Below are 222,497 nucleotides of genomic sequence, written 5' to 3' on the forward strand. Positions count from 1 at the left end.
TCAGCACGCGGAACGCGCCGAAGCGGTCGGCCAGCATGCCGGCGAACACGCCGAAGATGCCCCACGACAAGTTCTGCACCGCCAGCGCGAATGAGAAGGTCTGCCGGCTCCAGTCCTGCGCCTGCGTGATGGGCTGCAGCCAGAGGCCGAAGCCGTGGCGGATGCCCATCGAGAGCGTGACGATCATGGCGCCGCAGAACAGCACCTGCTTGATCGAAAGGGTGGGAGCGGGGGAGGCTTGCATCCTTCGAATGTAGCGAAATGGATGCTGCGGCAGGTGGCGTGGCGGCCAAGGCCATTGATGATTTGTGGGCGCGGTTTCGATGCGCGGACGGCATCAAAGAAAGAAGGCAGGCGCGTGGCCTGCCTTCGGGGTCAGCGCGCCGGTGCCGCCGCCGCGCCACGCGCGCCCGGGAAGCCGTGCTCGCAGGCCCGCCACGCCAGCATCAGCCCCGGCACCAGCAACGCCAGCAGCGACCAGGGCAGGCTGCCCGCGCCGCCGCCCTGCAGCAGCAGGCCGCCCGCCAGCCCGCCGCCTGCGATGGCGAGGTTCCAGGTGGTCACGACCATCGACTGCGCCACGTCCGCCGCGTCGCCAGCCGCCTGGGCCGAGGCGGTCTGGAACAGCGTCGCCGCGCCGCCGAAGGCCAGGCCCCAGACCGCGACCGCGAGGTACACGCCCGCCGCCGATCCGCCCGCCGCGGCGAGCATCAGCGCCGCCAGCGCGAAGGCGGCCGTGCCGGCCAGCACCAGCGTGCGCAGCCAGCGGTCGATCAGCACGCCCGTGAGCCAGATGCCGCCCAGCGACGCCGCGCCGAAGACCAGCAGCACCCGCCCGACCTGCGCGCCGAGCCCGGCGTGCGCCAGGAAGGGCGCGATGTAGGTGTAGAGGATGTTGTGCGCCAGCACGAAGGCGAACATCACCACCAGCACCGGCCGCACGCCCGGCAGCAGGAACACGCGGCGCACGCTCTGCTGGCGCCCGGCCTCCTGGCCCGGGAAGTCGGGCACCTGCCAGCGCACCCAGCCAAGCAACAGCACCGACAGCGCCGACATGATCAGGAAGGCTGGCCGCCAGCCGACGCTCGCGCCCAGCAGCGTGCCCGCCGGAATGCCCAGCGACAGCGCCAGCGGTGCGCCCAGCATCGCCACGGCGATGGCGCGGCCCTGCTGCGACGGCGTCACCATGCGCGCGGCGTGCCCGGCCAACAGTGCCCACAGCAGGCCCGCGAACACGCCAGCGAAGAAGCGCGCGACCAGCGTCAGCGTGTAGTCGTGCGACAGCGCCGTGACCGTGTTGACCACGGCGAAGCCGCCGATCGCGCCCATCAGCAGCGGCCGGCGCCGCCAGCCGCGCGTGAAGGCCACCAGCGGAATGGCCGCCACCAGCGAACCCAGCGCGTACACGGTGACGAGCTGGCCGACCAGCGCGGGCGCCACGCTCAGGTCGGTGCCGATCTGCGGCAGCAGGCCGGCCGGCATCGCCTCGGTGAGGATGGTGATGAAGCCGCCGGCCGCCAGTGCGAGCAGGCCCGAGAGGGGCAGCGGTGAAGAAGAGGTCGTGTCACGCATAGACGGCGTCCCTCAGTTCGGTGACGAAGCGGCCCGACATGCCTTCGTAGAGCGTGTTCGTGAAGGCCACCACGCTGAGCCCGCGCGCCCGGTCGACGAACCAGGCGTGGCCGTAGGCGCCGCCCCAGCGCCAGGTGCCGGGCGATTCGAGCGTCTGCGTGGGTTGCGGGTCGTGCAGCACCGAAAAGCCCAGGCCGAAGCCCCAGCCCGGCGCGTCCGCCGGCCCCCAGGCGCCCGTGTGGTTGCGGCCCATGGTGTCGACGGTGGCGGCGCCCAGCAGCGGGGCGCCGCCGGTGCGCAGCGTGTCGAGAAGGCGCAGGAAGTCGCCCGCGCTGCCGACCATGCCGGCGCCGGCCGAGGGCCAGGCGTTGGCGTCGAAAGCGCGCGCCGGGTCGAAGCGGATGCCGACGGCGCCCTCGAACGGCGTGGCGACAACCGGGCCGTCCATGCGCTGCGGTGGCGTAGCGCCGGGGCCGTTCACGTAGGGCGTGGCCAGCCACGGGTCGCCGGGGGCGGCGGCGAAGCCCGTGTCGTGCATCTGCAGCGGCCCGGTCACCAGCGTGTGCACCGCCTCGGGCAGCGGCAGTCCGCTGGCCGCCTCGACCACCGCGCCGAGCACGTCGATGGCCAGCGAATAGAGCCATCCGGTGCCAGGCGGGTACAGCAGCGGCACGCCGGCCAGGCGTCGCAGGTTGCCGGCCAGCGTGAGGCCGTCGTCGCGATCCATACCGTCCGACACGCCGGCGCGCGCGTACGGGCCGTCGTCCGTGCTTTCGAGGAAGCGGTAGCCCAGGCCGGCCGTGTGGGTCAGCAGCTGCCGCAGCGTGATGACGGCTTCGCCGCCGCCTTCAGGCAGGCGCGGGCGGAAGTCCGGCAGCCAGCGCGTCACCGGGTCGTCCAGGTCGAGCCGGCCCTGGTCCACGAGCACCATCGCGGCGGTCGAGACGATGGGCTTGGACACCGAGGCCAGCCGGAACAGCGCGTCTTCGCGCATCGGCCGGCCGGCCTCGCGGTCGGCCAAGCCGGCGGCGCGCCGGTGGATGAGGTGCCCGTCGTGGCGCACCAGCACCACCGCGCCAACCAGCCGCTGCTCGGCCAGCGCGCGGTCGATGGCCGCGTCAATGCGCGACGGGTCCGGGCCCTGCCACGCAGGGGTGAAAGTGGGGGAAATGTCGGGAAGAAAGGTCATGCGTCCCACGATAGGAAGAAGCCGACTTCGGATAAAGACGGCTACAGTTCCGCTCAATGCGGACATTCAAGTCCGTAATGGAGATTTCCCATGGACAGCCTCAGCGGCTTTGCCGTCTTCGTTCAGGTCGCCGAAACCCGCAGCTTCGTGGCGGCCGGGCGCGCGCTCGGCGTGTCGGCCTCGGCCGTGGGCAAGCGCGTGGCGCGGCTCGAGGAGCGGCTGGGCGTGCGCCTGTTCCACCGCAGCACGCGCAGCATCACGCTCACCGCCGAAGGCGCGCTGTTCCTGGCGCGCAGCCGCCGCGTGCTGGCGGAGATCGAGGCCGCCGAGCAGGAGCTGTCGCACGCCGCCGAAGCGCCGCGCGGGCGCCTGCGCGTGAGCCTGCCGCTGGTCAGCTCGCTGGTGCTGCCGGTGCTGGCCGACTTCATGGCCGCCTACCCGGCGATCGAACTCGACCTCGACTTCAGCGACCGCCTCGTGGACGTCATCGAGGAGGGCTTCGACGCCGTGGTGCGCACCGGCGAGCCGGCGGATTCACGGCTGTCGTCGCGCCAGCTGGGCGAGTTCTCTCAGCTGCTGGTGGCCTCGCCCGCGTACCTGGCGCGCCACGGTACGCCCACTTCGCCGGACGATCTGGCCCGCCACGCCTGCCTGCACTACCGCTACCCAGCGACCGGCAAGGTGGAGGTCTGGCCGCTCGCGCCCGGGCCCGACGGCAGCGAGGTGCGCCCGCCAGTCTCGATGATCTGCAACAACATCGAGACCCGCCTGTGCTTCGCCCTGCGCGGCCGGGGCATCGCCTGCCTGCCCGACTTCAGCGTGCGCGCCGCGCTGGCCGAGGGGGCGCTGCAGCCCGTACTGGCCGACCACCTGCTGCGGCCCCGTACCATCGCGTTCCGCGTGCTGTGGCCGTCGGGGCGCCATCCGTCGCCCAAGCTGCGGGCGTTCATCGATTTCCTGGGCGCGCGGATGTTCGGTCCGCCCGCAGAAACTCCCGCCTGATGTGCGAAAAGACCGAAGCCGGTGCCTGTATGGGTATCCAGTCATTTCAACCCAACTGACTACAATCCGCCCCCATGGCGACTTCCCCCAAGACATCTTCAGACTCCGCTTCCGGCTATTCGGAAGGCTCCATCCGCGTGCTCAAGGGCCTCGAGCCCGTGAAGCAGCGCCCGGGCATGTACACCCGGACCGACAACCCCCTGCACATCATCCAGGAAGTGCTCGACAACGCCGCCGACGAAGCGCTGGCGGGCTACGGCAAGAAGATCAAGGTCACGCTGCACACCGACGGCTCGGTCAGCGTCGAGGACGACGGCCGCGGCATTCCCTTCGGCCTGCACCCCGAAGAGAAGGCCCCCGTGATCGAGCTGGTCTACACCCGGCTGCACGCCGGCGGCAAGTTCGACAAGGGCTCGGGCGGCGCCTACAGCTTCTCGGGCGGCCTGCACGGCGTGGGCGTGTCGGTGACCAACGCGCTGTCCAAGCGCCTCGAAGTCAGCTCGCACCGTGAAGGCTCGGTCGCCAAGCTGGCCTTCAGCGCCGGCGACGTGATCGAGGCGCTCGAAATCCGCAAGCTCGAAGCCGGCGAGCGCAAGCAGGGCACCACCGTGCGCGCCTGGCCCGATGCCAAGTACTTCGAGACCGCCGCGCTGCCCATGGGCGAGCTCACCCACCTGCTGCGCAGCAAGGCCGTGCTGATGCCCGGCGTGAGCGTCACGCTGGCCGTCGAGAAGACCGGCGAAAGCCAGCAGTGGCTCTACAAGGGCGGCCTGAGCGACTACCTCATGCAGACGCTCAACGGCGACCCGGTCATTCCGCTGTTCGAAGGCAGCGGCCATGCCGACAAGAACGCCGACAACTTCGCCGAAGGCGAGGGCGCCGACTGGTGCGTGGCCTTCACCGAAGACGGCCAGCCCGTGCGCGAGAGCTATGTCAACCTGATTCCCACCAGCGCCGGCGGCACGCACGAAAGCGGCCTGCGCGACGGCCTGTTCAACGCGGTGAAAAGCTTCATCGAGCTGCACTCGCTGCTGCCCAAGGGCGTGAAGCTCCTGCCCGAGGACGTGTTCGCGCGTGCTTCGTACGTGCTCAGCGCCAAGGTGCTCGACCCGCAGTTCCAGGGCCAGATCAAGGAACGCCTGAATTCGCGCGACGCCGTGCGCCTGGTGTCCAGCTTCGTGCGCCCCACGCTCGAGCTGTGGCTCAACCAGCACGTCGACTACGGCAAAAAACTGGCCGAGCTGGCCATCAAGGCCGCCCAGACGCGCCAGCGCGCCGGCCAGAAGGTCGAGAAGCGCAAGGGCTCCGGCGTGGCCGTGCTGCCCGGCAAGCTGACCGACTGCGAGAGCAAGGACATCAGCCACAACGAAGTCTTCCTGGTCGAGGGCGACTCTGCCGGCGGCAGCGCCAAGATGGGCCGCGACAAGGAAAGCCAGGCCATCCTGCCGCTGCGCGGCAAGGTGCTCAACACCTGGGAAGTCGAGCGCGACCGCCTGTTCGCCAACACCGAAATCCACGACATCTCGGTGGCCGTGGGCGTCGATCCGCACGGCCCCGCCGACACGCCCGACATGAGCGGACTGCGCTACGGCAAGATCTGCATCCTGTCCGATGCCGACGTGGACGGCTCGCACATCCAGGTGCTGCTGCTCACGCTGTTCTTCCGGCACTTTCCCAAGCTCATCGAAGCCGGCCACGTGTATGTCGCAAAGCCGCCATTGTTCCGGGTCGATGCGCCCGCGCGCGGCAAGAAGCCGGCCTCCAAGGTTTATGCGCTGGACGAGGGCGAACTGACCGCCACGCTCGACAAATTGCGCAAGGATGGCGTGCGCGAAGGCGCCTGGAGCATCAGCCGCTTCAAGGGCCTGGGCGAAATGAGCGCGGAACAATTGTGGGAAACCACGCTCAATCCGGACACCCGTCGCCTGATGAAGGTCCAATTGGGGCGGTTCGATTTTTCGTCCACCCAGGGCGAGATCACCAAGCTGATGGGCAAGGGCGAAGCGGCGGCGCGGCGCGAGCTCATGGAATTGCGCGCAGACGACGTCGATATCGACGTCTGACAGTTTCCTTTTTCTTTCCTTCTTCTCACACGCATGTCGGTTTTCAAGCGTTCGCTGTGGTTGGCCCTTCTGCTGTGCATGCAGCAGGGGCTCGCGCACGCGACCGACATCTACGGCTACATCGACAGCAACGGCGTGGCGCACTTCGCGGCCGAGAAGGTCGACGAGCGCTACAAGCTCTTCTTCCAGGGCGGCCAGAGCTTCGACACCGCCAAGGGCCTGTCGCCGATGGGCCGCGGCAGCATCAACCGCCGGCTCGACGGCAAGGTGTCGCCGGCGTCGCAGAACCTGCTCGCCATGTTCGAGGCCTCGCCCGGCTACAAGACCGCCAAGGCGGCGCTGCGCGATGCGTCGAGCAAGCACGCCATCGACTACGAACTGCTGCAGGCGCTGGTCGCCACCGAGTCGGGCTTCGATGCCAAGGCCGTCTCGCCCAAGGGCGCGATGGGGCTCATGCAGCTCATGCCGGCCACCGCGCAGCGCTACGGCGTGGCGACGGACAAGCGCGGCACGATCGAGAAGAAGCTGTTCGACCCGCACATCAACATCGCCGCCGGCTCGCGCTACCTGCGCGACCTGATCGCGATGTTCCCGGGCCAGATCGAGCTCGCGCTGGCCGCCTACAACGCGGGCGAGGGCGCGGTGCAGCGCGCGGGCAACAAGATCCCGAACTACAAGGAAACGCAGAACTACGTGCAGACCGTGCTGCAGCTGTATGCGTACCTCAAGCCCTCGGCCGTGACCGTGGGCGGCAACCTGCGCAGCGGAAGCGGAAGCGGCAGCAGCGGCGGCAGGACGCCGGGGCGCATCCGCATGGAAATGTCGGTGCCCAAGGGCGGCGCGATCGGGCGCGGCAACATGCCGTCCGAGTCGCCGCGCAACGTGCCGACCATGCCCGATATTCCCGAGCCGTCCGACGTGCCGACCAGCGCGGTGGAGCCGGGCGACGCTTCGCCGCCGTCGCCGCTGTCGTGATCCCGCAGGCCGCCATGCACCCCACTTTCATTTTGGGCTGAGCGCGAACGCACGCCGCCCGTCACTGTTTTTCTTTCTCTCTTCTTCATGGACGACTCTCAACCTCCGCTCGACCTTGCAGGCCCCACCGACGGCGACACCACCCTCACGCTGGCCGACTACGCGCAGACCGCCTACCTCGAATACGCCCTGAGCGTGGTCAAGGGCCGCGCGTTGCCCGATGTGTCCGACGGCCAGAAGCCGGTGCAGCGGCGCATCCTGTACTCGATGTCGCGCATGGGCCTGGGCTTCGGCGGCACCAACGGCACCGTGGGCGCCAAGCCCGTGAAGAGTGCGCGCGTGGTCGGCGACGTGCTCGGCCGCTTCCACCCGCACAGCGACCAGGCCGCGTACGACGCGCTGGTGCGCATGGCGCAAGACTTCTCGCAGCGCTATCCGCTGGTCGACGGCCAGGGCAACTTCGGCAGCCGCGACGGCGACGGCGCCGCGGCCATGCGCTACACCGAAGCGCGCCTGGCGCGCATCACCAGCCTCTTGCTCGACGAGATCGACGAAGGCACGGTCGACTTCATTCCCAACTACGACGGCAGCACCGAGGAGCCGCGCCTGCTGCCCGCGCGGCTGCCGTTCACGCTGCTCAACGGCGCCAGCGGCATCGCCGTGGGCCTGGCCACCGAGATCCCGAGCCACAACCTGCGCGAGATCGCCGACGCTTGCGTGGCGCTGATCAAGTCCAACGGCAAGCTCAGCGAAGAAGAGCTCTTCGCCCTCGTGCCCGGCCCCGACTACCCGGGCGGCGCGCAGATCATCAGCAGCGCCAGCGACATCGCCGACGCCTACCGCACCGGCCGCGGCTCGCTCAAGGTGCGCGCGCGCTGGAAGATCGAAGACCTCGCGCGCGGCCAGTGGCAGCTCGTGGTCAACGAACTGCCGCCGGGCGTGAGCACGCAGAAGGTGCTCGAAGAAATCGAGGAAATCACCAACCCGAAGGTCAAGGCCGGCAAGAAGGCCCTGAGCGCCGACCAGACGCAGCTCAAGGCCGCGATGCTGTCGGTGCTCGACGTGGTGCGCGACGAGTCGAGCAAGGACGCCGCCGTGCGCCTGGTGTTCGAGCCCAAGACCTCGCGCATCAGCCAGGACGAGTTCGTGACCACGCTGCTGGCGCAGACCTCGCTCGAGACCTCGTCGTCGATCAACCTCACGATGGTCGGCATCGACGGCAAGCCCACGCAGAAGTCGCTGCGCCAGATGCTCAACGAGTGGATCGCGTTCCGCGAGATCACCGTCGAGCGGCGCTCGCGCCATCGCCTGGGCAAGGTGCAGGACCGCATCCACATCCTCGAAGGCCGGCAGCTGGTGCTGCTGAACATCGACGAGGTGATCGCCATCATCCGCGCGGCGGAAGACCCGAAGGCGGCGCTCATCGCGCGCTTCAACCTCAGCGAACGCCAAGCCGAGGACATCCTTGAAATCCGGCTGCGCCAGCTTGCGCGGCTCGAGGCCATCAAGATCGAGCAGGAGCTGGCCGGCCTGCGCGACGAGCAGAAGAAGCTCGAAGACATCCTCTCCAGCCCGGCCACGCTGCGCCGCCTGCTGGTCAAGGAAATCGAGGCCGACGCCAAGACCTTCGAAGACCCGCGCCGCACGCTCATCCAGGCCGAGAAGCGTGCCGTGGCCGAGGTGAAGGTGGTCGACGAGCCCGTCACCGTGATCGTGTCGCAGAAGGGCTGGGTGCGCGCGCAGAAGGGCTGGGCCAGCGAGAAGGCCGCCGGTAACGGCGGCACCGCGCCCGAGTACAGCTTCAAGTCGGGCGACACGCTCTACGGCGCCTTCGAATGCCGCAGCGTCGACACGCTGCTGGTCTTCGGCAGCGCCAAGGACAAGAGCGTGCGCGTCTACACCGTGCCCGTGGCCTCGCTGCCCGGCGCGCGCGGCGACGGCCAGCCCGTCACCACGCTCATCGAGCTCGATGCCGGCACGCACGTCACGCATTTCTTCGCGGGCCCGGTGGGTGCCTGCCTGCTGCTGGCCAACACGGGCGGCTACGGCTTCATGGCCACCATCGAGAACATGATGTCGCGCCAGCGCGGCGGCAAGGCCTTCATCGACGTGGGCGAGGGCGAGCAGCTGTGCCGGCCGTCGCTGGTGGGCGGCGCGAGCGGCGCCGAGCCGATGCCTGCTGCGACGCACGTGGCCTGCGCCTCGACAGGCGGACGCATCCTGACCTTCGACATCGCCGAGCTCAAGAGCCTGCCCAAGGGCGGTCGCGGCCTGACGCTGATCGATCTGGAGGCCAAGGACACGCTGGCCGGTGCCGCCGCCTACACGCGCAGCGTGCGCATCGACGGCATCGGCCGCGGCGCCAAGGAGCGCGACGAAACGCTGGAGATCCGCACGCTCAACAATGCACGCGGCAGCCGCGCGCGCAAGGGCAAGGCGGCCGACCTGGGCTTCAAGCCGGCGAGCATCGTGCGGGTGCTCTGATGCTGGGCGGCATCGACATCAGCATCCTCGGCGTGATCCTCGCCGTGGTCACGGGTTTCGGCAGCTACATCCTGGGGCGCCGCATGCGCGAGAAGCGCCAGGGCAAGCGGCGCGCGAAAGACCGCGCCGTCGCGCAGGCCAACGAGACGCGCCAGGTGCGGCGCGCGCGCGAGCGGCGCGAGCAGGAAGGCAAGTAAGCCACGAGGCCTACCAGCCGTCGTAGCCGTCGACGTTCTCGCGCGTCACGAGCTTCGACGGCAACAGCAGCACGCGCTGCTGGGGGGGCTGGCCCTTCAGGAGCTTCAGCCCGATCTGGGCCGCTCGCTGGCCCATCAACGTGGGCGACTGCGTCGCGCTGCCGACGATCAAGGTGGTCGGGTCCTGCAGCCGCTGCGCCACCTCCGGCGAACCGTCCATCGCCGTGATGACGATGTCGCGGCGGCCCGCGACCTGGGCCGCCAGTTCCGCGCCGATGCCGCACAGGTCGTTGATCGCGAACACGCCCGACAGCTTCGGATGGCGCGCGAGCAGCCGCGTCATCTGTTCGACGCCGCCGTCCTTGGTGGCGCCGCCATTGAGCGCCATCGACACGACGCGCACGCCGGGTGCGGCGTTCAATGCCTCGCGGCAGCCGTTGACGCGGCCCACCGCGGCCGTGTTCGGCGGGCCGTCGATGATCGCCACTTCGCCTTTGCCGCCGAGCGTGCGCACCAGGTGTTCGCAAGAGAGCCTGCCGGCCGCGCGGCTGTCGGTCACCACGGCCGCGTCCGCACCTTGCACGAGCGCATCGACCGCCACCACCTTGATGCCGGCCGCGCGCGCCTCGGTGACGCGGGCGTGCAGGGTGGTCGAATCGACCGGCGTCACGATCACCAGCTGCACGCGCTGGCGGATCATTTCCTTGAGCTGCTCGTCCTGCCGCTGCGGATCGAACCCGCTCGACACGACCGTGATGTGCGCCGCGTTGCGACTGTCTGTGGCCAGCGTGCTTTCCACTGCGCGCGCGATGTAGGCAAAGAAGGGGTTGCGCAGGTCGCTCACGAGCACGCCGACGCGCGGGCCCTTGCCATGGTTGGCATGTGTCGCGAGCGCGCTGCCCACGGGGCCCACGGCGAGGAGGAGGGCCAGCAGCCAGGTGCGCCAGGGACGTTTCATGGGCATGGGTGCGAGGGCCTCGTTGCGAGAGGGGGCCGGTGAAGGGGTGGGGATGATGACATGTTCCGCACCGCCTCGCATCCGCGATCTGCGGCGGCAAGCGTGGGGGAATGGACGGACCTGCCGGCCCCGGTCGGTGCCGATGTTGCCGCGGGTCGGCAGCGTGGGCTGCGGCAGTGTCAGACCTGGAGGAAGAAGGGGTTGTCCGGGTTGCTGACGATCAGGCCGATGTGCGGCGCATCGAGGGTGCGACGGCCCCTGCGCCCTCGATCGATGCCAGCACGCGCCCCGTGGCGAAACCCCTGGCGATGCGCGCCAGGCGGCGCCTCGGGGCGCGCGTCGAGATGGCGGGAATGCCGCCTCCTTTCTTGCCGGTTCTTCTTGTGATCACCTTGCTCCCTGTGGCTGCTGCCTTGCAGATGACGGTGTCGTCCGCGATCGGCGTCCGGTGAGGGATTCGTCGCGGCGACACGGCGATTGAACCGGCCGCTGGTTAACTGTCTGTAAACCTTCCAAAAGTGGCGAGCAACATTTGAAACACACACCGCCGCGTGGACGGTGCGTTCCTTACTTCAGCCCGGCCCACCAACGCACGTTGGTGCGTGCCTGGCCCACCGTGAGCACTTCGCCGATCACCGGCGTGGCCAGGTCGATCTTCTTGGCCTGCGCCAGGTCGGCGATGCGGTCCAGCGGGTCGTGCCAGGTGTGGAAGGCCAGGTCGAAGGTGCTGTTGTGCACCGAATAGAGCACCTTGCCGCGCAGGTCTTCGAAGGCCTGAACGCTCTGCTCGGGCGTCATGTGCACGCCGGGCCAGTAGGCGTCGTAGGCGCCGTTTTCCATCAGCGCCAGGTCGAAGCCGCCGAAGCGCTCGCCGATCTGCTTGAAGCCGGGGAAGTAGCCCGAGTCGCCGCTGTAGAAGATGCGCTGGTCGCCGCTTTGCACCACCCACGAGGCCCACAGCGTGCGGTCGCGGTCGGTCAGCGTGACCGCGCGGCCCGAGAAATGCTGCGCGGGCGTGGCGGTGAGCTTCACGCCCGCATGTTCGCCGCCTTGCCACCAGTCGAGCTCGGTCACGCGCTCGGCGGGCACGCCCATCTCGATGAGCCGGGCGCGCACGCCCAGCGGCACGAAGTAGCGCTGCACGCGCGTGGCCAGGTACTCGATGGTGGCCACGTCGAGGTGGTCGTAGTGGTCGTGCGAGAGGATCACCGCTTCGATCGGCGGCAGCTGCTCCAGCTGGATCGGCGGCTTGTGAAAACGCTTCGGCCCGACCCAGGTGAAGGGCGAGACGCGCTCGCTGAACACGGGGTCGATGAGCCAGTACTTGCCCTTGAGTTTCAGCAGGTGCGATGAGTGGCCCAGGCGCACCACGTGGTTGGCGTCGGCTGCTAGTGCGTCGAGCGCCTGGGGCGTCAGGGCGCGCACCGGAATGGGGTCGACCGGCACGGTGTCGACCTTGCTGCCGACGATGAAGCGCGACCAGATGCGCCAGGTGCTGGCGGCGGGCTGCAGCTCGGGGTTGGGCATGTTCTGGAACACGCCGCCCTTGAACTGCGGCGAGTTGTCGTAGCGCGTTTCCCCGCCGCCGGCGCTGCTGCAGCCGGCCACGAACGCGCAGCCGGCCGTGGCGAGCACCGCGCTGCGGCGCAGCAGCCGGGGTAAATAAGCGCCTTGCGAGTCCGATTCGTCAGCCATGGGAAAGCCCTCTGCGTGTGTGTTGGTCTTGAGGCGCGAGACTAGCGGGAGTTGGCTTTTCAATGGTTTCAGCGACAGAAACATTCGGCGGGCGGGGGCAATGCGCGGGCCGGCGGCATACTCCGGCGATCCACGTCCACAGCCTTTCATCGCCATGAAAACTGCCATCCTCGTCATCGACATGCAGCGCGGCCTTTGCGACGATCCGCCCCGGCCGTACGAGGCCGAAGCGGTCATCGGGCGCATCAACGCGCTCACGGCGCGGGCCCGCGCGGCCGGCGTGCCGGTGGCCTTCGTCCAGCACGAGAACGCCATCGACCTGGAGTTCGATTCCGAGCGCTGGCAGCTGGCCGATGCCTTGCAGGTGACGCCGGCTGACGCGCGCCTGCGCAAGACCACGCCCGATTCGTTCCTGCGCACGCCGTTGGAGGCCTGGCTGTCGGGGCAGGGCGTGCGGCGCGTGGTGGTCTGCGGCTATTCGTCGGAGTTCTGCGTGGACACCACCGTGCGCCGCGCCGCCGCGCTGGGCTACGAGGTGGTGCTGGCGGCCGACGCCCACACCTCGCACGACAAGCCGCATGCCAAGGGCGCCTTCATCCGCGCGCACCACAACGCGACGCTGTCGGACATCACGAGCTTCGGCGTGCCGATCCGCGCGGTCGACAGCGCGGACATCGCTTTCGGCGATTGATCTAGGGCATGCGCCCGGTGGCCAGTGCGTGGGCCCAGTCCGCACGCCCATTGGCAGCAGCCAGTGCCGCCATGGCGGCGTGGTCGTAGGGCACGGTGAGCAGCGTGCAGGTCCACTGTCCGTGGTCGTGCCGTTCGACCAGCGCGTAGCGCGCATCGGGTGAGCCGGTCTCCACGTGGTGCGGGTACGGATGCGCGTCGCCATAGGCCTGCAGGCCGACGCTGCCCGGGTTGACGATCAAGATGCCATTGGATGCGTGCATCACGCGTGGCAGGTGCGTGTGGCCGCAGGCGACCAGTTCCGTGCCGGCTTCCACTGTGCCGAGACGCGCATCGACCTCTGCTGCGGTGGCCATGCGCAGTTGCGTGGGCTCGACCGTTTCGAGGAAGTAGGTGAGGTCGCTCTCCGGCGTGCCGTGGCACAGCAGCACCTCGGGGCTCAAGCGCTGGCACGGCGTGAGCGAGGCGATCCATGCGAACTCTGCCTCGCCGAGTCGGGCGTGCGCGAAGGCGTCGGACTCCCCGCGCTGGCCGGAGGTCGGCAACGTGAGCAGTTGCCGTTCGTGATTGCCGGCGAGTTGGACCCAGTCCTGCGCCATCAGGAACTGCGCAGTCTCCAGCGGCATCAGCGGGCCTGAGAGGCTGTCGCCGAGGTTGACGATCGCATCCACCTTGCGGCGCGCGATGTCCTCGACGACGGCTTTCAGTGCGGGGAGGTTTCCGTGGATGTCGGAGACGAGGGCGATGCGCATGCGTGGCTTCTTTGTGAGGGCGGTGATCTTAGTTCGGGGTGCGTGCCCAGGACACCGGGTACTTCCCTCGGCGAATGTCCCCCGGCCTGCGGCCTCCTCCTTGATTTCGCTGCGGGAAGCACCCGGTGTCCTGCGCACGAGAGGCGCGGTCGTGGTGCTGGCCGATCAACAAGTGCTCTGAACACGCTCACGTCGATGCGGTGCCTTGCGCAGCGAAATCAAGGAGGAGGGGCGAAGCCCCGGGGGACATTCGCGGAGCAAGGTACCGCGTCGGCGTGAGCGTCGCCCTGAACAAGACCCTTCAGTCCGCCCCCGCCCGCCACACCCGCGCCAGCGCAGCCAGCTTGCCGCGAAAACTCAGCCGGTCGTTCGACAGCGCATCGATGAAGTCCGACAGCCGCTGCGACTTCACCATCGTGTAGATCGTGAGCCAGGTGGTGAACACGAACACCACGCCGAACCAGATCGCCTTGCGCCACAGCGGCGCGTCGGCTTCGGCCAGCAGGTTCATGCCGAGGAAGCCGGTGGTGACGGTGCCGATGAGGCCGAACAGCGTGACCACCGTGAGCCGCACCACGGTGCTGGCCTGCCGGCGCAGGCTGTCGGCATCGAGGTAGGTGTTCATGTCGGCGATGCGCGACTTGACCTCGTCGTACAGCGGGTCGAGCCCGAGGTGCGCGGCACACATGTGCGAGAGCGCGCGCACCTGCGCCTGCTCCGAAATCTCGTGGAACCAGTAGCGGTGCGTGAAGCGAAGAAAGCGCTCGAAGCTCGCGCGGATGGCGCGCTTGAACTGCTTCACGCTCGGCGTGCTGCGGATGTCGAGCTTCTTCAGTGCCTCGACCAGCTGGTCCGAGAACATCAGCAGCGAGGCCTTCTGGAAGTGCGCGATGAGGAACAGCAGGAAGTGCTGGTGCCTGAACTGCGCGAGCACGCCGCGGTCGCGGCAGCAGAAGAACTCGGAGCGCGCGTCGCCCACCACGACGAGGGCGTGGCCGTTGCACAGGTAGCGCGTGTTGGGCGCCGCGCCCGTGTTCACCCAGAAGCGGTCGTAGCAGTACTTGTGCTCGAAGTCGGCCAGGTGGTGCTCGGCATAGGGCAGGTGGGCGTCGGCGCCGCCCGCGCCGGTGACGAGCGCGAGCCGCACGAAGTCGTCGCGCGTGAGGCGGCGCGGGTCGTCCAGCGACAGGTAGGCCATCACCGGCATGCGGTAGTACTCGATCTGGCGGTAGCGCAGCACGCCGGGGTCGTCCGAGTGGTCGCTCACCAGCGGCTGCATCAGGTAGGCCCAGTGCGCGGCGATGCGCGGCGCGCGGTGCTGGGCCACGTGCGACAGGAAGGCGTCGCGCTGCTGCGCGTCGGAGGCGGCGAGCACGCGGCCGTCGGCGTCCAGCCATTCGACGCTGGCCATGCAGTGCAGGGCGGCGCCGTCGGGCTCCCAGCCCGAAGGGTAGGCGCGGCCGAAGCGGTAGAGGATGTCCTGCGCCTGCGCCAGGCTCAGGTGGTCGGTGCCGACCTCGAGGTTGAGCAGCACCACGTCGATGTCGAAGAAGAAGTACAGGTCGCAGTGAATCACGTCGAGCGTGATGGGCGCCTCGCCGGGGTGCGCCACCAGCCGCACGGACGCGATGTCGCGGCGGCGGAACACGCGCATCGGCGAATCGCCGTCGCTGCCTGTGCCGTCGGTGCTGCCGCGCGATCGGCCTTCGCCGTACAGGAAGCGCTGCACGTACGGCAGGAAGCTCACGAACTCGTTGTAGTGGCGCTCGTGGAAGCGGCCGCTCTCGCCGGTGTATTCGTCGACCTCCTCGCGCCAGGGCGAGGCCTCGCCCAGGTCGCGCAGCACGTGCCAGGGGCCGTGGTGCGTGGGCGCCGCGCCGGGCGCCGGCACGAGGCGCAAGGGCCAGAGCAGCGCCTGCCGGAAATGCTGCACGACGGGGCCGGTGGCCGGGGTGCCTGCCGGGGGAGAAGTGGGGTCCGCGTGGGGGTTCGGCATCGCGCCAGTGTAGGCAGGCGGGTAGGGCAAAACGCCCACCTAGGGGAATCCCTAGCTAGGCCTGAAACCGGTTTCATTTAAGCTGCAAGCATTCCTTTCAGGGTCTGCGCACGGCCTGGCCGTGCACGCTCCGCCATGAACTACCAGTTCCAATTCGACGCCGTCTTTGCCGCCTGGCCGCTGCTGCTCAAGGGCACGTGGATCACGGTGCAGCTCTCGCTCACCGCCACCTTGCTGGGGCTGGTGGTGGCCATCTTCTGTGCCTGGGGCAAGACCTCGGGGCCGGGCTGGCTGCGCTTCATCGTCAATGCCTACATCGAGGTGATCCGCAACACGCCGTTCCTCGTGCAGCTGTTTTTCTTCTTCTTCGCGCTGCCGGCCATCGGCCTGCGCTGGTCGCCGCAGACGGCCGCGCTGGTGGCGATGGTGGTGAACCTGGGCGCCTACGCCACGGAGATCATCCGCGCGGGCATCGAGTCGATTCCCAAGGGCCAGATCGAGGCGGGCCGCGCGCTCAACCTCAAGCCCTGGGAGATCTTCCGCTTCGTGATCATCAAGCCCGCGCTGAAGGCCATCTACCCCGCGCTCACGAGCCAGTTCATTTTGCTGATGCTGAGCTCGGCCGTGGTCTCGGTCATCTCGGCCGACGACCTGACCTCGGTGGCCGCCAACCTGCAGTCGCAGACCTTCCGCAGCTTCGAGATCTACATCGTGGTCGCGGCCATCTACCTCGCGCTGGCGCTGGCCTTCTCGGCCATGTTCAAGCTGATCTACAAGCGCACGCTCAACTACCCGGACCGCCGGTAACTGACTGACCACGACGGACGGAGCACACACCATGCGCACCTTCGGTTTTCCCGAATTCCTTTTCATCCTCGAAGCAGCCCAGTGGACGCTGGCGCTGTCGGCCATCGCCTTCGTGGGGGGCGCCATCCTGGGGCTGCTCATCGCGCTCATGCGCACGTCGGAATCGACGTGGGCGCGCGCCGTGTCGACCACCTTCATCCAGATCTTCCAGGGCACGCCGCTGCTGCTGCAGCTGTTCCTGGTGTTCTTCGGCGCGCCGGTGCTGGGGCTGGACATCAACCCGTGGGTCGCCGCAGGCGTGGCGCTGGTGCTGAACAGCGCGGCCTTCCTGGGCGAAATCTGGCGCGGCTGCATCCAGGCCATTCCGCGCGGCCAGTGGGAGGCGGCGCAGGCTTTGAACCTGCACTACGTGGCACGCATGCGCGACGTGGTGCTGCCGCAGGCCTTCAAGATCGCGCTGGCGCCCACGGTGGGCTACCTGGTGCAGATCATCAAGGGCACGTCGCTCGCGGCCATCATCGGCTTCGTCGAGGTCACGCGCGCCGGGCAGATCGTCAACAACGCCACCTTCCAGCCGCTCATCGTGTTCTCGGTGGTGGCCGCCATCTACTTCGTGATCTGCTGGCCGCTGTCGCTGCTGGCAGCCCGCATGGAGCGCAAGCGCGCCCAGGCGCTCGCGCGTTGACCCTTTTCGCTTTTCCTTTCTCGTCGCTTCCTTTCTTTATTCAGGAGACACATCCAATGACCGTTACCACCACCCGCCGCGCTGCCATTGCAGCCCTGGGCCTCGGCGCCGCGCTGACCGTGTTCGCTCCCTTCGCTTCGGCACAAAGCATGGCCGACATCAAGAAGAAGGGCGAGATCACCATCGGCATGCTGGTCGACTTCCCGCCCTACGGCACCACCGACGCGAAGAACCAGCCCGACGGCTACGACGCCGACGTGGCCAAGCTGCTGGCGAAAGACTGGGGCGTCAAGGCCAACATCGTGCCGGTGACCGGCCCGAACCGCATTCCGTTCCTGTTGACCAACAAGGTCGACCTGCTGGTGGCTTCGCTGGCCGTGACGCCCGAGCGCGCCAAGCAGGTGCAGTTCTCGCAGCCCTACGCGGCCGCGACCATCGTGCTGTACGGCGCGACCAAGACCTCCATCAAGGCGGCAGGCGACCTGAAGGGCCTGCGCGTGGGCGTGGCCCGCGCCTCGACGCAAGACGTGGCCGTGACCAAGGCCGCACCGGAAGGCACGGAAATCCGCCGCTTCGACGACGACGCCTCGGCCATGCAGGCGCTGATCTCGGGCCAGGTCGATGCGATCGGCTGCTCGGTCACGGTGGCTGCGCAGATCGCCAAGCGCGTGCCGGCCAACACCTTCGAAAACAAGTTCACGCTGGTGCAGCAATCGATGGGCATCGCGATGCGTCCGGGCCAGGAAGAGCTGCATAAGGCCGTGAACGAATTCGTGCAGAAGAACACCGCCAACGGCGAGCTGAACAAGCTGTACCAGAAGTGGCTGCAGGCCGACCTGCCCAAGATGCAGTGAGCCCCCGCGGCTGAAGAAGAAAGAATCCTGGCATGACGACGGAATCGATCATCCGCATGGAAGCGGTCAACAAGTGGTACGGTGAATTCCAGGTGTTGACCGGCATCGACCTGTCGGTGCGCCAGGGCGAGCGCATCGTGATCTGCGGGCCCTCGGGCTCGGGCAAGTCGACGCTCATCCGCTGCATCAACCGGCTCGAGACGGTGCAAAAGGGCCGCATCGTGGTCGACGGCATTGACCTCACCGCGGGCGGCAAGAACGTGGACGCGGTGCGCGCCGAAGTCGGCATGGTGTTCCAGCAGTTCAACCTGTTTCCGCACCTCACCATCCTGGAGAACTGCACGCTGGCGCCGATGCGCTCGCGCGGCATGACCAAGGCGCAGGCGGAAGAGGTGGCCATGAAGTACCTCACGCGCGTGCGCATTCCCGAGCAGGCGAAGAAGTACCCGAGCCAGCTGTCGGGCGGCCAGCAGCAGCGCGTGGCGATTGCGCGCGCGCTGTGCATGTCGCCCAAGATCATGCTGTTCGACGAACCCACCTCCGCGCTCGACCCCGAGATGGTCAAGGAAGTGCTCGACACCATGATCGGCCTGGCCGAAGACGGCATGACCATGCTGTGCGTCACGCACGAGATGGGCTTTGCCCGCAGCGTGGCCGACCGCGTGATCTTCATGGCCGACGGCAAGATCGTCGAGCAGGCACCGCCGCAGGAGTTCTTCGGCAACCCCAAGGACGAGCGCACGCGCCAGTTCCTCGGGCAAATTCTCAGCTCGCACCAAGCCCACTGATGGCCTTCGAAGTCCTGATTTCTCTGTCGTCTTTCGGTGCGGCCGAGGTGGGGCGGCACGGCCAGCTCTGGTGCTCGCAACTCTCGCGCGCGGCCGGTGCCGATTCGGTGGAAGTGCGCGGCGAGATGCTGCGCGACGCCGAAGCCGAACTGCCTGCGCTCGACGGCCTGGCTTCCGTGTACTCCAGCCCCGAGGGCCTGTGGGCCGAAGGCGGCTGGCTCGACAGCGCCGCGCTGCAACGCGGCATCGCCGCCGCCACGCGCGTGGGCGCGAAGCGGCTCAAGATGGCCATCGGCGATTTCCAGGCTTCGTCGCACGGCTCGCTCTGGGGCCTGAAGGTGGCGCTGGCCGAAACCCGCGTCGAGCTGCTCATCGAGAACGACCAGACCGTGCGCGCCGGCACGCTGGCCGCGCTGCAGACCTTCTTCGACGTGGCCGACCGCGCTGGCGTGCCGCTGGGCATGACCTTCGACATGGGCAACTGGCACTGGCTCGGCGAGTGCCCGCTGCAGGCCGCGCAGGCGCTCGGCCACCGCGTGCGCTACGTGCATTGCAAGGGCGCGCAGCGCCTGCCGCACAAATGGGTGGCGGTGCCGCTGGGCGACTCGGTCGCGCCGTGGCGCGCGGTGCTGCGCGCACTGCCGGCCGATGTGCCCCACGCCATCGAATACCCTCTGGTGGGCGACGACCTGCTGGCCGTCACCCGCACGCAGATCGACTTCATCCGCGCCGCACGGGCGTAGGAACACACACATGACGCAACCCACCGCCTTCGACGTCGCGCTGTTCGGCGAAGCCATGCTGCTGCTCGTGGCCGACCGGCCCGGCCCGCTGGAAGACGCCCAGTCGTTCCACAAGCGCACCGCCGGCGCCGAGACCAACGTGGCCATCGGCCTGTCGCGCCTGGGCCTGAAGGTGGGCTGGGCCAGCCGCCTGGGCACCGATTCGATGGGCCGCGCGCTGCTGGCCGCGATGCGCGCCGAGGGCATCGACTGCTCGCACGTGATCACCGACGCGACGCAGCGCACCGGCTTCCAGTTCAAGGGCCGCGTCACCGACGGCAGCGACCCGCCGATCGAATACCACCGCAAGGGCTCGGCCGCGAGCCACATGGGCCCGGCCGATGTCGACGAAGCCTGGCTGCGCTCGGCACGCCACCTGCACGCCACCGGCGTGTTCGCGGCCATCTCCGAGACCAGCCTGCAGGCGGCGCTCAAGACCATGGACGTGATGCGTGCGGCCGGCCGCACCATCTCGTTCGACACCAACCTGCGGCCCACGCTGTGGTCGTCGACCGAGACGATGCGGCACTGGGTGAACGAACTCGCGTCACGGGCCGACTGGGTGCTGCCCGGCATCGAAGAGGGCCTGCTGCTCACGGGCCACGACAAGCCCGAAGACGTGGCCAAGTTCTACCGCGAACGCGGTGCGAAGCTGGTCGTCGTCAAGCTCGGCGCCGCCGGTGCGTACTACGACAGCGACGTGGCCGGCACCGGCCATGTCGACGGCTTCCCGGTGAAGGAAGTGATCGACACCGTGGGCGCGGGCGACGGCTTTGCCGCCGGCGTGGTGAGCGCGCTGCTCGAAGGCAAGCGCGTGCCCGACGCAGTGCGTCGCGGCGCCTGGATCGGCGCACGTGCCGTGCAGGTGCTCGGCGACACCGAAGGCCTGCCGACGCGGGCGCAACTCGAAGAAGCGGGGCTCTGATGACGAAGAAGAACGTGCTGGTGTTCCGGGCGCTGCCCGAAGACCAACTCGCGCGCCTGCAGGCCGTGCACCACGTCACCGTGGCCGATCCGCGCAAGGCGCCCGAGGCCTTTGCCGCTGCGCTTGCCACCGCGAACGGGCTGATCGGTTCGAGCTACAACGTCGACGCTGCGCTGCTCGATGCGGCGCCGCAGCTCGAAGTGATTTCGAGCGTGTCGGTCGGCGTCGACAACTACCCGCTGGCCGAACTGCACAAGCGCCACATCGTGCTGTGCCACACGCCCGACGTGCTCACCGAGACGGTGGCCGACACGGTGTTCGCGATCCTCATGGCCACGCAGCGCCGCGTGGTCGAACTGTCGACGATGGTGCGCGAAGGCCGCTGGACCAAGAACATCGGCGAGGAATTCTTCGGCACCGACGTGCATGGCAAGACGCTGGGCATCCTCGGTTTCGGCCGCATCGGCCAGGCCGTGGCGCGCCGTGCCGCGCTGGGCTTCGGCATGCCGGTGCTCTATCACGCGCGTCGCGCGGTCGACCTGGCCACGCAGGCGCCCGAGCTGCAAGGCCGCGCCACGCACACGCCGCTCGATGATTTGCTCGCGCGCGCCGACATCGTGCTCGCGATGCTGCCGCTGACCGACGCCACGCGCGGCATGATCGACGCCGCCTTCTTCGCGCGCATGAAGCCGGGTGCGTCTTTCATCAACGGCGGCCGTGGCGCCACCGTGAACGAAGCCGCGCTGCTCGACGCGCTCGACCACGGCACCTTGCGCGCCGCCGGCCTCGACGTGTTCGCGAAAGAGCCGCTGCCGGCCGACTCGCCGCTGCGCACGCACCCGCGCGTCACGCCGCTGCCGCACATCGGCTCGGCCACGCACGAGACGCGCCACGCGATGGCCGAGCTGGCCACGACCAATCTGCTGCAGGTGCTGGCCGGCCAGAAGCCCACGGCACCCTACGACACGGCCGCCGCCTGACATGAAGCCCACAGGCCGCGCCACCATCGCCGACGTCGCCGAAGCCGCGGGCGTCTCGAAGGCCACCGTCTCGCGCTTTTTGAACCACCGCGAGCGCCTGCTGAGTCCCGACATCGCCGCGCGCGTCGAGGCCGCCATCGCCAAGCTGGCGTACTCGCCCAGCCCGATGGCGCAGGCGCTGAGCCACGGCCGCTCGCGGCTCATCGGCCTGATCGTGGCCGACATCACCAACCCGTACTCGGTGGCCGTGCTGCGCGGCGCCGAGAAGGCCTGCCAGGACGCCGGCTACCTCGTGATGCTGTTCAACCTGGGCAACGAGAGCGAACGCGAGCGCGAAGCCATCAATGCGCTCGCGGGCTACCAGGTCGACGGCTTCATCCTCAACACGCTGGGGCGCGGCAGCAACGTGGTCGATGCGGTCACGCTGCACGGCAAGCCCGCCGTGCTGGTCGACCGCCGGCACACGGGCATGCACACCGACTTCGTCTCGCTCGACAACCACGCCGCCATGCGCGACACCTGCGGCCACTTGGTCGAGGGCGGCTACCGCGAGCTGCTGTACGTCACCGAGCCGCAGAAGGGCGTGAGTTCGCGGCGCGAGCGCACGGCCGCCTTCGGCGCCTGCGTGGCCGCGCACGAGCCGCGCGTGGCGGGCGAGGTCTTCGAATCGGTCGAGGGCGAGAACGACGCGCTCGACGAGGCCTTGCGCGCGCTGCGCCAGCGCGCCAAACGGGGCCGCCGCGCGGCGGTGGTCGCGGGCAATGCCGTGGTCACGCTGCGCGTGGCGCAGGCCATGGCGCGGCTCGACTGGCGCTTCGGCGCCGACCTGGGCTTTGTGGGTTTCGACGATCCCGAATGGGCTTCGCTCATCGGGCCGGGCCTGAGCACCGTGGCACAGCCGACCGACGAGATCGGCCGCGCCGCCGCCACCTGCCTCATCGAGCGCCTGCGCGGGCTCGACGCGGCGCCGCGTCAGCTGCTGCTGCCGGGCGAACTCATGGTGCGAGGCTCATCGACGGCACTGCCGTAGCGGATGCCGCGAAGGAGGCCGGCCCGCGCATCCAGCCGGCCGCGCGCTCCGCGATCATGATCGTCGGCGCGTTGGTGTTGCCGCCGATCAGCGTCGGCATCACCGAGGCATCGACCACGCGCAGGCCCGCGATGCCGTGCACGCGCAGCTGCGGATCGACCACCGCCATCGCATCGACGCCCATCTTGCAGGTGCCCACCGGGTGGTAGATGGTGTCGGCGCGCGCGCGGATGTGCTCTTCGAGCTGCACGTCGGTGTGGGCGTCGGCGGTGTAGACCTCGCGGTGGCGGTATTTTTCGAGCGCGGGCGCGCGCATGATCTCGCGCGTCTTCTTCACGCCCTGCAGCAGCAGCGCCATGTCTTCCGGGTCGGCCAGGAAGCGCGGGTCGATGCGCGGCGCGGAGTCGGGGCTGGCGTCGTTCAGGCGCACATCGCCCCGGCCCTTGGGGCGCAGCACGCACACATGGCACGAGAAGCCGAAGCCCGCGTGCAGCTTGCGTGCGTGGTCGTCGGTGATCGCGATCACGAAGTGCAGCTGCAGGTCGGGCCGGCGCAGTTCGGGCGACGACTTGATGAAGGCGCCGCCTTCCGCGAACGGCGTGGCGACGAGGCCCGTGCCGTCGCGGCGCCACTGGTTGATGGCTTTCAGCAGGTGCAGCCCGCCGACCGGGCCGATGCCGAACATGTCGGTCTGCTTGGACTTGTAGGCGACGATGAAGTCGCAGTGGTCCTGCAGGTTCTGCCCCACGCCGCGCAGCGCGTGCCGCACTTCGATGCCGTGGCGCGCGAGTTCGTCGGGGTCGCCGATGCCCGAGAGCATCAGCAACTGCGGCGAGTTGAAGGTGCCGCCGCACAGCGCCACCTCGCGGCGCGCGCGAATGGTTTCGACGTTGCCGCCGCGCCGCACTTCGACGCCCACCGCGCGCCGGTCTTCGAGCACCACGCGCAGGGCCTGCGTGCCGGTCATCACCGAGAGGTTGGGGCGCTGGTCCATCACCGGGTGCAGGTAGGCCGCGGCGGCCGAGCAGCGCTCGCCGTTCTTCGCGCCGCCGTGGAACTGCGTGACCTGGTAGAGCCCCGCGCCTTCCTGCTCGGGGCCGTTGAAGTCGTCGTTGCGCGCAATGCCGCACTCGGCGGCGGCGCGCACGAAGGCCTCGGTGATGGCGCGCGGGCTTTGCTGCTCCGACACCTGCAATGGGCCGTCGGCGCCGTGCAGCGCGCTGGCGCCGCGCTGGTTGCCTTCGGCGCGCAGGAAGTGCGGCAGCACCTCGTCGAAGCTCCAGCCGGCGCAGCCCGCGCGTGCCCAGTCGTCGTAGTCCTCTCGGTGGCCGCGCACGTAGAGCATGGCGTTGATCGCGCTGGAGCCGCCCAGGCAGCGCCCGCGCGGCTGGTAGCCGCGCCGCCCGTTCAGGCCGGGCTGCGGCACGGTCTGGTAGGCGTAGTTGTTGATGCGCGGGCGGCCCGGCAGCATCGCCACCACGGCGGCCGGCGCCCGCACGAGGATGCCGCGTCCGTCGCCGCCGGCCTCGATGAGGCAGACCGTCACCGACGGGTCCTCGCTCAGGCGCGAGGCCAGCGTGGCGCCGCCCGAGCCGCCGCCCACGATCACGTAGTCGAATTCCGCCATGGCATCTGGTCCTTCTTGTCGTTGGATGTTGGGGCGCCCTGCGCCGATGCGCGCACCGGCATTGTGGCCAGCGACCCCGGGTTCGGGCCCAGCGGGTTTCCCCTGCCGTGGACGCACCTTGGGGGCTTTACCGATGCTTCACCCAGCGGACAAATTGCAACGCGCCGCCCGTGGCCCAATGCGCCTTCGGAGCGGCCGACCCGCCGCCCGCCCTTCAACGCTCTGCCCATGCACCTGCTTTCAGACGCGACGATATTCACCGAGGTCCGCTTCTGGGCGCTGGTGCTGTGCTCGCTGGTGCTGCCCGCCGCGATCTTCGTCACGCTGTTCGTGCGGCGCGAGTTCTCCAAGACCACCGTGCTGGCCTTCGGCCTGCTCCTGATCGCGCTGGCGGGCGCGGACATCTTCCTGCTGCGCGCGCTGGCGCGGCTGGCGCAGGCCACGCCCTCGCTGGCGGACGACGTCGTCTTCTCGTCGGAGCTGTCGATCGCGCTGTACATCTTTCCGGCGGCGTTCGGCACCATCGGGCTCAACATGGTGTCGCACGTGCTCATGCACTACCTGAAGCAGAAGGAAGCACGGTTCGAGGCCCACCGGCAGGCACCGACGTCGGCACCGCCAGGGCGCCGAGGGTCGCGCGTGCTGCGCCATCGTCGCGCGGCCTCGCGCGTGGTGTCGCCCCGGCTGGGCTCGCGCACGGCGGCGGCGCGCCGTCCGCCCGCCGACCGCTGAGGGCGATACCCGGCGGGTTTCCTCCGGCACCCACGGGGAACCGTGGGGTTCGACGCCGGTTGCCGCCAGAATCGAAGGATGCCCGCCACCATCCTGTTGATCGACGACCACGCGATGTTTCGCGAAGGCCTGTTCCTCGCGCTGCGCGAAGCCGAGCCGACGATGACCGTCGCCACGGCCCGCAACGGCGCCGAAGCGCTCGAGGCGCTCGCCACCTTGCCCCGGCTCGACGCGGTGATGACCGACTACTACCTGCCCGACCTCGGTGGCGCGGCCCTGCTGGCCGAGCTGCACCGGCGGCGCGGCGGCCTGCGCATCCTGGTGCTGTCGGCCTCCGAAGACCCGCAGGACATCGACACCGCGCTCGACGCCGGCGCGCAGGGCTTCGTGCACAAGTCGGCCGACAGCCAGCAGCTCATGGACGCGCTGCGCCGCGTCATGGCGGGCGAGCAGAACGTGGTGCAGGCCTCGCCGGCGGGCGGTGCGTCGCTGCCCGTGCTGTCGACGCCCACCGACGTGCTGAGCACGCTCACGGCGCGGCAGGCCGAGGTGCTGCAGCTGCTGTGCGAAGGGCTGCGCAACGCCGAGATCGCGCTGCGCCTGGCCACCAGCGAGAAGACGATCAAGGCGCACATCTCGGCGATCTTCGGCGCGCTCGGCGTGACCAGCCGCACGCAGGCCGTGATCGCGGCACGGCGCGCGGGGATGCTCGGGCGGCCGCGCTAGCGCCGCAACGCATCAGCGCGGCTGCTGCTGCGTCGTGCAGTGGATGCCGCCGCCGCCCGCGGCAATGGCGTCGATGTCGAGCTGTACCACCTCGCGCTTGGGGAACAGCTCGCGCAGCAGCGCGCGGGCGTTGCCGTCGGCGCGCGCATCGCCGAACTGCGGCGCAATCACGGCGCCGTTGCAGACATAGAAGTTGATGTAGCCCGCCGCGAACTCGTCTGACTCGAAGGTGCTGCGCACCGATTCCGGGCCGCGCAGCACTCCCACGCGCAGGCGCTGGCCGCGTGCATCGGTGGCCTGGCGCAGGATCTCCAGGTGGCGCCGGGTCACGGCGTGGTCGTAGGAATCGGGGTCGTCGTCCAGGCCCGCGACCACCACGCCCGGCGCGGCAAAGCGCGCATAGAAATCGGTGTGACCGTCGGTGATGTCGCGGCCCGCGATGCCGGGCAGCCAGATGATCTTGCGCAGGCCCAGCAGGCGCTTGAGCTCGGCTTCGCAGGCCTCCTTGCGCAGGCCGGGGTTGCGGTTGGGGTTGAGCACGCAGCTCTCGGTGATGATCGCCGTGCCCGCGCCGTCGACCTCGATGCCGCCGCCTTCGAGCACGAGCCGCGTGCGCAGGCGCTGCACCTCGGCGGCGTCGGTCACGTACTCGGCCACTTCGGCGTCGCGCGCATGCGACTGCTTGTTGCCCCAGCCGTTGAAGTTGAAATCGACACCGGCCCATTCGCCCGCGCCGTTGCGCACGAACACGGGGCCGGTGTCGCGCATCCAGAGGTCGTCCACCGGCTGCACCTCGAGCGTCACGCGGTTGCCGCACAGGCGCGCGGCCAGGTCGTGCTCCTGCTCGCGCACCAGCAGGTGCACGGGCTCGAAGGCGGCGATGGTGCGGGCGATCTGCGCCAGGTGCTCGCGCGCCGGCTTCAGCAGGCGCCGCCCCCAGACGCGTTCGCTGGGGCCGAAGGACATCCAGGTGGCGCGGTGCGCGTCGCCCTCGTCGGGCATGTGCCAGGTGTCGGGCGCCGCGGCGGTGGCCGTGGCGACCAGGCCCAACGAGGCCAGGGGCGCCAGGCCCATGCCGTGCAGCAGGCGGCGGCGGGTCAGAGGAAGGTGCATGTCGGTCTCCGGAATCAGGGGAGGGGGCGCGGCATCACGCCGGTTCCTGTTGCGTCGTGCAGTGGATGCCGCCGCCACCCGCGGCGATGGCGTCGATGTCCAGCTGCACGATCTGGTGGCTGGGCAGGTGCGCGGCCAGTGCCGCGCGGGCCGCGCTGTCGGCCACGGCGTCGCCGAACTCGGGCATGAACACCGCCTTGTCGGTGAGGAAGAAGTTGACGTAGCCGGCCGCGAACTCCTTGCGCGCAAAGGTCGGGCGCACCTGGCTGGGCGTCTTCAGCGTGACGATCTGCAGGGGGCGCCCGCGCGCGTCGGTGGCGCCGGTCAGCAGTTCCAGGTGGCGGTGTGTCACGGCGTGGTCGTACGATTTCGGGTCGGTGTCCAGCGCCGCCACGACCACGCCGGGCTTGAGAAAGCGCGCATAGAAGTCGGTGTGGCCGTCGGTGATGTCGCGGCCCGCGATGCCCGGCAGCCAGATGATCTTGTCCAGCCCCAGCATGCGCTTGAGCTCGGCCTCCGCGTCGGCCTTGCTGACGCCCGGGTTGCGGTTCTTGTTGAGCACGCAGCTCTCCGTGATGATCGCCGTGCCCTGGCCGTCGACCTCGATGCCGCCGCCTTCCATCACGAGGCTGCTGCGCAGCAGCGGCACCCCCGTGAGTTCGGCCATGCGCGCGGCCACCGTGGCGTCGCGTGCATGGGCCTGCTGGTTGCCCCAGCCGTTGAAGTTGAAGCTCACGGCGGCGCGCTCGCCACGGGCGTTGCGCACGAAGACGCAGCCGGTGTCGCGCATCCAGAGGTCGTCGATGGCGTGTTCGATGAGGTGCACGTTGGAGCCGCACAGTTGGCGGGCCGTGGAAGCATCCGCGGGGTTCACCAGCATCTTGACCGGTTCGTAGACGCTGATGGCATTGGCGATGCGCGCCAGCGCCTGGAACACCGGCTGGCGCATCTCGGCCGTCCAGATGGATTCGCGCGCGGCGAAGGCCATCCACACGGCGCGGTGGGCGTCGCCTTCGTCGGGCATGCGCCAGCCGGACGCGGGTGCCGGGGCCGGGGCAGGCGAAGGGGTCGGCATGGGCACGGGGAAGGGCGGCAGCATGCCGCTGCCGCTCCCACCACCGCCGCCGCCACAGGCGGTCACGAGTCCACCGAAAAGGCCCAGGCCGCCCAGGCCCAGGAGAGTGCGTCGCGTTGTCATTGGAATCAGGGTTATTACTAAGTTCTAGGAAACCCCGAATTCTGTCGACGCCTATCTATCTACACAATTGATGTCTTTTAAAGGGATTGATCGATCTGGCTCATATCGCCAGCGTCTTCCTGCGCAAACCGCCGCAGGCTGTCGAACACCTCCCGCACTAGCGGCAGGCGTGAGGGGCCTTCGGCGCACGCGATCCAGAGGGTGCCCAGCGGCAGGCTCGGGGTGTCCGGCAACTGCCGCAATTGCCCGGTGCGCAAGGCGTCGTCGGCCAGCAGGCGCGACACCAGCGCGATGCCCCGGCCGCGCAAGGCCGCGTCGAGCACCAGGCGCGGGTCGTCGTAGATCGCGGCCTTGCGCAGGCCGCCGAAATGCGCGCGGATGAAGGGGCCGATGCGGTCGCTCGTGAGGTCTTCTTCGAGGCACAGCAGGCCGAGGTTGTCTTCCTCTTTCTGCGTGGGCGGCCCGACGGCCACGAGTTCGTCGGTGAGCAGCGGCACCTCGAACACACCCTCTTGCCGCAGCGGCGCGCGGGTGATGGCGATGTCCACGTCGAGTTCGTCGATGAAGCGCGCGCTTTCGTCGACCGAGATGATCGGGCACAGGTCCGGGTGCGCCTGCAGCAGCCGGTCGACCCGCGGCTGCAGCCAGCCGCTGGCCACGGGCGCGGGACACACCAGCGTGACGAGCCGGTCGTCCATGTAGGTCTCGATGCGGGCCAGCCCGTTGCGGATGTGCTCGAGCGACTTGCCCACGCTGTCCAGCAGCAGGCTGCCCGCCACCGTCAGCTCCACGCCGCGCCCCTTGCGCCGGAACAGCGGCTGGCCGACCTGCTGCTCCAGCTGCGAGATCTGGTGGCTCACGGCGGACTGCGAGACGAACAGCTCTTCCGCCGCGCGCGAGTAGTTGCCCAAGCGCGCCGCCGCCTCGAAGCCGATGAGGAACTTGAAAGAGGGCAGCCGGGTGTTGGACATATGAATGGGGTCGATGAATTCAGCCAAGAAATGTCGCTTTTTCATCGAAGGAATTCAAGTCAGAGTGGGCGTCCCTGCAATTTCTTCTGAAGGACCCTTTGATTTCCAACGATTTCGACGCTCGCCGCGCCGGCCTGCGCATGCCCGCCGAATGGGAGCCGATGGCCGCCACCTGGCTGGGCTGGCCGGTGCTCGACCACCGCGAAGCCCTGTGGGGCGCGCACTACGACGCGGTCTGCCGCGCGTTCGGCCTGCTGGCGCGCACCATCGCGCGCTACCAGCGCTGCATCGTGGCCGCGCATGCGCCGCTGGCCGACGCGGCCCGCGCGGTCTGCGGCCCGCAGGTGCGCGTGGTGCCCATCGCGGCCGAAGACAACTGGCTGCGCGACTGCGGTCCGATCTTCCTCGTCGACCAGCACCAGGCGAGCCAGACCGCGGTGGGCTTCCGCTTCAACGCATGGGGCGAGAAGTACCACCCGCATGACGGCTGCCAGCGCGCCGCCGCGGACATCGCCGCGCTGACCGGCGTGCCGCTGGTGCGTTCGGACATGGTGCTCGAAGGCGGCGCCTTCTACGTGGACGGGCAGGGCACGCTGCTCACCACCGAAAGCTGCCTGCTGCACCCGAACCGCAACCCGGGCCTGCGCAAGACAGAGATCGAAGCCGAGCTGCGGCGCATGCTGGGCGTGCAGAAGATCGTCTGGCTGCCGGGCCACGCGGCCGAGGTGGAGACCGACGGCCACATCGACGGCATCGCGTCGTTCATTGCGCCGGCCCGCATTCTTTTCAATGCGGCCGACCCCGACCAGGGCGACTACTTTCGCGCGATGCAGGAGAACCGCCGCGCGCTCGAACTGGCGACCGATGCGCAGGGTCGTCGCTTCGAGATCCTCGAGCTGCCCGTGCCGCGCGACGTGCACAGCTACGGGAGCGCGCGCTTTTGCGACCTCTATTCGAACTACATCCTCGTCAACGGCGCGGTGATCTCGACCGCCTTCGGCGTGCCGCGCGATGCGCAGGCGCGCGAGGTGTTCGCGCGTGCGTTCCCGGGCCGCCGCGTCGAGCTGCTGCCCATCGATGCGATCTCGCTGGGCGGCGGCGCCGTGCACTGCTCCACGCAGCAGCAGCCGATGCGGGGGAATCGCCTGGCCGTGCGCGGCTTCTAGGGCGCGATCAGCTGCGACACCGTCGCCTGCAGCTGCGCTGGGTCCACCGGCTTGTGCAGCATCTGCCAGCCGCGCGCCGCCACGTCGCTCAGGCGGCGCGGATCGGTGTCGCCGCTCACGATCAGCGCGGGAATGGCGTCGTCGTTGTATTCCTCGTGCAGGCGGTCGACCACATCGATGCCGGTCTCGCCCGCGCGCAGGCGGTAGTCGCTGACGATCAGCGCCGGCTTGCCGGGCTGGCGCGCGGCCAGCGCCAGCAGCTCGTCGCCGCCTTCGGCCGCGATCACCCGCAGGCCCCAGCTTTCGAGCAGCAACTGCAGGCCCAGGCGGCTTTCGCCGTCGTCCTCGGCCACGAGCACGAGGCGGCCGGTGTCGGCCGGCAGCGGCGCGGGCGGCGCCTCGGGCGCGGGCAGCGCCTGGCGCGCCAGCGGCACCGTCACCGAGAACACCGTGCCCCGGCCGACGCGCGAGCGCAGCGCCAGTGGATGGCCCAGCAGCGCGGCCGTGCGCCGCACGATGGCCAGGCCCAGGCCCAGCCCCTTGGTGCGGTCGCGCTCGGGGTTGCCGAGCTGGTGGAACTCCCAGAACACCTGCTCCTGCTCGGTGGGCGGAATGCCGGGGCCGGTGTCCCACACCTCGATGCGCAGCGCGTCGGCGCCCGCGCGGCGGCAGCCGATGAGCACGCCGCCGCGCGCCGTGTAGCGGATCGCGTTCTCCACCAGGTTGCGCAGCACGCGGTCGAGCAGCGCGGGGTCGGAGTGCACCACGGCATCGCCCGCGCGCAAGCGCAGCGACAGCGCCTTGCCCGCCGCCTGCGGCGCGAACTCCAGCTGGATCTGGTCGAGCAGGCGTGCCAGTGCAAACGGCCGCGCCTTCACGCGCACCACGCCCGCGTCGAGCCGCGAGATGTTGAGCAGGCCTTCGAACAGCAGCCCCATCGCCGCGGCGGCGCGGCCGATGCTGTCGACCACGTGCCGGCTCGCCGCCGGCAGCGCCTGCCCGCGCAGCACGCCCACGAACAGGCTCAGCGCATGCACCGGCTGGCGCAGGTCGTGGCTGGCCGCGGCAAGGAAGCGCGACTTGGCGAGGTCGCTGCGCTCGGCCGCGTCCTTCTCCAGACGCAGCTGCCGCAGCAGGTAGAGGTTTTCGAAACGCAGCTCGAGCGAGTCGACCTGCGTGCGGTACATGCGCTGCGCGAAGGCCAGCGTGACGAACAGGTAGAGCACGCCGGCCGCCGACATCACGCGCAGCAGCACGTCGTCGAGCGTGGCCATCGCGAGGATCGCGGGCGCGAAGTACGTCACCTGGAAACCGTAGAGCAGCCCCAGGTCGATGCAGTAGGCGTAGATCGCACCCGTGCCCATGGTGAGCATCGCCACCACGATGAACATCTGCTGCGGCAGCGGCACCTGCAGCATCCACCCCGCCAGCGGCAGCCCCCACAGCAACCCGCCGAGCACCGCACCCACCATTGCGCCGCGCCGCCAGTGCCGCAGCGCGCCCGGGTCGTGCTCGGCATGCCGGTAGCGCGCGACCTGCCACGCGCGCGCTGCCGTCAGCACCGCGTTGGCGCCGACCCAGGCCAGCAACTGCTCGTGCGCAACCGCGCCCCACAGCGCCACCACCACCAGCCCCGCCGTGAGCATCACGCCGAGCAGCGAGAACGGAAAGTTGCGTCGCAAGGCGGCCATGCGCGCGGCAAAGACGGGGTCGGCGGGCGTCGTGGGTGGGGTGGCGCTCATCGGTGTGTGGACGGAGGGGGAGGTGGGATCGCCGAAGGTGGCGATCCCAAGGTAACGCGTGGCGTGGGGGGCGTCATGGGACTTTAGTCCAATGCGCGCGTTTGCCCGGGGTGCCGCAGGCGCATGGCATCATCGTGCGCCGCTTCCCACCGCCCACCCATGTCCGCCGATTCCTTCGTCCGCCGCGTTCGCAGCCAGCTCGATCAGTTGTCCGCGACCGAACGCCAGCTTGCCGATTTCGTCCTGGAGTTTCCCGGCGAGCTGGCCAGCTATGCGGGGAACGAACTCGCGGAGCTGGCGGGCGTGTCGCCCTCCACGGTGAGCCGCTTCATCCGGCGCATCGGCTACGAGAACTACGAAGAGGCGCGGCGCCAGGTGCGCGAAGAAAAGCAGACGGGCTCGCCGCTGTTCCAGAACGCCACCGAAGCCTCCAAGCGCGGGCACCTCGTGGCCACGCACTTCCAGCAGTCGCAGGCCAACCTGGCCAGCACCTTCGAGCGCCTGAGCGACAAGCAGATGGCCGAGATCGTGAAGGCGATCATCGGCGCGGGGCAGGTGCTGATCTTCGGCACGCGCAGCAGCCACGCGTTCGCGCTGTACCTGCGCTGGCAGATCATCCAGGTGGTGCCGCGCGTCACCGCCATTCCGGGTCCCGGCGAGACGCTGGCCGAGCACCTGGCGGGGCTGGGCGAGCGCGACTGCGTGATCGTGTTCGGCACGCGCCGCCAGACCCGCCAGCTCGACACGCTGCTCGCGGGCGCGCAGCGCGTCGGCGCGAAGATCGTCTACATCAGCGACCGCGCCTCGCCCGACTTCGCGGGCGCCACCTGGTCGCTGCAATGCGACTGCCGCGGCCCGGGGCTGCTCGACAACCACGCGGCCGTGATGGGCGTGTGCGACCTGATCGCCACGATGGTGATCGAGGCCGCCGGCTCGGCCGGGCGCAAACGGCTGGCGGCGATCGAGCTGGGGCACGAGGAAAACGGCGAGCTCTGAGAGATCGCGCGGTCTCCGCGCCGGTTACTTCGCCGCTTCGCTGCGCGGCAACTGCGCCTTCAACAACTGCGCCATCTCCTTCTTGCGCGCCGGCGGCAGCCGCGGCGTGATGGCGCCGAAGCTGATCGCGGCCAACGTGGTGGCCGACGCCGCGAACGTGCGCCCCACGCCCGACACCCCTTCGGTGAGCGTGTCCACGATGTCCGCATGGCCCGCCGCGCGCGTGCGCTTCACGGCCTGCTTCATGCGCTCGCGGGTGAAGCCGGCCTGCGCGTACTCGGCGGTGTGGCGCTCGAGGATGCGGTCGATCTCGGCGTCGGACAGCGCAGCCATCAGCGCCAGCCCGCCCGCGCCCAGGCCGAGCAGGCGGCGCCCGCCGACGTCGGTGGTGAACACCTTCACCGGAAAGTGCCCCTCCTCGCGGTGCAGGCACACGCAGTAGTCGCCCTGGCGGATCACGAGGAACACGGTGTCACCCGACATGCGCGCGAGCTTTTGCATGAGCGCGCGGCACGAGTCCACCAGCGGCACGCGGCGCATCGAGGCGAAGCCCAGCTGCATGGCGTCGATGCCCAGGCGGTAGGCCTTGCCGTCGGGGTCGCGTTCGGCGAACTGCTCCTCGGCCAGGCACGAGAGCAGGCGGTGCACCGTGGAGCGCTCCAGCCCCGAGGCGGCGATCACTTCGGTGAGCTTGATGCCTTCCTCGTGGTGCTCGGCCAGCAGGCGCAGCAGCTGCAAAGCGCGCCGCAGGCTCTGGGCGCCGGCGGTCTCTCTGGGTTCGTCCATATAGTGGGAAAAATCGGAATTAGTGTTTGGAATGTAGGAATTTCGAAGTCTAAACTGCGCCCGCCCCAGACACAGACCCGGAGACACACGATGGCGTACGACACCCTCGAAATCGAACACCACGGCGCCGTGCGCCGCATCCTGCTGGCCCGCGACGCCCAGCGCAACGCCCAGAGCCAGCAGATGCTGGACGAGCTCATGGCCGCCTTCGACGACGCCGCGCGCGACGACACGGTGAACGCCGTGGTGCTCGGCGGCAAGGGCGCGCACTTCTCGGCCGGCCACGACCTCAAGCAGGCGCAGGCCGAGCGCGCGAACTTCACCGTGGAAGAGCGCTGGGCCTACGAAGAGCTGCGCTACTTCGACTACTCGATGCGCATCTGGGACTTTCCCAAGCCCACCATCGCGCAGGTGCAGGGCGCCTGCGTGGCGGGCGGTTTCATGATCGCCAACATGTGCGACCTGGTGGTCGCGGGTGAGTCGGCCTTCTTCAGCGACCCCGTGGGCCACACGCTGGGCGCGGCGGCCACCGAGGTGCTGATCCACCCGTGGGTGATGGGCGCACGAAAGGCCAAGGAAATGCTCTACACCGGCGGCAAGCTGTCGGCGCAGGAGGCGCATGCCATCGGCATGGTCAACCGCGTCGTGCCCGATGCCGAACTGGCCGACGCCGCGCTGGCGCTGGCGCAGCAGATCGCCAAGGCGCCGCCGTTCGGGCTGCGCCTGATCAAGCGCTCGATCAACCGCACGCTCGACGCGCAGGGCCTGCGCACCGCACTGGCCGCGCACTTCGACACGCACCAGCTCTCGCACCTGAGCGAGGGCTTTCTCACGGCCCGCGACCGCGGCCTGGCCTCGGCCATCCAGAAGAACCCCGCCTCCGCCTGAATCAAGATGACCTTGCACCGTCTCGAACCTCTGCTGAACCCGGCCTCGATCGCCGTGGTCGGCGCCAGCGGCAATGCCGCGCGCATCGGTGGCATGCCGCTCGCGCACCTCACGAAATTCGGCTACCGGGGCGCGATCTACCCGATCAACCCGAAGTACGAAGAAGTCTTCGGCCTGCGCTGCTGGCCCGACCTCGAAGCGCTGCCCGCCGCGCCCGACCTGGTGGTGCTGGCGCTGGCCGCGGCCGAGGTCACGCCGATGCTGAAGCGCTGCCAGGCGCGCGGCGTGCGCGCTGTCATCGTGTATGCGGCGGGCTTCGCCGAAGCCGGTGACGCGGGCGCCGCGCTGCAGGGCGAGCTGGAGGCCTTCGTCGCCACCACCGACATGGTGGTCGCGGGCCCGAACGCCATGGGTTTCGCCAACCTCAACACGCAGGCCCACACCAACTTCGCCTCGGTGTTCAACACCGCGCCGATGCAGCAGGGCCTGGGCCGCGTGAGCCTGCTCACGCAAAGCGGCAACGTGTGCGCGGCGGTGTACGCCATTGCGCGGCGGCTGGGCGTGGACTTCAGCCACTTCATCAACACCGGCAACGAAGCCTGCGTGGACTTCGCGCAGTACCTCGAGTACCTGGCGCAGGACGACGCCACCGAGGTCGGCATCGGCTACATCGAGGAGCTGCGCGACGGCCCGCGCTTCATGGAGGCCGCGGCCGAGTTCGTGCGGCGCGACAAGCTGCTCATCCTCTACAAGGCCGGCGAGACCGAGAAGGGCTCCGAGGCCGTGCGCTCGCACACCTCGGCGCTGGCGGGCGACCAGCAGATCTACCAGGCGGCGTTTCGCCAGCTCAACATCATCCAGAGCCACGACTTCGCGCAGATGGCGCAGCTCGCGCACCTGGCCGGCTACCGGCACCGCAGCGCGGGCAAGCGCGTGGCGATCATCACCATCTCGGGTGCGCTGGGCGCGATCCTGGCGGACAAGTTCATCGGCCAGGGGCTCGACGTGCCCACGCTGCCGCAGCCGCTGCAGGACCAGCTGCGCGCCGGCATTCCCGACTACGGCATGGTCTCCAACCCGGTCGACGTGACGGGCAACGTGGTGAACGACCCCGGCTTCGTGCGCACGGCGATGGAAGCGCTGGCGGTGTCCGACGCCATCGACGCCATCGTGGTCTACGCGCCGGGCTACATGCTCGACCGCATGGCCGACGACCTGTGCGCCGTGGCCGAGAAGCACCCGCGCCTGATCGTCGCCATCGACACCGGCGCAGCGAAGACGCGCGAGCAGTTGCGCGCGGGCGGCGTGCCGGTGTTCGAGGACATCGGCGTGGCGGTGTCGGCGCTGTCGCCCTTCCTGCTGTGGCAGGAGCGGCGCAAGCACAACCCCTGGCTGCAGGTGCGCAGCCAGCCCGCGCCCGCGCGCGCCGCGCTGGCGGGCCGCGCCGACGAGCACACCACCAAGCGCTACCTCGCCGAGTTCGGCGTGCAGCCGGTCGACGAGGCCGTGGCGCGCAGCGCCGACGAAGCCGCGGCCGTGGCCGGGCGGTTGGGCTTTCCGGTCGTGCTGAAGGTGCTCAGCGCGGACATTGCGCACAAGACCGAGGCCGGCGGCGTGCGCCTGCGCCTGGGCAATGCGCAAGAGGTGCGCAAGGCCTTCGACGAAGTGATGGCCTCGGCGCGCGCCTACGCGCCCACGGCGCAGATCGAAGGCGCGCTGCTGCAGAAGATGGAAGCCGGGCAGGCCGAACTCATCCTCGGCGCCACGCGCGACCCGGTGTTCGGCATGACGCTGACCGTGGGCCTGGGCGGCGTGCTCACCGAGCTGTACAAGGACGTGAGCCACCGCGTGCTGCCGGTCGACGAGGCCATGGCGCGCGACATGCTCGGCGAGCTCAAGGCCTTTCCGCTGCTCACGGGCTACCGCGGCCGGCCGCTGGGCGACGTCGAGGCCGCGTGCCGCGCCATCGCCGGATTTTCACGCGCCGTGCTGGCGCTGCAGGAACAGGCAGACGAGGTCGAGGTCAACCCGCTGCTCGTGAAGGAACAGGGCCAGGGCGTGCGCGCGCTCGACGCGCTGGTCCTGGCTTCGTAGACACAACCACAACCATCGACAGAGACAGGAGACATCCCATGTTCAAGAAAGCACTGGCCTGCGTGGCCCTGGCCGCCGCCGCTTTGGCGGCCAGCACCGCCGTGGCGCAGACCTACCCGACCAAGCCCGTCACGCTCGTCGTGCCGTTCTCGCCCGGCGGCGCGGCCGACATCATGTCGCGCCTGCTCGCCGAGCGGCTGCACAAGCGCCTGGGCCAGCCCGTGCTGGTGGAGAACAAGCCCGGCGCCGGCACCATGATCGCGTCGGAGTACGTGGCCAAGGCCGCGCCCGACGGCCACACGCTGCTGCTCGCGGCCTCGTCGCTGGGCATTGCGCCGAGCCTGTACAGCAAGGTCAACTACGACCCGGTGAAGGACTTCGCGCCGGTCTCGCAGGTGGCTTCGGTGGTGCACGTGCTGGTGGTGCATCCGAGCATTCCGGCGAAGAACGTGGGCGAGCTGGTGAGCTGGCTCAAGGCCAACCCCAACAAGGCCAACTACGGCTCGGTGGGCGCGGGCACGTCCACGCACCTGGAGGCCGAGCTCTTCAACAGCGTGGCCGGCGTGAAGATGCAGCACATCCCCTACAAGGGTAGCGCGCCCGCGCTCACCGACATGATCGGCGGCCAGCTGCAGGTGATGTTCGACGCGTACGCGTCCTCGGGCCCCTTCATCAAGGACGGCAAGGTGCGCCTGCTGGCCGTGACCACGGCGCAGCGTTCGCAGTCGCTGCCCGACACGCCCACGGTCGCCGAGTCGGGCCTGCCCGGCTACGAAGCCATGCCGTGGCTGGGCGTGGTCGCACCGGCGAAGACGCCCGCAGCGGTCGTGAACAGGCTGCACGACGAGCTGCAGGAAGTGCTCAAGGAACCCGAGGTGAAGGACAAGTTCCGCAGCCTGGGCCTGGACATCATCGGCAACAAGCCCGAGGAGTTCGCTGCGTTCCTGCGCAAGGACATCGTGAAGTGGGCCAAGGTCATCAAGGACTCCGGCGCAAAGGCCGACTGACACCCGCGAACCATCAGCAAGAACGAGAAAGCAGACAAGCATGCAAGTGGGTTACTCGGCGGAAGATGAAGCCTTCCGCCTCACGTTGCGCGACTGGTTCGAGACGCACTATCCGCGCTTCGTCGCGGCCTGGCCCGGCGGCGCGCCCGACGCCAACGAGCTGACCTGGCGCCGCGCCTGGGAAGACCACGTGTGCCAGGCCGGCTGGTCGGGCCTGGGCTGGCCCGAGGAGCATGGGGGCAAGGCCTGGCCGCTCACGCGGCAGGCCATCTTCCACGAGGAGCAGGCCCGCATCGGCGCGCCGCTGGGCGTGAACATCATCGGCCACGGCATCCTGGCGCCCACGCTGATCCACTTCGCGAGCGAGGCGCAGAAGGCCCGCTACCTGCCCGGCATCCTGAGCAACCGCGAGATATGGTGTCAGGGCTACTCGGAGCCTGGCGCGGGCTCCGACCTCGCGGCGCTGTCCACGCGCGCCGAGCGGCGTGGCGACCACTACGTGCTCAACGGCCACAAGGTGTGGACCTCGTTCGCACACATTGCCGACCACTGCTTCGTGCTCGCACGCACCGACGCCGCGGCCGCGCGGCACAAGGGCATCAGCTTCCTGCTGGTGGACATGAAGAGCCCCGGCGTGCGCGTGGAACCCATCCGTCAGATCACGGGCGAGTCGGACTTCAACGAGGTCTTCTTCGAGGACGTGAAGGTGCCGCTCGACGCGCTCGTGGGCGAGGAGAACGGCGGCTGGCGCCTGGCGATGGCGGCCGCGAGCTTCGAGCGCGGCACTTACTTCATTCCGCGCCAGGTGCGCTTCACGCAGGAGCTGGGCGCGCTCACGCGGTTGGCGGCCGGCGTGCAGAGGGGCGGACGCCCCGCGCTCGACTGCCCGCACCTGCGGCGCGACCTCGCGCGGCTGGCGGTCGACAGCCATGTGCTCAAGCTCAAGTCGTACCGCGCGCTCACGCACGCGATGCGCGGCGGACCGCCGGGGCCCGAGGGCTCGTCGACCAAGCTGCACTGGAGCGAGTCGCACCAGAAGCTGCTCGCCACGGCCATGGAGGTGCTGGGCGAGCGCGCGCTGGCCGGCCCCGAGCCCACGGGCGCCGACCCGCAGGCCGCGGCCTGGGTGCGCGACTTCCTGTGGACGCGCGCCGAAACCATCCTGGCGGGCACCTCCGAAGTGCAGCGCAACATCCTGGCCGAGCAGATGCTGGGCCTGCCCAAGAACTGATTGAAGACGACGACACGACCCGCCATGGATTTCGCATTGAACGACGAGCAGCAGATGCTGCACGCGTCGGCCCACCGCTTCTTCGCCGACCACCATCCGCTCGCGCGCGCACGGTGCGCCTTGCCCTGGGCCGATGCCACGCAGCAGTCGCTGTGGGCCGACATGGCCGGCATGGGCTGGATGGCGCTGCTGGTGCCCGAGGCGCACGACGGTTTGGGGCTCGGCATGAGCGAGGCCTGCATCGTGGCCGAGGCCGCAGGCCAGCAACTGCTGAACCTGCCGCTGGCTGGCAGCGCCGTGCTGTTGCCGCTGTGGCTGCAGGCGTGTGGTGAGGCACCGCCCGATGCGTTGCGCGAGGGGGTGCATGCGGCGATGGCGGGCGAGCGTGCCTTCCATTGCATCGCGGACGGTGATGGCTGGATCGACCACGCGGGGCAGGCGTCGGACCTCGTGGTGGTGCAGGGCTGGCACGACGACACCGTGCCGCTGCGCGTGGCGCTGCGGCCGATGCCCGAGGGCGCAACATCCGATGCGCTCGATCCCACGTTGCGACAAGCGCCGGCGGCTCCTGGGTCGTCACTGGTATGGGAGACGCTGCCCATCGCGCCCGAATCACGTGCCCGCGTGCGCGCCGCCCACCGCGTCGCGCTGTCGGCGGAACTCGTCGGCGTCGCACAGGCCGCACTCGACCTCGCCAGCGCCTACGCCCGCGAACGTGTGCAGTTCGGCAAGCCCATCGGCAGCTACCAGGCCATCAAGCACCAACTCGCCAACGCGTGGATGGGCGTGGACAACGCGCGCCTGGCCGTGCGCTACGCCGCTGCCGCGCTCGACGGCGGCCTGCCCGACTGGCGCTTTGCCTGCGCCGCGGCCGAGTTCACGGCCATCGAAGGCGCGCAGCAGGCCACGCGCACGGCCATCCAGGTGCATGGCGGCATGGGCTTCACCTGGGAGCACGACGCGCACCTGTACCTCAAGCGCGCGCAGCACCTGGCGACGCGCCTGGGCGGTGCCTCGCGTGCGCTGGACGAGGTCGAGGCGCTGGCCTTGGCCTGAGCGGCTTCAGGCCTGCGGCGCGGCCGCGTCCGCGCGCAGGCCGTCGATCAGCAGCGACAGGCTCGCCCGGAACTCGGTTTCCGCATCGCTGGCCGTGGCGGCGGTCGCGATCTCGATCAGGTGCGGGAACCGGTCCGGCGGCAGCGCCTGGAAGCGCGCGATGGTCTCGTCGGGCGATTCGTCGGCCTGCAGCGTGAGCGGCCCGGCCAGCTCCGCCTGTGCGGCGCCCATGATGAGCGCCGACACGGCGCGAAAACCCACGAGCAGGCGGGCGCCGCTGCGGCCGCTGTGGGCCAGCGTGCGCAGCAGGGCTTCGGTCACTTCGAACACCGCGGGCGAGCGGCTGCGCTTCGTGAGGATCAGCGGAATCACATGGGGATGGTCGCGGATCACGCGCCACAGCGCGACCGCGATGTCCTCCAGCGCTTCATGCCAGGGCAGGCGGTCGTCGGTCTCCCAGCGCACCTTGCCCAGCACCGCCTCGACCACCAGCATCTCCAGCTCCTCGCGCTGCGAGACGTAGTTGTAGAGCGTCATCGCGCCGGTTTCGAGCCGGCTCGCGAGCGCGCGCATGGTCAGGCCGGAGAGGCCGTCCGCATCGACCAGCGCCAGCGCGGCCTGCTGGAGCTGTTCACGGGTGAATTTGGCGGGACGTCCCACGCTTGACTCCGTTCTCGAAGGGGTTGTAAAGTAATAAACGTACAGTGTACTTAAAAATCGAAAGACGCTTTCCAGCCGCCCGGCCCGGCGTCTTCGCAACCCTTCCTGAAGGATCATCGATGAAGTTCTCGCCCGGCGATGTGGTGCCCGCCACGGCCCTGGAAACGATCCACGGAAAGCCCTTGCAGCTGCCGGACGCCGGTTCGCGCTGGGTTCACCTGCAGTTTCGCCGCTTCGCGGGCTGCCCGGTCTGCAACTTCCATCTGATGACCTTTGCCCGAAGGCAGGGCGAGCTGGCGGCGGCGGGCATTCGCGAGGTCGTGCTCTTTCACTCGTCCGCGCAGGAGATGCGCAAGTACCAGGCGCAGCTGCCGTTCGACTGCGTGGCCGACCCCGCCAAGGCGCACTACCGGCGCTTCGGCGTGGAAACCTCGCGGCTGGCGTTCCTGCATCCGCGCGTCTTCTGGAGCGGCCTGCGCTGGGTGCTCGCGACGGGCCGCTTCTACAGGAAGGCGGAGAACGGCATCACGGGCTTGCCGGCCGACGTGCTGATCGACGCGCGGGGCACCGTGGTCGCCGTCAAGTACGGTGGGCACGCGGACGACCATTGGGACGTCGACGAGCTGCTGGCGCTGGCTGGCGCCGCGAGTTCCTAGACAGAGGCGCACGCCCTCGGTGCGCCAGCGCACGCTGCAGGTGCGCTCGGGCGCCACTTGCCAGCCCAACCCCGGAGAACCCGTCTTCCAGGCCAGAAAACGACCCGGCATGAAGCTTGCAAACGCTCGCAACTGAATGAAATTTAAATTTCAACTATTAAAAGTAGGTGAAATCCATATGCCATTCAGGCGCAATGCCGCCTACGATGCGATCCGCGACACCGGGCTGCACCGCGCAAGCAAGCACTTCATTCCTTCTCAAGGGGTTTTTCCATGGCTGGACCTGCACTCTCCTCCGGGCCCGACTCGCCCCGAGTCGCGGAGCTCGATCGCGCGCTCGACACCATCGGCGTCACGCGCTCGCACCACACGATCATTTTCCTGATCCTCATCGGTTGCCTGTTCGATGCCTTCGAGCAGAACGCGGTGGGCATCGTCGGCCCGATGCTGCGCGAGCAGTGGGGGCTGAGCGCGTCGGACATCGGCTTCCTGAACACCGTCACCTTCGCTTGCGCGGCCATCGGACGGATCATTTCGGGCTTCATCGCCGACCGCTACGGCCGCCGCGTGATGCTGTCGATCGACCTGCTGCTGTTCACGCTCGGCGCGGGCATCTGCGCGATGGCGCCCAACTTCACGGTGATGGCGCTGGGCCGCGCGGTCGTGGGCTTCGGGCTGGGCGGCGAGATCGCGATTGCCGTGACCATGCTGGCCGAGTTCTGCTCGACCAAGTTCCGCGGCACGGCCGTGGGCATGGTGAACGTGGGCGCCGGCGGGCTCGGCAACTTCCTCGCACCGGGCTTCGGCCTGCTGGTGTTCTGGATGTTCCCCGGCGACAACGCCTGGCGCTGGCTGTTCGCCTGCCTCATGGTGCCGGCGCTGCTGGGCGCCTTCTACCGCCGCTACATCCCCGAGACGCCGCGCTTCCTGCTGTCGCAGGGCCGCGTGAAGGAAACCAACGCGGTGCTGTCGCGCCTCGCGTCGGGGCGGCTGTCGGGCAAGCCGGCGGCGCCGCAGCCATACATCACCGACGACGGCACGCTCGCGCAGGCCGCCCGGCCGAAGGTGCGCGTGACCGAAATCTTCCGCGGCGCGCTGGCGCGGCGCACGGTGCCGCTGTGCATCACGATCTGGATGACCTACGGTGCGCAGATCTCGGTGCTCACGCTGATGCCGACCATCCTCGTGACGCTGGGCTACAGCATGTCCAAGAGCCTGCTGTTCACGATGGTGATGCAGGGCGGCAGCCTGCTGGGCGCCATCGCGGCCTCGCTGCTGGGCTTTCACTTTCCGCGCAAGCGCGTGCTGACGGCCGGCGCCGTGTGCGCCTGCCTCGCGGCGCTGACCATCGGTTTCGTGGCCAAGAGCATCGTCGTGATCCTCATTGCGGGCGCGGTGTTCCAGTTCTTCGTGCTGCTGCTCAACACCACCATCTGGATCTTCGCGCCCGAGCTGTACCCGACGCGCGTGCGCGCCTTCGGCACGGCCTTCATCCTCGCCACGGGCACGGCGGCCGGCGCGCTGATGCCGCTGGTGGCCGGCCGCCTGTTCGACAGCTTCGGGCTGGTCGGCGTGTTCGGCCTGGCCGCCGCGATGTACGCGGTGTTCGTCGCCAGCGTGCAGTGCGTGCCCGAGACCTACGGCCAGTCGCCCGATGCGCTGCCACTGCCCGGCGAAGCCGAGGCCGAAGACCGCGCACCGGGCGCGACGCTGGCCCGCTCGAACTGAACCGCGCACCGAACGATCTCCAAAGAAAGCGCTTTTCCGCATGCCCGACATCCTGCTCATCAACCCCAACGCCTCCGTCGCCACCACCGAGATGATGGTCGGCATCGCGTCCGCCGAAGCGCCCGCCGGTTGCCGCGTGACCGGCCGCACGGCGGTGCAGGGCCCGCCGATGATCGTCAACGAAGACGAGCTGAACGCGGCCGCGCTCGAGGTGCTGAAGGTGTGGCGCGCCGCGGCGGGCGAGGGCTGGGACGGCGTGATCGTCAGCGCCTTCGGCGACCCCGGCGTGGCGCTGCTGCGGCGCGAGGCCGGCGTGCCCGTGGTCGGCATCGCCGAAGCCTCGATGCTCGCGGCGGGCGAGGGCGGCCGCCGCTTCGGCATCGCCACCGTCACGCCCGACCTCGTGGCACCCATCGAAGCGCGCGCGGCCGCGCTCGGATTGGGCGCGCAGTTCAGCGGCATCCGCCTCACGCAGGGCGATCCGCGTGCGCTCGCAGCCGATGCGCAGGCGCTCGAAGAAGCGCTGGCGCAGGCCGTGCAACGCTGTATCGACGACGACGGCGCGCAGGCCGTGATCATCGGCGGCGGTCCGCTCGGGCAGGCCGCGCTCGCGCTCGCGCCGCGCTTCGAGGTGCCGGTGATCGCACCGATCGGTGCGGCGATGCGGCTGCTGTGTTCGAAGCTCGCGGTCACACCGTGAGACGATGGTCGCGGCGATGAGAGGCAAGGCGTTTTGGCAATGAACGCCTTCTAGAATGAAACGACACACTTGTCCGCAAACATCGGGCAAGCCGCATCGTTCGTTTTCTTTTTTGCATGCCTCACCTTCGACCGCGTCCCGCTTTCCTCGCTTTTCTTCTTCTCTCTTCCCTCGGCGCCGTCGCACAAACCGCGACACCCCAGCTGGTCCTCGTGCCGCATCACGAGCGCGCCCCGGAAACATCCCAGGCCCCCGCACTCGACCTTGCCGTGACGCGCTTCGCGGGCATGGCGTCGGGCTCGTACTACTGGCCCGAAGGCCTGCTGGCCGAGCAGCTGATCTCGGGCCTGGCCTCGCGCCCCGACCGCAAGCAGCAGGCGCTGCCTGAGGGCCAACGACTGCTTTCGTCGTACCGCCGGCCCTACGACGGCGGCGAGCGCGCGGCCGTGCTGGTCGACGACCGCAGCGGTGACGTGCTGGCCGCCGCACTGGTGCATCGCAGCTGCGGCAAGGACTCGTCGTCGAGCGGCTGCCTCGACGACCAGCACGCGGTGCTCTCGGTCTTCCTGCGCCCCGGCCTCGACCGCACCAAGGCGCAACCGCTGGTCGCATGGAGCCAGCAGGTTCCCGACCGCATGCAGGGCGGCGAAGGCGTGGGCGAGAAGATCGCGACGACCGAGTACGTCACGATGGACGCCGCGCGCACCACGGCGCGTCCCATCGTGCGACCCAACAAGGCCTTCTCCGCGCAAGTGCCGCTGTACCCCAAGGCGCTGATCTACGGCACCGCGCAAGACGCGCTGAGCGACGCCAAGGCCAAGCGCGTGCTGCGCCTGCAGACCGTCGACACGCCACAGCAGGTGCTGGCGTTCTACAAGCAGCTGTCGCCGCCGCTGAAGGACATCGAGTCCGGCGACGGCTTCATCGCCGGCAGCCGCAACGGCCTGAGCTTCTCCGTCAGCACGACGGTCCCGCGCGACATGCCCGCGATCACGAACATCGAAGTGGAAATTTCCGAATGAAGAAGACATTGATTCCGGCGGCGCTCGCGTCGCTGGTGTTCGCCTGCGCGTTCGCAGCCCATGCACAAGACACGGCCGGCCCCGTCACGACCGAACTGCCGCCACCCACGCTGCGCCTCAGCGAGCAGACGCGCATCCGCAGCGCCGTGATCGGCCTGGTCGGCTACGCGCGCGGCAGCTACACCGAACCCGACACGCTGATCGCGCAGCAGCTGCTCGAAGGCATGCGCTCGAAGTTCGACGTCACGCGCACCGTGTGGCCCGACGGCCGCCAGGTCATTGCGTCCGTCAGCGGCGGCGGCCACGGCGAAGAGCGCGCGGCGATGCTGATCGACGCCGACGGCCGCGTGCAGGCGGTGGGGCTGGTCAACGGCCACTGCCGTGCGCCCGCCAAGCGCGACGACCCCAAGGTGTGCAACCCCTTGCCGCAGACCGTGCTGTCGGTCTTCCAGCGTGCCGGTGCCAGCCAGGCCGACGCGGCTCCGCTCTTGGCCTGGAGCAAGCAGCTGCCCTCGTTCCTCGCGGCCATGGCCGACAGCGACGATCCGGCGGACGTGGCCGCCGCGCAGAAGATCGCCAGCGTCGAATACATCACCGGCCAGCCGGGCGTGCCGGGCTGGCGCGCCGAGCAGCTGCCGCCGGGCTTCCCGGCGTCGCTGCATCCGCTGCTGGTGCAGACGGCCGAGGTGAACAGCACCGCCAGCGCCGGCAAGATCGTGCTGCCCAAGGGACTGGCCGGCCTGCCGATGCGCACGGCCTACCAGAGCGCCCAGCGCCCCGAGGCGCGGTTGCCCGACGCCGAGGTCACGCTGCGCAGCTACGAGCCGATCGCCAAGCTGGTCGACGCCTACCGCGAACTCGCCAAGGGCGCGACGCTGGACGAAGAGGGCCGCGAGGTCGTCTTCAACGGCACCGACGGCGCCGGCCGCTACAGCGTGCGCCTGCGCGACGCGAAGGAGACCGGCGTGTACATCACCGTGGCGAGCTGGAAGCGCAAGTAGCAGCCGCCAAGCGTTGCATGGCCCTTTGCGGGCCGGATGTCAATCGGAGGATTCTTGCCGCCCCCCTGCGATGACACCGAGGCGGGCGGGGCAGGGTGCTCACGAGAATCGATGCATGACCGAGGCCGTCAGAGCCCGCCGCATCCACCTCGAGGAGACAACCACCATGCACCGCTCCCGTTCTCTTGCAGGCCTCGTTCGCCTGCTGCTTCGCACCACGGTCCTGTGGACGCTCGCGATGCTCGCGGCGCCCGCGCTGGCCGCCTACAACCAGAGCCTCACGCGCACGCTGGACGCCGGCCAGATCTACGGCAAGGTCGCGGCCAACAACACGCACGCCTTCCTGGGCGTTCCCTTCGCGCAGCCGCCCGTCGGCAACCTGCGCTGGCGCGCCCCGCAGCCGCCGCAACCGTGGAGCGGCGCGCGTGCCGCGACCACGCTGGCCGGCATGTGCGCGCAGGTCGGCAACCCCTTCGGCGAGCCCGACCCGGCCACCTTCGGCCAGCCCGTGGGCACCGAAGACTGCCTGTACCTGAACGTGTGGCGCCCGAACTCCAGCGCCGAGAACCTGCCGGTGTTCTTCTGGATCCACGGCGGCAGCAACACCAAGGGCTCGGCGCGCGAGCCGGCCTACGACGGCGCCTACCTGGCGCAGAAGGCCAACATGGTGGTGGTCACCGTGCAGTACCGCATGGGCATGCTGGGCTGGCTGAACCACCCGGCCATGAAGACCGGCAACGCGCTGGACGACTCGGGCAACTTCACCACGCTGGACCTCGTGCGCGCGCTCGACTGGGTGAAGGCCAACGCGCGCGCCTTCGGCGGCAACCCGGGGCAGGTGACGGTGGCGGGCCAGTCGGCCGGCTGCATCAACACCTGGGGCCTGCTGCAGTCGCCGCTGGCCGACGGCAAGTTCCACCGCGCGCTGTGCATGTCGGGCGTGCCCAACGCCTACCCGCCGGTGGTGGGCACGCTGGCGGCCGACTCGCTCATCGACAACCTGCTGGTCGACACCGGCCGCGCCTCGACCACGCTGCAGGCCGCGGCCCAGCGCGTGACCATGAGCGCTGCCGACATCGCCGCCTTGCTGCGCGGTGCGAGCGCGGCGCAGATCATGAAGTTCACGCCCAGCCCCGTGGTGCCCGGCCACTTCACCGACGGCACCGTGATCCGCGCGAGCGGGCTGCCCGGCCTGCTCGCGGGCAATTACAACAAGATGCCGCTGATGATCGGCTCCACGCACGACGAGGGCTCGTACTTCGCCTTCCTGTTCGGCATGGGCCAGCCCTCGCAGCAGGAGCTGTGGAACCTGACCAACTACGCGCCGCCCGGCAGCGTCACTTTCAACCAGCTGATCAAGCCCGAGTTTCGTCCGATCTACACGCAGACGCACGAAGTGATCAGCTACGCGCTGGACAACGTGATCGACAACGTGATCCGCGTGCTGCGCCTGCAGAACGGCGACATCTACCGCTACAACTACAACTGGGACGACACGCCGCAGCCCTGGAAGGACACCTTCGGCGCGTTCCACGGCATCGACGTGGCGGCGCTGTTCGGCAACTTCGTGACCGACGAGCCGAACTTCATGCGCTTTGCCTGGAGCAGCGCGAACGCAAGCAGCCGCAAGGCGCTGTCGGACAAGTTCATTGGCCACGCGGCGAGCTTTGCCCGCTACGGCGCACCGAGCCGCATGTTCGACGGCCAGACGACCTGGAACAACTGGACCAACTTCGTGTGCCTGCTGTGCAGCAAGCGCATGGTCTTCGACAACCAGCCGCGCATGTCGGTCGACGACTACCTGTTCTTCTGGCCGCGCTATTCGCTGCTGTCGCCGCAGCAGCGCGAGTTCCTGTTCCAGCAGATCGACTTCAACGCGCTGCCCGAGTCCGTCGACCCGCTGCGCGGCGGCACACGCTGAGTTTCCGAAGCGATCGATCTACTGGATGATCCCGTGGCGCACGGCATAGAGCACCAGCTCCGCCGTGCTGGCCACGCCCAGCTTGTCGAGGATGTTGCTGCGGTGCGTGCTCACGGTCTTCACGCTGATGAGCATCTCGTCGCCGATGGCCGTGAGCGACAGGCCCTTGAGCATCATGAGCATGATCTGGTGCTCGCGCACCGTGAGCCGCTGGTGCGCGGGGCGGTCGTCGCGGCCTTCGAGCTGGCCGCTGACCTGCGAGGCGGCGCGCGCGCTCAGGTACTGGCCGCCGGCCGCGACGCAGCGGATCGCGCGCACCAGCTCGGCGGGCTCCGCGTCTTTGGCGATGTAGCCGCGCGCGCCGGCCTGGATGGCGACCAGCGCGTACTGCTCCTCGGCGTACATCGACAGCATGAGCACCGGCAGCGCGGGCTGCAGCGCGCGGATCGAGGCCAGCACCTCCAGGCCGTTGCGGCCTTCCATGTTGATGTCCAGCAGCACCACGTCGAAGCGGCGCTGGCGCACCAGCTCGAGCGCCTCGGCGCCGTTGCCGGCCTCGGCCGTGGTGCGCAGGTCGGTCTCGTCGAGCAGCAGCCGCTGCAGGCCCGAGCGGAAGATCGTGTGGTCGTCGACCATCAGGATGTCGATCATGTGGGGCCGCTTTCCGGTTGCAGCAGCGGCACGCTCAGCGCCAGCCGCGTGCCCGCGCCGGGCGCCGCGTGGATGTGCAGCTCGCCGCCGATCTCGCGAGCGCGCTCGCGCATGCTCAGAAGGCCCAGCGCGCTGCCCTCGGGCGCGTCGGGGTCGAAGCCGCAGCCGTCGTCGTGCAGCGCGAGCCGCAGGCGCTCGCCGTCCACGCGCAGCCGCACGTCCACGCATTGCGCCTTCGCGTGGCGCAGGACGTTCGTCAGGCCTTCCTGGAAGATGCGGTAGACCGCGGTGGCCTGCTTGGGCGCAAGCCGCAGCGCGGGCGCGTCGGTGTCCAGCGAATGCAGCACGCCCGAGCGGCGCGTGAAGGCCTGCAGCTCGTGGGCCAGCGCCACCGACAGGTCCAGGTGGTCGAGCGCGCTGGGGCGCAGCGCCTCCGAGATCTGTTTGACCGTGTCGATGGTCTGCTGCGTGAGCGCGATCAGGCCCTGCGTGAGCGCCTGCACCTCGGGGTTGTCGGCGCGGCGCTGGATGCGCGTGGCGTCCATCTTGATCGAGGTCAGCATGCCGCCGAGCACGTCGTGCACGTCGCGCGACAGCGCCAGCCGCTGCTCCTCGAGCTTGTTGGCGGTGTAGGCGGCCAGGGCCTGCAGCTGCTCGCGCGAGCGCTGGCGTTCTTCCTCGTTGCGCACGCGGTCGGTCACGTCCACGCCCACGCCCATCACGGCCGGCCGGCCCCGGTGCTCGATGCGCGAGCCGTGGACTTCGACGAAGCGCACGCGCCCGTCGCGGTGCAGGCCGCGCGTGATGAAGTGCATGCTCGGCGGATTGCCCGCCAGCCGGATGCGGATGCGCGAGCGCACGACTTCCACGAAGTCGGGCGGCACGATCTCGGCCAGCGACATGCCGGTCATTTCTTCTGCGGTGTAGCCCACGATGGCGGCCCAGGTCGCGTTGCAGTAGACGAAGCGGTCGTCCTGGATCACGTAGATGCCCGCCACCGCCTGTTCGACGATGGTGTCGAAGGGCATGTCCTGCAGGCTCTCGCGGGCGGGTGCTGTCATGGGGGCGGGCGGTGGCGCGCTGCATGATAGGTCGCGGGCCGTGCCGCACGGCCGTGCCCGAGGGTTTGCGAGCAGCAGGGTTCCCCGTAGCGCCGGCCGGAAATGTCCGATGGCCGCCGCGCATGGTGCGCCGCCAAGATCGGGGCCCGCCTGCTTCAGGCTGCCCCACGGCCGGCGACGCCGGCAAGGACGACACGACGATGGTCTACCGCTGGCTTGCGCCTCTGCTCCTCATGCTTCTCGGCCTGCCGGGCCGCGCCGACGAGATCGTGGTGGGGCAGTCGCTGCCGCTGAGCGGGCCGCTCGGCGAGGCCGGGCGCAACGTGAAGGACGGCATCGACGCCTACCTGGCGCGCGTGCAGCGCGAGGGCCTGCTCGGGCGCCACAAGCTGGTGTGGCGCGCGCTGGACGACGGCTACTCGGTGGAGCGCCACACGCAGAACATCCGCCAGCTGGTGGTGCAGGACAAGGTCGATGCGCTGGGCCTGTCGGCCGGCACCTCGCACATCGACGCGGCCTACCCGACGATGCGCGAGGCGGGCACGCCGCTGATCGGCGCGATGACCGGCGCCTCGGCGCTGCACGGCGCGCAGCGCGCGCTCATCTATCACTTGCGTGCGAGCTACGCCGACGAGGTGCGCCAACTGGTCGCCCAGGCGGTGTCGGTGCGGCAGCGGCGCGTGTTCGCGGTCTGGCAGGACGACGGGCTGGGGCGCGACGCCTTTGCCGCGCTCGAGATCGCGCTGCGCGGCGCCGGCATCGAGCTGGTGGGGCAGCAGGGCGTGGCGCTGGCGCAGATGGACGGCGCCGCGCTGGCCGCCAGCGTGCGCGCGGCCAAGCCCGATGCGCTGTTCGCGCTGTGCGTGACGCCGTGCGGGGTGAAGCTGCTGTCGGGGCTGGCGGCAGAGAGTGGTGTTGCGAGGCCGACGCCGTACATGCTCTCGATCGTCAACGGCGAAGCGCTCGCGAAGAGCGTGGGGCCGGCGGCGCGCGGTACCGTGATCTCGCAGGTCATGCCCAACCCGCGGCTGGCAACGTCGCCGCTGGTGCAGCGCTACCAGCAGGACATGCGCAGCCACATGGGCCGCGACGAGTTCAGCTACTTCTCGCTGGAAGGGTACGTGGTGGCGATGGTGACGGTGGAGGCCGCGCGCACGGCGCTGGCCGCTTCACCGCGCCGCTCGATGCAGGACGCCATGAAGCTGATGCTGCGGCGTGAGATCGAGGGGATTCCGGTGTCGAGTGGCGACGATCCGGGTGTGCGTCCGCATCCCGTGACGCTTTCAATGATCGGCAACGGAGGGCGGCTCATCCATTGAGGCTGAGCCGCCCTGAAGAAGATCAGCCGATCTCTGCGATCAGCTCGATCTCGACGCAGGCGCCCATCGGGATCTGCGCCACGCCGAAGGCGCTGCGTGCATGCGCGCCCTTTTCGGGGCCGAACACTTCGGCGAAGAACTCGCTGGCGCCGTTGGTCACCAGGTGCTGCTCGGTGAAGGTGCCGACCGAGTTCACGAGGCTCATCACCTTGACGATGCGCTTGACCTTGTTGAGGTCGCCCACGGCCGCGTGCAGCGTGCCGAGCAGGTCGATGGCGATGGCGCGCGCGGCCTGCTTGCCTTCGTCGGTGCCGATGTTGGCGCCGAGCTGGCCGACCCAGACCTTGCCGTCCTTCTTGGCGATGTGGCCCGACAGGAACACGAGGTTGCCGGTCTGCACGAAGGGCACGTAGGCCGCGGCGGGGGCGGACACCGGGGGCAGGGAAATGCCGAGGCTGGAAAGCTTGTCGTAAACGCTCATGGAGACTCCTGATCTGAGGATGGTGATGACGATGACGGGGGTGATTGTGTCTGTGTTTGCGCCGCCGACGCCGGCAGCTGCACCACTTCCCCCACGGGTTGCACGGTCACGCCGACATGCAGCGTGTGGCGCGCGCCGCCATGCAGCACGCCGCGCATCGGCGAGACGTCGGAATAGTCGCGCCCGATGGCGAGCGTGACGTAGTCCTCGCCGGGCTGGCGGCCGTTGGTGGGGTCGAAGTCGGCCCAGCCACCCACGCTCTCGGGGCCTTCGCCCTCGCCGGGCAAATACACCGACACCCACGCATGCGAGGCGTCGGCGCCCACCAGGCGCGGCTGGCCTGGCGGCGGTTGCGTGAGCAGGTAGCCGCTCACGTAGCGCGCCGGCAGGCCCATGGCGCGAAAGCACGCGATGAGGATGTGGGCGAAGTCCTGGCACACGCCCTTGCGCTGCGCCAGGGCCTCGACGGCGGGGGTGTTGATCTCGGTGCTGTCGGCGTCGTAGGCGAAGTCGCGGTACATGCGCTCGGTGAGGTCCATCGCCACATCAAAGGTGGGACGCTCGGGCACGAAGCTGGCGCGCGCGTAGGCGACGAAGTCGTCGTGACGCGGCACGTACGGCGAAGGAAACACGAACTCCGAGGCGGGGTCGAAGGGCGCGTCCTTGCGAAAGCGGAAGCGCTCGCGCACGGCCTCCCAGGGCAGCTCGCGCGCCACGGCGGGCGAGAGCACGGGCTCCGAGGTTTTCACCACGCTCTCGGCCGTCACGATGAGGTGGTCGTGCGTGGACTCGAGCGCGAAGAAGGCGCGCGTGTTGCCGTACAGGTCGGGCACCTCGTTGCGTTGCGCGGGCGCGGGGTCGATCGTGAGCTGGTGGCTCACGAGCTCCTGCGAGGCGGTGGCCAGCGGGCGCAGGTGCGCCAGGTGCTGCGCCGTCTCGACCGCCGGCGCGTACGCGTAGCGCGTTTCGTGGGTGACGTGCAGCAGCATGGCGCGGCTCGCTGTTTACTTGGACTCGGCGCCGAAGTGCGAGGCGTAGATCTTGGCGTAGGTGCCGTCGGCCTTGATGTCGGCCAGGCCCTTGTCGATCTTCGCCAGCAGCTCGGCGTTGCCCTTCTTCACGGCGATGCCGTACTGCTCGGTCGAGAAGCCGGCATCGCTCACGGTCTTGAAGCCGCCGCCCGGGTTGTTGGCCAGGTAGTGGGCCACCACGCCGTTGTCGGCCACCACGGCCTGCACGCCGCCGGCTTCGAGTTCCTTGAGTGCCAGCGGCGTCGATTCGAAGCGCTTGATGTCGGTGCTCGACTTGCCCAGCAGCTTGCCCACGACCTCGTCGCCGGTGGTGCCGTTCTGCACGCCGACCTTGAGCTTCTTGATGTCGTCGAACTTCGCGACCGTCGAGTCGCTCTTCACCGCGATGAGCTGGCGGGCCTCGAAGTAGGGCTGCGAGAAGTCCATCGTCTGGCGGCGTTCGGGCGTGATGGTGATGGCCGACACCAGCAGGTCGCGGTCGCCCAGCTCGAGCGTGTTGAAGATGCCTTCCCACGGCGTGTTGACGAACTTCACCTCGATGCCGGCCTTCTGCGCGATGGCCTTCACGACGTCGATGTCGAAGCCCACGACCTCGCCTTTTTCGTTCTGCGATTCGAAGGGCGTGTAGGCCGCGTCGGTGCCGACGACCAGCACGCGCGGTGCGGAAGCAGGCGGCGGCGCCGAGGCGGCCGCGGGCGCGGCGGGTTCCTGCTTGCCGCAGCCGGCGAGCGCGAGGCCGACCAGGAGGCTGGCGGCGGTCAGTGTGAGACGGCGGTTGAGGGCGATGCCGGACATGGAAATGCCTCCTTCGAAATATCGTTGTGTGTATCTGTGGAATCAGGCGCCCACTGAGCGCAGCGATTCCGAGGTGAGCGTGAAGTAGCGCGTGCCGATGGCGTCCGACACGTGGTACGCCGCCGTCTCGCAGGTGGCGAGCAGTTCGACCAGCGCGGGGTAGTCGGCGCCGGGGCCGGCCGCGCACAGGTGTTCGAGCGTCCAGGTGGCCGGGTCGGGCAGCTCGTACGACAGGGCCGTGAGCTTGCCCGGCGCGCTGCCCGCGAGCCGCGCGATGCGACCGCGCAGCGTCTGCGTGACCCAGGCCAGCGAACGCGGGTTCTCGGCGTCGAGCACCAGCAGGTCGACCAGCGTGGCGACGTCGCGGCGCTGCTGGTAGCGGGCATGGAAGGTGATGGTGCTGTCGAACAGCGCCACCATCGCCTCGAAGCCGCTCACTTCGTGCACGGCGCCGTTGGCAAAGCCGGCCTCGAGCGCGCTCGACAAAAAGCCCAGCCGCTCGATGTGGCGGCCGATCGACAGCAGCCGCCAGGCGTCGTCGCGCGTCATGCGGTCGGTCTGCGCGCCGGTCATGGCGGCCAGCGCGGTGCTGGCGGATTCGAGCGCGCGCAGGGCGGCGCTGGCGGCAAAGCTGCCTTCGCCGGCCTGCTCGGCCGCGCGCCGCAAAAAGTCGCTTTCGGCGCGCACGATCTGGTTCCAGTTGTCCTGCGACAGCCGTTCGCGCACGGCCGCCGCGGCCTGCCGGATGCTGCGCAGGCTGTAGCCGACGCTGCCGCCGTTGTCGACGTCGCCCAGCTCGGCGATGAGTGCGCGCTCGAACACGCGGCGTGACTGCGGCGCGCTCGGCGCCTCGGCGGGCACGAGTGCATTGCGCACCGCCATGCGGTGCAGCCATTCGAGCAGCGGGCGCGAGGACTGGTCTTCGCTGCCCAGCAGGTTGAGCGTGAGGCGCGCCAGGCGCACCGCGTTCTCGGCGCGCTCGGTGTAGCGGCCGAGCCAGAACATGTTCTCGGCCGCGCGGCTGGTGACCGGCGCACGGTGCCGCGCGAGCGAGGCCGGCGTGGCGTGCGGCTGCAGCAGCGTGGTGCGGTCGACCTCGCCGTGCGTCTGCACCCAGACGTCGGCACTGCTGCCGCCGCGCTGCATGGAGGCGATCTGTGCGTCGGGGCCCGCGAGGCGTGCCAGACCGCCGGGCAGCACGCGCCACGACTGGGGGCCGTCGCTCACCGCGAACACCCGCAGCATCAGCGCGCGCGGCGCGATGTGGCCGGGGCCGAGGTCGCTGGCCCAGGTCGGCATCTGCGACAGCGGCAGGTAGCCCTGCACCGTGTGGACGTCGCCCTCGCGCACGATGCGTCCGGCCCATTCGTCGATTTCACGGCGGCTGAGCTGGCTGCCGAACACGGCGTCGAAACTGGAGCGCCCCTGGAAGCCGGGGTAGGTCGGCTTGATGGCGCTCTCGCCCAGTTGCGGCAGCACGGCCTCGAGCGATGCGCGTTCGCCGCACCACCAGGTCGGCAGCGCCGGCAGCTTCAGCTTCTCGCCGATGAGTCGCAGCGCCAGCCCCGGCAAAAAGCCCAGCAGCGCCGGCGATTCGAGGAACGCCGAGCCCGGCATGTTGGCCACCAGCAGGTTGCCCGCGCGGATCGCCTGCAGCAGTCCGGGCACGCCGAGCGTGGAGTCGGGGCGCAGCTCCAGCGGGTCGAGGAACTGGTCGTCGAGCCGCTTGATGAGGCCGTGCACCGGGCGCAGGCCCTGCAGCGTTTTCAGGTACAGGCGCTGGTCGCGCACCGTGAGGTCGCTGCCCTCGACCAGCGTCAGGCCGAGGTAGCGCGCCAGGTAGGCGTGCTCGAAGTAGGTCTCGTTGTACGGGCCCGGCGTGAGCAGCGCGATGTGCGGCGGCGAGCCCGAGGGGCACATGCGCTGCAGGCCTTCCATCATGGCGCTGTAGGTGGCGGCCAGCCGCTGCACCTGCAGCGCCTCGAAGGCCTGCGGAAACTGCCGCGTGATCGCGAGGCGGTTCTCCAGCAGGTAGCCCAGGCCCGAAGGCGCCTGCGTGCGCTGCGAGACCACCCACCAGTTGCCGTCGGGGCCGCGTGCGAGGTCGAAGGCGGCGATGTGCAGCCAGGTGTCGCCCGCCGGCTTCACGCCGTGCAGCGCGCGCAGGTAGCCCGGATGGCCGCGCACCAGCGCCGGCGGCAGCAGGCCCTCGGCCAGCAGCTGTTGCGGGCCGTAGGCGTCGGCCATCACGCGGTCGAGCACGCGCACGCGCTGCTGCACGCCGGCCTCGATCTGGGCCCAGCTCTCGGGCGAGACGATCAGCGGGAACAGGTCGAGCGACCACGGCCGCTGCGGGCCGTTGGCGTCGGCGTACACGTTGTAGGTGACGCCGTTGTCACGGATCTGCCGCTCCAGGCTGACCGCGCGCCGCGGCAGGTCGTTGATGCCGCCGGGGCCGAGCTGTTCGAAGAAGGCGTTCCAGGCGGGGGTGAGCGGGGGCTGGTCGCCGGAGGGTGAAGGTTCCTGTATCTGTGATTGCGAGGACGACTGTGACTGGGACTGCGATTGCGACGGGGTCGGTCGCTCCTCGGCGGCGTCGTACAGCAGCGGGGCCGCAGCGGGCGCCGGGGCCGCGCCCGACACGGGCCGCGAGGGCACCGCGGGCGTCGCCTGTCCCCGCAATTCGTCGAAATGCCCAGGCAGGGCCGCCGGCGCGAGCGAAGACGCCAGCGCCGCCGGATGCTCCGGGGCCTGGGCGTCGAACAGGGATTCGTTCAGGGGTTCCACAGGGGGGAGATTGTCACATCACCGTCACCGGGGCCTCCGCGCACCGTCTCGCGAGGCGAAATGAAGGCGTTGAAGGTCCGTACATGAACAGCGGTAGCCATAATCAAAAAAACCAATTCATCTCTTCACATGAGCGCGGCATCCCCCAACTCACCGCTGCAACCACATATCGAGAGCCGCATCCTGTCATTGCGAGAGCAGCGCGTGATGCTGGATTCCGATCTGGCAGTGCTCTACGACGTTCAGACCAAGGTGCTGGTGCAGGCGGTCAAGCGCAATGCCGAGCGCTTCCCGGCCGATTTCATGTTCCAGCTTTCGCCTGAGGAGTGGGCGGCTTTGAGGTCACAAACTGTGACCTCAAACACCGGCCGTGGCGGCCGACGCACGGCACCCTACGTGTTCACCGAGCAGGGCGTGGCGATGCTGTCCTCGGTGCTCGGCAGCCCGCGCGCCATTGCGGTCAACATCGAGATCATGCGCACCTTCGTGCGGGTACGGGCGCTGGTCACCACGCACCAGGACCTGGCCAGGCGTTTGAGCGAGCTGGAAGAAAAGACCGAGCTGATCGACATGCGGCAGGAATCGTTCAGCAGCAACACGCGCAACCAACTGCGCCAGGTCTTCGATGCCATCAAGGCGCTGACGACGCCACCCGATCCGCCCAGGCGGCCCATCGGCTTTGTGACGCCCGATGAGAAGAAGGCGCCGAAGGCGCGCGGCAAGCAATAAGCGCCCCGCGCGAACAGAGCCCACCTCGAGCCTCAGCGCCGCAGGTCCAGCGTGAACGGAAACTCCCGGCTGCCCGGCAGCTCGATGGTGGCCGGCGGCGTGCGCAACAGGCCCGGCGTGTGGCCGGTGCGCGTGAAGCGCGAGTGGCGACGGCTCTCGGCCTCGTAGGCGTTGACCGGGAAGGTGTCGTAGTTGCGACCACCCGGGTGGGCGACGAAGTACTGGCAACCGCCCAGCGAGCGCTTCATCCAGGTGTCGACGAGGTCGAAGGTCAGCGGTGCGTGGGCCGGGATGCTGGGGTGCAGCGCCGAGGGCGGATTCCAGGCCTTGTAGCGCACGCCGGCCACGAACTCGCCGGTGACGCCCGTGGGCTGCAGCGGCAGCACCTTGCCGTTGACGGTGACGACGTGGCGGCTTTCGTTCAGGCCGGTCACGCGCACCTCGATGCGCTCCAGCGACGAATCGACATAGCGCACCGTGCCGCCGGCCGAGCCTTCCTCGCCCATCACGTGCCACGGTTCGAGCGCGTTGCGCAGCGACAGCTCCACGCCCATCGACTGCATCTGGCCCACGAGCGGGAAGCGGAACTCGAAGTGCGGCGCGAACCAGTCGGCATCGAACGCAAAGCCGGCCTGGCGCATCTCGCTGATGACGTCGTCGAAGTCCATCTTGACGAAGGTCGGCAGCAGGAAGCGGTCGTGCAGCTCGGTGCCCCAGCGGGTCACGGGCGCCTGGTAGGGCGCGTCCCAGAAGCGGGCGACCAGTGCGCGGATCAGCAGCTGCTGCGCGATGCTCATGCGCGCATGCGGCGGCATCTCGAAGGCGCGCAGTTCCAGGAGGCCGAGGCGGCCGGTGCTGGAGTCGGGCGAGTAGAGCTTGTCGATGCAGAACTCGCTGCGGTGCGTGTTGCCCGACACGTCGATCAGGATGTTGCGCAGCGTGCGGTCGACCAGCCACGCGGGCATGTTCTGGCCGTAGATCTCGCGGTTCTTGGCGATTTCTTTCAGCGCGATTTCGAGTTCGTAGACCTGGTCGTTGCGCGCCTCGTCCACGCGCGGCGCCTGGCTGGTCGGGCCGATGAACATGCCTGAGAACAGGTAACTCAGCGACGGGTGGTTGTGCCAGTACAGCAGCAGGCTGGCCAGCAGCTCGGGCCGGCGCAGGAAGGGGCTGTCGGCCGGCGTGGCGCCGCCCATCACGAAGTGGTTGCCGCCGCCGGTGCCGGTGTGGCGGCCGTCGGTCATGAACTTCTCGGCCGACAGGCGCGTCTCGAACGCGGCGTTGTAGAGGAACTCGGTGTGGTCGACGAGTTCCTTCCAGTTGTGGGCCGGGTGGATGTTGACTTCGATCACGCCCGGGTCGGGCGTCACGGCCAGCATCTTCAGGCGCGGATCGCGCGGCGGCGGATAGCCTTCCATCACGATGCGCACGCCCAGTTGTTGCGCGGTGGCTTCGACGGCGGCGACGAGGTCGAGGTAGTCCTCCAGGCGCGCCAGTGGCGGCATGAAGACGTAGAGCACGCCCGAGGCGCTGCCTTTCTTCTCGGCCGCGGGGCCGTTGGCGCGGCGCGGGTCTCGCACCTCGACGCACAGCGCGGTGCGCGTGACCCAGTGGGCCGATTCGCCGCGCAGCGGCTGGCGCGTGGCGGGTGTGGCGGCATCCGCAGCAGCTGCTGCATCGCCCTTCGCCGCATCGCCGGGGCTTTGCATGCGCAGCGACGCGGCCACCACGGGCGGCGCGCCGAAGGTGTAGGGCACCTCGCCCAGGTCGGCGCCGGCCACCGGGGTGGCGGTGGCATAGCGCGCGCGGTAGTCGGACGCGCTGGGCAACGCGGCGCGCGGCGCGGTCGGGTCGCGCTCGATGAGATACGGGTAGTCGCCCTTGCTGGCCCACGGCTGCGAGTCGAGCGGCAGGCGGTAGCCCATGGGCGAATCGCCCGGGATCAGGAACAGGCGGTCGTCGCGCAGGAACCAGGGGCCGGTCTTCCAGCCGGGGCCGGCGAGCGCGGGCGTGTCGCTGTTGGCGTTGCCGGGTTCGATGGGCAGCATGTAGCCGATCACCGCGTCGAGCTTCTGCGTGAACACGCGGCGCAGGCGCACGCGTTCGAGTTCGTCGTCGAGCTTGGAGTCGAAGGGGTCGACGTTCACCGGCAGGCGGCGTTCGCGCCACAGGTAGTAGTAGGTGTCCTCGTAGCCGGGCTGGATGTAGCGCTCGGTGAGGCCCAGCTTGTGCGCCAGCACGGTGGTGAAGCGGCGCGCGTCCTCGCTCGTGTAGTGCGTGGGAAAGCGCTCGTCGGCGAACAGCTCGGGGTCGTGCCACAGCGTCTGGCCGTCGGCGCGCCAGAAGATCGACAGCGCCCAGCGCGGCAGCTGCTCGCCCGGGTACCACTTGCCCTGGCCGAAATGCAGGAAGCCGCCCTGGCCGTACTCGGCGCGCAGCTTGTGCACGAGCTCGGTGGCGTAGCCGCGCTTGGTGGGGCCGAGCGCGTCGGTGTTCCATTCGGGCGCGTCGCGGTCGCTGGTGGCGACGTAGGTGGGCTCGCCGCCCATCGTGAGGCGCACGTCGCCGGCGACGAGGCGCGCATCGACCGCGTCGCCGAGTGCGAGCACCTCGGCCCATTGTTCTTCGGTGTAGGGCTTGGTGACGCGCGGCGATTCGTAGATGCGCGTGACCTTCATCTCGTGGCTGAACTCGACCTCGGACTCGTCGACGCCGCCTTCGATGGGCGCGGCGCTCGACGGCGTGGGCGTGCAGGCCAGCGGGATGTGGCCTTCGCCGGCCAGCAGGCCCGAGGTGGCATCCAGGCCGATCCAGCCGGCGCCCGGCAGGAACACCTCGCACCAGGCGTGCAGGTCGGTGAAGTCGACCGTGGTGCCGCTGGGGCCATCGAGCGCCTTCACGTCGGGCGTGAGCTGGATCAGGTAGCCCGACACGAAGCGCGCGGCCAGGCCGCAATGGCGCAGCAGCTGCACCAGCAGCCAGCCCGAGTCGCGGCACGAGCCACTGCCGTTGCTCAGCGTTTCTTCCGGCGTCTGCACGCCGGGCTCCATGCGGATGAGGTAGCTGACGTCCTTCTGCACCTGCTGGTTGATGCCGACCAGGAAGTCGATGGTGCGCTGTTCCTTGCGCTCGATCTTGTCGAGGTAGGCCTGCAGCAGCGGCGTGGGCTTCTCGGTGACGAGGTAGGGCGCCAGCTCTTCGGCCTGCGAGGCCGTGTACTTGAAGGGGAAGTTCTCGGCCTGCGGCTCCAGGAAGAAGTCGAAGGGGTTGTAGACCGCCATCTCGACCACGAGGTCGACCGTGACCTTGAACTCGCGCGTCTTCTCGGGGAACACGAGCCGCGCCTGGTAGTTGGCGAACGGGTCCTGCATCCAGTTGACGAAGTGCTCGGCCGGCTCGACCCGCAGCGAGTACGAGATCACATTGCTTCGGCAATGGGGCGCGGGGCGCAGTCGCACGACTTGCGGGCCCAACTGCACCAGGCGGTCGTATGTGTAGTGGGTGACGTGGTGGAGTGCGGCGTGGATGGACATGCGTAGGGGCGTGCAGTGCAGCGAGGTTGCATCGAAAAGATGTCTCTGGTGAGACGCATACTAGCCCAGTTGCCAAGCAATTAACGCGCCATCGAGCGTGGGTTGGGGGAGGGTTTGCATCATGGATTCCGGGGTGTGGGGAGGGCAGTCGCGGCGTGCGTCCGACGCTGTCGCGGGTGGGGCGGGGGCCTTCGTTGCGCTGGGCGGCACGCTGCTCGGCGCGGCGGTGCAGCTGCGCCAGCCGCTGCTGTGGGCGGCGGGTGTTTACGTCGCGTTGCTGCTCGTGGGGCTCGGCGGCGGATGGCTGTTGTGGCGGTGGCGGTGGCGTGGGCTTCGGTGGGCGGTGCTCGTGCTGTCGCTGACCTGCGGCGCGATGGCCGGCGCGGGCCTGGCCGGATGGCGCGCCACGGCTTACGCGCAAGGGGCGCTGGAGCCGCAGCTCGAAGGACGCGACCTGCGGCTCACGGGCGTGGTCTCGCAGATGCCTCAGCACAGCGAGATCGGAACGCGCTTCCGTTTCGACGTGGAGGCGGCGCAATGGGCCGAGGCCTCGCGCGGCGATGCGCCGCCGAAGGTGCCTTCGCGCATCGCGCTCGCCTGGTACGGCGAACACAGCGGCGTATGGGAGCAGTCCGCCGAGCGACGTGCGTCCGTCGCGCGCACCGTGGGCGAGGTGCATGCCGGCCAGCGCTGGCAACTGATCGTGCGCCTGCGCGCGCCGCACGGCAACCTCAACCCGCACGGCTTCGACAGCGAGCTGTGGGCGTGGGAGCAGGGCGTGCATGCGCAAGGCCATGTGCGGGCCGGAGTGCGCGACCCCGCGCCGCAACTGATGGGCACCACTTGGCGGCACCCGATCGAGCGGGCGCGCGAAGCCGTGCGCGATGCGGTCTTCGCCCGCGTGGACGACCGGCGGCAGGCCGGCGTGATCGCCGCGCTCGTCACCGGCGACCAGGGCGCCATCGACCGTGCCGACTGGGACGTGTTCCGCGCCACCGGCGTCGCCCACCTGATGTCGATCTCGGGCCTGCACATCACTTTGTTCGCGTGGTTCGCTGCGCATGTGGTGGGCGCGCTCTGGCGGCGCAGCAGCCGGCTCATGCTGCGGCTGCCTGCGCAACAGGCCGCGCTCGCCGGCGGCGTGCTGCTGGCCGCGCTCTATGCGCTCTTCAGCGGATGGGGCGTGCCCTCGCAGCGCACGGTCTGGATGCTCGCGGCCGTGGCGCTGCTGCGGCTGACCGGTCGGCGCTGGCCGTGGCCGCACGTCTGGCTGCTGACGGCGGCGGTCGTGGTGGCCGCCGATCCATGGGCGCTGATGCAGGCCGGCTTCTGGCTCAGCTTCGTCGCCGTGGCGGTGCTGTTCGCCTCCGCCACGGCGGTGCCGGGCGAGGGGCGGGTGGGGGCGCTCACGCGCCTGGGCCGCTTCTTTCGCGAGCAATGGACGATCACGCTGGCGCTCACGCCGCTGAGCCTGCTGCTGTTCCAGCAGGTGTCGGCGGTCGGGCTGGTGGCCAACGCGCTCGCGATCCCGTGGGTGACGCTGGTGATCACGCCGCTGGCGATGCTCGGCGTGGCGGTGCCGCCGCTGTGGGACGTGGCCGCAGGGGCGGTGAAGCTGTTCGCGCTGCTGCTGCAGGCACTCGCCGGGCTGCCGTTCGCCACGCTGTCGATGGCTGCGCCGCCTCCGTGGCTGGCCGCAAGCGGCGTGGCAGGCGGCGTGCTATTGGCGATGCGCCTGCCGTGGTCGATGCGCGCGCTCGGCCTGCCGCTGCTGTTGCCGGTGCTGCTGTGGCAGCCAGCGCGACCTGCGGTGGGCGAGTTCGACCTGCTCGCCGCCGACATCGGGCAGGGCAACGCGGTGCTCGTGCGCACCGCCACGCACAGCCTGCTGTACGACGCCGGCCCGCGCTACGGGCTCGACAGCGACGCGGGCCACCGCGTGCTCGTGCCGCTGCTGCGCGCACGCGGCGAACGGCTTGACATGCTCCTGCTGAGCCACCGCGACATCGACCACACCGGCGGCGCCCCCGCCGTGCTCGCCATGCAGCCGCAGGCGGCGCTGCTGAGTTCCATCGAGGCCGGGCATCCGCTGCAGGCGCTGCGCCCCGCGCGCCGCTGCGAGGCCGGGCAGCGCTGGACCTGGGACGGCGTTGACTTCGAGGTGCTGTTTCCCTTCGACAGCGACTACCTCGGCTTCACGCGACCCAACGCCGTGTCGTGCGTGCTGCGCATCGGCAACGGCCGCGCCACGGTGCTGCTGGCCGGCGACATCGAGCGACTGCAGGAGGCCGCGCTGGTGTCGCGCACGCCCGGGCTGTCGGCCGACGTGTTGCTGGTGCCACACCACGGGAGCAAGACCTCGTCGAGCGAGGTTTTCCTGGACGCCGTGCGCCCGCGCATCGCGCTCGTGCAGGCCGGCTACCGCAGCCGCTTCGGCCACCCCGCGCCCGAGGTGGTGGCGCGCTATGTCGAACGCGGCGTGCGGGTGATCGACAGCCCGCGCTGCGGCGCCGCCCATTGGGCAAGCCCACGGCCGGCCGAGCTGAAGTGTGAACGCGCGCACGACCTGCGCTACTGGCGCCACCGCATGCCATGAAGGTCCGAAACGCGAAATGCCCTCGCATCGAGCCCAAACCTAGGGCTTCTACTGGCCTCGAACTTGCTAAGCTATGGCTCAAGGAGATTGGTCGTTCCATGCACAAATTCGACGAGATGTATGAGCAGCTCCCCTATGCGGGCGCTGCAATCCGACAGCACTACAAGCGCTACGACCAATGGCTTGCGAAGCAACCCGGTGAGGTGATGCGATCGCGGCGTGAAGAGGCGGAAATGATTTTCCGCCGGGTCGGCATCACCTTCGCGGTGTACGGCGCCAAGGACGAGGACGGCTCCGGCACCGAGCGGCTGATCCCGTTCGACCTGCTGCCCCGGATCATTCCCTCCCACGAGTGGGAGAGCATGGAAAAGGGTCTGGTGCAACGTGTCACGGCGCTCAACCGCTTCCTGTACGACGTCTACCACGACCAGGAAATCATCAAGGCCGGCATCATCCCGGCCGAGCAGATCCTGAACAACGCCCAGTTCCGTCCCGAGATGATGGGCGTGAACGTGCCGCACAACGTCTACTCGAACATCTCGGGCATCGACATCGTGCGCGCCCCCGATGCCCAGGGCAACGGCGAGTACTACGTGCTCGAAGACAACCTGCGCGTGCCCAGCGGCGTGAGCTACATGCTCGAGAACCGCAAGATGATGATGCGGCTCTTCCCGGAGCTCTTCAACCAGAACCGCATCGCGCCGGTCGCTCACTACCCCGACCTGCTGCTCGAAACCCTGCGCGCCAGCGCGCCGCCGGCCACGGCCGAGCCCACGGTGGTGGTGCTCACGCCCGGCATGTACAACAGCGCCTACTTCGAGCACGCCTTCCTGGCCCAGCAGATGGGCGTGGAGCTGGTCGAGGGGCAAGACCTGTTCGTCAAGGACGACTTCGTCTACATGCGCACCACGCGCGGCCCGGTGCGGGTCGACGTGATCTATCGCCGCGTCGACGACGACTTCCTCGACCCCGAGGTGTTCCGCCCGACCTCCACCCTCGGCTGCGCGGGCCTCATGCGCGCCTACCGCCAGGGCAACGTCGTGATCTGCAATGCCGTGGGCACCGGCGTGGCCGACGACAAGTCGATCTACCCCTACGTGCCGAAGATGGTCGAGTTCTACCTCGGCGAGAAGCCGATCCTGAAGAACGTGCCCACCTACATGTGCCGCAACAAGGACGAGCTGCAGTACACGCTCGACAACATGAAGGACCTGGTCGTCAAGGAGGTGCACGGCGCCGGCGGCTATGGCATGCTCATCGGCCCGGCCGCCACGCAGGCCGAAATCGAAGACTTCAAGAAGGCCGTCATCGCCAAGCCCGACGGCTACATCGCCCAGCCCACGCTGAGCCTGTCGACCTCGCCGACCTTCGTCGACGCCGGCATTGCGCCGCGCCACATCGACCTGCGCCCCTTCGTGCTTTCGGGCAGCGAGGTGCAGATGGTGCCCGGCGGCCTCACGCGCGTGGCGCTCAAGGAGGGGTCGCTGGTGGTCAACTCGTCGCAGGGCGGCGGCACCAAGGACACCTGGATTCTCGAAGCGGACCGCACGGCCAAGCCGAAGGCGGCCACGCAGTCGCAAAGCCAATCGCAGTAGGAGCACCCACGATGCTGTCCCGCACCGCAGACCACCTCTACTGGATGTCGCGCTACACCGAGCGTGCCGAGAACACGGCGCGCATGCTCGACGTCAACTACCAGACCTCGCTGCTGCCGCAGTCGGCCGAGGTTGCCAAGTACGGCTGGCAGGGCGTGCTCTCGATCAGCGAATTGCTGCCCTGGTACAGCAAGAAGTACGACCAGATCACGCCCAACGAAGTCATGGAGTTCATGGTCAAGGACGAGAGCAATCCGTCGTCGATCGTCTCCTGCCTGAAGGCGGCGCGCGAGAACGCGCGTGCCGTGCGCGGCGCGCTCACCACCGAAGCCTGGGAAACGCAGAACACCACCTGGCTCGAAGTGAACCGCATGCTGCGCGCCGGCGATTTCGAGCGCGACCCGGGCCAGTTCTTCGAGTGGGTCAAGTTCCGCTCGCACCTGTCGCGCGGCGTCACGCTGGGCACCATGCTCCAGGATGAGGCGTTCTACTTCTCGCGCCTGGGCACCTTTTTGGAGCGTGCCGACAACACGGCGCGCCTGGTCGACGTGAAGTTCCACGCGCTCAACAGCGAGTTCTTCGGCGCCGCCACCGAGGAAGACCAGGAGTACGACTTCTATCACTGGAGCGCGATCCTGCGCAGCGTCTCGGCCTTCGAGGTCTACCGCAAGGTGTATCGCGACGTGATCAAGCCCGAGCGCGTGGCCGAGCTGCTCATTCTTCGCGCCGACATGCCGCGCTCGCTGCACGCCAGCCTGGTCGAGGTGGTCAACAACCTCGCGAAGGTGCAGAACGAGCAGAGCGCCGAAACCCAACGCCGCGCCGGCAAGCTGCTGGCCGACCTGCAGTACGCGCGCGTCGACGAGATCCTGGCGACGGGCCTGCACGCCTACCTCACGCAGTTCCTCGACCGGGTGAACGAGCTGGGCGGGCGCATCAGCCAGGACTTCCTGGTGCCGGCGCACTGACGGCGCATTGAATCGACGTCCTGCGGGCCCGTGCAGGCCCCGGGACCTCGCGCACCCGGCGGTAGCATTCGAGTTCGATCTCGATCCAAGTTGCTGACCGCAGGGAGTTCTCATGAAGAAATCAATGCTTGCCCGTGATGGCAAGTGGAAGGCCGCCGCCTTGGCGGCTGTCGCGTTGCTCGCCGGCTGCGACCAGGCCGCCTCACCGAAAGAACAAGCCTCCGCGCAGGCATCGACGGCCGTCGTGCTCGATGCCGCCACGGGATCGCGCTGGCTGCGCTGCGCGCTGGGGCAGACCTGGCAGGGCGGTCGTTGCGTCGGCGAGGCCGAAGCCCTGAGCCTGATGGACGCGCAGGAGCGCGTGCAGGCACTCAACGCGAAGGGCCATGAAGGCATCTCGCAATGGCGGCTGCCGACCATCGTGGAGCTGGCGGCGCTGCGGCGTTGTGACCATGGCCTGGTCGACGAGACCTTCACGCTCGAATTGAGCCCCGAACGGGAGCCCGTCACCGTGCCCCGGTGGTGCGCCCGCGAAACCTCCGTTCCCACCATCGACGGTGCGCGCTTTCCCGATACGCCGCTGCGCAAGTTCTGGTCGGGCTCGGGCAGCGAGGCCACGCAGCACTTCTATGCCGTGGACTTCAGCAACGCATGGATCGGCCAGAACGAGGCGGCCGAGGCCACCCACGCCGTGCGGCCGGTGGCCGATCGCTGACCTTCAGCTACTTCTACTTCGAGAACGACTCGACAGTCACCGGAATCTCCGGCGCCTGCCACCGGTAGGCATCGCCCAGCACATTGCGTTCGGGCTTCTGCCCGCTCCAGCGGATGCCCAGCAGGTCCATCAGGCTCCAGCCGGCCCAGTCCGCGCGAAAGGGCTGCTGCGTGGCGGCGCCGGTGGGCAGTGGCTCGCGGTTGCGCCAGACGACGGCCGGGATGCGGTAGCCCGAGGCGGTCGCGGGGCTGTGGCCTGCACGGTCGCTGCCGTGGCCGACTTCCTGGCCGTGGTCCGACAGGTACATCCAGGCGCGGTAGTCCTCCGGCTTGCCGGTGCTGCGGGTCTGCTGCAGCAGTTCCGACACCACGAAGTCGTGGTACAGCAGGGCGGCGTCGTACTCCTGGCGGAAGTGGCGCACCCAGGCTGAGCGGCCGTCCTTCACGAGGCCGTTCTCGACCGCGTCGACGCTGTCGTCGAAGGGATTGGCGTTCTCGGGAAAGCGCAGGCTGTAGTGCGGGTGCGCGCCCATCAGGTGGACCACGATGAGCTTGCGCTCGGTGCTGGTGTCGGCAAAGGCCTCCTGCACGCAGTCGAGGATCTCGCCGTCGAGCGAGGCGCTGGCGCGGCCCGGCGTGCGGTTCACCATGTCGACCACGTCGGCGTAGCGCGCGTGCTGCTGCTCGATGGCCAGGTCGTCGTGGTTGCTGATCCACCAGACCTTGTAGCCGGCGGCGCGCGCCAGGGCCAGCAGGTGGGGCGGGCTGTCGCCGTTCCCGCGGTTCCCGTCGTTTCCGTTCGCGGGCTCGCCGAAATGGAACATGTTGCGCAGCGCGGGCAGGGTGCTCGCGTCGACCGACCAGGCGTTGCGCAGCACGGCCATGCGATCGCCTTCCTGCGCCTTGTGCGCCTGCAGGCGCGGCGTGGTCGGGCGGCCGTAACCGTACAGGCCCATGTTGTCGCGGTTGATGCTGTCGGTGATCACCAGCACGACGGTGGACGGTCCCTCGCGCGTGATCACCGGTGCGATCTGCCGGGCCTGGGCCATCTGCGCATCGCGGGTCTTTTCCTGGTCGGCCCAGGCGGTGCGCTGGTCGTGCAGCGATTGCGACCACTGGGTCCAGAAGACGACCGGGTGCAGCCGGCGCCAGGGTTTGCTCACGTAGGCGACGCAGGCGGCCAGCAGGATGAGCAGCAGCAGCGAGCGCACCCAGAACGGCCGACGCGCACGTGGCGCCGTGGCACCGCGTCGCGCGAACAGGCCCGCCACCACGCCCGCCGCCACGAGCGCGGCCGACCAGACGACGGCGGAGCGCCAGTGCATGCGCAGGTACTCGGCGCTTTCCCGCGCGTTGGTGTTGGCCGCGGCGCCCAGCACCATGGCGCTGTCGGGCGCGGCCTGGTAGGTGTCGAGCAGGTAGGCGCGGACCACGGCGTCCAGGCCGAAGCCCATGACCCAGAGCCACACGAGCGCCGTGCGCCAGCGCCGCAGGCGTGCGCTGTGCAGCGGCCACAGCAGCCAGAGCACGGGCGGCGCGGCGAGCACCGCGAGCTGGGCGATGCGGCGGCCGTCGTGGCCCAGGGCGATCAGCGCCAGCAGCGTCGCGCCGACCACGCCGCAGGCCAGCAGGGCGCTGGAGGGAGGACGCGGGGCGTCGATGGCGGGATGTGTCAAGCGCGGCGCGGGGGAGTCGAGGGCGGCCGAATTCTGCCCCGCACCCTGCCGCGACACGGCCAGTGTCCCGACCCTCGCGGGGTCTTTGGAGTGCGGCTCAGGGATATCCCCGCGGAACTTATCGGCGCTCAGCGTCCCAGAGGGGGCTTCGACCGGCATTTGCCGGACCTCCCGTGTCTTCTCGAAAGGAACCCTCGCCCCATGGCCCGATTCAGCCGCCGACTGCCCGCGCTCCTGCTCGCATTCTTCTTCTCGTGGATGGTGCTGCCGTCCGCCTTTGCCGCGCAGCCGCAGATGGTCAGTGTCGCGGTCAAGACGCTGAACATGCGCACCGCCCCCAGCCAGCGCGCCGAGGCGCACTGGACGGTGAGCCGGGGTTATCCGCTGCGCGTGATCGGCCGCAAAGGCGACTGGCTGCGCGTCACCGATTTCGAGAACGACAAGGCCTGGGTCTTCCGTTCGATGACGAGCAAGACGCCGCACCACGTCGTGAAGGCAAAGACCGCGCAGCTGCGCCGTGCGCCCGGCGCGCGCAGCCCGGTCGTGAAGAAGGCCGTGTACGGCGACGTGCTGCGCACCCTCGAGCGCCGCGGCGACTGGGTGAAGGTGCGCCACGAAGGCGGCGCCACCGGCTGGGTGCTGAAGCGCTCCCTCTGGGGCTGGTAAGCCCGCGCCCGCTCAGGTCGCGGTCGCCTGGCGCACCGCGCGCTCCCAGCGCGCCATCGATTCCTCGGCCTGCGCACGGCCCATGGTCGGCATGAAGCGGCGCTCCACCTTCCACAGCTTGGAGAGCTGGCGCGCGTCGGTGTAGACGCCGGTCGACAGCCCCGCGAGGTAGGCCGCGCCCAGCGCGGTGGTCTCGACCACCTCGGGCCGCACCACGGGAATGCCCAGCAGGTCGGCCTGGAACTGCATCAGCAGGTCGTTCACGCTCGCGCCGCCGTCCACACGCAACTCGGCCACGGGCTTGCCGCCCGCGGCCACCGCGTCGCGGCTCATGGCCTGCAGCAGCGCGGCGCTTTGGTACGCGATGCTTTCCAGTGCGGCGCGCGCGATGTGCGCGACCGTGGTGCCGCGCGTGAGCCCGGTGAGCGTGCCGCGCGCGTCCGCGTCCCAGTAGGGCGCGCCCAGGCCGGTGAAGGCCGGCACCATCATCACGCCGCCCGCGTCGGGCACGCTCTCGGCGAGCGACTGCACCTCGGCGCTGCCCTTGATGGCCTTGAGGCCGTCGCGCAGCCACTGCACCACGGCACCGCCGACGAACACGCTGCCTTCCATCGCGTACTGCGGGGTCGCGTCGACCTGCGCGGCGCTGGTCACGAGCAGGCCGTTGTGCGAGGGCTGGAACGCGCCGCCCGTGTGCATCAGCAGGAAGCAGCCGGTGCCGTAGGTGTTCTTGGCCATGCCGGCCTCGAAGCAGGCCTGGCCGAAGAGGGCGCTCTGCTGGTCGCCGGCCACGCCGCCGATGGGCAGCGCGTGGCCCAGCAGCGCGGCGTCGGTGTCGGCAAAGTGCGAGCTGGACGGCTGCACCTTCGGCATCAGCGCGGCGGGGATGTCGAGTGCCTTCAGCAGGTCGGCGTCCCAGTCGTTCGTGTGCACGTTGAAAAGCATCGTGCGCGAGGCGTTGCTCACGTCGGTCACGTGCACCTTGCCGCCGGTGAGCTGCCACATGAGCCAGCTGTCGACCGTGCCGAAGGCGAGTTCGCCGCGTTCGGCCTGGGCGCGCGCGCCGGGCACGTTGTCGAGCAGCCAGCGCAGCTTGGTGCCCGAGAAATACGCGTCGATCACCAGGCCGGTCTTCTCGCGGATGGTGTCGCTCAGGCCCTGCTCGCGCAGCTGCGCGCACAGCGGCTCGGCGCGGCGGTCCTGCCAGACGATGGCGTGGTGCACCGGCTGGCCGGTGGCGCGGTTCCACAGCACGGTGGTCTCGCGCTGGTTGGTGATGCCGATGGCGTGGATGTCGGCGGGCTGCAGCTTCGCCTTGGCCAGCACCTCGCGCGCGGTGGCCAGCTGGCTGCGCCAGATTTCCATCGGGTCGTGCTCGACCCAGCCCGGCTGCGGGTAGATCTGCGTGAGCTCTTTCTGCGCGATGGCGACGATGCGGCCTTCGCGGTCGAACACGATGCTGCGCGAGCTGGAGGTGCCCTGGTCCAGGGCAAGCAGGTAGGTGGTCATTCGATGAGTCTGATGGGGTTCAGTTGTCGCGCGCGATCTCGAGGCGCACCTGCGCGGCATGCAGCAGGTCGGGGAAGGGCGGCGGCGGCGCGGCGTCGGTGAACAGGCGGTCGATCTGCGAGAGCGTGCCCAGCTGGATCATGGCCGGCCGGTTGAACTTGCTCGCGTCGGCCGCCAGCCACACCTCGCGCGCCTGGGCAATGATGGTCTGCGCGACCTTCACCTCGCGCAGGTCGAAGTCGCGCAGCGAGCCGTCGGCCTCGATGCTCGACACGCCGATGAGCGCGATGTCGACCTTGAACTGGCGGATGAAGTCGATGGTGGCCTCGCCCACCACGGCGCGGTCGCGCGGGCGCACCGAGCCGCCGGCCACGATCACTTCGCAGGCGGTGTTGCCGCTCAGGATGGTCGCCACGTTCAGGTTGTTGGTGATCACGCGCAGGCCCGTGTGGCGCATCAGCGCCTTGGCGATGGCCTCGGTGGTGGTGCCGATGTTCAGGATCAGCGAACAGTCGTTGGGCACCAGCTCGGCCACGCGGCGCGCAATGCGCGCCTTGCCGTCGGCATTGAGCGTTTCGCGCTGCTGGTAGCCGATGTTCTCGGTGGTCGAGCTGGGCACGCGCACGCCGCCGTGGAAGCGCGTGAGCAAGCCTGCGTCGGCCAGCCGCTGCACATCGCGCCGCACGGTCTGCAGCGTGACGCCCAGCATGTCGGCGAGCTGTTCGACGGTGACCGAACCGCGCGCGCGCACGGTGTCGAGGAGGTTGATCTGGCGCGGGTTGGAGTTCACAGAGGCGTCGTGGAAAGCGGAAAGACTGGGGTCGAGGGTACAGGCCGCGTCACTTTAAAACGAAAGAAAACGAAGCCGAGTAAGGGAAAACTCGGAGGAAAATCGCGCCAAAAGGAATCCAAATGAAAAAACGCGAAAATACAATCTCGGCCTTTGCTGACAAAAGTCACGAACCTACGGACCTCCAGCCTGTGACCGATTTCTCCTCTCCAGCGGCCGAGCCCGCCACCGATTGCGATGTGCTGATCGTCGGCGGTGGCATCAACGGCTGCGGCATTGCGCGCGACCTCGCCGGCCGGGGCTGGCGCGTGGTCCTGTGCGAGAAGGACGACCTGGCCTCGCACACGTCGTCTTCTTCCACCAAGCTGATCCACGGCGGGCTGCGCTACCTCGAGTACTACGAGTTCTCGCTGGTGCGCAAGGCGCTGCAGGAGCGCGAGGTGCTGCTCAAGAGCGCGCCGCACATCATGTGGCCGCTGCGCTTCGTGATGCCGCACGACCCCTCGATGCGCCCGGCCTGGATGATCCGCATCGGCCTGTTCATGTACGACCACCTCGCCAGGCGCGAGGTGCTGCCGCCGTCGCGCGGCATCGACCTGCGCCAGCACCCGGCCGGCACGCCGCTCAAGGCGCAGTACAAGCGCGGTTTCGTGTACTCCGACGGCTGGGTCGACGACGCGCGGCTGGTGGTGCTCAACGCCATCGATGCGCGCTCGAAGGGCGCCGAAGTGCTCACGCGCACGCGCTGCATCCATGCGCAACGCGGCGCCGACGGCTGGGTCGCCACGCTCGAAGGCCCCGATGGCGCGCACCGCACCGTGCGCGCGCGCGCCGTGGTGAACGCGGCCGGCCCCTGGGCCGAATCCTTCCTGCGCGGCGTGGCCCAGTCGGCGCGCGGCGAGGCGCTGGCCACCAAGAGCCTGCGGCTCGTGAAGGGCAGCCACATCATCGTGCCGCGCCTGTTCGACCACGACCACGCCTACATCTTCCAGAACCCCGACAAGCGGATCATCTTCGCCATCCCCTACCAGGGCGCGTTCACGCTGATCGGCACCACCGACATCGAGATCAGCGGCGACGACCCCGGCGCCGCGCGCATCGCGCAGGAAGAAATCGACTACCTGTGCACCCAGGCCAGCCGCTACTTCGACAAGGCCATCGTGCCGGCCGACGTGGTCTGGACCTACTCGGGCGTGCGCCCGCTGCTGGACGACGCCTCGGGCGACCCCTCGGCCGTCACGCGCGACTACCTGCTCGAGTCGAACACCACCGCCGCGCCGCTGCTGTCGGTGTGGGGCGGCAAGATCACGACCTTCCGCAAGCTGGCCGAGGACGCGGCCGACGAGGTCGGCAAGATGCTCGGCCAGTCGAATGCCCAGCGCCCGGCCTGGACCGACGGCGCCTTCCTGGCCGGCGGCGACCTGTCGGCCTGGATCGGCGCGCCCAAGCGCCCCGACGACGACTTCGCCCGCTTCGTGGCCGCCGTGCAGGCCAAGTACCCCTGGCTCGATGCCCAGGTCGCGCTGCGGCTGGCGCGCGGCTACGGCGCGCGCGTGGCCGAACTGGTCGGCGAGGCGCAGTCGCTGGCCGACATGGGCGCCGAGGTGGCGCCCGGCCTGTACGAGCGCGAGCTGCGCTTCCTGCAGGCGCGCGAATGGGCCGTGAGCTCGGACGACGTGCTCTGGCGCCGCACCAAGCTCGGCCTGCACTACACGCCCGCCGAGCGCGAGCAGGTGGCGATCTGGCTGCAGGCCAACGCAAAGAACAACAACGACACCGTGGAAGTGGAGGTGAGCTGATGCAGCTGACTCTGGAGCGCGTCACCAAGAAGGTCGGCGCGCAAACCTGGCTCTACGAGCAGAGCATTGCGCCGAAAAGCGGCGCGGTGACCGTGCTGCTCGGCGCCACGCAGGCCGGCAAGACCAGCCTGATGCGCCTCATGGCCGGGCTCGACACGCCCAGCACCGGGCGTGTGCTGGTGGACGGCAAGGACGTCACCGGCACGCCGGTGCGCGAGCGCAACGTCGCGATGGTCTACCAGCAGTTCATCAACTACCCCTCGCTCAAGGTGGCCGACAACATCGCCTCGCCGCTGAAGCTGCGCGGCGAGTCGAACATCGACGCGCGGGTGAAGGCGCTGGCCGACAAGCTGCACATCGGCATGTTCCTCGACCGCTACCCGCAGGAGCTGTCGGGCGGCCAGCAGCAGCGCGTGGCGCTGGCGCGCGCGCTCGCCAAGAACGCACCGCTGATGCTGCTCGACGAGCCGCTGGTCAACCTGGACTACAAGCTGCGCGAAGGCCTGCGCGAAGAACTCACGCAGCTCTTCGCCACCGGCGACTCGACCGTGATCTACGCCACCACCGAGCCCGGCGAAGCGCTGCTGCTGGGCGGTTACACGGCCGTGATGGACGCCGGCGAGCTGCTGCAGTACGGCCCGACCGCCGAGGTGTTCCACGCGCCGCAGTCGCTGCGCGTGGCGCGCGCCTTCAGCGATCCGCCGATGAACCTGCTGGCGGGCACGGCTGCGGCCGGCCGCGTGCAACTCGCGGGCGGGCCCGCGCTGACGCTGGCCCTGCCGGAAAGCGTGTCGGGCGCGGTCACGGTCGGCCTGCGCGCGAGCGCCTTGAACGTGAACGCGGGGGAGGGCGACATCGCCTTGCCCGGCAAGGTGGAGCTGGCCGAGATTTCGGGCTCCGACACCTTCGTGCACGTCGACACGGCGGTGGGCGAACTGGTGGCGCAGCTCACCGGTGTGCACCGCTTCGAGCTGGGCGCTTCGATCACGCTGTACTTCAGCGCATCGCAAGCCTATGTGTTCGATGCCAGCGAAAAGCTGGCGCTCGCGCCGGCATGGCGCAAAGGAAGCTAGTCATGGCACGCATCGATCTCGACCTGGCCCACGCCTACCGCGCCAACCCCACGCAGGACAGCGACTACGCGCTGCTCCCGCTGAAGATGAGCTTTCGCGACGGCGGCGCGTATGCCTTGCTCGGCCCCTCGGGCTGCGGCAAGACGACCATGCTCAACATCATCTCGGGCCTGCTCGTGCCTTCGCAGGGCAGCGTGAGCTTCGACGGCCGCGACATGACGCGCGCCACGCCGCAGGAACGCAACATCGCGCAGGTGTTCCAGTTCCCGGTGATCTACGACACCATGACCGTGGCCGAGAACCTGGCGTTCCCGCTGCGCAACCGCAAGGTGCCCGAAGACCAGATCAAGAAGCGCGTCGGCGAGATCGCCGAAATGCTCGACATGAGCGGCCAGCTCAACCAGCGCGCGGCGGGCCTCGCGGCCGACGCCAAGCAGAAGATCTCGCTGGGCCGCGGCCTGGTGCGCAGCGACGTGTCGGCGGTGCTGTTCGACGAACCGCTCACCGTGATCGACCCGCACCTGAAGTGGCAGCTGCGCCGCAAGCTCAAGCAGATCCACCGCGAGCTCAAGCTCACGCTGATCTACGTGACGCACGACCAGGTCGAGGCGCTCACCTTCGCCGAAGAGGTGGTGGTCATGACGCGCGGCAAGGCCGTGCAGGTGGGCAGCGCCGAGGCACTGTTCGAGCGGCCGGCCCATACCTTCGTCGGCCATTTCATCGGCTCGCCGGGCATGAACTTCTTGTCGGCCCACAGCGCCAACGGTGCGCTTGAAGTGGCGGGCACGCCGCTGGTGCCCACGCGCGAGCTGCCGCCCGGCGCGCTCAAGATCGGCATCCGGCCCGAGTACCTGCGCCTGTCGAACGCGGGCGCCGCCGGCGCCGTGCCGGCGGTGGTGAAGCAGGTGCAGGACGTCGGCACGCACGCGATGCTCAGCGCCGAGGTCGACGGCGGCGTGGTCAAGGTGCGCATGCATTCGGACGAACAGCCGCCGGCGGTGGGCGACACGGTGTGGCTGCGGGTGCTCGACACCCACACCTGCTATTACAAGGACGAGGAACTGGTCGCATGAACCCGACGAACAAGCCGATCAACCAGAAGGCGTGGTGGCTCGTGCTGCCCGTGCTGATCTGCGTGGCCTTCTCGGCCATCGTGCCGCTGATGACGGTGGTCAACTACTCGGTGCAGGACATCATCTCGCCCGACCGGCGCGTGTTCGTCGGCACCGAATGGTTCGCCGCCGTGATGCGCGACGACGAGCTGCACCAGGCGCTGTGGCGCCAGCTGGGCTTCTCGCTGTCGGTGCTGCTGGTGGAGATTCCGCTGGGCATCGCGCTCGCGCTGTCGATGCCGGCCACGGGCTGGAAGTCGTCGGCGGTGCTGGTGGTGGTGGCGTTGTCGCTGCTCATTCCATGGAACGTGGTGGGCACCATCTGGCAGATCTACGGCCGCGCCGACATCGGCCTCCTGGGCCACGCGCTGCAGGTCATGGGCATCGAATACAACTACACGGGCAGCGCGACCGACGCGTGGCTCACGGTGCTGGTGATGGACGTGTGGCACTGGACACCGCTGGTGGCCTTGCTCTGCTATGCGGGCCTGCGCTCGATTCCCGATGCGTACTACCAGGCCGCGCGCATCGACGGCGCCAGCAAGTTCGCGGTGTTCCGCTACATCCAGCTGCCCAAGATGCGCGGCGTGCTGATGATCGCGGTGCTGCTGCGCTTCATGGACAGTTTCATGATCTACACCGAGCCCTTCGTGCTGACGGGCGGCGGGCCGGGCAACGCGACCACCTTCCTGAGCCAGTACCTCACGCAGAAGGCCGTGGGGCAGTTCGACCTCGGACCGGCGGCGGCGTTCTCGCTGATCTATTTCCTGATCATTTTGTTGTTCTGCTTCGTGCTCTACAACTGGATGCAGCGGGTCGGAACGCAAGAAGTGGAGAAAGAACAATGAACGAAAAACGCTTCCACAAGCGCAGCATCTTCTTGGTGCTGTACATCCTGTTCGCGCTGTTGCCCATCTACTGGATGGTCAACATGAGTTTCAAGACGAACGAGGAGATCCTGTCGAGCTTCTCGTTCTTCCCGCAGCAGCTCACCTGGGCCAACTACGCGCGCATCTTCACCGACGAGTCGTGGTACTCGGGCTACATCAACAGCCTGATCTACGTGGCGATCAACACGGTGATCTCGCTCACCGTGGCGCTGCCGGCGGCCTATGCGTTCTCGCGCTATTCGTTCCTGGGCGACAAGCACGTGTTCTTCTGGCTGCTGACCAACCGCATGACGCCGCCCGCGGTGTTTTTGCTGCCGTTCTTCCAGCTGTACAGCACCGTCGGCCTCATGGACACGCACCTGGGCGTGGCGCTGGCGCACCTGCTGTTCAACGTGCCGCTGGCGGTGTGGATTCTCGAAGGCTTCATGAGCGGCATTCCGCGCGAGATCGACGAGACGGCGTACATCGACGGCTACTCGTTCCCGCGCTTCTTCCTCACCATCTTCCTGCCGCTCATCAAGGCCGGCGTGGGCGTGGCGGCGTTCTTCTGCTTCATGTTCAGCTGGGTCGAGCTGCTGCTGGCGCGCACGCTCACGAGCGTGAACGCCAAGCCCATCGTCGCGACGATGACGCGCACGGTGAGCGCCTCGGGCATGGACTGGGCGACGCTGGCCGCGGCCGGTGTGCTCACCATCGTGCCCGGCGCGATCGTGATCTGGTTTGTCCGCCACTACATCGCAAAAGGCTTTGCGATGGGCCGCGTCTAAGGAGACCGAGAGATGTTCGACTGGATGGTCTGGACCACCCCGGTGGCCGTTTTCTTCAGCTGCATCGCGCTCATGCTGGTCGGCATGACGGTGTGGGAGTTCAAGTCGCCCACCACGATGCGCCGTGGCTGGCTGCCCATTGCCACCACGCGCGGCGACCGGCTGTTCATCGGCCTGCTGTCCGCTGCCTACGTCAACCTGATCTTCGTCGGCCTGGCCGGCAAGGTGCAGGAGTGGCTGAGCCTGGAGGCCGAGCCCTCGATCTGGATCGGCTTTGTGCTGTCGATGTTCGTGCTCGCGCTCGTGATGCGCAAAGGCTAGGCCCACCGATTTCGTCAACGCGTCCGGCTCTCCGCCTCCCCGGAGCCGCGATGAAAAAACCGGGGAAGCACAACCGAGGAGACACATTCATGAAGATGCGCTACACGGCATTGGCAATGGCGGCGGCGATGGTCGCCGCGCACGGCGCATGGGCCGCAGAGCCCGAAGCCAAGAAATGGATCGACAGCGAGTTCCAGCCGTCGACCCTGAGCAAGGACCAGCAGGCGGCCGAGATGAAGTGGTTCATCGACGCGGCCAAGAAGCTGCAGGCCAAGGGCGTCAAGGAAATCTCGGTGGTGTCGGAGACCATCACCACGCATGAATACGAATCGAAGACGCTGGCCAAGGCCTTCGAGGAAATCACTGGCATCAAGGTCAAGCACGACCTGATCCAGGAAGGCGACGTGGTCGAGAAGCTGCAGACCTCGATGCAGTCGGGCAAGTCGATCTACGACGGCTGGATTTCCGACTCCGACCTGATCGGTACGCACTACCGCTACGGCAAGATGATGAACCTCACCGACTACATGGCCGGTGCGGGCAAGGAGTACACCAACCCCGGGCTCGACCTCAAGGACTTCATCGGCACCAAGTTCACCACCGCGCCCGACGGCAAGCTCTACCAGCTGCCCGACCAGCAGTTCGCCAACCTGTACTGGTTCCGCGCCGACCTGTTCGATCGCAAGGACCTGAAGGACAAGTTCAAGGCCAAGTACGGCTACGACCTGGGCGTGCCGCTGAACTGGAGCGCCTACGAGGACATCGCCGAGTTCTTCAGCGTCGACGTGAAGACCATCGACGGCAAGCCGATCTACGGCCACATGGACTACGGCAAGAAGGACCCGTCTCTGGGCTGGCGCTTCACCGATGCGTGGCTCTCGATGGCCGGCACCGCCGACATCGGCACCCCCAACGGCATGCCGATCGACGAATGGGGCATCCGCGTGGCCGACGACAAGTGCACGCCCGTGGGCGCGGCCGTGTCGCGCGGCGGTGCGACCAACTCGCCGGCCGCCGTGTACGCGCTCACCAAGTACATCGACTGGATGAAGAAGTACGCGCCCAAGGAAGCCATGGGCATGACCTTCGGCGAAGCCGGCCCGGTGCCCGCGCAGGGCCAGATCGCCCAGCAGATCTTCTGGTACACGGCCTTCACGGCCGACATGACCAAGAAGGGCCTGCCCGTGGTGAACGAGGACGGCACGCCCAAGTGGCGCATGGCGCCCGGCCCGAACGGCCCGTACTGGAAGCAGGGCATGCAGAACGGCTACCAGGACGTGGGTTCGTGGTCGTTCTTCAACGGCCATGACGCCAACAAGACCGCCGCCGCCTGGCTCTACGCCCAGTTCGTGACCTCCAAGAGCGTCTCGCTCAAGAAGACCATCGTGGGCCTGACCCCGATCCGCGAATCGGACATCCAGAGCAAGGCCATGACCGACATGGCGCCCAAGCTGGGCGGCCTGGTCGAGTTCTACCGCAGCCCGGCCCGCGTGGCATGGACGCCCACCGGCACCAACGTGCCCGACTACCCCAAGCTGGCGCAGCTGTGGTGGAAGAACGTGGCCGAGGCCGTCACGGGCGAGAAGACCCCGCAGAAAGCCATGGACAACCTGGCCGACGAGATGGACAACGTGATGGGCCGCCTGCAACGCGCCGGCATGGCCCACTGCGCGCCCAAGCTCAACGCCAAGGGCGATCCGAACAAGTGGCTCAGCGACCAGCACGCCCCGTGGAAGAAGCTGGCCAACGAGAAGCCCAAGGGCGAGACCATCGACTACAACAAGCTGCTGAGCGCCTGGAAGGCCGGCAAGGTGCGCTGACCGGCGCTTCGCCAGCAGCAATTGCAAACAAGGGCCGCGCCGCGAGGTGCGGCCCTTTTTCGCTTTCTGGCGCCCTGGTTCGTCGGATTCACGCGACGCCATGACCTATGGCAGATGCACCTTTGAAAAGGTTCGCTTACATTCGACGGCCCCCGCCACGGCCCGCCAGTGAATCCAAGTTCTTCCAGCCCCACCGCCAGCCCTCCTGCCACCCCGAGCGCGCGTGTCAAACGCGTCCTGCTGATCCAGTACTCGCAGACCGGGCAACTCGACCGCGTGGCCGGGCAGATCGCCGCGCCGCTGCGCGCCGACGCGGGCATCGAACTGCGCGTGGAGACGCTGCGGCCGCTGCAGCGCTTTCCCTTTCCCTGGCCGTTCCTGACCTTCTTCGACGCGTTCCCCGAGTCGGCCCACCTGAAGCCGGGCCCGCTGGCGCCGCTGACGCTCACGGGCGACGAAGACTTCGACCTCGTCATCCTTCCGTACCAAGTCTGGTTCCTGGCGCCCGCGCAGCCGGTCGTGGCCTTCCTGCAGCACCCCGTGGCGGCGCGGCTGCTCAAGGGAAAACCCGTGGTCACGGTCATTGCCTGCCGCAACATGTGGCTGCTGGCCCACGAAAAGCTCAAGGGCCTGCTCGCCGCCACCGGCGCGCGCCTGATCGACAACGTGGTGCTCACCGACCCCGGACCCACGCTCGCCACCTTCTTCACCACGCCGGCCTGGCTCATCTGGGGCCGCAAGCGCGGCTTCTGGGGCATGCCCGACGCGGGCCTGAGCGAGGAACAGATCCACGGCTGCGGCCGTTTCGGCCGGGCCCTGCGCGACGCGCTGCATGAAGGCCGCGAGCAGGGCGATGCGCCCTTGCTGGCCGGGCTGGGCGCGGTGCGCGCCCAGGCGCGGCTGCTCATCAGCGAGAAGGCCGGCACGCGCAGCTTCTACCTCTGGGGCAAGCTGATCATGGCGGCCGGCGGGCCGGGCGCGGCGGTGCGCAAGCCGCTGCTCTTGCTGTACGTGCTGTTTCTGCTGGCACTGATCGTCACCGTCGTGCCGGTGAGCCTGACGCTGCAGGCCTTGCTGCGGCCGTTGTTCCGAGGGTGGCTGACTAAAATGACGGCTCAATTCGAGCGCCCGTCGGGCTCTGCCACGGACCGGCTCCCTCTCTATGACGACTGATGTTTTCCTGACCCGCACCGCTGCCTTCCTGCCTTTTTCTCCGGTCAGCAACGAAGACATCGAAGAAGTGTTGGGCCGCATCGGCGGCAAGGTGTCGCGTGCGCGACGCCTCATCCTGCGCAGCAACGGCATCCAGTCGCGCCATTACGCCATCGACCGCGCCACCGGCCAGCTGGCCATGACCAACGCACAGCTCACCGCCGCGGCCATCCGCGCGCTGGGCGACGACATCGGCCCGGTCGACTGCCTGGCCACCGGCACCTCGCTGCCCGACCAGCTCATGCCCAATCACGCGGTGATGGTGCATGGCGAACTGGGCTGGCCCCGGCTCGAGGTGGTGGCCTGCGCCGGCATCTGCCTGGCCGGCGCGGCGGCGCTCAAGCATGCGTGGCTCTCGGTGCGCGCGGGCGATGCGCGCCGCGCGGTCGCCACGGGCTCCGAGCTGGCCTCGGCCGTGATGCGCGGCATCAACTTCGAGGCCGAGCTCGAGCACAAGCTCGAAGCGCTCGAAGCGCGCCCCGAGATCGCCTTCGAGAAAGACTTCCTGCGCTGGATGCTGTCCGACGGCGCCGGCGCGGTGCTGCTGGAGCGCGAGCCGCGCGGGCCGCTGTCGCTGCGCGTCGAATGGATCGAGCTGTCGTCGGCGGCGCACGAGCTGCCGGTGTGCATGTACGCCGGCGCCGACAAGAACGAACAGGGCGGCCTCGACGGCTGGGCCCGCACCTCGCCGGCCGACTGGCAGCGCGACTCGACCTTCGCCGTCAAGCAGGACGTGCGCCTGCTGAACGACAACATCGTGCGCGCCACGCTGGCAGAGCCACTCGCGGCCATCATCGAGCGGCGCGGGCTCAAGACCGACGACATCGACTGGTTCCTGCCGCACCTGTCGTCGCACTATTTCGTCGAGCCCGTGGCCGCGAGCCTGGCGTCGCTGGGCCTGCCGATTCCGCGCGAGCGCTGGTTCAGCAACCTCGCGACCAAGGGCAACACGGGCTCGGCCTCGCCGTACATCATGCTGGACGAGCTGTTCCGTTCCGGTCGTATCAAGCCCGGCCAGAAGTTGCTGATGTTCGTGCCCGAAAGCGGTCGCTTCTCCAGCGGCTTCATCTACCTGGAGGCTGTGTAGCCATGGACCTCGATGCCGTGCCGCAAGAGGGCAACGCAACCCTCGCAGGCCATTCCAAGCTGATGTACGCCCGCGACGCGCAAGGCCGCGTCGTCACCACCACCTCGAAGGGCTGGGAGGCGGAAGAGATCGTCACCAGCCACGCGGTCGACGTGCTGGTCGAACAGGCGCAGGAGGCCAAGGCGCGCGTGAAGGCCGGGCTGGCCTCGCCGCTCGAATACTGGATGTACGAGCGCCGCATGGACGTGGCGCTGCTCTCGCAGACCAGCGGCTTCTGGCAATGGCGCGTGCGCCGCCACCTGCAGCCGCGCCATTTCGCCGCGCTGTCGCCGGCCCAGCTCGCCCGCTACGGCCAGGCGCTGGGGCTGCCCGTTTCCACCCTGCAAGGCCTGCCGTGAACTTCCAACACCAACAGGCGGCGCACTGCGAAAGCGGCGTCATCTCCAGCCTCATGCGCCACCACGGCGCGCCGATGAGCGAGGCGATGGCGCTGGGGTTGTCGTCGGCGCTGTCGTTCGCCTACCTGCCGTTCATCAAGCTGTCGGGCCTGCCGCTCATCTCGTACCGCATGCCGCCCAAGGCCATCATCAAGGGCCTCTTGGCACCGATGGCCGCGCGCTTTCGCTTCGAGACCTTCCGCAGCCCGCAGGCCGGGCAGCAGCGGCTGGACGCGCTGTTGGCTGACGGCCAGCTCGTGGGCCTGCAGACCTCGGTCTACTGGCTGCCGTACTTTCCGCCGAACATGCGCTTTCACTTCAACGCGCACAACCTGCTGGTCTACGGCAAGGACGGCGACGACTACCTGATCAGCGACCCGGTGTTCGAGGAGCCCGTGCGCTGCGCCAGCGAAGACCTGTCGCGCGCCCGCTTCGCCAAGGGCGTGCTGGCACCCAAGGGCCTCATGTACTACCCGCAGGCCATCGAGCGCAAGGCGGTCGACGCCGCCTCGGTCACCAAGGCCATCCGCAAGACGGTGCGCAACATGCTCGCGCCCATTCCCATCGTCGGCGTGCGCGGCATGCGCACGCTGGCCAGGCGCATGCAGAAACTGTCGCCCAGCGATCCGCGCAGTGTCGACTTCATCGGCCATCTGGTGCGCATGCAGGAAGAAATCGGCACGGGTGGGGCGGGCTTCCGTTTCATCTATGCGGGCTTCCTGCAGGAGGCCGCGCAGCTGCTCGACAAGCCGCAGCTGACGCAGATGTCCGAACGCCTGATCGCCATCGGCGACGGCTGGCGCGCGTTCGCGCTCAAGGCGGCGCGCATGGTCAAGGGCCGCGAGCCGGTCGATCCGGTGGCGCTGGCGGGCAAGCTGCGCGAGCAGGCGCAGCAAGAGGAAACCTTCTTCCGCGACCTCAAGGCCGCCGTCGCCTGATGCTCGAGCTTCACCAGCTCGGCTACCGCTACCCGCACGCTGACAAGGCCGCGCTGGCCGACGTGTCGCTCGCCGTGCCGCGCGGTTGCGTGCTGGGCTTGCTGGGCCCGAACGGCGCCGGCAAGACCACGCTGATCTCGCATCTGTCGGGCGCGCTCGCGGTGCAGTCGGGCGACATCCGCATCGACGGCCAGCCGTTGCAGCAGGTGCGCGCCAAGGCGCCCACGCGCATCGCCGTGGCGCCGCAGGACCAGGCCTTCTATCCGATGCTCACCGTGGCCGAGAACCTGGCCTGCTTCGCCGCGGCTGGCGGTCTCTCGGGTGCGCGCAAGAAGGCGCGCATCGACACCTGCACGCAGTTCGCGCAGCTCGAACAGTTCGCGGGCGTGCGTGCCGAGCGGCTCTCGGGCGGCCTCAAGCGCCGCCTCAACCTCGCGATCGCCTTGCTGCCCGAACCCGAGCTGATGCTGTTCGACGAGCCGACCGTGGGCGTCGATCCGCAGTCGCGCGCCTTCATCCTCGATGCGATCAAGAGCCTGGCGCAGGCCGGTGCGGCAGTGATCTACGCCTCGCACTACATGGAAGAAATCGAGGCCATCGCCGACCGCGTCGCCATCCTCGACCAGGGCCGCGTGCTGCGCGAAGGTCCGCTCGACGCGCTGCTGTCGCAAAGCGCGATGCTGCTGACGCTGGCCGCCGACGGGCTCGACGCGCAGAGGCTGTCGCGCTTCGGCACGGTGGAGCAGGGCGCGGCGCACTGGCGCATCCACCTGAACGCAGGCACCGGTCCCGGCCCTGTGCTGGCCGCGCTCGAAGCCGAAGGCATCGAGGTGCGCCAGGCCGAGTTCGGCCGGCACGACCTCGAGCAGCTCTTCATGGCGCTCACGCACCGTTCGCTGCGCGACTGACCGAACGCCATGCTCCTAGCGCTCATCAAGAAAGAACTGCTGGCCCTTGTGCGCGACATGCACGGGCTGGCCGTGCTGTTCGTGATGCCGATGGTGTTCATCGTGCTGATGTCGCTCACGCTGAAAGACATCTACCGCCCGCCGCTGGCCGAGCTGAGCTACGCGGTCGATGCGCGCGACAGCGGCACGCCCGCCAGGTGGCTGTTGCAGATCTGGCAGCGCAGCCACGGTGCGCCGCAGCCGCTGGGCAGCGACTGGCAGGCGCGGCTGCGCAGCGGCACGCTCAAGTACGTGATCGTGCTGGAGCCCGGCCTGTCGGACGAACTGGAATCGGCCGCGCTTTCCACGCGCGCCCACATCCGCCTGCTGGCCGAGCCCGGCATCGACGCCAACCTGTTCAACGCGCTGCGCGCCGAACTCATCGGCGCCTCGGGCGAACTCAAGGCGCGGCTCGCGCTGGCGGTGCCCGGCACGGCCAGCCCCGCGCCCGAGGCGTCCATCCAGGCGATGGTGCAGGCCGAGCGCTTTGCCACCGCCGGCCCGCGGCCCACGTCGGTGCAGCAGAACGTGCCGGCCTGGCTGGTGTTCGGCATGTTCTTCGTGGTGGCCTCGCTGTCCAGCCTGTTCGTGCAGGAGCGCGGCTCGGGCGCGCTCGGCCGGCTGCAGAGCCTGGGCGTGTCGCGTTCGATGCTGCTCGCTTCCAAGGCCTTGCCGTATCTCGGCGTGAACGCGCTGCAGGCGCTGCTGATGCTGGCGGCGGGCATCTGGTTCATGCCGCTGCTCGGCGGCGATGCGCTCTCGCTCGTGGGCATCCACTGGGGCGGCCTGCTGCTGTCGCTGGCGGCCGTGAGCCTGGCGGCGGTGAGCCTGTCGCTGGCGGTGGCCTGCCTGGTGAAGAGCCATGCGCAGGCCGCCACGCTCGGGCCGATGGTGAATGTGCTGATGGCGGCGGCGGGCGGCATCATGGTTCCCAAGTTCGTCATGCCGGGCTTCATGCAGCGCATGGTCGAAATCTCTCCCATGAACTGGGGGCTCGAAGCGCTGCTCACCGTGCTGCTGCGCGGCGGCGGCGTGGCCGAGGTGCTGCCGCAGGTCGGCCGACTGGTGGCGTTCGCGGCCCTCATGTTCTTCGTGGCTGTCTTTCTGTTTCGCAGGCGCGCACCGTGACGAGCACCGTTTCTTCTCCTGAATTCATCGCCCGCCTCAAGGCCCTCGTGCTGGAGGCCGTCGAAAAAGACGCGCCGCCCGGCGGCCTCGGCGACGACGAGCCGCTGTTCGGCCCCGAGGCGCGCCTGGACCTCGACTCGCTCGACGCGCTGCAGGTGTCGATGGCGATCCAGCAGCACTTCGGCCTGCGCATGCCTGACAGCAAGGACACGCGCCGCGCCATGACCTCGATCGCGCACCTGGCGGAACACCTGGTGCAAGCGGGCAAGGGATGAGTCCTGTGTACCTGGCCGGCATGGGGCTGGCCTGCGTGCTTGGCGACGATGTGCCGTCGGCGCTCGCGGCACTGCGGCGCGGCGGCGTGCCGCCCACGCCGGTGACGGTGGCCGAGGGCCTGCAGTGGCCGGTCTACACGCTGCCCGTGCCGCCCGGTGACTGGGCGCAGCGCGTGCAGCACACGGTGCGCCGCGTGGTCGCACAGACCGGCGACGGGCTGGACCGGCAGGGGCCGCTGTTCGTGGCGTCGTCGTCGCTCGACATCGGGGCCATGGAGCATGCGCAGCACGACGCGCGGCTCAGCGGCGACCTGCAGGATTTCGCCGACATCGCCGCCGCCGCGCTCGACTGGCAAGGCCCGGTCTTTACCGTCTCGACCGCCTGCACCTCGGCGCTCAACGCGATGCTGGCGGCGGCCGACATGGTGCGCGCGGGCGAGGCCCGCGAGGCTTTGGTGATTGGCGCCGAGCTCGACAACCGCTTCACCGTGGCCGGCTTCGGCGCGATGCAGCTGCTGGCGCCCGACAGCGCGCGGCCCTTCGGCGCGGGACGCCAGGGGCTGGTGCTCGGCGAAGCGGTGGCGGCGCTGCGGCTCCGATCACAACCCGCGCGCTGGGCGCTGCTGGGCGGCGCCAACGTGGTCGACGGCCGCAACCCCTCGGGCACCGAGGCGAGCGCGGTGCGCGCGATGTGCCGCGACACGCTGGCGCGCAGCGGCCTGCAGCCCGCGGACATCGACCTCATCAAGGTGCAGGCCGCCGGCAGCCCGGTCAACGACGCGATCGAGGTCGAGGCGCTGCGGCAGGTGTTCGCGCCGCTGCCGCCGCTGGTGTCGCTCAAGTCGGCGATCGGCCACACGCTCGGCGCGGCCGGGGCGGCGGAGCTGGCTCTGCTGGTCGGCTGCATCGAAGGCGGCGCCTGGCCGTCGGTCGGCTACGCGCTGGACGAGACGCTGGGCATCGCGCTGAGCGACAGGCCGCCGGCACGGCTGCGCCACATCCTGCTCAACGTGGTGGGCTTCGGCGGCGGGCATGCGTCGCTGGTGCTCAAGGATTGCAACGCCGCATGAGCCACGCTGCAACCCCCTGGCGCACCGTCGCCCATGTCGTGGCGCATCCGCCGCCCGACGACTGGCGCGACGCGCTGGCGACCCGCCTGGGCCGCCGGCCGCGCCGCGTCGGCCTGTGGACCGAGCTGGCGATGTACGGCGCGCTGCGTTGCCTCGACGCGGCCGGCGAAGCCGCGCTGCCGGCGGGCGCGCGCCTGCGCGTGACCAGCCGGCGCGGCGCGTGGGAGGCCACGCGCGCGGGGCTGGCGCAGCTCGACGCGGGCCTGCCGATGCCCTTCACCTTCATGCAGGGCCAGCCCGCGCTGATGCTGGCCGAGGTCGGCCGCAGCCTCGACTGGCAGGGCGATGCGAGCTTCATGCTGTGCCGCGATCTCGCGCGGCCGCTGGCGCTGTCGCAGCTCGGTGCGGGGCGTGACGGGCTGTTGTTCGGGGTGGTGGAGGAGACGTTCGGCGACGTGCCGCCGCGCTCCGAATGGTGGCGGCTGGTGCCGACGGTTCAGCCCGCGATCGAGCGCTGAAGGTTCTCGCGCGCCCGCGCTTCGAGCAGGGCGTGCATGCGCGGCGTGGCGTAGATTGCCGGGCGGTCGAGAAAGCGCTGGAGGATCGCGCGCCGGCGCGGCAGGCGAATCTCCTCGGGAACGAAACCGTATTCCGCGTGCACCTGGCGCTCGTACTCGTCGAAGCGTGCACGTTCGGCGCCGAGGATCGACAGGTCGATGTCGATCAGCAGCTCGGCGTCGCGGCCCTCCGGCACGGCGTCGTGGCGCGTGGCCATGACGAGCGCGTGGACGCGCTCGGCCGACGCATCGCTCGCGCCGGCGGCCTGCAACGCCTGCCGCGCCCAGTCGGCGCTGCGGGCTTCGTTGTCGTGCGCATGCACGTCGTAGATCGCGTCGTGGAACCACAAGGCCAGCGCCACCTCGCCGGGGTGTTCGGCCAATGCCTGTTCCCGGTCGAACCACGCGAGGCATTCGCCCAGGTGCTGCATCGTGTGGTAGTGGCGCTGCGGCTCGCCGTAGCGGCGTTGCAGTTCGAGCCGCAACGCGTCGTCGGGCGCGGCAACGCCCAGCGCGTGCCAGGCGGCGGTCCAGTTCGCGTGCAGCGCCTGCGGTGTCATCGCGGTTACTGCTCCATCGCGGCCTTGACCTCCTGGCCGAGGTCGAGCACCGACATCGCGTAGTAGCTGCTCCAGTTGTAGCGCGTGATCACGTAGAAGTTGCGCGTGCCGGCGACGTAGGTCGGCGGCGCATCGAGGCCGTTCTGCAGCTCGATGAGCGCCAGCAGGCCCTTGTGCTTCAGGCCTTCGCCCTCGGGCACGGCACCTGCGGCCACGAAGCTGTCGGCGCTGAAGGTCGGCAGGATGTCGGGTGCCAGCAGCAGCGCCTTCTTCAGGCGCGCTTCCTCGAAGTGCACCGGGTAGATCGACGGCATGCCGGGCGTCCAGCCGAAGCCCTTGAAGTAGCTCGCCACCGAGCCGATCACGTCGACCGGGTTGTTCACGAGGTCGATGCGGCCGTCGCCGTCGAAGTCGACCGCGTACTTGGCGATGCTGCTGGGCATGAACTGCGGCATGCCCATGGCGCCGGCGTAGCTGCCCACGGGCGTGAGCGGGTCGTCGGCGGTGCGGCTTTCGGTGCTCAAAAAGCTTTCGAGCTCGCCGCGGAAGAAGGCGATGCGCTCGGCCGCGCGCGGGTGGCCCTGCGGGAAGTCGAAGGACAGCGTGGCCAGCGCGTCGATCACGCGGAAGTTGCCCATGTTGCGGCCGTAGATGGTCTCGACGCCGACGATGCCGACGATGATTTCCGGCGGCACGCCGTAGGTGGCCTCGGCGCGCGCGAGCGTGTCGGCGTTGGCGCGCCAGAAGCGCACGCCGGCCGCGATGCGCACCGGGTCGATGAAGCGGCTGCGGTAGGTCTGCCAGTTCTTCACGGTGCCGACGGGGCCCGGCAGCATCAGGCGCGGCACGTTGGGCAGGAAGCGCGCGGCACCGATGGTGGCGCGCACCCAGTCGCGGTCGAGGTTGCGGCGCTGGGCGACGTCGTCGGCGAACGCCATGGCGTCGTCGCGCGTGGCGTAGGGGGTGCTGCCACGCACCGGCGTGACGGCGGGGCGGCCATTGGCCTGGGGCTTCTGGGCCAGGGCGCCCGTGGGCCAGGCGACGCAGGCGGCGAGGAGGGCGGTGGCGGCCACTGCGGCGCGCAAGGGCGTGGGGAAGGCGTGTGACATGGGCACGATTGTGCCGCCCGTGCGCATGCGCACTTTCGGGGGACACATGTGGTTGCAGCCGCGCGTCAGGCGCGCGGCGGCGTGGGCGGCCAGGGCAGCCGGCGGAACTCGGCGCGCAGCGCGGCGAGCGAGGCCGATGGGCCGGACGCGGCGGGTGCGTAGCGCTGGGCTTCGAGCTTCAGCAGCCAGTCGCGCACGGCCTGCGCGGCGGGCCCGAAGCGGGCGTCGGCGGCCTGGGCCATCTGGCGTGGCGGCGTCGTCTCGGGCAGCGGCAGGCCGGCCTTGGCCAGGCGCGCGCGGGCCCGGCCCAGCAGGCGCAGCCACGGGTCGTGTCGGCTGCGCTCCCACAGTGTCCAGCCGGCGCCGGCCAGGCTCGCGGCCACCAGCAGGTACAGCAGCACGTAGCCCAGGTCTTCCAGGCTCGGGGCGTTGAAGCCGAGGGTCTTGAGCAGGTCGAGTTGGCGGCTCTGCGTGTAGTTGAGCACCCACTGGTTCCAGCCGTTGTTCACGGCCTCCCAGGCGGCGCGCAGGTTCTGTACCAGCGTCGGGCTCATGACGCCGATGGCGCCGGCCAGCAGGCCGGGCTGCGGCGTGAGGCGCTGGAACTGCCCGATGCGCCCCGGCGCGACCGAGCCGGTCGGGTCGACGCGCACCCAGCCCGCGCCTTCTTGCCAGACCTCGGCCCAGGCGTGCGCGTCGCTCTGGCGCACCACCCAGTAGTTGTCGACGTTGTTGAGCTCGCCGCCCTGGTAGCCGGTGACGATGCGTGCCGGAATCTGCAGGTGGCGCATGAGCACCACAAAGGCCGAGGCGATGTGTTCGCAGAAACCTTCCTTGCGGTCGAACCAGAATTCGTCGGCGGTCTCGTTGCCGTACACGCCGGGCTCCAGCGTGTAGGTGTAGCCGCCGGTGCGCAGACGTTGCAGCGCGGCCTGCACGAAGGCCTGTGCATCGGCGCCGGCCAGCGTGGGGTCGGCGCGCATCTGGGCGGCGAGTGCGGCGGTGCGTGGGTTGCTGCCGGCCGGAAGCACCAAGTAGGGCTGGAGCCGGCCACCGGTGCGCACGATCGGGCCGCTCTGGAACTGTGGATGGCTCTCGGCGCGGTAGCGCACGAGGTCGGTGATCGGCCGGTTCACGAACCACTGCAGGTCGGGTGTGCCGGTGACCTCGTAGCCGGGCACCTCGGGCGCACGTGGCGCGGCGTCGAGCGTGAGCAGCCACGGGCGCTGGCTGGCCTCGAGCGTGACCTCGTAGCGCACCGACTCGCCGCGCGTGCGCAGGTTCGACACCGACTGCCCGCTGCGCGCCCAGGTCGGCAGTGCCGTCCATTCGCGGCCGTCGAACTGCGCCAGCACGGGGCCGCGGAAGTACAGCTGGCTCTGCGGCGGCGCGCGGTTGTCGTCGAACTTGATGCGCGCCGCGATGCTCCCGTCGAGCGCCAGCTCGGCGATGGTGCCGACCCGCATCGTGTTCGACAGGCCGCTGCGCCCGGCCATGGCGTCGCCGGGCGTGCCCCACAGCGGCGCGAAGCGCGGGAACAGCAGGAACAGCGCGAGCATCACCGGCGCGCCCGCCAGTGCCATCCAGCCGGCCATGCGCGCGGCCTGCATCAGCGGCGGCCGGCCCACCGGCATGTGGGCGTTGACCAGTGCAGTGAGCAGGCCCAGGAGCGCCAGCAGCATGGTGAAGGCGGTGAGCAGCGACTGCGAATAGAAGAAGTTCGTGAGCATCGCGAAGAAGCCCAGGAAGAAGACCACGAAGGCGTCGCGCCGGGCGCGCAGCTCCAGCGTCTTGAGCGCCAGCAGGCACACGACCAGCGTGACACCCGCGTCGCGGCCCAGCAGCGTGCGGTGGGTGGCGTAGGTGGCGGCCAGCGCCAGCGTCAGCAGCGCGATGCGCCACCACTTGCTGGGCAGCGGGCGCGCCTGCACCGCCAGCGAGGCGCGCCACAGCAGCACCATGGCGGTGATGGCCGAGCACCACCAGGGCAGCTCGTTCACCTGCGGCAGCAGGATGAGGCCGATGACGCACAGCAGGAACAGCGTGTCCCGTGCGTCCCTCGGCAGCGCGGTGAGTTCGCGTACGACCCGGTTCATGCGGCGACCCCGTTCATGCGCACAGCGCCAGCGCCTCGAGGCATGCGCGCCGGTGCGCCTCGCCCTGCGACGGTTTCACCGTGCGGCCGGCGACGCGCACGCCATAGTCCACGCCCAGCCGGTCGGCCATCAGCACCCAGGCGCACAGGCGCGACAGGCGGGCCTCGATGTCAGGCAGTGCGGCGGCGTGCGCGTCGAGCCAGAGTTCTTCGCGCTGCGTGTGCTGCGTGTCGCGGCTCACGAGGTCTTCGGAGCCGTTGGCCTGCGCGCGGGCGGCCCTCTTCCAGACCACGAGCTTGAGCGGATCGCCGCGCCGGTAGGCCCGCACGCCGTCGTATTCGCCGGCGTTCTGCGCCCGCATCGCGGCCGACGCGGCGGCGGGCCCCGAGAGCGGCTCGCCCGCCGGCAGCGGCGGCGGATGGGCCTCGGGCGTCGGGTACACGAGCAGCTGCGCGGCCGGGCGCCAGACCGTCCAGACGCGGAAGGTGCCGAGCGGAAAGCGCGTCTCGGCGGTCAGCGGCGGCACCGGGTGCAGGCCGCGCCGCTCGGGCTGGAAGGCGATCTCCACCGTGGCCGTGCCTTCGGCCGGCACGTCGGTCCAGGCCCACTGGCCGCTGCCGCGCACGGCCATGCCGATGCCGTAGCGCACGCTGCGCCGTTCGTTGTGCAGCACCACGCGCAGCACCGCCGCGGCGCCGGCGAACTGCGCCTCGGGCGGCACCATGCGCAGCGCCAGCCCGCGCAGCGTGGCGTGGCACACATGCATGCCCACCGCGACGCTGCCGGCCAGCAGGAAGGTCAGCAGGTAGCCCAGGTTGAGCTGGTAGTTGATCGACGCCACCAGCAGCACCAGCAGCGTGGCCGCCAGCGTCCAGCCGGCGCGCGTGGGCACGATGTAGACGTTGCGCTGGGTGAGTTCGAGCGTGTCCGACGGGGCCCGGCGCGAGAGGAACCAGCCGTCGATGCGCGAGCGCAGGACGCCGACAGGGCTCACGGCAGCGGCACCTCGGCGATCATGGCGCGCACCTGTTCGACGGCGCCGCGACCGGCATCGCCCACGGGCGTGAGGCGGTGCGCGATGGTCTGCGGCAGCACGGCCTGCACGTCGTCGGGCGCCACGTAGTTCCGGTTGGCCAGCAGCGCCTGCGCCTTGGCGGCGCGCAGCACGGCGATGCCCGCGCGCGGCGACAGGCCCTGCAGGAACCAGCGGCCCGAGCGGGTCGCGGCGATCAGGTCCTGCAGGTAGTTCAGCAGCGGCTCGGCCGCATGCACCTGCTGCACGCGCTGCTGCAGGGCGGTGAGTTCGCCGGCGGTCAGCATCGCGGGCAGGCCGGCGAGCATCTCGCGGCGGTCGGTGCCGGCCAGCAGCTGGCGCTCGGCCGCGCGGTCGGGGTAGCCCAGCGAGATGCGCATCAGGAAGCGGTCGAGCTGCGACTCGGGCAGCGCGAAGGTGCCGAGCTGGTCCTGCGGGTTCTGCGTGGCGATCACGAAGAAGGGCGAGGGCAGGGGGCGGGTCTCGCCCTCGACCGTGACCTGCTTTTCTTCCATCGCCTCGAGCAGTGCGCTCTGGGTCTTGGGGCTGGCGCGGTTGATCTCGTCGGCCAGCAGCACCTGCGCGAAGATCGGCCCGGGGTGGAACACGAAGGCCTGCTGGCCCCGGTCGTAGATCGCCACGCCCGACAGGTCGCCCGGCATCAGGTCGGCGGTGAACTGCACGCGCGAGAACTGCAGGCCGAAAGTGTGCGAGAGCGCATGGGCCAGGGTGGTCTTGCCGACCCCCGGCACGTCCTCGATCAGCAGGTGCCCGCCCGCCAGCAAACAGGCCACGCAGTCGCGCACCTGGGCCTCTTTGCCAACAATCACCGTGTTAAGCTGACTCAGCAAAGTGGCTAGCTTCGCAGCAACGTCCATATTTGTATCCATATGCAAACGATACCGTAAGACCTTGCGGCCCCATGCTGCGTGAGGTCTAGACGCGACGACACGAGACACGGCGAGAGATGGGCAAGACAGGCTACTTCACGCATCGCGACTTCTGGAAGCACGACATGGGCAACGGGCATCCCGAATGCCCCGAGCGGCTGGATGCCATCGAAGACCGGCTGCTGTTGACCGGCGTCGGCGACGCGCTGGCGCGGGGCGAGGTGCCCCTGGCCACGCTGGAACAGATCACTCGGGCCCACAGCCACGCGCATGTCGAACACCTCGAGGAACTGCAGCAGCGCCTCGTGGCCGACGCACCCGCCGGCGGCCCCGACCATGCGCAGGTCGACCCCGACACCGTACTGACCCGTTTCACCCTGCTGGCCGCGCGCCGCGCCGCGGGCGCCGCCGTGGCGGCCACCGACGCCGTGATGGCCGGCGAGATCGAGAACGCCTTCTGCCCCGTGCGTCCGCCGGGCCACCATGCCTGCCGCGAGCAGGCCATGGGCTTTTGCTTCTTCAACAACGTGGCCATCGCCGCGCGGCACGCGCTCGAGGTGCACGGCCTGGACCGCGTGGCCATCGTCGATTTCGACGTGCACCACGGCAACGGCACCGAGAACATCCTGTCGAACGACCCGCGCGTGCTGATGGTCGGGTTCTTCCAGCACCCGTTCTATCCGTACAGCGGCACCGAGCACCCGGCCTCGAACATGCTCAACCTGCCGATCCCGGCCTACACCAAGGGCATGGACGTGCGCGAGCTGGTCGAGGCGATCTGGATGCCCCGGCTCGAGGCCTTCAAGCCGCAGATGGTGTTCATCAGCGCCGGCTTCGACGCCCACCGCGAGGACGAGCTGGGTCAGCTCGGCCTCAACGAAAACGACTTCGCCTGGATTACCGGCCGCGTGCGCGATGTCGCCAAGCGCCATGCGCGCGGGCGCATCGTCTCGCTGCTCGAGGGCGGCTATCACCTGGACGCCCTGGCGCGCAGCGTGGAAGCGCACATCCGCGTGCTGGCGGACCTGTAACCCGGTTGGCGCCCGCGGGGCGCCCTGTTTCTTTCACCGATGAATTTCAATTTCGACGACTTCCTCCAGCGCCTGCGACAGGTCGACGCGCACGGCCTGGGCATCGAACTCGCCGTGCTCGTGGCCTGCGTGGGCGTGGCATGGGCGGTGTGCAAATGGTTCGGGCGCGACCAGCCCAAGGATTCGATCTGGTTCGGCGAGCGCACCTTCGACGGCCTGCTGTTCCCGCTGCTCGCGCTGGTGCTCACCGGCATCGCGCGCCGCGTGGCGCTCGATGTTCTGCCCGTGGTGCTGGTGCTGCGCATCGCCGTGCCGGTGTTCCTGTCGCTGGCGGTCATCCGGCTGTTCGCTCGGGTGCTGCGGGCCGTGTTCCCTACCTCGAGCCTGGTGCGGCTGATCGAGCGCACCATCTCGTGGCTGGCCTGGATCGCCGCCGTGCTGTGGATCGTCGGGCTGCTGCCGCCGGTGCTGGCCGAACTGGACGACATCACGCTGGCCTTCGGCAAGACCCGCGTGAGCCTGCAGACCATCATCCAGGGCGCGCTGTCGGCCGGGCTGGTGCTGATGATCGCGCTGTGGATCTCCAGCACCATCGAAAAACGCATCCTGCGCGAGGCCGTGAGCGACCTGTCGATGCGCAAGGTGGCGTCGAATGCGGTGCGCGCCTTCCTGCTGCTGATCGGCCTCTTGTTCGCGTTGTCGGCAGTGGGGGTCGACCTCACGGCGCTGTCGGTGCTGGGCGGCGCGCTCGGCGTGGGCCTGGGCTTCGGCCTGCAGAAGCTGGCGGCCAACTACGTGAGCGGTTTCGTGATCCTGCTGGAGCGCTCGATCCGCATCGGCGACAACGTGAAGGTCGACACCTTCGAGGGCCGCATCACCGACATCAAGACGCGTTACACGCTCATCCGCGCGGGCAACGGGCGCGAGGCCATCGTGCCGAACGAATCGCTGATCACCGGCCGGGTCGAAAACCTGTCGCTGGCCGACCGCAAGTTCAACATCACGACCAACATCGTGGTCGGCTACGAGAGCGACGTGGCGCAGGTGCAGGGCATCCTGTGCGACGCCGCCAAGGCCCAGCCGCGCGTCATGACCGACCCGGCGCCCGTGGCCTACCTCGTCACCTTTGCGCCCGATGGCCTGGAGTTCATGCTGAACTTCTGGGTCGCCGACCCTGACAAGGGCAAGGACAACGTGCGCTCGGCCATCAACATCGCCATCCTCGAAGGGCTGCGCGCTGCCCGCATTGACATTCCCTATCCGCAGCGGGTGTTGCGAGTGGAATCTTTGCCGGCGGGAGTGGCCGCAGCGCCTCCCGCTGTTTTATAATCACGGAAAAGCACGATCGTTCTTTTTTTGAGCCCTCGAGGCCGACAAGAAGAATGGAGAGGCAGCCAAGGCCGGCGTCCTAAAATGGCAGGCTGCTCTCGAAGCCCCCCTTTTTGCAATCCAATGGAGTCAAGTCAATGAAGGTTCTTGTGCCTGTCAAACGGGTCGTCGATTACAACGTGAAGGTGCGCGTCAAGAGCGACGGCACCGGGGTGGACATTGCCAACGTCAAGATGAGCATGAACCCCTTCGACGAGATCGCTGTCGAAGAAGCGGTTCGGCTGAAGGAAAAGGGCATCGTGACCGAAGTCATCGCCGTCTCGTGCGGCGATGCCAAGTGCCAGGAAACCCTGCGCACCGCCATGGCCATCGGTGCCGATCGCGGCATCCTGGTCGAGACCGCTGAAGAGCTGCAGCCGCTGGCCGTGGCCAAGCTGCTCAAGGCGCTGGTCGACAAGGAACAACCGTCTCTCATCATCCTCGGCAAGCAAGCCATCGATGACGACGCCAATCAAACGGGCCAGATGCTGGCTGCTTTGGCCGACTTGCCCCAAGCCACCTTTGCCTCGAAGGTCGACCTGGCAGCCGACAAGGTCACCGTCGCACGCGAAGTCGACGGCGGCATGGAAACGCTGACGCTCACGCTGCCCGCGGTCATCACGACCGACCTGCGCCTGAACGAGCCGCGCTACGTGACGCTGCCCAACATCATGAAGGCCAAGAAGAAGCAGCTGGACACCTTCAAGCCGGAAGACCTGGGCGTGGACGTGAAGCCCCGCCTGAAGACCCTCAAGGTCAGCGAGCCCCCGAAGCGTGGCGCCGGCATCAAGGTGCCCGACGTTGCCACCCTGGTGGACAAGCTCAAGAACGAAGCCAAAGTGATCTGAGGAAGAAACGAACATGACCGCACTCGTCATTGCCGAACACGACCACGCCAGCATCAAGCCGGCCACCCTCAACACCGTGACTGCAGCCCTGGCTTGCGGTGGCGACGTCCACATCCTCGTGGCCGGTGCCAACGCAGCAGAAGCCGCCAAGGCCGCCGCGCAGATCGCCGGCGTGTCCAAGGTGATCGCTGCCGACAGCGCATCGCTGGCCGAGAACCTCGCCGAGAACGTCGCAGCCCAGGTGCTCGCGATCGCCGGCAACTACAGCCACATCCTGTTCCCCTCGACCGCCAACGGCAAGAACGTCGCACCGCGCGTGGCCGCCAAGCTCGACGTGGCGCAGATCAGCGACATCACGAAGGTCGACAGCCCGGATACGTTCGAGCGTCCGATCTACGCCGGCAACGCCATCGCCACCGTGCAGAGCACCGACGCCACAAAGGTGATCACCGTGCGCACGACCGGCTTCGACGCAGCAGCCGCCACCGGTGGCAGCGCCACCGTTGAAACCGCTGAAGGCGTCGCCGACAGCGGCAAGAGCGCCTTCGTGGGCCGTGAAGTCACCAAGAGTGACCGCCCCGAACTGACCGCCGCCAAGATCATCGTCTCGGGTGGCCGAGCCCTGGGCAGCGCCGAGAAGTTCAACGAAGTGATGACGCCGCTGGCCGACAAGCTCAACGCCGGCCTCGGTGCCAGCCGCGCTGCGGTGGACGCAGGCTACGCCCCGAACGACTGGCAAGTGGGCCAGACCGGCAAGATCGTCGCGCCGCAGCTGTACATCGCCGCGGGCATCTCGGGCGCCATCCAGCACTTGGCCGGCATGAAGGACTCGAAGGTCATCGTCGCGATCAACAAGGACGAAGAAGCCCCGATCTTCTCGGTGGCCGACTACGGCCTCGTGGCCGACCTGTTCACGGCCGTGCCGGAACTCGTGAAGGCGCTCTGATCGCTTCAACGCATTGAGCCAGAAGGCATCGTTCGCGATGCCTTTTTTACATCTGCCGCTCCCACCGCGGCTCCTGGAGAGAAGACATGAGCTACACCGCCCCCCTCAAGGACATGCTGTTCGACATCGAACACCTGGCCAACATCGGCGAGATCGCCAAGCTGCCCGGCTTCGAAGACGCCGGCCTCGAAACCGCACAGGCCGTGCTCGAAGAGTGCGCGCGCTTCAACCAGGACGTGGTGGCGCCGCTGAACGTCGAAGGCGACCGCAACCCGTCGTCCTTCAAGGACGGCGAAGTCACCACCAGCAAGGGCTTCAAGGACGCCTTCGCACAGTACGTGTCGGGCGGCTGGCAGGGCCTGCAGCATCCGGCGGACTTCGGCGGCCAGGGCCTGCCCAAGACCATCGGCGCGGCCTGCGGCGAAATGCTCAACTCGGCCAACATGAGCTTCGCGCTGTGCCCGCTGCTGAGCGACGGCGCCATCGAGGCGTTGCTCACCGCCGGCTCCGACGAGCTCAAGGCCGTGTACCTCGAGAAGCTCGTGAGCGGCCAGTGGACCGGCACGATGAACCTCACCGAGCCGCAGGCCGGCAGCGACCTGGCCATGGTGCGCAGCCGCGCCGAGCCGCAGCCCGACGGCACCTACAAGGTGTTCGGCACCAAGATCTTCATCACCTACGGTGAGCACGACATGGCCGAGAACATCGTGCACCTCGTGCTGGCCCGCGTGACCGGCGCGCCCGAAGGCGTGAAGGGCATCAGCCTGTTCGTGGTGCCGAAGTTCATGGTCAACGCCGACGGTTCGCTCGGTGCGCGCAACGACGTGCACTGCGTGAGCATCGAGCACAAGATGGGCATCAAGGCCTCGCCGACCGCCGTGCTGCAGTACGGCGACCATGGTGGTGCCGTCGGCTACCTCGTGGGCCAGGAAAACCGCGGCCTCGAGTACATGTTCATCATGATGAACTCGGCCCGCTACGCCGTGGGCATGCAGGGCATCGCGATCGCCGAGCGCGCCTACCAGCACGCCGTCGCCTACGCCAAGGACCGCGTGCAGAGCCGCCCGGTCGATGGCTCGATCAACGCCAGCGCACCCATCATTCACCACCCGGACGTGAAGCGCATGCTGATGACGATGCGCGCCTACACCGAAGGCTGCCGCGCGATGGCCTCGGTGGCCGCCGCCGCCTACGACGCCGCGCACCACCATCCCGATGCCGACGCGCGCAAGCAGAACCAGGCCTTCTACGAATTCATGGTGCCGCTCGTGAAGGGCTACAGCACCGAGATGAGCCTCGAAGTGACCTCGCTGGGCGTGCAGGTGCACGGCGGCATGGGCTTCATCGAAGAGACGGGCGCGGCGCAGTACTACCGCGACGCGAAGATCCTCACGATCTACGAAGGCACCACCGCGATCCAGGCCAACGACCTCGTGGGCCGCAAGACCGCGCGCGACGGCGGCCAGACCGCCAAGGCGATTGCCGCGCAGATCGAGAAGACCGAGGCCGAGCTCGCCAAGAGCGACAGCGCTGCAGCCGCAGCCGTCCTCAAGCGCCTGACCGCTGCGCGCCTGGCGTTCATCGACGTGGTCGATTTCGTCGCGGGCCAGACCAAGGCCTCGCCCAACGCCGTGTTCTCGGGCAGCGTGCCGTACCTGATGCTGGCGGGCAACCTCGTGGCCGGCTGGCAGCTCGCGCGCTCGCTGATCGTGGCGCAGGACCAGGCCTCGCACAACGTGGACGTCGCCTTCATGCAGGCCAAGATCGCCACCGCGCGCTTCTACGCCGAGCACATTCTGAACAAGGTGCCGGGCGTTCGCGACAGCATCGTCGAAGGCGCCGAGAGCGTCACGGCGCTGGCGCTCGAGGCGTTCTGATGCACCCGCCGCTGTCGCCCATCTGACGGGCGGCAGCGGCCCCTTGCTCTTATAAAACCGAACCCCTTCCCGGAGACGACATGTCCAAGCTGCCTTCTGTCCTCGCGAACCTGCCGCTGCCGATCATCGGCTCGCCGCTGTTCATCATCAGCAACCCCAAGCTCGTGATCGCGCAATGCAAGGCCGGCGTGGTCGGCTCGATGCCGGCGCTCAACGCCCGCCCGGCTGCCCAGCTCGAAGAGTGGCTGATCGAGATCACCGAAGAGCTCGCGGCCTACAACAAGGCCAACCCGGACAAGCCGGCTGCGCCCTTCGCCATCAACCAGATCGTGCACAAGAGCAACGACCGCCTGGAGCACGACATGGAGATGGTCGTGAAGTACAAGGTGCCGATCGTGATCACCTCGCTGGGCGCGCGCACCGACGTGAACGACGCGGTGCACAGCTACGGCGGCGTGACGCTGCACGACATCATCAACAACAAGTTCGCGCAGAAGGCGATCGAGAAGGGCGCCGACGGCATCATCGCCGTGGCGGCCGGTGCCGGCGGCCATGCGGGCGTGAAGAGCCCGTTCGCGCTGGTGCAGGAAATCCGCCAGTGGTTCGACGGCCCGATCGCGCTGTCGGGCTCCATCGCCTCGGGCGGCGCGGTGCTCGCGGCGCAGGCCATGGGCGCCGACTTCGCCTACATCGGCACCGCCTTCATCGCGACCGAAGAAGCGCGCGCGAGCGAGGAGTACAAGCAGGCCATCGTGGACGGCAACTCGGACGACATCGTCTATTCGAGCCTGTTCACCGGCGTGCACGGCAACTACCTGGCCCCCAGCATCGTCAAGGCCGGCATGGACCCGGCCAACCTGCCCGAAGGCGACGTGACGACCATGAACTTCGGCGGCGGCGAAGGCAGCAAGGCCAAGGCCTGGAAAGACATCTGGGGCTCGGGGCAGGGCATCGGCGCGATCACCGAAGTGGCGAGCGCGGGCGCCTTCATCGAGAAGCTCAAGCGCGAATACCAGGAAGCACGACAGCGATTGGCACTTTGAACAGTTCGCACGCACCGGCCTCGACCTCCGCTGCGAGCGGTGGCGGCGGGGGCGTGCCCGCGCGGCAGGGGCGCATGCCGCTGCTCGACGTGGTCAAGGGCCTGGCCTGTGCGCTGATCGTCGGGCATCACCTGGCGCGCTACGGCCCGATGCCAGCCGGCGCGCAGGTGCTGGCGCCCGATTTCTTCGGCTGGCTCGCGAACGACGGCCGGCTCGCGGTGCAGGTCTTTCTCGTGATCGCCGGCTTTCTGGCCACGGCGAGCCTGGCGCCCGACGGCGTGCTGCGCGTGGACCGGCCGCTCTCGCGGATCTTCCAGCGCTACGGCCGGCTGGTCATGCCGTACCTGGCGGCGCTTACGGTGTGCGTGCTGGTGGCCGAGGTGGCGCGGCCATGGCTGGGTGAAGAGGTGGTGCCGGCAGAGCCGAGCCTCGGTCAGCTGCTGGCGCACGGGCTGCTGCTGCAGGACCTGCTGAACTACGAGTCGTTGTCGACCGGTGTCTGGTACGTGGCGATCGACTTCCAGCTCTTCGCGCTGGCGCTCGCACTGGTCGGGCTGCCCGCCGTGCTGCGACAACCCACTTCGGCCGCGCGCTGGGCGCCGGTGGCGCTGGTGTTCATCGTGGCCGTGGCGTCGCTCGCACTGTTCAACCGGCAGGCGCGGCTGGACGAAACGGCGTTCTATTTCTTCGGCGCCTACGGGCTCGGCATGCTGGCCTTCTGGGTCGGCCGCGCCACGCGCACCAGCACCTGGTGCAGCGCCGTTGCGCTGCTGGCGCTGGTGGGGGCGGGCGCGCTTGCCATCGACTGGCGCAGCCGCATCGCCATCGCGCTGGTGACCGCGCTGCTGATCGCGGTGGCGCAGCGCCGGCAGTGGCTGTCGCCCGCCCACTGGCCCGCGGCGGCCGTGCCGCTGCAGCAGCTGGGGCGCATTTCGTATTCGCTGTTCCTGATCCATTTCCCGGTGCTGCTCGCCGTGAACGCGCTGGTGGCGGGCCTGGGGCCGCATGGGCCATGGGTCGACCTGCTGGGCATGGTCGCGACCTTCGGCCTCTCGGTGGGCGCCGCGGTGCTGCTGTACCGCGGGGTCGAAGCCCGGCCGGCGTCGCTGCGCAGCGTCTGCACACTTTTTGCCGCATTGCTCGTCAGCGGCCTCATCGTGTCGTACTGAAGCGCGCCGCACCCGCTGCGGTGCGGCCCTTTTTCTTCCCATTCCTTTGCAAATCTGTTGCCTTCGGGCTTCAGAGCGGGCAGTCTGCGCGAACTGCCCCTGTTGTGTATGATTGTGAATCTTTCAGTAAATACTGAAAATACACAAACTCAAGGAATGACAGAACCATCGCCGCCACGATCGCCGTTGAAGGCTTTCACGTCGCCCGACATCGGCAGCGTGGTGCAAGGCGTCGCGGCGCTCGCTTGGTTGCCGCAGGCGGCGCTGCTGGCGATGGCAGTCCAGGGTCTGGCCAACGGCGAGGGCATGGCGGCCGTGCTGTGGCCGGCGGTGGGCATCCTCTTTCTCGGCCTGCTGCGCGCGGGCTGCGAAGCCTGGGGCGTACGCCGCACCTTCGGACGCGCGCGGGCGCAGCTGACGGCCTTGCGCGCGCAGACCGCAGCCGCATTGGCGGCCGGTTCACCGCTCGACCGCGAACGCGCGCCCTCCGGTCTCGCGGCCAGCGTGCTCGCCGAACAGGCCGAGGCGCTGGTGCCGTACCTCGTGCGCTACCAGCCCGCGCGCTGGCGCGCGACGGTGGTGCCGCTCTTCCTGCTCGCGGCCGTGGCGTGGTTCTCGTGGGCTGCGGCGCTGGTGCTGCTGGTGGCGGCGCCGCTGATTCCGATCTTCATGGCCATCGTCGGCTGGCGCGCCAAGGCGGCCAGCGAGGCGCAGATGGTCGAGATGGGCGGCATGAACGCCTTCCTGCTCGATCGCCTGCGCGGCCTGGCCACGCTGCGCGCGCTCGACGCGGTCGACGCCACGGCCGACCGGCTCGGCGCCTCCGCCCAGTCGTTGCGCCAGCGCACGATGGCGGTGCTGCGCATCGCGTTCCTGTCGTCCGCCGTGCTGGAGCTGTTCTCCGCGCTGGGCGTGGCGCTGGTCGCGGTCTACATCGGCTTTCATCTGCTGGGCTCGCTCGGTTTTGGCGCCTGGGGCCAGCAGCTCAGCCTGGGCCAAGGCCTGTTTGTGCTGTTGCTGGCGCCGGCCTTCTTCGAGCCGCTGCGCGAGCTGTCGGCGGTCTGGCACGACCGCGCGGCCGGCGAAGCGGCGCTGCAGGCGCTCGACGACCTGCAAGGCGGCGCGCTGCCGTTGCCCGGCGCGGGCGTCGCGGTCACGCGCGCAGCGACTGGCGTCGCTGGGGCAGGGGCCGCGCCGGCGGTGACGGTCCACGGGCTGCATTTCTCCTGGCCCGGCGAGTCGACGCCGCTCTTCGACGGGTATGAATTGCGCATCGGCGCCGGCGAGCATGTCGCGTTGGCCGGCCCGAGCGGATCGGGCAAGACCGCGCTGCTCTCGCTGCTGGCCGGGCTGATGCCGGCCGCACGCGGCGAGATCGCCATCGGTGGCGTGCCGCTCACCGAACACACGGCCGCCGCATTGCGCCAGCGCACGGCGTGGATGGGGCAGAAGCCCCACGTCTTCGCCGGTTCGGTCGAAGCCAACGTGGCGCTGGGCCGTGCCGACATCGGCGCGCCCGAGGTCGCCGAGGCGATGCGTTTCGCGGCGCTCGAGGACGTGGCGCAGGCCCATCCCGGCACCGCGCTGGGCGAGGGCGGCAGCGGCCTGTCGGGCGGCGAGGCCGTGCGGCTGGCGCTGGCGCGCGTCGCGGTGCATCCGCATGCCGACCTGATCCTGGCCGACGAGCCCACGGCCCACCTGGACACCGCCACCGCCGCGCGCGTGGCCGACGCACTGGTGGCGCTCGCCCGCGGCCGGACGCTGATCGTCTCGACCCACGATCCGGTGCTGGCCGCGCGCATGGACCGCACGGTGAGCCTCGGACCCGAGCCGCTGGTGGAGAAGGCCGCATGAGCAATCACGCGACCCGTTCCCCCCGCTGGCGCGACCTGCGCCTCGTGCTGCGTCCCTTCCTCGCGACCCAGCCGCGCGCCTTGCTGCTGGGCTGCCTGCTGGCCGCTGTCACCGTGCTCGCGGGCATGGCGCTGCTGGGCCTGTCGGGCTGGTTCATCACCGCGACCGCGCTCGCGGGCCTGCATGCGGCCACGGCCTTCACCTTCGATGTCTTCATGCCCTCGGCGGGCATCCGGCTGCTGGCGCTCGGGCGCACGGGGTCGCGCTACGGTGAGCGGCTGGTCACGCACGACGCCACCTTCGCCGTGCTCGCCGAACTGCGCGTGCGGCTGTTCCGAGGCTGGGCACGCCCCGAGGCCGCGCGCGACCTGCTGATGCGGCCGGCGCGGCTGCTGTTCCGGCTCACGTCCGACATCGACGCGCTCGAGTCGCTCTACCTGCGCCTGTTCGTGCCCGCCGCCGCAGCGTTGGGCGCGGCGCTGCTGGCGGGCATCGTGCTCGGCTTCATGCATGTGGGGATGGGCGTGGCGATCGCGCTCTGGCTCTGCGCCATCGGCTGGGGGCTGGCGTACCTCATCGCGCGGCGTGCGCGGCAACCGGCGCGGCAGCGCGCCCATGCCGTGGAGGCGCTGCGCGCGCGGGCTGTCGACCTGGTCGCGGGCCAGGCCGACCTCGCGATGGCGGGCCGGCTCGACGCCCAGCGCGCCGCGCTGATGAATGCCGACGCGCACCTCGCGCAGGCCGACCTCGCGCTGAACAAGCTCGAAGCCGCTGCTGGTTTCGCCTACGGCAGCGCGGGCACCTTGACGTTGGTCGGCGTGCTGCTGGCCGTGGGCGCGCTGGTGAGCGAAGGTGTCATCGGCGCCCCCGGCGCGGCGCTCGCGTTGCTGATCGTGCTCACCGCCACCGAGCCCTTCGCGGCGCTGCGACGTGGCGCGCTCGATGCGGGACGAACGTGGCTGGCCGTGCGCCGGTTGGCTCCACGTCTGGACCCGTCGGTGGAAGAGGGCGCGCGCCCCGCTCGCACTGCGCAGACGGCGGCCGTGCAGGTCGACCAACTCACCGTCATGCACCCCGGCAGCCTCGTCGAAGTGCTCGGCGGCGTGTCGCTGCACCTGAACGCCGGCGAACGCGTCGCGCTGGTCGGCGCCAGCGGCGCGGGCAAGTCCACGCTGCTTTCCGTGATCGCCGGCGACCTCACGCCGCGCGCCGGCCAGGTGCAGGCGCAGCCGGCCTGCCTGCTGACCCAGCGCACCGAACTTTTCCAGGACAGCCTGCGCGACAACCTGCGCCTGGCCGATCCGCAAGCGAGCGACGAGCGCCTCTGGTCCGTGCTGCACGCCGCCGGCCTCGATGCCGATGTGCGCGCGCTGGCCACCGGCCTCGACACGCGCCTGGGCGAAGGCGGCCTCGGCCTCTCGGGCGGGCAGTCGCGCCGGCTCGCGCTCGCGCGGCTGCTGCTGCGCCCGGTGCCTCTGTGGCTGCTCGACGAACCGACCGAGGCGCTCGACGCCGCCACCGCGCACGACGTGCTGCAGCGCCTGGCGCAAGAGGCCGGCGCGCGCACGCTGCTGATCGCCACGCACCTGCGCCGCGAAGCCGCGCTGGCCGACCGCCTCGTGTGCATGGCGCAGGGCCGCATCGTCGCAGACCTGCGCCGTGGCACCGATGCCTTCGAGGCCGCACTGCGCGGCCTGCGCCCCGATTGATGAGTTGACCGACCGAGCAACGAACGAACAGAGAACACATAAAGGAAGCCCCATGGACCTTGACATCGTCGCGCTCTCGCGCCTGCAGTTCGCCGTGACGGCGCTGTACCACTTCCTGTTCGTGCCGCTCACGCTCGGACTGTCGATCATCCTGGCCATCATGGAGACGGTCTACGTGATGACCGGGCGCGTCATCTGGCGCGACATGACCAAGTTCTGGGGCGTGCTGTTCGGCATCAACTTCGCGATGGGCGTGGCCACCGGCATCGTGATGGAGTTCCAGTTCGGCATGAACTGGAGCTACTACAGCCACTACGTCGGCGACATCTTCGGCGCGCCGCTGGCCATCGAAGGGCTCATGGCCTTCTTCATGGAAGCGACCTTCGTGGGCCTGTTCTTCTTCGGCTGGGACAAGCTCTCGAAGGTGGGCCACCTCACGGCCACCTGGGCCGTGGCCATCGGCTCCAACTTCTCGGCGCTGTGGATCCTCATTGCCAACGGCTGGATGCAGAACCCCGTGGGCGCGGCCTTCAACCCCGCGACCATGCGCATGGAGGTGACCGACTTCGCCGCCGTGCTGACCAACCCCGTGGCGCAGGCCAAGTTCGTGCACACCGTGTCGGCCGGCTATGTGTGCGCCGCGGTGTTCGTGCTCGGCGTGTCGGCGTGGTACCTGCTCAAGGGCCGCCACATCGAACTGGCCAAGCGCTCGATGACCGTGGCCGCGTCCTTCGGCCTGGCCGCCGCGCTGTCGGTGGCGGTGCTCGGCGACGAGAGCGGCTACCTCTCGGGCGAACACCAGAAGATGAAGCTGGCCGCCATCGAAGGCATGTGGGAGACGCAGCCCGCGCCCGCCGCCTTCACCGTGATCGGCTTCCCCGACCAGAAGGCGCGCGAGACGCACTACGCGATCCACATCCCGGCGGTGATGGGCCTCATCGGCACGCGCTCGCTCAACACCGTGATGCCCGGCATCGACGAGCTCGTGAAGCGCGCTGAGGCCCGCATCCGCGAGGGCCTGAAGGCCTACGACGCGCTGCAGAAGATCCGCGAGGCCGGCGGCACCGACAAGGTCACGCAGGGCGTGCGCGGCGACTTCGAGGACAACGGCATCAACATGGGCTACGCGCTGCTGCTCAAGCGCTACGTGGACGACCCGCGCCAGGCCACTGACGAGCAGATCGCCAAGGCTGCGTGGGACACCGTGCCGCAGGTGGCGCCGCTGTTCTGGCTGTTCCGCGTGATGGTGGGCATCGGCATGCTGCTGATCCTGCTGACCGGCACCTTCTTCGTGCTGTCGGCGCGCCGCGCGCTCGACCGCCACCGCTGGCTGCTGAAGGTGGCGGTGTGGGCGATTCCGCTGCCGTGGATCGCCATTGAATCCGGCTGGCTGGTGGCGGAGTTCGGCCGCCAGCCCTGGGTGATCGAAGGCGTGCTGCCGACCGCGGTGGCCGTGTCGAACCTGGGCGTGACAACGCTGCTGATCACGCTCGCGGGCTTCATCGCGATCTACACCACGCTGCTCATCATCGAGATGAAGCTGATGCTCAAGGCCATCCGCAAGGGGCCCGAGGTCGAGCATGCGCCCACCGAGGGCGATGCCCGCTCGCACATTCCGCCGGCGCGTGCCGCCACGTCTTCCTCTTCTGCCTCGACCGGGAGCGCCGCATGATCCTCCACACACTCCTCGACTACGACACCCTGCGCTTCATCTGGTGGCTGCTGATCGGCGTGCTGCTGGTCGGCTTCGCGGTGACCGACGGGTTCGACCTGGGCGCCGGCATGTTGCTGCCCTTTGCGGCGCGCAACGACATCGAACGGCGCGTGGTCATCAACAGCGTGGGCCCGGTGTGGGAGGGCAACCAGGTGTGGCTCATCCTGGGCGGCGGCGCCGTCTTTGCGGCCTGGCCGCAGCTGTACGCCGTGTCGTTCTCGGGCTTCTACCTGGCGATGTTCGTGATTTTGTCGGCGCTGATCTTGCGGCCGGTGGCCTTCAAGTTCCGCAGCAAGCGCGAGTCGCCGCAGTGGCGCGCGCGCTGGGACGGCGTGCTGTTCTTCAGCGGCTTCGTGCCCGCGCTGATCTGCGGCGTGGCTGTGGGCAACGTGCTGCAGGGCGTGCCGTTCCGCTTCGGCGCCGACATGCACATCTTCTACGACGGCAGCTTCTTCGGCCTGCTGAACCCCTTCGCCATCCTCTGCGGGCTGGTGTCGGTGGCGATGCTGGTGATGCACGGCGCGGCCTGGCTGCTGCTCAAGACCGCCGGCCCGGTGGCCGAGCGGGCGCGCAGCTACGGCATGGTCGCGGCCGTGCTCACGCTCGTGTTCTACGCGCTGGCCGGCGTGTGGCTGGCCATGGGCATCGGGGGCTTTCGCATCAGCAGCGTGGTCGACGCGGTGGGCCCGTCGAACCCGATGCTCAAGACCGTCGAACTGCATGCCGGTGCCTGGATGGGCAACTACGCGGCGCACCCCTGGACCATCGCCGCGCCGGCGGCGGGCTTCGTCGGCACGCTGGGCGCATTGCTCGGGCTGGTGCTGCGCCGGCCGGGGCTCGCGCTGCTCACGGCGGCACTGGGCATCGCCGGCATCATCCTGAGCGTGGGCGCGTCGATGTTCCCGTTCATCCTGCCGTCGTCGATCGACCCGCGCGCCAGCCTCACGGTGTGGGATTCGTCGTCGAGCCACCTGACGCTGTTCATCATGCTGGTGGTCACCGCGATCTTCATCCCGATCATCGTGGCCTACACCACCTGGGTCTACCACGTGCTGTGGGGCAAGGTCGACGAACAAGCCATCCGCGACGAGAGCGGACACGCCTACTGAAACGGGAAGGAAAAAGACATGTGGTACTTCGCCTGGATCCTCGGCCTGCCGCTGGCCGCCGCCTTCGCCGTGCTCAACGCCATGTGGTACGAGCTGATGGACGACGAGGCCATCCGAAAGGAAAAGCTCGGCATGCCGGAAACCCCGCAGGGGCAGGAACGGCTGTGAGGGCTGCGAAGGCGTAGCCCTTCGCCCGTTTCCTTCGCCTCGCGGCGCGACTCAGCTGTCGCCCGCGGGGCCTTTGCTCTTCTTCGACGCACCGCCCGTGAGGCGGTCCTTGAGCGTCAGCACCTTCGTCACCGTCGCGCCCATGCCCATGAGCTGCATCGCAGTCTCGGGCGCCAGCCGCTGCACGTCGTCGAACCACTTCATCAGCCGGTCGATCAGGTCGTGCATCTCGCGCATGCGGGCCTGCGCGTGGCGCTCGGCGTCGCTCGTGGGCGATTCGAGCAGCGCGTTGCGCAGCATCGAGAGCGTGGGCTCGATCTCGCGGCGCCGGCGCTCCTCGGCCAGCACGCGGAAGATTTCCCACACGTCCTTCGGCGCCTCGAAGTACTCGCGGCGGTCGCCCGCGTGGTGGCGCAGGTGCACGAGGCGCCAGGCCTGCAGCTCCTTCAAACCCATGCTCACGTTGGAGCGCGAGAACTCCAGCATCTCGGCGATCTCGTCGGCATTGAGCGCGCGCTCCGACAGGAAGATCAGCGCGTAGATCTGGCCGACGGTGCGGTTGATGCCCCACTTGCTGCCCATTTCGCCGAAGTGGGCGACGAACTGGCGGTTGAGGGGAGGGAGGTCGGGTGCGGAAGCCATGCGGCGGATTGTCGCGCCGGATTGCTGGACGTACGGAAGTTTCCGAAAACCCAGCAAGGCGGCGGGGTGCATGAATAACTAGTTTTGGTGATGGGTGAGAAACAAATTATTTACAAAAATAAACGTTTACTGACGGTTTGCCCATTTTTGGTGCATCCGGCCTCTCATTTCAAGGTTTTTCTCCCCATGAACAAAGCACATCGCAGCCTCTGGAACTCGTCGTTGGGGGCCTGGGTGGCTGTTTCCGAGAACACCCACGCCCGCGGCAAGAAGAGCCGCCGGGCGGTGGCGCGGGCGGCGGGCGCGGCGTCGCTGCTGATGCTGGCCGGGGGGGCGTTTGCGGGGGGCGATGGGGGTGGAGGGGGCTACCTTGGCAACGGTAGCTATGGTGCAGGGCGCACGGCGGGCAGCAGCACGACCGGTGAAGGCGGTCATGGCGGGCAGGGCGACATATCGGGCGCGGGGGCCGCCGGCGGCAGTCTCGGAGCCGATGGGGGTAACGGCACCTCGGCCTCATTGAGTTCGAACACGCCTGACGGCAGCGGCGGCGGCGGTGGCGGTTCTGTCCGAACGGGTTCCGGGCCAGTCACCTCCACGATCAAGGCCGGCAGTGGCGGCAATGGAGGGGCGGTCCTCAATAGCAAGGTGGTCGGAGGCGGCGCTGGCGGCGGTGGTGGTGGCGGCAGCGTGCTCGCCACCCAGTCGTTCAAAGTCGAGGCGACTGGGGTGCTCGTCGGTGGCAATGGCGGCAAAGGTGGCGACGTGCTCGCGGGCAATCAATCGCTGACGGGGGCCGGTGGCGGGGGCGGCGCGGGCGTGCTGGTAGTGCCTGTGGGCGGCGTGACGATCACCAACGCCGGCTCGATCACGGGCGGAAACGGTGGCAAGGGGCTGGCTCTCGGTGACGGCGCCGCGTTTTACGGCGGTGCGGGCGGCAACGGCGAAGGCGGCGCACAGGGCGGCACCCACACGGGCGCGCATGCGCAGGGCGGCGCGGGCATCGTCGGCAGCCATCTCACCATCGTCAACAGCGGCATCATTTCCGGTGGCGTTTCAGGCGACGGACTGACCCGCGCCAATTCGCTCCAGCTGGGCGGCAGCAACAACTCGCTCACGCTCCAGGCAGGCTCGGTGCTCAACGGCAGCGTGGTCGCCCAGGGCACGGGCAACACGCTGCGCCTGGAAGGTACGAACATCGAGGGCGACGCGTTCCAGGGCTTCTCGAGCATCCAGGCCGCCAGCGGCAGCCGGTGGACGCTGACAGGCGCGTTCCTGCCCACGGGCGACCTCACGGTCACCGTCGACGGCACCGGCCCAATGCCTGCGCATCTGGCCATGAACGGCGTCATCTCCGGCCCCGGCAGTCTCACGGCCGACGGCGGCGGCACGCTGGCGCTGGGCGGTCCCAACACGTACGCCGGCGGAACCACGATCAAGACAGGCACCACGCTGCAGATCGGCACGGCCGGTGCGCTCGGCGCCGGTACGGTCACGCTCGACGGCGGCAAGCTGACCGCCACCTCGAGTCTCCACCTGACCAACCGCCTGGACTTCGCCGGCGGTCAGCGAAGCACAGTGGCTGCCGCCAGTGGCCAGGCGTTCGGTATCGGCGGTGCCCTGAACCTAGGCGCTGGGGCGACTGTCGTCTTTGGCAGCGCCGCCGAAAACGGCACCATCCGTCTGAGTGGCGGCGGCGGAGGCAGCCTCTTTTCGGATGCCGCGATCGTCGTGGCCGGCGGCACGCTGCAGGCGGCAGACGTCTTTTTCCTTGGGTTCTTCTTGTCCAACGTGGCTTCCACCACGGTGGATACCGGCGCCACGCTCGACCTGAACGGCTCTAATGTCACCCTCCGCAACCTGCAGGGCGCCGGAACGCTGAACACCCAGACCGGCAACGGCCCGACCCAGACCACGACGGTAGAGTCCGGCGCGTTCTCGGGCGCGATCACCGGCACGGGCCAGCTCGTGAAAACGACGGCGGGCACGCTGACCCTGACGGGCGCCAGCACCTACACCGGCGGCACGACCATCAGCGCGGGGACGCTGCAGATCGGCGACGGCGGCAGCCTCATCGGCAACGTGGTCGACAACGGCACGCTGGCTTTCGACCGCACCGACAGCAGCACCTTCTCCGGCGCCATCAGCGGCTCGGGCGACGTGACGAAATGGGGCACCGGCACGGTCACGCTCTCGGGCAGCAACACCTACCAGGGCGGCACCACCGTTCGCGGCGGCACGCTGCGCTCAGGCGCCGCATCGGCCCTGTCGCAGAACACGGCGTACACCGTGCTTGGCGGCGTGCTGGACCTGGGCAGCTTCAACCTGCGTGCATCCAGCCTGTCGGGCACAGGGGGCGCCGTTCAGCTGGGCAGCGCCACCCTGGCCGTCGGGTCGGCCAACGCCAGCACCACCTTCGCAGGCAGCATCGACGGCACGGGCTCGCTGGTCAAGGAGGGCTCGGGCACCTTGACGCTCTCGGGCCCGAACACCTACATCGGCGGCACGACGGTCAGCGCGGGCACCTTGCAGATCGGCAGCGGCGGCAACAACGGCAGCATCACCGGCAACGTCACCAACCAAGCGGCGCTGGTCTTCAACCGCGCCAACGGCGCCGCGTTTGCGGGCAACATCAACGGCACGGGCAGCGTGACGAAGACCGGCGCGGGCACGCTGGTCTACACCGGCAGCGCCACGCACGCTGGTGGCACCACCATCGACGGCGGCACCCTGCAGATCGGCGATGGCGGCACCGTCGGCAGCCTCACCGGCAACGTCAGCAACCACGCGGCACTGGTCTTCAACCGGTCGAACGATGCGGCCTTCGCGGGCGACATCACCGGCGGCGGCAGCGTGATGAAGACCGGCACGGGCACGCTGGTCTACACCGGCAACGCCACGCACACCGGTGGCACGACCATCGACGGCGGCACCCTGGAGATCCGCGACAGCGGCAGCATCCTCGGCCACATCGCCAACAACGCCGCGCTGGTGTTCAACCGCAGCGCCGACACCACCTTCGCCGGCAACATCAGCGGCTCCGGCAGCCTCCTGCAGAAGGGCGCGCGCAAGCTGACGCTGACCGGCGACAACACCTTCACGGGCACCACCACCGTCATGGCCGGCAACATCCTGCAGATCGGCGCGGGGGGCACCACCGGCAGCATCGCGGGGAACATCAGCAATGACGGCGACCTGGTCTTCGACCGCGCGGACAGCCTGAGCTACGCAGGCGTCATCAGCGGCACCGGCACCCTGTCCAAGAACGGTGTGGGCGTGCTGGAACTGACGGGCGCCAGCACCTACAGCGGCGCAACCGAAGTCAACGCCGGCACGCTGCGCGTGAACAACACCACCGGCAGCGCCACGGGAACGGGCCCGGTGCTCGTCAAGAACGGCGCCACGCTCAGCGGCGGCGGCACCATTTCGGGCCAGGTCACCATCGCCAACGGCGCAACGCTGGCACCGGGCAGCAACCTCGGCACGCTGACCACCGGCATGCTGCGCTTCGACCCGGGCGCCTTCCTGAGCTACGAGCTGGGCCAGGCGGGCACGGTAGGCGGTCCGCTCAACGACCTCGTCAAGGTCAACGGCGGCCTGGTGCTCGACGGCACGCTCAACGTGGCGCAGGCCCCCGGCGGCACCTTCGGGCCTGGCCTGTACCGCCTGATCAGCTACACCGGTTCGCTGATCGACAACGGCCTGAACATCGGCACAGCGCCCGCAGGCACGGCGGCTGGCGACCTGCACGTGCAGTCGTCGGTGCTGGGCGAGATCAACCTGATCAACAGCAAGGGCGTGTCGCTCAGCTTCTGGGACGGCGCGGGCGGCGATGCTTCCACCTACAACGACGGCACGATCAGCGGCGGCTCCGGCACCTGGCGCATCGGCCGCTCCGGCCTCAACGACCCGTCCGACAGCTGGACCGGCGCCAACGGCAAGACCAACACCGGCTGGAAGCAGAACCAGTTCGCGCTGTTCGGCGGCGCGGCCGGCACGGTCCGGGTGGACAACACCGGCGGCGCCATCAGCATCGATGGCGCGCAGTTCTCCACCAGCGGCTATGTCGTCACCGGCGACGCGCTGACGCTGGGCAACGCCAACACCGTCATCAAGGTCGGCGACGGCACGGCCTCGGGGGCGCAGATGCAGGCCACCATCGCATCGGTGCTGAGCGGCGCGGGCGGCCTCACGAAGGACGACCTGGGCACGCTGGTCCTGAAGGGCGCCAACACCTACACCGGCGGAACGCTCGTGCGCACCGGCACGCTGCAGGGCGACACCACCAGCCTGCGCGGCCCCATCGTCAATGACGCCCGGGTGGCCTTCGACCAGGTGGCCAGCGGCAGCTTCGCGGGCACGATGAGCGGCACGGGCAGCCTGCGCAAGATCGGCAGCGGCGAGCTGCTGCTCACGGCGGCCAACAGCTACAAGGGGGGCACGCAGGTCGATGGCGGCAGTTTGAACGTGGGCGCCACCGGCGCGGTCGGAACCGGCCCGGTGTCGGTGAGCGGCGGTGCTGGTTTGATCTTCAGCGGCAGTGCGCAGGCGGAAAGCCTGCAGATCACGGCGGGCAATGTTCCGCAGGCCAGCGGCGGCTTCGTCCAGTTCCAGGACAACGCCTCGGCCGGCAGCGCGATGCTCGTTGCGGGCGCCACCGGCTCGATCGAATTCCGCGGCAACGCGACCGCCGCCAACGCCACCATCGAGAACCGCGGTGGCGAAGTCACCGTCTCGTCCGATGCCACCGCAGGCAAGGCCCACATCACCAACTTCGCCGGCGGCTGGACCAACCTCTGGGACAAGGGCTCGGCCGGGCAGGCGACGATCGTCAACGAGGACCGCGGCACGTTGGACATGCAGCATGACGCGACGGCCGCTCAGGCGCGCGTGGTGAACAAGGCGGGCGGCACGGTTCGCATCGCCCGACTCTCTGGTGCTGGTACGAGCATCGGCGCATTGGACGGGGCGGGCCGCGTGCTGCTTGGCGCCAAGGCGTTGACAACGGGCGCTCTCAACACCGACACGGAAATCTCGGGCGTGATCTCCGGCGTCGGTGGCTCGCTCGTCAAGGTCGGCACGGGCACGCTCACGTTGTCGGGCGAGAACACCCACACCGGCGGAACGGCGCTGCGTCAGGGCCGCCTGAACGTGGGCCACAGCCAGGCGCTGGGCACCGGCACGCTCTCGATGGACGACGACACCACGCTGGGCTTCAGCGCGGACGGCCTCACGATCGCCAACACCATCAAGCTGACGGGCAACAACGACCCGGTCATCGACACCGGCGCGTTCAGCGGCACGCTGAGCGGTGCGATCAGCGGCGGTGGCTTCATCACCAAGCAGGGCACGGGCACGCTGACGCTGTCGGGCGCCAACACCTACACCGGTGCGACGAACGTGGCGCAGGGCACGTTGAAGGCCGGCGCGGTGAACACGCTGAGCGCGGCTTCTGCGCACAGCGTGGCCACAGGTGCCACGCTCGACCTGGCGGGCTTCAACCAGACCGTCGCGTCATTGGCCAACAGCGGCACTGTGTCGCTGGCCGGCGCGACCGCAGGCACCACGCTCACGGTCAAAGGCGCCTACGTCGGCACGAACGGCGTGCTGAAGCTGAGCACGACGCTCAACGGCACCGGCCCCTCGGACCGCCTCGTGCTCGATGGCCCCACCGCCATCGCCAGCGGCAAGACCCAGGTGCAGATCGGCAACCTCGGCGGCCTGGGCGCACTCACGAGCGGCAACGGCATCGAGGTCATCACCGCACAGAACGGCGCGACCACCACCGCGCAGACCACGAAGGACGCCTTCTCGCTGGCCGGCGGCCATGTCGACGCAGGCGCCTACGAGTACCGCCTGCACGCCGCCGATGCGAGCGGCGCGGGCGAGAACTGGTACCTGCGCTCCACCACCGACGCGGTGTCGCCGGGTCAACCGGTGGGCCTGCCCGTCGTCACCTACCGTCCGGAGGCCGCGCTGTACGCCGCGTTGCCGGGCCAACTGCGCCAGGGCAACCTCGCGATGCTGGGCGATGTGCGCAAGCGCGTGGGCGACGACGATGTGAAGGGCACACCGAGCGGATCGGACCGCCGCGCCTGGGCCCGCGTGCTCTCCACCGACATCGACATCCAGCAGGGCGGCACCGTCTCGCCCACCAGCAAGGGCCGCCTCACCGGCTTCCAGGCCGGCACCGACCTGCTCGCCACGCCGAACTGGCGCGCCGGCCTGTACGTGGGCCAGCTCGACGGCGATGCCCGCGTGAGCGGCTTTGCCAGCGGCATCCGCCACCTCGCCGTGGGCCGCAACGACCTGCGCAGCCAGTACGTCGGCGTGTACGGCACCTACACCGCCGACGGCGGCTTCTATGCCGATGCCGTGGTGCAGTCGGGCCGTCACCGCTACACGGTCGAGCCGATGCTCGGCGCCGGCGTGGGCGGCAAGGGCCACAGCCTGCTGGGCTCGATCGAAGTGGGTCAGGCCTTCGCGATCGGTGGCAGCGGCTGGCGCATCGAGCCGCAGCTGCAGCTGATCCACCACCACATGGACCTGGGCAATGCGGCCATCGCCGGCGCCATTGCGCAGCCGCAGGCCGACAGCGGCTGGATCGCCCGCGCGGGCGTGCGGGTCAAGGGCCAGCTCGACACCGGCCTGGGCGTGCTGCAGCCCTATGGCCGGGTCAACGTCTACAAGACTTCGAGCGGCACCGACATCGCGCGCTTCGTGAACGGCGCGACCACGACCGACATCGCGGCACCGACCGGCGGCACCAGCACCGAACTCGCGGGTGGCTTCACGCTGGCCCTGAGCCAGACGACCAGCCTGTACGGTGAAGTCGGCAAGCTGTGGTCCTCGGGCGGCGATGCCAGGGTGAAGAGCTCGGTCAATGGATCGCTCGGCGTGCGAGTCAAGTGGTAGGCGGGTAGCTTCAAGCCTCGGGGTCCGAGTCCGGCTCCGGATTGGGTCGCCTTCGATACGACCCCGGCGCCCCACCGGTCCAGGTCTTGAACGCGCGCTGGAACGCCGCGCTGTCCGAAAAGCCCAGCTCCTCGGCCAGTGCCGCCAGTGGCACGGTGCTGGTGTTCAGGCGCACGATGGCCACGTCGCGCCGCAGCTGGTCCTTGAGCGACTGGAACGAGGTGCCCTCGGTGGCCAGGTGGCGCTGCAGCGTGCTCACCGACATGTGCAGGCTGCGCGCGGCCGTGGCCAGGTCGGCCCAGGCCGGACGGTGCTGTTGCAGCACGGTGCGCACGCGCGCGCTCACGGCCAGTTCGCCCAGCGGCGGCAGGATCACGTGGGCCGGCGCGGCGGCCAGAAAGTCGCGCATGGCCCGCGCGTCGCGGCGGATCGGCGTGGCCAGCGCGCTGGCGTCGAACCACACGGCCGACAGCGGCTGGCCGAACTGCAGCGGCGCGGGAAACACCTTGTTGTAGCGCGCCGCGTAGGGCGGCTGCTCGAAGCCGAAGTCGAAGCGACGCGCCGTCAGCCGGCCGCCGTGCAGCCAGGCAAAGAGCCGCCAGTACACGCGCAGCATCAGCTCGTGCAGGAAGTTCAGCGGCGCGCTCGGCATGCCCTGCACCCGCAGGCCGAAGCCCGCGAGCGGCCCTTCGTGCAGCAGCACCATCTCGAGGTCGTCCTGCAGCAGGCTGAAGGTGCGGGCCACGCGCCGCAGCGCCACTTCGAGGGTGGGCGCGCCCATCGTGGCGCGGGTCATGAGCGCGAAGCTGCCGCAGCGCAGGCGGCGCGACAGGAAGCACAGGGCCTCGTCGTCCAGCCGCTCCATCAGCAGCGCGAACAGCGCCACGTACTGCTCGGCCGTGACGCGCGCGCCCGGTGCATCGACCAGGGCGGGGGCGATGCCGGCGTCCTGCAGCGCGGTGTCGATGCAGATGGGCGCGTTGTCGCCGCGCGCGCGCACGCCCGAGAGCATGCCCTGGACGAACACGATCGGGATGGTGACAGGCGGTTGCAGCATGCGTGAGCGGATCAGACCCGACGGCGGCGCGGGTGTCGATTGAGGTTTTCTGCCATGCGGGCGATGCGAAGCGCAATCGCCGCGGCACGGCGCGGTTTCTACCATGCGCCTACACAAGAACCGAACGGAGACAACCGCCATGTACCAGACCCAGTCGCTGCACCGCAGCGTGCAGCAGCACCCCGACCGGATCGCCGTGCGCGCCGCCGGCCGCACCCTGAGCTTTCGCGCCTATGCCGAGCGCGTCGCGCGCCTGGCGGGCGCCCTGCAGGGGCTCGGCATGCAGGCGGGTGACCGCGTCGCCATGCTGGCGCTCAACTCGGCGCGCTACCTCGAATACCAGATGGCCGTGCCCTGGGGCGGCGGTGTGCTCAACCCCTGCAACATCCGCTGGTCGGCGGCCGAAATCCTGTATTCGCTCGAGGACTCGGGCTCTTCGCTGCTGCTGGTGGACGACACCTTCCGCGCGGTGGTCGAGCAGATGCGCGGGCAGGCGAGCAGCCTGCGCGAGGTGATCTACTGCGGCGACGGCCCGACGCCGCCCGGCATGCACGGCTACGAGGCGCTGCTGGAGGCCGCTTCGCCCGTGCCCGACGCCGGCCGCCGCGGCGAAGACCTGGCCGGCATCTTCTACACCGGCGGCACCACGGGCTTTCCCAAGGGCGTGATGCTGAGCCACACCAACATGGGCAGCTCGGGGCTGGCCCTGCATGCCGAAGGCCTGGCCGCGCCCGACGGCTGCTACCTGCATGCCGCGCCGATGTTCCACCTGGCCGACATGGGCCTGGCCGCGCCGCATTGGCTGGAGGGCAACACGCACGCGATCATTCCGGCCTTCAGCCCTGAAGCGGTGCTGAACGCCATCGAGCAAGACCGCGTCACGCACGCGCTGCTGGTGCCCACCATGATCCAGATGCTGGTCGACCATCCGGCGATGCGCGAGCCGCGCGACCTCAGCAGCCTGAAGTGCATCACCTACGGCGCCTCGCCGATCTCGGAGGCGGTGCTGACCCGCGCGATGGCGGCTTTCCCGGGCGTGGACTTCGTGCAGGCCTACGGCATGACCGAGCTGTCGCCGCTGGCCACCGTCAACCCCGCGCGCAACCACACGCCCGAAGGCCAGCGCCGGGGCAAGCTGCGCTCGGCCGGCCGCGCCAGCTACTGCACCGAGGTGCGCATCGTCGACGCCGAGGGCGTCGAGGTGCCGCGCGGCACCGTGGGCGAGGTCGCGGTGCGCGGCCCCAACGTGATGCAGGGCTACTGGAACCAGCCCGCGCAGACGGCCGCGGCCGTGCGCGGCGGCTGGATGCACACCGGCGACGGCGCGTACATGGACGACGACGGCTACATCTTCGTGGTCGACCGCCTGAAGGACATGATCATCAGCGGCGGCGAGAACATCTATTCGGCCGAGGTCGAGAACGCCATCAACCAGCACCCGGCCGTGGCGGCCTGCGCGGTCATCGGCATCCCCAGCGAGGAGTGGGGTGAGGCCGTGCATGTGGTGCTCGTGCTCAAGCCGGACCAGCAGCTGGCGGCCGACGCGCTCATTGCGCATTGCAAGACGCTGATCGCGAACTACAAATGCCCGCGCAGCGTGGCGGTGGTCGAGGCGCTGCCGCTGTCGGGTGCGGGCAAGGTGCTCAAGACCCGGTTGCGCGAACCGTTTTGGCAAGGGCGCCAACGAAGCGTAGCCTGACGGTTTTCGAACTCTCTCTTACTTTCCATTCATTCATTTCAGGAGCCCCCCATGAGCCAGGATGTCCACGTCGTCGGTGTCGGCATGATCCCCTTCACCAAGCCGGGCGCGAACCAGCCCTACCCGCAGATGGCCGCGCACGCCACCAACGCCGCCTTGAAAGACGCCGGCATCGGCTACGAGCTGGTGCAGCAGGCCTACGTCGGCTACGTGTACGGCGATTCGACCGCCGGCCAGCGCGCGCTGTACGAAGTGGGCATGACCGGCATCCCGGTCGTCAACGTCAACAACAACTGCTCCACCGGCTCGACCGCGCTGTTCCTAGCGCGCCAGGCCGTGGCCAGCGGCGCGGCCGACTGCGTGCTGGCGCTGGGCTTCGAGCACATGAGCCCCGGTGCGCTGGGTGCGGTGTTCAACGATCGCCCGAGCCCGTTCGATCACTTCGAATCGATCACCGACGAGCTGGTCGGCAACGAGCAGGTGCCGCTGGCGCTGCGCTACTTCGGCGGCGCCGGCCTGGCGCACATGCAGCAGTACGGCACGCAGATGTCGACCTTCGCGAAGATCCGCGCCAAGGCCAGCCGCCATGCGTCGAACAACCCGGTGGCGCTGTTCCGCACCGTCGTCACCGAAGACGAGGTGATGGCCGCGCCCGTGATGTGGCCCGGCGTGATGACGCGGCTCATGGCCTGCCCGCCGACCTGCGGCGCCGCAGCCGCCATCGTCTGCTCGCCGCGCTTCGCCGAGCGCCACGGGCTGGACCGCAGCGTGCGCATTAAGGCGCAGGCCATGACGACCGACCGCGCCATCACTTTCGAGGCGCGCGACATGCGCGAGGTGGTCGGCTTCAGCATGGCACAGGAGGCGGCGCAGAAGGTGTACGACGCGGCCGGTGTCGGCCCGCAGGACATCGACGTGGTCGAGCTGCACGACTGCTTTGCGCACAACGAACTCATCAGCTACGAAGCGCTCGGCCTGTGCCCGGTGGGCGGCGCGGAGAAGTTCGTGGTCGATGGCGACAACACCTACGGCGGCAAGGTCGTCACGAATCCGTCGGGCGGCCTGCTGTCGAAGGGCCACCCGCTCGGCGCGACGGGGCTCGCGCAATGCACGGAGCTGGTCCAGCAGCTGCGCGGCACGGCCGAGAAGCGCCAGGTCGAAGGCGCGCGGATGGCGCTGCAGCACAACCTCGGGTTGGGCGGCGCCTGCGTGGTCACGCTGTACGAACGCGTCTGAGGGCAGGGCCACCCATGATCGACAAGAAATGGATCGGCCGCGAACTGCCCGCCTCGGTGCTGCCCATCGAGCGCAGCCGGCTGCAGTTCTTCGCCAAGGCCATCGGCGAGACCGACCCGGTCTACACCGATGCCGCCGCCGCGCGCGATGCAGGCTACCCCGACCTGCCCGCACCGCCCACCTTCCTGTTCGCCGCCGAGCTGGACTCGGGCGCCTCGGACCAACTGCTCACCGACCTGCAGATTCCGTTGTCGAAGCTGCTGCACGGCGAGCAGAGCTTCAGCTACCACCGCCCCGCCTGCGTGGGCGATACGGTGACGGTGCGCTCCACCGTCAGCGACATCTACGACAAGAAGAACGGCGCGCTCGAGTTCGTGGTGAAGACCTCGCGCGCCACCAACCAGCGCGACGAACTCGTGGCCGAGCTGCGCACGGTGATCGTCTGCCGCCACTGAAGAAAGAACCTGCGATGACCCTCCGCTACGACACCGTCCAGGTCGGCGACGAACTTCCCGCGCTGCAACTCCCGCCGGTGAACCGCACGACGCTCGCGCTCTTCGCGGGCGCTTCGGGCGACCACAACCCGATCCACATCGACACCGATTTCGCGCGCAAGGCCGGCATGCCCGACGTGTTCGCGCAGGGCATGCTGGGCATGGCCTGGCTCGCCCGGCTGCTCACGCAGTGGGTGCCGCAGGCGCAGCTGCGCCGCTTCGACGTGCGCTTCCAGGGCATCACGCACCTGGGCCATGCCGTGCGCTGCACCGGCCGCGTGGTCGAGAAGCTGGAGCACAACGGTGAGCGCTGCGTGCGCGTGGAAGTGCTCAGCGCCAACCAGCACGGCCAGACGCGCATCGCGGGCGAAGCCCTGGTGGCGCTGCGCTGACCCCTTGAACGAACGAAAGAAAGAAGAGAGAAGAGACATGACACCCAAACTCGAAGGCAAGGTCGCCCTCATCACCGGCTCGGGCCGCGGCATCGGCCGCGCGATCGCGCTCAAGCTGGCCAGCGAAGGCGCACGCGTCGTCGTCAACGACCTCGACGCCGAACCGGCCGACGAAACCGTGCAGGCCATTCGCGCCGCGGGCGGGCAGGCCGTGGCCTGCGTCGGCAGCGTGTCGGCGCCGGACTTTGCCGAGCGCTTTGTCGGCACGGCGGTGAGCGAGTTCAAGGGCCTGGACATCATCGTCAACAACGCCGGCTACACCTGGGACAGCGTGGTGCAGAAGATGACCGACGAGCAGTGGTACGCCATGATCGACGTGCACCTGACGGCGCCGTTTCGCATCCTGCGCGCCGCGCAGCCCGTGATCCGCGCGCTGGCGAAAACCGAGGGCGAAGCGGGCCGGCGCGTGGTGCGCAAAGTGGTCAACATCTCGTCGGTGGCCGGGCTCTTCGGCAATGCGGGGCAGGCCAACTACTCGACCGCCAAGGCCGGCATCGTCGGCATGACGCAGACGCTGGCCAAGGAGTGGGGCCGCATGAACGTCACGGTGAACTGCGTGGCCTTCGGCTTCATCCAGACGCGGCTCACGGCCAGCACGGCCGAGGCCACCACGGCGAACATCGAGGGGCGCGAGATCAAGGTCGGCGTCAACCCCGGCCTGCTGGCGATGATGGAACAGTCGATCCCGCTGGGCCGCGGCGGCACGCCCGAAGAGGCGGCCGGCGCGGTGTACCTGCTGTGCGCGCCCGAGTCGGATTACGTGAGCGGCCAGACGCTCATGTGCACCGGCGGGCTGACGGGGATCTGAGATGCAGTTCGAAGAAGGCATTGCCTGGGGCGTGCAGGACGGCATCGGCCGCATCGTGCTGAAGCGGCCCGAACGCGCCAACTCGGTCTCGCTGGCGAGCAGCCATGCGCTGGCGCAGGCCATCGACGAGGTGCTCGAAGCGGCGCCGCGCGCCATCCTGCTGACCGGCGAGGGGCGCGTGTTCTGCGCGGGCGGCGACATCGACAGCTTCGTGGCGGCGGGCGACAAGCTGCCCGAGCTGGTCGACGCCATCCTCGACCGGCTGCATCCCGCGCTGCTGCGGCTGGCCCAGAACCCGGCGCCGCTGGTGGTGGCGGTGAACGGCACGGTCGGCGGTGCCGGCGTGGGGCTGGCGCTGTGCGGCGACTTCGTGCTCGCCACCGAGTCGATGAAGCTGCGAACGGGCTACGCGGCCATCGGGCTGTCGCCGGACGCGGGGAGTTCGTATTTCCTGTCGCGGCGCATCGGGCCGGTGCGCGCGCAGCAATGGCTGATGCTGAGCGACCCGATCGACAGCGCGCGCTGCCTGGCGGCTGGCGCGGTCGATGCGTTGTACCCCGATGCCGAGCTGGCGGCGGCTGCGGAAGCGCTGGTGACGCGGCTGGCGAACGGTGCCACCGCATCGTTCGCGGGCATCAAGGCGCTGTGCGGTGGTGCCACCGCGCGCCCGATCGAAGAACACTTCGAGATGGAACACCGCCTGCTGCGCCAACGCGCGGGCAGCGCGGATGGGCGCGAAGGCGTGAAGGCCTTCACCGAGAAGCGCGCACCGCGCTTCTCGGGCCGCTGAGCGCGGTGGGCTGCTGCAGGCTCAGCTCTTCTTCTTGAAGAGCTTCGTGAGGCCCCACAGCGCCGCGCCGCCCGCCACCACCGCGACCTTCGCGAACTTGGCCAGGAAGGCGAGGGCGACCGCGAACAGGCCCAGCTTCTTCGCGGCGGCGCCGGCCACCAGCGCGGCCAGGCCGTAGGCGGCGACCTTGTCGGTCGATGCGTTGAAGTCCGCGTACTTCTTGCCGTCGTCGTACTGCAGTGCGCCGAGCAGCTTGGTGGCGTCGGGCTTGTACTTCTCGAGGTCGTTCGCGTTGGTGATGAGGTTCAGGCTCAGGTAGCCCTCGCGGCCCAGCGCGTAGGTGTTGTAGTTGACGCCGGGGTTGCCGCCGTCGCTGCCCTTCTTCTTCGACAGGGCCGACCACACCAGCCGGTGCGTCGCGGCGTCGTACTGCGGCTTCTGCGCCCAGCCCGTGACCTCGATGCCCGGGATGCCGCGCTTGGCGCGTTCCTCGTTCGCGGCCTCGGTGCCTTCCTTCAGGCTCGTGAGCAGTTCGTCGGCGTTCCAGTCCTTGGCGTCGTCGTCCTTGATGTAGCCCTCTTTCACGAACTTCACGACCGCCATCCAGTCGCCGTCGTCGGCGGGGAAGATCGCGCCGATGAAGGTGTCGTCGGTGCGGTTGCCCATGCTGCGCATGAGCTGCGCGGCGGCGGGTGTCGGCACCCAGACGTAGCCGGCGGGCAGCTTCAGGTGGGCCTGGTCGCGCAGCGTGATGTCGGCGGGGCCGGCTTTCTGCACGGCCTTGGCGGCCTTGAAGGCGGCTTCCTGCTCGGCTTCGAGCGAGCTCGCGGTCGAGGTTGTGGACGCGGTGGTGGGGGATGCGGCGTTGCTGAGGTTGGCGCACGTCAGGGCGCACGCGAACAGCAAGCCGGCCGTCAGGCGGGCAGTATGAATACGCAAGTTCTCTCTCCTCGGTTGTTGTCGTTTCTGGTGAGACGCGAGGAGTTTATCGGCGCGCGAAGCCGCGCCGGCCGTGGGTTTCAGGGCCAGGGCGTGGGCGGCGGAATCTCGCACACGGGCTCGACGTCGATGCTCTTGAAGTCGGCCGGCGAGACGATTTCCAGGTACTCCATGTCGGGCGAATAGTCGAAGAGAAAGTGGCGGATGCCGGGGCGCTGGTGCACCACGTCGCCGGCCTCGACGTGCGTCTCCTTGTCCTCGTACATGAAGCGGGCCCAGCCCTTGAGCATGATGACGATCTGGAAGTCCGCCTCGTGGCGGTGCCAGCCGGTGCCCGCTTCCGGTGCCATGTTGGCCTTGACCAGGTGCGCGATCACCTTGCCGTGCGTGGCGGCCGCAATGCCGAGGTCGCGGTACAGGAAGAAGTCTCGCAACCCGCCCGAGACGTACGCGGTGTCACCGGGCTTGACGTGGGAGAACTGGGTGGCGGTTCGGTCCAGCATGGGCGCTCCTTCGCGGGGGATGATGCTGCGGCGCAGCATGCATAAACCGTTCCTGAGCGAGGTCCATGGCTTGACGGCTCTCGGGCCGCTCCAGATACTCAACCGCATGGTTCACTCAGATGCCCTGGACGCCGTGTTTGCGGCCCTGTCCGACCCGACCCGCCGCAGCGTGCTCGAAGCGTTGGGTGAGGGCGGCCTCAGCGTGACCGAGCTCGCCGAGCCGCACGGCATGTCGCTGACCGGCTTCATGAAGCACCTGCGCGTGCTCGAAGGCGCCGGCCTCATCTCGCGCACGAAGGCGGGCCGCGTCGTGCGCTGCGAGCTGTCGCCGGGCCCGATGCAGGAGGCTGCCGTGTGGCTCTCGCGCTACGAGAAGTTCTGGACCGGCCGCCTCGATGCCCTGGCGCGCTTTCTCTACCACCAGGAGGACACCGAATGGCGAAACCTTCCCCCGGCCCCACCGCCGGCCCCGGCACCGATCGCCCCTCGCTCACGCTCCGCCGGCACTTCCGCGTCAGTCCCGCCAAAGTCTGGCGCGCGTGGACCGACCCGCAAGCGCTGAAGCACTGGTTCGGCCCCGCGGAAATCGTCGACGTGCCGCTGGCCGAGGTCGACCTGCGCGTGGGCGGGCGCTTTCGCGTGACCATGTTGGCGGCCGACGGCGAGACGCACGACGTGAGCGGCACCTACCTGGAGGTCGTGCCCGAGCGCCGGCTGGTCTTCAGCTGGGCCTGGCGCAGCACGCCCGAGCGCGAGTCGCGCGTCACGGTGCAGCTCGAACCCGACGCGGGCGGCTGCGAGCTCGTGCTCATGCACCAGCAGTTCTTCGACGAAGCGGCGCGCGACGGCCACAACCATGGCTGGACCGGCTCGCTCGTCAAGCTCGAAAGTTGGCTGGCCGGCGGCGACACCGGGTGACCGAACAACCGACGGCGATCGCCGACACGCTCGACGCGATCTACCGCACCGAGTCGCGCCGCATCTTCGCCACGCTGGTGCGGTTGCTGGGCGACTTCGACCTAGCCGAAGAAGCCCTGCACGACGCTTTTCGCGCCGCGCTCGAGCAATGGCCGCGCGAAGGCGTGCCGGCCAACCCGCGCGCCTGGCTGGTGTCGGCGGGGCGCTTCAAATCGATCGACGGCATCCGCCGGCAGGCGCGCTTCACGGCGTGGGACGACGCCACCGCCCACACCGACACGCTGGCCGACCCCGCGCCCGCCTGGCACGAGGCCGACCCCGATGCCGACGCGCTCGAGGACGACCGCCTGCGCCTGGTCTTCACCTGCTGCCACCCCGCGCTCGCGCCCGACGCCCAGGTGGCGCTCACGCTGCGCGAGGTCTGCGGGCTGGCGACCGAGGAGATCGCGCGCGCCTTTCTCGTGCCGGCGCCCACCATCGCGCAGCGCATCGTGCGGGCCAAGGCGCGCATCCGCGATGCGGGCATTCCGTACCAGGTGCCGGGCCTGGCCGAGCTGCCCGAACGGCTCGATGCCGTGCTGCGCGTGGTGTACCTCGTGTTCAACGAAGGCTACGCGGCCTCGTCGGGCCGGAGCGTGACGCGCGCCGACCTCTCGGCCGAAGCGATCCGGCTCGGGCGCTTGGTGGCCGAACTGCTGCCCGACCCCGAGGCGCTGGGCCTGCTCGCGCTGATGCTGCTGCACGACGCGCGCCGCACCGCGCGCACCTCGGCGCAGGGCGAGCTCGTGCTGCTCGACGCGCAGGACCGCGGCCTGTGGCACCTTGGGCAGATCGGGGAGGGCGCGGCGCTGGTCGAGCGCGCGCTGCTGTCGCGCCGCTTCGGCCCGTACACCTTGCAGGCCGCCATTGCCGCGGTGCACGCCGAAGCACCCGAGGCCGCCGCCACCGACTGGCCGCAGATCGTCGGCCTGTACGACGTGCTGCTGCGGCTCGACCCCTCGCCCGTGGCCGAACTCAACCGCGCGGCGGCCGTGGCGATGCGCGACGGGCCGGCGGCCGGGCTGGCGCTGATCGACGCGCTGCTCGCGCGCGGCGAGCTGGCGAAGTACCACCTGGCGCACGGCGCGCGTGCCGAACTGTGCCGGCGCCTGGGCCGCACCGACGATGCACGCGCGGCCTACCTGCAGGCACTGTCGCTGGTGCGGCAGCAGCCCGAGCGGCAGTTCCTGGAGCGGCAGCTGGCCTCGCTGCCGGACACGAAAAATTTTTGACGCCCCTTGTCGATTCCGGCCGTCGCCGTTCGACCAGTGATGTCCTCACTCACATCTGCAAGGAGATTCCGCATGAAATACCTCTGCCTCGTTCATTGCGACGAAGCGGTGCTTCGCGCGCTGCCGCCCGACGAGCGCCGCGCGCTCAATGCCGATTCGATGGCCTACGACCGCGTGCTCGAAGCCGCTGGCCATTTCATCGCCGCCGAGGCGCTGAGCCCGGTGCGCGCCGCCAAGGTCGTGCAGGTGCGCCAGGGCCAGCGCTCGCACGTCGACGGTCCGTACGCGGAAGCCCGCGAGCAGCTGTGCGGCTTCATCCTGGTCGAGGCGCGCGACCTGAACGCCGCGATCCAGCTGGCGGGCCGCATCCCGATGGCGCGCTACGGCGCCATCGAAGTGCGTCCCATCGACGTCATGGAAATGATCGAAAACCCCGAGGGGAATGCCGCATGAGATACCTTTGCCTGATCTACGGAACCGACGCGCAGACGAGCCACTTCTCGGCGCAGGACATGGACCACTACATCAACGAACACATCGACTACGACGCCCACCTGCAGGCGCTCGGCAAGCTCGTCGTGGCCGAGGCCTTGCAGCCGGCCGGCACGGCGGTCACGGTGCGCATGCGCAACGACAAACTCTCGGTCACCGACGGGCCGTTCGCTGAAACCAGCGAGCAGCTGGGCGGCTTCTACCTGGTCGAGGCCGACAGCGAAGAAGAAGCGCTGCAGCTCGCGGCCGGCATTCCCTCGGCGCGCTTGAGCAGCATCGAGGTGCGCAAGGCCTGGTCGGCAAGCGACAGCGGAGCCGGCCCATGAGCGGCGCACTCGACCGGGCGGCACCCGCCCGCGCCACGGCGCGCGAATGGACGGGGCTGGCCGTCATCGCGCTGCCCTGCATGCTCTATTCGATGGACCTCACGGTGCTGAACCTGGCGATCCCGTCGATCAGCGAAGACCTCAAGCCGACCGCCTCGCAGCTGCTGTGGATCGTCGACATCTACGGCTTCTTCGTGGCCGGCCTGCTGGTCACCATGGGCACGCTGGGCGACCGCATCGGGCGGCGCCGGCTGCTGCTGATCGGCGCGGTGGCGTTCGGCGTGGCCTCGGTGCTCGCGGCCTTCTCGACCAGCGCCAACATGCTGATCGCCACGCGCGCGCTGCTGGGCGTGGCGGGGGCGACGCTGGCGCCGTCCACGCTCTCGCTGATCCGCAACATGTTCCTCGACCCGGCGCAGCGCACCGTGGCCATCGGCGTGTGGATCTCGAGCTACTCGGCGGGCGCGGTCATCGGCCCGGTGCTGGGCGGCGTGCTGCTGCAGTTCTTTCCGTGGGGCTCGGTGTTCCTCATCGGCGTGCCGGTGATGGTGCTGCTGCTGGCGCTCGGCCCGTGGCTCTTGCCCGAGTACCGCGACCCCGACGCGGGCGCGCTCGACCTGGCCAGCGTGGCGCTCTCGCTGGGCGCGGTGCTGGCCGCCATCTACGGCATCAAGCAGGTGGCCGAGCACGGGCCCGACGCGGTGTCGCTGCTGGCCATCGCGGTCGGTGCGCTGCTCGGCTGGCTGTTCGCGCGCCGGCAGGGACGGCTGGCCAATCCGATGATCGACCTGCGCCTGTTCCGGCTGCCGGCCTTCAGTGTCTCGCTGGGGGCCTACATGCTGGCCTGCTTCGTGATGTTCGGGCTCTTTCTGTACAACGCGCAGTACCTGCAGCTGGTGCTCGGCCTGCCGCCGCTGGCGGCGGGCCTGTGGAGCATGCCGGGCGCCGGCGCCTTCATCGTCGGCTCGATGATCGTGCCCGCGCTCACGCGGCGCCTGTGCCCGGCCTACGTGATGGGCGGCGGACTGGGCGTGGCGGCGCTGGGCTTCGGCATGCTGGTGCTGCTGCCGGCGCAGGGCGGTCTGGCCTGGATGGTGACGAGCGCGGTCATCTCCTCGCTCGGCCTGGCGCCGGTGTTCACCCTGGCCACCGACCTGGTCGTGGGCAGCGCGCCGCCGGAGCGCGCGGGCGTGGCCTCGGCCATCTCGGAGACCAGCTCCGAGTTCGGCGGAGCGCTGGGCATCGCCATCCTCGGCAGCGTCGGTGCGGCGATCTACCGGGCGGCCATGGCCGACGCCGTGCCGGCCGGGCTGGCCGGTGCGGCCGCGGTCGAAGCCGCCCGCAGCACGCTGGGCGGGGCGGTCGCGCTGGCCGGGGAACTGCCCGGTACCACGGGCGCCGCACTGCTCGACGCCGGGCGCGAGGCGCTATTGCGCGCCCTGCGGCTGGTGGCCGGCCTGTGCGCCGTGGTGCTGCTGTTCGTCGGCGTGCTGGTGGCGGTGCGCCTGCGCGGCGTGGGCGCGTCGCATGCGGAGGAAGGCGTCGTACCCCCGGGCGGCGCCGCATTGCCGGAGCGTTGACGAGCCTCCATACTGGGGCTTCCACGACGCATCCCACGACCGAACGGAGGCCCCATGAGCAACGAACTGCGCAAGAAGCTGCATGACCTGGCGGAACTGTCCGACAGCACCTCCGATCCGCAGACCAAGGCCATCGTCGAGGCGATCCGGCTGCAGACGGCGGTGTTGAACGAGCGGCTGTTCAGCATCGAGCTGCAGCTCGGCGCGCTCGCCAAGCGCATGGAAAACACCACCGACTGAGTCGGCTGCTGCTTTGTGGGGATAATCCCCGCCATGAGCGGCAACACCTTCGGAACTCTCTTCGCGGTCACCAATTTCGGCGAGTCGCACGGCCCGGCCATCGGCTGCGTGGTCGACGGCTGCCCCCCGGGCATGGCCCTGAGCGAGGCCGACATCCAGGGCGACCTCGACCGCCGGCGCCCCGGCACCAGCCGCCACGTCACCCAGCGCAACGAGCCCGACGCGGTGCAGATCCTGTCCGGCGTGTACGAGGGCAAGACCACCGGCACGCCCATCGCGCTGCTGATCCAGAACACCGATCAGCGCAGCAAGGACTACGGGCAGATCGCCCAGCAGTTCCGCCCCGGCCACGCCGACTTCACCTACTGGAAGAAATACGGCATCCGCGATCCGCGCGGCGGCGGGCGCTCCTCGGCACGGCTCACAGCGCCCATGGTCGCGGCCGGCGCGGTCGCCAAGAAGTGGCTGGCCGAAAAATACGGGATGGTGTTCCGCGGCTGCATGACGCAGATCGGCGAGATCGCCATTCCCTTCGAGAACTGGGACCACGTCCCCCACAACCCCTTCTTCGCCCCCATCGCCGACGTGAGCGCGCTGGAGGACTACATGGACCGCCTGCGCAAGGCCGGCGATTCGTGCGGCGCGCGCATCCGCGTCACCGCCACCAACGTGCCCGTGGGTCTGGGCGAGCCGCTCTTTGACAAGCTCGACGCCGAGATCGCCTACGCCATGATGGGCATCAACGCGGTGAAGGCGGTCGAAATCGGCGCCGGCTTCGACAGCGTCACGCAGCGTGGCACCACGCATGGCGACTCGATCACGCCGACCGGCTTCCTCAGCAATAACGCCGGCGGCATTTTGGGCGGCATCAGCTCGGGGCAAGACCTCGAGGTGAGCATCGCGATCAAGCCCACCAGCTCGATCATCAGCCCGCGCCAGTCGATCGACGTGAACAACAACCCCGTCGAGGTCATCACCAAGGGCCGCCACGACCCCTGCGTGGGCATCCGCGCCACGCCCATCGCAGAAGCGATGCTCGCGCTGGTGGTGATGGAACACGTGCTGCGCAACCGCGCGCAGTGCGGCGACGTGAACCCACCCGTCGAGAAGAGCGAAGCTGCGTCGCCGCAGTCGTCTTTCCTGTAGTGTCTGCCGCGCCACCTGTGGCCGCTGGACGCGGCCACCTGTTGGCGTTCGCTGGCCTGTCGGCCAGCTACTTCGCGCACATCGGTTTCTTCAATCCTTACCTGCCGCTGTGGCTCAAGGATCTGGGCCTGCCGATCTTCACGATCAGCCTGCTGGCCTCGGTGCAATCGATCACGCGCGTCTTCGCGCCCTATGCCTGGGGCGCGCTCAGCGACCATACCGGCCAGCGCGTGAAGCTGCTGCGCTTCAGCGCCGCGGTGGCGCTGGCCAGCTCCTTCGGCCTGTGGTGGCACGGCGGCGCCTGGTGGCTCGCGCTGGTGCTGCTCGTGATGTTCACGCACACCAGTTCGATGATGTCGCTCACCGAAGCGGCCATGGCGCAGATCGTCGCGGGCGACTGGGGGCGCTACGGGCGCATCCGCCTGTGCGGCTCGGCCGGCTTCCTGGTCACCGTGTTCGTCGCGGGCGAGTGGTTCGAGCGCTTCGGCATGAAGCACTTTCCGTACTGGGCCGCCGGCACGCTGGCCGTGGTGTTGCTCGCGACGATGAAGCTGCCCGACCTGCGCGAACCGCCGGCTGCGCACGACGCCGTGAAGGAGCCCATCGGCCCCGTGCTGCGCATCCCTGCCGTGCGATGGTTCTTTGCGTCGCTGTTCTTCCAGGTGATGTCGCACTTCTCGGTGTACGCGTTCTTCTCGCTGTACCTCGATTCGATCGGCTACGGCAAGAGCACCATCGGCCTGCTGTGGGCGCTGTCGGTGGTGGCCGAGATCGTCTGGTTCTTCCTGCAGGGCCGGCTCATCGGCTTGTTGCCGATGCCGCGCTGGATGCTGGTGTGCGGCATCGCCGGCGTGGCGCGGCTCGGCCTCACGGCCGGGCTGGGCGGCTTCGTCGCGGCGCTGGTCATCGCGCAGTGGCTGCATGCGCTGAGCTTCGCGGCGCACCACACGGCCTGCATCGCCGTGGTGTCGCGCCGCTTCCCCGGCCACCTGCGCGGACGCGGGCAGGCGCTGTTCACGGTGATCGGCTACGGCTTCGGCGGTGTGCTGGGCGTGTTGCTCGGCGGCGCGGTGGCGCAGGAGCTGGGCTACCGCACGATGTTCGCGCTGGCGGCGCTGCTGGCGGTGGCGGGGACGTTGTGTGCGTGGCGGATGGTGATGCACGAACCGTCGGGGCGCGCGGCCAAGGCCTGAACCGGGTTCAGGGGAGGGCGCTTCGGGGGCGAAGTGTCATGGGCCGTACATGACCGAGTCATGGCCGCGACCTACGCTGGGTGCTTCCCAACGTTTTCTCTTGTCATGTCCGATTCCGTCGATCCGCGCGGCGCACGCGCGCTTCCGCTTTCCCCGTCTTCTTCTTCCCCCTCCGCTCCCGACACCGAACGCGTCCCGCAACGCCGGCAGATGCTCAAGCTCGGCGCCTCCCTGCTCACCGTCGGCGGCAGCAGCGCCCTCATCGCTGCCTGCGGTGGTGGTGGCGGCGGCAGCGCCGGCTTCGGCCCGCTGCCGGCCCCCGCACCGGCGCCCAACCCGCCCGCGCCGGAACCCGTCGTGAGCAAGCGTTCGAGCTTCGCGCTGGCCGTGATGCCCGACACCCAGTTCTACGCGCGCTACGCCACCGCCGCCGAGAGCGACCAGTACGACAAGCGCTTCGGCAGCGCGCCTTTCGCGGCGCAGACGAAGTGGATCGCCGCCAACGCCAAGGCACTGCATATTCCCTTCACCATCCACCTCGGCGACGTGGTCGACCAGGTCGGCAAGCCCGACCAATGGAAGGTGGCCGATGCCGCCATGAAGGTGCTCGAGGACGCGAAGCTGCCCTACAGCGTGCTGGCCGGCAACCACGACGTGCTGAACGACGTCGACTACGGTGTCGACCCCGTCAACGGCACCGACGCCGCACGCAACCTGGCCGCCGAGCCCTACCTGCAGTGGTTCGGCACCGAGCGCGCGAAGAAGCAGGCCACCTTCGGCGCACGCGACACCAGCGGCTTCCACGAGTACCACGTGTTCGAGGCGCAGGGCCAGAAGTTCATGGTGCTGTCGCTGTCGTGGCGCGTGTCCGACGCGGGCATCGCATGGGCGCGGCAGGTGATCGCGAAGAACCCGACGCTGCCCGTGATCCTGGTCAACCACCAGCTGCTGAACATCGCGCCCGATGGCACCAGCCCGCTGGAAACCGACTACGGCAAGATGCTGTGGGAGAAGCTGATCCGGGACAACGACCAGATCTTCATGACGCTCAACGGCCACCACCACGGCGCCGCGCACCTCACGAAGACCAACGACTTCGGCCACAAGGTCGAGGAGATGGTGGTCGACTACCAGATGGCCTACCAGGGCGGCAACGGCCTGATGCGCCTGTACGAGTTCGACCTGACGAACAAGCAGATCAAGGTGCTGTCGTTCTCGCCCTGGGTGCCGCAAAAGCCCGCTGCCACGCTGAACGCCTTCGACCAGGCCGTGCTCACCACGCCCAACGAGGCCTTCACCATCGAGATGGACTTCGCGCAGCGCTTCGCGGGCTTCAACAAGGGCTTTGCCGCGGGCGAGGCCACGGTCGAGCAGTCGCTGGTCGAGCAGGCGAAGGCGCTGATCCTGGCCAACTACAAGGACCCGGAGGCCACTGTGCAGCGGCCCGCCGCCGATGCGGAGGACTACCCCAAGGTCGCGAACACGCTGGCTCATTGGCGTTTTGTCGGCGGCGTGGTGAACCAGCCGGTGCTGCCGGGCACCGTGATCGCCGACGTGACGGGGACCAATCCGCTGCGTCGCGATGCCCTGAACCAGAACGGCGTGGTGGGCGCGGCCGACGGCGACGTCGTGTGGACCGACGACCGCCACCGCCTCTCGGCCGCGCCGGGCTCGGTGCGCTTCCTGAACACCAACAAGGCGCGGATGAGCTACTTCCTTACCGAGGCCTCGGCGCCGATCAATGCGCAGACGCTGGACAACGGCTACACCGTCGAGGCCTTCGTCAAGATCGACAAGAGCTGGACCAGCAAGCTGCACGCGTGGATGAACATCATGACGCGCGACGGACGCCGCGGCGACCTCGCGGGCTACACCGGCGATGACGGCGAATCGCCGCCGATGCTCTTCGCCATCTCGAGCCTGCGCGAGGTGCAGTGGGAGGTGGTGCCGAACACCACGGGCACGCGTTCGGCCAAGGCCAACTGGTCGGGCGAGGTGCTCGCCGACCGCTGGGTGCACATCGCCATCGTCAACGACCCGGTGTCGCACGACACCACGATGTACGTCGAGGGCGCCCCGGTGCTGCGCAACTCGGCGGCCGTGCCGGGCCTGGCCACGCTGAAGGCCACCGCGCCCTGGGTGGTGGGCGGCGGCTCGTGGGACGGTACGCGCGCCGACGGCTTCTTCGGCCACATCGGCGAAGTGCGCGTGGTGGCGGCGGCCCTGGCGCCGTCGCAGTGGCTGACGGCGCGCAGGGCGGCTTGAGTTTCTTGGCTTCCCGCGCCGTTGGCACGGGAAGCGCGTCTCAACGGCGACGGTCGGCAGCCGTCGTCAGATGACGCGAACGCCCAGCGCAACCACCGCTGCAGCGAACAGATGGCCAGGACCGGTCGGCAAGCCTGGCTCGGCCAGCTTCCTGCGCAGCACGCGCAAGCCGATTTCACGGTGTACGGCGGGTTGAGGGCGATATGCCCGGCGCGATGCGTGTCATTGAACCTTGGGCCGCAGCCCCAGCACCATCTTCGGCGGCACCGTGCCTTGCTCGGTCAGCGGCATGTGGCCAGTCTTGTGGATGGCACGCAGCGCGGCGGCATCCCATTCGGGCACGCCGCTGGCCCTGGAGAGGTTCGCTGCAAGGATCTTGCCGTCGGCCGCAAGGTCCAGCGTGTACTCGACCAGCGGATTTCCTGGAACCTCCTTGGTGAACAGGATGTTGGGTCTCACGGCGGCGGTCACGGCGTCGCCGTAGTTCCGCTTGCTCTCGGGTCTCGTTGAAGTGGCTGACCCTGACGCGACGTCGCTCAACACGAAATTGATCGAGGCCTTGTACCAAGCCGCCACGGTGCGCCCGTTCATGCTCTTCATGGGAACGACTTGGGCCCCTCGCACGGCATCGATGGCCGCAGCATCGAGCCGCGCGAATCCGGAGCTTTGCAACACGGTGGCATCGCTGACCGACCCCGTAGGCTGGACCATGACCTTGAGCACCACGCGGCCCTGTTCGCCGAGCCGCTTGGACATGGTCGGGTAGGCGACATGAGGCTGCTTGGTGTATTGCGCCACCGGCGGGTCGGGCTCGGTTGCCGGGCGTTGAGCGCTCGGGGCATTGGTGCCGGTTTTCCCGTTAACGGGTGCTTGCAGGGCTGGCCAACGGGCTGTTGCGTCGTTCGCGCTGGAGTCCGGCAGCCCGGAGAGCGATGGCGGCGAAGACTGCGAAGTTGGCAGCTTGCGTATCGCTTCCGCCATCGCCGCCGCCCCCGCGCGGGCTGCTGCCGCATTTGCTGTCGCGGTGCCCTGGTTCCCCTCGCCGGTGGCCACTGTCCTCAGCAGAAAGATCAGTATCACCGCCCCACAGAAGGCCACGAACCATGCCGTCATCTGTGAAGCGGTGATTGAACCGCTGTGCGCGCTCGCCATCGATGGCTGGTTCTGCACTGTCGAGCGCGCGAGGTCGGCATTGCGTTCACGCCAATGTTCGATGTTGGCCGTGTCCATCGTCAGCCGTAGCCACGTCGGATAGGTATGGGCAGCGTGCATTACACGCCCCAGGCCCAACGCCAGGGCTTGCGGCCCGGGGTCGGCGGTGTGGCGCAGCAGCTCCAGGTATTGACGTTGCGTATCGCGATCGGCTGGCGATTGCTGGGCCTGCGCGTCTTGCTCGACGATGGCGCGGTCGACCAGGTGGCCGGCCTGTCCCAAGCGCAGCAGCCTGGCCGAATCGGTACGCCAATCGAAGACCACGAGCGCCGCCTCGAACAGGTACTCGTGGCCCGGCCGCCAGCCGCAGGCGAGCAGGTGGGCGATATTGGCCTCGAAGAGAACGCGGGCGTCCATGTCGAGCAGGCGAGGGTCTTCGAGCGTGGCTTCCAGCAACACGGTGGCTTCTCGAACCGTCTGCAGCGGGTCCTCCTGCAGCCGGGTGTCGAGTGCGACCATGATGTCGCGCACGCTGTCATGGCGCGGCACTGTGCGATCGGCGTCAGCGGCCGGTGGCAGCGAGGGCGCGTGTTCGTCGTGCGTCGCGGGAGCGGGGACGGTGACAGGCTGGGGCTGTGGTTGCGCGACGCCCCCGCTCGTCTGTGCGTTCGCCGTCGCCGCCTGGATTTCCTGCGCTGCTTCTGCCTCCCGCACATGCCGGGCCCAGTACAACGCCGCTTCATATGCCTCTCGCAGCCGCTGGAACCGCTCCGCTTGCGTCTCCTGGTCGATCTTCTTCAGTTCGACCGCATAGGCGCGCCGGACCGCACGCTCGTCGGCATCCGGGCGCAGCCCGAGTTCGAGCAGGAAGCCTGGGACTTCGGTCATGGTGTCGTCGCTCCCCAGCTCAGTCGGCCAGATGGCTGTCGCGTTCGATCTGCTGCAACTGCTCCTGGAATTGGCGGTGCGCTGGGGCGATGACGCGCTTGTCCTGCGTGGCGAGCGCACGCTCGAACTCCGAAATGCACATGCCGAGCCATTCCCGCACGTCGCCGCGCAGCTGCTGGTAGATGCGCTCCCCGCGCGCCAGCAGCGTGCGGTTTTCCATGCGGTCGCGCGGATGGATCTTGAGTTCGCTCAAGGCCATCAGGCGCTCCTTGATCTCGGTCTCGCTCAACAGCCCCGGGTTGCCTTCGATCAGCAGGCTGAAGGTCTCCTGGGTCTTCTGGACCGTGGCCTCGATCTGCAGCAGGCCGTTGACGTCATAGGTGAAGCGCACTTCGACCGCCGCCTCGGACACCGGTCCCTGCGGCAGCGGCACGTGCAGCGTTCCCAGGTGCACGTTGTCCCGCACCATCCGCGACTCTCCCTGGAACACGTGCAGGTCGACCGAGGTCTGGGTGGCGGAGTTGGGGACGTAGCTCTTGGAGCGGCTCACAGGCACGGTGCTGTTGCGTTCGATGATGGGGTCGAAATGCCCATGCGTGGCGGTGGTCTCGCTGAGCCAGCGGCTCACTGCCACGCCGAGCGAATAGGGCGCGACATCGGTCATGACCACTTCCTTGAGCGCCGCGTCCCGCGCCTTCAATCCCGCCTGCACTGCCGCGCCCAGTGCAACGACTTCGTCCGGGTTGAAGTCGATCGACGGGAAACGACCGAACATCGTGGTCACCAGCCGCCGGATCGCGGGCATGCGCGTGGCACCCCCTGCGAGCACCACTGCATCGAGTTCGCCGGCACGCAGGTTGGCGTCGCGCAGCGCGCGTTCCACCGGTGTGCGCAGGCGCTTGAGCAAGTGCGCGCAGGCCTGTTCGAGCGTGGTTTCATCGATCTGCAGGCGGTGCTGCACCGACTCGTGCGCCACGTTGATTTCGGCACTGGGCTCGGTGCTGAGGAGGCGCTTGGCCGCTTCGGCTTGTGCGGCCAGGCGTTGCATGAACTGGGCGTTGCTGCGCAGGCTCGCCGGCAGAGCGTTGCGTTCGAAGAAGAGGGTGATCAGCGATTCGACGAAGTCCTCGCCGCCCAGGAAGTTGTCGCCGGCCGACGCACGCACCTCCATCACACCCTCGAACATTTCGAGGATCGATACGTCGAAAGTGCCGCCGCCGAGGTCGAACACCAGAAAGCGCGTTTCGGCGCCCATGTCGTGCATGCCGTAGGCGAGTGCCGCGGCGGTGGGCTCGTTCAGCAGCCGGTCGACCTTCAGGCCGGCGAGTTCGCCCGCCGCACGGGTGGCTTTGCGTTGCGCATCCGAAAAGTACGCGGGCACGGTGATGACGGCTTCATGAACTGGTTCGCCCAACATGGCCTCGGCATCGGCCTTGAGTGAACGCAGCACCAGTGCCGAAAGCTCCTCGGGCCTGAAGCTGCGCTTGCCCAGGCGCACCGTCTTGTTGCTGCCCATGTAGCGCTTGAAGACGGCGGCGGTGCGGTCCGGATGCGTCTGAAGCCGTTCCCTGGCGGCCTTGCCGACGAGCACGGTGTCGTCCTCGTCGAGGCTGACGCATGACGGCGTCAGGTATTCGCCCAGTCCGTTGGGAATCAGAACGGACTTCCCTTCCCGCCACACCGCCACCAGGCTGTTGGTCGTGCCCAGGTCAATGCCTACGATCATTTCTCGCCCCTTTGCGATCCCTCTTTTATGCCTTTGATCGTATGTCAAAGGCATACATTTCGGGGCCGCGCAAGGGGCGGAACGAGGCTACTTTTTGCCGCGTTTTGCGGGTTTAACGACAGTGGTCTTGCCTACGCCGCCCTTGGCCGCCTTTCCCGCGTTGTCCACCTTGCCGCCCCCCACCTCCTTCTCGAACATCGCAAAGTACTCCGAAGCCATCTTGCGCAGCGAGCGCCCGATGTTCGCGTAGTCGTACTCGTTGAGGTTGGCCAGCGACACGCGACCCGACGGGTGCTTGCCGCCGAAGCCGCGACCGGGCAGCAGCACGATGCTGGTTTCGGCGGCGATGCGGAACAGGGCCTCGTTGGGCTGCAGCTTGGTCAGGATCCACTTGCCGAAGCGCTCGCCGTGCATCTGCGTGGCGATGTCCTGCAGGTCGAGCAGGTGGTAGTAGCTCACCGAGTTCGGGTCGGGCTGCAGCGGCAGGCCGAGCTCGCGGTACAGCGCTTCCTTGCGCCGCGAGACGATGTGCTTCATCGACTTCTTGTAGGTCTCGCCCTCGTCCATGAGGCAGAACAGCGAGAACATCACCATCTGCGCCTGCACCGGCGTCGACAGGCCGGCCGTGTGGTTCAGCGCCACGGTGCGGCTGTCGGCCACGAGGCGGTCGATGAACTTCAGCTTGCGCGGCTCGGTGGTGATGGAGCTGTAGCGCGCGTCGAGTTCCTTTCGCTTGGCCTCGGGCAGGGCGGCGATCTTGCGGTCGAGGATGTTGTCCTCGTGCGTGGCGACCACGCCCATGCGCCAGCCGGTGGCGCCGAAGTACTTCGAGAACGAATACACCAGGATGGTGTTCTGCGGGCAGATCGCGAACAGCGACAGGAAGTTGTCGGCGAAGGTGCCGTACACGTCGTCCGTCAGGATGATGAGGTCGGGCCGCTGCTTCACGATATCGGCGATGTAGCCCAGCACCTCGTCGCTGATCTTCACCGAGGGCGGGTTGCTCGGGTTGCACAGGAAGAAGGCCTTGACCTTCGGGTCGAGCAGCTTCTGCAGCTCCTTCTTGGTGAACTGCCAGTTGTTCTCCGGCGGCGCGTCGATCAGCGCCTCGATGAGCTGGTAGTCGTTCAGGTGCGGGATCTCGATGTAGGGCGTGAAGATCGGCATGCCCAGCGCGATGGTGTCGCCCGGCGACAGCAGGTGGTTCTCGCGCAGGCTGTTGAACAGGTAGGTCATGGCGGCGGTGCCGCCTTCCACCGCGTACATGTCGAACTTGCCCACGAAGGGGTGGGTGCCGATCATTTCCTTGTGGATGTACTGGCCCACGACGATCTCGGTCAGGCGCAGCATGCGGTCGGGCACCGGGTAGTTGCAGCCCAGGATGGCCTCGCACATCTCGTAGATGAAGTCGCCGGCCGACAGGCCCAGCTGGTCGCGCACGTAGGACACGGCGGCCTCGATGAAGCGCACGCCGGGCTCGCCCTCGTGCGACTTGGCGAAGAGCTCGAAGCGCGCCTCGATGCCCTCGCGCTGCGGAAAGCCGCCCACGTCCGCCATGTAGATGTACGAGCGCTCGGCCTCGGTCATGGCGAACAGGCCGAACTGGAAGAAGCCGTGGCGCGGGGTGGTGGCCAGAAAGTTCGGGTTGCCGCGGCCGGCGTTGAGCATGAGGCGGTCACTTTGTCGTGCGACCTGGATCAGCGCATCCTTCAGTTCGAACGGGCTCAGGCCGCCCAGCTTTTTCACGTCGCCGAAATCCATGGAGTACTCCTTGGTTGATAAAAAGAAAGAAGAAAGAAAAGGGAAGGCGCGGTGCTCAGACCAGCGCCACGATCAGCGGCCCCAGCAGCGTGAGGAACACGTTGGCCAGCGCGTAGGTGATGGCGAAGGGCACGGTGGGAATGGCGTTCTCGGCCTTGCCCAGCACTTCGCCGAAGGCCGGGTTGGCGCTGCGCGAGCCGCTCAGCGCGCCCGCAAACACTGCCGTGTTGTCGTAGCGCAGCACGTAGCGCCCGAACAGCATGGTGAGAATCATCGGCACGAGCGTGACGACCACGCCGACGCCGAAGATGGTCAGGCCCAGCTCCTTGATGGTCTGCACGGCCTGCAGGCCCGACGTCAGGCCGACCACGACCACGAAGCCCGCCAGGCCCAGGTCTTTCAGCAGCTGCACCGCGCTGGGCGGCAGCGCGCCGAAGGTCTGCTTCTTCGCGCGGTACCAGCCGAACAGCAGGCCCGACAGCAGCGCGCCGCCGCCGGCGCCGAGCGTCAGCGGGATGGCGCCGATCTTCACGCTCAGCAGGCCGACCAAGAGGCCCACCACCAGGCCCGCGCCCAGGTACACGAAGTCGGTCTTGGCGCTGGGCACGATCACGTCGCCGACGAGGGACGCGACGCGCTTCACGTCCTGCTCGGCACCGAAGATCGACACCAGGTCGCCCACCTGCACCACGGTGTCGGGCTTCATCGGCAGCACCTGGCCCATGCGGCTGAGCTGCACCACGAAGATGCCGTGGCGCACGCCGCCGGCGGTGGCCTGGCGGATCTGGTCGACGGTCTTGCCGCCGAAGTCCTTGTTGGTGAGCACGATCTCGCGCTTGTTCAGCGTCAGCTCCATGCCGTCGACCGCGTCGACCTCCTTGCCCAGCAGCGGCGCGCTCGCCACCACGGCATCGCGCCGGCCCACGGTGAGCACGTAGTCGCCCTGGCGCAGCACGAGCGTGGGGCTGACCTCGACGAACTTGCCGTCGCGCTTCACGCGCTCGATGGTGATGGTGGTGGCCGGGTTGGCGTTCTCGATGTCGGCCACCGTGCGCTGCGGATCGCTCGTGAGCTGGTAGATGCGCCCGACCAGCGAGGGCGCGGCTTCTTCCTGGTCGGGGCCGAGCACCTTCACGCCGGCCTGCATCGCGGTCTCGGCCGCGATCGCGTCGTCGCGGATGCTGCGGCCCATGAGCTTGGGCAGGATGTTGACGCACACGATGATCGCGCCGAACGAGCCGAACACGTAGGTCACGGCATAGCCGATGGCCACGTTGCCCTGCAGCCGCGCGGTCTCGGCCGCGGCGAGGCCGAGCTTGCCGATGGCGTCGCCCGCCGTGCCGATGATGGCGCTCTGCGTGAGGCCGCCGGCCGCCACGCCCGCCGCCAGGCCCTTGTCGAGCCCGAACAGCTTGGCCATGACCACCACGGTCGCCAGGCCCGTGGCCGCCATCACCGCGGCCAGGATGATCTCCTTGATCGACTGCTTGCCCAGCGAGCTGAAGAACTGCGGCCCGCTCTCGAAGCCCACGGCGTAGATGAACAGCGCGAACAGCACGGCCTTCACGCCGCCGTCGATCTGCACGCCGACCTGGCTCACGATCACCGCCACCAGCAGCGAGCCGGCGACGCCGCCGAGCTGGAACTTGCCGAACTTGATCTTGCCGATCCAGTAGCCGACGGCCAGCGAGAGGAAGAGCGCCATTTCGGGCGATTTCTTGAAGAGTTCGTGCAGCCAATCCATAGGGGAAGTCCTTTCAGGGCATCAATGAGAAGAAGAGAGAAGAGAAGGGCGTGGAGCGTCTCGGGTCGTTGTCTTATTTCGCGTGCTGCACCAGGCCGGCCAGGGCCACGATCAGCGGGCCCATCAGCGGCAGCACGACGTTCGAGATGGCGTAGGTGATCGTGTAGCCCAGCAGCGGCGTGGCGTTGCCCGCGGCGTTCTGCACCGCGCTGAGCGCGGGCGTGCTGCACTGCTGGCCGGCGATGGCGCCCAACAGCACCGGCGCCTCGAGCTTGAGCAGGCGGTGGCCGACGAACAGCGAGATGCTGGCCGGCACCACCGCGACGGCGATGCCCACCAGCGGTAGCGCAACGCCGAACTTCTGGACCAGCGCCAGCGCCTGCGGCCCCGAGGCCAGGCCCACGCAGGCGATGAAGGTGGCCAGGCCCAGGTCCTTCATGAGCGCCAGCGCGTCGGCCGGCACGCTCAGGCGGTGCGGGTGCTTGGACTGGTACCAGCCGAAGGCCAGCCCCGTGAGCAGTGCGCCGCCGCCGGTGCCGAGCGAAAACGGAATGCCGCCGAGCTTCGCGCTGAAGCTGCCGATGAACACGCCCAGCAGGATGCCCGCGGCGGCGAAGCTGATGTTGCTGCGCGTGGAGGCGATCACGCGGTCGCCGACCTGCGCGATGGCGCTCGCCACCTCGGGCGCGGGGCCGTAGAGCTTGAGCACGTCGCCGCGCTGCAGCGTCAGCGCGTTCACGAGCGGCATCGCGTGGCCGTCGCGCGCCACGCCGATCACCTGCACGGCGGACGGCAACTCGTTTTCCAGCATGCGCAGCCCGCGGCCGAACCATTCGCGGCGGTTGGCGACGACCTCGGTGGTCTCGACCACGGTGTCGAAGGCGGTAGTGTCGGCGAACTCGCGGCCCAGCAGCTCGCCCACGTTGACGAGCGCGCTGCGCCGGCCGATGGCCAGCACCTGGTCGCCCACGCGCAGGTGCAAGTCGGGCTCGACCGCGAGGCTCTGGCCGTCGCGCACCACGCGCTCGATGCTGGCCTGGCGCCCGAGGATCGACGTGAGCTCGCCGACCGAGCGGCCGCGGCCCACGGTGACGCGGAACACGCGCCCGACCATCTCGGGCGTGGCGCTGGCGGCCTCCGGGTCGTCGGCGCCGCCGCCCATGGTCTTCCAGAGCTTGTCGGCTTCGGCGCGCAGGTTCACGCGCAGCAGCAGCGGAAACACCTGGCTCGTGACCACCACGATGGCGATGAGCCCGAACACGTAGGTGATGGAGTAGGCCGTGACCACGTTGGCCTGCAGCTGCGCGATCTCGGCGGCGGGAAGCGACAGCTTCGAGATCGCGTCGGTCGCCGTGCCCACCACGGCCGATTCGGTGGCCGCGCCCGCCATCAACCCGGCGGCCGTGCCGCGGTCGAGCGACAGCAGCACCGTGGCGCCGAGCACCAGCGCGAGCACCACCACCACCTCGACCAGGCACAGCAGGCCCAGCCGCAAGCCCTTGGCGTCGAGGTTGGCGAAGAACTGCGGACCGCCCGCGTAGCCGAGCGCAAAGATGAAGAGCATGAAGAACACGTTCTTCACGCTGTCGTCGAGCCGGATGCCCAGCTGGCCGACCACCAGCGCGGCAATCAGCGTGCCGCAGATGCCGCCCAGCTGGATCGGGCCGAAACGGATCTGGCCCACCGCGTAGCCAATGCACAGCACCAGAAACAATGCGATCTCCGGACTGTTTCTGAGTATTTCCACAAGGTGGCCGAACATGTGCCGCGATCCCTCCGGGTTATTTGTTCATTCGAGCGGGTCGGCGGATCGCAACGAAAAAAGGAGCACTGCATCCATTGGCATCAACGGCTGGCGAGTGGCGGGGTTCCAGCGAAAACTTTATTTTTCGTTTTGCGAATTGCCGATTCTTTGCATCTTCGATGACGATAAATCAACATCCATGACAATTGTCAAAATCAGAAAAGAATTGAGCGAGCGGCAATAAAAACGAGGCCGTTTGAATTACAAATTACGCGCTGCACGGAATCCTCCGTCGCAGTCAGCTCTGACCGCACGAACCTGTCCGGCCTCGGGTTTCCGATAACTCAAGTTGCTTGATTTAGTCGGTCGACTGCTCGATAGTCCCCCTCGTCCGAATGCCTTCCCGCTCGTTGGCGGGTCGTCATCCGGTTCCATAGCAAGCACGGCAGGCGCTGTGCGCCCGCCCCCCTGAAGGAGACAACCTCATGTTCATCAGCCCGCGCTTCGTTCCCGCCCTGGCCGTCCTGGCCCTGGCCGCATCGGCCACGTCCACGGCCCTGGCCGCCGACCCGCCTGTCATCGGCCTGGTCACCAAGACCGAGACCAACCCCTTCTTCGTGAAGATGAAAGAGGGCGCGCAGGAAGAAGCCAAGAAGCTCGGCGCCAAGCTGCTGTCGGGGGCAGGAAAGGCCGACGGCGACAACGCGGGCCAGATCACCGCGATGGAAAACATGATCGCCGCCGGCGCCAAGACCATCCTCATCACGCCCAGCGACGCCAAGGCCATCGTGCCGGCGATCAAGAAGGCGCGCGACAAGGGCATCATGGTGATCGCACTCGACAGCCCGGCCGATCCGCCGGACGCCACCGACGCGCTCTTCGCCACCAACAACTACACGGCCGGCGTGCTCATCGGCGAATACGCCAAGGCCGCGATGGCCGGCAAGACGCCCAAGATCGTCGCGCTCGACCTGCTGCCGGGCCATCCGGTGGGTGCGCAGCGTCACAACGGCTTCATGAAGGGCTTCGGCCTGCCGGCCAACGACGCCAAGTCGAACGAGCTGTCCAAGTCGCCCGAGATCGTCTGCATGGCCGACAGCTTCGGCGACCAGGCCAAGGCGCAGACCGTGATGGAGAACTGCCTGCAGAAGGCGCCCGACGTGAACCTGGTCTACACCATCAACGAGCCCGCCGCGGCCGGTGCCTACAACGCGCTCAAGCGCGCGGGCAAGGAGAAGGGCGTGATGATCGTCTCGGTCGACGGCGGCTGCCAGGGCATCAAGGACACGGCCGCCGGCATCATCGCCGCGACCTCGCAGCAGTACCCGCTGAAGATGGCCGCCATGGGCGTGGCCGCGGGCGTCGAATTCGCCAAGACCGGCAAGAAGGCCTCGGGCTACGTCGACACCGGCGTGACGCTCATCGCCGGCAAGAGCGTGGCCGGCGTCGAGAGCAAGGACACCAAGACCGGCACCGAGCTGTGCTGGGGCAAGAAGTAAACGGCCCCGGTCTATAGGGAGGCACACCGATGGCGAAATCTCCGACGCACCACATCCCGTGGGGCGCCCTCGGGCCGTGGCTGGCCCTGCTCGGCGCCTGCATCTTCTTTGCGACGCAGTCCGAGCGTTTTCTCACGGGCGGCAACCTGTCGCTGATCCTGCAGCAGGTGATGGTGGTGGGCGTGATCGCCATCGGCCAGACGCTGATCATCCTCACGGCCGGCATCGACCTGTCGTGCGGCATGGTGATGGCGCTGGGCGGGATCATCATGACGAAGTTCGCCACCGAGCTCGGCATGCCGGTGCCGCTGGCCATCCTGTGCGGCATCGGCGTGACGACGCTGTTCGGCCTGCTCAACGGCCTGCTGGTCACGCGCATCAAGCTGCCGCCGTTCATCGTGACGCTGGGCACGCTGAACATCGCGTTCGCGATCACGCAGCTGTACTCGTCGTCGCAGACCATCACCGATCTGCCCGCCGGCCTCACGGGCCTGGGCACCACCTTCACCATCGGCAGCGCCGAGGTGGCGTGGGGTTCGGTGCTCATGCTGGCGCTCTATGCGCTCGCGTGGTTCGTGCTGCGCGAGACGGCGGCCGGCCGGCATGTCTACGCGATCGGCAACAACGCCGAGGCCACGCGGCTGGTGGGCATTCCCACGCAGCGCGTGCTGCTCGCGGTGTACGTGGCGGCGGGCGTGTTCTACGGCATCGCCTCGCTGCTGTCGGTGGCGCGCACCGGCGTGGGCGACCCGAACGCGGGCCAGACCGAGAACCTCGACGCCATCACGGCCGTGGTGCTCGGCGGCACCAGCCTGTTCGGCGGGCGCGGCATCGTGCTGGGTTCGCTCATCGGCGTGCTGATCGTGGGCGTGTTCCGCAACGGGCTCACGCTGATGGGCGTGTCGTCGATCTACCAAGTGCTGGTGACAGGCGTGCTCGTGATCCTGGCGGTGGCGGCCGATCAACTCTCGCGCAAGGGAGCCCGCTGATGAACACCGTGGCCAATCCCAAGATCGTGATGCAGGCCAAGGGCCTGGTGAAGCGCTACGGCCAGGTCACGGCGCTCGACGGCGTCGACTTCGAGCTGCGCGAAGGCGAGATCCTCGCGGTGATCGGCGACAACGGCGCGGGCAAGTCGTCGCTCATCAAGGCGCTGTCGGGCGCCATCGTGCCCGACGAAGGCCAGATCCTGCTCGACGGCGCGCCGGTGCATTTCCGCAACCCGCTGGACGCGCGCCGCGCCGGCATCGAGACGGTCTACCAGGACCTCGCCGTCGCGCCCGCGATGACCATCTACGAGAACCTTTTCCTCGGCCGCGAGTTGCGCCGCCCCGGCTTCCTGGGCAATGTGCTGCGCATGCTCGACAAGAAGAAGATGCTGCTCGAAAGCACGGCGCGCATGGCCGACCTGAAGGTCGGCATCCAGTCGATGACGCAGGCGGTCGAAACCCTCTCGGGCGGCCAGCGCCAGTGCGTGGCCGTGGCGCGCAGCGCGGCCTTCGCGCGGCACGTGGTCATCATGGACGAGCCCACCGCCGCGCTCGGCGTGAAGGAAGGCAACATGGTGCTCGAGCTGATCCGCCGCGTGCGCGAGCGCGGCCTGCCCGTGGTGCTCATCAGCCACAACATGCCGCATGTGTTCGAGGTGGCCGACCGCATCCACGTGGCGCGCCTGGGCAGGCGCGCGGCCGTGCTCAATCCGAAGAAGATCAGCATGAGCGACACCGTGGCCGTGATGACCGGCGCCATGACCGCCGACCAGTTGCCTGCGGAGGCGCATGCTTGATACCGATGCCCTCGAGCGCCCGTCGGCGCTGCTGCGTCCGCGCGGCTCCAACCAGGTGGGCATGCGCCAGTTCAACGAGCGCGTGGTGCTGCAGGCGCTGCGCGTGCACACCAGCCTGCCCAAGGCCGACCTCGCGCGGCTCACGGGCCTGAGCGCGCAGACCATCGGCCTCATCACCGCGCGGCTCGAGGACGACGGCCTCATCGTCAAGCAAAGCCGCGTGCGCGGGCGCATCGGCCAGCCCTCGGTGCCGCTTGCGCTGAACCCCGACGGCGCCTTTGCCATCGGCGTCAAGCTCGGGCGGCGCGGGGCCGAGTGGCTGCTGATCGACTTCGCGGCGCGGGTGCGCGAGCACCACGCGATCCGCTACGAATTTCCGGACGCCGCGGCGCTGCTGCCCGTGATCGCCGAGCACATCCACCGGCTGCGCGACGGGCTCGGGCCGCTGGCCGCGCGCAACGTGGGCGCGGGGCTGGCGGCGCCGTTCCAGCTCGGCGGCTGGCACCGCACGCTGGGGCTGTCGAAGGCGCAGTCGGACGAATGGAACCAGATGGACCTGCTGGCCGAGGTGCGCGCGCGCACCGATGTGCCCGTGGGCTTCGCGCGCGACACCGTGGCGGCCTGCGTGGCCGAGCTGGTGACCGGGCGCGGGCACGACCTCAAGAGCTTTCTCTACATCTTCGTCGACACCTTCGTGGGCGGCGGGCTGGTCATCAACTCGCACCTGCACACCGGCGCGCATGGCAACGCGGGCGCGCTCGCGTCGATCCCGATGCGCACCGAGAAGCCCTCCGAAGGCCTGTCGACGCAGGTGGTGGCCGAGGCGTCGCTGTGGGAGCTCGAGCAGCGCCTGCGCGCCAAAGGCCTCGACGCCACGGCGGCCTACGACGACCGCGCGCTCGAAGCGCCGTTCGCCGCGGCCACGCAGGCCTGGCTCGGCAGCGCGTCGCGGGCGCTGGCGCATGCCATCGTCAGCAGCACGGCCGTGCTCGACCTGGCCGACGTGGTGATGGACGGCTCGATGTCGCGCGCGCTGCTCGACGCGCTGCTGGTGCAGACCCGCGCGGCGCTCGCGCAGTGCAACTGGGAAGGCCTGTGGGCGCCGCAACTGCATGGGGGCAGGGCGGGGGCGCAGGCGTGTGCACTGGGCGGTGCGATGCTGCCGCTGCACGCGAACTTCGCACCGGACCACGACGTGTTTCTGAAGGCGGGGTGAGCCGCTCGAGAGCTCAGGGACTCGCCGAGGCGTGCAGGTCGCGCGGCAATCGCAGCGTGGTCGCGCGAGCGTCCTCGGGGCACGGCCCGTCGGAGTAGGCCGCATCGCCCTCGGGCATGACGCACTTGTACACCTCGACGACGGCAGGCACGGACTTGGCTGCGGGGGCGATCACCGGGGGCTCGAAGTGCGTGTTCGTCAGCGTGGCAGGTTCCTTGGATGCGCGGGTCACCGCATCCGGGAACGTTTCGCGGGCGGTCGATCTGTCGGGCTCGGCCTCGACCGGAACGACTGCCGTGGTCAAGAGCGCAGCACGCGCCGCGCTCTCGTGCACCAGGTCTTTCAAGGTCACATAGAAGAGCGACATCGCCACCAGTGCCACGCCCAGGCAAGGGGCCCAGTACCGCCGGGGGTCACCTGCAGGCGGGCGGGCCCGCGGAGTCAGCGCCGCGGCCATGCCAGGCCTCCGTTCTGCAACACGCCGGCCAGCTTCGCGATGCCACCGGTGCCGCTCGCCGCCCGGCCGATCAGCGCGCCGCCGGCGGCGCCCGCGACGACTCGCATCAGGAACGACCGGCTGCGGCCCGCGGCCAGCAACAGCAGCACGCCGGCGCCGAGCACGACGAGGTGTTCGCCGGGGTAGTCGGCGCGCGCCGCATCCACCTGCTTGATCTTGTCGATCGTCTGTTTCAGGTCCATGGCTGAAGCTCCTTGTCGTGTTCAGCCGTTCTTACCGGTGGGCGCCGGGTTCCGCTGTAGGCCGGCGCCATGCGCGGTGACGGAATCCGCCGCGAAAACGCCGTGGAGAAAGCCGCATCGCACGGGAAGCGGGGCGCTCTCGATAATGCAACCCGCTGGTAGAGAACCCCCACACACGCAGAGAAGTTGAGAACCGCGAAATGAGTGCTGCAGATTTTCTTTTCGCCCCCGAGGTGCAAAAGCTCTTGATGGTCGCCTACGCGGCGCCCGACCAACCCTTGTCTTCCAGCGAGCTGGCCCATCGCTCGAAGCTCGACACGGCCGATGTGGAACGCACCTTGGCGCACCTCGTCAGCAGCGGCATCCTGAAGAAGCAAAAGCCGAAGGCCGAGGAGGCCGAGACCTTCTCGATCGACCGCGCGTTCATCTTCCACGACGAACTGCGCAACATCGCGCTCAAGTCGTTCGCCGCGGCGGAGCCGGTTCGCGCGATGTTGCGCGGCAAGTTCAAGGCCTCGGTCGTGCGCGCCTTCGTGCTCGCAGAGGACGAAGACGGCACCCTGGAGCTGCTCGTCGTGCACGGCCAGTCGATGCCCGACGAAGCCACCCTGGCGGCCGCCTGCCGGAAGCTCTCGAAGACCATTCACCGTCACCTGAAGGTGCACGTCATCTCGAACGCGAAGTTCAACGGCCTCACGCCGCGCGATGCACTCAAGCCGAAACCCGCGGCGCTCGAGATCATCAAGCTCGGGGATACGAAGGCGCCGCTGCCCGTCGAGAAGGTCGGCCTCCTGCAGAGTGCGAGGAAGAAGTTGGCGACGCTGTCGCGTTCGTCGGCGTGATCGCCTGGCTTTCGTCCTGTGAGGCCAGCGGCCGTTGCAGGCCGCGACGGACCCCGACGCGTTCCTGAAGGCGACCTGAGCCGGGGGAAGAGGGCGTGCTGGGGGACAATCGAAGCAACCCCCTCGACATCACAGCATTCCACGATCATGTCCCGCCTCGACGACCCCCGCCACGACGCCGAAGTCGGCTCCCGCGACAGCACCCTCGACACCACCCGCATCGACGACGTGCGCATCGGCGCCGTGCGTCCCCTCATGACCCCCGCGCTGCTGCAGGAGCGCGTGCCCGTGCGCGACAACACGCTCGCTCTGGTCGAAGGCAGCCGCGCGGCCATCGCCGACGTGCTGCACGGCCGCGACGACCGCTTGGTGGTCGTGGTCGGCCCGTGCTCCATCCACGACCACGACCAGGCCATCGAGTACGCGCAGCGCCTGAAGAAGGTGGCCGATTCGCTGCAGGACGACCTGCTCATCGTCATGCGCGCCTACTTCGAGAAGCCGCGCACCACCGTCGGCTGGAAGGGCTACATCAACGACCCGCACCTGGACGGCAGCTTCGCCATCAACGAAGGCCTGGAGCGCGCGCGGCGCCTGCTGCTGGAGCTGACCACGCTGGGCCTGCCGACCGGCACCGAGTTCCTCGACCTCTTGAGCCCGCAGTTCATCGCCGACCTGATCGCCTGGGGCGCCATCGGCGCGCGCACCACCGAGAGCCAGAGCCACCGCCAGCTGGCCTCGGGCCTGAGCTGCCCGGTCGGTTTCAAGAACGGCACCGACGGCAGCGTGAAGGTGGCGGCCGACGCCATCCTCGCGGCCCGCGCGCCGCATGCCTTCATGGGCATGACCAAGATGGGCATGGCCGCGATCTTCGAGACGCGCGGCAACGACGACTGCCACGTGATCCTGCGCGGCGGCAAGGCGCCCAACTATTCGGCGGCGGATGTCGCTTCGAGCTGCGAGGCGCTGCTGGCCAACGGCCTGCGCCCCCAGGTGATGATCGACGTCTCGCACGGCAACAGCAGCAAGCAGCACCAGCGCCAGATCGTGGTGGCCGAGGACGTGGCCACGCAGATCGCGGCCGGCGAGCGGCGCATCACCGGGATCATGATCGAGAGCCACCTCGAGGAAGGCCGGCAGGACCTGAAGCCCGGCGTGCCGCTGAAGCACGGCGTGTCGATCACCGATGCCTGCATCGGCTTTGCGCAGACGGTGCCGGTGCTCGAGGGGCTGGCGTCGGCGGTGAAGGCGCGGCGGCGGCTGGCCAAGGCCTGAGGCTGGAGGGGGCAGGGCAACTCCCTGCCGCCTGCGCCCGGGCGGGTCCGGGCCACGCTGTGAGCCGGCCCGCATCGACTTCCTGAGGCTGCCCGGCCTCGGGCGCCATCAAGCCCTGCGCTTGTTGCGACCACTTCCCCACCCGCTATCGACCGCACCAAGGCCTCCACTTCGCGGAGGCGGGGGGCGCTTTGACTGTGGTGGAAATGTAAACAATGCAAACAGTTTTCCAATTGTTACGAGAACTAGATCACGAAACTTGAGCCGAGGCGCCGTGAATCCGAGGGCAAACGGGCCGGTTGTGGGGCATCCTTGCGCCACTTTGTAGTCAAAACGTATGCAAAATGATTACAAAATACCGACCTGTCAGGTCTTATTGATTACATTTGGAGTGCTTTCATGCTCAAGCTCGCAGTCGCCGCGGCGGCCACCGCCACCCTCGTTTTCGCATCCGGTTCGGCCCTGGCTGACACCGCCGGTGCCAGCTTCCAGGTCAAGATGACCATCGTGCGCAGCTGCTCGGTGACCGCCGGCAGCGCCTCCGACATCAGCCTGGGCACCACCGTGCAGCCCACCGCCACCAACCAGACGGGCAACAACACCATCTCGGTCACCTGCTCCAAGACCACGCCCTACACCGTCGGCCTGCTGCCTTCGTCCACCAACGGCGGCACCACCGACGGCACGGGTGCCATGTCGTCCGTCGCCAACTCGGCCACCAACACCGACAAGGTGCCCTACGCGCTGTACTCCAACGCGGGCAACACCATCGTGTGGGGCAACACCATCGGCACCGGCGCCAATGTGGTCGGCGGCACGGGCACCGGTGCGGCGATCACGCACACGGTCTACGCCAAGAACACCAACGCCAACTTCACCCCGGACAGCTACGCCGACACCGTCACGGTGACGGTCACGTACTGAGCCAGAGCTGAATCCCCGAGCCAGAGCTGAATCGTGAGACGTGCACTTGCCATCCTCGGACTGTGGGGCGCATGCCTGCTTGGCGGCGGTGCGGTCCAGGCGGCCGGCCTGCAGGTCTCGCCGGTCACCCTGACCCTGGCGCCGACCCGGCAGGGCGACGGGCTCTGGCTGAGCAACACGGGAACGGCGCCGCTGGATGCGCAGATCCGCGTGTTCCGCTGGACGCAGGTCGACGGACAGGACCGCATGGAGCCGGCGGACGGACTGGTCGTCAGCCCGCCCATGCTGCAGCTGCCCACCGACGGACGGCAACTGGTGCGCGTGATCCGCAACGGCCCGCCGCCCGCCGGTGCGGCGGAAGAGGCCTACCGCGTGCTGGTGGATGAGCTGCCCGTGCCCCAGGCGGCGGGTACCGCGACGGACGGCAAGAAGAGCAACCTGAACTTCGTGATGCGGCACTCGCTGCCCATCTTCGTGTCCCCGGCGGGCGCGGAGCCAGCCCCCGCGCAGTTGCGCTGGAGTCTGCGGCGCGAGGACGGCAAGGCCGTGCTGGAAGTCAGCAACAGCGGCGGGGTGCATGCCCAGCTGGCGGACCTCGTGTTCACCGGCGCGGACGGCCGCGCCGTCGCCGCCTACACCGGCTTGCTGGGCTACGTGCTGCCCGGCGCCACCATGCGCTGGCCGCTGAAGACGTCGCCCGCCGCCCTGGCCGGCGCGGGTCGCTGGCAGGTCATGATCGATGGCAGAACGACGGACGCCAACCTCGCGCCGCTGGCGCGCTGAGCGGGCCGGGTTCGCTGCGAGGGCCTTGCTGGCTCCGTTTGCACTGGCCCTGACCACGCTTCCCGCCCACGCAGCGCCCGCCGCGCAGTCCGTGCCGGCGGCCATGACGCTGTACCTGGAGGTCAGCCTCAACGGCATGGCGCGCGGGCTGCACCCGTTTCGCCTGCAGGCCGGGGCCTTGTCGGCCTCCCGCGCGGTGCTGCGCGAACTGAGTTTCTCCCTGCCCGACAACGGCGCCGAATGGCTGCCCCTGCGCGACCTGCCCGGGCTGGTGGCGGACTACGACGCCGCGCGCCAGCAACTGAGCCTGACCGCGCCGCTGGCGATGCTGCAGCTGCCCACGGCCACGGTGGGGCAGGCGGCAGTCACCGCGCAGCCCTTGAGCACGTCCACCGGCCTGCTGCTGAACTACGACCTCTATGGCACCCAGGGCAGGGGCGGCAGCGCCAGCCTGAGCGCCTTCGGCGAGCTGCGCGCCTTCCGCGGCGCCAGCGTGCTCAGCACCACCTGGCTGATGCAGCGCACGCACGTCACCCAGGGCTGGAAGGACCAGTCCGTGCGCATGGACAGCACCTGGAGCATGGCCTTCCCCGACAGGATGCTCACCCTGCGCGTGGGCGACACGCTCACCGGCGCCGTGCCCTGGTCGCGCGCCACGCGCATCGGCGGCATTCAGCTGTCGCGCGACTTCGGCCTGCAGCCCTACCGGCAGACCGCACCGCTGCCCAGCTTCATCGGCTCGGCCACGATGCCTTCGGACGTGGAACTGTTCATCGACGGCATCCGCCAGTACAGCGGTCAGGTGCCGGCGGGGCCCTTCCAGCTCAACGCGCTGCCGCGCATTAACAGCACGGGCACGGCACAGGTGGTGGTGACCGACGCGCTGGGCCGCGCCGCCACGCTGAGCTTCTCGCTCTTCGACAGCAGCCGCCTGCTGGCGCCCGGGCTGAGCGACTGGACGGTGGACCTGGGCGTGGTGCGCCGCAACTACGGCCTGCGCTCCTTCGACTACGGCAAGCAGCCGGTGCTGACCGGCACCTGGCGCCGGGGCCTCAGCGACAGCTTCACGATGGAAGCGCATGGCGAGGTGACGCGCGGCCTGGCGCTGGCCGGCGCCGGGGGCGTGTGGCAACTGGGCGCGGCGGGCACGCTGTCGGCGGCGCTGGCGGGCAGCCGGCACGACGCCGACACCCCCGGCGGCAGCCGCAGCGGCACGCAGACCAGCCTGGGCTACCTGTGGCGGCAGGAGCGCCTGTCGGTGGGCCTGAACGGCACGCGCACCCAGGGCGACTACCGCGACGTGGCCACGGCCTACGGCTCGGCCCCGGCCAAGGGCAGCGCCAGCGCGAGCGTGGGCTACGACATGGGTGGCCTGGGCAACGTCAGCGTCAGCTACCTCTACCTGCGCCCGGTCGGGCAGAACGCGTCGCGCTACGCCAGCGTGAACTGGTTCCGTTCGATCGGGCGCACGACCTCGGTCTCGGTGGGCATGAACCAGAACCTGGACAAGCGCAGCGACCGCGGCATCTTCGTCGGCCTGAGCTGGTCGTGGGAAGCACAGACCAGCGTGAGCGCCGGCGTGCAGCGCAGCGGCGACCAGGGCACCGTGGGCACCGTCAGCGCGCAGCACTCCCCCCTCGGCGACGGCGGCTGGGGCTGGCGCGCCACCGCGCGCACGGGCGGCGGCACGACCGGCGGCCAGGCCGAAATCAACTACCTGGGCCCCTACGGCCGCGTGCAGGCCGGCGTGAGCGAGATGGGCGGCGGCCGCGCCAGCCGCTACGCCTACGCCGGCGCCAGCGGTGCGCTGGTGCTGATGGGCGGCGGGGTGCTGGCCGCGCGGCGCATCGACGACGCCTTTGCGGTGGTGGACACCGACGGCGTGGCCGGCGTGCCCGTGAAGCTCGAGAATCGACCGGTGGGGCAGACCAACTCGCGCGGGCTGCTGCTGGTCGTGCCGGTGAACGCCTACCAGAACAACAAGCTGGCGATCGACCCGATGGACCTGCCCGCCGACGTGCGCATCGAGCGCGCCGAAAGCCTCATCACCCCGGCTGGCCGGTCGGGTGCACGGGCGCATTTCGGCATCACGCCCGTGCGGGCTGCCCACGTGGCACTGACGGACGCGCAGGGCCAGCCCTTGCCGCTGGGCAGCCGCGTGCAGGTGAACGGCCAGGATGGCGGCGGTGCGGTGGTGGGCTACGACGGCTGGGTGTACCTGGACACGCTCGACGTGCGCAACACGCTGGCCGTGCGCACGCCCGACGGCGCGGTGTGCCGGGCACAGTTCGACTGGCGGCGTCCCGAGGGCGGTGGTTTGCAGAAAGAGCGGTTGACATGTGGACGTTGAGATTCGTGAAACTGGCGCTGGCGCTCTCGTGCCTGCTGGGCATGGGCGCGGCGCATGCCGACCCGAGCTGCTGGGTCGCCAGCCAGCCGAGCTTCGCCTTCGGCACCGTGACAGCGTCGGCGGCGACGGACACCACCGCCACGGTCGGCTTCGCGTGCCAGAACGACACCGGCCAGACCATGTTCTTGAGCTACTGCGTGTACGTCTCCCAGGGCAACGAGATCGCCGGCTACGCCCCGCGCTACATGACCAACTGGAACGGTTCGCAGATGGCCTACAACATCTACGCCGACGCGGCCCGCAGCGGCATCGTCGGCCCGCCGCCGGGCGGCGGCACCTACGCCAGCGCGGGTGGCACCTTCGTGCTGCCGGCCAGCGGCGGCAACGTCGCGTTGAACATCCCGCTGTATGGCCGCGTGCCGTCCGGGCAATCGCTGGCGGCGGGCAGCTACCAGGCCAACATCTACAACTCCGAGGTCGTCTGGGGCATGAAGAGCGGCAACGCGCCCGACAGCTGCACCGCGAGTTCGGCCAAGTACGTCGGCAGGACGAACTTCTACACGCAGGTCACGGCCCTCTATTCCAACGCCTGCACCGTCAGCGTGGCGGCCACCGACCTGGACTTCGGCAGTGCCAGCTCGCTGAGCGCCGCGGTCAACGGCACGGCCGCCATCACGATGGCCTGCCCGCCCAGCACCGCCTGGAAGGTGGGACTGAGCAATGGCGTGAACGTGGCGGGAACACAGCGGCGCATGGCGGGCGGCACCGGTGACTACATCCAGTACGAGCTGTACCGCGATGCTGCGCGTTCGCTGCGCTGGGGCAACACCGTCGGCACGGACACGGTCGACGGCAGCGGCAACCCCGGCAGCAGCATTCCGGTCTATGGGCGGGTGCCGGCCCAGACCAATGTGACGCCGGGCAGCTACAGCGACACGATCACGGTCACCGTGACCTACTGAATCGCCATCGCCCCGGGGCTGGGCCGCGCATCAGATCGGCGCGTAAGTCCCCGTGCCGTCCGGCCAGGCCGTCAGCACCTCGTAGCCGTCGGCCGTCACCGCCACCATGTGCTCCCACTGCGCGGACAGCGAGCGGTCCTTGGTCACGACGGTCCAGCCGTCGGCCAGCTGCTTCGTTTCGGCGCGGCCCGCATTGAGCATCGGCTCGATGGTGAAGACCATGCCCGGCTCGAGCACCAGGCCCGCCCCGCGCCGCCCGAAGTGCAGCACCTGCGGTTCGTCGTGGTAGATGCGGCCGATGCCGTGCCCGCAGTACTCGCGCACCACGCTGAAGTGCTCGCGCTGCGCGACCGACTGGATCGCGTGGCCCACGTCGCCCAGCGTCGCGCCGGGCTTCACCTGGCGGATGCCGGCGCACAGGGCTTCGTAGGTCGTCTCCACCAGCCGGCGCGCCAGCACGCTCGGCGCACCGACGAAGAACATGCGGCTGGTGTCGCCGAACCAGCCGTCCTTGTTGACGGCGACGTCGATGTTGACGATGTCGCCCGCCTTCAAAATCTTGTCGGCCGAGGGGATGCCGTGGCACACCACCTGGTTCACCGAGGTGAGGATGGTCTTCGGATAGCCGAGGTAGCCCACGTTGGCGGGAATGGCGCCCTGCACCTTCACGATGTGTGCGTGGCAGAGGCGGTCGAGCGCTTCGGTGCTCACGCCGGGCACGACGTGGGGCTCGATCATCGCCAGGACCTCGGCGGCCAGCTGTGCGGCGCGCCGCGCCATCACCAGCTCTTCGGCGGACTTGAGTGGAACGTCGTGTGCCATCAGTGCTGCTTGCCGTTCGCGGGGGCGCGGGGCTTGCCGGGTGGCGCGGCAGTGACTGTCGCGGCAATGTCCAGCCCGCCCGAGAGCTCGGCCTGGATCAGCAGCTGACAGACCTCCCGGTAGTCGAGGTCGGGATGCATCTCGGTCAGCATGCCGACCCGCATCCAGTGCTCCGCCTGCGCATTGATCGACCGGCTGAGGGCGTTGCCCGCCACGCGCAGGTTCTCGTGCATCAGGTCTGAAATCTTGACGATGCCCATAGGCCACCTCTGTATGAAACGTATATGGATTGTATGCGTTTCATATGGCCCGGTGTTTTGGGTGGACTACGCGCTCTTGTCTCGCGCGATCAGCAGGTTGCGCGCTTCCACCAAGAGCGGCTTCACGGTCTCGAAGGTCGCGGCGCTCGGGTTGATCACGCTCACCCAGTGCATCTTTGCGTACACCGGGTGCGGTATCAGCCGGTCGATCGCGGTGTAGTCGATGTCGGCTGGCGGCTGCTCGCCGAACAGCGCGCGAAAGCTTTCCTTGCCCACGCCGACGTTCAGGCGGAACACGCCGGGCCGGTTCAGCTTCGAGGCGCTGTCGAACTCGTTGTCCTTCGTCACGATCGTGGCGAAGGGGAACTTGTTGTCCGCGCCGTGGAAGAAGAAGGTGTTGTCGTCGGCCACTTCGAAATGGCCGCCGCCGAGCATGTCGATGAGGTGTTGGGTGATGTCGTCTTCGGTCATGGAGATTGGATGAGGTCAAGGCTTCCAGCGCCGCAGGCCGAGCTCGTCGGCCAGTGCCTGGTAGGCCTTGATGCGCGCCTGCACGTAGTCGTCGAGTGCGGCGCCGGTGAGCGCGAAAGGATAAAGGCCGTGCCGTTCGCGCAGGGCCGCGTAGCCCGGCGCGGCGGTGGCCTCGGCGAAGGCGGCGGTCCAGGCGCGCACGGCGGCGTCGGGCACGTTGGCGCTCAGGTACACGCCGCGCACGGTCGGCCAGACGATGTCCGCGCCTTGCTCGCGCGCGGTGGGCACGCCCGTGAGCGCGCCGCCCAGCCGCGCTTCGGACAGCACCGCGAGCAGGCGCAGCGGCGCGCCGCCGGCGATGGCCTGCAGCGCCTCGGCGGCGTCGCCGGGGAACGCGTCGACGTGCTTGCCCTGCAGCGCGCCCAGCGCATCGCCGCCGCCTTCGAAGGACACGAAGCGCATCGCCTTCGGCGCGCCGCCGGCCGCGCGCACCAGCAGTGCGGCCTTCACCCAGTCCTGGCTGCCGACCGTGCCGCCCGCGCCGAAGACCACGCGCGACGGGGCCTGGCGCAGCGCGGCGATCAGGTCCTGCAAACGGCGGTAGGGCGAGTCGCGGTGCACGGCGACCACGCCGTAGTCGGTGCCCAGCGTGGCGATCCAGCGCACGGCCGAGGGCGGGTGCGGCCCGAAGCGGCCCTGCGCGAGGTTGAGCAGCGAGCCGCTCGAGAACGCGACCAGCGTGCCCGGCCCGCCGAGCTGGCCGCTCGCGATGCGGTCGAAGGCCACTGCGCCGATGCCGCCCGGCAGGTAGCGTTGTGCGAGCGGCGCGCGCGCGGGGCGCACGGCCTGCAGCGCATCGCGCGCCAGGGCGCAGGTCAGTGCGAAGCCGCCGCCGGCCTTGGCGGGAATCACGCATTCCGCCGGGCCTTCGGACGCATCGCCCGCGGCCGCCGTCGCGTGCAGCGCGACAGGCGCGAGCCACGCCGACAGCGCGCGCAGCGCATGGCGACGGGTGAAGGCGAAAGGGCGTGGCATCGAAGAAGAAGGCGGGCGGCGGTTCACCCCGCAGGCCGGGGCCACCAGATGATGGCATGCAGGCCCGGTCCCGCGCCGCGCGCTTCGAGCCGCAAGTCACCCCGGTGCCGCTGCGCGATGGAACGCACGATCGCCAGGCCGAGCCCGAAGCCGCCCTGGTCCGCGCGTGCGCCGCGACGGAAGCGCTGGCCCAAGGTGGCGCGCTCGTCCTCGCTCAGGCCGGGGCCGTCGTCCTCCACGTTGAGGCTCCAGCCCGCGGCGTCGCCGGCCGCGAAGAGCGTGATCGTGCCGGCCGCCGGCGTGTAGGCGATGGCGTTGGCCACGAGGTTGCTCAGCGCTTCGCGCAGCAGGCCGCGGTCACCCACCGCGTGCAGCTCGGGCGAGGGCGCATGGATGCCCAGGTCGATGCGCTTGGCGCGCGCCAGCGGCAGCAGGTCGACCGCCACCTCGCGCAGCAGCTCGGCGGTGTCGAACGCGGCGGGTGCCACGGCCACGGTGTCGCTGCGGCCCAGCGCCAGCAGCTGCTGCGCGCTGCGCGTGGCGCGGCCGATCTCGGCGCCCAGCGCGTCGAGCGCGGCGCGCACTTGCGCCGGGTCGTCCTCGCGGCGTGCGTAGTCGGCCTGCATCTGCAGCGTGGTCAGGTGCGTGCGCAGCTGGTGCGAGGCGTCGTCGAGAAACTGCCGCTGCTGCGCGACCAGTTCCTGCGTGCGCGCCATCTGCTGGTTCACGGCGGCCACCAGCGGGCGCACCTCGGCGGGCAGGTCGGTTTCGGCGATGCGCGTGAGGTCGTCGGGCGTGCGTGCCTGCACCTCGCGCGCCAGTCGCGAGAGCGGGCGCAGCGCCGCCGCCAGCGCCAGCGCGGTGCCGCACAGCAGCATCGCGAGGATCAGCCCGTCGCGCAACGCCGCGCTGCGCACGAAGCGCCGCGTGAACTCCTGGCGCGAGCGCGTGCTCTCGCCGACCTGGATCAGCACGCTGCGCCCGGTGCTGCCGGCCGGTGCGCGGTCCAGGTCGCGCCGGTAGGCCGCAAGCCGCACGGCCTCGCCGAAGTAGGTGGCGTCGTAGAAGGCCGGCACGCCCATCGCCGGCTCGACCGGCGGCGCGGGCAGGTCGGCGCTGCCCAGTTCCACCAGCCCGTCGGAGGTCGCGACACGAAAGAACACCTGCCCGCTGGCCGTGAGCTCGAAGAACTCGAACATCGTGTACGGCAGCTCGACCGACAGCCCGCCCGAGGCCGTGGAGATGTTCGCGTCGATCGATTTGAGCGCGCCGAGCAGCGAGCGGTCGTAGGCCGCGTTGGCGGCGGCCAGCGCGTCGTGCCGCGTCATCCACAGCTCGATGCCCGTCACCAGCAGCAGGGCGGGGAACAGCAGCAGCGCGAGCCGCTGCCACAGGCTGGTGCGGCGCAGGCGGTCGGTGAAGCGGCGCAGCGCGCTCACTCAGCGTCCGCTTCCAGCACGTAGCCCAGGCCGCGCAGCGTGACGATGCGCACGCCGCTGCCATCGAGCCGCTTGCGCAGCCGGTACACCAGCACCTCGATCGCTTCGAGGTGCACCTCGTCGTCGTCGGAGAACACGCGGTCGAGGATCTGCTGCTTCGACAGCGGCTCGCCGCTGCGCTGCACCAGCGCGCGCAGCACCGCCTGTTCGCGCGGCGACAGGGCGAGCGCTTCGCCGCCCAGCGTGAACTGCCGGCGTGCGCCGTCGTACACCAGCGGCCCGCAGGCCAGGCGCGGATGCTCCACGCCGCGCGCACGGCGCACCAGCGCGTGCAGCCGCGCTTCCAGCTCGGCCAGCGCGAAGGGCTTGGCGAGGAAGTCGTCGGCGCCTGCGTTGAGGGAGGCGACGCGCTCGTCCAGCGAATCGCGCGCCGTGAGGATCAGCGCCGGCAGCCGCTGGTCGCGTTCGCGCAGCCGCTGCAGCACCGTGTGGCCGTCCATGCCGGGCAGGCCCAGGTCGAGCACCAGCGCGTCGTGGTCGCGCTGCTGCAGCGCCCGGTCGGCCAGCCGGCCGTCGTCCACCCATTCGACCTGGATGCCCGCATGCTCCAGCGCCTTGCAGAGCCAGGTGCCCAGGGTGTGTTCGTCTTCGGCCAACAGGATGCGCATGGGCTGGATGCTAGTGGTGCCCCGTCTTTTCGCGAAACACCGCGGAACCGGCTTTGCCGGGCCGCTGGTGTTGCCCCCGGCGAGGGGGTTGGCGTAGCGACACGAAGTGCGCGAAGCCTGGGGGAGTGCCAATCAATCAGGCTTGATGTTTGCCCGGGCGATGACCTTCTGCCAGCGGTTCTGTTCGGCGGTGATGAACTGCGCGAACTGCTCCGGCGTGCCGCCCACGGCCTCGGCCGCATCGGCCGTGAGGCGCTGCATCGAGTCGGGCGACTTCACGGCTTTCATGGTCTCGGCCGAGAGCTTGGCCATCTGCGCGGGTGTGATGCTGGCCGGCGCGAGCATGCCGTACCACTGCGTCATCTCGAAGCCGGGGAAGCCCTGCTCGGCCACGGTCGGCACGTCGGGCAGCTGCGCCAGGCGCTTGGCCGAGCCGGTCGCGATGCAGCGCACCTTGCCCGCCTTGATGAACGGAATGATCGCCGCCGCGCCGATGGCCGAGGCGTCGAGCCGGCCAGAGAGCAGGTCGGTCACCATCGGGCCGGTGCCGCGGTAGGGCACGTGCAGCATGAAGACCTCGGCCGTCATCTTCAGGTACTCGAAGGCCAGATGGCCCGCGCTGCCGTTGCCGGCCGAGCCGTAGCTGAGCTTGCCGGGCTTGCTCTTGGCGTAGGCGATGAACTCCTTGAGGTTCTTCGCCGGCACGTCGGGGTGCACCACGTAGAGGCTGGGCACCTTGGCCAGCAGGCTCACGGGCTTGAAGTCCTTGTTCGCGTCGTAGGGCAGCTTGGCGAAGATGTAGGGGTTCACGGCCAGCGTGCCGATGTGGCCGAGGATCAGCGTGTGCTGGTCGGTGGCGCGCGCCACTTCGCTCATGGCGATGTTGCCGGCCGCGCCGGGCTTGTTGTCCACGAACACGCTCTGGCCCAGCGTGCGCGACAGCTCGGCGGCGGTGGAACGCGCCACGATCTCCGAGCTGCCGCCCGGTGCGAAGGGCACGACGAAGCGGATCGATTTGCTGGGCCAGGCATCTTGCGCGCAGGCCATCGAAGGCAGCAGGCCGCCGAGGGTGAGGGCGCCGCCGGCTTGCAGCCAGTGGCGGCGGCTCAGGGGAACGTCGGTGGGGAAGCGGTCGGACATGGCTTGTCTCCAGTGTTTTTTGGATGGAAGCCCGCATCCTGCCGAGCGGATGCTGTCGGAATGCTGTCAGTGCCTCAGATCAGGTTGCGCATCGCCTGCGCCGTCTCGCGCAGCACCGGCAGCACGCGGGCCACCGCGTCTTCCGAACTCTCGTGCCCCATCGGCATCGTGATGTTGAGCGCGCCCACCAGCGTGCCGTGGCGGTCGCGCAGCGGCACGGCGATGCCGCGCGAGTTCAGGTCGAGCTGCTGTTCCGACAGCGCCCAGCCCTGGGCGCGGATGCGTGCCAGCTCGAGCTTCATGCGCTCCATGCTCGCGATGGTGTGCGAGGTGAACACCGTGAGCTGGCGCGTGGCCAGCCAGTCGTTCAGCTCGGCGTCGCTGCGCAGCGCCAGCATCAGCATGCCCGAGGCCGTCACCTGCGCCGGCACGCGCGCGCCGAGCACGTAGCCGGTGCTCATGCTGCGGTTGGGACCGTTGCGCGCGATGTAGACCACCTCGTCGCCGTCCATCACGCTGAGGTAGGCGATCTCGTTGGTGCCGGCCGCCACGCGTTGCAGGAAGGGCTGCACCACGCGCGGCAGCCGGGCCGATTCGAGGTACGACTGGCCCAGGCGCAGCACGCGCGGCGTGAGCCAGAACAGCTTGCCGTCGCTGGCCACGTAGCCCATGTGCTGCAGGGTGAGCAGGTAGCGCCGCGCGGCGGTGCGCGTCATGTTCGTGCGCTGGCCGGCCTGGCTGGCCGTGAGGCGCGGGTTGGCGTCGTCGAAGGCCTCGATGATGCTCACGCCGCGCTCCAGCCCGGCGATCCAGTCGCGCTTGTCCAGGCCGGCGGGCGGCGTCGAGTCGTCGGGGCTGGTGCTGTTCATGGGCGGAAGTGTGCCCGCGTCCGGCACGGCGGCGGGGCCCGAATGGCTAAGTAAAAACCCGCAATTTGATCGATTGACGAACTTGAAAGATCGATCATCGAACGTTTAGCTGTCCATATGCCAGCAGGCCGCGCGCGAAGGGACTATAAAGCCCGCTGTTCCGCCCCGAAACGAGCGATTGACGAACGGAAGCACGCCCATGAGCCCATTCATCACCGGCAGCACCCAGGCCTACCTCATCCCCGGCGACCCGGTCCGCAACGTGCGGCTGCCGCGCATGTTCAACGCGGCCTTCGCGCGCTACGGCATCGACGCGGTGCTGGTGCCCATGCAGGTGCCGGTGCGCGACTTCGCGGTGTTCATGAAGTCGGCCTTCCTGGCGCGCAACGTGCGCGGCATGGTGATCGCGCCGCCGCACAAGCCGCGCGTGGTCGACCTGCTCGACGGCTGCGGCCTGTTCGGCCGCGTGGCCGGCTCGGTCAACGTGGTGCGCCGCACCGAGGGCGACCAGCTCGAGGGCGACCTGTTCGACGGCGAAGGCCTGATCGGCGCGCTCGATCGCTGCAACGTGCCGTTTCGCGGCAAGCGCGTGCTGATCCTCGGCGCGGGCGTGAGCGCCGCGGCCATCGGCGTGGCGCTGGCCGAAGGCGGCACGGTGAACGGCGCCGAGCACATCGCCTTCTTCGACACCGCCTCCGGCAAGGCCGCGGGCGTGGCCGCCAAGCTCGACGCCTTCTTCGACGCGACCGTGGTCGCGGTCGACAGCAACGCGCCCGAGGGCTACGACCTCGTGATCAACACCACGCCGCTGGGCCTGGCCGAGGACGACGCGCTGCCGCTGGACGTGGCGCGCATGGAACCGCACGCCGCGCTGTTCGACATCCTGCTGCGCAACCAGCCCACGCCGCTGGTGCGCGCGGCCCGTGCGCGCGGGCTCAACGCACAGGCCGGCTTCGAGATGCTGGTGCAGCAGATGCCGCACTACTTCCGCTACTTCGGCCACATCGACGCGGCCGATGCGATGCAGGCCGACGCCGACTTCTTGCGCGAGCTCATCTATCCACCGGCGATGCACGCCGAGATCGCAACCCCGTTGCGCTACCAATCCCCGAGCGTGGCCTGACCCCGCACCTTCCTGAACAAGACGACTCCCATGATCTCCGGCAAGACCACGCTCATCGCCCACATCGGCTACCCCACCGAGGCCTTCAAGGCGCCGATGATCTACAACCCCTGGTTCGACAAGCAGGGCATCGACGCGGTCGTCGTGCCCATGGGCGTGAAGCCCGAGGACTACGCTGCGTCGCTCGCGCAGATCTTCAAGTTCTCGAACCTGCGCGGCGCGTTGGTCACGATGCCGCACAAGGTCACGACGATGTCGCTGGTCGACGAGGTCACGCCCACCGCGCGCGTCGCGGGCGCCTGCAACGCCGTGCTCAAGCGGCCCGACGGCAGCCTGCTGGGCGACCAGTTCGACGGCGCGGGCTTCGTGCGCGGCGTGGAGCGCAAGGGGCGCCTGTTCAAGGGCACGCGTGTGCTGGTGTCGGGCACGGGCGGCGTCGGGTCGGCCATTGCGGCGTCGATCGCGGCGGCCGGCGCGGCCGAGCTGATGCTGTTCGACATGAGCGATGCCTCGGCGCAGGCGCTGGCCGCGCGGCTGCGCGAACACTATCCGCAGATGAAGGTCGCCACCGGCTCGAAGGACCCGGCCGGCTTCGACATCGTCGTCAACGCCACGCCGCTGGGCATGAAGGACACCGACCCGCTGCCCTTCGACGTGGACCGCATCGCCCCCGACACCTTCGTCGGCGAGGTCGTCATGAAGACCGAATACACGCCGCTGCTGCAGGCCGCCAAGGCCAAGGGCTGCCAGGTGCAGGTCGGCACCGACATGCTGTTCGAGATGATCCCGGCCTACCTCGAGTTCTTCGGCTTCGGCACCGCCTCGCCCGAAGAACTGCGCGCCGTGGCGCAATTGAAATACTGAAAACACCGGAACACGCATGAGCATTTTTGAAGGCTTCCTTTCCACCTCCGAGACGCTGGGCGCCTTCAGCGACCGCGCCTTCGTCGACGCCATGCTGCGCTTCGAGGCCGCGCTCGCGCGCGCCCAGGCGGCCGAGGGGCTGATTCCCGAGAGCGCCGCGCATTCGATCGTCGGCAGCTGCAAGGTCGAGCTGTTCGACGTGGCCAAGATCGTGCGCGAGAGCGGACGCGCCGGCAGCGTCGCCATCCCGCTGGTGAAGGCGCTGCGCGAAGCGGTGGGCCTGTTCAATGCCGAGGCTGTGCCCTTCGTGCATTTCGGCAGCACCAGCCAGGACGTGATCGACAGCGCGATGGCGCTGGTCACGCGCGAAGCCGTCGCACTCGTCGAGGCCGACCTCGCCAAGGCCGCCGATGCGCTGCTGCGCCTGGCGGTGCAGCACGCCGACACGCCGATGCTCGCGCGCACGCTGATGCAGCCGGCCTCGGTCACCAGCTTCGGCTTCAAGTGCGCCGGCTGGGCCGCGCCGCTGGTGCGCAGCCGCACCCGTCTGCGCGCCGCCGCGAAGCACGCGCTGCAGCTGCAGCTCGGCGGCGCCGTCGGCACGCTGGCGCAGATGAAGGGGCAGGGCGCCGCGGTGCGCCAGCGCATGGCCAAGGAACTCGGCCTGGGCGACCCCGGCGCCACGTGGCACACGCAGCGCGACGAATGGGTCGCGCTCGGCTGCGAACTCGGCCTGCTCACGGGCAGCCTGGGCAAGGTCGCGGTCGACATCTCGCTGCTCGGCCAGTACGAAGTGGCCGAGGTCGCCGAGCCCAGCGAACCCGGGCGCGGCGGCTCGTCGGCGATGCCGCACAAGCGCAACCCCGTGGCCTCGATGGTCGCCATCGCCGCCGCGCACCGCGCGCCGCAGCGCGTGGCGGCCTTGCTCGGCGCCATGCCGCAGCAGCACGAGCGCGCGCTCGGCGCCTGGCAGGCCGAGCTGGCCGAATGGCCGCAGCTGTTGATGTCGGCGCACGGCAGCGTGCGCGCCATGGCCGGCGCCTTGCCCGGCCTGCAGGTCGACGCCGCGCGCATGCGCGCCAACATCGACCGGCTGCGTGCCGAACTGCCGCGCGACGCAGCGGACGAATGGTTCGACCCCGCGCTGGCCGTGAATGCGGGGCAGATCGCTGTGGCAGAGGTGAAAGCCCTGCAAGCCCAACTCTCATCCGACAAGGAACTTTCGCAATGACCGCCCCCGACGACACCCCGAGCAACCCCTACGAAGACGGCCTCATCAACCGCCGCCGCGTGCTCGGCGACGCCTGGGTCGACAAGTCGCTCGCCAACCGCAACGGCTTCAACGCCGAGTTCCAGGAGCTCATCACGCGCCACGCGTGGAACGACATCTGGGGCCGCCCCGCGCTGGGCGACAAGACGCGCCGCTTCATGGTGCTGTCGATGATGCTGGGCATCCATGCCTACGAAGAGTTCGCCATGCACGTGCGCGCCGCGCTCGACGGCCCGCCCGAGTCGCGCCTCACGCCCGACGAGATCAAGGAAGTGATCATGATGGCCGCGATCTACTGCGGCGTGCCGGTGGCCAACCACGCCTTCGGCATCGCGACGAACATCCTGCGCGAGAAGGGCCTGCTGCCCGCGGCACCCGCTGCTCCGTCCGCGGCGCAGTGAACGCGCCGGTCGCCCCGAAGAAGGGCCGGTTGGACGTCAGTTTCACCTTGCTGCTGCCGCTGCTGCTGGCCGCGCAACCAGTCGCCACTGACAGCTACCTGCCGGCGCTGCCCGCCATCGCGAAGGAGCTGGGCTCGGCCAGCACCAGCCTCACGCTGTTCGTGCTGGCCTTCGGCTTTGCGCAGCTGCTGTGCGGTCCGCTGGCCGACCGCTTCGGCCGACGGCCGGTGCTGCTGGCGGGGCTGGCCTGTTATGTGGTCGCGGCTTTCGGCGGTGCCTTTGCGGGCAGCGTGGCGGTGCTCGCGGGCTGGCGCACGCTGCAGGGTTTTTCGATGGCGGCGATTCTCGTGTGCTCACGCGCCGCGGTGCGCGACCTGTATCCGGCGCACGAGGGCCCGCACGTCATGGCGCGGGGCCTCACGGGCCTGGGCATGGTCGGGCTGGTGGCGCCGCTGCTGGGCGCCTGGCTGGTGCAGGGCGCGGGCTGGCGCTGGGTGATGGTCGCGATGGCGGTCTATTCGCTGGCGCTGTTCGCGCTGTGCTGGCGCTCGTTCGGCGAAACGCGCAAGCCGCTGGCCGGAGGCGAATCGTCCGCGCCGCGCGGCAGCACGCGCGCCGTGTTCGCCAGCCGCGCCTTCCGCGCCTGGGCCTCGGTGGCGGCGGCCACCTACGGCGGGCTGTTCTGCTTCCTGCTGCTCTCGCCGATGGTCTACATCGGCTACCTCGGCTGGTCGCCCGCGTGGTACGGCTGGATTCCGGCCGGCGGCTCGCTGGTCTACATCTTCAGCACCACGATGTGCCGCAGCCTGCTGCGCCGCTTCGGGCCGATGCGCACGGTGCGCCTGGGCGCGGTGCTGAGCATCACCGGCGCCGTGATCCAGGCGCTGGGCTGCTGGCTGATGCCGCACAGCGCGGTGCCGCTGCTGGCGGGCCACGCCGTGTACTGTCTCGGCCATGGCATCCACCAGCCCTGCGGGCAGGCCGGCGCCGTGGGCGACCTGCCGCACCTGGCGGGGCGGGCCGTGTCGTGGTCCGGTTTCGGCATGATGATGGTCGCGTTCTGCGTGGGGCAGGTCGCAGCGCTGTTCGTCGACACGAGTTTTTCGTACGGCGCCTGGCCGATGGTGGTGCCGATGCTGATGGCCGGCACCGTGCTGCTGGTCATCGCGTTCCTGTGGCTGCCGCGCCTTGCGCAACCTGCTTCTCCATCCTCCCCCCAGAAGGACTCCACACCATGACCACTTCCACCCCCCGCCTGAATGTCGTGCGCGAAGGCGACGGCCCCTTCGTCGTGCTCAGCCATGCGCTCGGCTGCGACCTGCACATGTGGGACGGCGTGGCCGCGCAGCTCGCGCGCGCCCACACGGTGATCCGCTACGACCACCGCAACCACGGCGGCTCCGAGGTGGTGCCCGGCGTGCTGCGCGTGGAAACGCTGGCGCAGGACGCGTCCGAGCTGATCGCGCGCGAGACGGGCGGCGAGCCCGTGCACTTCGTGGGCCTGTCGATGGGCGGCATGACCGCGCAGGCGCTGGCGGTGCGGCACGCCGCGCAGCTCAAGACCGTGGTGATCGCCAATTCGGCCGCGCACTACCCCGACCAGGCCCCGTGGCGCCTGCGCGCGGAAACCGTGGCCGCCAAGGGCGTGGCCGCCATCGCGCCGGGCGCCGTGGCGCGCTGGCTCACGCCGGCCTACGCCGCAACGCCCGAGGGCGCGGTGGCCGCGCGCACCCTGCACGACACGCTGGTGCGCACCGACGCGCAGGGCTACATCGAGAGCTGCAACGCCGTGGCCGCCATCGACTTCCGCGACAGCAACCGCCGCATCGCCACGCCCACGCTGGTGATCGGCGGGCTGCAGGACGAGGCCACGCCCCTGGCCATGTCCGAGGCCATGGTGGCGCAGATCCCGGGCGCGCGGCTGGCGACCATCGACGCCGCGCACCTGAGCGCGGTGGAACGTCCGGTCGAGTTCGCGCAGATGCTGATCGATTACTGGCGCAGCCTCTGAAAAAACGCCCAGCCCGCACCCCCGTGCGGGCTAGGTGTAACCCCTATTTCGTGCGAATGATGATCGGTGGCGTGCGATCATCGATCAGATGGGGCTGATTTGCGTTGTGGCGCGCCCGGGCTCTTTCTACAGTCCATCCCCATGCACCGCGCCATTGCCACCGTCTCGCTCAGCGGCACCCTCCGCCAGAAGCTCGAAGCCATTGCGGCCGCGGGCTTCGACGGCATCGAGCTGTTCGAAGCCGATTTCGTCAACTTCCGCGGCACCGCCGCCGAGCTGCGCCGCATCGTGGCCGACCTGGGCCTGTCGATCGACCTGTACCAGCCGTTCCGCGACTTCGAAGGCATGCCCGAAGCGCAGTTCCACCGCAGCCTGGAGCGCGCCGAACGCAAGTTCGACCTCATGGAAGCCATGGGCGCGCCGCTGGTGCTGTGCTGCTCCAACACCTCGCCGCTGTCGGTGAACGATCCGGCGCGCGCCGCGGCCCAGCTGCACGCGCTGGCCGAGCGCGCCGCGCGCCGCAACCTGCGCGTGGGCTTCGAGGCGCTGGCCTGGGGCCGCCACACCTCGCGCTACGCCCAGGCCTGGGACATCGTGCAGCGCGCCGACCACCCGCACCTCGGGCTGATCCTCGACAGCTTCCACACGCTGTCGCTGAAGGACGATCCGGCGGGCATCGCCGCCATTCCGGGCGAGAAGATCTTCTTCGTGCAGATGGCCGATGCGCCGCTCTTGTCGATGGACGTGCTGCAGTGGGCGCGCCACCACCGCTCGTTCCCGGGGCAGGGCGATTTCGACGTGGTCGGCTTCTTCGAACAGGTGCTGCGCGCGGGCTACACCGGGCCGCTGTCGCTCGAAATCTTCAACGACATCTTCCGCGAGACGCCGAACCGTCGCACCGCCGTCGATGCGATGCGCTCGCTGCTGTACCTCGAAAGCGAAACGCGCGAGCGGCTCGCCAACGGGAATGCGCCCGTGCAGCCGCAGCGCGTGGAGCTGTTCAACCCGCCGCCGGCGCCGGTGCTCTCGGGCCTGTCGTTCATCGAATTCGCGGCCGACGAGGCCTCGGCCGTCACGCTCGGCGCGCTGCTCGGGCAGCTGGGCTTTCGCCGCGTGGGGCGCCATCGCTCCAAGGCCGTCACGCTGTACCGCCAGGGCGGCATCCACTTCATCGTCAACGCGCAGCCCGATTCGTTTGCGCGCCGCCGTTTCGAGGCGCACGGCACCTCGGTCTGCGCGCTGGGCGTGCGCTGCGCCGACCCGCTCGCGGCCGTGGGCCGCGCCAGCGCCATGCGCTCGCAGCGCCACGACAGCCCGGTGGGGCCGAACGAGCTGCGCGTGCCGGCCATCGTGGCGCCGGGCGGCAACCTGATCCATTTCGTGCCCGAGGCGCTGGGCGCCAACGGGCTGTACGAGACCGACTTCACCCTCGAAGACGCGGGGCCCGACGCGCACGATGCCGGCCTCACGCGCATCGACCACGTCGCGCTGGGCCTGGCGCTCGACCAGCTCGACACCTGGGTGCTGTTCACGCGCGCCGTGCTCGGCCTGGAGCCCGGCGAGAGCCTGGAGCTGGCCGACCCCTTCGGCCTGATCCGCAGCCGCGGCGTGGCCAATGCCGACCGCAGCCTGCGCCTGGTGCTGAACGTGTCACTGAGCCAGCGCACGCGCACCGCGCGCACGCTGAGCGTGACCGGCGGCGGCGCGGTGCACCACATCGCGCTCGATTGCGACGACATCTTCGACACCGTGGCCCGGCTGCGCGCCAACGGCACGCGCTTCGTGCCGATCTCGGACAACTACTACGACGACCTGGCCACGCGCATCGACGTGGCGCCCGAGCTGCTGGCGCGCATGCGCGCGGCCAGCGTGCTGTTCGACCGCTCGGCAGCCGGCGACTACCTGCACATCTACACCGAGAGTTTCGACGGCGGCCTCTTCTTCGAGGTCGCGCAGCGCGTGGGCGGCTACGACGCCTACGGCGCGCTCAACGCACCCGCGCGCATGGCGTCGCAGGCGCAGCAGCCCCAGCAACAAGACTGATTTTTCCCCTCGCATCCGACACCTTCGTCACACCACTGGAGACAACCCATGGCCCACCCATCCGCCAAAGAGCCGCAAGGCAAGCACCAGTCGAGGAAAGCCGCCGCCAGCGGCTGGATCGGCTCGGCGCTGGAGTACTACGACTTCTTCATCTACGCCACTGCCGCGGCGCTGATCTTTCCGCAAATCTTCTTTCCCAAGGGCGACCCGACCACGGCCATCATCGCGTCGCTCGCGACCTACGGCGTGGGCTATGTCGCGCGCCCCATCGGTGCCTTCGTGCTCGGCCACTGGGGCGACACGCACGGGCGCAAGCAGGTGCTGGTGCTGTGCATGTTCCTGATGGGCTTCTCGACCGTGGCCGTGGGCCTGTTGCCGACCTATGACCAGGTCGGCCTGCTGGCCCCGGCGCTGCTGGTGTTCCTGCGCCTGGTGCAGGGCTTCGCGGTGGCCGGCGAAATTTCGGGCGCGAGCTCGATGATTTTGGAGCACGCGCCGTTCGGGCGTCGCGGCTTCTTCGCGAGCTTCACCTTGCAGGGCGTGCAGGCCGGCCAGATTTTGGCGGCCGCCGTGTTCCTGCCGCTGGCGCACTACATGCCTGAAGAGTCCTTCAACTCGTGGGGCTGGCGCATTCCGTTCCTGCTGAGCTTCATCGTGATCGTGGCCGGCTACATCATCCGCCGCGAGGTCGACGAGACGCCGGCCTTCGCCGAGGTCGACCAGAAGGGCGAAGTGGCCAAGGCGCCGATCGTCCAGGCGCTGACCGACAGCTGGGGCGACATGCTGCGCGTGATCTGCATGGCGCTGATGAACGTGATTCCCGTGGTCGCCACCGTGTTCGGCGCGGCCTACGCGGTGCAGGCCGCCTACGGCATCGGCTTCCAGAAAGACGTGTACCTGTGGATTCCCGTGCTGGGCAACATCCTGGCCGTGCTGGTGATTCCGTTCGTGGGCAACCTGTCGGACCGCATCGGTCGCAAGCCGCCGATCATCGTGGGCGCACTGGCTTCGGGCCTGCTGTCGTTCGTGTACCTGTACGCCATCAGCATCAAGAACGTGCCGCTGGCCATCTGCATGTCGCTCTTGATGTGGGGCATCGTGTACCAGGGCTACAACGCGACCTTCCCGAGCTTCTACCCGGAGCTGTTCCGCACCCGCAACCGCGTGTCGGCCATGGCCATCTCGCAGAACATCGGCACCACCTTCACCGCGCTGCTGCCCGCGCTGTTCGCCGCCGTGGCGCCTCCGGGCTCGACCAACATCTGGTTCACCGTGGGTGCCATCACCTTCGCCGTGACCGTGCTGGCCGCGCTGGCCGCCATGAGCGCCCGCGAGACCTACCGCGTCCACATGCACGACCTGGGCAACCCGAACGCGGTGCCGGTCGACAAGGCCGAGTACGACCGGCTGCGCGAAGAAACGCTGGCCAGCGCCCGCACGGAGCGCGAACGCCGCAAGGCCATGGCCTGAAAACCCCGCGCGCACAAAGGGGTTGTGGCGCCATGAAGAATGACGCCATGACCGCCCATCTCAAGATCGATTTCGTTTCCGATGTCTCCTGCCCCTGGTGCGCCGTGGGCCTCGGCTCGCTCGAGGCCGCCCTGAAACGGGTGGCGCCGGAGGTCACGGCCGAACTGCATTTCCAGCCCTTCGAGCTGAACCCGCAGATGCCGCCCGAAGGCCAGGACACCTTCGAACACCTGAACCAGAAGTACGGCTCCTCGCGCGAGCAGCAGGCCCAGGCCCGCGAGGCGATCCGCCAGCGCGGCGCGGCCGTCGGCTTCGAGTTCAGCGCCGGGGGCCGGCCCCGCGTGTACAACACCTTCAACGCCCACCGCCTGCTGCACTGGGCCGAACTGGAAGACCCGGCCAAGCAGGTGGCGCTCAAGAAGCTGCTGCTGAAGGCCTACTTCACCGACAGCCAGAACCCTTCGGACATTGAGGTGCTGGTGCGCGCGGCGACCGAGGCGGGGCTCGACGCGGCGCGGGCCCGCGAGATTTTGGCGGGCGACGAGTTCGCGCAGGAAACCCGCGAACGCGAGCGCCTGTACACCGACGCCGGCATCCATTCGGTGCCCGCGATCATCATCAACGACCAGCACCTGATCTCCGGCGGCCAGCCGGTCGAGGTGTTCGAGCGCGCGCTGCGGCAGATTGCGGGCGCGGAGCCCAGCCGTACCGCCACGGCCTGAGCGCGCGGGGCAGCAGCCCCGTTCGTTTCGCCTTGAAACGAAGCTGACTTTCAGCTTTACCTGAGCGCGGCCCGAGGTCGGTCAACCGCCTACATCGCGTAGCGGTTGAAGGGCGCATGATCGACCGCATGCCGTTTCCGAAGCTGCACCGTTCGCGCGCGATCGCCGTGACGCTGGCCGCCGTGCTGGCGCTCACCGCCTGTTCCACCGGCCTGCTGCGCCCCGAGGGCCCGCCGCTCACGGCGCTGGGCCATGCCGCCGACACGCCCGCCGCGCAACTGCGCTGGCTCGACCGCGTGAGCTGGGGCGCCAACGCCGGCAGCCAGGCCGAACTGGCGCGCGACGGCCTGCCGCGCTGGATGGGCCGCCAGCTGCGTCCCGCGCCGCGCCCGCTGCCCGCGGCGGCGCAGGCCCAGATCGACGCCATGGCCATCTCGCGCACGCCGCTCGACCAGCTCGTCTTCGCGCTCGACGCCCGGCGCAAGGCCGCCGATGCCTTGCCCGACGAAGAAGCGAAGAAGGCCGCACGCACGGCCTACCAGCAGGAACTCAACACCCTCGCGCGCGAGGCGCAGCAGCGCTTCCTGCTGCGCGCGCTGTACGCGCCCAACCAGCTGCAGGAGCAGATGACCTGGTTCTGGATGAACCACTTCAGCGTCAGCATCCGCAAGGACCTGGTGCGCGCGATGGTCGGCGACTACGAAGAGAACGCCATCCGCCCGCGCGCGCTCGGCAAGTTCCGCGACCTGCTGGGCGCCACCGCGCGGCATCCGGCCATGCTGCGCTATCTCGACAACGCGCAGAACGCCGCCAACCGCATCAACGAGAACTACGCACGTGAGCTCATGGAGCTGCACACGCTCGGCGTGGGCGGCGGCTACACGCAGGCCGACGTGCAGGAGCTGGCGCGCGTGCTGACCGGCGTGGGCGTCAGCGTGCAGCCGCCCGACGCGACGCCGCCCGCGGTGCGCCCGGCCGTGCGCGCCGACTACGTGCGCCAGGGCCTGTTCGAGTTCCACCCGAACCGGCACGACTACGGCGCGAAGACCTTCCTGGGCCAGCCCATCCAGGCGCGCGGCCTGGCCGAGACCGACGAGGCGCTCGACCGCCTGGCGCGCGCGCCGGCCACCGCGCGCTTCATCTCGCGCAAGCTCGCCGTGTACTTCGTGGCCGACGAGCCGCCGCCCGCGCTGGTCGATCGCATGGCCGCCACCTTCACGCGCAGCGACGGCGACATTGCCGCCACCCTGCAGACGCTGTTCGAATCGCGCGAGTTCGCGGCCTCGCTGGGCCGCAAGTTCCGCGATCCCGTGCACTACGTGGTGGCGGGCGTGCGGCTGGCCTACGACGAGCGCGTGGTGCTCAACACCACGCCGATGATCGGCTGGATCAACCGCATGGGCGAGACCCTGTACGCCCACGAGACGCCCGACGGCTACCCGCTCAACGAAGCCGCCTGGGCCAGCGCGGGCCAGATGAACACCCGCTTCGAGATTGCGCGCGCCATCGGCACGGGCGGCGCCGTGCTGTTCCGCACCGACGACAAGGCCCCCCTCGAGAAGCCGCCGTTTCCGCCGCTGGCCGAATCGCGCGCCGTGCATGCGCTGCAACCCGGCCTGAGCGCCGACACGCAGCAGGCGCTCGCGCAGGCGAAGAACCCGCCGGAGTGGAACACCTTCCTGCTCGCATCGCCCGAGCTGATGCGGCGTTGAAAGGCTCCCTCATGCAACGCCGACACCTGCTGCAACTCATCGCCGCCACACCCTTCGCCGGCGCCGCCGCGCGCGTGGTCGCCGCGCCCGCGGCCGAGGGCACCAAGCTGCTCGTGGTGTTCCTGCGTGGCGCCTACGACAGCACCAGCCTGCTGGTGCCCACCGCGAACAGCGACTTCTATTACGCCTCGCGGCCCAACATCGCCATCCCCCGGCCCGGCACGCCCGACGGCGCGTTGCCGCTGGACGGTGGCGATTGGGGTCTGCACCCCGCGCTCGCGCAGAGCGTGCTGCCGCTGTACCAGCGCAAGCAGGCGGCCTTCATCGCCTTCGCCGGCACCGACGACCTCACGCGCAGCCACTTCGAGACGCAGGACGCCATCGAGCTCGGCGTGGCGCCCGACAACGCGCGGCGCGACTACCGCTCGGGCTTTCTCAACCGGCTGGCCGGCGTGCTCGGCGCCGGGCCGCTGGCCGACGTGTCGCCCATCGCCTTCACCGACCAGCTGCCCATCGTGCTGCGCGGCGACGACGCCAAGGCCGCCAACATGGCGCTGGCGGGCGTGGCGCGGCAGGCCCTCGATGCGCGGCAGAGCCAGATCATCGCGTCGATGTACCGCAACACCGCGCTCGCGCAGCCCGTGGCCGAGGGCTTCCAGGTGCGCGACGAGGTGGTGCGCGCCATGCAGGCCGAGATGGACGCCGCCAGCCGCAACGCCATGAGCCCCAAGGGCTTCGAGCAGGTCGCGCGCCGCATGGCGCTGTTGATGCGCGAGCGCTACGACATCGGCTTTGTCGACGTCGGCGGCTGGGACACCCACGTGGGGCAGGGCGCGGCCAAGGGCTACCTGGCCAACCGCTTCGAAGAACTGGGTCGCGGTGTGGCCGGCTTCGCGCAGGAGATGGGCGAGCCCGCCTGGCGCCAGACCGTGGTGGTCGTCGTCAGCGAGTTCGGCCGCACCTTCCGCGAGAACGGCAACCGCGGCACCGACCACGGGCATGGCACCGTGTACTGGGTGCTCGGCGGCGGCCTGGCCGCGCAGGCGGGCGGGCGCGTCGTGGGCGAGCAGCAGCCGCTGACGCAGGCCACGCTGTTCCAGAACCGCGACCACGCGGTGCTCAACGAGTACCGGGCGGTGCTGGGCGGGTTGTTCCAGCGGATGTACGGGCTGTCGCCGGCGCAGGTGGCGCGGGTGTTCGGCGGTGCGGCGGTGAAGGACCTGCGGCTGGTCTGATGGCCCCACGGGGGGGGCCGCACCGTCTCTTTCACGATCTCCTTTTGGACCTTGTGTCCGCCCCTTCGCCTTGAGGCCGCACAGGCATGCGCCGCTGCGTTTACCCAATTTCGGGGATGGCTTTGGCGCAGGTTAATTACAAAAATAGACATTCAGAAACAATTGGGCGCTCCAGCCGGAGAGCGGGTTTCTCCAAAAAGGCGTCGGATGCTTTCCAAGCGAGTGAGTTCTTACGGGCGCTGCAGCGCCATGGCCGGTGTGATCGTGCTGCTCGCGGCCTGTGGCGGTGGTGGGGGAGGCGGCGGTGGGGCGGGGTTCCTGCCGATCGTCGCGCCGGCACAGCCGCAGCCCGAGCCGGCGCCTCCCGTGGTCGTGACCCACACGGTCGGTGGCACCGTCACTGGCCTCACCGGCAGCCTGGTGCTCCAGAACAATGCGGGCGACGACCTGAAGCTCACGGCCGATGGCAAGTTCACCTTTACCACCGCGCTCGTCGAAGGTGCGGCCTACGAGGTCAGCGTACGCACCCAGCCGCTGTGGCAGTTCTGCACCGTCAGCAAGGGCAGCGGCAAGGCGGCGGCCGACGTCGGCGACGTGGCGGTCGCGTGCTCGGCGGTGCAGGCGCAGGTGTCCACGTTCGCCGGCTCCGGCACGATCGGCTCGGTCAATGGCAACGGCAGCGCGGCGTCGTTCTATCTCCCGTACAGCGTGGTCCTCGACAAGAGCGGCAGCCTGCTCGTGTCGGACACGGCAACGAACCTGGTGCGAAAGATCTCGCCCGCTGGCGATGTCACGACCTTTGCGGGCGGTGGCAACAACGGCACTTCGCAAGACGGCAACGGCGCGGCAGCCTCGTTCTCGGGCCTGTCCGGTCTTGCGCTGGACGCCACGGGCAATGCCTATGCTGCGGAATTCGGCGGCAACCGCATCCGCAAGATCACGCCGGCGGCCGACGTGACCACGCTCGCGGGCAGTGGCGCCATCGGGTCGCTCGATGGCCACGGCACCTCTGCCACGTTCAAGACCCCTTCATCGGTGGCCACGGACGCCGCCGGCAACATCTACGTGCTCGAATTCATCGGCGCCGTTGTCCGCAAGATCACGCCGGCCGGTGACGTCACCACGCTGGCCGGTTCGGGCACCGCGGGCTTTGCTGACGGCACGGGGACTGCGGCATCCTTTGGGCAGGCCTACGGCATCGCGACCGACGCGGCCGGGAACATCTACGTGGCTGACAGCAGCAACAACCGCATCCGCAAGATCACGCCCGGCGGCGTGGTCACGACGCTGGCGGGCTCGGGCCAGGCCGGGGCGGCCGACGGGGCCGGCAACTCGGCATCTTTCCACCAGCCGAGCGGCCTGACGGTGGACAGCGACGGCATCATCTACGTGGCCGACACGGGCAACAGCCTGCTGCGCAAGATCACGCCGGCGGGCGTGGTCTCCACGATCGCCGGCCAGCCTGGTGTGCTGGGCGCGCAGAACGGCATCGGCACGGCAGCCACGTTCAAGCAGCCTTATGGGGTGACGGTGGATGCCGCTGGCAATCTGTACGTGGCCGACACCTTCAACAACCTGATCCGCAAGGTCACGCCGGTTCGCACGCCCTGATCCCGAGGCATCGCGTCAGCCTCGGTGAGGGCAGGGGCCGTCATGCGACGGCTGCGCCACCGAGAATCGGGGCATGCCTCACGCCGTCTCCCTCCTTCGCGCCGCGCGCCTCGCGCGCAGCGCCAAGCCCTTTCTCGCCCGTGGCGGTTTCAAGCGCGAGCGCTGTGCGGGCTGCCGCCTGGTGCCCAGCCACTGCATGTGCGCCGTGCGCCCTCCGGTGGCCACGCGCGCGGGGGTGTGCCTGCTCATGGCCGACATCGAGCCGCTCAAGCCCACCAACACGGGGTGGCTGGTGGCCGATGTGGTGGCCGACACCTTCGCTTTCGGCTGGGCCCGCACCGAGACCGATCCCGCGCTGCTGGCGCTGTTGAACGACCCGCAATGGCAGCCCTACGTGGTGTTCCCGGGGCAGTACGCGGCGCCCGAGCGCGTGGTGCTGGGCGTTCCTTCGTCGCCTGATGCGGCCGGTGGCAGTGTCGCGAAGCGTCCGCTCTTCATCCTGTTCGATGCGACCTGGGCCGAGGCGCGCAAGATGTTTCGCCGCAGCCCTTACCTCGACCGGCTGCCGGTGCTGAGCCTGCAGCCCGAGCAGATCACGCAATACAAACTGCGCAACTCCGGCCGCGGCGACCACTTCTGCACCAGCGAGGTGGCGGCGATGTGCATGGACCTGGCCGGCGAGCAGGCCGCGCAGCAGACGCTGGACGCCTACCTGGGCGTGTTCACGCACCACTACCTGTGCGCGAAGAACCAGCAGCCGGTGGCGTGGGACGGCGCCGCGCACCAGCGGCTGCGCGAGGTGGCCGCGCGGCGCGATCAGGCCGCCTGAGACCGCCTGAGACGGTCCGCTTCAGCGCAGGTCGAACAGCGCCGCCGCGTTGCCCCAGGCGATGCGCTGCGCCACGGCGGGCGGCAGGTCGCCCAGCCAGGTGCGGTAGCTGCGCATGATCTCGTCGTAGGCGCTCCAGCGTTGGTTGACCCAGGTGTCGGAGCCGACCATGAAGCGATCGGGGTGCTTGAGGATCAGCGCGCGCCACTCGGGGCACAGGCGCCCGTCCTCGCAGGTCAGGCCGGGGCGGTACGAGAGTTCGCCCATCAGCAGCGGGTAGCGCTCCAGCATCGCCTGCACGCGCTCGACCGGCGTGCCGCCGATGCCGGTGTGGGCCCAGATGAGGCGCAGCGCGCGGCCCTTCGACGGCGCGTTCGCCATCAGCAGGTCGACGGCCACATCGTCCACGTGCGCGAGCACGGCGAGCTTTTTCTCTTCGGCCAGCGCGATCAGTTTCTTGGCCACAGGGCCGTTGGCGTTGGCGCTTTCGTACAGGTGGAACTCGCCGAGCCCGCGGTAGGGGCCGCTGGCCGTGCCGCGCGCCAGTTCGGCCAGCACCATCTCGTGGATGCTTTCGTCGCGGAACCAGTTGTTGTAGTCGTCGCGGTTGCGGTACAGGCGCACGAAGGGCACCACGGTGACGCCGGCGGCGCGGGTTTCGCGTGCGGCGGCCAGGGTCTGCGTGCCGGCATTGGGCCGCGAGTTGGCGATGATGGCTTTCACCTGGTTGCGCTGCATGCGCGCGAGCGCCTCGGTGGGCGGGAAGGGGCCGGCGGTGCCGTCCCAGGCTTCCTGGTTGTAGTGCAGGTGGGTGTCGAACAGCGGGCCGTCGTAAGGTACGGCGGTTTGCCCGTGGGCTTGGGACAGGGCCAGGGCCGCGCAGGCGGCGATGCGGGCAATGAAGCGCATGGGGTTCTCGCGGTGAGGGCCGGGGAGCCGGATTACATCACCCCAGATCACCGCATCGGCACAGCCGCGCCCTTGTCGCCGGGCGCGACCTCGAGGCGATCGCGCGGGCCGGCGTCAGCTGCCGGCCGGATGCGTCGTCGCCTTGCGGCTGCCATCCAGCGAGTACAGCTGCGGGCGGTCTTCCACCGCGACCGCCACTGCCTCGGTGCCGTGCTCCGCGGCGCGAGGTTGCCGGTACAGCTCGTTCTCGAGCCGCCGGGCACGTTCCGCGTACATGCGGGCGAGGGCGCTGTGATGCTCTGCGGCAGCCTGGTGTTCGATGCGTGCCATCTGCGCCTCTTCGAGCAGTGCCGAGGCACGTTTCAAATAGGCCGTGTGGGTGGGCCGAAACAAGAAGTCGAACATGGTTTCACACTCCTTTCCGCTGCAACAACGGTGCAATCATTGTGAACGAATGGCCTCAAAACGCCATCGGTTCCTGTGGCTGCGACGCATCGAAGAAGCGTTCTGTTTCACTTGAGTCAGACAGAATCGGTGGCGAAGAGAGAGGGTTCGATCACCGATGAGCAATGAGGTTCGTTTTTGTCTGGAATACCGGCTCGCCGAAGGTGGGCCCGCGCATGCCGTGCAGACCGCGTGGATGGTCGATTCGCCGGCCACGCGTGCGCAGATCGAGGAAATGATTGTCAACGCGCGCGCGATGAATGCTGCGCAGGCGAAGTGGTGGGTGGAGGAGCGCCAGGGCGGCGACGCCCCGCGCTGAAACGACCCGGCGGGCCTCAGTCGCGCATGTTCGCGAACTTCACCAGCGTCGCGTACTTGGCCGTGTCCTCGCGCATGATCTGCCCGAGGTCTTCCTTGCCCGTGGCGGGAATCGAGCCGCCTTCTTCCAGCCGCCGGCGGATCGCCGGGGCGGCCAGGCCGGCCTGCAGCGCCGCGCGCAGGCTCTGCACGATGGGCGCGGGCAGGTCCTTCGGGCCGGCGAGCGCGAACCAGCCGCTCAGCTCATAGCCCTTCAGCTGCGGGTGTTCGCCCAGCGCCGGCACCTGCGGCAGGCCGGGAAAGCGCTTGGCCGACGACACGCCCAGCGGCACGATCCGCCCGCCCTGCAGGAACGGCGCCGCGGCGGTGGGCGACACGATCGCGAAGTCCAGCGTGCCGCCGACCAGGTCGCTCGTGAGCGGCGCGGTGCCGCGGTAGGGAATGTGCGTGAGGAACAGGCCCGCGCGCTGCTTGATCTGCTCGCCCACGAAGTGCAGCGTCGAGCCCACGCCCGAGCTGCCGTAGCTGTATTTGCCGGGGTTGCGCTTGGCCAGGGCAATGAACTCGTCGAGGTTCTTCACGCCCACCTTCGGACTCGCCACCAGCAGCACGGGCGCGACGGCGAGCAGGCTGACCGGGGTCAGGTCTTTCACCGGGTCGTAGCGCTGTGCGGGGTTCACCAGCACCGTGGCCGCCATCTCGTTGCTGGAGCCGGCCAGCAGCGTGTAGCCGTCGGCCGGGCTGCTCACCGCGCGCTGCGCCGCGACCACGCCCGCGGCGCCGGTCACGTTCTCGACCACCACCGTCGCGCCGAGCTTGGCCGAAAGAATGTCCGCCGCCACGCGCGCGGCCATGTCGACCGAACCGCCCGGCGCGTAGCCGACCAGCAGCTTGATGGGCTTGGCGGGGTAGGTACCCTGCGCGAACGCGGGGGCGGCGGCACAGACGGCGGCGGCGCTGAGCGCGCTCAAGACCACGCGGCGCGAAACGGAAGAAGAAGCAAGACGGGTCATCGCGGTTCCAGTACGAAAGAGTGGGAAAGGAGAAGGCCCGCTCAGGCCTGCGCGCCCAGGAAGCGCCGCACCAGCTGCACCCAGTAGCTGGCCGCGATCGGCAGGATCGCGTCGTTGAAGTCGTAGCCGGGGTTGTGGACCATGCAGCCGCCGGTGCGGTGGTGCTCGCCTTCGCCGTTGCCCACGATCAGGTAGCTGCCGGGGCAGCGTTCCAGCATGAAAGAAAAGTCCTCGCTGCCCGTGAGCGGCGCCAGCGGCGGCAGCAGGCCCTCGTCGCCCAGCCAGTCGCGCGCGACCTGCCGTGCGAAGCGCGTGGATTCCTCGTCGTTCACCAGCGCGGGGTAGCGCCAGTGGTAGTCCACCTCGGCCTTCACGCCGAGCGTGACGGCCTGCGCCTGCGCCAGCTCGGTGATGCGCTCGCGCAGCATGGCGCGGATCTCGGGCCGGTAGGCGCGCACCGTGAGGCGCATCTGCACGCTGTCGGCAATCACGTTGGGCGCGTCGCCGCCGTGGATCGCGCCCACCGACACCACCGCCATCTCGCGCGGGTCGACGTTGCGCGACACGATGGTCTGCAGCGCCACGACGATGTGCGCCGCCGCCACCACCGGGTCGGCCGACAGGTGCGGCGCCGAGCCGTGCCCGCCGCGCCCCGTCACCGTGATCGTGACCGAGTCGGACGAGGCCATGAACGAGCCTTCCTTGAAGCCGAACTTGCCTGCCGGAAAGCCGGGCATGTTGTGCAGCGCGAAGATGGCGTCGCAGGGAAAGCGCTCGAACAGGCCTTCTTCGACCATGCGGCGCCCGCCGCCCAGGCCTTCCTCGGCCGGCTGGAAGATCAGGTGCAGCGTGCCGTCGAAGCTGAGCTCCTGCGCGATGACGCGCGCGGCGGCCAGCAGGATGCTGGTGTGGCCGTCGTGACCGCAGGCGTGCATCTTGCCGGGCACCTGGCTGGCGTAGGGCAGGCCGGTCGCTTCCTGGATCGGCAGCGCGTCCATGTCGGCGCGCAGGCCCAGGCGCCGCGTGCCCGTGCCGCATGTCAGCGTGGCGACCACGCCGGTGCCGGCCAGGCCGCGGTGCACCTCGTAGCCCCAGTCGGCCAGGCGCGTGGCCACCAGCTCGCTGGTGACGTGCTCTTCGTAGGCCAGTTCGGGGTGCGCGTGGATGCGGTGGCGCAGGCCGACCATCTCGGGCGCGACCTCGCGCACTGCGGGCAGCACGCTCTCGAGGGCGGCGGCGTTGTCGACGGTGTAGGTCGTCATGGGGGAATCTGTCTCCTTGCTGTCTTGCGGCGAGTCTAGGAATTCGCTGCCTGCGGGGGCAGACAGGCGCCGCCATGCGGAGGTGGGCGGCGCCTGTCGCCACCGATGGCTGCGGATAATCGGCCGCCATGAAGCTGCACCAGCTCCGCTATCTCGCCGCCGTCGCCTCCGAAGGCAGCATCCGCGCCGCTGCGCGGGCACTGGGCGTCACCCAGGCCACGGTCACGCAGGGCCTGCGCGAACTGGAGGCGCATGCGCAGGTGGCGCTGTTCACGCGCCACGGCGGCGGCATCGCCTTCACGCCGGCCGGCCTGGAACTGCTGGAGCATGCGCAGCGCGTGCTGGCCCAGCTGCGCCAGGCCGAAGACACGCTCTCACGCCACCGCGACACCGGCGCGCAGCAGCGCCTGACCGTGGCCATCACGCCCTGGATCACGCAGACCCTGCTGCCGCGCGTGGTGTCGCTGTTTCGCGAAGAGCTGCCGCACGTGCAGCTCGAGATGTTCGACGGCCTCTCCGCGCTCAGCTACCCGCGGCTGCGCGAGGGCAGCCTCGACCTGCTGATTGGCCGCATCGGCCCCGACGAGGCCATGCAGGGGCTGCAGGCGCAGCCGCTGTTCCGCTACGACATGACGGTGGTGGCGCGCCGCGGCCACCCGCGGGCCGGCGCGCAGTCGATGGCCGAGCTGCTGCAGGACGACTGGGTGCTCAACTTTACGCCGGGCGAGGGCGCGAGTTTTCTCGACAACCTGTTCCGCCAGCACGGCCTGGCCGCGCCCGTGCAGCGCATCCAGTTGGCCCATTCGCCGTCGATGATGCTGGGCCTCGTGCGCAAGACCGACATGCTCACCTTCTGCCCCTGGCCGCTGGTGGAAACCGAGAGCCTGCGCCATGCGCTCGTGACCTTGCAGCTGCGCGAGCGCTTCCACAGCAACGTGGTGGGCATCGTGCGCCGCGCGCAGGAGGCGCCGTCGCACGCGGCGGCGCGCTTCATCGCGCACTTCCTGGCGCAGCTGCCGGCGTGGCAGGCCTCGGACGATCCGGAGCTGCGGCGGGTGCTGCACTCGGTGGATTTCATCGAGGCGGCGCCTCACCCGTGATAGTCGCTCCACGACATGCGCACCATGCCCGGCGGCGTGGGCGCGCCGGCTGAGGCCAGCGTCACCGGCGGGTCGTCGTCCACGCGGCTTTTGGCGCGCGAGTCCCAGTCGTCGAGAAAGACCTGCTGGTAGTACTGCGCCACGTCTTCGTTGTGGATGATCAGCCCGGCGTCGCGGTTGCGCAGCACGCCGTCGCCCGACCAGTTGGTGCTGCTCACCAGCACCGCTTGGCCGTCCACGATGATGCCCTTGTTGTGGATGCTGCCCTGGACGCGGAACACATCCTTGTTGCAGCCCGCCTCGACCAGCTTGCGGATGTTGTCGGCCGCGCTCGTGCTGCCCAGGATGATGCGCAGGTCGAGGTCCGGCTCGGTGCTGCGCTGTGCGAGCTTGCGCAGCAGCGCGCGAAAGTCGGCGTCCTTGTCGGCATCGCTCCAGGTCATGTAGGCGAACTGCAGGTACAGCGAGGTCTGCGCGCTGTCGATGAGCGCATTGATGTGCGGCAGGTAGTTGTCCGGCGTGAGCACGGGCTGCACTTTCACCGTGGTCTTCACCGCCGGCAACCGCGCGGGTTCGACCGGCACCACCGGCCCCGCGAAGGCCACGGCCTGTTCCAGCAGGTGGTCCAGCGGCACGAACACGTCGGGCAATGTGAGCTTGGGCGCCACGTCCAGCGCCGCGTCGGCGGCGCCGTCGGCTTCTTCCTTCTCGGAGGCCTTGAGGTCGTGCAGGATGTACTTCTCGAACACCTTCGAGAGCGCGGCGTCGCTGCAGATCACGTGCCACTCGCGGTTGCCCTTGCTGAACATGCCCTTGGCCTGCGCGGGCGTGGCCACGGGGTCGATGTCGGGCTGGCTGCGCTTGCTCCAGTTGCCGCTCGACAGCCAGAAGGCCTTGTGGTCGCGCACCGCCACTTTCTCGTGGTACGCGCTGGCGAAGCGGCGGCCCTTGCCGCACTGCACGAGCCAGGCCCTGAAGTCGGCCTCCTGCTGCAGCTTGCGCAGCTTCTTGCGGATGACTTGTTCTTCCTTCGTCATGCCGTCGTCCCAGCTCAGCGCCGCCGCGATGCCGCCGTCGCGCACGAGGTCGATGAAGACCTGGGCGATGTGGTCGGCGTTGAAGTCGTACATCGCCACCGACAGCGAGCGCGTGGTGCCCTCGAGAAAGGGCCGCAGCACCGGCCATCCCGCGTCGGGGCCGACGTGGCACAGGAAGGGCTGCTTCACGTTGTAGATCTTGTCGATGGGCTGGCCTGCAGGCGGCTTGTAGACGAGGCCGACGGCCGCTTCGGCGAGCGCGTTCACCGTGTCCTCGAAGTCCGCGCTGGCGGCCAGCTGCCGCGCGGGGTCGGCCTGCATCACGCAGACGCGGTAGGGGCCGAGCTGCCGGGGCGCGCGCTCGGCCACGGGAACCTCCGACAACGGGCGCTTGCGGTCGACCAGCACGATCACGGCGGGCTCGCGCAGGAAGCGGCCATCGACCAGCGGAAAGCCCGGCTCCGCCGCCACGTAGCCGGGCAGGGCGGCCAGCTGCGCCTGGTGGGTGGCGATCACCGACCGGACCGCCGCGCGCGCGGCATCGTCGAGCACTTTCATGGAAGCTCCTTGGGCTGGGTTGTGAGGCACGCGTGTGCGGGCGCCTGCCGGCATGGCATGCGCGAAGGCAGCGACCCGGGTGGGTCGCGTGTCAGGGGAATCAGGAGATGTTGGGCAGCCGACGCGACAGCTCGACCGACTCGACGGCCGGGTCGGCCTCGAGCTGCTGGAGCTTGTCGATCGGAATCTCGGCCGAGAACAGGCCCGGCGAGATGTCGGCGCGCGCGGCGATGTAGTCCGGGCGCTCGGCGCCCTCGCACAGCTTGACCAGCACGACGACGCGCTCGCCCGACACCGGCGCGGGGGCGGCCGAAAAGTCGAGCTTCTTGAGCGAGCGCAAATCGATGGGCATGAGAGGGCAGATGGGGGCGGGAACACAGATTACACCCCCCGCTCGGGTTCGGCACAACCGCACCGGGCGTGGGGGTCATGGCTGGATCGTCAGATCGCGCCGCTGCCGGCCTGGCCGTCGCCGCGCTGCGGGTCCCAGCCAGCCGGCCCGCCGCCGGGCTTGACGCCCGCCTTCAGCCTGGCGCGGATGTCGGCGATGGTCAGCTTCTTGCCTTGTTTGTGGGCCTTGGCCAGCATCAGCGCGACCAGCCCGGTCACCGCCGGCGCCGCCATGCTGGTGCCCGACTTCTTCACCATGCCGTCCTTCGTGCGCGACTGCGCGGCCTTCACCTGCACGCCGGGGGCGCTGACCTCGGGCTTGGGCCGGCCGTCGCGCGTCGGGCCCGCGCTCGAGAAGCTGGCGGCGGGCTCGCCCGTCTTGCGGGCGTCGTAGGCGCCGACCACGATCGACAGCTTGCCCGTCGACAGCGAGCCCAGCAGGTGCGACTTCACCGGCTGGCCGAAGTACGACTGGCCGCTGTCCAGGCGCTCGAGCCAGGCATGGAACGGCACGTCGTCGGCGGCCAGGGCGTGCAGCCGCACCTTGAACTCGCCGTCGGGCCAGTTGGGTGCCAGCCAGATGCCGATCACGTTGTCCTTGTTGTTCGGGTCGGTGATGCGGCTGCTGAGGAACGCGGCGATCTCGCCGTTGCCCGCGCCGAGCGGAAAGTTTTCTCCCGGTGCGACGCTGGCCAGCACCTCGCCGTCGGGGCCCAGCAGCTCGGCGCGCAGGCGCTGGCTGCCGCCGTACCAGAGCTCGAACTCGCCGCCCTTGCCGTTGACCAGGGTCCACGACACATCCAGGTGCCCGTTGCCGGTCACCGTGCCCGCCGTGTGCGTGTTGTCTTCCTGCGAGTTGCCGGCCGCCAGCACGATCGCGCGGTTGGGCTTTTGCGACACGAGCGCGTCGAAGCCCTGCTCGACCAGCGAGGTGCCGTCGTGCGGGCCGCCGTTGGTGCCCAGGCTCAGGTTGACGACGCAGGGCCTGTCGCCCGCGCGGTCGAAGATGAACTTCACTGCTTCGAGCATCTGCACCGAATCGCCGAAGGAGCTGAACACGGCGTTGTGGCCGGTCCACGCGATGTCGCGGGCCGACATCTCGACGAAGATCAGGTCGGCCTTCGGTGCCACGCCGGGTTGCAGCGACCCCCGGCCGTTGCCGCCGGCGATGTCCATCACATGCGTGCCGTGCGAACCCGGGCTGCCCGGCATGCCCGCACCGGGGTCGTAGCCCAGCGCCTTGTACGGGTCGGCCTTCTTCAGCGCCTTGTCGATGTCCGCCGCCTCGAAGAGCCGGCCGTAGCCGTAGGGGCTGTTGGCCTTGGCCGGCGCGCCTTGCTGCCACAGGGCCAGCAGGCGCGTCTTGCCGTTGGCTTTCAGGAAGTTCTGGTGCGCGAAGTCGCCGCCCGAGTCGACCACGCCGATCACCACGCCGGCGCCGCCCGCCGTGCCGGCGAGCGCGGGGTTGTCGGCCTGCACGCCCATCGACGCGATGGTGTTGTTCAGCGCCGGCAGCACGGGCTGCGAGGCCTTCATGCTGAGCACGGCCGGATGCTGGCGGATGGCCTCGGCCTTGCCGAGCGGAATGCGGCCCGTGACGAGCACCGTGCCGTCGTCGGCGGTGCCGATGTCGGAACCCGCATCGACATCGGGAATGTCGGCCCACTCGGCATGGCTGGTCACGCGCGCCACCACCGGCACCGAGTCGCCATCGGCGGACGAGATGGGCATGCTCTGCTTGCCCGCGCGGCGGTTCATCACCGCCAGCTGCAGGCGCGGGTCCATCGAGGTCTCGACGTCCATCGGCAGGCGCTGGAGTTGCGCGAGCCCGAAGGTCGACACCGGCGAGAGCCGCGTGCACAGCGCGTCGGCCGTGCCGGCGAGCGCGGCGGTGAGGGCGGGGGAGGCCTCGCCCGGCAGGTGGCCCGCGGCGGGCGCATCGGCGTGGGCCGACTGCGCCACCATCGCGGCGGCCATCTCCGGTGGGAGGTCGACCCAGCTGTTGAGCAGCTTGATCTGCCCGGTCACGTGGAGCCGCACGCTGCCGGACGACAGCGCCGGCGTCAGCACCCCGTGCGGCATCCTGGGGACTTTCGTATCAGCGGGCGAGGGCTTCTTCGCGGCGACGCGCTTCTTGGCTGGGGCCATCGGTCGGTTCTCCTTGCGCAGGGGGACGGGTGGGTACCGCGAGGTGTAGCAGATTGCCGTGTCATCTGTCACCCCGGCGTGGGCAAAAGAGGGCGGTCAGAATCGCCGCATGAAAGTGGTGTTCAAGCTTCTGTTCGCGTACCTGGTGGCGAGCCTGCTGTCGACGGGTCTTGCGCTGGTTCTTTTTCCGCTGCACGCGCATGTGCCCGCGGTGGTGGTGCTGCTCGCGTTTCCGCTGGTGCCGTGGACCTTGCTTGGCAACCTCGTGAGCGAGGGCTTCAGGGCCCGGGAGGTGGGGCCGCTGTTGGTGTTCGTGCTGGCGTTCGGCGGCGTGGCCTGGCTGATGTTGCGCGCGTCATCGAAGGCCGCGCAGCGATAGCGACGACGGGCTCACTTCGCGCCGATCTCGAAGACATCGCCGTTCGTCGGCGTCGCGTTCTCGTGGTAGATGTCGTAGAGGTACTGCGCGAGGTCGGCCGGCGTCACGTCCGGTGGAATCGCGAGCTGGGCGAGGCCCAGTTTTCCGTCGGCGCCGACCCAGTGGCTGCGCCAGCGGGCATCGGTCATTTCGACGCGCAGGGTGCGGCCGAACACGTTGAAGAGGTGGCGCATCGTTTGGGCTCCGGGCATGCACGAAAAGAGATGAGGGGACAGCCACTGTAGCGCCCTCGTCGTATGCACAATGGGCCGACTCGCCCGTCACATCCACTTCAGAGTCCGCATGGCAGACCTCAACGTACGCAAGACCTACGAAGCGGCCGTGGCCGAGCTGGGGCCTGCCGCTGCGCGGATGCTGGCCGATGGTGTGAGTGAAGAACAGGTGGCGCGCTGGATCTTCGCGCAGCGGGACGATCTCAAGCTGCACTACCGCGCGCTGACGCCCTCGCACGAGCTGCAGGCCCTCGAAGCCAGGTCGCACAGCCGCTACGGCAACACGCTGGGCCCGTCGATCGAGCAACTGCGCAGCGCGGGAAAGTCGTGGCGGGACATCATCGATTCGGCGGCGCGGCCGGGGACTCACTACCGCCAGGGCGATTGATCGTTCGTTCGCTACGTGTCGCTGAGCCAGCGGCCGGAGTTCGCGCAGACCTCGGCCTGTTCGCCGTTCACCCGGACCTGTTCTTCATCGAGCTGCGACGCGGTGACCGGATCGACATCGAAGCCGACGCCGAGCAGGCGCGCCACCTGCGCGTCTTCGATCGACAGCTCCCAGGTCAGGAACAGCTGCGTGCGATCGAGCGAAGACGGGAAGTCGGCCGCATCGAAACCGTGGTCGCTGCCGCGCGGCACGACGGCGTGGGGCTGGCCCGTGTCGAACAGCAGGGCCGTGCCCCGCGTGAGCGCGATGCGGTGGCCGGTGACGGGAAAGTGCACGTCCAGGCCCTTGTCTTCGCTGAGGAACAGGTTGCAGAAGGCCGCGCCGCCGTACTGCGCGCCATCGTGGTGGTAGCGGGCGCCGCGGCAGGCCATCAGGGCGACGTCGCTGGCGGGCAGCAAAGACGCGGGCAGGCCCAGCGTGCCCAGCCAGCCTGACATCGCCTGCACGCACCGCGCGTAGTCGGGCCAGCGCGTGCGTGCGCGGGCCAGCGGCATGGGCTCGACATCACCGGGTTCGAGCGGCACGTTCGTGGCGATCTCCCGCTGCCAGTCAGCCACGAGGCGCGCCGGGGGCTCGGGCACGTCGAGCAGGGCCGCGTGCACGATGCCGCTCACGCTGCGGCTGCGCAGCGTGTCGCCGTGCCAGAAGTAGGAGGTCAGCAGGTCGTGCATGCGGGGGCTTTCAAGGCACGGAGGGTACACGCGCCGCGGCGCCGGGCACCGGGGAGCGACGGCCGATGCGGCATACTCCCACCCCCTCCCAACTCGCCAGAATTCCGCTGAATGGACAAGGAAGTCGACCCCTCCGTGCTCGCCGCCATCGATGAGATGCGGCTCTCCGGACCGCGCCTCACGCCGGTCGAAATCGTCGCCAAGATGGGGGTGTTCGACGCACGCGACAAGCCGTTCGAGCACGCCTGGCTCGCCACCGGCGACAACGTCATCGCCACCATCTGGGGCGAGTACGTGAGCGTGGCGGCCGGTGGCCGCTGGTTCTACCTGGAATCGCTCGACGCCCAGCGCCGCCCCGGCGGCGGCGTGCGCAGCGCCCAGCAGGCGCAGCGCGCCAAGGACCGCCTGGCCCTGCTCAAGCGCACCTTCGACGCCGGCCAGGGCTTCCGCGCCGTGCTGCAGACCAACCGCGTCGCCATCGCCGAGCTCGAGAGCAACAAGAGCGCCAAGGTCTCGACCCGCGTGCGCGACGACGCCGAATGGCACGTCGCGAGCTGGGAGCCCGAACAGCAGCTCGCCGTGCTGGTGCGCGGCGCGCGCGGCTGGGTGCCGACCGAGGCCGACATCACGGCCGCCAAGGCCCGCGGCGGTGTGCCGGCGGCCGACGACGCCGACGCGGCCCCGGCCGGCCCGACCACGACGGACGCCGTGCAGGCCGCCGCCATGGCCTATGTCATGGGCCACTTCAAGGGCTACGGCTACAACGCGGAAGACGTCACCAGCAAGGCACTGGGCTACGACATCGAGGTGTCGAACGCCAAGGGCGCGATGCTGCTCAAGGTGGTCGTGAAGGGCACCGCCCCGGCGCTGCCGACCTTCGCGCTCACGCCCGAGGAAAGCCTGTGCGCCGTGCGCGAGCCGCTGTGGCGCCTGCTGGTGGTGGCCGACGCGGGCAGCGCGACGGCGGCGCACAAGATCTACAAGCCGACCGAAGTCGACCAGGCGCCGGGCTTCCAGCGCAAGGCCTGACCGGCCTCCCAGGCCACGCCGCGGCCGCACCGGCGCGCCGCGGGCGTTTCCAAATTCTTACAACTGAGCCCCCGGAAACCCGTCGTTTCCAACGGTAAAGTTCCGCCGTCCGGCGCGAACAGTTCGTGCCTTCGCCCCTCTGTTCGCCCCCTTTCATGTCCAACCTCATCGTGCACGGCGGTACGCCCCTTCGCGGCCGCATCATTCCCTCCGCCAACAAGAACGCGGTGCTGCCGGTGCTGTGCGCCACCTTGCTCACCGGCGAACCGCTGCGGCTGCACGGGGTGCCCGACATCACCGACGTGCGCAAGATCCTCGACATCTTCCGCACGCTGGGCAGCGAGGTCCGCATGGACCACGAGAGCGGCACGCTCGAGCTGCACCACCGCGCCACCACCTTCGATGCGGCGCTCCACCGCCTGCCCGAGGAAATGCGCTCGTCGATCATGCTGGTGCCGCCGCTTCTGGCGCGCTTCGGCGTGGCGCGGCTGGAAGACAACGTCAAGGGCTGCACGCTGGGCGTGCGCGAGATCGATCCGCACGTCGAGGTGTTCCAGCGCTTCGGCGGCCAGGTGGAGCGCACCGAGGGCTCGCTGCTGGTGTACGCGCCCGGCCGGCTCACGCCCACCGACCACTGGCTGGACTACGCCTCGGTGACGACCACCGAGAACTTCGTGCTGTGCGCGGCCGCCGCGGGCGGCACCTCGACGCTCACCAACGCGGCCTCGGAGCCGCACGTGCAGGAGTTCTGCCGCTTCATGGCCATGATCGGCGTGCGCATCGAGGGCATGGGCACCTCGCGGCTCACGGTGCATGGCGGCGGCACGCTGGGCGGCGGCGAGTTCCGCTTCGACGAAGACTTCCACGAGATCACCACCTTCCTGGCGCTGGGCGCGATCACCGGCGGCGACGTCGTGGTGCGCAACAGCGCGCCGGGCAACTTTCCGCTCATCGACCGCACCTTTGCCAAGTTCGGCGTGCAGATCGAGCATGCCGACGGCTGGTCGCGCGCCATCCGCAGCGGCCCGCTGAAGGTGCAGACGCCGTTCACCAGCAACGTGCTCACCAAGGTGGAGGCCGCGCCGTGGCCGTACTTCCCGGTCGACCTGCTGCCGATCTTCATTGCGCTGGGCGTGCGCGCGCAGGGCAACGCGATGTTCTGGAACAAGGTGTACGACGGTGCGCTGGGCTGGACCGGCGAGCTGTCGAAGTTCGGCGCGCACGTGTTCTCGTCCGACCCGCACCGGCTCATCACCTTCGGCGGCCACGCGCTCACGCCGGCGGTGGTCGAGAGCCCCTACATCATCCGCGTGGCGATCGCGCTGTTCATGGTGGCCGCCAGCATCGAAGGCAAGTCCGAGATCCGCAACGCCACGCCGATCCGGCGCGCGCACCCGCGCTTCGTCGAGAACCTGCGCAGCCTGGGCGTGCAGGTGGAGTGGACCAGCGAGGAGTGAGCCTGCGGCAGGCTGCGCGCTGCTGCTGCTGACCTGTCCCGATGACCCCGCGGGCGCCGCGCTCAACGGCTTGGCCGGACAATGCCGTGCATTCGACACATGGACACAGGAGCGCACCCCGAATGACGACGTTGCAACAGATCCTCGGCACCGAACTTCCATTGATCCAGGCGCCGATGGCCGGCGCGCAGGCCAGCGCGATGGCGATCGCGGTGTGCAACGAAGGCGCGCTGGGGTCGCTGCCGTGCGCGATGCTCGGGCCCGACGCGATGCGCAGCGAACTCGCGGCGATCCGCGCGGGCACCGACAAGCCCTTCAACGTCAACTTCTTCGCCCACACCCCGCCCACGCCGGACGAGGCACGCGAGGCCGCCTGGCGCGCCGCGCTGGGGCCGTACTACGCCGAGTTCGGCATCGACCCCGCGGGCATCCCGACCGGCCCCGGGCGCAACCCCTTCAGCGCCGAGGTGGCCGACCTGCTGGCCGAGTTCAAGCCGCCGGTGGTGAGCTTCCATTTCGGGCTGCCGCCCGAGCCGCTGCTGGCCAAGGTGCGCGGCTGGGGCGCGAAGGTGCTGGTTTCGGCCACCACCGTCGACGAGGCGCTGTGGCTCGAGGCGAAGGGTGTCGACGCGGTCATCGCGCAGGGGCTGGAGGCCGGCGGGCACCGCGGCCACTTCTTGTCGCACGACCTGACGAAGCAGCTCGGCACCTTCGCGTTGCTGCCGCAGCTGGTGCGCGCATTGAAGGTGCCGGTGATCGCGGCCGGCGGCATCGCGGATGCCGACGGCGTGGCCGCGGCCATGGCGCTGGGCGCGGCCGGCGTGCAGGTCGGCACGGCCTACCTGCTGACGCCCGAGGCCATGACCAGCGCGCTGCACCGCGCGGCGCTGAAGAGCGAGGCCGCGCGCCACACGGCGCTCACCAATCTGTTCACCGGCCGGCCGGCGCGCGGCATCGTCAACCGCGTGATGCGCGAGCTGGGCCCCATCGGCCCGGCGCCGGAATTTCCGCTCGCCACCTCGGGCATCGCGCCGCTGCGCGCCAAGGCCGAGGCGCAGGGCAGCGGCGATTTTTCTCCGCTGTGGTCGGGGCAGAACGCCACCGGCTGCCGCGAGGTGTCCTCGGCCGAGGTCACGCGGGCGCTGGCCAAGGGCTTTCGCTGAGCCGCGCCGTCCGTCATCTTTTTCGAGACCCTTCCGACCCATGACATCGCTCCATCTGCCCCTGCAGTTCCTGCACCATCCCGCACCCTCGGGCGGCCCTGAACCCTGGCTGCTCGTGCTGATGCACGGCGTGGGCAGCAACGAGCAAGACCTGTTCGGGCTGGCGCGCATGATGCCGCCGCAGTTCCACGTGCTGAGCCTGCGCGCGCCGTATGTGCTGTCGCCCGGTTCCTACGCGTGGTTCGAGTTCCAGGTGCTGGCCGACGGCGGGCGCCGCATCGACGAGGAACAGGAGCGCGAAAGCCGCTTCCTCATCGGCGAGATGGTCACGTCGGCGTCGCAGCAGCTGGGCATTCCGCCCGAGCGCGTGGTGGTCGGCGGCTTCAGCCAGGGCGGGATCATGTCGCTGTCGCTGCTGCTCACGCAGCCCGAGAAGCTGCGCGCCGCGCTGGTGTGGCACAGCCGGCTGCTGCCCGAGGTGGTGCCGCACATCGCGCCGCCCGAGGCCTTCGCGGGCAAGGCGCTGTGGGTGAGCCACGGCAGCGCCGACAACGTGATTCCGCCGAGCGCCGCGCAGGCCACGCGCGAACTGGCGCGCGGGCTGCCGCTGGCGCTGTCGGGCTCGGACTTCCCGGGCGCGCACGAGATCCGCCCGGCCGAGCTGCAGGGCACGCTGGCGTGGCTGCAGGCGCTCAGCGCGCCAACAGCCGCGCCGTGACCATCGCTTCCATCTCGGCGACCCACGCATCGCCCGTCGCGTCGTCGGGCTGCACCAGCAGCCGGTAGCGGCGCCCGCCCCAGGCCGCGGTCAGCAGCGCCTGCACGGTGGCGGGTGAGGGCGGCGGCTGCAGGTCGCGGCAGGCGGCGAAGGCCTGCGTCCAGCGCGCGAGCAGCTCGTCGTACACGCGCCGGTGGTGCTTGGGTTCGGCCACGCGGTGTTCGAGCATCAGCATCTCGTGGTCGAAGGCGGGCAGCCCGTCGAGGTGCGTGTCGCAGGTGAGGCGCACGAGGCGTTTGACGCGTTCGCGCCAGTCGATGCCTGAAGGCGCGATCACCTCTTCGTCGAGCCGCGCGAGCAGCGCCTCGACGCAGTGGCGCACATAGCCCGAGAGCAGCGCTTCCTTGTCGGGGAAGTAGTCGTAGAAGGTGCCGACCGCGATGCCGGTTTCGAGCGCCACGGCGCGCGTGGTCACGCCCTCCCAGCCCTGCGCGCGCCAAATCCGAACAAAGGCGTCGTAGATGGCCTGCACGGTGAACTTGCCGCGCGCCTGCGTGGGGCGTTTCAGGGGCTTGGAGCGGGGTGCGGCGGGCATGGACCGGGTTTCCGAACCCGCGGCGAAGCGGGCCGTCCTACAGTTTGCGAATGAACAACGCATTCACTTTAACCCGCCTCGAAACGCGCAAGAACGCACTCGGAACCACCCGCATCGTCACTTCGGAAGACGACGGCCGCCTGCAGCCGGGCGAGGTGCTGATGCAGATCGAGCGCTTCTCGCTCACCACCAACAACATCACCTACGCGGCCTTCGGCGATGCGGTGATGAAGTACTGGCAGTTCTTTCCCACCGGCGATGCCGACTGGGGCCACATGCCGGCCTGGGGCTTTGCCGACGTGGTGGCCTCGAATGTCGAAGGCGTGGCCGTGGGCGAGCGCTTCTACGGCTACTTTCCCATTGCGAGCCACCTGCGCATGCAGCCGGTGCGCGTGACGCCGCGCGGCTTCTACGACGGTGCGGCGCACCGCAGCGAACTGGTGTCGGCCTACAACCAGTACATGCGCTGCAGCCACGACGCGGGCTACGTCGCCGCGCTGGAGGACTACCAGATGCTGGTGCGCCCGCTGTTCATCACCTCGTTCATGCTGGCTGACTTTCTCGAAGACAACGCCTTCTTCGGTGCAACGCAGGTCGTGGTGTCGAGCGCATCGAGCAAGACGGCGTTCGGCACGGCCTTCTGCCTTGGCCGCCGCGAAGGCCTGCAGCTGATCGCCGCCACCTCCGAAGGCAACCGCGCCTTCGTCGAGGCGCTGGGCTGCTACGACCGCACGGTGGCCTACGGCGAGATCGCCACGCTCGCGGCCGACGTGCCCACGCTGTACGTCGACTTCGCGGGCCACGACGACCTGCGCGCCACCGTGCACCACCACTTCGGCGAATCGCTGGTGTACGACTGCTATGCGGGCTCGGCGCAGAAAACCGAATTCCTCGGCGACACCAGCGCGCTGCCCGGCCCCACGCCGAAGCTCTACTTCGCGCCCGTGCAGATCCGCAAGCGCAATGCCGACTGGGGGCCGCAGGAGGTCAATCGCCGCTTCAACGACGCGCAGGGCCGCTTCATCGCCGAGCTGAGCCGGCCGGGCAACCGCTGGATGACGCTGGCGCAAGGCCGTGGCTTCGCGCATGCGCAGGCGGTGATCGCCGACCTGCACGCGGGCCGCGTCGATCCGCGCGAGGCGCATGTGGTGCGCATCGGCGGCGCGTGACGGGCTGAGCGACTGAACTTCGGCGCGGGTGGGGCGTCACAGGGGGTTACGAGAACGTGGCGATCGTGCGGGCCGTGCAGGCCATCCTAGTGCACCATTGCCTTTCGTCTCCCCACTGCCATCCCGCAAAAGGAAACCGCCCATGTCCGACGCCGACTCCCCCCGCGACACCCCTGAATTCCGACCCCGCAAGGAAGCGCCGATGGGCACCATCGTCGGCCTGGCGCTGGTCGTGCTGGTGGCGGCTTATTTCGGCTGGCGCTGGTACCAGCAGCAGCAACTGGCGCCGTTGCCGACCGCGCCCGTGGCCGTCGCACCGAACGACGCGCCCCCCGAGCCGCCCAAGGCCGAAGAGCCGAAGGGCCCGCAGAACCCGGTCGAGGCGCTGGCCCCACCCGATGCCGCGTTGCCCGCACTGGCCAGTTCCGATGCGCGCGTGATGAAGGCGCTCACCGAGCTGCTGGGCGGCAAGGCCGTGGCGGCCTACCTGCAGTCCGACGGCGTGGTGCGGCGCTTCGTCGCCACCGTCGACAACCTGCCGCGCGAGCAGGCACCCGCCAGCAAGTGGCCCGTGCAGCCCGCGCCGCAGCGCTTCATCACCGAGGGGCCGCAGCAGGGTGGTGTGCAGACCATCGCGGTGAACAACGCCGCGCGCTACAACGGCATCGTGATGCTGGCCGGGGCTGTCGATCCGGCCAAGGCGGCGGCGGTGTATGCGCGGCTGTACCCGCTGTTCCAGCAGGCGTACGAAGAGCTGGGCTATCCGGGCCGCTATTTCAACGACCGCTTCATCGCCGTGATCGACCACCTGCTGCAAGCGCCCGAGCCCACGGGGCCGGTGCAGGTGAAGCTGGTCGAGGTGAAGGGCGACATTCCCTCGCAACGGCCCTGGGTGCGTTACGAATACGCCGATCCGAAGCTCGAATCGCTCTCGGCCGGCCAGAAGATCCTGGTGCGCATGGGGCCCGAGAACGAGCGCAAGATGAAGGCCAGCCTGCGCGGGCTGCGCGCGCAGATCGCCACCGGCGAGATCGCGAAGAAGAAGCAGCCCTGAGGCGCGATGCACTGACAGCGCCCCGCCTGCACGCCCTGTAGGCGCGGGCCGATTGCATGCCGCGCGAAGGGTCGAGATGATTTGCGCCTACGGCTTCGAGGGCAAGCCATGAACCTGATGAGCGTCGATCTTTACCAGAGCACCACCGACCCCGGGAAATTCCTGGCGCTTCCCGCCGGCACCGACCCGACCGAACTCATGGGCCCGATGACCTTCGATCGGGACTACGCGCACATCAAGCGCTACCAGGCGGCCTTCGCGTTCGATCCGTCCGAAACCTACGCGGGCGTGAACGCAGCGAAGATCGCCGCGGACCTGCTCACCGTGAAGTGGGCGATGTACCGCCGCGAAGGCTGAACGGCGGGCGGCCTGCGCCGCCGCGCCTTCGTCAGGCCTCTTCGGTTTCCTGGTACTCGCTCACCGGCACGCAGCTGCAGAACAGGTTGCGGTCGCCGTAGACGTTGTCGACGCGCCCGATCGGCGGCCAGTACTTGGCCTGCTTGAGTGCGGCCAGCGGGAACGCGCCGAGTTCGCGCGAGTACGGGTGGCTCCACTCCGTGCCGAGCAGGCTGGCGGCGGTGTGCGGCGCGTGCTTGAGCGGGTTGTCGTCCTTCGACCAGACGCCTTCTTCGACGCGGCGGATCTCGCCGCGGATGGCGATCATCGCGTCGACGAAGCGGTCGAGCTCGGCCAGCGGTTCGCTTTCGGTGGGCTCCACCATCAGCGTGCCGGGCACGGGGAAGCTCAGCGTGGGCGCGTGGAAGCCGTAGTCGATGAGGCGCTTGGCCACGTCTTCGGCGGTGACGCCGCTGGTGTCCTTGAGCGGACGCAGGTCGAGGATGCACTCGTGCGCGACGTGGCCGTTGGGGCTCGCGTACAGCGTGGGGTAGTGGTCCTTCAGGCGGGCGCTGATGTAGTTGGCGCTGAGGATGGCCGTTTCGGTCGCGGCCTGCAGGCCCTTGGCACCCATCATGCGGCAGTACATCCAGCTGATCGGCAGCACGGCCGCGTTGCCCAGCGGCGCGGCCGACACGGCGCCCACGCCGTTCGAGGGCACGCCGGCCGTGGCGTGGCCCGGCAGGTAGGGCACGAGGTCTTCGACCACGCAGACCGGGCCGACGCCCGGGCCGCCGCCGCCGTGCGGGATGCAGAAGGTCTTGTGCAGGTTCAGGTGGCTCACGTCGCCGCCGAACTCGCCCGGCGCGGCCACGCCGACCAGCGCGTTCATGTTGGCGCCGTCGACGTACACGCGGCCGCCGTGCTCATGCACGAGCTCGCACAGTTCCTTCACGCGCGTTTCGAACACGCCGTGCGTGCTGGGGTAGGTGATCATCACGGCGGCCAGGTGGGCGCTGTGCTTTTCGCAGGCGCGCTTGAGGTCGTCCATGTCGACGTTGCCCTGCGCGTCGCAGGCCGTCACCACCACCTGCAGGCCCACCATCTGGGCGCTGGCCGGGTTGGTGCCGTGCGCCGACGAGGGAATCAGGCAGATGTTGCGGTGGCCCTGGCCCTTGGCTTCATGGAAGGACTTGATGGCCAGCAGGCCCGCGTACTCGCCCTGAGAACCCGCGTTGGGCTGCAGGCTGATGCCCGCGTAGCCGGTCGCTTCGCACAGCCAGGCGCGCAGCTGCGCGTCGAGCTGGGCGTAGCCCTGCAGCTGGTCGGCGGGCGCGAAGGGGTGGATGTTCGCGAACTCGGGCCAGGTGATGGGGATCATCTCGCTGGTCGCGTTCAGCTTCATGGTGCAGCTGCCCAGCGGGATCATGCTACGGTCGAGCGCGAGGTCCTTGTCCGACAGGCTGCGGATGTAGCGCAGCATCGCCGTTTCGCTCTTGTGGGTGTTGAACACCGGGTGCGTGAGGAAGGCGCTGGTGCGGCGCAGGTCCTCGGGAATCAGCGGCGTGGTGCTGGCGGCCAGTTCGTCGAAGCGCGGCATCGCGGTGCCGGCGGGCACGAACAGGGCCCACAGGGTCTCGATGTCGGCGCGCGTGGTGGTTTCGTCCAGCGAGATGCCCAGGTGCTGCTGCAGGCGCTGGCGCAGGTTGACGCCGCCGGCCTGCGCGCGTTCGATGATCGCGGCCGTGTCGTCGCCGGTGCGGATCGTGAGCGAGTCGAAGGCGGTGGTGTTCACCGGCTCGCGGCCCATCTGCGACAGGCCCTTGGCGAGGATGGCGGTGAGCACGGCCACGCGCTGTGCGATGCGCGTGAGGCCGTCGGGGCCGTGGTACACGGCGTACATGCTGGCGACCACGGCCGGCAGCACCTGTGCGGTGCAGATGTTCGAGGTGGCCTTCTCGCGGCGGATGTGCTGCTCGCGCGTCTGCAGCGCGAGGCGGTAGGCGGGCTGGCCGTGCGTGTCGACGCTCACGCCGACGAGGCGGCCGGGCAGCGAGCGCTTGAACGAATCGCGGCAGGCGAGGTAGGCGGCATGCGGGCCGCCGTTGCACAGCGGCATGCCCAAGCGCTGCGTGGTGCCGCAGACGATGTCGGCATCGAACTCGCCGGGGGCGACCAGCAGCGTCAGCGCCAGCAGGTCGGCCGCGACGATGAAGGCGGCGTCGCACTGGTGCGCGTGCCCTGCGAGCGGGCGCAGGTCGTGCACGTGGCCGGTGGTGGCCGGGTACTGCGCGAGCACGCCGAAGAACTCGCCGCTCACCATCAGGTGCGGCAGCGTTTCCGACACGGTGCTCACCTTGACCTCGATGCCCAGCGGCGCGGCGCGCGTCTTGATGACTTCGATGGTCTGCGGATGGCAGTCGCCCGAGACCAGGAACACGTTGCTCTTGCTTTTCACGCTGCGCTTGGCGAGCGTCATCGCCTCGGCGGCGGCCGTGGCTTCGTCGAGCATCGAGGCGTTGGCGATGGCCATGCCCGTGAGGTCGCACACCATCGTCTGGAAGTTGAGCAGGGCTTCCATGCGGCCCTGCGAGATCTCGGCCTGGTAGGGCGTGTAGGCGGTGTACCAGGCGGGGTTCTCCAGGATGTTGCGCAGGATCACGCCCGGCGTGTGGGTGCCGTAGTAGCCCTGGCCGATGAAGCTCTTGAACACCTTGTTCTTCGACGCCAGCGTCTTCAGCTCGGCCAGCGCGTCGGCCTCGGTGACCGGCGCGGGCAGGCGCATCGGCCGGGCGCGGCGGATGGCCGCTGGCACGATGCCGTCGATGAGCTCCGCGCGCGTTTCCGAGCCGATCACCGGCAGCATGCGCGCCTCGTCCGCTGCATCGATGCCGATGTGGCGGGCGAGGAATTCTTCGGCGTTCTCTAGTTCTTGCAAAGAGGGAAGGGCGGGAATCGGCATGGCGGTGAAGGCTCGGGGAGAAGGAACGAAGGTGCGAGGAAACGGCTGCTGTTCAGCGGATCAGGATTCGGCGGCGAACTTGTCGTAGCTGGCGGCGTCGAGCAGGGCGTCGAGCTGCGCGGGCTCGCTCAGCTTGACCTTGAAGAACCAGCCGGCAGCCAGCGGGTCGCTGTTGGCCAGCGACGGGTCGGCGCGCAGCGCTTCGTTCACTTCGGTGATCTCGCCCGACACGGGCATGAACACATCGGCGGCGGCCTTCACCGACTCGACCACACCGGCGACTTCGCCCTGCGCGAAGGTCTTGCCCACTTCGGGCAGGTCGACGAACACCACGTCGCCCAGCGCGTCCTGCGCATGCACGGTGATGCCGACGGTGGCGGCGCCGCCTTCGGCCGCCACCCATTCGTGGTCCTTGGTGTATTTGATGCTCATGAAAAAACTCCTCGTGGAAAAAATGGAATCGGGGTGCAGAGCCTAGCCGGGTCTGCGGTGTTCAGTGTCGGTCAGCCGCGGTAGTAGCGGGTCGGCACGAAAGGCATCGTTGACACCTCCATCGGCACCGGCTTGCCGCGCACGATGGCCTGCACGCGCGTGCCGGGCTCGGCGAAGGCGGCGGCCACGTAGCCCATGGCCACGCAGCGGTCGGCCGTGGGGCCGAGCAGGCCGCTGGTGACGGCGCCGATGTCGTGCCCTTCGAGCGACTGCAGCAGCGTGCCGTCGCGCACCGGAATGCGTTCGAGTGCCACGAGGCCGACGCGCTTGCGCGTGAGCGTCTTGTGGTCGGTGTGGCCGGCCGCGCCCGAGGCGACGGCGGCGAGCTGGGCCAGCACCTTGGCCGCGCCCGGAAAGCCGCCTTCGCGCGCACCGCCCGCGCGACGCACCTTCTGGATCGCCCAGTTGAGCGAGGCTTCGACCGGGGTGGTGGTGGTGTCGATGTCGTTGCCGTACAGGCACAGGCCGGCTTCGAGCCGCAGCGAGTTGCGCGCGCCCAGGCCGACGGGCTTCACTTCGGGCTGCGCCAGCAGCAGGCGGGCGAGGGCGTCGGCGTCTTTTGCGGCCACCGAGATCTCGAAGCCGTCTTCGCCGGTGTAGCCGCTGCGGGTGACGAAGGCCGCGATGCCGCCGATCTGCACCGCGCCGCCGGTCATGAACACGAAGCGCTCGATGCCGGGCGACAGGCGCGCCAGCGTGGCGGCGGCCTGAGGGCCTTGCAGCGCCAGCAGCGCGTGGTCGGGCAGGGGCTGCACCTGGCAGCGCGCGCCGATCCTGGCCTGGATGTGGGCGATGTCGGCCACCTTGCAGGCGCCGTTCACGATCACGAAGAGCGAGCCATTGCCTTCGTTGAAGAACATCAGGTCGTCGAGGATGCCGCCCTCGTCGTTCAGCAGCAGGCCGTAGCGCTGCTTGCCGGCGGGCAGGTCGATCACGTCGACGGGCATCAGGGTTTCGAACGCGGCGGCGGCGTCGGGGCCGACCAGGCGCAACTGGCCCATGTGCGAGATGTCGAACAGGCCGGCCGCGTCGCGCGTGTGCTTGTGCTCGGCCATGAGGCCGGCGGGGTACTGCACGGGCATGGAATAGCCGGCGAAGGGCACCATGCGGGCGCCGAGCTCCACGTGCAGGTCGTACAGCGGGGTCTTGAGAAGTTGGGCGTCAGAAGCGGAAGAAGCAGCCACGGGGCACTCCAAAGGGGCAGTCGAAATCCATGGCTGCAACGCCACGGGCCACCCCTGCTGTCCGCTTTACCTGAGAGATTCGCCCCACGATCGGGGTTTGCTCCTTCGGTGGGCCGCATGCAATGCCACGGCCTCTCTCCAGCAAGGAAACGCCGGTGGTTGCCGGCGTCTTGTCAGTCCTTTTGCCTGAGCGTTCGGGGAACCCCTGCGCCTTCGGCGGCCCCGTCGCGCGGGGCTCTCTCCTGACCCGGCGAGTGTAGTGGATCGCGGGGCCGGGGCTGGCGGCTCAGTGCACGGTTTCGGCCGGCGGCAGCAGCTTGTCGATGCGCTCGCGCAGCGAGTCGGCGCGCTCGGGGCCGGCGGCCTTCTCGATCTCGGAGAGCATCAGCGCGGCGATGGTCAGCATGGCCTCGCGGTCGCGGGCCTCGCGCAGGGCGTCGCGCATCTGGTTGGCGAAGCGCGGGTCGCGGCGCACGAACATGCGCTCGCAGATGTCGAACAGGAACATGCGCGTGGTGGCCAGCGAGCGCTTGCCGTCGAAGCTGTCGGCCGAGGTGGCGACCTGGATCGGCTCGGCGGCGGGGACGGGCGTGGGGGCCGGTGCGGGAGGCGGCGCGACCGGGCGCGCGACCTGCAGGTAGCCGCGCTGCATCAGTCCCTGGATCGCCTGCTCGGCCTCGACGCGGCTGGGGAACAGCGGGCTGAAGTCGGTCAGCGAGCGCCGGCCGTCGGCCATGAGCAGCAGGGCGCGCTCACGCTGGCTGAGCGTGCGCTGCCCGGCCTGGAGTTCGTCGCGTGCCTTCTCGGTCTTGGTGGGGAACATGGCGGCCACAGCTTTCGGAGGTCGAAGGCTGCAGCATCGTTGCAAGTGGTGACATCTTCGTGAACCATTTGCCTTACAGGGACAAGGCGGCGCGCGTCAGTTGCCCGCGCTCTCCTTGCGGATCAGCCAGCGCGGGCCCACGCGCTGCAGCTCGAGGGTCTTGCGGTCGGTCTCGGTGAGCGCGTCGGCGCTGTAGACCTGCCGGAACTGCGCGCTGGCCGAGGTGCCCTGAACGCTGATCACCAGCCCCTCGATGCCCACGCTGATGCGCGACTTGCCCGTGATGCGGGCGCGCCGGTCGGCCTCCCAGCGCTCGCGGGTCTGGCCGCGCGCGGGGGTGAAGTCGCTCGCGTAGGCCGCGAGGTAGCGCTCCACGTCGCGCGCGGACCAGGCGGCGGCCCAGGCGCGCACGGCGCTTTCCACTTCGGCGAGGTGGGTGACGGGATTGGTGGGATTGGCGGGGGCGGCTGCTGGTGCAACGGCTGCAACGGGCGCGGCGGCCGGCGTGGCCGCGATACCGGCGGTGGCCAGCAAGCCGGCAGCGACAAGGCTGCTGCCCTGGGCGACGATTCGGTGCATGGCGTCCTTCTCTTTCCTTCTTCTTGTCTGTCAGGCTCGACGTCGAAGCTTGCGTCGATTCTGGCAGTGAAAGAGCAGGCGTGCGGCGTTGAATCGCCCACGGATTTCGGTGGTTCGTGGATCAGGGCGTGTGCACAGGACACCGGGTGCTTCCCTCCGCGAATGTCCCCCGCCTTCGGCTCCTCCTTGATTTCGCTGCGGGAAGCACCCAGTGCCCTGTGCACCGGGTGCGCGGGGCAGAGCTCAGGCCGCCGCAGCCTCGCCCGCCATCACCTGCACCGTCCGATTGCGCAGCCGCAAGGCCAGCACGGTCGCGACGCACAGCACGCACAACACCACCGTGAGCGTCACGCCGAGCCCGCGCGCATCCGACAGCAGGCCGAACAGCGGCGACACCAGCCCGCCGACCGAGAGTGCGAGACCGAGCGTGATGCCGCTGGCGGTGGCCGGGTTGCGCGGCAGGTAGTCCTGCGCGAGCGTCACCTGCGCGGCGAAGGGCAGGAACATGCTCATGCCGAGCCACGCGGTGCAGGCCAGCGCCGCGCCGGGCGTGGAGGAGAGCACGAGGCCCGCCATGGCCGGCAGCGCAAGCAGGTAGCCGCAGCGGATCGTGCCCATGCGCCCGATGCGGTCGCCGAGCCAGCCGCCGGCCAGCGTGCCCACGGCCCCTGCGGCGGTGAAGGCGGTGAGCGCCGCGGCGCCCTGGAAGGTGCTGCCGTGCAGGTCGCGCGTGATGCGCAGCGAGAGCATCGACAGCACCGTGACGTACGGGATCGACCAGCCCACGATGGTCGCCACCAGCAGGCTGAAGGCGCGCCAGTCGTTGTGCGGTTTCAGCACCTGGGCGCGGGCCTGCGCGGCGCGCGCCGCCGTGGCCGCGCGCTGGGCGGCCGCGCTGCGTCGCGCGTTGGCCGCGACCCACACCACGCCCATCGCCAGCGCGGGAATGCCCAGCAGGTAGCTGCGCGACAGGCTGCCGCCGCCGACGACCGTGGCCGCCAGCACCGGCGCGAACGAGGCGCCGATGGTGCCGCCCACCGAGAACACGCTCATCGCCTTCTGCGAGGCGCCGCCGGCCGCGCGCGCGGCCACGGTGGCGGGCGGGTGGTAGGCCGCGATGCCCAGCCCGCACAGCGCGACCGCGATCCAGGTCAGCAGGTAGCTCTGGCTCAGGCCCGCCAGCACCACGCCCAGTGCCGCCACCAGGAAACCCACGGGCACCAGCCAGGCGCGCGGGTGGCGGTCGGCGTACAGGCCGAACAGCGGCTGCACCACGCTCGACAGCCCGGTGGCCGCCAGCATCAGGCCGCTCACGGCCGTGTAGCTGTAGCCGCGCTCCAGCACCATGAAGGGCAGCAGCGCGGGCACGAGGCCCTGGTAGAGGTCGTTGACGGCATGGGTGCCGGTGAGCAGCCCGAGTCGGCGCGTGTTCATGCGATGGCTTCTTTCCTGGATGTCCGGTTGGAGAAAAAGAGGGAGAAAAGCCATCGTAGGAAGCCAGGGGAAGATGTTCTCGCTACGAATGTGCAAACATCGTCGTGAAATGGACAAACTGAATCTGCGCCCCGACGAGGGCGAATCGACCCCGCGCGCCGTCGCCGTGCTGGCCACCGATCCGGCGGGCGACGCCTTCATTCCGCCGCATGCGCACCGGCGCGGGCAGCTCATCCACGCGATCTCGGGCGTGATGATGGTCGGCGCGGCGGCGGGCAGCTGGGTGGTGCCGCCGGGGCGCGGCGTCTGGGTGCCGCCGGGCATGACGCACCAGATCCGCATGGCGGGCGAGGTGAAGATGCGCACCGTCTTCGTCGAGCCCGGCACGCGCGCCGACCTGGGGGCCGAGTGCCGCGTGATCCATGTGGGCGCGTTGCTGCGTGAGCTGATCGTGGCGGCCGTGTCGCTGTCGCTGGACTACCCGCCGGGCGGGCGCGACGAGCGCGTGATGGAGCTCATCCTCGACGAGATCGAGGCCGCGCCCGCGCTGTCGCTGCATGTGCCGATGCCGCGCCACGCACGCCTGGCCGCGCTGTGCGAGGCGCTGATCCGCGACCCCGCGCAGCCCGCCACGCTCGACGGCTGGGGCGCGCGGCTGCACATGAACGCGCGCACGCTGGCGCGGTTGTTCGAACGCGAGACCGGCATGACCTTCGGCGCGTGGTGCCGGCAGGCGCGGCTGCTGCTGAGCCTGCCGCGGCTGGCCGCCGGCGCGTCGATCCTGGAGGTGGCGCTGGCGCACGGCTACGAGAGCCCGAGCGCCTTCACCGCGATGTTCCGCCGCACGCTCGGCGTGCCGCCGAGCCAGTACCTGCACCCGCCGGCCTGAGGCGGGTGAAGGCGCGGACGGGAGCGGCCTGCGCCGCTACTTGAACCCGAGCGCGCGCGGCAGCCAGGTGCTGAGCATCGGCACGAAGGTCAGCAGCATCAGCACCGCGCCGTGCGCCCACAGGAAGGGCACCAGTTCCTTCACCAGCGCCGACATCGGTACCTTCGACACGTTGCAGGTGACGAACAGCAGGCCGCCCACCGGCGGCGTGATCATGCCCAGCGTGAGGTTGAAGATCACGATCATCGCGAAGTGCACCGGGTCGACGCCCAGCTTGATCGCCACCGGCGCAAGGATCGGCGCCAGCACCATCACGCCCGGCAGCGGCTCGATGAAGATGCCGAACAAGAGCAGGAACACGTTGACGATGATCAGGAACATCCACGGCGAGAGGTTCATGCTGATGAGCCATTCGGCCATCTGCTGCGGAATGCCCTCGATGGTCAGCACCCACGCGAACGAGGCCGACAGCCCGATGATGATCAGCACCGACGCCGACAGCAGGGCCGAGCGCGACAGGATGTCGGGCAGCATCTTCCACTCGAGCGTGCGGTAGATGAACTTGCCGCACACCAGCGCGTAGAACACCGCCACCACCGAGGCTTCGGTGGGCGTGAACCAGCCGGCGCGCATGCCGCCCAGGATCACCACCGGCAACAAGATGGCGGGAATCGCCTTCCACGTCGTGATGAGAATTTCGCGCAGCGGCGGCGTCTGGCCGTCGCCCTTGTAGTTGCGCTTCTTCGACACGTAGAAGTTCACCACGCACATCGCCACCGCGATCAGGATGCCCGGCACGATGCCGGCCACGAACAGCTGCCCGACCGACACCGTTTCGTCCTGCAGCGCGTAGATGATCATGATGATCGAGGGCGGAATGATCGGTCCCACGATGGCCGTGGAGGCCGTCAGCGCCGCTGCGTACGAGCGGTCGTAGCCGGCCTTGTCCATCATCTTGATGAGCATCGAGCCGGGGCCAGCCGCGTCGGCCAGCGCCGAGCCCGAGATGCCCGAGAAGAAGGTCAGCGACACCACGTTGGTGTAGCCCAGCCCGCCGCGCCGGTGGCCGACGAACTGGCCCGCAAAGCGCAGCAGCACCTCGGTGAGCGAGCCGCCGCTCATGAGCTCGGCGGCCAGGATGAAGAAGGGCACGGCCATCAGCGGAAAGCTGTCGATGCCGGTGAAGGTTTCCTTCAGCAGCACCATCAGCGGGTAGCTTTCCGCGAGGATCAGGGTGGCGGCCGTGGCCAGGCCGAGCGCGAAGGCCACGGGCACGCCGATGGCCAGGAACACGCAGGCGGAGACGATCAGGACAATGCTGGCATCCATGGTCTTCTCCTTACAGCGAGGCCGACGCGTTGGCGTCGAAATGCGCGTCCGACGCGAACTCGCGGTTCAGCACGTAGCCGCGCACCACCAGCAGCCAGTGCACGATCAGCAGCACGCCACCGATCAGCATCGCGCTGTAGATGTAGGCAAACGGAATCTGCGTCACGGCCGTCAGCTGGAACATCGTGCGCTCCATGTAGAGCCAGCCGTACCAGACCATGAAGCCGAAGAAGGCGAACAGCAGCCCGGCCACCACGATGCGCACCGCCACGGCCGCCGGCCGGGGCAGGGCGTCCTGCAGGTTCTCGACGGCGATGTGGCCGCCGTAGCGCAGCACCGGTCCGGCGCCCAGGAAGGTGAGCCAGATCATCATGTGGCGCGACACCTCTTCGGCCCATTCGATCGACTGGTTCGTGGTGTAGCGCAGCACGACGTTGGTGAAGATGATGACGGACATGGCCGCCAGCAGGAGGATCAGCGCCCACCGGTTGGCGGCGAGGAAGTAGCGCTCGAAGGCTTGCACGTTGTGGTTCTCTGTGGTGTCGGAAATGCGAAGCGCCCGGCACACTGAGGCGGGCCGGGCGCGGTCGGGGCGGAGCGGTCTTACTTGACGTCCGTGATCTTCTTGATGTTGTCGGCGCCGAATTCCTTGGCGTAGCCCACATAGGCCGGCTTCAGGGCTTCGCGGAAGGCCGCGCCGTCGACGGTGCGCGTGACCTTCATGCCGTCTTTCTCAAGCTGGGCGATGCCGTTGTTCTCGTCGTCGTTGACCTTCTTGCGCTGCGCGATCGAGGCCTTCTTCGCCGCTTCGGTGAACACCTTCTTGTCGGCGTCCGAGAGCTTGTTCCACACCTTGGGCGACAGCAGCAGCAGCGCCGGCGAGTAGACGTGGCCGGTGAGCGACAGGTGCTTTTGCACCTGCGAGAACTTCGAGGACAGGATCACCGGAATCGGGTTTTCCTGGCCGTCGACCGTGCCTTGCTGCAGCGCGCCGAAGAGTTCCGGGAAGGCCATCGGCGTGGGCAGGATGCCGAAGGTGCGGTAGCCGTCCATGTGCACCTTGTTTTCCATGGTGCGCATCTTCAGGCCGGCGGCGTCGGTGGGCTTGACGATGTCGCGCTTGCTGTTCGTCATGTGACGGAAGCCGTTCTCCGTCCAGGCCAGCGCGATGATGCCCTTGCTCGGGAACTTGGTCAGGATGTCCTGGCCGATGGGGCCGTCCATGACCTTGCGGGCGTGGTCGTAGTCGCGGAACAGGAAGGGGATGTCGACGATCTTGACCTCGGGCACGAAGTTGCCCACGGGGCCGGTCGAGGTGTTCAGCAGGTCTTGCGTGCCGAGCTGGATGGCTTCGATCTGCTCGCGCTCGCCGCCCAGCGCCGAGTTGGCGAAGTGCTGGCACTTGAAGCGGTTCTGGGTGTTCTTCTCGACCTCTTCGCAGAACACGGTGGAGCCCACGCCGTAATGCGATTCCTTGGACGTCGCATAGCCGATCTTGAGAACGGTGGGTTGCTGCGCGAAGGCGGCGGTGCCCAGGGCGAGCGAAAGGCAGGCGGCGGCGATGTGGCCGAATTTCATGGTGTCTCCGGGGAGTTGGGGGTCGAAAGCGCGTCAGGCGCAGGTCAGGAAATGACTATGCACCAATAACCAGTTTGACCGCGTCGGGACTTTCACGGACGTAGGCGCGGATCACCGCGTCGAAGCTCTCGTCGGCCGTGAGCCCGAGGGCCCTGGCGCGCGGCGTGTCGAAGCGCCCGGGCCAGGTTTTCACGATGCGGCGGATGGCGGCGTCGGGCGTGCGGTCGAGCAGGTCGGTGGCGGCGCGACCGGCCACGCGTTCGAGCGCGGCGGCCATCTCGCCCACGGTGGTGGCCAGCGAGGGCAGGTTGAGCGCGGTGCGCGGGCCCCAGTCGGCGTCGCTCGCTTCGGCGGCGCGCACGATGCCTTCGATGGTCCGGGCCGGCGAGGCGATGGCCACGGGCGTCTCGTCGGGCACCGGGCAGGCCGCGCGCAGGCCGGCGAGCGGCTCGCGGATCATGCCGCTGAAGAAGCCCGAGGCCGCGCCGTTGGGCAGGCCGGGGCGCACGCTCACCGTCATGAGGCGCACGCTGCGCCCCTGCACGAAGCCCTTGCGCGTGTAGTCGGCCACCAGCTGCTCGCCGATGAATTTCTGGATGCCGTAGCTGGTCTGCGGCGTGGGCAGCGTGTGGTCGTCGATGAGCGCGGGCAGCGGCTGTTCGGGCGAATCGCCGAACACGGCGAGCGAGCTGGAGAACACCAGCACCGGGCGCGTGCCGAGCGCGCGCAGCTTTTCGAGCAGGCCGTGCGTGGCGGCGAAGTTGCTGCGCATGCCCAGGTCGAAGTCGGCCTCGCATTCGCCGCTGACGGCGGCCGCGAGGTGGAACACCGCGTCGGCCTCGCGCCAGAAGGTGGCGCCGTCGTCGGCCAGCTGGGCGTTGAGGTCGCCGGTGGCGGCCGCGATGCGCGGGTTGGCCGCGAGGTCGGGCGGCGGCGGGGCGCGGTCGACCAGCGTGATGCGGGCGATGTCGCGGGCGGGCGCGCCGGCGAGCGAGAGCTGGCCCAGGGCCAGGAGGGTGCGCGCCAGGCGCGCGCCGAGAAAGCCGGCGCCGCCGGTGATGACGATGTGCATGGGGTCCTGTCTCCTTGTGTCCTTGTGTCGCGAGGATAGCGTCGGTGGTATCGCACAATTTGCGCATGCCCATGTTGCCTCCCGATCTCCTCGCCACCCTGCGATTGCCTGTGCTGCAGGACGCCGACCTCGACACCCAGGCTTCCTTCTTCAAGCGGCCGGAGGTCCGTGCGCTCTACTTCGAGGTGGTGGAGGGCTCGGCGAAGGACGAGGTGCTGCGGGCCGCCATCGCGCGGCTCGGCGAGCTGCATCCGCACCGGGCCGCGTTGCTGGCGGTGTTCGGCGGCGCGCTGGTCGAGAACGGCGCCGATCCGCAGCTCATGTTCGACGCCGTGCGCCAGCTGGCGGGGCGCCTGCTGGCGTCGCTGGCGCCTTACTGCGCGGCGCAGCCGTACGAACCCGATGAGGAAGACGAAGAACCGCAGGACGAGGCAGAACTCGCCGCTTGGCAGGCCGCCGAAGCGGCGCTCGCGGCGCTGTCGCCGCAGGCGCGTTTCGAGGTCGATGCGCTGCAGCGCGCGGTCGACCTGCTGGTGCTGCCGCTCATGACCATGGTGGTGCGCGATGTGCGCAACCACCAGTCGCTGGTGGCGGACGCAGGCCTGCTCGCGCACGTCGAGGCGATGTACGCCAACGACTCGCTGCCCTTCGAGGCCTTGCACTTCCTGCGCGCCGCGGCCCAGCTGTCGTACGAGGACGAACTGGTGGTCCTGCTGCCGGCGTCGCGCGCGGGCATGGTCGTTCGCGCCCAGGGCATCAACAACAACTTCCACGCCTTCTCGCTGCTGCAGGACCTGATGGAAACGCACGCCCAGACGCTGGGCATCCGGCAGCCGCCGCGCACACGCCGCGACGCGGACAGCGATGCCGCCGCCTTCCTCTGGCTGCAGGCGACGGCCTTCGCCCAGGGCGAGCTGGTGGACCGCATGGCGTGGTCCTGGGGGGAAGGCACGCTGCGCGAGAACGCGCGCAGGCAGGGGCGGCTGGTGCTCGTCGCGCTGGAGACGGACGACAAGCCCGCGCGCGGCTGGAACGGGTTCACCCACGTGTTGCACGCCGAGCAGAACCCGCAGGTGTCGCTGGTGCACTTCCTCACGCCCGACGAGGTCGCCGCGTACCTGGCCTGAAGCACCATGAAAAAAGCCCTCCGAAGAGGGCTTTCATGCATCGACGCTGCGGGGCTTACATGCCCACGTAGTTCGGCCCGCCGCCGCCTTCGGGCGTGACCCAGACGATGTTCTGCGTCGGGTCCTTGATGTCGCAGGTCTTGCAGTGCACGCAGTTCTGCGCGTTGATCTGCAGGCGCTCCTTGCCGGCGCTGGCTTCGTCGGGCACGAATTCGTACACGCCGGCCGGGCAGTAGCGGCTTTCGGGGCCGGCGAACTTGGCGAGGTTGACGTTGACCGGCACCGACGCGTCCTTCAGCGTCAGGTGGGCGGGTTGCTGCTCTTCATGGTTCGTGTTGCTGATGAACACGCTGGAGAGGCGGTCGAAGGTGAGCTTGCCGTCCGGCTTCGGATAGACGATGGGCTTGCACTCGGCGGCCGGCTTCAGGTACTGGTGATCGGGCTTGTTGCGGCGCAGGGTCCATGGGATGTGGCCCTTGAGCAGCCACTGCTCGACGCCGTTCATGACCGTGGCGATGCCCAGGCCCTTCTTGAACCAGGCCTTGAAGTTGCGCGCCTTGTTCAGCTCGGTGTAGAGCCAGCTCTTCTCGAACGCCACCGGGTAGGCCGTGAGCTCGTCGTGCTGGCGGCCGGCCATGACCGCGTCGAACGCGGCCTCGGCGCACAGCATGCCGGTCTTGATGGCGGCGTGGCTGCCCTTGATGCGGCTCACGTTCAGGTAGCCGGCCTCGCAGCCGACCAGCGCGCCGCCCGGGAACACCGTCTTGGGCAGCGACATCAGGCCGCCGGCCGTGATGGCGCGCGCGCCGTAGCCGATGCGCTTGGCGGGCTTGATGCCCTTGGCTTCGTCGCCCTCGAGGTACCAGCGGATGTTGGGGTGCAGCTTCCAGCGCTGCATTTCCTCGAAGGGGCTCAGGTACGGGTTGCTGTAGTCCAGGCCCGTGATGAAGCCCATCGTGACCTTGTTGTCCTCCATGTGATAGAGGAACGCGCCGCCGTAGGTGTTGTTGTCCATCGGCCAGCCGGCCGTGTGCAGCACGAAGCCGGGCTGGTGGCGCTTGGGATCGATTTCCCAGACTTCCTTGACGCCCAGGCCGTAGGTCTGCGGGTCGCGGCCTTCGTCGAGCTTGAACCTGGCGATCAGCTGGCGGCCCAGGTGGCCGCGCGCGCCTTCGGCGAACACCGTGTACTTGCCCAGCAGCTCCATGCCGAGCTGGAAGTTCTCGGTGGGTTCGCCGTCCTTGCCGACGCCCATGTTGCCGGTGGCCACGCCGCGCACCGAACCGTTCTCGTTGTAGAGCACTTCGGCGGCCGGGAAGCCGGGGAAGATTTCCACGCCCAGGTTCTCGGCCTGCTGCGCCAGCCACTTGGTGAAGGCGCCCAGGCTGATGATGTAGTTGCCGTGGTTCTGGAAGCAGGCCGGCAGGAAGGCGTTGGGCGTGCGCAGGCCCGACTTTTCGCTCAGGAACACCATGGCGTCGTCGGTCACGGGCTGGTTCAGCGGGGCGCCGAGTTCCTCCCAGTCGGGCAGCAGCTCGTTGAGCGCGCGCGGGTCCATGATGGCGCCCGACAGGATGTGCGCACCGGGCTCGGAACCCTTCTCGAGCACCACGACGGAGATTTCCTTCTCCTGCTGGGCGGCGAGCTGCTTGAGGCGGATCGCGGTCGAGAGGCCGGCGGGGCCGCCGCCGACCACGACCACGTCGTATTCCATGGCTTCGCGAGGGCCGAACTGGGCGAGGATTTCGTCGTGCGTCATGTGGGTTGGGTCGATAATGATTTTTAGAGGCGCGGGGGCGTCCCGGTTCGCCGGGCATTTTATGCGGCGTCCGGCGGTGGCCTTGTCGCCCGCAGGCGAGGCACCCTGCGTCACCTGCGCGACTCCACAGGATTCAGCTCATGGCTTACAGCATCGATCTCTCCGGCCGCGTGGCTTTCGTCACCGGCGCCTCCAGCGGACTGGGCGCCCAGTTCGCCAAGACACTGGCCCGTGCCGGCGCCGCCGTGGTGCTGGCCAGCCGCCGCGTCGAGAAGCTCAAGGAGCTGCGCGCGCGCATCGAAGGCGAGGGCCATGACGCCCACGTGGTCGAGCTCGACGTGACCGACATCGGCAGCATCAAGGCCGCCGTGGCGCGCGCCGAAACCGAAGTGGGGCCCATCGACATCCTGGTCAACAACTCGGGCGTGAGCGCCACGCAGCGCCTGCAGGACGTCACGCCCGAGGACTACGACTACATCTTCGACACCAACGTGAAGGGCTCCTTCTTCGTGGCGCAAGAGGTCGGCAAGCGCATGCTGGCGCGCGCCCAGGGCAAGGCGCCGGGCACCTACATCGGCGGACGCATCATCAACATCGCGTCGTCAGCGGCGCTGAAGGTCATGCCGCAGATCGGCACCTACTGCATGAGCAAGGCCACCGTGGTGCAGATGACCAAGGCCATGGCGCTGGAATGGGGCCGTTTCGGCATCAACGTGAACGCGCTGTGCCCGGGCTACATCACGACCGAGCTCAACGAGGAGCACTGGAGCACCGAAGGTGGTGCCAAGCTGGTCAGCATGCTGCCGCGCAAGCGCGTGGGCAAGCCCGAAGACCTCGACGGCCTGATCGTGCTGCTGGCCAGCGGCGAGAGCCATTTCGTGAACGGCGCCGTCATCGCGGCCGACGACGGGTTCGCCCTCTGAGCCCCCGGGCCTGGATCGGCATTGCCGCCGGCCTGGGTGCAGGCGCGCTCTGGGGCCTGGTGTTCGTGGCGCCGCGCATGGTCGGCCACTTCGGCATGGTCGACATCACGGCGGCGCGTTTCGCGGTGTTCGGCGCGGTGTCGGCGCTGGCGGTGTTCGCGCGGCCCGCGGCCGTGCGCTGGCCCACGGGCCGGCAGGCGCTGGCGGCGCTCGGCCTGAGCGTGCTGGGCTTCAGCGGCTACTACCTGCTGCTGGCCTTCGGCATCGCGGCGGCGGGCACCGAGGTGCCCAGCCTCATCATCGGCACCATTCCCGTCTGGATGATGCTGCTGGGCCGGCCCGCGGGCCTGCACATGCGGGCCTTGCTGCCCGGCCTGCTGCTCACGGGCGCGGGCATCGCGCTGATGATCTGGGGCGCGTGGTCGGCGCAGCACGGCGCGGGCGGTGGTGGCGGCGCGCGCTTCGGCTGGGGCATTGCGCTGGCGCTGTGCTCGATGGTGAGCTGGACGGTCTACGGCCTGCTCAACGCCGCCTGGCTGCAACGGCACCGCGAGGTGCATGCGGCCGACTGGGCCAACTGGCTGGGCATCGCCACCGGCCTCGGGGCCTTGCTGCTGTGGGCGGTGGCGGGCAGCGATGTCGCCACGCTGCAGTCGCAGCCCGACGGCATGCTCTTCATCTGGATCGCGCTGGCGAGCGGCTTTGGCTCGTCGTGGCTCGCGACCATTCTCTGGAACGTCGCAAGCCAGCGCCTCTCGGCCAGCCTGTGCGGCCAGCTCATCGTGAGCGAGACGCTGTTCGCCTTGCTCTATTCCTTCCTCTGGGACGGCCGCTGGCCACAGGCCACCGAATGGGTGGCGGCGGCGCTGTTCGTCCTGGGCATCCTCGCATCCATCAAGGCCCACCGATGAGAATCGAAATCCCCGAAAAGAAGAAGCTCGTGTACGAGATGTCGATCCCCATCCGCTGGGGCGATATGGACGCCATGGGCCACCTGAACAACGGCACCTACTTCCGCTACCTCGAAACGGCGCGCATCGACTGGATCCGCTCGCTCGGCGTCGAGCCCACGCCGGGCGGCGAGGGCATGGTGATCGTCAACGCCTTCTGCAACTTCTACCGGCAGATCGAGTACCCGGGCAACGTGCGGATCAAGATGTACGTGAGCGACCCGGGGCGCACCACCTTCGAAAGCTGGGCCACCATGGTCCGCGAGGACGCGCCCGACGTGCTCTGCGCGGCCGGCGGTGCGACCACCATCTGGGTGGACTTTCCGAAGCAGAAGGCGCTGGCGCTGCCCGACTGGCTGCGCGAGATCGTCAGCGACTGAAGACGCGCTGACGAAAAAAGTTCAGGCCGGCCGCAGCACGATGCGCGCCTCGAAGCCGCGCGCCATGCCGGGCGGCGGCGAGGCCAGCTCCAGCGTCGCGTTGTGCTTCTCGACGATGGTGCCCACGATCGACATGCCCAGGCCGTAGCCGGCGCGGTCCGAGCCGTGGCGCACATGGCGCTGGTGCAGCGACTGCAGCTGTTCGGCGCTGACACCCGGGCCGGCATCGCGCACCACCAGCACGCACGGCGCGGCCACCTCGATCGTCACGCGGCCGTCGCCGCTGTAGCGCAGCGCGTTCTCCACGAGGTTGCGCAGCGCGATCGCCAGCGCATCGACGTCGCCGAAGGCCACCGGCGCCGCGCTGTCGGGCACCTTGAGCTTCAGGCGTTCGTTGATCTGCGGGTCTTGCCAGAACTCCTGCGCGACCGTGCCCGCCAGCTGCACCAGGTCGACCCGCGCCCGCGCGAGCGAGGCGCCCGATTCCGCGCGTGACAGCTGCAGCAGCTTTTCAGCACGGTGGCTCAGCATCTGCAGCGCCTGCAGCGCGCCTTCGACGTCGGTGCGCTTCAGGTCGTGGTCGAGCGCGGTCTGCAGCCGCAGGCGCGCGGCGGCCAGCGGCGTGCGCAGCTCGTGCGCGGCGTTGGCGGCCAGCGCGCGCTCCACGTCGAGCGACTGCGACAGCCGCTGCAGCAGCCGGTTGACATGGTCGCCCACCGCGCGCAGCTCCTGCGGCAGGCCGGGCAGGGTGATGGGGCGCAGGTCGGCGCCGTTGCGCTTCTCGATCTCGGCGGCCAGCTGCTGCAGCACGCGCAGCTCGGTGCGCGCCACGCGGCGCAGCACCAGCGCCAGCAGCGGCAGCACCGCGCCGAGCGGGATGATCAGGCCGAACAGCGTGCGGTTCAGCGCGCGGCGGCGTTCGTCCAGCGGGTCGGCCACCTGGAAGTACAGGCCCAGCGTGGGGTGGCGCACGGTGTAGATGCGCCAGGTCTGGTTGTTGGCGAAGCCGGCGGCCAGCGGCACGTCGAAGGCGTCGTCGGGGGCTTCGGCCGAGCGCAGCAGCACATGCTCGTGCACGTCGACCACCTGGTACATCACGGCGTCTTCGGAGAACAGCTGCTTGGGTGCGATCAGCGGCGTGTCCTGCTTGCCGCTTTCATGGCGCAGGCGCAGCTTCTCGAGCTCCTGCACCGCCATGTCGAACATGCGGTGCGACACCTCCACCAGCTCGTTGTCGAAGTTGTGGTTGATCTCGCGGTCCACGTACCAGACCACGGCGAGCACGCACAGCAGCCACACGCCGCCGACCCACAGGATCAGCGTGCGCGTGAGGCGCCCGGCCAGCGAATCGCGGCGGTCGCGCAGCAAGGCGCTGGTCATTCCTCGTCGTCCGCCGAGAACGACAGCCGGTAGCCCAGCCCGCGCAGCGTCTGGATGTGGCTGCGCCCGAGCTTGCGCCGCAGCCGGCTGATGAACACCTCGAGCGTGTTGCTGTCGGCCTCGTCGCCGAAGCCGTACAGCGCGTCGGCCAGGTTGTCGCGCGTGTGGATGCGCTCGGGCCGCGTGGCCATCACGCGCAGCAGGGCCCATTCCTTCTGCGTGAGCACGACGGGCACGCCGTCCTTGCGCACGCGGTCGTGGGCCAGGTCGATCTCCAGCGTGCCCAGCTGCAGCACCGGCGAGGTGTTGGCGCTGCGCCGGCGCTCCACGGCGCGCAGCCGCGCCAGCAGCTCGGCCGGGTCGTAGGGCTTGATGAGGTAGTCGTCGGCGCCGGCGTCGAGGCCGCGGATGCGGTCGGTGACCTGGTCGCGCGCCGTGAGCACGATGACGATGGGCGGCTCGCGCAGCGCACGCACCTGCGGCAGCAAAGAGAGGCCGTCACCGTCGCCCAGGTGCAGGTCGAGCAGCACCGCCGCGTACTGCACCGAGAGCAGGGCGCCGCGCGCCTCGGCCAGGCTGGGGGCCACGTCGACGACGAACGCCTTGGCGACGAGGTAGCTGCAGACCGCGTCTGCCAACGAACTGTCATCTTCGACCAGCAAGATTCGCACGCGGTGGCCCTTACAAAAACTCGAAGTCTAGCGCCGCCCCTCTGGCGATCGCGTCAGGAATCGTTCAGGTCGCTTCAGACTGGGTTCATCCCGCGTGCGTAGGCTCGCGCCAGTCTGTTCCGAGGCCTGTTTTTCTTCATGACCCGTCGTACCCCGCATCTCCGTCTCGGAGCCCTGACCTTGCTTGCCCTGGCCCTGCTGATGATCTGGGACGCCCTTGGCGGCGACCTGCCGCTGGCTCGCCTGGCCGGCACGCCGATGGGCTTTCCCTGGCGTGAGAACCCCTTCCTGGTCCACGTGATGCACGAGGGCGCGAGAAACCTCAGCTGGCTGCTGCTAGTCGGCCTGTTCGCCGCCATCCGCTGGCCCATGGGCGTGCTGCGGCGCCTGGGCACGGGCGCCCGCGTGCAGCTGGCGCTGACGGTGCTGGCTTCGGTGCTGGCCGTGAGCCTGATCAAACACCTGAGCGACACCAGTTGCCCCTGGGACCTGAAGGAGTTCGGCGGCGTGGCGCGCTACGTGTCGCACTGGGCCTGGGGCCAGGACGACGGCGGGCCGGGCGGCTGCTTCCCGGCCGGCCATGCGTCGGCCGCCTTTGCCTACCTTGGCGGGTATTTCGTGCTGCGGCATGTGGCGCCGCGTGGGGCCATCGTGTGGCTGTGCGTGGCGCTGGTCGCCGGGCTCGTGCTGGGCGTGGCGCAGCAGATGCGCGGCGCGCACTACATGAGCCACACGCTATGGACCGCCTGGGTCTGCTGGACGGTCGGCTTCCTCATCGAACTGGTGGCGACGCGCCGCCGCACGTCTCCTCCCATCGAGCGCACCGCGCCCCTGCATGCAAGCCCTTGATTTCGCCCTGTTCAGCTGGATCAACGCCTCGGCCTCCGCGCCGGCGTGGAGCCTGCGCTTCGCGATGTTCGCGTCCGACGTGCTGCCGACCCTGCTGGCGCTGTCCATCGCGGCCGCCGCGGCCTTCGACCGCCGCTGGCGCCACGCCTTCTTCACCGCACTGGTCAGCGTGCTCGTCGTGTGGCTGGTGGTGAACGTGTTCCGCTCGGTGCTGCCGTTCCCGCGGCCCGCGTTCTACGGCCTGGGCATCCAGTGGGTGCCGCAGGGTGCGCGCCCGGGCTTCCCCAGCCTGCATGCGGCCGGCACGTTTGCCGCCGCCTTCTCGCTGTGGTGCCTGTCGTGGCGCACGCCCATGCGGCTGGCGCTGGTGGCGGCGGTGGTGGTGGCCTGGAGCCGGCTGTACCTGGGCCTGCATTTCCCGACCGACGTGACGGCCGCCGCGATCCTGGCGGCGCTGGTCTCGATCGTGGTGGAGCGCGGCATCAGCCGCCCCGCCGGCCGTGCGGTGTCGCGCAGCCCGCGCCTGCGGCTGCTGCGCCGCGCGCGCATCGGCCGAGCCTGAATGCGCTCTGAATGAACTGTTCAGGCTCTCTTCAGGCACGCTGCCTACATTGGCGGCATGTCTGTTTCGCGTCTCGACTCCGCGCTGCTGGCGCGTGCTCCCAGCCGATCTGAATCCCGTCCCGCGCCACTGTCGGATGCGGGCGCCGCCGGCCCTTTCTGGCAGCGCATCGACCGCTGGATCTCGCAGCCCCGCTCGACGCGGCAGGTGATCGTCTGGCTCAGCCTGTACCTCGGCCTCACGGCCAACTGGCCGCTGCTGAACGACCTGGCCCGCCTGGGCGGCGCGCCCAGCACCTACATGCCGACCATCGTCGCGTTGGGGATGCTCACCTTCTGCGGCACCGTCGCGATGCTGTCGCTCACGGCCTGGTCGCGCTGGATGAAGCCGCTGTGGCTGCTGGCGGTCGTGATCGCCGCGGTGGCGCAGCACTACATGCTCCAGTACCGCGTGGTGATGGACCCGAGCATGATCGCGAACGCGTTCCAGACCGACCCCAACGAAGCGCGCGACCTGCTGAGCGGGCGCATGGCCTTCAACGTGCTCGTGGTCGTGCTGCCCGCGGCCTGGGCGATCTGGCGCGTGCGCATCGTGCCGATGGGGCTGCTGTCGCACGTCTGGCGCAACGCGCTGCTGCTGGTGCTGGCCGCCGTCGTGGCGGTGGTCACGGCCGTGGCCATGAACCGGCAGCTTGCGCCGCTGATGCGCAACAACGTGCACCTGCGCTACATGATGAACCCGATCGCCAGCCTGTACTCGGCCGGCGCCGTGGTGCTCAAGCCGATGTTCAAGCGCAGCAGCAAGCTGATCCCGATCACCGCAGGCACGGCGCTGGGCGCGAGCTATGCGGCGCAGAAGCGCCCGCCGCTGTTCGTGGTGGTGGTGGGCGAGACCGCGCGTTCCGATCACTTCGGCCTGAACGGCTACGCCCGCGACACCACGCCCGAACTCGCCAAGCGCAACGTGCTGAGCTACCGCGAGGTGCGCTCGTGCGGCACCAACACGCTGGCCTCGGTGCCCTGCATGTTCTCGCCCCTGGGCAAGACCGGCTACGAGTCGCGCAAGGACGAGTACGAGAACCTCATGGACGTGCTGCAGGCCTCGGGCCTGGCCGTGTTCTGGCTCGACAACCAGGCCGGCTGCAAGGGCGTGTGCGCGCGCATCCCGAACGCCTCGGCCTTCGACGGGCTCGATGCGGCCACCAAGAAGGCCCTGTGCGACGGCGAGGAGTGCCTCGACAACGTGATGCTCAAGGGGCTCGATGAACGCATCGCCGCGCTGCCCGCCGAGCGCCGCGCCAAGGGCGTCGTGCTCGTGATGCACCAGATGGGCAGCCACGGCCCGGCCTACTACAAGCGCTCTGCGCCCGAGCTGAAGCGCTTCACGCCCGAGTGCAAGACCAACGCGCTGGCCGAGTGCGCGCATGCCGAGCTGATGAACGTCTACGACAACTCGATCGCCCAGACCGACCACTTCCTCGGCCAGACCATCGACTGGCTCCAGACCCAATCCAAGCAGTACGACACGGCGCTGCTGTACATGAGTGACCACGGCGAGTCGCTGGGCGAGTACGGCCTGTTCCTGCACGGCGTGCCCTACAGCTTCGCGCCCGATGCGCAAAAGCACGTGCCCATGGTCACCTGGTTCGGCGACGGCATGAGCGAGCGCCGCAAGCTCTCGCGCTCGTGCATGGAGGCGGGCCTGGATGCGCCGCTCACGCACGACAACCTCTATCACACGGTGCTGGGCCTGATGGACGTGACCACGCCCACCTACAAGCCCGCGCTCGATGCGCTGGCCTCGTGCCGCGGCAAGGCCTGAGCCCGTTACCGAAGCTTCCTACTTCTTCTCGCGCGGCAGCCGACCCATCAGGAAGAACTCCGGGTTCGGCTGCATGCCGCTGAAGCTGGCCAGGCGGTTGCTCAGGCCGAAGAAGGCGGTGATGGCCGCGATGTCCCAGATGTCCTCGTCGTCGAAGCCGTGCGCGTGCAGCGGCCCGAAGTCGCGGTCATCGATCTCGTGCGAGCGTTCGCAGACCTTCATCGCAAAGTCGAGCATCGCACGCTGGCGCTGCGTGATGTCGGCCTTGCGGTAGTTCACCGCCACCTGGTCGGCCACCAGCGGCTTCTTCTCGTAGATGCGCAGCAGCGCGCCGTGCGCCACCACGCAGTACAGGCATTGGTTGACCGCGCTGGTGGCGGTGACGATCATCTCGCGGTCGCCCTTGGTGAGCGAGCCTTCTTCCTTGAGCATCAGCGCGTCGTGGTACGCGAAGAAGGCCCGCCACTCGGCGGGGCGGCGCGCAAGGCCGAGGAACACGTTGGGCACGAAGCCGGCCTTTTCCTGCACGGCAAGGATCGCGGTGCGGATGTCGTCGGGCAGGTCTTTCAGTTCGGCGAGGGGGTAGCGGGGGGCGTTCATTGCTATGTCTCCTGGGGATCGGTCCCGGGATCATAGGCAACGGCGTCCGGGCCTGCAGCCAGCACCGCCAGGTCACTCTCGTCCTTGAGCCCCACACCGCTCAGCCCCCGGCGCAGCGATTCGCGCACCAGCCACGCGAGCTTGAAGGCGGCCTGCGCGTACGACAGCCCCTCGGGTCGCACGTTCGAGATGCAGTTGCGTTCGGCGTCGTGTCGACCGCGGCGTGGCGAATGGGTCAGGTAGATGCCGAGGCTGTCGGGAGAGCTCAGGCCTGGGCGCTCGCCGATCAGCATGACCGACAGCGCTGCGCCGACCGCTTCGCCCAGTTCATCGGCCAGCGCCATGCGCGCCTGCGTGGCGATGAACACAGGCGACACGCGCGTGCCGGGCGGCAGTTGCGGGCGCAGCGCCGCGAGCAGTGGCACGCCGTGGCGGGCGACGGCGAGCGAGGAGAGGCCGTCGCCGATCACGAGGCAGACATCGCAGCCGCCCGCGGGCCGGCCGTCGCGCAGGCGCGCGGCGTCTTCCGCATCGAGCTGGCGGCCGAGGTCGGGGCGCCGCAGGTAGGTGGTGCGGTCGGGCGCGCGGCTGCGCACGCGGTTCACGTCCCATCGGTCTGCGTGCAGCGCGGCATCGAGCGCATCGACATCGAGCGCCGCATGGATCGCGTCGCGCGCCATCGCGTGGGCCCAGCCGAAGCGCAGCGTTTCGTCAGTGGGCATGCCGGCACCGGCGCGGCCCAGCGCGAGGCGCGCGGGCGTGGCGGCGCGCCATTGCGCCCAGGGGTTGGGGGTGACGGGCGAATCGCTCATGGCGCCAGCGCGGACAGCCCGCCCATGTCGCTCAGCAGCCGGTTGGCCGACGGCGGTGCGAGCCGCCCGGTGGTGTCGGTGATCTGCATGCGCTGCAGCCAGGCCTCGAACTCGGGCGCGCGCTTCAGGCCGAGCGTCTCGCGCAGGAAGAGGGCGTCGTGGAACGAGGTGCTCTGGTAGTTGAGCATCACGTCGTCCGCGCCCGGGATGCCCATGATGAAGTTGATGCCCGCGGTGCCCAGCAGAACGAGCAGCGTGTCCATGTCGTCCTGGTCGGCTTCGGCGTGGTTGGTGTAGCAGATGTCGCAGCCGATCGGCAGGCCCATCAGCTTGCCGCTGAAGTGGTCTTCGAGCCCGGCGCGGATGATCTGCTTGCCGTCGTACAGGTACTCGGGGCCGATGAAGCCGACGACCGTGTTGATGAGCAAGGGCTGGTAGCGCCGCGCGAGCGCATAGGCACGCACCTCGCAGGTCTGCTGGTCGACGCCGAAATGGGCGTTGGCCGAGAGTGCGCTGCCCTGGCCGGTCTCGAAGTACATGAGGTTGTTGCCGACGGTGCCGCGCGCGAGCGACTGCGCCGCGGCGTGGGCCTCGTCGAGCAGCGCAGGCGTCACGCCGAACGAGAGGTTCGCTTTCTCGGTGCCCGCGATCGACTGGAACACGAGGTCCACCGGCGCGCCGGCCTCGGCGAGCTTCAGCGTGTTGGTCACGTGCGTGAGCACGCAGCTTTGCGTGGGGATCTCGAAGCGCTGGATCACCTCGTCGAGCATGTGCAGCAGGCGCCCGAGCACCGGCAGGCTGTCGGACACGGGGTTGATGCCGATCACCGCGTCGCCCGCGCCGTAGAGCAGGCCGTCGAGGGTGGAGGCGGCCACGCCGCGCAGGTCGTCGGTGGGGTGGTTGGGCTGCAGGCGCACGGCCAGGTGGCCGGGCAGGCCGATGGTGTCGCGAAAGCGCGTGACGACGTGGCACTTCTTCGCGACCGCGACCAGGTCCTGGTTGCGCATGAGCTTGGACACGGCCGCGACCATCTCGGGCGTGAGGCCTGGTGCGAGCGCGGCGAGTGCCTCTGTGGTGGCCTGTTCCGACAGCAGCCAGTTGCGGAAATCGCCGACAGTGAGGTGCGCGACCGGCGCGAAGGCTTGCGCGTCGTGCGTGTCGATGATCAGCCGCGTGATGTTGTCCTGCTCGTAGGGAATCAGCGCCTCGGTGAGGAACTGCTTCAGCGGCGTGTCGGCCAGCACATGGCGCGCCGCCATGCGCTGCTGCGCGGTGGCCGCGCCGAGGCCTGCGAGGTAGTCGCCCGAGCGCGCGGGGCTGGCGCAGGCGAGCACCTGCCGCAGATCGTCGAAGGTGAAGCCCTGGCCGGCAATGGTGGTGCGGTAGCGCATCTTTGTTTGTCAGGGCGTGGAAGACAGCATCGCGTCCGGCGCGGCGGCATCGCGCTGCGCCGAGGTGAGCAGGAAGTAGCCGTAGGCGGCCGCCATCAGCACGAGGAACAGCACCGTGAGCATCGGGTTGAACCAGACCATCGCGCCCAGGCACACCAGCCCGAGCCCGAGTGCGACGGCCGGGAACACGGGGTAGAAGGGCGCGCGGTAGGTGCGCAGCAGGTCGGGTTCGGTGCGCCGCAGCTTGAACAGCGCGGCCATCGAGACCAGGTACATCACGATCGCGCCGAGCACGGCCATGGTCACGATGTTGGCCGTGAGCGTCTGTCCGCCGAACTGCACCCACTCGTCGCTGAAGATGGCGGCGATGCCCACCACGCCGCCGGCCAGCAAGGCGCGATGCGGCGTGTCGAAGCGCGGGCTCAGGCCGGCGAAGTAGGCCGGCAGGTAGCCGGCGCGCGCGAGCGCGAAGATCTGGCGCGAGTAGCCCATGAGGATGCCGTGGAACGAGGCGACCAGGCCGAACAGGCCGATCCACACCAGCATGTGCAACCAGCCGCTGTTGGCCCCCACCACCGCCTTCATGGCCTGCGGCAGCGGGTCGTTGATGTTCGCGAGTTGGCGCCAGTCGCCCACGCCGCCCGCGAAGATCATCACGCCGAAGGCCAGCAGCACCAGCGTGACGATGCCGGTGGTGTAGGCCAGCGGAATCGTGCGGTGCGGATCGCGCGCCTCTTCGGCCGCCATGGCCGCGCCCTCGATGGCCAGGAAGAACCAGATCGCGAACGGAATCGACGCGAAGATGCCCGACACCGCCGCGCCGTTCAGCACATTGCCGCCGGCCCATCCGTGGGCCACGAAGTTCGCCATCGACCAGCCTGGTGCGACCACGCCCATGAACACCAGCAACTCGAAGATCGCGAGCACCGTGACGAACAACTCGAACGCCGCCGCGATGCCGATGCCGATCCAGTTGAGTCCGATGAAGACCACGTAGGCCCCGACCGCGAACCACTTCGGATTGATGCCCGGGAACTGCACGTTGAGGTAGGCGCCGATCGCCAGCGCGATGGCCGGCGGCGCGAAGACGAATTCGATCAGCGTCGCGAAGCCCGCCACGAAACCGCCGCGCGGCCCGAAGGCCCGCCGCGCATAAGCGAAGGGGCCGCCCGCGTGCGGGATGGCGGTCGAGAGCTCGGTGAAGCTGAAGATGAAGGTCGTGTACATCGTCGCCACCAGCACCGTGGCGACCAGGAAGCCGAGCGTGCCGGCCGTGTTCCAGCCGTAGCTCCAACCAAAGTACTCACCCGAGATGACGAGGCCGACCGCGATGCCCCACAACTGGACGGGACCGAGGACTTTCTTGAGATGACCGGTGCCGGCGACGGGGGCCGGCGGAGCGTCGTTGGCGCGCATGGGGGCTTCCTCTCTGGGCGGATGGTGACAGTGCACCCCTCCCAAAGCAAGGGCCGTTCCATCGGATACATCGGCGTACAGGCGGCTTCACGGGGGCTGTCCATAATCGGCAGCTTTTCAACCACCGAGGTGTTTCGTGAAGTCATTTGTCTGTGCCGCGCTCGTGTCCGTCCTTGCCATTCCCGCAGCCTTTGCGCAGTCCGCGGCGGTCACCACGCCCAGCGGCCTGATCTACCAGTCGCTCAAGGAAGGCACCGGCGCATCGCCCGCCGCCACCGACGTGGTCAAGGTGCACTACCGCGGCACCTTCCCCGACAGCGGCAAGGAGTTCGACAGCTCGTACAAGCGCGGCGAACCCACCGAGTTCCCGCTCAACGGCGTGATCCCGTGCTGGACCGAAGGCGTGCAGAAGATGAAGCCGGGCGGCAAGGCCAAGCTGACCTGCCCGGCGTCGATTGCTTATGGTGCGCGCGGTGCGGGCAACGGCCTGATTCCGCCGAATGCGACGCTGAATTTCGAAGTCGAGCTGGTGTCGGTCACGAAGCGATAGCGGCCGAAGCCGGTCAGCGCCGGCCTGGGCAATGAGCGACGCGTGCAGTCTGTCACGCTGCTCGCTTCGCAATAGTTGCCCGATTCTTTCCTCTCGTTTTTGCGCGCATGGGCCTCCCACAATCCGCCGCCTGACTCCTGATCCACAGGAGCGGCTTCTGGGAGGAATACATGTCCGCACTCCGTGCTGCGCCAACGCGCACGCTCGACATCAACAGCACCGCCGTTCCGGTGTTTCTGGGGCGTCCGGCGCTCGAGCCGGTTCGTTTGTATGGGCGCGAAGGCGTCAACCGCCTGTTCGGGTACGAGCTGCTGCTCAAGAGCCCCGACGCACTCAACCTGGGCGCGAGCGAGGCTGCCGATCTCGGCCGCGATGCGCAGGGAGTTGTCCAACATGGCTAAGCAGGAAAAGAAAAAGCCAGGATCGGTGGCTGGAACCATCCTGTGGGTGGTTCTTGCGCTCCTCGTCGTGCTTTGCGGGCTCTATTGGGCGTTCGTGTGTTTCGTCATGTGCGGTCGGATAGGTTGAGAGCACCATGAGCGCCAAACAAATCATCGAGGACCACGACAAGTGGCGAAAAGGCGCAGGCGGTGCGCCGGCGGGTCTTTCCGGCCAGAGCGATGGCAAGGCCTACGCCGGCCTGGACCTCAACCTGATCACCTTCTCGTCCAGCGCCTTCAGTGGCAGCAGCTTCACTGCGACCACTTTTCAAGATGCCGTCTGGACCGCATGCCAGTTCAGCGGTTGCTCTTTCAGCCAATGCGACATGCAGCGCATCGCGATCAGCGGATGCACCTTCATCGACTGCACTTTCAGTGCATCGCAGCTCAAGGCCAGCACGCTCAGTGATTGCACCTTCACTCGATGCAACTGGACCGAACTGAACTTCGATGCGAGCCATTGGTCAGGTCTGAAGTTGCTTGAATGCCGAGGTACGCAGGTGAACGCGACCAACCTGCAGGGCGAGCAGGTCGACTTCATAGGCAGTCAGTTCGAAGACATGGAACTGACCAACGCACGAATCAACTGAGGCTGCAAGATGCAGCCGTTCTCGCTCACCCCGGCTGATACTGATACAGCCAGGTCTCCGTCAACGTCTGATCCCCGTTCTTCAGATACAGCCGCATGTCGACCGGCTCCGTGCCCTCGGGCGTGAAGTCGAACTGCGCGCGCCAGTGGCCCGGCACGCCATTCGGCACGGCTTCGGCGAAGACGTAGGAGAACTTGCCGCGCGGCGCGGTGAGCACCAGTTCGGGCTTGACGCCGAAGGGCACGGTGGTGAGCGGCTGTCCGATGAACTCCACCATGAATTTGCGCACGCCTTGCGGGCGCGGCTGGCCCGGTTGGCCGCCGCGGCCGATGCGGGTGGCGACGCAGCGCGCGAGCGGTGACGGAAAGGGCTCCTGGTCGGTCCAGTGCAGCCGGTATTGCAGGCTGTAGCTCGCGCCGGCTTTTGCATCGGCCTTGGGCACCCAGAAGGCGACGGTGTTGTCGTGGATCTCGTCGTCGGTCGGGATCTCGATGAGCTGGACCGAGCCTTCGCCCCAGTCGCCCAGCGGTTCGATCCACAGGCTGGGGCGCTTCTCGTAGTTGACGCCGTCCTGGTAGTGGTCGAAGTTGCGGTCGCGCTGCAGCAGGCCGAAGCCGCGCGGCCGGGTGTCGGCGAAGGCGGAGGCGCGGGTCTGCGTGGGGTTGTTGAGCGGGCGCCAGATGCGCTCGCCCGCGCCGTTCCAGATCGCGAGGCCGTCGGAGTCGTGCACCTCGGGGCGCCAGTCGATGGCGGTGGGCTTGATGGTTTCCGAGTACCAGTACATCGACGTGAGCGGCACCAGGCCCAGCCGCGACACGTCGCGGCGCAGGAACACGCGCGCGTCGATGTCCATGA

General features: G+C 69.2%; 201 protein-coding genes, 1 pseudogene and 2 riboswitches (2 of these 204 cut by a window edge). Of the genes and pseudogenes, 126 read left to right on the top strand and 76 right to left on the bottom strand.

The window, feature by feature from the left end; all coding sequences use genetic code 11:
• The 3 genes from AC1RL8_RS10315 to AC1RL8_RS10325 form a co-directional block, all read right to left on the bottom strand.
• On the bottom strand, positions 1–244 hold the beginning of the coding sequence (locus AC1RL8_RS10315) for an MFS transporter (RefSeq protein ID WP_492685214.1). Its footprint begins 983 nt before the window's first position; 244 of the gene's 1,227 nt are visible here — the first part of the coding sequence; the start codon lies at positions 242–244; its stop codon lies off the left edge, out of view.
• A 131-nt stretch (positions 245–375) separates the two neighbouring features.
• Positions 376–1,572, bottom strand: a complete 1,197-nt coding sequence (locus tag AC1RL8_RS10320) for an MFS transporter (RefSeq protein ID WP_492685215.1) — start codon at positions 1,570–1,572, stop codon at positions 376–378.
• Positions 1,565–2,761 carry a serine hydrolase domain-containing protein gene (locus AC1RL8_RS10325; protein WP_492685216.1) on the bottom strand — a complete coding sequence of 399 codons (1,197 nt, stop codon included), beginning with the start codon at positions 2,759–2,761 and terminating at the stop codon, positions 1,565–1,567. Before AC1RL8_RS10325 ends, AC1RL8_RS10320 begins: the two co-directional genes overlap by 8 nt.
• 90 nt (positions 2,762–2,851) lie before the next feature.
• On the opposite strand from AC1RL8_RS10325, the gene AC1RL8_RS10330 reads away from it, so the two are divergent.
• The 5 genes from AC1RL8_RS10330 to AC1RL8_RS10350 all read left to right on the top strand — a co-directional run bounded on the left by AC1RL8_RS10330 (position 2,852) and on the right by AC1RL8_RS10350 (position 9,482).
• On the top strand, positions 2,852–3,763 hold the full coding sequence (locus tag AC1RL8_RS10330) for a LysR family transcriptional regulator (protein ID WP_492685217.1): 912 nt from the start codon (positions 2,852–2,854) through the stop codon (positions 3,761–3,763).
• A 74-nt stretch (positions 3,764–3,837) separates the two neighbouring features.
• Positions 3,838–5,826 (top strand): DNA topoisomerase IV subunit B, encoded by a 1,989-nt coding sequence (locus AC1RL8_RS10335; RefSeq protein WP_062474697.1) that lies wholly within the window; start codon positions 3,838–3,840, stop codon positions 5,824–5,826.
• A 33-nt stretch (positions 5,827–5,859) separates the two neighbouring features.
• Positions 5,860–6,801, top strand: a complete 942-nt coding sequence (locus AC1RL8_RS10340) for a lytic transglycosylase domain-containing protein (protein WP_492685218.1) — start codon at positions 5,860–5,862, stop codon at positions 6,799–6,801.
• Positions 6,802–6,888: 87 nt separating this feature from the next.
• Positions 6,889–9,285, top strand: coding sequence for a DNA topoisomerase IV subunit A (gene parC, locus AC1RL8_RS10345; RefSeq protein WP_487849188.1), 2,397 nt, complete (start codon positions 6,889–6,891; stop codon positions 9,283–9,285).
• Positions 9,285–9,482: a hypothetical protein gene (locus AC1RL8_RS10350; RefSeq protein ID WP_492685219.1), complete on the top strand. Its 198-nt coding sequence runs from the start codon at positions 9,285–9,287 to the stop codon at positions 9,480–9,482. The genes parC and AC1RL8_RS10350 overlap by 1 nt, the downstream gene beginning before the upstream one ends.
• 10 nt (positions 9,483–9,492) lie before the next feature.
• Here AC1RL8_RS10350 and AC1RL8_RS10355 read toward each other — a convergent pair whose 3' ends face one another.
• Together AC1RL8_RS10355 and AC1RL8_RS10360 are read right to left on the bottom strand one after the other, a co-directional pair.
• Positions 9,493–10,446, bottom strand: coding sequence for an ABC transporter substrate-binding protein (locus tag AC1RL8_RS10355; RefSeq protein ID WP_492685220.1), 954 nt, complete (start codon positions 10,444–10,446; stop codon positions 9,493–9,495).
• A gap of 561 nt (positions 10,447–11,007) precedes the next feature.
• Positions 11,008–12,135: an MBL fold metallo-hydrolase gene (locus AC1RL8_RS10360; RefSeq protein ID WP_354346275.1), complete on the bottom strand. Its 1,128-nt coding sequence runs from the start codon at positions 12,133–12,135 to the stop codon at positions 11,008–11,010.
• Between the two features lie 154 nt (positions 12,136–12,289).
• On the opposite strand from AC1RL8_RS10360, the gene AC1RL8_RS10365 reads away from it, so the two are divergent.
• Positions 12,290–12,826, top strand: a complete 537-nt coding sequence (locus AC1RL8_RS10365; protein WP_070059506.1) for a cysteine hydrolase family protein — start codon at positions 12,290–12,292, stop codon at positions 12,824–12,826.
• A 1-nt stretch (position 12,827) separates the two neighbouring features.
• Here the strand turns inward: AC1RL8_RS10365 and AC1RL8_RS10370 are convergent, their stop codons facing one another.
• The gene (locus AC1RL8_RS10370; protein WP_492685221.1) at positions 12,828–13,577 is read right to left on the bottom strand and encodes a metallophosphoesterase family protein; all 750 of its coding nucleotides are present in this window, start codon (positions 13,575–13,577) and stop codon (positions 12,828–12,830) included.
• 301 nt (positions 13,578–13,878) lie between these two features.
• Complete coding sequence (locus tag AC1RL8_RS10375; protein WP_492685222.1) at positions 13,879–15,573, bottom strand: hypothetical protein; 1,695 nt, start codon at positions 15,571–15,573, stop codon at positions 13,879–13,881.
• Between the two features lie 135 nt (positions 15,574–15,708).
• Here AC1RL8_RS10375 and AC1RL8_RS10380 point away from each other — a divergent pair, with 135 nt between their 5' ends.
• Genes AC1RL8_RS10380 through AC1RL8_RS10415 form a run of 8 tightly spaced genes read left to right on the top strand, consistent with a single transcriptional unit; the run spans position 15,709 to position 22,424 of the window.
• Positions 15,709–16,380 carry an amino acid ABC transporter permease gene (locus tag AC1RL8_RS10380; protein WP_062474717.1) on the top strand — a complete coding sequence of 224 codons (672 nt, stop codon included), beginning with the start codon at positions 15,709–15,711 and terminating at the stop codon, positions 16,378–16,380.
• A gap of 31 nt (positions 16,381–16,411) precedes the next feature.
• Entirely contained in the window at positions 16,412–17,065 is a 654-nt protein-coding gene (locus tag AC1RL8_RS10385) for an amino acid ABC transporter permease (RefSeq protein ID WP_062474720.1), read from the top strand.
• 56 nt (positions 17,066–17,121) lie between these two features.
• A complete protein-coding gene (locus tag AC1RL8_RS10390; protein WP_159277491.1) occupies positions 17,122–17,919 on the top strand; it encodes a transporter substrate-binding domain-containing protein in 798 nt (265 codons plus the stop codon).
• 32 nt (positions 17,920–17,951) lie between these two features.
• On the top strand, positions 17,952–18,707 hold the full coding sequence (locus AC1RL8_RS10395; protein ID WP_056583293.1) for an amino acid ABC transporter ATP-binding protein: 756 nt from the start codon (positions 17,952–17,954) through the stop codon (positions 18,705–18,707).
• Positions 18,707–19,450 (top strand): sugar phosphate isomerase/epimerase family protein, encoded by a 744-nt coding sequence (locus AC1RL8_RS10400; RefSeq protein ID WP_492685223.1) that lies wholly within the window; start codon positions 18,707–18,709, stop codon positions 19,448–19,450. The genes AC1RL8_RS10395 and AC1RL8_RS10400 overlap by 1 nt, the downstream gene beginning before the upstream one ends.
• 10 nt (positions 19,451–19,460) lie before the next feature.
• Positions 19,461–20,414, top strand: coding sequence for a sugar kinase (locus AC1RL8_RS10405; protein ID WP_492685224.1), 954 nt, complete (start codon positions 19,461–19,463; stop codon positions 20,412–20,414).
• On the top strand, positions 20,414–21,394 hold the full coding sequence (locus AC1RL8_RS10410) for a 2-hydroxyacid dehydrogenase (protein ID WP_492685225.1): 981 nt from the start codon (positions 20,414–20,416) through the stop codon (positions 21,392–21,394). Before AC1RL8_RS10405 ends, AC1RL8_RS10410 begins: the two co-directional genes overlap by 1 nt.
• A 1-nt stretch (position 21,395) precedes the next feature.
• On the top strand, positions 21,396–22,424 hold the full coding sequence (locus AC1RL8_RS10415) for a LacI family DNA-binding transcriptional regulator (RefSeq protein WP_062474737.1): 1,029 nt from the start codon (positions 21,396–21,398) through the stop codon (positions 22,422–22,424).
• On the opposite strand, the gene AC1RL8_RS10420 is transcribed toward AC1RL8_RS10415, so the two are convergent.
• A complete protein-coding gene (locus AC1RL8_RS10420; protein ID WP_492685226.1) occupies positions 22,390–24,051 on the bottom strand; it encodes a GMC family oxidoreductase in 1,662 nt (553 codons plus the stop codon). The genes AC1RL8_RS10415 and AC1RL8_RS10420 overlap by 35 nt on opposite strands.
• A gap of 228 nt (positions 24,052–24,279) precedes the next feature.
• Here AC1RL8_RS10420 and AC1RL8_RS10425 point away from each other — a divergent pair, with 228 nt between their 5' ends.
• Together AC1RL8_RS10425 and AC1RL8_RS10430 are read left to right on the top strand one after the other, a co-directional pair.
• Positions 24,280–24,783, top strand: coding sequence for a hypothetical protein (locus AC1RL8_RS10425; protein ID WP_492685227.1), 504 nt, complete (start codon positions 24,280–24,282; stop codon positions 24,781–24,783).
• 78 nt (positions 24,784–24,861) lie between these two features.
• On the top strand, positions 24,862–25,509 hold the full coding sequence (locus AC1RL8_RS10430) for a response regulator transcription factor (protein WP_139703137.1): 648 nt from the start codon (positions 24,862–24,864) through the stop codon (positions 25,507–25,509).
• A 12-nt stretch (positions 25,510–25,521) separates the two neighbouring features.
• Here AC1RL8_RS10430 and AC1RL8_RS10435 read toward each other — a convergent pair whose 3' ends face one another.
• The 3 genes from AC1RL8_RS10435 to AC1RL8_RS10445 form a co-directional block, all read right to left on the bottom strand.
• The gene (locus AC1RL8_RS10435; protein ID WP_492685228.1) at positions 25,522–26,622 is read right to left on the bottom strand and encodes an agmatine deiminase family protein; all 1,101 of its coding nucleotides are present in this window, start codon (positions 26,620–26,622) and stop codon (positions 25,522–25,524) included.
• Positions 26,623–26,656: 34 nt separating this feature from the next.
• Positions 26,657–27,820, bottom strand: a complete 1,164-nt coding sequence (locus tag AC1RL8_RS10440) for an agmatine deiminase family protein (protein ID WP_492685229.1) — start codon at positions 27,818–27,820, stop codon at positions 26,657–26,659.
• 77 nt (positions 27,821–27,897) lie between these two features.
• Positions 27,898–28,791 (bottom strand): LysR family transcriptional regulator, encoded by an 894-nt coding sequence (locus AC1RL8_RS10445; protein ID WP_492685230.1) that lies wholly within the window; start codon positions 28,789–28,791, stop codon positions 27,898–27,900.
• 98 nt (positions 28,792–28,889) lie between these two features.
• Between AC1RL8_RS10445 and AC1RL8_RS10450 the strand changes: the two genes are divergently transcribed.
• Positions 28,890–29,957 (top strand): agmatine deiminase family protein, encoded by a 1,068-nt coding sequence (locus AC1RL8_RS10450; protein ID WP_253252368.1) that lies wholly within the window; start codon positions 28,890–28,892, stop codon positions 29,955–29,957.
• Here the strand turns inward: AC1RL8_RS10450 and AC1RL8_RS10455 are convergent.
• Positions 29,954–31,699 carry an ATP-binding response regulator gene (locus AC1RL8_RS10455; RefSeq protein WP_492685231.1) on the bottom strand — a complete coding sequence of 582 codons (1,746 nt, stop codon included), beginning with the start codon at positions 31,697–31,699 and terminating at the stop codon, positions 29,954–29,956. The two genes, AC1RL8_RS10450 and AC1RL8_RS10455, sit on opposite strands and share 4 nt — an antisense overlap.
• A 159-nt stretch (positions 31,700–31,858) precedes the next feature.
• Between AC1RL8_RS10455 and AC1RL8_RS10460 the strand changes: the two genes are divergently transcribed.
• The gene (locus tag AC1RL8_RS10460; protein WP_062480494.1) at positions 31,859–32,695 is read left to right on the top strand and encodes a MurR/RpiR family transcriptional regulator; all 837 of its coding nucleotides are present in this window, start codon (positions 31,859–31,861) and stop codon (positions 32,693–32,695) included.
• A 24-nt stretch (positions 32,696–32,719) separates the two neighbouring features.
• On the opposite strand, the gene AC1RL8_RS10465 is transcribed toward AC1RL8_RS10460, so the two are convergent.
• Positions 32,720–33,481, bottom strand: a complete 762-nt coding sequence (locus AC1RL8_RS10465) for an IclR family transcriptional regulator (RefSeq protein ID WP_095744772.1) — start codon at positions 33,479–33,481, stop codon at positions 32,720–32,722.
• A 90-nt stretch (positions 33,482–33,571) separates the two neighbouring features.
• On the opposite strand from AC1RL8_RS10465, the gene AC1RL8_RS10470 reads away from it, so the two are divergent.
• Genes AC1RL8_RS10470 through AC1RL8_RS10490 form a run of 5 tightly spaced genes read left to right on the top strand, consistent with a single transcriptional unit; the run spans position 33,572 to position 39,757 of the window.
• Entirely contained in the window at positions 33,572–34,369 is a 798-nt protein-coding gene (locus AC1RL8_RS10470; RefSeq protein ID WP_070059491.1) for an enoyl-CoA hydratase, read from the top strand.
• 6 nt (positions 34,370–34,375) lie between these two features.
• A complete protein-coding gene (locus tag AC1RL8_RS10475; protein ID WP_492685232.1) occupies positions 34,376–36,463 on the top strand; it encodes an acetate--CoA ligase family protein in 2,088 nt (695 codons plus the stop codon).
• A 38-nt stretch (positions 36,464–36,501) separates the two neighbouring features.
• Positions 36,502–37,470, top strand: coding sequence for a tripartite tricarboxylate transporter substrate binding protein (locus AC1RL8_RS10480; RefSeq protein WP_492685233.1), 969 nt, complete (start codon positions 36,502–36,504; stop codon positions 37,468–37,470).
• A 40-nt stretch (positions 37,471–37,510) separates the two neighbouring features.
• Positions 37,511–38,701: an acyl-CoA dehydrogenase family protein gene (locus tag AC1RL8_RS10485; protein WP_492685235.1), complete on the top strand. Its 1,191-nt coding sequence runs from the start codon at positions 37,511–37,513 to the stop codon at positions 38,699–38,701.
• Between the two features lie 24 nt (positions 38,702–38,725).
• Positions 38,726–39,757 (top strand): acyl-CoA dehydrogenase family protein, encoded by a 1,032-nt coding sequence (locus tag AC1RL8_RS10490; protein ID WP_492685236.1) that lies wholly within the window; start codon positions 38,726–38,728, stop codon positions 39,755–39,757.
• Between the two features lie 6 nt (positions 39,758–39,763).
• On the opposite strand, the gene AC1RL8_RS10495 is transcribed toward AC1RL8_RS10490, so the two are convergent.
• Complete coding sequence (locus AC1RL8_RS10495; protein ID WP_492685237.1) at positions 39,764–40,417, bottom strand: TetR/AcrR family transcriptional regulator; 654 nt, start codon at positions 40,415–40,417, stop codon at positions 39,764–39,766.
• Between the two features lie 119 nt (positions 40,418–40,536).
• On the opposite strand from AC1RL8_RS10495, the gene AC1RL8_RS10500 reads away from it, so the two are divergent.
• The 6 genes from AC1RL8_RS10500 (at position 40,537) to AC1RL8_RS10525 (ending at position 47,445) form a co-directional block, all read left to right on the top strand.
• The gene (locus AC1RL8_RS10500; protein ID WP_492685238.1) at positions 40,537–41,073 is read left to right on the top strand and encodes a redoxin domain-containing protein; all 537 of its coding nucleotides are present in this window, start codon (positions 40,537–40,539) and stop codon (positions 41,071–41,073) included.
• A 273-nt stretch (positions 41,074–41,346) separates the two neighbouring features.
• Complete coding sequence (locus tag AC1RL8_RS10505; RefSeq protein ID WP_492685239.1) at positions 41,347–42,801, top strand: MFS transporter; 1,455 nt, start codon at positions 41,347–41,349, stop codon at positions 42,799–42,801.
• 40 nt (positions 42,802–42,841) lie between these two features.
• Complete coding sequence (locus AC1RL8_RS10510; protein ID WP_492685240.1) at positions 42,842–43,501, top strand: aspartate/glutamate racemase family protein; 660 nt, start codon at positions 42,842–42,844, stop codon at positions 43,499–43,501.
• A 269-nt stretch (positions 43,502–43,770) separates the two neighbouring features.
• Positions 43,771–44,523, top strand: coding sequence for a hypothetical protein (locus tag AC1RL8_RS10515; RefSeq protein ID WP_492685241.1), 753 nt, complete (start codon positions 43,771–43,773; stop codon positions 44,521–44,523).
• Positions 44,520–45,524 (top strand): hypothetical protein, encoded by a 1,005-nt coding sequence (locus tag AC1RL8_RS10520; RefSeq protein ID WP_492685242.1) that lies wholly within the window; start codon positions 44,520–44,522, stop codon positions 45,522–45,524. Before AC1RL8_RS10515 ends, AC1RL8_RS10520 begins: the two co-directional genes overlap by 4 nt.
• Positions 45,525–45,690: 166 nt before the next feature.
• Positions 45,691–47,445 carry a carboxylesterase/lipase family protein gene (locus tag AC1RL8_RS10525; protein WP_492685243.1) on the top strand — a complete coding sequence of 585 codons (1,755 nt, stop codon included), beginning with the start codon at positions 45,691–45,693 and terminating at the stop codon, positions 47,443–47,445.
• 18 nt (positions 47,446–47,463) lie between these two features.
• Here the strand turns inward: AC1RL8_RS10525 and AC1RL8_RS10530 are convergent, their stop codons facing one another.
• On the bottom strand, positions 47,464–48,096 hold the full coding sequence (locus AC1RL8_RS10530; RefSeq protein WP_062476788.1) for a response regulator: 633 nt from the start codon (positions 48,094–48,096) through the stop codon (positions 47,464–47,466).
• The gene (locus tag AC1RL8_RS10535) at positions 48,093–49,157 is read right to left on the bottom strand and encodes a sensor histidine kinase (protein WP_492685244.1); all 1,065 of its coding nucleotides are present in this window, start codon (positions 49,155–49,157) and stop codon (positions 48,093–48,095) included. Before AC1RL8_RS10535 ends, AC1RL8_RS10530 begins: the two co-directional genes overlap by 4 nt.
• 122 nt (positions 49,158–49,279) lie before the next feature.
• Here AC1RL8_RS10535 and AC1RL8_RS10540 point away from each other — a divergent pair, with 122 nt between their 5' ends.
• Complete coding sequence (locus tag AC1RL8_RS10540) at positions 49,280–50,476, top strand: ABC transporter substrate-binding protein (RefSeq protein WP_492685245.1); 1,197 nt, start codon at positions 49,280–49,282, stop codon at positions 50,474–50,476.
• 22 nt (positions 50,477–50,498) lie between these two features.
• Here the strand turns inward: AC1RL8_RS10540 and AC1RL8_RS10545 are convergent, their stop codons facing one another.
• From AC1RL8_RS10545 to AC1RL8_RS10560, 4 genes are read right to left on the bottom strand one after another with little or no spacing between them, the layout of a single operon-like run.
• A complete protein-coding gene (locus AC1RL8_RS10545) occupies positions 50,499–50,957 on the bottom strand; it encodes a RidA family protein (protein WP_062476784.1) in 459 nt (152 codons plus the stop codon).
• Positions 50,954–51,946 carry a transglutaminase family protein gene (locus AC1RL8_RS10550; RefSeq protein ID WP_492685246.1) on the bottom strand — a complete coding sequence of 331 codons (993 nt, stop codon included), beginning with the start codon at positions 51,944–51,946 and terminating at the stop codon, positions 50,954–50,956. Before AC1RL8_RS10550 ends, AC1RL8_RS10545 begins: the two co-directional genes overlap by 4 nt.
• Before the next feature lie 15 nt (positions 51,947–51,961).
• Entirely contained in the window at positions 51,962–52,783 is an 822-nt protein-coding gene (locus AC1RL8_RS10555; RefSeq protein WP_492685247.1) for a basic amino acid ABC transporter substrate-binding protein, read from the bottom strand.
• A gap of 42 nt (positions 52,784–52,825) precedes the next feature.
• Positions 52,826–55,570, bottom strand: a complete 2,745-nt coding sequence (locus AC1RL8_RS10560) for a circularly permuted type 2 ATP-grasp protein (protein ID WP_492685248.1) — start codon at positions 55,568–55,570, stop codon at positions 52,826–52,828.
• A 129-nt stretch (positions 55,571–55,699) separates the two neighbouring features.
• On the opposite strand from AC1RL8_RS10560, the gene AC1RL8_RS10565 reads away from it, so the two are divergent.
• Complete coding sequence (locus AC1RL8_RS10565; RefSeq protein ID WP_095947346.1) at positions 55,700–56,299, top strand: ORF6N domain-containing protein; 600 nt, start codon at positions 55,700–55,702, stop codon at positions 56,297–56,299.
• Positions 56,300–56,331: 32 nt separating this feature from the next.
• Here AC1RL8_RS10565 and AC1RL8_RS10570 read toward each other — a convergent pair whose 3' ends face one another.
• Positions 56,332–59,832 (bottom strand): transglutaminase family protein, encoded by a 3,501-nt coding sequence (locus AC1RL8_RS10570; protein ID WP_492685249.1) that lies wholly within the window; start codon positions 59,830–59,832, stop codon positions 56,332–56,334.
• A 121-nt stretch (positions 59,833–59,953) separates the two neighbouring features.
• On the opposite strand from AC1RL8_RS10570, the gene AC1RL8_RS10575 reads away from it, so the two are divergent.
• The 4 genes from AC1RL8_RS10575 (at position 59,954) to AC1RL8_RS10590 (ending at position 65,706) form a co-directional block, all read left to right on the top strand.
• Entirely contained in the window at positions 59,954–62,428 is a 2,475-nt protein-coding gene (locus AC1RL8_RS10575; RefSeq protein WP_492685250.1) for a DNA internalization-related competence protein ComEC/Rec2, read from the top strand.
• A 98-nt stretch (positions 62,429–62,526) separates the two neighbouring features.
• Complete coding sequence (locus tag AC1RL8_RS10580) at positions 62,527–64,023, top strand: circularly permuted type 2 ATP-grasp protein (protein ID WP_062476766.1); 1,497 nt, start codon at positions 62,527–62,529, stop codon at positions 64,021–64,023.
• An 11-nt stretch (positions 64,024–64,034) separates the two neighbouring features.
• A complete protein-coding gene (locus AC1RL8_RS10585) occupies positions 64,035–64,991 on the top strand; it encodes an alpha-E domain-containing protein (RefSeq protein WP_062476763.1) in 957 nt (318 codons plus the stop codon).
• Between the two features lie 124 nt (positions 64,992–65,115).
• Positions 65,116–65,706 (top strand): Lcl C-terminal domain-containing protein, encoded by a 591-nt coding sequence (locus tag AC1RL8_RS10590; RefSeq protein ID WP_492685251.1) that lies wholly within the window; start codon positions 65,116–65,118, stop codon positions 65,704–65,706.
• Positions 65,707–65,719: 13 nt separating this feature from the next.
• On the opposite strand, the gene AC1RL8_RS10595 is transcribed toward AC1RL8_RS10590, so the two are convergent.
• Positions 65,720–67,381: a sulfatase-like hydrolase/transferase gene (locus tag AC1RL8_RS10595; RefSeq protein ID WP_492685252.1), complete on the bottom strand. Its 1,662-nt coding sequence runs from the start codon at positions 67,379–67,381 to the stop codon at positions 65,720–65,722.
• A 201-nt stretch (positions 67,382–67,582) separates the two neighbouring features.
• Between AC1RL8_RS10595 and AC1RL8_RS10600 the strand changes: the two genes are divergently transcribed.
• On the top strand, positions 67,583–68,047 hold the full coding sequence (locus AC1RL8_RS10600) for an SH3 domain-containing protein (protein ID WP_095744792.1): 465 nt from the start codon (positions 67,583–67,585) through the stop codon (positions 68,045–68,047).
• Positions 68,048–68,059: 12 nt separating this feature from the next.
• Here the strand turns inward: AC1RL8_RS10600 and glpK are convergent, their stop codons facing one another.
• Positions 68,060–69,556, bottom strand: coding sequence for a glycerol kinase GlpK (gene glpK / locus AC1RL8_RS10605; protein ID WP_492685253.1), 1,497 nt, complete (start codon positions 69,554–69,556; stop codon positions 68,060–68,062).
• Between the two features lie 19 nt (positions 69,557–69,575).
• The gene (locus tag AC1RL8_RS10610) at positions 69,576–70,346 is read right to left on the bottom strand and encodes a DeoR/GlpR family DNA-binding transcription regulator (RefSeq protein WP_062476748.1); all 771 of its coding nucleotides are present in this window, start codon (positions 70,344–70,346) and stop codon (positions 69,576–69,578) included.
• 122 nt (positions 70,347–70,468) lie between these two features.
• Between AC1RL8_RS10610 and glpD the strand changes: the two genes are divergently transcribed.
• The 16 genes from glpD to AC1RL8_RS10690 all read left to right on the top strand — a co-directional run bounded on the left by glpD (position 70,469) and on the right by AC1RL8_RS10690 (position 85,740).
• Positions 70,469–72,145 carry a glycerol-3-phosphate dehydrogenase gene (gene glpD / locus AC1RL8_RS10615; protein ID WP_492685254.1) on the top strand — a complete coding sequence of 559 codons (1,677 nt, stop codon included), beginning with the start codon at positions 70,469–70,471 and terminating at the stop codon, positions 72,143–72,145.
• On the top strand, positions 72,145–73,218 hold the full coding sequence (locus tag AC1RL8_RS10620; RefSeq protein WP_492685255.1) for an ABC transporter ATP-binding protein: 1,074 nt from the start codon (positions 72,145–72,147) through the stop codon (positions 73,216–73,218). The genes glpD and AC1RL8_RS10620 overlap by 1 nt, the downstream gene beginning before the upstream one ends.
• A 2-nt stretch (positions 73,219–73,220) precedes the next feature.
• A complete protein-coding gene (locus AC1RL8_RS10625; protein ID WP_319360497.1) occupies positions 73,221–74,291 on the top strand; it encodes an ABC transporter ATP-binding protein in 1,071 nt (356 codons plus the stop codon).
• Positions 74,288–75,178 (top strand): carbohydrate ABC transporter permease, encoded by an 891-nt coding sequence (locus tag AC1RL8_RS10630; RefSeq protein ID WP_062476737.1) that lies wholly within the window; start codon positions 74,288–74,290, stop codon positions 75,176–75,178. The genes AC1RL8_RS10625 and AC1RL8_RS10630 overlap by 4 nt, the downstream gene beginning before the upstream one ends.
• A complete protein-coding gene (locus tag AC1RL8_RS10635) occupies positions 75,175–75,987 on the top strand; it encodes a carbohydrate ABC transporter permease (RefSeq protein WP_007831605.1) in 813 nt (270 codons plus the stop codon). The genes AC1RL8_RS10630 and AC1RL8_RS10635 overlap by 4 nt, the downstream gene beginning before the upstream one ends.
• 12 nt (positions 75,988–75,999) lie before the next feature.
• Complete coding sequence (locus AC1RL8_RS10640; RefSeq protein ID WP_062476731.1) at positions 76,000–76,308, top strand: DUF2160 domain-containing protein; 309 nt, start codon at positions 76,000–76,002, stop codon at positions 76,306–76,308.
• An 89-nt stretch (positions 76,309–76,397) separates the two neighbouring features.
• Positions 76,398–78,128: an ABC transporter substrate-binding protein gene (locus tag AC1RL8_RS10645; RefSeq protein WP_070059465.1), complete on the top strand. Its 1,731-nt coding sequence runs from the start codon at positions 76,398–76,400 to the stop codon at positions 78,126–78,128.
• A gap of 168 nt (positions 78,129–78,296) precedes the next feature.
• The gene (locus AC1RL8_RS10650) at positions 78,297–79,301 is read left to right on the top strand and encodes a dialkylresorcinol condensing enzyme (RefSeq protein WP_492685256.1); all 1,005 of its coding nucleotides are present in this window, start codon (positions 78,297–78,299) and stop codon (positions 79,299–79,301) included.
• On the top strand, positions 79,291–80,427 hold the full coding sequence (locus AC1RL8_RS10655) for a beta-ketoacyl-ACP synthase III (RefSeq protein ID WP_492685257.1): 1,137 nt from the start codon (positions 79,291–79,293) through the stop codon (positions 80,425–80,427). Before AC1RL8_RS10650 ends, AC1RL8_RS10655 begins: the two co-directional genes overlap by 11 nt.
• Positions 80,428–80,429: 2 nt before the next feature.
• Positions 80,430–80,825, top strand: coding sequence for a DarG family dialkylresorcinol biosynthesis protein (locus AC1RL8_RS10660; protein ID WP_062476723.1), 396 nt, complete (start codon positions 80,430–80,432; stop codon positions 80,823–80,825).
• Positions 80,822–81,802, top strand: coding sequence for a BtrH-related acyltransferase DarH (darH, locus tag AC1RL8_RS10665; protein WP_492685258.1), 981 nt, complete (start codon positions 80,822–80,824; stop codon positions 81,800–81,802). Before AC1RL8_RS10660 ends, darH begins: the two co-directional genes overlap by 4 nt.
• Positions 81,802–82,710 carry an ABC transporter ATP-binding protein gene (locus AC1RL8_RS10670; RefSeq protein ID WP_159277463.1) on the top strand — a complete coding sequence of 303 codons (909 nt, stop codon included), beginning with the start codon at positions 81,802–81,804 and terminating at the stop codon, positions 82,708–82,710. The genes darH and AC1RL8_RS10670 overlap by 1 nt, the downstream gene beginning before the upstream one ends.
• 9 nt (positions 82,711–82,719) lie before the next feature.
• Complete coding sequence (locus AC1RL8_RS10675) at positions 82,720–83,877, top strand: ABC transporter permease (protein ID WP_492685259.1); 1,158 nt, start codon at positions 82,720–82,722, stop codon at positions 83,875–83,877.
• Entirely contained in the window at positions 83,874–84,152 is a 279-nt protein-coding gene (locus AC1RL8_RS10680; protein ID WP_095744800.1) for an acyl carrier protein, read from the top strand. Before AC1RL8_RS10675 ends, AC1RL8_RS10680 begins: the two co-directional genes overlap by 4 nt.
• Positions 84,149–85,222: a beta-ketoacyl synthase N-terminal-like domain-containing protein gene (locus tag AC1RL8_RS10685; protein ID WP_492685260.1), complete on the top strand. Its 1,074-nt coding sequence runs from the start codon at positions 84,149–84,151 to the stop codon at positions 85,220–85,222. Before AC1RL8_RS10680 ends, AC1RL8_RS10685 begins: the two co-directional genes overlap by 4 nt.
• Positions 85,219–85,740: a hypothetical protein gene (locus AC1RL8_RS10690; RefSeq protein ID WP_492685261.1), complete on the top strand. Its 522-nt coding sequence runs from the start codon at positions 85,219–85,221 to the stop codon at positions 85,738–85,740. Before AC1RL8_RS10685 ends, AC1RL8_RS10690 begins: the two co-directional genes overlap by 4 nt.
• Here the strand turns inward: AC1RL8_RS10690 and AC1RL8_RS10695 are convergent.
• From AC1RL8_RS10695 to AC1RL8_RS10715, 5 genes are all read right to left on the bottom strand, one after another.
• A complete protein-coding gene (locus AC1RL8_RS10695; protein ID WP_492685262.1) occupies positions 85,719–86,339 on the bottom strand; it encodes an HD domain-containing protein in 621 nt (206 codons plus the stop codon). The genes AC1RL8_RS10690 and AC1RL8_RS10695 overlap by 22 nt on opposite strands.
• Positions 86,340–86,344: 5 nt before the next feature.
• Complete coding sequence (mltB, locus tag AC1RL8_RS10700; RefSeq protein ID WP_492685263.1) at positions 86,345–87,448, bottom strand: lytic murein transglycosylase B; 1,104 nt, start codon at positions 87,446–87,448, stop codon at positions 86,345–86,347.
• A 65-nt stretch (positions 87,449–87,513) separates the two neighbouring features.
• Positions 87,514–89,544, bottom strand: a complete 2,031-nt coding sequence (locus AC1RL8_RS10705) for a transglutaminase TgpA family protein (protein WP_492685264.1) — start codon at positions 89,542–89,544, stop codon at positions 87,514–87,516.
• A gap of 13 nt (positions 89,545–89,557) precedes the next feature.
• Positions 89,558–90,538, bottom strand: a complete 981-nt coding sequence (locus tag AC1RL8_RS10710; RefSeq protein ID WP_492685265.1) for a DUF58 domain-containing protein — start codon at positions 90,536–90,538, stop codon at positions 89,558–89,560.
• A complete protein-coding gene (locus AC1RL8_RS10715; RefSeq protein WP_492685266.1) occupies positions 90,535–91,455 on the bottom strand; it encodes an AAA family ATPase in 921 nt (306 codons plus the stop codon). The genes AC1RL8_RS10710 and AC1RL8_RS10715 overlap by 4 nt, the downstream gene beginning before the upstream one ends.
• Positions 91,456–91,544: 89 nt before the next feature.
• Here AC1RL8_RS10715 and AC1RL8_RS10720 point away from each other — a divergent pair, with 89 nt between their 5' ends.
• The 12 genes from AC1RL8_RS10720 to cydX all read left to right on the top strand — a co-directional run bounded on the left by AC1RL8_RS10720 (position 91,545) and on the right by cydX (position 106,303).
• On the top strand, positions 91,545–92,498 hold the full coding sequence (locus AC1RL8_RS10720; RefSeq protein ID WP_062482261.1) for a histone deacetylase family protein: 954 nt from the start codon (positions 91,545–91,547) through the stop codon (positions 92,496–92,498).
• A 39-nt stretch (positions 92,499–92,537) separates the two neighbouring features.
• Entirely contained in the window at positions 92,538–93,827 is a 1,290-nt protein-coding gene (locus AC1RL8_RS10725; protein WP_492685267.1) for a mechanosensitive ion channel family protein, read from the top strand.
• Between the two features lie 137 nt (positions 93,828–93,964).
• The gene (locus AC1RL8_RS10730; RefSeq protein WP_307694090.1) at positions 93,965–94,714 is read left to right on the top strand and encodes an electron transfer flavoprotein subunit beta/FixA family protein; all 750 of its coding nucleotides are present in this window, start codon (positions 93,965–93,967) and stop codon (positions 94,712–94,714) included.
• 13 nt (positions 94,715–94,727) lie between these two features.
• Positions 94,728–95,660 (top strand): electron transfer flavoprotein subunit alpha/FixB family protein, encoded by a 933-nt coding sequence (locus AC1RL8_RS10735; RefSeq protein ID WP_095744806.1) that lies wholly within the window; start codon positions 94,728–94,730, stop codon positions 95,658–95,660.
• An 86-nt stretch (positions 95,661–95,746) separates the two neighbouring features.
• Entirely contained in the window at positions 95,747–97,537 is a 1,791-nt protein-coding gene (locus tag AC1RL8_RS10740; protein ID WP_492685268.1) for an acyl-CoA dehydrogenase, read from the top strand.
• 80 nt (positions 97,538–97,617) lie between these two features.
• Positions 97,618–98,580, top strand: a complete 963-nt coding sequence (locus AC1RL8_RS10745; RefSeq protein WP_062482679.1) for an NAD(P)H-dependent flavin oxidoreductase — start codon at positions 97,618–97,620, stop codon at positions 98,578–98,580.
• Positions 98,581–98,654: 74 nt separating this feature from the next.
• Entirely contained in the window at positions 98,655–99,749 is a 1,095-nt protein-coding gene (locus AC1RL8_RS10750) for an acyltransferase family protein (protein ID WP_062482677.1), read from the top strand.
• Positions 99,750–99,905: 156 nt separating this feature from the next.
• Entirely contained in the window at positions 99,906–101,603 is a 1,698-nt protein-coding gene (cydD, locus tag AC1RL8_RS10755; RefSeq protein WP_492685269.1) for a thiol reductant ABC exporter subunit CydD, read from the top strand.
• Entirely contained in the window at positions 101,600–103,312 is a 1,713-nt protein-coding gene (gene cydC, locus AC1RL8_RS10760) for a thiol reductant ABC exporter subunit CydC (protein ID WP_492685270.1), read from the top strand. The genes cydD and cydC overlap by 4 nt, the downstream gene beginning before the upstream one ends.
• Before the next feature lie 52 nt (positions 103,313–103,364).
• A complete protein-coding gene (locus AC1RL8_RS10765) occupies positions 103,365–104,984 on the top strand; it encodes a cytochrome ubiquinol oxidase subunit I (RefSeq protein WP_095744809.1) in 1,620 nt (539 codons plus the stop codon).
• On the top strand, positions 104,981–106,135 hold the full coding sequence (gene cydB, locus AC1RL8_RS10770; protein WP_492685271.1) for a cytochrome d ubiquinol oxidase subunit II: 1,155 nt from the start codon (positions 104,981–104,983) through the stop codon (positions 106,133–106,135). The genes AC1RL8_RS10765 and cydB overlap by 4 nt, the downstream gene beginning before the upstream one ends.
• Before the next feature lie 18 nt (positions 106,136–106,153).
• Positions 106,154–106,303, top strand: coding sequence for a cytochrome bd-I oxidase subunit CydX (gene cydX / locus AC1RL8_RS10775; RefSeq protein WP_492685272.1), 150 nt, complete (start codon positions 106,154–106,156; stop codon positions 106,301–106,303).
• A gap of 51 nt (positions 106,304–106,354) precedes the next feature.
• Here cydX and AC1RL8_RS10780 read toward each other — a convergent pair whose 3' ends face one another.
• The gene (locus AC1RL8_RS10780) at positions 106,355–106,945 is read right to left on the bottom strand and encodes a GbsR/MarR family transcriptional regulator (protein WP_307694085.1); all 591 of its coding nucleotides are present in this window, start codon (positions 106,943–106,945) and stop codon (positions 106,355–106,357) included.
• A gap of 186 nt (positions 106,946–107,131) precedes the next feature.
• Here AC1RL8_RS10780 and AC1RL8_RS10785 point away from each other — a divergent pair, with 186 nt between their 5' ends.
• Positions 107,132–113,857, top strand: coding sequence for an autotransporter-associated beta strand repeat-containing protein (locus tag AC1RL8_RS10785; RefSeq protein ID WP_492685273.1), 6,726 nt, complete (start codon positions 107,132–107,134; stop codon positions 113,855–113,857).
• 10 nt (positions 113,858–113,867) lie between these two features.
• Here AC1RL8_RS10785 and AC1RL8_RS10790 read toward each other — a convergent pair whose 3' ends face one another.
• A complete protein-coding gene (locus tag AC1RL8_RS10790; RefSeq protein WP_492685274.1) occupies positions 113,868–114,914 on the bottom strand; it encodes an AraC family transcriptional regulator in 1,047 nt (348 codons plus the stop codon).
• A gap of 139 nt (positions 114,915–115,053) precedes the next feature.
• Here AC1RL8_RS10790 and AC1RL8_RS10795 point away from each other — a divergent pair, with 139 nt between their 5' ends.
• From AC1RL8_RS10795 to AC1RL8_RS10820, 6 genes are read left to right on the top strand one after another with little or no spacing between them, the layout of a single operon-like run.
• Positions 115,054–116,613 carry a long-chain-fatty-acid--CoA ligase gene (locus AC1RL8_RS10795; protein ID WP_492685275.1) on the top strand — a complete coding sequence of 520 codons (1,560 nt, stop codon included), beginning with the start codon at positions 115,054–115,056 and terminating at the stop codon, positions 116,611–116,613.
• Positions 116,614–116,664: 51 nt separating this feature from the next.
• Complete coding sequence (locus tag AC1RL8_RS10800) at positions 116,665–117,849, top strand: lipid-transfer protein (protein ID WP_159272320.1); 1,185 nt, start codon at positions 116,665–116,667, stop codon at positions 117,847–117,849.
• Positions 117,850–117,863: 14 nt separating this feature from the next.
• Positions 117,864–118,304, top strand: a complete 441-nt coding sequence (locus AC1RL8_RS10805) for a MaoC family dehydratase N-terminal domain-containing protein (protein WP_492685276.1) — start codon at positions 117,864–117,866, stop codon at positions 118,302–118,304.
• A 14-nt stretch (positions 118,305–118,318) separates the two neighbouring features.
• Positions 118,319–118,735 (top strand): MaoC family dehydratase, encoded by a 417-nt coding sequence (locus AC1RL8_RS10810; protein WP_492685277.1) that lies wholly within the window; start codon positions 118,319–118,321, stop codon positions 118,733–118,735.
• Positions 118,736–118,772: 37 nt separating this feature from the next.
• Positions 118,773–119,603: an SDR family NAD(P)-dependent oxidoreductase gene (locus tag AC1RL8_RS10815; RefSeq protein WP_492685278.1), complete on the top strand. Its 831-nt coding sequence runs from the start codon at positions 118,773–118,775 to the stop codon at positions 119,601–119,603.
• A gap of 1 nt (position 119,604) precedes the next feature.
• Positions 119,605–120,393, top strand: a complete 789-nt coding sequence (locus tag AC1RL8_RS10820) for an enoyl-CoA hydratase/isomerase family protein (RefSeq protein ID WP_492685279.1) — start codon at positions 119,605–119,607, stop codon at positions 120,391–120,393.
• A 21-nt stretch (positions 120,394–120,414) separates the two neighbouring features.
• Here AC1RL8_RS10820 and AC1RL8_RS10825 read toward each other — a convergent pair whose 3' ends face one another.
• The gene (locus tag AC1RL8_RS10825; protein WP_492685280.1) at positions 120,415–121,332 is read right to left on the bottom strand and encodes a DUF2167 domain-containing protein; all 918 of its coding nucleotides are present in this window, start codon (positions 121,330–121,332) and stop codon (positions 120,415–120,417) included.
• Positions 121,333–121,412: 80 nt separating this feature from the next.
• On the bottom strand, positions 121,413–121,835 hold the full coding sequence (locus AC1RL8_RS10830; RefSeq protein WP_492685281.1) for a cupin domain-containing protein: 423 nt from the start codon (positions 121,833–121,835) through the stop codon (positions 121,413–121,415).
• A gap of 106 nt (positions 121,836–121,941) precedes the next feature.
• On the opposite strand from AC1RL8_RS10830, the pseudogene AC1RL8_RS10835 reads away from it, so the two are divergent.
• The 10 genes and pseudogenes from AC1RL8_RS10835 to AC1RL8_RS10880 form a co-directional block, all read left to right on the top strand.
• Positions 121,942–122,121: pseudogene (locus tag AC1RL8_RS10835) on the top strand (ArsR/SmtB family transcription factor); the annotation flags it as partial.
• A 149-nt stretch (positions 122,122–122,270) separates the two neighbouring features.
• Positions 122,271–122,753 (top strand): SRPBCC family protein, encoded by a 483-nt coding sequence (locus AC1RL8_RS10840; protein ID WP_492685282.1) that lies wholly within the window; start codon positions 122,271–122,273, stop codon positions 122,751–122,753.
• Complete coding sequence (locus AC1RL8_RS10845) at positions 122,750–124,024, top strand: RNA polymerase sigma factor (protein ID WP_492685283.1); 1,275 nt, start codon at positions 122,750–122,752, stop codon at positions 124,022–124,024. The genes AC1RL8_RS10840 and AC1RL8_RS10845 overlap by 4 nt, the downstream gene beginning before the upstream one ends.
• A 72-nt stretch (positions 124,025–124,096) precedes the next feature.
• Positions 124,097–124,477: a YciI family protein gene (locus tag AC1RL8_RS10850; protein ID WP_492685284.1), complete on the top strand. Its 381-nt coding sequence runs from the start codon at positions 124,097–124,099 to the stop codon at positions 124,475–124,477.
• Positions 124,474–124,842: a YciI family protein gene (locus AC1RL8_RS10855; RefSeq protein ID WP_095744823.1), complete on the top strand. Its 369-nt coding sequence runs from the start codon at positions 124,474–124,476 to the stop codon at positions 124,840–124,842. Before AC1RL8_RS10850 ends, AC1RL8_RS10855 begins: the two co-directional genes overlap by 4 nt.
• On the top strand, positions 124,839–126,422 hold the full coding sequence (locus AC1RL8_RS10860) for an MFS transporter (RefSeq protein ID WP_492685285.1): 1,584 nt from the start codon (positions 124,839–124,841) through the stop codon (positions 126,420–126,422). The genes AC1RL8_RS10855 and AC1RL8_RS10860 overlap by 4 nt, the downstream gene beginning before the upstream one ends.
• A 54-nt stretch (positions 126,423–126,476) precedes the next feature.
• Complete coding sequence (locus tag AC1RL8_RS10865; RefSeq protein WP_062475744.1) at positions 126,477–126,662, top strand: hypothetical protein; 186 nt, start codon at positions 126,477–126,479, stop codon at positions 126,660–126,662.
• Positions 126,663–126,695: 33 nt separating this feature from the next.
• Positions 126,696–127,808: a chorismate synthase gene (gene aroC / locus AC1RL8_RS10870; RefSeq protein ID WP_492685286.1), complete on the top strand. Its 1,113-nt coding sequence runs from the start codon at positions 126,696–126,698 to the stop codon at positions 127,806–127,808.
• Positions 127,808–129,001 carry an MFS transporter gene (locus AC1RL8_RS10875; protein WP_492685287.1) on the top strand — a complete coding sequence of 398 codons (1,194 nt, stop codon included), beginning with the start codon at positions 127,808–127,810 and terminating at the stop codon, positions 128,999–129,001. The genes aroC and AC1RL8_RS10875 overlap by 1 nt, the downstream gene beginning before the upstream one ends.
• A 105-nt stretch (positions 129,002–129,106) precedes the next feature.
• Positions 129,107–131,266, top strand: coding sequence for a LamG-like jellyroll fold domain-containing protein (locus AC1RL8_RS10880; protein WP_492685288.1), 2,160 nt, complete (start codon positions 129,107–129,109; stop codon positions 131,264–131,266).
• A 222-nt stretch (positions 131,267–131,488) separates the two neighbouring features.
• On the opposite strand, the gene AC1RL8_RS10885 is transcribed toward AC1RL8_RS10880, so the two are convergent.
• The 5 genes from AC1RL8_RS10885 to aspT (AC1RL8_RS10905) form a co-directional block, all read right to left on the bottom strand.
• Positions 131,489–133,306 carry a TonB family protein gene (locus tag AC1RL8_RS10885; RefSeq protein WP_492685289.1) on the bottom strand — a complete coding sequence of 606 codons (1,818 nt, stop codon included), beginning with the start codon at positions 133,304–133,306 and terminating at the stop codon, positions 131,489–131,491.
• 19 nt (positions 133,307–133,325) lie between these two features.
• Positions 133,326–135,032, bottom strand: a complete 1,707-nt coding sequence (locus AC1RL8_RS10890; protein WP_492685290.1) for a molecular chaperone HscC — start codon at positions 135,030–135,032, stop codon at positions 133,326–133,328.
• 87 nt (positions 135,033–135,119) lie between these two features.
• Positions 135,120–136,793 carry a bifunctional aspartate transaminase/aspartate 4-decarboxylase gene (locus AC1RL8_RS10895; protein WP_447743333.1) on the bottom strand — a complete coding sequence of 558 codons (1,674 nt, stop codon included), beginning with the start codon at positions 136,791–136,793 and terminating at the stop codon, positions 135,120–135,122.
• Between the two features lie 55 nt (positions 136,794–136,848).
• Positions 136,849–138,537 carry an aspartate-alanine antiporter gene (gene aspT / locus AC1RL8_RS10900; protein ID WP_492685291.1) on the bottom strand — a complete coding sequence of 563 codons (1,689 nt, stop codon included), beginning with the start codon at positions 138,535–138,537 and terminating at the stop codon, positions 136,849–136,851.
• 73 nt (positions 138,538–138,610) lie between these two features.
• Positions 138,611–140,299, bottom strand: coding sequence for an aspartate-alanine antiporter (gene aspT, locus AC1RL8_RS10905; protein ID WP_492685292.1), 1,689 nt, complete (start codon positions 140,297–140,299; stop codon positions 138,611–138,613).
• A gap of 467 nt (positions 140,300–140,766) precedes the next feature.
• On the opposite strand from aspT (AC1RL8_RS10905), the gene AC1RL8_RS10910 reads away from it, so the two are divergent.
• Genes AC1RL8_RS10910 through AC1RL8_RS10925 form a run of 4 tightly spaced genes read left to right on the top strand, consistent with a single transcriptional unit; the run spans position 140,767 to position 144,782 of the window.
• The gene (locus AC1RL8_RS10910) at positions 140,767–141,780 is read left to right on the top strand and encodes a sugar ABC transporter substrate-binding protein (protein WP_492685293.1); all 1,014 of its coding nucleotides are present in this window, start codon (positions 140,767–140,769) and stop codon (positions 141,778–141,780) included.
• 29 nt (positions 141,781–141,809) lie between these two features.
• Positions 141,810–142,769 (top strand): ABC transporter permease, encoded by a 960-nt coding sequence (locus AC1RL8_RS10915; RefSeq protein ID WP_095947395.1) that lies wholly within the window; start codon positions 141,810–141,812, stop codon positions 142,767–142,769.
• Positions 142,769–143,566, top strand: a complete 798-nt coding sequence (locus AC1RL8_RS10920; protein ID WP_095744828.1) for an ATP-binding cassette domain-containing protein — start codon at positions 142,769–142,771, stop codon at positions 143,564–143,566. Before AC1RL8_RS10915 ends, AC1RL8_RS10920 begins: the two co-directional genes overlap by 1 nt.
• A complete protein-coding gene (locus tag AC1RL8_RS10925) occupies positions 143,559–144,782 on the top strand; it encodes an ROK family transcriptional regulator (RefSeq protein WP_492685294.1) in 1,224 nt (407 codons plus the stop codon). Before AC1RL8_RS10920 ends, AC1RL8_RS10925 begins: the two co-directional genes overlap by 8 nt.
• A gap of 13 nt (positions 144,783–144,795) precedes the next feature.
• Here the strand turns inward: AC1RL8_RS10925 and AC1RL8_RS10930 are convergent, their stop codons facing one another.
• Both AC1RL8_RS10930 and AC1RL8_RS10935 read right to left on the bottom strand, forming a co-directional pair.
• Positions 144,796–145,239 carry a hypothetical protein gene (locus AC1RL8_RS10930; protein ID WP_492685295.1) on the bottom strand — a complete coding sequence of 148 codons (444 nt, stop codon included), beginning with the start codon at positions 145,237–145,239 and terminating at the stop codon, positions 144,796–144,798.
• Entirely contained in the window at positions 145,224–145,481 is a 258-nt protein-coding gene (locus AC1RL8_RS10935; protein WP_062475704.1) for a hypothetical protein, read from the bottom strand. Before AC1RL8_RS10935 ends, AC1RL8_RS10930 begins: the two co-directional genes overlap by 16 nt.
• A 200-nt stretch (positions 145,482–145,681) precedes the next feature.
• On the opposite strand from AC1RL8_RS10935, the gene AC1RL8_RS10940 reads away from it, so the two are divergent.
• From AC1RL8_RS10940 to AC1RL8_RS10965, 6 genes are all read left to right on the top strand, one after another.
• Positions 145,682–146,323 (top strand): hypothetical protein, encoded by a 642-nt coding sequence (locus AC1RL8_RS10940; protein WP_492685296.1) that lies wholly within the window; start codon positions 145,682–145,684, stop codon positions 146,321–146,323.
• A gap of 147 nt (positions 146,324–146,470) precedes the next feature.
• Positions 146,471–147,595, top strand: a complete 1,125-nt coding sequence (locus tag AC1RL8_RS10945; RefSeq protein WP_070059418.1) for a 3-deoxy-7-phosphoheptulonate synthase — start codon at positions 146,471–146,473, stop codon at positions 147,593–147,595.
• A gap of 399 nt (positions 147,596–147,994) precedes the next feature.
• Positions 147,995–148,519, top strand: a complete 525-nt coding sequence (locus AC1RL8_RS10950; RefSeq protein ID WP_492685297.1) for a Csu type fimbrial protein — start codon at positions 147,995–147,997, stop codon at positions 148,517–148,519.
• A gap of 33 nt (positions 148,520–148,552) precedes the next feature.
• The gene (locus AC1RL8_RS10955) at positions 148,553–149,302 is read left to right on the top strand and encodes a fimbrial biogenesis chaperone (RefSeq protein ID WP_492685298.1); all 750 of its coding nucleotides are present in this window, start codon (positions 148,553–148,555) and stop codon (positions 149,300–149,302) included.
• A gap of 25 nt (positions 149,303–149,327) precedes the next feature.
• A complete protein-coding gene (locus AC1RL8_RS10960; RefSeq protein ID WP_492685299.1) occupies positions 149,328–151,652 on the top strand; it encodes a fimbria/pilus outer membrane usher protein in 2,325 nt (774 codons plus the stop codon).
• Positions 151,640–152,614, top strand: coding sequence for a Csu type fimbrial protein (locus AC1RL8_RS10965; protein ID WP_492685300.1), 975 nt, complete (start codon positions 151,640–151,642; stop codon positions 152,612–152,614). Before AC1RL8_RS10960 ends, AC1RL8_RS10965 begins: the two co-directional genes overlap by 13 nt.
• 30 nt (positions 152,615–152,644) lie before the next feature.
• Here the strand turns inward: AC1RL8_RS10965 and map are convergent, their stop codons facing one another.
• The 8 genes from map to AC1RL8_RS11005 form a co-directional block, all read right to left on the bottom strand.
• Complete coding sequence (gene map / locus AC1RL8_RS10970) at positions 152,645–153,436, bottom strand: type I methionyl aminopeptidase (protein ID WP_492685301.1); 792 nt, start codon at positions 153,434–153,436, stop codon at positions 152,645–152,647.
• Positions 153,436–153,696 carry a ParD-like family protein gene (locus tag AC1RL8_RS10975; RefSeq protein ID WP_062482851.1) on the bottom strand — a complete coding sequence of 87 codons (261 nt, stop codon included), beginning with the start codon at positions 153,694–153,696 and terminating at the stop codon, positions 153,436–153,438. Before AC1RL8_RS10975 ends, map begins: the two co-directional genes overlap by 1 nt.
• A gap of 66 nt (positions 153,697–153,762) precedes the next feature.
• Positions 153,763–154,167 (bottom strand): DUF6194 family protein, encoded by a 405-nt coding sequence (locus AC1RL8_RS10980; RefSeq protein WP_492685302.1) that lies wholly within the window; start codon positions 154,165–154,167, stop codon positions 153,763–153,765.
• Positions 154,168–154,182: 15 nt separating this feature from the next.
• Positions 154,183–155,202 (bottom strand): Bug family tripartite tricarboxylate transporter substrate binding protein, encoded by a 1,020-nt coding sequence (locus tag AC1RL8_RS10985; protein WP_492685303.1) that lies wholly within the window; start codon positions 155,200–155,202, stop codon positions 154,183–154,185.
• 23 nt (positions 155,203–155,225) lie between these two features.
• Positions 155,226–156,641 (bottom strand): sensor histidine kinase, encoded by a 1,416-nt coding sequence (locus AC1RL8_RS10990; RefSeq protein ID WP_492685304.1) that lies wholly within the window; start codon positions 156,639–156,641, stop codon positions 155,226–155,228.
• Positions 156,638–157,309, bottom strand: coding sequence for a response regulator (locus tag AC1RL8_RS10995; RefSeq protein ID WP_492685305.1), 672 nt, complete (start codon positions 157,307–157,309; stop codon positions 156,638–156,640). Before AC1RL8_RS10995 ends, AC1RL8_RS10990 begins: the two co-directional genes overlap by 4 nt.
• Positions 157,310–157,441: 132 nt before the next feature.
• On the bottom strand, positions 157,442–158,449 hold the full coding sequence (locus tag AC1RL8_RS11000) for a Bug family tripartite tricarboxylate transporter substrate binding protein (protein ID WP_492685306.1): 1,008 nt from the start codon (positions 158,447–158,449) through the stop codon (positions 157,442–157,444).
• 74 nt (positions 158,450–158,523) lie between these two features.
• Complete coding sequence (locus AC1RL8_RS11005; RefSeq protein WP_056573982.1) at positions 158,524–159,318, bottom strand: IclR family transcriptional regulator domain-containing protein; 795 nt, start codon at positions 159,316–159,318, stop codon at positions 158,524–158,526.
• A gap of 199 nt (positions 159,319–159,517) precedes the next feature.
• Between AC1RL8_RS11005 and AC1RL8_RS11010 the strand changes: the two genes are divergently transcribed.
• The 13 genes from AC1RL8_RS11010 to AC1RL8_RS11070 all read left to right on the top strand — a co-directional run bounded on the left by AC1RL8_RS11010 (position 159,518) and on the right by AC1RL8_RS11070 (position 174,609).
• Positions 159,518–160,441 (top strand): shikimate dehydrogenase family protein, encoded by a 924-nt coding sequence (locus tag AC1RL8_RS11010; RefSeq protein ID WP_492685307.1) that lies wholly within the window; start codon positions 159,518–159,520, stop codon positions 160,439–160,441.
• A gap of 30 nt (positions 160,442–160,471) precedes the next feature.
• On the top strand, positions 160,472–161,305 hold the full coding sequence (locus AC1RL8_RS11015) for a shikimate dehydrogenase family protein (RefSeq protein ID WP_492685308.1): 834 nt from the start codon (positions 160,472–160,474) through the stop codon (positions 161,303–161,305).
• A 16-nt stretch (positions 161,306–161,321) separates the two neighbouring features.
• On the top strand, positions 161,322–162,536 hold the full coding sequence (gene pcaB, locus AC1RL8_RS11020; RefSeq protein ID WP_095947411.1) for a 3-carboxy-cis,cis-muconate cycloisomerase: 1,215 nt from the start codon (positions 161,322–161,324) through the stop codon (positions 162,534–162,536).
• On the top strand, positions 162,533–162,976 hold the full coding sequence (locus tag AC1RL8_RS11025) for a carboxymuconolactone decarboxylase family protein (RefSeq protein WP_070059405.1): 444 nt from the start codon (positions 162,533–162,535) through the stop codon (positions 162,974–162,976). Before pcaB ends, AC1RL8_RS11025 begins: the two co-directional genes overlap by 4 nt.
• Complete coding sequence (locus tag AC1RL8_RS11030) at positions 162,973–164,214, top strand: multidrug effflux MFS transporter (RefSeq protein ID WP_492685309.1); 1,242 nt, start codon at positions 162,973–162,975, stop codon at positions 164,212–164,214. The genes AC1RL8_RS11025 and AC1RL8_RS11030 overlap by 4 nt, the downstream gene beginning before the upstream one ends.
• The gene (locus AC1RL8_RS11035; protein WP_070059403.1) at positions 164,211–164,987 is read left to right on the top strand and encodes an alpha/beta fold hydrolase; all 777 of its coding nucleotides are present in this window, start codon (positions 164,211–164,213) and stop codon (positions 164,985–164,987) included. The genes AC1RL8_RS11030 and AC1RL8_RS11035 overlap by 4 nt, the downstream gene beginning before the upstream one ends.
• A gap of 141 nt (positions 164,988–165,128) precedes the next feature.
• On the top strand, positions 165,129–167,030 hold the full coding sequence (locus AC1RL8_RS11040) for a bifunctional sugar phosphate isomerase/epimerase/4-hydroxyphenylpyruvate dioxygenase family protein (RefSeq protein WP_492685310.1): 1,902 nt from the start codon (positions 165,129–165,131) through the stop codon (positions 167,028–167,030).
• Positions 167,031–167,078: 48 nt separating this feature from the next.
• Complete coding sequence (locus tag AC1RL8_RS11045; protein WP_095744853.1) at positions 167,079–168,500, top strand: MFS transporter; 1,422 nt, start codon at positions 167,079–167,081, stop codon at positions 168,498–168,500.
• 47 nt (positions 168,501–168,547) lie between these two features.
• Positions 168,548–169,222, top strand: a complete 675-nt coding sequence (locus AC1RL8_RS11050) for a DsbA family oxidoreductase (protein ID WP_062481278.1) — start codon at positions 168,548–168,550, stop codon at positions 169,220–169,222.
• Between the two features lie 116 nt (positions 169,223–169,338).
• Positions 169,339–170,934 (top strand): DUF1800 domain-containing protein, encoded by a 1,596-nt coding sequence (locus tag AC1RL8_RS11055; protein WP_492685311.1) that lies wholly within the window; start codon positions 169,339–169,341, stop codon positions 170,932–170,934.
• An 11-nt stretch (positions 170,935–170,945) separates the two neighbouring features.
• Complete coding sequence (locus tag AC1RL8_RS11060; RefSeq protein WP_492685312.1) at positions 170,946–172,169, top strand: DUF1501 domain-containing protein; 1,224 nt, start codon at positions 170,946–170,948, stop codon at positions 172,167–172,169.
• A 249-nt stretch (positions 172,170–172,418) separates the two neighbouring features.
• Entirely contained in the window at positions 172,419–173,780 is a 1,362-nt protein-coding gene (locus tag AC1RL8_RS11065) for an NHL repeat-containing protein (RefSeq protein WP_493196469.1), read from the top strand.
• Between the two features lie 73 nt (positions 173,781–173,853).
• Complete coding sequence (locus AC1RL8_RS11070) at positions 173,854–174,609, top strand: tRNA-uridine aminocarboxypropyltransferase (protein ID WP_492685314.1); 756 nt, start codon at positions 173,854–173,856, stop codon at positions 174,607–174,609.
• Between the two features lie 21 nt (positions 174,610–174,630).
• Here the strand turns inward: AC1RL8_RS11070 and AC1RL8_RS11075 are convergent, their stop codons facing one another.
• Both AC1RL8_RS11075 and AC1RL8_RS11080 read right to left on the bottom strand, forming a co-directional pair.
• Positions 174,631–175,518 (bottom strand): amidohydrolase family protein, encoded by an 888-nt coding sequence (locus AC1RL8_RS11075; RefSeq protein WP_492685315.1) that lies wholly within the window; start codon positions 175,516–175,518, stop codon positions 174,631–174,633.
• A 114-nt stretch (positions 175,519–175,632) separates the two neighbouring features.
• Positions 175,633–175,923 carry a hypothetical protein gene (locus AC1RL8_RS11080; protein WP_062474377.1) on the bottom strand — a complete coding sequence of 97 codons (291 nt, stop codon included), beginning with the start codon at positions 175,921–175,923 and terminating at the stop codon, positions 175,633–175,635.
• Between the two features lie 157 nt (positions 175,924–176,080).
• On the opposite strand from AC1RL8_RS11080, the gene AC1RL8_RS11085 reads away from it, so the two are divergent.
• Complete coding sequence (locus AC1RL8_RS11085) at positions 176,081–176,281, top strand: hypothetical protein (RefSeq protein ID WP_062474379.1); 201 nt, start codon at positions 176,081–176,083, stop codon at positions 176,279–176,281.
• A 16-nt stretch (positions 176,282–176,297) separates the two neighbouring features.
• On the opposite strand, the gene AC1RL8_RS11090 is transcribed toward AC1RL8_RS11085, so the two are convergent.
• Both AC1RL8_RS11090 and AC1RL8_RS11095 read right to left on the bottom strand, forming a co-directional pair.
• Positions 176,298–177,293 (bottom strand): Bug family tripartite tricarboxylate transporter substrate binding protein, encoded by a 996-nt coding sequence (locus AC1RL8_RS11090; RefSeq protein WP_492685316.1) that lies wholly within the window; start codon positions 177,291–177,293, stop codon positions 176,298–176,300.
• 41 nt (positions 177,294–177,334) lie between these two features.
• Positions 177,335–178,555, bottom strand: coding sequence for a M20 aminoacylase family protein (locus tag AC1RL8_RS11095; RefSeq protein WP_492685317.1), 1,221 nt, complete (start codon positions 178,553–178,555; stop codon positions 177,335–177,337).
• A 128-nt stretch (positions 178,556–178,683) separates the two neighbouring features.
• On the opposite strand from AC1RL8_RS11095, the gene AC1RL8_RS11100 reads away from it, so the two are divergent.
• A complete protein-coding gene (locus AC1RL8_RS11100) occupies positions 178,684–179,655 on the top strand; it encodes a LysR family transcriptional regulator (RefSeq protein ID WP_307694040.1) in 972 nt (323 codons plus the stop codon).
• On the opposite strand, the gene AC1RL8_RS11105 is transcribed toward AC1RL8_RS11100, so the two are convergent.
• From AC1RL8_RS11105 to AC1RL8_RS11115, 3 genes are all read right to left on the bottom strand, one after another.
• The gene (locus tag AC1RL8_RS11105; RefSeq protein ID WP_492685318.1) at positions 179,646–181,250 is read right to left on the bottom strand and encodes a phospholipase D-like domain-containing protein; all 1,605 of its coding nucleotides are present in this window, start codon (positions 181,248–181,250) and stop codon (positions 179,646–179,648) included. The two genes, AC1RL8_RS11100 and AC1RL8_RS11105, sit on opposite strands and share 10 nt — an antisense overlap.
• A 100-nt stretch (positions 181,251–181,350) precedes the next feature.
• The gene (locus tag AC1RL8_RS11110; protein ID WP_307694038.1) at positions 181,351–181,602 is read right to left on the bottom strand and encodes a cell division protein FtsQ/DivIB; all 252 of its coding nucleotides are present in this window, start codon (positions 181,600–181,602) and stop codon (positions 181,351–181,353) included.
• Positions 181,603–181,691: 89 nt separating this feature from the next.
• A complete protein-coding gene (locus AC1RL8_RS11115; protein ID WP_492685319.1) occupies positions 181,692–183,788 on the bottom strand; it encodes a S8 family serine peptidase in 2,097 nt (698 codons plus the stop codon).
• Positions 183,789–183,897: 109 nt separating this feature from the next.
• Here AC1RL8_RS11115 and AC1RL8_RS11120 point away from each other — a divergent pair, with 109 nt between their 5' ends.
• Positions 183,898–184,167, top strand: a complete 270-nt coding sequence (locus tag AC1RL8_RS11120) for a hypothetical protein (protein WP_095947423.1) — start codon at positions 183,898–183,900, stop codon at positions 184,165–184,167.
• Positions 184,168–184,178: 11 nt separating this feature from the next.
• On the opposite strand, the gene AC1RL8_RS11125 is transcribed toward AC1RL8_RS11120, so the two are convergent.
• Positions 184,179–184,400, bottom strand: coding sequence for a DUF7661 family protein (locus tag AC1RL8_RS11125; protein WP_493196471.1), 222 nt, complete (start codon positions 184,398–184,400; stop codon positions 184,179–184,181).
• 109 nt (positions 184,401–184,509) lie between these two features.
• On the opposite strand from AC1RL8_RS11125, the gene AC1RL8_RS11130 reads away from it, so the two are divergent.
• Positions 184,510–184,827: a hemagglutinin gene (locus AC1RL8_RS11130; protein WP_447743386.1), complete on the top strand. Its 318-nt coding sequence runs from the start codon at positions 184,510–184,512 to the stop codon at positions 184,825–184,827.
• Between the two features lie 11 nt (positions 184,828–184,838).
• On the opposite strand, the gene AC1RL8_RS11135 is transcribed toward AC1RL8_RS11130, so the two are convergent.
• The gene (locus tag AC1RL8_RS11135) at positions 184,839–185,558 is read right to left on the bottom strand and encodes a hypothetical protein (RefSeq protein ID WP_492685321.1); all 720 of its coding nucleotides are present in this window, start codon (positions 185,556–185,558) and stop codon (positions 184,839–184,841) included.
• 111 nt (positions 185,559–185,669) lie between these two features.
• Here AC1RL8_RS11135 and AC1RL8_RS11140 point away from each other — a divergent pair, with 111 nt between their 5' ends.
• The 4 genes from AC1RL8_RS11140 (at position 185,670) to AC1RL8_RS11155 (ending at position 189,925) form a co-directional block, all read left to right on the top strand.
• Complete coding sequence (locus tag AC1RL8_RS11140) at positions 185,670–186,587, top strand: protein NO VEIN domain-containing protein (RefSeq protein WP_095947426.1); 918 nt, start codon at positions 185,670–185,672, stop codon at positions 186,585–186,587.
• A 155-nt stretch (positions 186,588–186,742) separates the two neighbouring features.
• The gene (locus AC1RL8_RS11145) at positions 186,743–188,044 is read left to right on the top strand and encodes a UDP-N-acetylglucosamine 1-carboxyvinyltransferase (protein WP_390344806.1); all 1,302 of its coding nucleotides are present in this window, start codon (positions 186,743–186,745) and stop codon (positions 188,042–188,044) included.
• A 122-nt stretch (positions 188,045–188,166) separates the two neighbouring features.
• Entirely contained in the window at positions 188,167–189,207 is a 1,041-nt protein-coding gene (locus AC1RL8_RS11150) for an NAD(P)H-dependent flavin oxidoreductase (protein ID WP_492685322.1), read from the top strand.
• A 40-nt stretch (positions 189,208–189,247) separates the two neighbouring features.
• Positions 189,248–189,925 carry an alpha/beta hydrolase gene (locus AC1RL8_RS11155; protein ID WP_070059384.1) on the top strand — a complete coding sequence of 226 codons (678 nt, stop codon included), beginning with the start codon at positions 189,248–189,250 and terminating at the stop codon, positions 189,923–189,925.
• On the opposite strand, the gene AC1RL8_RS11160 is transcribed toward AC1RL8_RS11155, so the two are convergent.
• A complete protein-coding gene (locus tag AC1RL8_RS11160; protein WP_492685323.1) occupies positions 189,900–190,520 on the bottom strand; it encodes a TetR/AcrR family transcriptional regulator in 621 nt (206 codons plus the stop codon). The two genes, AC1RL8_RS11155 and AC1RL8_RS11160, sit on opposite strands and share 26 nt — an antisense overlap.
• 50 nt (positions 190,521–190,570) lie before the next feature.
• On the opposite strand from AC1RL8_RS11160, the gene AC1RL8_RS11165 reads away from it, so the two are divergent.
• From AC1RL8_RS11165 to AC1RL8_RS11175, 3 genes are all read left to right on the top strand, one after another.
• Entirely contained in the window at positions 190,571–191,689 is a 1,119-nt protein-coding gene (locus tag AC1RL8_RS11165; RefSeq protein ID WP_492685324.1) for a DUF2855 family protein, read from the top strand.
• 142 nt (positions 191,690–191,831) lie between these two features.
• Positions 191,832–192,743 carry a DUF3014 domain-containing protein gene (locus tag AC1RL8_RS11170; protein WP_492685325.1) on the top strand — a complete coding sequence of 304 codons (912 nt, stop codon included), beginning with the start codon at positions 191,832–191,834 and terminating at the stop codon, positions 192,741–192,743.
• A 108-nt stretch (positions 192,744–192,851) separates the two neighbouring features.
• Positions 192,852–193,100, top strand: coding sequence for a hypothetical protein (locus tag AC1RL8_RS11175; protein WP_062474407.1), 249 nt, complete (start codon positions 192,852–192,854; stop codon positions 193,098–193,100).
• Between the two features lie 31 nt (positions 193,101–193,131).
• Here AC1RL8_RS11175 and gcvP read toward each other — a convergent pair whose 3' ends face one another.
• The 6 genes from gcvP to AC1RL8_RS11205 all read right to left on the bottom strand — a co-directional run bounded on the left by gcvP (position 193,132) and on the right by AC1RL8_RS11205 (position 200,553).
• The gene (gene gcvP, locus AC1RL8_RS11180) at positions 193,132–196,041 is read right to left on the bottom strand and encodes an aminomethyl-transferring glycine dehydrogenase (RefSeq protein WP_492685326.1); all 2,910 of its coding nucleotides are present in this window, start codon (positions 196,039–196,041) and stop codon (positions 193,132–193,134) included.
• A gap of 60 nt (positions 196,042–196,101) precedes the next feature.
• On the bottom strand, positions 196,102–196,473 hold the full coding sequence (gcvH, locus tag AC1RL8_RS11185; protein ID WP_062474411.1) for a glycine cleavage system protein GcvH: 372 nt from the start codon (positions 196,471–196,473) through the stop codon (positions 196,102–196,104).
• A 71-nt stretch (positions 196,474–196,544) separates the two neighbouring features.
• Complete coding sequence (gene gcvT / locus AC1RL8_RS11190; protein ID WP_492685327.1) at positions 196,545–197,717, bottom strand: glycine cleavage system aminomethyltransferase GcvT; 1,173 nt, start codon at positions 197,715–197,717, stop codon at positions 196,545–196,547.
• 47 nt (positions 197,718–197,764) lie between these two features.
• Positions 197,765–197,869, bottom strand: a riboswitch (glycine riboswitch).
• Between the two features lie 12 nt (positions 197,870–197,881).
• Positions 197,882–197,972: riboswitch (glycine riboswitch) on the bottom strand.
• A gap of 31 nt (positions 197,973–198,003) precedes the next feature.
• Positions 198,004–198,540 carry a hypothetical protein gene (locus AC1RL8_RS11195; RefSeq protein WP_062474467.1) on the bottom strand — a complete coding sequence of 179 codons (537 nt, stop codon included), beginning with the start codon at positions 198,538–198,540 and terminating at the stop codon, positions 198,004–198,006.
• A gap of 96 nt (positions 198,541–198,636) precedes the next feature.
• On the bottom strand, positions 198,637–199,119 hold the full coding sequence (locus tag AC1RL8_RS11200; RefSeq protein ID WP_159272259.1) for a L,D-transpeptidase Cds6 family protein: 483 nt from the start codon (positions 199,117–199,119) through the stop codon (positions 198,637–198,639).
• 243 nt (positions 199,120–199,362) lie between these two features.
• A complete protein-coding gene (locus tag AC1RL8_RS11205; RefSeq protein ID WP_492685328.1) occupies positions 199,363–200,553 on the bottom strand; it encodes an MFS transporter in 1,191 nt (396 codons plus the stop codon).
• Between the two features lie 109 nt (positions 200,554–200,662).
• On the opposite strand from AC1RL8_RS11205, the gene AC1RL8_RS11210 reads away from it, so the two are divergent.
• Complete coding sequence (locus tag AC1RL8_RS11210; RefSeq protein WP_492685329.1) at positions 200,663–201,442, top strand: AraC family transcriptional regulator; 780 nt, start codon at positions 200,663–200,665, stop codon at positions 201,440–201,442.
• A gap of 36 nt (positions 201,443–201,478) precedes the next feature.
• Here the strand turns inward: AC1RL8_RS11210 and AC1RL8_RS11215 are convergent, their stop codons facing one another.
• The 4 genes from AC1RL8_RS11215 to denD form a co-directional block, all read right to left on the bottom strand.
• Entirely contained in the window at positions 201,479–202,771 is a 1,293-nt protein-coding gene (locus AC1RL8_RS11215; RefSeq protein ID WP_062474420.1) for a TRAP transporter large permease, read from the bottom strand.
• Between the two features lie 10 nt (positions 202,772–202,781).
• On the bottom strand, positions 202,782–203,294 hold the full coding sequence (locus AC1RL8_RS11220; RefSeq protein ID WP_062474469.1) for a TRAP transporter small permease: 513 nt from the start codon (positions 203,292–203,294) through the stop codon (positions 202,782–202,784).
• Between the two features lie 80 nt (positions 203,295–203,374).
• Complete coding sequence (locus tag AC1RL8_RS11225; protein ID WP_062474422.1) at positions 203,375–204,349, bottom strand: TRAP transporter substrate-binding protein; 975 nt, start codon at positions 204,347–204,349, stop codon at positions 203,375–203,377.
• A gap of 55 nt (positions 204,350–204,404) precedes the next feature.
• Positions 204,405–205,421 (bottom strand): D-erythronate dehydrogenase, encoded by a 1,017-nt coding sequence (gene denD / locus AC1RL8_RS11230; protein WP_070059377.1) that lies wholly within the window; start codon positions 205,419–205,421, stop codon positions 204,405–204,407.
• A 65-nt stretch (positions 205,422–205,486) separates the two neighbouring features.
• Between denD and AC1RL8_RS11235 the strand changes: the two genes are divergently transcribed.
• Complete coding sequence (locus AC1RL8_RS11235) at positions 205,487–206,548, top strand: hypothetical protein (protein WP_492685330.1); 1,062 nt, start codon at positions 205,487–205,489, stop codon at positions 206,546–206,548.
• Positions 206,549–206,603: 55 nt separating this feature from the next.
• Here AC1RL8_RS11235 and AC1RL8_RS11240 read toward each other — a convergent pair whose 3' ends face one another.
• Positions 206,604–208,307, bottom strand: coding sequence for an electron transfer flavoprotein-ubiquinone oxidoreductase (locus AC1RL8_RS11240; protein ID WP_492685331.1), 1,704 nt, complete (start codon positions 208,305–208,307; stop codon positions 206,604–206,606).
• 140 nt (positions 208,308–208,447) lie between these two features.
• On the opposite strand from AC1RL8_RS11240, the gene AC1RL8_RS11245 reads away from it, so the two are divergent.
• The 3 genes from AC1RL8_RS11245 to AC1RL8_RS11255 all read left to right on the top strand — a co-directional run bounded on the left by AC1RL8_RS11245 (position 208,448) and on the right by AC1RL8_RS11255 (position 210,560).
• On the top strand, positions 208,448–209,230 hold the full coding sequence (locus tag AC1RL8_RS11245) for an SDR family oxidoreductase (protein WP_307636959.1): 783 nt from the start codon (positions 208,448–208,450) through the stop codon (positions 209,228–209,230).
• 77 nt (positions 209,231–209,307) lie between these two features.
• Complete coding sequence (locus AC1RL8_RS11250) at positions 209,308–210,141, top strand: DMT family transporter (RefSeq protein WP_235926640.1); 834 nt, start codon at positions 209,308–209,310, stop codon at positions 210,139–210,141.
• Complete coding sequence (locus tag AC1RL8_RS11255; RefSeq protein ID WP_070059373.1) at positions 210,138–210,560, top strand: acyl-CoA thioesterase; 423 nt, start codon at positions 210,138–210,140, stop codon at positions 210,558–210,560. Before AC1RL8_RS11250 ends, AC1RL8_RS11255 begins: the two co-directional genes overlap by 4 nt.
• Before the next feature lie 21 nt (positions 210,561–210,581).
• On the opposite strand, the gene AC1RL8_RS11260 is transcribed toward AC1RL8_RS11255, so the two are convergent.
• Both AC1RL8_RS11260 and AC1RL8_RS11265 read right to left on the bottom strand, forming a co-directional pair.
• Positions 210,582–211,940, bottom strand: coding sequence for a sensor histidine kinase (locus AC1RL8_RS11260; RefSeq protein ID WP_095947444.1), 1,359 nt, complete (start codon positions 211,938–211,940; stop codon positions 210,582–210,584).
• On the bottom strand, positions 211,937–212,611 hold the full coding sequence (locus tag AC1RL8_RS11265; protein ID WP_062474437.1) for a response regulator: 675 nt from the start codon (positions 212,609–212,611) through the stop codon (positions 211,937–211,939). Before AC1RL8_RS11265 ends, AC1RL8_RS11260 begins: the two co-directional genes overlap by 4 nt.
• 138 nt (positions 212,612–212,749) lie before the next feature.
• Here AC1RL8_RS11265 and AC1RL8_RS11270 point away from each other — a divergent pair, with 138 nt between their 5' ends.
• The 3 genes from AC1RL8_RS11270 to AC1RL8_RS11280 are packed head-to-tail and all read left to right on the top strand — an operon-like array spanning position 212,750 to position 215,843.
• Complete coding sequence (locus tag AC1RL8_RS11270; protein WP_492685332.1) at positions 212,750–213,460, top strand: phosphatase PAP2 family protein; 711 nt, start codon at positions 212,750–212,752, stop codon at positions 213,458–213,460.
• Positions 213,447–214,022, top strand: a complete 576-nt coding sequence (locus tag AC1RL8_RS11275) for a phosphatase PAP2 family protein (protein ID WP_492685333.1) — start codon at positions 213,447–213,449, stop codon at positions 214,020–214,022. The genes AC1RL8_RS11270 and AC1RL8_RS11275 overlap by 14 nt, the downstream gene beginning before the upstream one ends.
• A 57-nt stretch (positions 214,023–214,079) precedes the next feature.
• Positions 214,080–215,843, top strand: a complete 1,764-nt coding sequence (locus AC1RL8_RS11280; RefSeq protein ID WP_492685334.1) for a phosphoethanolamine transferase — start codon at positions 214,080–214,082, stop codon at positions 215,841–215,843.
• An 18-nt stretch (positions 215,844–215,861) separates the two neighbouring features.
• Here the strand turns inward: AC1RL8_RS11280 and AC1RL8_RS11285 are convergent, their stop codons facing one another.
• Genes AC1RL8_RS11285 through eat form a run of 4 tightly spaced genes read right to left on the bottom strand, consistent with a single transcriptional unit; the run spans position 215,862 to position 220,062 of the window.
• Positions 215,862–216,443, bottom strand: a complete 582-nt coding sequence (locus AC1RL8_RS11285) for a peroxidase-related enzyme (RefSeq protein ID WP_062474448.1) — start codon at positions 216,441–216,443, stop codon at positions 215,862–215,864.
• Between the two features lie 2 nt (positions 216,444–216,445).
• A complete protein-coding gene (eutC, locus tag AC1RL8_RS11290; protein ID WP_492685335.1) occupies positions 216,446–217,255 on the bottom strand; it encodes an ethanolamine ammonia-lyase subunit EutC in 810 nt (269 codons plus the stop codon).
• Positions 217,252–218,646 (bottom strand): ethanolamine ammonia-lyase subunit EutB, encoded by a 1,395-nt coding sequence (locus tag AC1RL8_RS11295; protein WP_492685336.1) that lies wholly within the window; start codon positions 218,644–218,646, stop codon positions 217,252–217,254. Before AC1RL8_RS11295 ends, eutC begins: the two co-directional genes overlap by 4 nt.
• 9 nt (positions 218,647–218,655) lie before the next feature.
• Positions 218,656–220,062, bottom strand: a complete 1,407-nt coding sequence (gene eat, locus AC1RL8_RS11300) for an ethanolamine permease (RefSeq protein ID WP_492685337.1) — start codon at positions 220,060–220,062, stop codon at positions 218,656–218,658.
• Positions 220,063–220,198: 136 nt separating this feature from the next.
• Here eat and AC1RL8_RS11305 point away from each other — a divergent pair, with 136 nt between their 5' ends.
• The 3 genes from AC1RL8_RS11305 (at position 220,199) to AC1RL8_RS11315 (ending at position 221,642) form a co-directional block, all read left to right on the top strand.
• Positions 220,199–220,612: an FKBP-type peptidyl-prolyl cis-trans isomerase gene (locus tag AC1RL8_RS11305; RefSeq protein ID WP_307694011.1), complete on the top strand. Its 414-nt coding sequence runs from the start codon at positions 220,199–220,201 to the stop codon at positions 220,610–220,612.
• Between the two features lie 170 nt (positions 220,613–220,782).
• Positions 220,783–221,013: a hypothetical protein gene (locus AC1RL8_RS11310; RefSeq protein ID WP_492685338.1), complete on the top strand. Its 231-nt coding sequence runs from the start codon at positions 220,783–220,785 to the stop codon at positions 221,011–221,013.
• Positions 221,014–221,147: 134 nt separating this feature from the next.
• Positions 221,148–221,642, top strand: coding sequence for a pentapeptide repeat-containing protein (locus tag AC1RL8_RS11315; RefSeq protein ID WP_492685339.1), 495 nt, complete (start codon positions 221,148–221,150; stop codon positions 221,640–221,642).
• A gap of 25 nt (positions 221,643–221,667) precedes the next feature.
• On the opposite strand, the gene AC1RL8_RS11320 is transcribed toward AC1RL8_RS11315, so the two are convergent.
• Positions 221,668–222,497 carry the 3' portion of an OpgD/OpgG family glucan biosynthesis protein gene (locus tag AC1RL8_RS11320; protein ID WP_492685340.1) on the bottom strand. Its footprint extends 769 nt past the window's final position, so 830 of the gene's 1,599 nt are visible here — the last part of the coding sequence; the start codon falls outside the window, past its right edge — the gene reads right to left on this strand; it ends in the stop codon at positions 221,668–221,670.

The sequence above is a fragment of the Variovorax sp. GW822-FHT04E09 genome (genome assembly GCF_058800845.1).

Excerpts from the sequence above, each read along its gene's own strand:
- AC1RL8_RS10420 (WP_492685226.1), bottom strand. The coding sequence starts at position 24,051 with ATGGCGGAATTCGACTACGTGATCGTGGGCGGCGGCTCGGGCGGCGCC.
- AC1RL8_RS10950 (WP_492685297.1), top strand. The coding sequence starts at position 147,995 with ATGCTCAAGCTCGCAGTCGCCGCGGCGGCCACCGCCACCCTCGTTTTC.
- AC1RL8_RS10945 (WP_070059418.1), top strand. The coding sequence starts at position 146,471 with ATGTCCCGCCTCGACGACCCCCGCCACGACGCCGAAGTCGGCTCCCGC.
- AC1RL8_RS10635 (WP_007831605.1), top strand. The coding sequence starts at position 75,175 with ATGAACGAAAAACGCTTCCACAAGCGCAGCATCTTCTTGGTGCTGTAC.
- AC1RL8_RS10365 (WP_070059506.1), top strand. The coding sequence starts at position 12,290 with ATGAAAACTGCCATCCTCGTCATCGACATGCAGCGCGGCCTTTGCGAC.
- AC1RL8_RS11040 (WP_492685310.1), top strand. The coding sequence starts at position 165,129 with ATGCACCGCGCCATTGCCACCGTCTCGCTCAGCGGCACCCTCCGCCAG.
- AC1RL8_RS10385 (WP_062474720.1), top strand. The coding sequence starts at position 16,412 with ATGCGCACCTTCGGTTTTCCCGAATTCCTTTTCATCCTCGAAGCAGCC.
- AC1RL8_RS11025 (WP_070059405.1), top strand. The coding sequence starts at position 162,533 with ATGACCGCCCCCGACGACACCCCGAGCAACCCCTACGAAGACGGCCTC.
- gcvP (WP_492685326.1), bottom strand. The coding sequence starts at position 196,041 with ATGCCGATTCCCGCCCTTCCCTCTTTGCAAGAACTAGAGAACGCCGAA.
- eutC (WP_492685335.1), bottom strand. The coding sequence starts at position 217,255 with ATGAGCGATTCGCCCGTCACCCCCAACCCCTGGGCGCAATGGCGCGCC.
- AC1RL8_RS11155 (WP_070059384.1), top strand. The coding sequence starts at position 189,248 with ATGACATCGCTCCATCTGCCCCTGCAGTTCCTGCACCATCCCGCACCC.
- AC1RL8_RS11085 (WP_062474379.1), top strand. The coding sequence starts at position 176,081 with ATGAGCAATGAGGTTCGTTTTTGTCTGGAATACCGGCTCGCCGAAGGT.
- cydX (WP_492685272.1), top strand. The coding sequence starts at position 106,154 with ATGTGGTACTTCGCCTGGATCCTCGGCCTGCCGCTGGCCGCCGCCTTC.
- AC1RL8_RS11315 (WP_492685339.1), top strand. The coding sequence starts at position 221,148 with ATGAGCGCCAAACAAATCATCGAGGACCACGACAAGTGGCGAAAAGGC.
- AC1RL8_RS11285 (WP_062474448.1), bottom strand. The coding sequence starts at position 216,443 with ATGAACGCCCCCCGCTACCCCCTCGCCGAACTGAAAGACCTGCCCGAC.
- AC1RL8_RS10735 (WP_095744806.1), top strand. The coding sequence starts at position 94,728 with ATGACCGCACTCGTCATTGCCGAACACGACCACGCCAGCATCAAGCCG.
- AC1RL8_RS10645 (WP_070059465.1), top strand. The coding sequence starts at position 76,398 with ATGAAGATGCGCTACACGGCATTGGCAATGGCGGCGGCGATGGTCGCC.
- AC1RL8_RS10520 (WP_492685242.1), top strand. The coding sequence starts at position 44,520 with ATGAAGAAGACATTGATTCCGGCGGCGCTCGCGTCGCTGGTGTTCGCC.
- AC1RL8_RS10600 (WP_095744792.1), top strand. The coding sequence starts at position 67,583 with ATGGCCCGATTCAGCCGCCGACTGCCCGCGCTCCTGCTCGCATTCTTC.
- AC1RL8_RS10740 (WP_492685268.1), top strand. The coding sequence starts at position 95,747 with ATGAGCTACACCGCCCCCCTCAAGGACATGCTGTTCGACATCGAACAC.
- glpD (WP_492685254.1), top strand. The coding sequence starts at position 70,469 with ATGAAAAAACGCGAAAATACAATCTCGGCCTTTGCTGACAAAAGTCAC.
- AC1RL8_RS11235 (WP_492685330.1), top strand. The coding sequence starts at position 205,487 with ATGCCCATGTTGCCTCCCGATCTCCTCGCCACCCTGCGATTGCCTGTG.
- cydC (WP_492685270.1), top strand. The coding sequence starts at position 101,600 with ATGAGCAATCACGCGACCCGTTCCCCCCGCTGGCGCGACCTGCGCCTC.
- AC1RL8_RS10330 (WP_492685217.1), top strand. The coding sequence starts at position 2,852 with ATGGACAGCCTCAGCGGCTTTGCCGTCTTCGTTCAGGTCGCCGAAACC.
- AC1RL8_RS11150 (WP_492685322.1), top strand. The coding sequence starts at position 188,167 with ATGACGACGTTGCAACAGATCCTCGGCACCGAACTTCCATTGATCCAG.
- AC1RL8_RS10805 (WP_492685276.1), top strand. The coding sequence starts at position 117,864 with ATGATCGACAAGAAATGGATCGGCCGCGAACTGCCCGCCTCGGTGCTG.
- cydB (WP_492685271.1), top strand. The coding sequence starts at position 104,981 with ATGATCCTCCACACACTCCTCGACTACGACACCCTGCGCTTCATCTGG.
- AC1RL8_RS10720 (WP_062482261.1), top strand. The coding sequence starts at position 91,545 with ATGGGCAAGACAGGCTACTTCACGCATCGCGACTTCTGGAAGCACGAC.
- AC1RL8_RS10465 (WP_095744772.1), bottom strand. The coding sequence starts at position 33,481 with ATGGACGAACCCAGAGAGACCGCCGGCGCCCAGAGCCTGCGGCGCGCT.
- AC1RL8_RS10430 (WP_139703137.1), top strand. The coding sequence starts at position 24,862 with ATGCCCGCCACCATCCTGTTGATCGACGACCACGCGATGTTTCGCGAA.
- AC1RL8_RS10840 (WP_492685282.1), top strand. The coding sequence starts at position 122,271 with ATGGCGAAACCTTCCCCCGGCCCCACCGCCGGCCCCGGCACCGATCGC.
- AC1RL8_RS10985 (WP_492685303.1), bottom strand. The coding sequence starts at position 155,202 with ATGCCACGCCCTTTCGCCTTCACCCGTCGCCATGCGCTGCGCGCGCTG.
- AC1RL8_RS10885 (WP_492685289.1), bottom strand. The coding sequence starts at position 133,306 with ATGACCGAAGTCCCAGGCTTCCTGCTCGAACTCGGGCTGCGCCCGGAT.
- pcaB (WP_095947411.1), top strand. The coding sequence starts at position 161,322 with ATGAGCATTTTTGAAGGCTTCCTTTCCACCTCCGAGACGCTGGGCGCC.
- AC1RL8_RS11245 (WP_307636959.1), top strand. The coding sequence starts at position 208,448 with ATGGCTTACAGCATCGATCTCTCCGGCCGCGTGGCTTTCGTCACCGGC.
- map (WP_492685301.1), bottom strand. The coding sequence starts at position 153,436 with ATGGCACACGACGTTCCACTCAAGTCCGCCGAAGAGCTGGTGATGGCG.
- AC1RL8_RS11095 (WP_492685317.1), bottom strand. The coding sequence starts at position 178,555 with ATGACGACCTACACCGTCGACAACGCCGCCGCCCTCGAGAGCGTGCTG.
- AC1RL8_RS11075 (WP_492685315.1), bottom strand. The coding sequence starts at position 175,518 with ATGCGCTTCATTGCCCGCATCGCCGCCTGCGCGGCCCTGGCCCTGTCC.
- AC1RL8_RS10325 (WP_492685216.1), bottom strand. The coding sequence starts at position 2,761 with ATGACCTTTCTTCCCGACATTTCCCCCACTTTCACCCCTGCGTGGCAG.
- AC1RL8_RS10785 (WP_492685273.1), top strand. The coding sequence starts at position 107,132 with ATGAACAAAGCACATCGCAGCCTCTGGAACTCGTCGTTGGGGGCCTGG.
- AC1RL8_RS11050 (WP_062481278.1), top strand. The coding sequence starts at position 168,548 with ATGACCGCCCATCTCAAGATCGATTTCGTTTCCGATGTCTCCTGCCCC.
- AC1RL8_RS11260 (WP_095947444.1), bottom strand. The coding sequence starts at position 211,940 with ATGACCAGCGCCTTGCTGCGCGACCGCCGCGATTCGCTGGCCGGGCGC.
- AC1RL8_RS10790 (WP_492685274.1), bottom strand. The coding sequence starts at position 114,914 with ATGCTGCAACCGCCTGTCACCATCCCGATCGTGTTCGTCCAGGGCATG.
- AC1RL8_RS10690 (WP_492685261.1), top strand. The coding sequence starts at position 85,219 with ATGAGCCACGCTGCAACCCCCTGGCGCACCGTCGCCCATGTCGTGGCG.
- AC1RL8_RS11035 (WP_070059403.1), top strand. The coding sequence starts at position 164,211 with ATGACCACTTCCACCCCCCGCCTGAATGTCGTGCGCGAAGGCGACGGC.
- gcvH (WP_062474411.1), bottom strand. The coding sequence starts at position 196,473 with ATGAGCATCAAATACACCAAGGACCACGAATGGGTGGCGGCCGAAGGC.
- AC1RL8_RS10780 (WP_307694085.1), bottom strand. The coding sequence starts at position 106,945 with ATGGCTTCCGCACCCGACCTCCCTCCCCTCAACCGCCAGTTCGTCGCC.
- AC1RL8_RS11110 (WP_307694038.1), bottom strand. The coding sequence starts at position 181,602 with ATGCCCATCGATTTGCGCTCGCTCAAGAAGCTCGACTTTTCGGCCGCC.
- AC1RL8_RS11060 (WP_492685312.1), top strand. The coding sequence starts at position 170,946 with ATGCAACGCCGACACCTGCTGCAACTCATCGCCGCCACACCCTTCGCC.
- AC1RL8_RS11160 (WP_492685323.1), bottom strand. The coding sequence starts at position 190,520 with ATGCCCGCCGCACCCCGCTCCAAGCCCCTGAAACGCCCCACGCAGGCG.
- AC1RL8_RS11175 (WP_062474407.1), top strand. The coding sequence starts at position 192,852 with ATGAACCTGATGAGCGTCGATCTTTACCAGAGCACCACCGACCCCGGG.
- AC1RL8_RS10855 (WP_095744823.1), top strand. The coding sequence starts at position 124,474 with ATGAGATACCTTTGCCTGATCTACGGAACCGACGCGCAGACGAGCCAC.
- AC1RL8_RS10865 (WP_062475744.1), top strand. The coding sequence starts at position 126,477 with ATGAGCAACGAACTGCGCAAGAAGCTGCATGACCTGGCGGAACTGTCC.
- AC1RL8_RS10715 (WP_492685266.1), bottom strand. The coding sequence starts at position 91,455 with ATGGACGTTGCTGCGAAGCTAGCCACTTTGCTGAGTCAGCTTAACACG.
- AC1RL8_RS11100 (WP_307694040.1), top strand. The coding sequence starts at position 178,684 with ATGAAGCTGCACCAGCTCCGCTATCTCGCCGCCGTCGCCTCCGAAGGC.
- AC1RL8_RS10550 (WP_492685246.1), bottom strand. The coding sequence starts at position 51,946 with ATGCTGCTGCACGTCACCCACGAAACGCGCTACGCGTACGCGCCGGCG.
- AC1RL8_RS11210 (WP_492685329.1), top strand. The coding sequence starts at position 200,663 with ATGGACAAACTGAATCTGCGCCCCGACGAGGGCGAATCGACCCCGCGC.
- AC1RL8_RS10625 (WP_319360497.1), top strand. The coding sequence starts at position 73,221 with ATGGCACGCATCGATCTCGACCTGGCCCACGCCTACCGCGCCAACCCC.
- AC1RL8_RS11270 (WP_492685332.1), top strand. The coding sequence starts at position 212,750 with ATGACCCGTCGTACCCCGCATCTCCGTCTCGGAGCCCTGACCTTGCTT.
- AC1RL8_RS10685 (WP_492685260.1), top strand. The coding sequence starts at position 84,149 with ATGAGTCCTGTGTACCTGGCCGGCATGGGGCTGGCCTGCGTGCTTGGC.
- AC1RL8_RS11165 (WP_492685324.1), top strand. The coding sequence starts at position 190,571 with ATGAACAACGCATTCACTTTAACCCGCCTCGAAACGCGCAAGAACGCA.
- AC1RL8_RS10980 (WP_492685302.1), bottom strand. The coding sequence starts at position 154,167 with ATGACCGAAGACGACATCACCCAACACCTCATCGACATGCTCGGCGGC.
- AC1RL8_RS10470 (WP_070059491.1), top strand. The coding sequence starts at position 33,572 with ATGGCGTACGACACCCTCGAAATCGAACACCACGGCGCCGTGCGCCGC.
- AC1RL8_RS10810 (WP_492685277.1), top strand. The coding sequence starts at position 118,319 with ATGACCCTCCGCTACGACACCGTCCAGGTCGGCGACGAACTTCCCGCG.
- AC1RL8_RS10590 (WP_492685251.1), top strand. The coding sequence starts at position 65,116 with ATGCTTGCCCGTGATGGCAAGTGGAAGGCCGCCGCCTTGGCGGCTGTC.
- AC1RL8_RS11005 (WP_056573982.1), bottom strand. The coding sequence starts at position 159,318 with ATGAACAGCACCAGCCCCGACGACTCGACGCCGCCCGCCGGCCTGGAC.
- AC1RL8_RS11170 (WP_492685325.1), top strand. The coding sequence starts at position 191,832 with ATGTCCGACGCCGACTCCCCCCGCGACACCCCTGAATTCCGACCCCGC.
- AC1RL8_RS10395 (WP_056583293.1), top strand. The coding sequence starts at position 17,952 with ATGACGACGGAATCGATCATCCGCATGGAAGCGGTCAACAAGTGGTAC.
- AC1RL8_RS10750 (WP_062482677.1), top strand. The coding sequence starts at position 98,655 with ATGCCGCTGCTCGACGTGGTCAAGGGCCTGGCCTGTGCGCTGATCGTC.
- AC1RL8_RS11125 (WP_493196471.1), bottom strand. The coding sequence starts at position 184,400 with ATGCGCCACCTCTTCAACGTGTTCGGCCGCACCCTGCGCGTCGAAATG.
- AC1RL8_RS10455 (WP_492685231.1), bottom strand. The coding sequence starts at position 31,699 with ATGAGCGCCACCCCACCCACGACGCCCGCCGACCCCGTCTTTGCCGCG.
- AC1RL8_RS10925 (WP_492685294.1), top strand. The coding sequence starts at position 143,559 with ATGCTTGATACCGATGCCCTCGAGCGCCCGTCGGCGCTGCTGCGTCCG.
- AC1RL8_RS10360 (WP_354346275.1), bottom strand. The coding sequence starts at position 12,135 with ATGGCTGACGAATCGGACTCGCAAGGCGCTTATTTACCCCGGCTGCTG.
- AC1RL8_RS10375 (WP_492685222.1), bottom strand. The coding sequence starts at position 15,573 with ATGCCGAACCCCCACGCGGACCCCACTTCTCCCCCGGCAGGCACCCCG.
- AC1RL8_RS11195 (WP_062474467.1), bottom strand. The coding sequence starts at position 198,540 with ATGTTCCCCACCAAGACCGAGAAGGCACGCGACGAACTCCAGGCCGGG.
- AC1RL8_RS10705 (WP_492685264.1), bottom strand. The coding sequence starts at position 89,544 with ATGAACCGGGTCGTACGCGAACTCACCGCGCTGCCGAGGGACGCACGG.
- AC1RL8_RS10405 (WP_492685224.1), top strand. The coding sequence starts at position 19,461 with ATGACGCAACCCACCGCCTTCGACGTCGCGCTGTTCGGCGAAGCCATG.
- mltB (WP_492685263.1), bottom strand. The coding sequence starts at position 87,448 with ATGTCACACGCCTTCCCCACGCCCTTGCGCGCCGCAGTGGCCGCCACC.
- AC1RL8_RS11015 (WP_492685308.1), top strand. The coding sequence starts at position 160,472 with ATGATCTCCGGCAAGACCACGCTCATCGCCCACATCGGCTACCCCACC.
- AC1RL8_RS11055 (WP_492685311.1), top strand. The coding sequence starts at position 169,339 with ATGATCGACCGCATGCCGTTTCCGAAGCTGCACCGTTCGCGCGCGATC.
- AC1RL8_RS10795 (WP_492685275.1), top strand. The coding sequence starts at position 115,054 with ATGTACCAGACCCAGTCGCTGCACCGCAGCGTGCAGCAGCACCCCGAC.
- AC1RL8_RS11225 (WP_062474422.1), bottom strand. The coding sequence starts at position 204,349 with ATGAAATTCGGCCACATCGCCGCCGCCTGCCTTTCGCTCGCCCTGGGC.
- AC1RL8_RS11130 (WP_447743386.1), top strand. The coding sequence starts at position 184,510 with ATGGCAGACCTCAACGTACGCAAGACCTACGAAGCGGCCGTGGCCGAG.
- AC1RL8_RS10860 (WP_492685285.1), top strand. The coding sequence starts at position 124,839 with ATGAGCGGCGCACTCGACCGGGCGGCACCCGCCCGCGCCACGGCGCGC.
- AC1RL8_RS11205 (WP_492685328.1), bottom strand. The coding sequence starts at position 200,553 with ATGAACACGCGCCGACTCGGGCTGCTCACCGGCACCCATGCCGTCAAC.
- AC1RL8_RS10850 (WP_492685284.1), top strand. The coding sequence starts at position 124,097 with ATGAAATACCTCTGCCTCGTTCATTGCGACGAAGCGGTGCTTCGCGCG.
- AC1RL8_RS10920 (WP_095744828.1), top strand. The coding sequence starts at position 142,769 with ATGAACACCGTGGCCAATCCCAAGATCGTGATGCAGGCCAAGGGCCTG.
- AC1RL8_RS10485 (WP_492685235.1), top strand. The coding sequence starts at position 37,511 with ATGCAAGTGGGTTACTCGGCGGAAGATGAAGCCTTCCGCCTCACGTTG.
- AC1RL8_RS11250 (WP_235926640.1), top strand. The coding sequence starts at position 209,308 with ATGGTCGGCCACTTCGGCATGGTCGACATCACGGCGGCGCGTTTCGCG.
- AC1RL8_RS11280 (WP_492685334.1), top strand. The coding sequence starts at position 214,080 with ATGTCTGTTTCGCGTCTCGACTCCGCGCTGCTGGCGCGTGCTCCCAGC.
- AC1RL8_RS10630 (WP_062476737.1), top strand. The coding sequence starts at position 74,288 with ATGAACCCGACGAACAAGCCGATCAACCAGAAGGCGTGGTGGCTCGTG.
- AC1RL8_RS10585 (WP_062476763.1), top strand. The coding sequence starts at position 64,035 with ATGCTGTCCCGCACCGCAGACCACCTCTACTGGATGTCGCGCTACACC.
- AC1RL8_RS10570 (WP_492685249.1), bottom strand. The coding sequence starts at position 59,832 with ATGTCCATCCACGCCGCACTCCACCACGTCACCCACTACACATACGAC.
- AC1RL8_RS11080 (WP_062474377.1), bottom strand. The coding sequence starts at position 175,923 with ATGTTCGACTTCTTGTTTCGGCCCACCCACACGGCCTATTTGAAACGT.
- AC1RL8_RS11145 (WP_390344806.1), top strand. The coding sequence starts at position 186,743 with ATGTCCAACCTCATCGTGCACGGCGGTACGCCCCTTCGCGGCCGCATC.
- AC1RL8_RS10975 (WP_062482851.1), bottom strand. The coding sequence starts at position 153,696 with ATGGGCATCGTCAAGATTTCAGACCTGATGCACGAGAACCTGCGCGTG.
- AC1RL8_RS11215 (WP_062474420.1), bottom strand. The coding sequence starts at position 202,771 with ATGGATGCCAGCATTGTCCTGATCGTCTCCGCCTGCGTGTTCCTGGCC.
- AC1RL8_RS11200 (WP_159272259.1), bottom strand. The coding sequence starts at position 199,119 with ATGCACCGAATCGTCGCCCAGGGCAGCAGCCTTGTCGCTGCCGGCTTG.
- AC1RL8_RS10445 (WP_492685230.1), bottom strand. The coding sequence starts at position 28,791 with ATGTCCAACACCCGGCTGCCCTCTTTCAAGTTCCTCATCGGCTTCGAG.
- AC1RL8_RS10425 (WP_492685227.1), top strand. The coding sequence starts at position 24,280 with ATGCACCTGCTTTCAGACGCGACGATATTCACCGAGGTCCGCTTCTGG.
- AC1RL8_RS10415 (WP_062474737.1), top strand. The coding sequence starts at position 21,396 with ATGAAGCCCACAGGCCGCGCCACCATCGCCGACGTCGCCGAAGCCGCG.
- AC1RL8_RS10930 (WP_492685295.1), bottom strand. The coding sequence starts at position 145,239 with ATGGCCGCGGCGCTGACTCCGCGGGCCCGCCCGCCTGCAGGTGACCCC.
- AC1RL8_RS10910 (WP_492685293.1), top strand. The coding sequence starts at position 140,767 with ATGTTCATCAGCCCGCGCTTCGTTCCCGCCCTGGCCGTCCTGGCCCTG.
- AC1RL8_RS10440 (WP_492685229.1), bottom strand. The coding sequence starts at position 27,820 with ATGACAACGCGACGCACTCTCCTGGGCCTGGGCGGCCTGGGCCTTTTC.
- glpK (WP_492685253.1), bottom strand. The coding sequence starts at position 69,556 with ATGACCACCTACCTGCTTGCCCTGGACCAGGGCACCTCCAGCTCGCGC.
- AC1RL8_RS10490 (WP_492685236.1), top strand. The coding sequence starts at position 38,726 with ATGGATTTCGCATTGAACGACGAGCAGCAGATGCTGCACGCGTCGGCC.
- AC1RL8_RS10580 (WP_062476766.1), top strand. The coding sequence starts at position 62,527 with ATGCACAAATTCGACGAGATGTATGAGCAGCTCCCCTATGCGGGCGCT.
- aspT (WP_492685291.1), bottom strand. The coding sequence starts at position 138,537 with ATGGATTGGCTGCACGAACTCTTCAAGAAATCGCCCGAAATGGCGCTC.
- AC1RL8_RS11140 (WP_095947426.1), top strand. The coding sequence starts at position 185,670 with ATGGACAAGGAAGTCGACCCCTCCGTGCTCGCCGCCATCGATGAGATG.
- AC1RL8_RS10655 (WP_492685257.1), top strand. The coding sequence starts at position 79,291 with ATGACGACTGATGTTTTCCTGACCCGCACCGCTGCCTTCCTGCCTTTT.
- AC1RL8_RS10480 (WP_492685233.1), top strand. The coding sequence starts at position 36,502 with ATGTTCAAGAAAGCACTGGCCTGCGTGGCCCTGGCCGCCGCCGCTTTG.
- aspT (WP_492685292.1), bottom strand. The coding sequence starts at position 140,299 with ATGTTCGGCCACCTTGTGGAAATACTCAGAAACAGTCCGGAGATCGCA.
- AC1RL8_RS10830 (WP_492685281.1), bottom strand. The coding sequence starts at position 121,835 with ATGCTGGACCGAACCGCCACCCAGTTCTCCCACGTCAAGCCCGGTGAC.
- AC1RL8_RS10765 (WP_095744809.1), top strand. The coding sequence starts at position 103,365 with ATGGACCTTGACATCGTCGCGCTCTCGCGCCTGCAGTTCGCCGTGACG.
- AC1RL8_RS10340 (WP_492685218.1), top strand. The coding sequence starts at position 5,860 with ATGTCGGTTTTCAAGCGTTCGCTGTGGTTGGCCCTTCTGCTGTGCATG.
- AC1RL8_RS11045 (WP_095744853.1), top strand. The coding sequence starts at position 167,079 with ATGGCCCACCCATCCGCCAAAGAGCCGCAAGGCAAGCACCAGTCGAGG.
- AC1RL8_RS10660 (WP_062476723.1), top strand. The coding sequence starts at position 80,430 with ATGGACCTCGATGCCGTGCCGCAAGAGGGCAACGCAACCCTCGCAGGC.
- AC1RL8_RS11115 (WP_492685319.1), bottom strand. The coding sequence starts at position 183,788 with ATGGCCCCAGCCAAGAAGCGCGTCGCCGCGAAGAAGCCCTCGCCCGCT.
- AC1RL8_RS10745 (WP_062482679.1), top strand. The coding sequence starts at position 97,618 with ATGTCCAAGCTGCCTTCTGTCCTCGCGAACCTGCCGCTGCCGATCATC.
- AC1RL8_RS10995 (WP_492685305.1), bottom strand. The coding sequence starts at position 157,309 with ATGCGCATCCTGTTGGCCGAAGACGAACACACCCTGGGCACCTGGCTC.
- AC1RL8_RS10620 (WP_492685255.1), top strand. The coding sequence starts at position 72,145 with ATGCAGCTGACTCTGGAGCGCGTCACCAAGAAGGTCGGCGCGCAAACC.
- AC1RL8_RS10370 (WP_492685221.1), bottom strand. The coding sequence starts at position 13,577 with ATGCGCATCGCCCTCGTCTCCGACATCCACGGAAACCTCCCCGCACTG.
- AC1RL8_RS10575 (WP_492685250.1), top strand. The coding sequence starts at position 59,954 with ATGGATTCCGGGGTGTGGGGAGGGCAGTCGCGGCGTGCGTCCGACGCT.
- AC1RL8_RS10410 (WP_492685225.1), top strand. The coding sequence starts at position 20,414 with ATGACGAAGAAGAACGTGCTGGTGTTCCGGGCGCTGCCCGAAGACCAA.
- AC1RL8_RS10435 (WP_492685228.1), bottom strand. The coding sequence starts at position 26,622 with ATGCACCTTCCTCTGACCCGCCGCCGCCTGCTGCACGGCATGGGCCTG.
- cydD (WP_492685269.1), top strand. The coding sequence starts at position 99,906 with ATGACAGAACCATCGCCGCCACGATCGCCGTTGAAGGCTTTCACGTCG.
- AC1RL8_RS10545 (WP_062476784.1), bottom strand. The coding sequence starts at position 50,957 with ATGAGCGTTTACGACAAGCTTTCCAGCCTCGGCATTTCCCTGCCCCCG.
- AC1RL8_RS10820 (WP_492685279.1), top strand. The coding sequence starts at position 119,605 with ATGCAGTTCGAAGAAGGCATTGCCTGGGGCGTGCAGGACGGCATCGGC.
- AC1RL8_RS10695 (WP_492685262.1), bottom strand. The coding sequence starts at position 86,339 with ATGACACCGCAGGCGCTGCACGCGAACTGGACCGCCGCCTGGCACGCG.
- AC1RL8_RS11070 (WP_492685314.1), top strand. The coding sequence starts at position 173,854 with ATGCCTCACGCCGTCTCCCTCCTTCGCGCCGCGCGCCTCGCGCGCAGC.
- AC1RL8_RS10380 (WP_062474717.1), top strand. The coding sequence starts at position 15,709 with ATGAACTACCAGTTCCAATTCGACGCCGTCTTTGCCGCCTGGCCGCTG.
- AC1RL8_RS11000 (WP_492685306.1), bottom strand. The coding sequence starts at position 158,449 with ATGTCCGACCGCTTCCCCACCGACGTTCCCCTGAGCCGCCGCCACTGG.
- AC1RL8_RS11275 (WP_492685333.1), top strand. The coding sequence starts at position 213,447 with ATGCAAGCCCTTGATTTCGCCCTGTTCAGCTGGATCAACGCCTCGGCC.
- AC1RL8_RS10670 (WP_159277463.1), top strand. The coding sequence starts at position 81,802 with ATGCTCGAGCTTCACCAGCTCGGCTACCGCTACCCGCACGCTGACAAG.
- AC1RL8_RS10725 (WP_492685267.1), top strand. The coding sequence starts at position 92,538 with ATGAATTTCAATTTCGACGACTTCCTCCAGCGCCTGCGACAGGTCGAC.
- AC1RL8_RS10500 (WP_492685238.1), top strand. The coding sequence starts at position 40,537 with ATGAAGTTCTCGCCCGGCGATGTGGTGCCCGCCACGGCCCTGGAAACG.
- AC1RL8_RS10400 (WP_492685223.1), top strand. The coding sequence starts at position 18,707 with ATGGCCTTCGAAGTCCTGATTTCTCTGTCGTCTTTCGGTGCGGCCGAG.
- AC1RL8_RS11120 (WP_095947423.1), top strand. The coding sequence starts at position 183,898 with ATGAAAGTGGTGTTCAAGCTTCTGTTCGCGTACCTGGTGGCGAGCCTG.
- AC1RL8_RS10935 (WP_062475704.1), bottom strand. The coding sequence starts at position 145,481 with ATGGACCTGAAACAGACGATCGACAAGATCAAGCAGGTGGATGCGGCG.
- AC1RL8_RS11240 (WP_492685331.1), bottom strand. The coding sequence starts at position 208,307 with ATGACGCACGACGAAATCCTCGCCCAGTTCGGCCCTCGCGAAGCCATG.
- AC1RL8_RS11010 (WP_492685307.1), top strand. The coding sequence starts at position 159,518 with ATGAGCCCATTCATCACCGGCAGCACCCAGGCCTACCTCATCCCCGGC.
- AC1RL8_RS10540 (WP_492685245.1), top strand. The coding sequence starts at position 49,280 with ATGGTGCGCCGCCAAGATCGGGGCCCGCCTGCTTCAGGCTGCCCCACG.
- AC1RL8_RS10815 (WP_492685278.1), top strand. The coding sequence starts at position 118,773 with ATGACACCCAAACTCGAAGGCAAGGTCGCCCTCATCACCGGCTCGGGC.
- AC1RL8_RS11255 (WP_070059373.1), top strand. The coding sequence starts at position 210,138 with ATGAGAATCGAAATCCCCGAAAAGAAGAAGCTCGTGTACGAGATGTCG.
- AC1RL8_RS10505 (WP_492685239.1), top strand. The coding sequence starts at position 41,347 with ATGGCTGGACCTGCACTCTCCTCCGGGCCCGACTCGCCCCGAGTCGCG.
- aroC (WP_492685286.1), top strand. The coding sequence starts at position 126,696 with ATGAGCGGCAACACCTTCGGAACTCTCTTCGCGGTCACCAATTTCGGC.
- AC1RL8_RS10475 (WP_492685232.1), top strand. The coding sequence starts at position 34,376 with ATGACCTTGCACCGTCTCGAACCTCTGCTGAACCCGGCCTCGATCGCC.
- AC1RL8_RS10800 (WP_159272320.1), top strand. The coding sequence starts at position 116,665 with ATGAGCCAGGATGTCCACGTCGTCGGTGTCGGCATGATCCCCTTCACC.
- AC1RL8_RS10510 (WP_492685240.1), top strand. The coding sequence starts at position 42,842 with ATGCCCGACATCCTGCTCATCAACCCCAACGCCTCCGTCGCCACCACC.
- AC1RL8_RS10895 (WP_447743333.1), bottom strand. The coding sequence starts at position 136,793 with ATGGATTTCGGCGACGTGAAAAAGCTGGGCGGCCTGAGCCCGTTCGAA.
- eat (WP_492685337.1), bottom strand. The coding sequence starts at position 220,062 with ATGCGCGCCAACGACGCTCCGCCGGCCCCCGTCGCCGGCACCGGTCAT.
- AC1RL8_RS10530 (WP_062476788.1), bottom strand. The coding sequence starts at position 48,096 with ATGATCGACATCCTGATGGTCGACGACCACACGATCTTCCGCTCGGGC.
- parC (WP_487849188.1), top strand. The coding sequence starts at position 6,889 with ATGGACGACTCTCAACCTCCGCTCGACCTTGCAGGCCCCACCGACGGC.
- AC1RL8_RS10390 (WP_159277491.1), top strand. The coding sequence starts at position 17,122 with ATGACCGTTACCACCACCCGCCGCGCTGCCATTGCAGCCCTGGGCCTC.
- AC1RL8_RS11065 (WP_493196469.1), top strand. The coding sequence starts at position 172,419 with ATGGCCGGTGTGATCGTGCTGCTCGCGGCCTGTGGCGGTGGTGGGGGA.
- AC1RL8_RS10565 (WP_095947346.1), top strand. The coding sequence starts at position 55,700 with ATGAGCGCGGCATCCCCCAACTCACCGCTGCAACCACATATCGAGAGC.
- AC1RL8_RS10335 (WP_062474697.1), top strand. The coding sequence starts at position 3,838 with ATGGCGACTTCCCCCAAGACATCTTCAGACTCCGCTTCCGGCTATTCG.
- AC1RL8_RS10915 (WP_095947395.1), top strand. The coding sequence starts at position 141,810 with ATGGCGAAATCTCCGACGCACCACATCCCGTGGGGCGCCCTCGGGCCG.
- AC1RL8_RS10880 (WP_492685288.1), top strand. The coding sequence starts at position 129,107 with ATGTCCGATTCCGTCGATCCGCGCGGCGCACGCGCGCTTCCGCTTTCC.
- AC1RL8_RS10535 (WP_492685244.1), bottom strand. The coding sequence starts at position 49,157 with ATGACAGCACCCGCCCGCGAGAGCCTGCAGGACATGCCCTTCGACACC.
- AC1RL8_RS10640 (WP_062476731.1), top strand. The coding sequence starts at position 76,000 with ATGTTCGACTGGATGGTCTGGACCACCCCGGTGGCCGTTTTCTTCAGC.
- AC1RL8_RS10460 (WP_062480494.1), top strand. The coding sequence starts at position 31,859 with ATGTCCGCCGATTCCTTCGTCCGCCGCGTTCGCAGCCAGCTCGATCAG.
- AC1RL8_RS10675 (WP_492685259.1), top strand. The coding sequence starts at position 82,720 with ATGCTCCTAGCGCTCATCAAGAAAGAACTGCTGGCCCTTGTGCGCGAC.
- AC1RL8_RS11310 (WP_492685338.1), top strand. The coding sequence starts at position 220,783 with ATGTCCGCACTCCGTGCTGCGCCAACGCGCACGCTCGACATCAACAGC.
- AC1RL8_RS10890 (WP_492685290.1), bottom strand. The coding sequence starts at position 135,032 with ATGATCGTAGGCATTGACCTGGGCACGACCAACAGCCTGGTGGCGGTG.
- AC1RL8_RS10555 (WP_492685247.1), bottom strand. The coding sequence starts at position 52,783 with ATGTCCGGCATCGCCCTCAACCGCCGTCTCACACTGACCGCCGCCAGC.
- AC1RL8_RS10320 (WP_492685215.1), bottom strand. The coding sequence starts at position 1,572 with ATGCGTGACACGACCTCTTCTTCACCGCTGCCCCTCTCGGGCCTGCTC.
- AC1RL8_RS10525 (WP_492685243.1), top strand. The coding sequence starts at position 45,691 with ATGCACCGCTCCCGTTCTCTTGCAGGCCTCGTTCGCCTGCTGCTTCGC.
- AC1RL8_RS10350 (WP_492685219.1), top strand. The coding sequence starts at position 9,285 with ATGCTGGGCGGCATCGACATCAGCATCCTCGGCGTGATCCTCGCCGTG.
- AC1RL8_RS11295 (WP_492685336.1), bottom strand. The coding sequence starts at position 218,646 with ATGCGCTACCGCACCACCATTGCCGGCCAGGGCTTCACCTTCGACGAT.
- AC1RL8_RS11090 (WP_492685316.1), bottom strand. The coding sequence starts at position 177,293 with ATGACCCGTCTTGCTTCTTCTTCCGTTTCGCGCCGCGTGGTCTTGAGC.
- AC1RL8_RS10965 (WP_492685300.1), top strand. The coding sequence starts at position 151,640 with ATGTGGACGTTGAGATTCGTGAAACTGGCGCTGGCGCTCTCGTGCCTG.
- AC1RL8_RS10940 (WP_492685296.1), top strand. The coding sequence starts at position 145,682 with ATGAGTGCTGCAGATTTTCTTTTCGCCCCCGAGGTGCAAAAGCTCTTG.
- AC1RL8_RS10355 (WP_492685220.1), bottom strand. The coding sequence starts at position 10,446 with ATGCCCATGAAACGTCCCTGGCGCACCTGGCTGCTGGCCCTCCTCCTC.
- AC1RL8_RS10730 (WP_307694090.1), top strand. The coding sequence starts at position 93,965 with ATGAAGGTTCTTGTGCCTGTCAAACGGGTCGTCGATTACAACGTGAAG.
- AC1RL8_RS11105 (WP_492685318.1), bottom strand. The coding sequence starts at position 181,250 with ATGAAAGTGCTCGACGATGCCGCGCGCGCGGCGGTCCGGTCGGTGATC.
- AC1RL8_RS11135 (WP_492685321.1), bottom strand. The coding sequence starts at position 185,558 with ATGCACGACCTGCTGACCTCCTACTTCTGGCACGGCGACACGCTGCGC.
- denD (WP_070059377.1), bottom strand. The coding sequence starts at position 205,421 with ATGCACATCGTCATCACCGGCGGCGCCGGCTTTCTCGGCGCGCGCCTG.